At 26.7% G+C, this 172,578-nt stretch carries 137 protein-coding genes, 14 tRNA genes, 1 rRNA gene, 2 pseudogenes, 2 riboswitches and 5 other annotated features; of the genes and pseudogenes, 27 read left to right on the top strand and 127 right to left on the bottom strand.

Annotation, left to right across the window (positions count from 1 at the left end; all coding sequences use genetic code 11):
* Positions 1–577 precede the first annotated feature (577 nt).
* Positions 578–1,579 carry a DUF5050 domain-containing protein gene (locus tag KYD98_RS13820; protein WP_219780627.1) on the top strand — a complete coding sequence of 334 codons (1,002 nt, stop codon included), beginning with the start codon at positions 578–580 and terminating at the stop codon, positions 1,577–1,579.
* Positions 1,580–1,707: 128 nt separating this feature from the next.
* Here the strand turns inward: KYD98_RS13820 and murD are convergent, their stop codons facing one another.
* The 36 genes from murD to purR form a co-directional block, all read right to left on the bottom strand.
* A complete protein-coding gene (gene murD, locus KYD98_RS13815; protein WP_219780626.1) occupies positions 1,708–3,084 on the bottom strand; it encodes a UDP-N-acetylmuramoyl-L-alanine--D-glutamate ligase in 1,377 nt (458 codons plus the stop codon).
* 184 nt (positions 3,085–3,268) lie between these two features.
* Complete coding sequence (locus tag KYD98_RS13810) at positions 3,269–4,660, bottom strand: glycine--tRNA ligase (protein WP_219780625.1); 1,392 nt, start codon at positions 4,658–4,660, stop codon at positions 3,269–3,271.
* A 137-nt stretch (positions 4,661–4,797) separates the two neighbouring features.
* Positions 4,798–4,964, bottom strand: a binding site (T-box leader).
* A 251-nt stretch (positions 4,965–5,215) separates the two neighbouring features.
* Positions 5,216–5,290, bottom strand: a tRNA-Asn gene (locus tag KYD98_RS13805).
* A gap of 473 nt (positions 5,291–5,763) precedes the next feature.
* Positions 5,764–5,838: transfer RNA gene (locus KYD98_RS13800), tRNA-Asn, on the bottom strand.
* Positions 5,839–6,270: 432 nt separating this feature from the next.
* A tRNA-Asn gene (locus tag KYD98_RS13795) sits at positions 6,271–6,345 on the bottom strand.
* Between the two features lie 141 nt (positions 6,346–6,486).
* Complete coding sequence (gene lysS, locus KYD98_RS13790) at positions 6,487–7,992, bottom strand: lysine--tRNA ligase (RefSeq protein ID WP_219780624.1); 1,506 nt, start codon at positions 7,990–7,992, stop codon at positions 6,487–6,489.
* 40 nt (positions 7,993–8,032) lie between these two features.
* Positions 8,033–8,515 carry a transcription elongation factor GreA gene (gene greA / locus KYD98_RS13785; protein ID WP_219780623.1) on the bottom strand — a complete coding sequence of 161 codons (483 nt, stop codon included), beginning with the start codon at positions 8,513–8,515 and terminating at the stop codon, positions 8,033–8,035.
* Between the two features lie 116 nt (positions 8,516–8,631).
* Positions 8,632–9,453, bottom strand: coding sequence for a hypothetical protein (locus KYD98_RS13780; RefSeq protein ID WP_219780622.1), 822 nt, complete (start codon positions 9,451–9,453; stop codon positions 8,632–8,634).
* 75 nt (positions 9,454–9,528) lie between these two features.
* A complete protein-coding gene (dusB, locus tag KYD98_RS13775; RefSeq protein ID WP_219780621.1) occupies positions 9,529–10,494 on the bottom strand; it encodes a tRNA dihydrouridine synthase DusB in 966 nt (321 codons plus the stop codon).
* A gap of 7 nt (positions 10,495–10,501) precedes the next feature.
* Complete coding sequence (locus KYD98_RS13770) at positions 10,502–11,275, bottom strand: type III pantothenate kinase (protein WP_219780620.1); 774 nt, start codon at positions 11,273–11,275, stop codon at positions 10,502–10,504.
* A gap of 121 nt (positions 11,276–11,396) precedes the next feature.
* Complete coding sequence (locus KYD98_RS13765) at positions 11,397–13,067, bottom strand: formate--tetrahydrofolate ligase (protein WP_219780619.1); 1,671 nt, start codon at positions 13,065–13,067, stop codon at positions 11,397–11,399.
* A 240-nt stretch (positions 13,068–13,307) separates the two neighbouring features.
* Positions 13,308–15,116, bottom strand: coding sequence for an ATP-dependent zinc metalloprotease FtsH (ftsH, locus tag KYD98_RS13760; RefSeq protein ID WP_219780618.1), 1,809 nt, complete (start codon positions 15,114–15,116; stop codon positions 13,308–13,310).
* 73 nt (positions 15,117–15,189) lie between these two features.
* Complete coding sequence (gene hpt, locus KYD98_RS13755) at positions 15,190–15,729, bottom strand: hypoxanthine phosphoribosyltransferase (RefSeq protein ID WP_219780633.1); 540 nt, start codon at positions 15,727–15,729, stop codon at positions 15,190–15,192.
* Between the two features lie 4 nt (positions 15,730–15,733).
* Positions 15,734–17,134: a tRNA lysidine(34) synthetase TilS gene (gene tilS, locus KYD98_RS13750; RefSeq protein ID WP_219780617.1), complete on the bottom strand. Its 1,401-nt coding sequence runs from the start codon at positions 17,132–17,134 to the stop codon at positions 15,734–15,736.
* Between the two features lie 132 nt (positions 17,135–17,266).
* A complete protein-coding gene (spoIIE, locus tag KYD98_RS13745; protein ID WP_219780616.1) occupies positions 17,267–19,660 on the bottom strand; it encodes a stage II sporulation protein E in 2,394 nt (797 codons plus the stop codon).
* A gap of 356 nt (positions 19,661–20,016) precedes the next feature.
* Positions 20,017–20,105 (bottom strand) — tRNA-Leu (locus KYD98_RS13740).
* A 7-nt stretch (positions 20,106–20,112) separates the two neighbouring features.
* A tRNA-Met gene (locus KYD98_RS13735) sits at positions 20,113–20,189 on the bottom strand.
* A 9-nt stretch (positions 20,190–20,198) separates the two neighbouring features.
* Positions 20,199–20,274: transfer RNA gene (locus KYD98_RS13730), tRNA-Met, on the bottom strand.
* Between the two features lie 9 nt (positions 20,275–20,283).
* Positions 20,284–20,372 (bottom strand) — tRNA-Leu (locus KYD98_RS13725).
* 230 nt (positions 20,373–20,602) lie between these two features.
* Entirely contained in the window at positions 20,603–21,007 is a 405-nt protein-coding gene (locus tag KYD98_RS13720; RefSeq protein ID WP_219780615.1) for a S1 domain-containing RNA-binding protein, read from the bottom strand.
* A gap of 53 nt (positions 21,008–21,060) precedes the next feature.
* Entirely contained in the window at positions 21,061–21,354 is a 294-nt protein-coding gene (locus tag KYD98_RS13715; RefSeq protein WP_219780614.1) for an FtsB family cell division protein, read from the bottom strand.
* Between the two features lie 81 nt (positions 21,355–21,435).
* Positions 21,436–21,828 (bottom strand): spore cortex biosynthesis protein YabQ, encoded by a 393-nt coding sequence (yabQ, locus tag KYD98_RS13710; protein WP_219780613.1) that lies wholly within the window; start codon positions 21,826–21,828, stop codon positions 21,436–21,438.
* Positions 21,829–21,845: 17 nt separating this feature from the next.
* A complete protein-coding gene (gene yabP / locus KYD98_RS13705; protein ID WP_219780612.1) occupies positions 21,846–22,139 on the bottom strand; it encodes a sporulation protein YabP in 294 nt (97 codons plus the stop codon).
* A gap of 283 nt (positions 22,140–22,422) precedes the next feature.
* A complete protein-coding gene (locus KYD98_RS13700; protein WP_219780611.1) occupies positions 22,423–22,683 on the bottom strand; it encodes an RNA-binding S4 domain-containing protein in 261 nt (86 codons plus the stop codon).
* A gap of 50 nt (positions 22,684–22,733) precedes the next feature.
* On the bottom strand, positions 22,734–23,012 hold the full coding sequence (gene hbs / locus KYD98_RS13695; protein WP_219780610.1) for a non-specific DNA-binding protein Hbs: 279 nt from the start codon (positions 23,010–23,012) through the stop codon (positions 22,734–22,736).
* Positions 23,013–23,224: 212 nt separating this feature from the next.
* Complete coding sequence (gene yabN, locus KYD98_RS13690; protein ID WP_219780609.1) at positions 23,225–24,682, bottom strand: bifunctional methyltransferase/pyrophosphohydrolase YabN; 1,458 nt, start codon at positions 24,680–24,682, stop codon at positions 23,225–23,227.
* A 14-nt stretch (positions 24,683–24,696) separates the two neighbouring features.
* A complete protein-coding gene (locus KYD98_RS13685; protein WP_219780608.1) occupies positions 24,697–26,232 on the bottom strand; it encodes a putative polysaccharide biosynthesis protein in 1,536 nt (511 codons plus the stop codon).
* A gap of 121 nt (positions 26,233–26,353) precedes the next feature.
* The gene (gene spoVT, locus KYD98_RS13680; RefSeq protein WP_219780607.1) at positions 26,354–26,905 is read right to left on the bottom strand and encodes a stage V sporulation protein T; all 552 of its coding nucleotides are present in this window, start codon (positions 26,903–26,905) and stop codon (positions 26,354–26,356) included.
* Positions 26,906–27,096: 191 nt separating this feature from the next.
* Positions 27,097–28,098: a peptidylprolyl isomerase gene (locus KYD98_RS13675; RefSeq protein WP_219780606.1), complete on the bottom strand. Its 1,002-nt coding sequence runs from the start codon at positions 28,096–28,098 to the stop codon at positions 27,097–27,099.
* A 141-nt stretch (positions 28,099–28,239) separates the two neighbouring features.
* The gene (gene mfd, locus KYD98_RS13670; protein ID WP_219780605.1) at positions 28,240–31,749 is read right to left on the bottom strand and encodes a transcription-repair coupling factor; all 3,510 of its coding nucleotides are present in this window, start codon (positions 31,747–31,749) and stop codon (positions 28,240–28,242) included.
* 14 nt (positions 31,750–31,763) lie between these two features.
* A complete protein-coding gene (pth, locus tag KYD98_RS13665; protein WP_219780604.1) occupies positions 31,764–32,339 on the bottom strand; it encodes an aminoacyl-tRNA hydrolase in 576 nt (191 codons plus the stop codon).
* Positions 32,340–32,436: 97 nt separating this feature from the next.
* Positions 32,437–33,123 (bottom strand): response regulator transcription factor, encoded by a 687-nt coding sequence (locus KYD98_RS13660; protein ID WP_219780603.1) that lies wholly within the window; start codon positions 33,121–33,123, stop codon positions 32,437–32,439.
* 118 nt (positions 33,124–33,241) lie between these two features.
* Positions 33,242–34,201 (bottom strand): ribose-phosphate diphosphokinase, encoded by a 960-nt coding sequence (locus KYD98_RS13655; protein ID WP_219780602.1) that lies wholly within the window; start codon positions 34,199–34,201, stop codon positions 33,242–33,244.
* A gap of 47 nt (positions 34,202–34,248) precedes the next feature.
* Complete coding sequence (glmU, locus tag KYD98_RS13650) at positions 34,249–35,616, bottom strand: bifunctional UDP-N-acetylglucosamine diphosphorylase/glucosamine-1-phosphate N-acetyltransferase GlmU (RefSeq protein WP_219780601.1); 1,368 nt, start codon at positions 35,614–35,616, stop codon at positions 34,249–34,251.
* A gap of 212 nt (positions 35,617–35,828) precedes the next feature.
* Positions 35,829–36,104 carry a septation regulator SpoVG gene (gene spoVG / locus KYD98_RS13645; RefSeq protein ID WP_219780600.1) on the bottom strand — a complete coding sequence of 92 codons (276 nt, stop codon included), beginning with the start codon at positions 36,102–36,104 and terminating at the stop codon, positions 35,829–35,831.
* 129 nt (positions 36,105–36,233) lie between these two features.
* On the bottom strand, positions 36,234–37,049 hold the full coding sequence (purR, locus tag KYD98_RS13640) for a pur operon repressor (RefSeq protein WP_219780599.1): 816 nt from the start codon (positions 37,047–37,049) through the stop codon (positions 36,234–36,236).
* A 289-nt stretch (positions 37,050–37,338) separates the two neighbouring features.
* Between purR and murC the strand changes: the two genes are divergently transcribed.
* Positions 37,339–38,721 (top strand): UDP-N-acetylmuramate--L-alanine ligase, encoded by a 1,383-nt coding sequence (gene murC / locus KYD98_RS13635; protein WP_219780598.1) that lies wholly within the window; start codon positions 37,339–37,341, stop codon positions 38,719–38,721.
* Positions 38,722–38,857: 136 nt separating this feature from the next.
* On the opposite strand, the gene KYD98_RS13630 is transcribed toward murC, so the two are convergent.
* Positions 38,858–39,934: a M24 family metallopeptidase gene (locus tag KYD98_RS13630; RefSeq protein ID WP_219780597.1), complete on the bottom strand. Its 1,077-nt coding sequence runs from the start codon at positions 39,932–39,934 to the stop codon at positions 38,858–38,860.
* 325 nt (positions 39,935–40,259) lie between these two features.
* Between KYD98_RS13630 and KYD98_RS13625 the strand changes: the two genes are divergently transcribed.
* Both KYD98_RS13625 and asnS read left to right on the top strand, forming a co-directional pair.
* Positions 40,260–40,958: a metallophosphoesterase family protein gene (locus KYD98_RS13625; RefSeq protein ID WP_219780596.1), complete on the top strand. Its 699-nt coding sequence runs from the start codon at positions 40,260–40,262 to the stop codon at positions 40,956–40,958.
* A gap of 109 nt (positions 40,959–41,067) precedes the next feature.
* Positions 41,068–41,324 (top strand) — a binding site (T-box leader).
* A gap of 125 nt (positions 41,325–41,449) precedes the next feature.
* Positions 41,450–42,844 (top strand): asparagine--tRNA ligase, encoded by a 1,395-nt coding sequence (gene asnS, locus KYD98_RS13620; RefSeq protein ID WP_219780595.1) that lies wholly within the window; start codon positions 41,450–41,452, stop codon positions 42,842–42,844.
* A 75-nt stretch (positions 42,845–42,919) separates the two neighbouring features.
* Here the strand turns inward: asnS and KYD98_RS13615 are convergent, their stop codons facing one another.
* The 11 genes from KYD98_RS13615 to KYD98_RS13565 all read right to left on the bottom strand — a co-directional run bounded on the left by KYD98_RS13615 (position 42,920) and on the right by KYD98_RS13565 (position 59,440).
* Entirely contained in the window at positions 42,920–43,780 is an 861-nt protein-coding gene (locus KYD98_RS13615; protein WP_219780594.1) for a carbohydrate ABC transporter permease, read from the bottom strand.
* Positions 43,780–44,643 (bottom strand): carbohydrate ABC transporter permease, encoded by an 864-nt coding sequence (locus tag KYD98_RS13610; RefSeq protein WP_219780593.1) that lies wholly within the window; start codon positions 44,641–44,643, stop codon positions 43,780–43,782. The genes KYD98_RS13615 and KYD98_RS13610 overlap by 1 nt, the downstream gene beginning before the upstream one ends.
* A gap of 22 nt (positions 44,644–44,665) precedes the next feature.
* Positions 44,666–45,907, bottom strand: coding sequence for an ABC transporter substrate-binding protein (locus KYD98_RS13605; protein WP_219780592.1), 1,242 nt, complete (start codon positions 45,905–45,907; stop codon positions 44,666–44,668).
* Positions 45,908–46,028: 121 nt separating this feature from the next.
* Positions 46,029–47,690 carry a glycoside hydrolase family 13 protein gene (locus tag KYD98_RS13600; protein ID WP_219780591.1) on the bottom strand — a complete coding sequence of 554 codons (1,662 nt, stop codon included), beginning with the start codon at positions 47,688–47,690 and terminating at the stop codon, positions 46,029–46,031.
* Positions 47,691–47,771: 81 nt separating this feature from the next.
* On the bottom strand, positions 47,772–48,776 hold the full coding sequence (locus KYD98_RS13595; protein WP_219780590.1) for a LacI family DNA-binding transcriptional regulator: 1,005 nt from the start codon (positions 48,774–48,776) through the stop codon (positions 47,772–47,774).
* A 176-nt stretch (positions 48,777–48,952) separates the two neighbouring features.
* A complete protein-coding gene (locus KYD98_RS13590; RefSeq protein WP_219780589.1) occupies positions 48,953–50,080 on the bottom strand; it encodes a glycoside hydrolase family 16 protein in 1,128 nt (375 codons plus the stop codon).
* Positions 50,081–50,450: 370 nt separating this feature from the next.
* On the bottom strand, positions 50,451–50,960 hold the full coding sequence (gene nrdG / locus KYD98_RS13585; protein ID WP_219780588.1) for an anaerobic ribonucleoside-triphosphate reductase activating protein: 510 nt from the start codon (positions 50,958–50,960) through the stop codon (positions 50,451–50,453).
* 287 nt (positions 50,961–51,247) lie between these two features.
* Entirely contained in the window at positions 51,248–53,515 is a 2,268-nt protein-coding gene (locus KYD98_RS13580; RefSeq protein WP_219780587.1) for a bifunctional diguanylate cyclase/phosphodiesterase, read from the bottom strand.
* Positions 53,516–53,742: 227 nt separating this feature from the next.
* On the bottom strand, positions 53,743–55,665 hold the full coding sequence (locus tag KYD98_RS13575; protein ID WP_219780586.1) for an aconitate hydratase: 1,923 nt from the start codon (positions 55,663–55,665) through the stop codon (positions 53,743–53,745).
* A gap of 160 nt (positions 55,666–55,825) precedes the next feature.
* Positions 55,826–56,980: a homocitrate synthase gene (nifV, locus tag KYD98_RS13570; protein ID WP_219780585.1), complete on the bottom strand. Its 1,155-nt coding sequence runs from the start codon at positions 56,978–56,980 to the stop codon at positions 55,826–55,828.
* A 351-nt stretch (positions 56,981–57,331) separates the two neighbouring features.
* Positions 57,332–59,440: an anaerobic ribonucleoside triphosphate reductase gene (locus tag KYD98_RS13565; protein WP_219780584.1), complete on the bottom strand. Its 2,109-nt coding sequence runs from the start codon at positions 59,438–59,440 to the stop codon at positions 57,332–57,334.
* A 321-nt stretch (positions 59,441–59,761) separates the two neighbouring features.
* Between KYD98_RS13565 and KYD98_RS13560 the strand changes: the two genes are divergently transcribed.
* From KYD98_RS13560 to thiT, 4 genes are all read left to right on the top strand, one after another.
* Positions 59,762–60,610, top strand: coding sequence for a DegV family protein (locus tag KYD98_RS13560; RefSeq protein WP_219780583.1), 849 nt, complete (start codon positions 59,762–59,764; stop codon positions 60,608–60,610).
* Between the two features lies 1 nt (position 60,611).
* Positions 60,612–61,064, top strand: coding sequence for a PadR family transcriptional regulator (locus KYD98_RS13555; protein WP_219780582.1), 453 nt, complete (start codon positions 60,612–60,614; stop codon positions 61,062–61,064).
* Positions 61,065–61,220: 156 nt separating this feature from the next.
* Complete coding sequence (locus KYD98_RS13550) at positions 61,221–61,427, top strand: hypothetical protein (protein WP_219780581.1); 207 nt, start codon at positions 61,221–61,223, stop codon at positions 61,425–61,427.
* A gap of 21 nt (positions 61,428–61,448) precedes the next feature.
* A riboswitch (TPP riboswitch) is annotated at positions 61,449–61,548 on the top strand.
* Positions 61,549–61,663: 115 nt separating this feature from the next.
* The gene (gene thiT / locus KYD98_RS13545) at positions 61,664–62,338 is read left to right on the top strand and encodes an energy-coupled thiamine transporter ThiT (RefSeq protein ID WP_219780580.1); all 675 of its coding nucleotides are present in this window, start codon (positions 61,664–61,666) and stop codon (positions 62,336–62,338) included.
* A 54-nt stretch (positions 62,339–62,392) separates the two neighbouring features.
* Here thiT and KYD98_RS13540 read toward each other — a convergent pair whose 3' ends face one another.
* The 12 genes and pseudogenes from KYD98_RS13540 to metG (KYD98_RS13485) form a co-directional block, all read right to left on the bottom strand.
* Entirely contained in the window at positions 62,393–62,581 is a 189-nt protein-coding gene (locus KYD98_RS13540) for a ferredoxin (protein ID WP_219780579.1), read from the bottom strand.
* A gap of 144 nt (positions 62,582–62,725) precedes the next feature.
* Positions 62,726–63,568, bottom strand: coding sequence for an Mrp/NBP35 family ATP-binding protein (locus KYD98_RS13535; protein ID WP_219780578.1), 843 nt, complete (start codon positions 63,566–63,568; stop codon positions 62,726–62,728).
* A 15-nt stretch (positions 63,569–63,583) separates the two neighbouring features.
* Entirely contained in the window at positions 63,584–64,417 is an 834-nt protein-coding gene (locus KYD98_RS13530) for a YhfM domain-containing protein (protein ID WP_219780577.1), read from the bottom strand.
* Entirely contained in the window at positions 64,410–65,177 is a 768-nt protein-coding gene (locus KYD98_RS13525) for a prolipoprotein diacylglyceryl transferase (protein WP_219780576.1), read from the bottom strand. The genes KYD98_RS13530 and KYD98_RS13525 overlap by 8 nt, the downstream gene beginning before the upstream one ends.
* 93 nt (positions 65,178–65,270) lie before the next feature.
* Positions 65,271–65,837 (bottom strand): hypothetical protein, encoded by a 567-nt coding sequence (locus KYD98_RS13520; RefSeq protein WP_219780575.1) that lies wholly within the window; start codon positions 65,835–65,837, stop codon positions 65,271–65,273.
* Positions 65,838–65,850: 13 nt separating this feature from the next.
* The gene (locus KYD98_RS13515) at positions 65,851–67,218 is read right to left on the bottom strand and encodes a hypothetical protein (RefSeq protein ID WP_219780574.1); all 1,368 of its coding nucleotides are present in this window, start codon (positions 67,216–67,218) and stop codon (positions 65,851–65,853) included.
* A 174-nt stretch (positions 67,219–67,392) separates the two neighbouring features.
* Complete coding sequence (rsmA, locus tag KYD98_RS13510; protein ID WP_219780573.1) at positions 67,393–68,235, bottom strand: 16S rRNA (adenine(1518)-N(6)/adenine(1519)-N(6))-dimethyltransferase RsmA; 843 nt, start codon at positions 68,233–68,235, stop codon at positions 67,393–67,395.
* Positions 68,236–68,793 carry a ribonuclease M5 gene (rnmV, locus tag KYD98_RS13505; RefSeq protein WP_219780572.1) on the bottom strand — a complete coding sequence of 186 codons (558 nt, stop codon included), beginning with the start codon at positions 68,791–68,793 and terminating at the stop codon, positions 68,236–68,238. It lies immediately after the preceding gene.
* A 118-nt stretch (positions 68,794–68,911) separates the two neighbouring features.
* Positions 68,912–69,958 carry a resuscitation-promoting factor gene (locus KYD98_RS13500; protein WP_219780571.1) on the bottom strand — a complete coding sequence of 349 codons (1,047 nt, stop codon included), beginning with the start codon at positions 69,956–69,958 and terminating at the stop codon, positions 68,912–68,914.
* A gap of 264 nt (positions 69,959–70,222) precedes the next feature.
* On the bottom strand, positions 70,223–71,008 hold the full coding sequence (locus KYD98_RS13495; protein ID WP_219780570.1) for a TatD family hydrolase: 786 nt from the start codon (positions 71,006–71,008) through the stop codon (positions 70,223–70,225).
* Positions 71,009–71,242: 234 nt separating this feature from the next.
* Positions 71,243–72,886, bottom strand: coding sequence for a methionine--tRNA ligase (gene metG / locus KYD98_RS13490; RefSeq protein WP_219780569.1), 1,644 nt, complete (start codon positions 72,884–72,886; stop codon positions 71,243–71,245).
* 234 nt (positions 72,887–73,120) lie between these two features.
* Positions 73,121–75,064 (bottom strand): annotated as a pseudogene (metG, locus tag KYD98_RS13485) (methionine--tRNA ligase); the annotation flags it as partial.
* A 132-nt stretch (positions 75,065–75,196) separates the two neighbouring features.
* Positions 75,197–75,433, bottom strand: a binding site (T-box leader).
* Between the two features lie 75 nt (positions 75,434–75,508).
* Between metG (KYD98_RS13485) and KYD98_RS13480 the strand changes: the two are divergent.
* On the top strand, positions 75,509–75,808 hold the full coding sequence (locus KYD98_RS13480) for a hypothetical protein (RefSeq protein WP_219780567.1): 300 nt from the start codon (positions 75,509–75,511) through the stop codon (positions 75,806–75,808).
* An 84-nt stretch (positions 75,809–75,892) separates the two neighbouring features.
* Here KYD98_RS13480 and dhaM read toward each other — a convergent pair whose 3' ends face one another.
* From dhaM to KYD98_RS13455, 5 genes are all read right to left on the bottom strand, one after another.
* Positions 75,893–76,282 (bottom strand): dihydroxyacetone kinase phosphoryl donor subunit DhaM, encoded by a 390-nt coding sequence (dhaM, locus tag KYD98_RS13475; protein WP_219780566.1) that lies wholly within the window; start codon positions 76,280–76,282, stop codon positions 75,893–75,895.
* Positions 76,283–76,284: 2 nt separating this feature from the next.
* A complete protein-coding gene (dhaL, locus tag KYD98_RS13470) occupies positions 76,285–76,923 on the bottom strand; it encodes a dihydroxyacetone kinase subunit DhaL (RefSeq protein ID WP_219780565.1) in 639 nt (212 codons plus the stop codon).
* Positions 76,924–76,950: 27 nt separating this feature from the next.
* Positions 76,951–77,946 (bottom strand): dihydroxyacetone kinase subunit DhaK, encoded by a 996-nt coding sequence (gene dhaK, locus KYD98_RS13465; protein ID WP_219780564.1) that lies wholly within the window; start codon positions 77,944–77,946, stop codon positions 76,951–76,953.
* A gap of 317 nt (positions 77,947–78,263) precedes the next feature.
* Complete coding sequence (locus KYD98_RS13460; RefSeq protein WP_219780563.1) at positions 78,264–78,968, bottom strand: MIP/aquaporin family protein; 705 nt, start codon at positions 78,966–78,968, stop codon at positions 78,264–78,266.
* Positions 78,969–79,342: 374 nt separating this feature from the next.
* Positions 79,343–81,196: a sigma 54-interacting transcriptional regulator gene (locus tag KYD98_RS13455; protein ID WP_219780562.1), complete on the bottom strand. Its 1,854-nt coding sequence runs from the start codon at positions 81,194–81,196 to the stop codon at positions 79,343–79,345.
* A gap of 97 nt (positions 81,197–81,293) precedes the next feature.
* Here KYD98_RS13455 and KYD98_RS13450 point away from each other — a divergent pair, with 97 nt between their 5' ends.
* The gene (locus KYD98_RS13450; RefSeq protein ID WP_219780561.1) at positions 81,294–81,788 is read left to right on the top strand and encodes an FUSC family protein; all 495 of its coding nucleotides are present in this window, start codon (positions 81,294–81,296) and stop codon (positions 81,786–81,788) included.
* A gap of 97 nt (positions 81,789–81,885) precedes the next feature.
* Here KYD98_RS13450 and KYD98_RS13445 read toward each other — a convergent pair whose 3' ends face one another.
* From KYD98_RS13445 to KYD98_RS13420, 6 genes are all read right to left on the bottom strand, one after another.
* Positions 81,886–83,661: an aminopeptidase P family protein gene (locus KYD98_RS13445; RefSeq protein WP_219780560.1), complete on the bottom strand. Its 1,776-nt coding sequence runs from the start codon at positions 83,659–83,661 to the stop codon at positions 81,886–81,888.
* Between the two features lie 107 nt (positions 83,662–83,768).
* Positions 83,769–85,502: a Na+/H+ antiporter NhaC family protein gene (locus KYD98_RS13440; protein WP_219780559.1), complete on the bottom strand. Its 1,734-nt coding sequence runs from the start codon at positions 85,500–85,502 to the stop codon at positions 83,769–83,771.
* 118 nt (positions 85,503–85,620) lie between these two features.
* Positions 85,621–85,794, bottom strand: a riboswitch (Lysine riboswitch).
* Between the two features lie 65 nt (positions 85,795–85,859).
* Entirely contained in the window at positions 85,860–87,470 is a 1,611-nt protein-coding gene (locus KYD98_RS13435) for an ABC1 kinase family protein (RefSeq protein WP_219780558.1), read from the bottom strand.
* A gap of 173 nt (positions 87,471–87,643) precedes the next feature.
* On the bottom strand, positions 87,644–87,976 hold the full coding sequence (locus KYD98_RS13430; protein WP_219780557.1) for a phasin family protein: 333 nt from the start codon (positions 87,974–87,976) through the stop codon (positions 87,644–87,646).
* A 187-nt stretch (positions 87,977–88,163) separates the two neighbouring features.
* Positions 88,164–88,691 (bottom strand): nucleoside recognition domain-containing protein, encoded by a 528-nt coding sequence (locus tag KYD98_RS13425; RefSeq protein WP_219780556.1) that lies wholly within the window; start codon positions 88,689–88,691, stop codon positions 88,164–88,166.
* A gap of 15 nt (positions 88,692–88,706) precedes the next feature.
* On the bottom strand, positions 88,707–89,282 hold the full coding sequence (locus KYD98_RS13420; RefSeq protein WP_219780555.1) for a nucleoside recognition domain-containing protein: 576 nt from the start codon (positions 89,280–89,282) through the stop codon (positions 88,707–88,709).
* Positions 89,283–89,392: 110 nt separating this feature from the next.
* On the opposite strand from KYD98_RS13420, the gene KYD98_RS13415 reads away from it, so the two are divergent.
* Entirely contained in the window at positions 89,393–89,578 is a 186-nt protein-coding gene (locus KYD98_RS13415; protein ID WP_219780554.1) for a hypothetical protein, read from the top strand.
* A gap of 42 nt (positions 89,579–89,620) precedes the next feature.
* Here the strand turns inward: KYD98_RS13415 and KYD98_RS13410 are convergent, their stop codons facing one another.
* The 5 genes from KYD98_RS13410 to KYD98_RS13390 all read right to left on the bottom strand — a co-directional run bounded on the left by KYD98_RS13410 (position 89,621) and on the right by KYD98_RS13390 (position 99,207).
* Positions 89,621–90,994 carry an MATE family efflux transporter gene (locus KYD98_RS13410; protein ID WP_219780553.1) on the bottom strand — a complete coding sequence of 458 codons (1,374 nt, stop codon included), beginning with the start codon at positions 90,992–90,994 and terminating at the stop codon, positions 89,621–89,623.
* Positions 90,995–91,184: 190 nt separating this feature from the next.
* Positions 91,185–92,183, bottom strand: a complete 999-nt coding sequence (locus KYD98_RS13405; protein WP_219780552.1) for a LacI family DNA-binding transcriptional regulator — start codon at positions 92,181–92,183, stop codon at positions 91,185–91,187.
* Between the two features lie 153 nt (positions 92,184–92,336).
* A complete protein-coding gene (gene ileS, locus KYD98_RS13400) occupies positions 92,337–95,450 on the bottom strand; it encodes an isoleucine--tRNA ligase (RefSeq protein ID WP_219780551.1) in 3,114 nt (1,037 codons plus the stop codon).
* A gap of 47 nt (positions 95,451–95,497) precedes the next feature.
* Positions 95,498–95,740 (bottom strand) — a binding site (T-box leader).
* Between the two features lie 52 nt (positions 95,741–95,792).
* Positions 95,793–96,962, bottom strand: a complete 1,170-nt coding sequence (locus KYD98_RS13395) for a YibE/F family protein (RefSeq protein WP_219780550.1) — start codon at positions 96,960–96,962, stop codon at positions 95,793–95,795.
* A 184-nt stretch (positions 96,963–97,146) separates the two neighbouring features.
* Complete coding sequence (locus tag KYD98_RS13390) at positions 97,147–99,207, bottom strand: 5'-nucleotidase C-terminal domain-containing protein (protein WP_219780549.1); 2,061 nt, start codon at positions 99,205–99,207, stop codon at positions 97,147–97,149.
* 373 nt (positions 99,208–99,580) lie between these two features.
* Between KYD98_RS13390 and KYD98_RS13385 the strand changes: the two genes are divergently transcribed.
* A complete protein-coding gene (locus tag KYD98_RS13385) occupies positions 99,581–99,793 on the top strand; it encodes a (2Fe-2S)-binding protein (protein ID WP_219780548.1) in 213 nt (70 codons plus the stop codon).
* A gap of 232 nt (positions 99,794–100,025) precedes the next feature.
* Positions 100,026–101,201 (top strand): class I SAM-dependent rRNA methyltransferase, encoded by a 1,176-nt coding sequence (locus KYD98_RS13380; RefSeq protein WP_219780547.1) that lies wholly within the window; start codon positions 100,026–100,028, stop codon positions 101,199–101,201.
* A gap of 99 nt (positions 101,202–101,300) precedes the next feature.
* Here the strand turns inward: KYD98_RS13380 and KYD98_RS13375 are convergent, their stop codons facing one another.
* From KYD98_RS13375 to KYD98_RS13355, 5 genes are all read right to left on the bottom strand, one after another.
* Complete coding sequence (locus KYD98_RS13375) at positions 101,301–102,080, bottom strand: TrmB family transcriptional regulator (RefSeq protein ID WP_219780546.1); 780 nt, start codon at positions 102,078–102,080, stop codon at positions 101,301–101,303.
* Between the two features lie 8 nt (positions 102,081–102,088).
* A complete protein-coding gene (locus KYD98_RS13370; RefSeq protein WP_219780545.1) occupies positions 102,089–102,910 on the bottom strand; it encodes a DUF4037 domain-containing protein in 822 nt (273 codons plus the stop codon).
* A 133-nt stretch (positions 102,911–103,043) separates the two neighbouring features.
* Positions 103,044–103,763: a 2-phosphosulfolactate phosphatase family protein gene (locus KYD98_RS13365; RefSeq protein ID WP_219780544.1), complete on the bottom strand. Its 720-nt coding sequence runs from the start codon at positions 103,761–103,763 to the stop codon at positions 103,044–103,046.
* Positions 103,764–103,825: 62 nt separating this feature from the next.
* Entirely contained in the window at positions 103,826–104,752 is a 927-nt protein-coding gene (gene mnmL, locus KYD98_RS13360; RefSeq protein WP_219780543.1) for a tRNA modification radical SAM protein MnmL/YtqA, read from the bottom strand.
* A 244-nt stretch (positions 104,753–104,996) separates the two neighbouring features.
* On the bottom strand, positions 104,997–106,073 hold the full coding sequence (locus KYD98_RS13355) for a hypothetical protein (RefSeq protein ID WP_219780542.1): 1,077 nt from the start codon (positions 106,071–106,073) through the stop codon (positions 104,997–104,999).
* Positions 106,074–106,208: 135 nt separating this feature from the next.
* Between KYD98_RS13355 and KYD98_RS13350 the strand changes: the two genes are divergently transcribed.
* Together KYD98_RS13350 and KYD98_RS13345 are read left to right on the top strand one after the other, a co-directional pair.
* Positions 106,209–107,282: a YkvI family membrane protein gene (locus tag KYD98_RS13350; RefSeq protein ID WP_219780541.1), complete on the top strand. Its 1,074-nt coding sequence runs from the start codon at positions 106,209–106,211 to the stop codon at positions 107,280–107,282.
* A gap of 209 nt (positions 107,283–107,491) precedes the next feature.
* Positions 107,492–108,406 carry a radical SAM protein gene (locus KYD98_RS13345; protein WP_219780540.1) on the top strand — a complete coding sequence of 305 codons (915 nt, stop codon included), beginning with the start codon at positions 107,492–107,494 and terminating at the stop codon, positions 108,404–108,406.
* A gap of 175 nt (positions 108,407–108,581) precedes the next feature.
* Here KYD98_RS13345 and KYD98_RS18445 read toward each other — a convergent pair whose 3' ends face one another.
* From KYD98_RS18445 to murI, 6 genes and pseudogenes are all read right to left on the bottom strand, one after another.
* Positions 108,582–109,913: a peptidoglycan-binding domain-containing protein gene (locus tag KYD98_RS18445; protein ID WP_219780539.1), complete on the bottom strand. Its 1,332-nt coding sequence runs from the start codon at positions 109,911–109,913 to the stop codon at positions 108,582–108,584.
* A gap of 202 nt (positions 109,914–110,115) precedes the next feature.
* Positions 110,116–111,828 (bottom strand): annotated as a pseudogene (locus KYD98_RS18440) (S8 family peptidase); the annotation flags it as partial.
* A gap of 129 nt (positions 111,829–111,957) precedes the next feature.
* On the bottom strand, positions 111,958–112,626 hold the full coding sequence (locus tag KYD98_RS13330) for a helix-turn-helix domain-containing protein (RefSeq protein ID WP_219780537.1): 669 nt from the start codon (positions 112,624–112,626) through the stop codon (positions 111,958–111,960).
* A gap of 1 nt (position 112,627) precedes the next feature.
* Complete coding sequence (locus KYD98_RS13325) at positions 112,628–112,996, bottom strand: DUF3783 domain-containing protein (protein ID WP_219780536.1); 369 nt, start codon at positions 112,994–112,996, stop codon at positions 112,628–112,630.
* 33 nt (positions 112,997–113,029) lie between these two features.
* Positions 113,030–113,551, bottom strand: a complete 522-nt coding sequence (locus KYD98_RS13320; protein WP_219780535.1) for a peptidylprolyl isomerase — start codon at positions 113,549–113,551, stop codon at positions 113,030–113,032.
* A gap of 277 nt (positions 113,552–113,828) precedes the next feature.
* Positions 113,829–114,602 carry a glutamate racemase gene (gene murI, locus KYD98_RS13315; protein WP_219780534.1) on the bottom strand — a complete coding sequence of 258 codons (774 nt, stop codon included), beginning with the start codon at positions 114,600–114,602 and terminating at the stop codon, positions 113,829–113,831.
* A gap of 511 nt (positions 114,603–115,113) precedes the next feature.
* Here murI and KYD98_RS13310 point away from each other — a divergent pair.
* The 5 genes from KYD98_RS13310 to KYD98_RS13290 all read left to right on the top strand — a co-directional run bounded on the left by KYD98_RS13310 (position 115,114) and on the right by KYD98_RS13290 (position 120,812).
* Positions 115,114–117,012 (top strand): type I glutamate--ammonia ligase, encoded by a 1,899-nt coding sequence (locus tag KYD98_RS13310; RefSeq protein WP_219780533.1) that lies wholly within the window; start codon positions 115,114–115,116, stop codon positions 117,010–117,012.
* Positions 117,013–117,731: 719 nt separating this feature from the next.
* Entirely contained in the window at positions 117,732–118,922 is a 1,191-nt protein-coding gene (locus KYD98_RS13305; protein ID WP_219780532.1) for a glycosyltransferase family 39 protein, read from the top strand.
* A gap of 59 nt (positions 118,923–118,981) precedes the next feature.
* Positions 118,982–119,887 (top strand): decaprenyl-phosphate phosphoribosyltransferase, encoded by a 906-nt coding sequence (locus KYD98_RS13300; RefSeq protein WP_219780531.1) that lies wholly within the window; start codon positions 118,982–118,984, stop codon positions 119,885–119,887.
* Positions 119,888–119,902: 15 nt separating this feature from the next.
* The gene (locus KYD98_RS13295) at positions 119,903–120,520 is read left to right on the top strand and encodes an HAD-IB family hydrolase (protein WP_219780530.1); all 618 of its coding nucleotides are present in this window, start codon (positions 119,903–119,905) and stop codon (positions 120,518–120,520) included.
* Between the two features lie 67 nt (positions 120,521–120,587).
* Positions 120,588–120,812 (top strand): PF20097 family protein, encoded by a 225-nt coding sequence (locus tag KYD98_RS13290; RefSeq protein ID WP_219780529.1) that lies wholly within the window; start codon positions 120,588–120,590, stop codon positions 120,810–120,812.
* Between the two features lie 112 nt (positions 120,813–120,924).
* On the opposite strand, the gene KYD98_RS13285 is transcribed toward KYD98_RS13290, so the two are convergent.
* Positions 120,925–121,647, bottom strand: coding sequence for a glycerophosphodiester phosphodiesterase (locus KYD98_RS13285; RefSeq protein ID WP_219780528.1), 723 nt, complete (start codon positions 121,645–121,647; stop codon positions 120,925–120,927).
* Positions 121,648–122,073: 426 nt separating this feature from the next.
* On the opposite strand from KYD98_RS13285, the gene KYD98_RS13280 reads away from it, so the two are divergent.
* Positions 122,074–123,186 (top strand): HD-GYP domain-containing protein, encoded by a 1,113-nt coding sequence (locus KYD98_RS13280; protein ID WP_219780527.1) that lies wholly within the window; start codon positions 122,074–122,076, stop codon positions 123,184–123,186.
* Between the two features lie 188 nt (positions 123,187–123,374).
* Here KYD98_RS13280 and carB read toward each other — a convergent pair whose 3' ends face one another.
* From carB to KYD98_RS13225, 11 genes are all read right to left on the bottom strand, one after another.
* Entirely contained in the window at positions 123,375–126,584 is a 3,210-nt protein-coding gene (gene carB, locus KYD98_RS13275) for a carbamoyl-phosphate synthase large subunit (protein ID WP_219780526.1), read from the bottom strand.
* A gap of 13 nt (positions 126,585–126,597) precedes the next feature.
* The gene (gene carA / locus KYD98_RS13270; RefSeq protein WP_219780632.1) at positions 126,598–127,647 is read right to left on the bottom strand and encodes a glutamine-hydrolyzing carbamoyl-phosphate synthase small subunit; all 1,050 of its coding nucleotides are present in this window, start codon (positions 127,645–127,647) and stop codon (positions 126,598–126,600) included.
* 383 nt (positions 127,648–128,030) lie between these two features.
* The gene (locus KYD98_RS13265) at positions 128,031–129,488 is read right to left on the bottom strand and encodes a methyl-accepting chemotaxis protein (RefSeq protein ID WP_219780525.1); all 1,458 of its coding nucleotides are present in this window, start codon (positions 129,486–129,488) and stop codon (positions 128,031–128,033) included.
* Complete coding sequence (locus KYD98_RS13260; protein WP_219780524.1) at positions 129,481–130,338, bottom strand: HAD family hydrolase; 858 nt, start codon at positions 130,336–130,338, stop codon at positions 129,481–129,483. The genes KYD98_RS13265 and KYD98_RS13260 overlap by 8 nt, the downstream gene beginning before the upstream one ends.
* A 14-nt stretch (positions 130,339–130,352) precedes the next feature.
* Entirely contained in the window at positions 130,353–131,135 is a 783-nt protein-coding gene (locus tag KYD98_RS13255) for an SDR family NAD(P)-dependent oxidoreductase (protein WP_219780523.1), read from the bottom strand.
* 239 nt (positions 131,136–131,374) lie between these two features.
* Positions 131,375–132,811, bottom strand: coding sequence for a PH domain-containing protein (locus KYD98_RS13250; protein ID WP_219780522.1), 1,437 nt, complete (start codon positions 132,809–132,811; stop codon positions 131,375–131,377).
* Positions 132,804–133,292, bottom strand: coding sequence for a PH domain-containing protein (locus KYD98_RS13245; protein WP_258049822.1), 489 nt, complete (start codon positions 133,290–133,292; stop codon positions 132,804–132,806). The genes KYD98_RS13250 and KYD98_RS13245 overlap by 8 nt, the downstream gene beginning before the upstream one ends.
* 49 nt (positions 133,293–133,341) lie before the next feature.
* Positions 133,342–133,785, bottom strand: a complete 444-nt coding sequence (locus tag KYD98_RS13240; protein ID WP_219780520.1) for a GNAT family N-acetyltransferase — start codon at positions 133,783–133,785, stop codon at positions 133,342–133,344.
* Positions 133,786–134,142: 357 nt separating this feature from the next.
* On the bottom strand, positions 134,143–135,387 hold the full coding sequence (locus KYD98_RS13235) for a glutamate-5-semialdehyde dehydrogenase (RefSeq protein ID WP_219780519.1): 1,245 nt from the start codon (positions 135,385–135,387) through the stop codon (positions 134,143–134,145).
* 12 nt (positions 135,388–135,399) lie between these two features.
* Positions 135,400–136,209: a glutamate 5-kinase gene (proB, locus tag KYD98_RS13230; protein WP_219780518.1), complete on the bottom strand. Its 810-nt coding sequence runs from the start codon at positions 136,207–136,209 to the stop codon at positions 135,400–135,402.
* Between the two features lie 205 nt (positions 136,210–136,414).
* Entirely contained in the window at positions 136,415–138,112 is a 1,698-nt protein-coding gene (locus tag KYD98_RS13225) for a methyl-accepting chemotaxis protein (protein WP_219780517.1), read from the bottom strand.
* A 264-nt stretch (positions 138,113–138,376) separates the two neighbouring features.
* On the opposite strand from KYD98_RS13225, the gene KYD98_RS13220 reads away from it, so the two are divergent.
* A complete protein-coding gene (locus tag KYD98_RS13220; RefSeq protein WP_219780516.1) occupies positions 138,377–139,726 on the top strand; it encodes a YjiH family protein in 1,350 nt (449 codons plus the stop codon).
* Between the two features lie 249 nt (positions 139,727–139,975).
* Here the strand turns inward: KYD98_RS13220 and KYD98_RS13215 are convergent, their stop codons facing one another.
* The 6 genes from KYD98_RS13215 to KYD98_RS13190 all read right to left on the bottom strand — a co-directional run bounded on the left by KYD98_RS13215 (position 139,976) and on the right by KYD98_RS13190 (position 144,793).
* Positions 139,976–140,623 (bottom strand): CatA-like O-acetyltransferase, encoded by a 648-nt coding sequence (locus KYD98_RS13215; RefSeq protein ID WP_219780515.1) that lies wholly within the window; start codon positions 140,621–140,623, stop codon positions 139,976–139,978.
* A 216-nt stretch (positions 140,624–140,839) separates the two neighbouring features.
* Positions 140,840–141,178, bottom strand: coding sequence for a hypothetical protein (locus KYD98_RS13210; protein WP_219780514.1), 339 nt, complete (start codon positions 141,176–141,178; stop codon positions 140,840–140,842).
* Positions 141,179–141,252: 74 nt separating this feature from the next.
* Positions 141,253–141,510 carry a hypothetical protein gene (locus KYD98_RS13205; RefSeq protein ID WP_219780513.1) on the bottom strand — a complete coding sequence of 86 codons (258 nt, stop codon included), beginning with the start codon at positions 141,508–141,510 and terminating at the stop codon, positions 141,253–141,255.
* A gap of 406 nt (positions 141,511–141,916) precedes the next feature.
* A complete protein-coding gene (locus KYD98_RS13200) occupies positions 141,917–142,471 on the bottom strand; it encodes a DUF4829 domain-containing protein (protein WP_258049821.1) in 555 nt (184 codons plus the stop codon).
* A gap of 38 nt (positions 142,472–142,509) precedes the next feature.
* Positions 142,510–144,210: an ABC-ATPase domain-containing protein gene (locus KYD98_RS13195; protein ID WP_219780512.1), complete on the bottom strand. Its 1,701-nt coding sequence runs from the start codon at positions 144,208–144,210 to the stop codon at positions 142,510–142,512.
* 1 nt (position 144,211) lies between these two features.
* Positions 144,212–144,793 (bottom strand): DUF1836 domain-containing protein, encoded by a 582-nt coding sequence (locus KYD98_RS13190; RefSeq protein ID WP_219780630.1) that lies wholly within the window; start codon positions 144,791–144,793, stop codon positions 144,212–144,214.
* 202 nt (positions 144,794–144,995) lie between these two features.
* On the opposite strand from KYD98_RS13190, the gene trhA reads away from it, so the two are divergent.
* The gene (gene trhA / locus KYD98_RS13185) at positions 144,996–145,643 is read left to right on the top strand and encodes a PAQR family membrane homeostasis protein TrhA (RefSeq protein ID WP_219780511.1); all 648 of its coding nucleotides are present in this window, start codon (positions 144,996–144,998) and stop codon (positions 145,641–145,643) included.
* Positions 145,644–145,861: 218 nt separating this feature from the next.
* On the opposite strand, the gene KYD98_RS13180 is transcribed toward trhA, so the two are convergent.
* Positions 145,862–147,175 carry a sodium-dependent transporter gene (locus KYD98_RS13180; RefSeq protein ID WP_219780510.1) on the bottom strand — a complete coding sequence of 438 codons (1,314 nt, stop codon included), beginning with the start codon at positions 147,173–147,175 and terminating at the stop codon, positions 145,862–145,864.
* Positions 147,176–147,598: 423 nt separating this feature from the next.
* Here KYD98_RS13180 and KYD98_RS13175 point away from each other — a divergent pair, with 423 nt between their 5' ends.
* Positions 147,599–149,194: an ABC-F family ATP-binding cassette domain-containing protein gene (locus KYD98_RS13175; protein WP_219780509.1), complete on the top strand. Its 1,596-nt coding sequence runs from the start codon at positions 147,599–147,601 to the stop codon at positions 149,192–149,194.
* A 97-nt stretch (positions 149,195–149,291) separates the two neighbouring features.
* Here KYD98_RS13175 and KYD98_RS13170 read toward each other — a convergent pair whose 3' ends face one another.
* Both KYD98_RS13170 and KYD98_RS13165 read right to left on the bottom strand, forming a co-directional pair.
* Entirely contained in the window at positions 149,292–151,016 is a 1,725-nt protein-coding gene (locus KYD98_RS13170; RefSeq protein WP_219780508.1) for a ferredoxin hydrogenase, read from the bottom strand.
* A 171-nt stretch (positions 151,017–151,187) separates the two neighbouring features.
* Positions 151,188–151,757, bottom strand: a complete 570-nt coding sequence (locus KYD98_RS13165) for a TetR/AcrR family transcriptional regulator (protein WP_219780629.1) — start codon at positions 151,755–151,757, stop codon at positions 151,188–151,190.
* A gap of 159 nt (positions 151,758–151,916) precedes the next feature.
* Between KYD98_RS13165 and KYD98_RS13160 the strand changes: the two genes are divergently transcribed.
* Positions 151,917–152,810, top strand: a complete 894-nt coding sequence (locus tag KYD98_RS13160) for a phosphatidylserine decarboxylase (protein ID WP_219780507.1) — start codon at positions 151,917–151,919, stop codon at positions 152,808–152,810.
* A 38-nt stretch (positions 152,811–152,848) separates the two neighbouring features.
* Here KYD98_RS13160 and KYD98_RS13155 read toward each other — a convergent pair whose 3' ends face one another.
* The 3 genes from KYD98_RS13155 to KYD98_RS13145 all read right to left on the bottom strand — a co-directional run bounded on the left by KYD98_RS13155 (position 152,849) and on the right by KYD98_RS13145 (position 155,279).
* Positions 152,849–153,985, bottom strand: a complete 1,137-nt coding sequence (locus KYD98_RS13155) for a Card1-like endonuclease domain-containing protein (RefSeq protein WP_219780506.1) — start codon at positions 153,983–153,985, stop codon at positions 152,849–152,851.
* 193 nt (positions 153,986–154,178) lie between these two features.
* A tRNA-Arg gene (locus tag KYD98_RS13150) sits at positions 154,179–154,253 on the bottom strand.
* Positions 154,254–154,373: 120 nt separating this feature from the next.
* A complete protein-coding gene (locus KYD98_RS13145; RefSeq protein WP_219780505.1) occupies positions 154,374–155,279 on the bottom strand; it encodes a sensor histidine kinase in 906 nt (301 codons plus the stop codon).
* A 338-nt stretch (positions 155,280–155,617) separates the two neighbouring features.
* Here KYD98_RS13145 and KYD98_RS13140 point away from each other — a divergent pair, with 338 nt between their 5' ends.
* Positions 155,618–156,832 (top strand): dicarboxylate/amino acid:cation symporter, encoded by a 1,215-nt coding sequence (locus KYD98_RS13140; RefSeq protein WP_219780504.1) that lies wholly within the window; start codon positions 155,618–155,620, stop codon positions 156,830–156,832.
* A gap of 84 nt (positions 156,833–156,916) precedes the next feature.
* On the opposite strand, the gene KYD98_RS13135 is transcribed toward KYD98_RS13140, so the two are convergent.
* On the bottom strand, positions 156,917–157,720 hold the full coding sequence (locus tag KYD98_RS13135) for a DUF1189 domain-containing protein (RefSeq protein ID WP_219780503.1): 804 nt from the start codon (positions 157,718–157,720) through the stop codon (positions 156,917–156,919).
* Positions 157,721–157,921: 201 nt separating this feature from the next.
* On the opposite strand from KYD98_RS13135, the gene KYD98_RS13130 reads away from it, so the two are divergent.
* Positions 157,922–159,091, top strand: a complete 1,170-nt coding sequence (locus KYD98_RS13130; RefSeq protein WP_258049819.1) for a L,D-transpeptidase — start codon at positions 157,922–157,924, stop codon at positions 159,089–159,091.
* A gap of 51 nt (positions 159,092–159,142) precedes the next feature.
* Here KYD98_RS13130 and addA read toward each other — a convergent pair whose 3' ends face one another.
* The 15 genes from addA to rrf form a co-directional block, all read right to left on the bottom strand.
* Complete coding sequence (gene addA / locus KYD98_RS13125; RefSeq protein WP_219780502.1) at positions 159,143–162,856, bottom strand: helicase-exonuclease AddAB subunit AddA; 3,714 nt, start codon at positions 162,854–162,856, stop codon at positions 159,143–159,145.
* Between the two features lie 24 nt (positions 162,857–162,880).
* A complete protein-coding gene (addB, locus tag KYD98_RS13120; RefSeq protein WP_219780501.1) occupies positions 162,881–166,342 on the bottom strand; it encodes a helicase-exonuclease AddAB subunit AddB in 3,462 nt (1,153 codons plus the stop codon).
* A 33-nt stretch (positions 166,343–166,375) separates the two neighbouring features.
* Positions 166,376–166,894, bottom strand: coding sequence for a GNAT family N-acetyltransferase (locus KYD98_RS13115; protein WP_219780500.1), 519 nt, complete (start codon positions 166,892–166,894; stop codon positions 166,376–166,378).
* A 111-nt stretch (positions 166,895–167,005) separates the two neighbouring features.
* A tRNA-Ser gene (locus tag KYD98_RS13110) sits at positions 167,006–167,096 on the bottom strand.
* Between the two features lie 25 nt (positions 167,097–167,121).
* Positions 167,122–167,212, bottom strand: a tRNA-Ser gene (locus tag KYD98_RS13105).
* A 354-nt stretch (positions 167,213–167,566) separates the two neighbouring features.
* A tRNA-Ser gene (locus KYD98_RS13100) sits at positions 167,567–167,657 on the bottom strand.
* A 25-nt stretch (positions 167,658–167,682) separates the two neighbouring features.
* Positions 167,683–167,773: transfer RNA gene (locus tag KYD98_RS13095), tRNA-Ser, on the bottom strand.
* Between the two features lie 164 nt (positions 167,774–167,937).
* On the bottom strand, positions 167,938–169,215 hold the full coding sequence (serS, locus tag KYD98_RS13090) for a serine--tRNA ligase (protein WP_219780499.1): 1,278 nt from the start codon (positions 169,213–169,215) through the stop codon (positions 167,938–167,940).
* Between the two features lie 56 nt (positions 169,216–169,271).
* Positions 169,272–169,472, bottom strand: a binding site (T-box leader).
* A 62-nt stretch (positions 169,473–169,534) separates the two neighbouring features.
* On the bottom strand, positions 169,535–169,771 hold the full coding sequence (locus KYD98_RS13085) for a DUF1667 domain-containing protein (protein WP_219780498.1): 237 nt from the start codon (positions 169,769–169,771) through the stop codon (positions 169,535–169,537).
* Between the two features lie 22 nt (positions 169,772–169,793).
* A complete protein-coding gene (locus tag KYD98_RS13080) occupies positions 169,794–171,179 on the bottom strand; it encodes an FAD-dependent oxidoreductase (RefSeq protein ID WP_219780497.1) in 1,386 nt (461 codons plus the stop codon).
* Positions 171,180–171,195: 16 nt separating this feature from the next.
* Positions 171,196–171,708: a transcription repressor NadR gene (locus KYD98_RS13075; RefSeq protein ID WP_219780496.1), complete on the bottom strand. Its 513-nt coding sequence runs from the start codon at positions 171,706–171,708 to the stop codon at positions 171,196–171,198.
* Positions 171,709–171,739: 31 nt separating this feature from the next.
* Entirely contained in the window at positions 171,740–172,252 is a 513-nt protein-coding gene (locus tag KYD98_RS13070; RefSeq protein WP_219780495.1) for an HDIG domain-containing metalloprotein, read from the bottom strand.
* 89 nt (positions 172,253–172,341) lie between these two features.
* Positions 172,342–172,417: transfer RNA gene (locus KYD98_RS13065), tRNA-Ala, on the bottom strand.
* Between the two features lie 4 nt (positions 172,418–172,421).
* Positions 172,422–172,498: transfer RNA gene (locus tag KYD98_RS13060), tRNA-Ile, on the bottom strand.
* A gap of 3 nt (positions 172,499–172,501) precedes the next feature.
* A 5S ribosomal RNA gene (gene rrf / locus KYD98_RS18550) occupies positions 172,502–172,578 on the bottom strand; the annotation flags it as partial.

Below are 172,578 nucleotides of genomic sequence, written 5' to 3'. Positions count from 1 at the left end.
TGTGTTAGGCACGCCGCCAGCGTTCGTCCTGAGCCAGGATCAAACTCTCATAAAAAAGTTTAATCTTAGCTTACTTTTCAAAAAGAATTGCTGGTTTACTTAAATGTATTTTATTTATTCTGTTCAATTTTCAAAGATCTTCACTGTCTCTCGACTGCTTTTTTATAATATCATCATTAGTCTTTGTTGTCAACATTTATTTTTAAATATTTTTCAAACAACTTTTGACTAATTAATATTTGTTGTAATTAGAACCGCTGAGGTGTCCCTCGTATCTGCCGTGTTCCTCACAACGGATATTATGATAACATGTTTAGAATACATTTAACTTTATAATATTGTTATTTTACAAAAATTATTCACGTTTTTCTAATTTATTCTCCATTTTTCTTTATTTTAAACATATAGATACACCTGGTATAGTTTTTATAACTCAATCTATTCAAAATCACTTATACTCATATAAATCAGCCTATTTTTCTTTACTCTTAATATAACTTATCATAATATTAATAATATGTAATCAATTTAAAAATACTTTATTTTAAGATACTTACTATTTTAGGAGGACTTTTATATGAAAAAAAACTTATTATGTTTAATATTATCAATTTCTATATTTTCATTTATGGGCTGTTCTGAAAAAAAACAACCTTCTTCTGAAAACAAACAGTCACAAAATTACTCTGCTACAAATCCACTTAACGAAGATGTAATTTCCCCCTTCATATTAACTGATACTACTTCTTTAGCTTGTCCTTTTGTTTTTAATGATACAACACTAGTATTTCCAAATCCTGATGAGAATAATAGAATTTCAATGATTAATGATCCACTTCCAAAGGATATATTAAAGAGTGAAAATCTATCTGACTTTGCAAATTATTCAACAAATGATTTAGTTTTAATTAATGGCATTCTTTACTTTGCTGATGGTTCAAATGGAAATTCATTAGCTTCATTAAATCTTACTGATAAAACTTATACAAAATTAAATGAGAATTCTGTCAACAATTTAATTGCTTCAACTGAAGATTTATTTTACATAAACAAAAATGATAATAACAAACTGTATAAATACAACATAGCTAGCAATAGTTCAACAGCTTTATCATTAGATAGCATCGGTTCTTTTATACTTAATGGCGATTTTATAATATATCAAAATCTAAGTGATTCTTCTAAAATATATTCAATAAAATTCGATGGAACTAATAGACAAAAACTTACTGATTATACTGCCAATAGTTTTATGCCATTTAATGAAACATTACTTTTCTTCAATACTTCAGATAATAATACATTATACTCATTAGACATAACTACACTAGAAAGCAAAAGAATTTCTCTTGTAAAAGGAGAAAAACTAAAAGGTATAGATACTCAACTGTTCTTTATAAATAATGAAGATTCAAATCATCTATATTCTTTATCTGTAGATTTAAATAAACCCGAAGTAACTTATAAACCTTATATTTCAGATTCTGTAAATGAGTACTATTTAACACCTTCTGGAATATTTTACGAAAAATCTATTAATATAAATAATGTTTATTTTTCAGCATTTTCACAAAAGTAATAATCATTTTTTTAATTAATATATTAGTAATATAAATTCACAAAGAATAAAAAGGACTGTATCAGATTGAAATTTTTTCAACTCAATCTGATAAGTCCTTTTTTATTCTTAGCTTTCCTGATAATATTTTATAACTTATTAACTATTTCTTTAAACTTATTACCTCTAATCATAAAATTAGCAAACATATCAAAAGATGCACAAGCAGGTGACAGTGTAATAATATCTCCTTTTATCGCTAAACTTTTAGCTTTGTTAACTGCTTCTTCTAAAGAATCCACTTCTGAAATATTTACTTTAATACCTTTATTTATTTCAAAATCTTTAAAAGCTTTCTTTATTTTTTCCTTTGTTGCTCCTAAAAGTATTATTTCTTTTATATATGGATATCCTTCACATACCAATGGATCAAAATCTAAATGTTTATCATATCCTCCAGCAATCAATATCACTTTCCTATTAAATGCCTTAAGCCCTGCTAATGTTCTTGTTGGACTTGATGCTATTGAATCATTATAGTACTTTACACCATCTATTTCTCTTACAAGTTCACATCTATGTTCAACTCCAGTAAAAGTTTCTGCTACTTGTTTCATGCTTTCAATACTAACATCATCCTTCGTTGCTATAAAAGCTGCCAAATAGTTTTCTACATTATGCATACCTTTAATAATAATATCATCTTTTTTGCAAACCTCTTTACCCTCAAGATAAAGAATTCCATCTTTATAATAAGCACCATTTTCTAATTCTCTTTTTGAACTGAATTCTCTGATAGCTCCTTTTGCCTCTTTTTCAAATTTGTAAGTTATATCATTTTCTCTATTTACCACCAACACATCATCAAATTCTTGATATAAGAATATATTCTTTTTAGAATCTATATATTCTTGCATATCTTTATGCATATCTAAGTGATTTGGAGCTAAATTAGTACAAATCGCAACATCTATTGGTACGTTCATGGTCATAAGTTGAAAACTAGATAGTTCTAATACAACTTTATCTGATTCTTCTATTTCCTCTATTTGTGCAAATAATGGATTTCCTATATTTCCACCAACCCATGTCTTATATCCTTCTTGTTGTAACATTTTTGATACAATTGTTGTTGTAGTTGTTTTTCCGTCACTACCTGTTATTCCATATGTTTTGCCTTTGCAATATCTAACAAATTCATCCATCTCTGAAGTAATATATGCACCTTCCTGTTTCGCTTTCACTAATGCCTCACTATCAATTCTCATAGATGGTGTCTTAAAAATAACATCAAATCCAGTAAGTCTGCTTAAATAGCCTTCCCCTAATTCAAGATTTACTCCTTTGTTTTTAAAATCAATAATAATTTCTCCTAGTTCGCTCTCTTCTTTCTTATCAAATGCTGTTACTTTTGCACCTAACTCTACAAGAAAATTTATAAGAGGGATATTGCTAACACCAATTCCTACAACTCCAACTTTTTTTTCATATATAAACTCTTTAAATTCCTTAAAATCCTTCTTCATTTTTCTCCTCCACATAAACATATGCTATAATATAGTATGATATATTATTAAAATTGCCCATATATTTTAAATTATAACACCAAAAAAAATCTTATTCTATAAATGTAGATAAAGAGCTATCTCAAAATAGAAATTATTTTCTATCTTAAGACAGCTCATAATTATATTATTTATTTAAATTTCTTTAAAACTCTAAGCTTTTTGCTATATAAGCTTCTAATTCACTTATTTTAATTCTTTCTTGTTCCATAGTATCTCTATTTCTAATAGTAACTGCTCCATCTTCTAATGTATCAAAATCAATTGTTATACAGTAAGGAGTTCCTATTTCATCTTGTCTTCTATATCTCTTACCAATACTTCCTGTTTCATCAAAGTCAAGATTAAACTTCTTACTTAAATTTCCATAAACATCTAAAGCTTTTTCTGAAAGTTTCTTAGAAAGAGGTAATATAGCTGCTTTAAATGGAGCTAATGCTGGATGTAAATGCATTACTGTTCTAACATCTCCACCTTCTAGTTCTTCTTCATCATATGCTTCAACTAAAAATGCTAATGCAACTCTGTCTGCACCTAATGATGGTTCTATAACATAAGGTACATATTTTTCATTATTTGTTTGATCTAAGTAACTTAAATCTTGACCTGAATGTTCTTGATGTTTAGTTAAATCATAATCAGTTCTATCTGCTATTCCCCAAAGTTCACCCCAACCAAATGGAAATAAATATTCTATATCTGAAGTAGCATTTGAATAGAATGATAATTCTTCTTCTCCATGATCTCTCATTCTTAAATTTACTGGGTTTACATTTAAGTTAAGTAAGAAATTCCAGCAATAATCTTTCCAGTACTTATGCCATTCTAAATCTGTTCCTGGTTTACAGAAGAATTCTAATTCCATTTGTTCAAATTCTCTTGTTCTAAATGTAAAGTTTCCTGGAGTAATTTCATTTCTGAAAGATTTACCAATCTGAGCTATACCAAATGGAACCTTCTTTCTTGAAGTTCTTTGAACTGCTTTAAAGTTTACAAATATACCTTGTGCTGTTTCAGGTCTTAAATAAATTTCTGACTTAGCATCTTCAGTAACCCCTTGGAATGTTTTAAACATAAGATTAAACTTTCTTATATCTGTGTAGTTCATTTTTTCACACTTAGGACAAACTATATTATTTTTTTCAATGTATTCTTTAAGTTCTTCATTAGTCCAACCATCAGCACTAGCTACTTCTGCACCATTTTCTGTCATATGATCTTCAACTATTTTATCTGCTCTAAATCTAGCCTTACATTCCTTACAATCCATTAATGGGTCTGAGAAACCGCCAACATGACCAGATGCTACCCATACTTCGCTATTCATTAATATAGCGGAATCTAATCCTACGTTATAAGGACTTTCTTGAACAAACTTCTTCCACCATGCTTTTTTAACATTATTTTTAAATTCTACTCCTAAAGGGCCATAATCCCATGAGTTAGCTAATCCACCATATATATCTGATCCCGGGAAAACAAATCCTCTATTTTTGCAAAGTGCTACAATCTTATCCATTGTTTTTTCTACTGCCATTATTCTTACCTCCAAAAATATTATTTATATGTTTGCTCAAACTCTAGTTAATAAATAAATTTTTAAGATTATATCTTATATTAAATATTAATTTCTATTTGAACATAATTTTTTATAAAATAAAAAAGCCCCTACCACAAAGGGACGAAATTATAATTCCGCGGTTCCACCCTTCTTGGCTTAAGCCCAACTTTCTTTTAATTACACTCAAAAGTTCCATTCATTTTAATGTTATAATGATTTTCACCAACCATCATCTCTCTAAAAAAACAATAAAACTACTAATCTTTTTCATAGTGTATATTCAATTATATATTAATTTTATCAAAAGGCTTTTATATGTCAAGCAAAAAACATATTGTTATAACAATTCCCAAATAAATATACTATTATACATTTTATAAACTATAATGATTAGTGTATGCGAGTCTAGCTTCCTATGATGGAAAATAGGTTAGCAAATGGACTTGTTATTTTTTGATTATGTATAAATATAAAAAAGAGTTTTGTAACAACAGACAATATCTGTTCTTACAAAACTCTTAAATAAAAAAATGGCTCCGCGAAGAGGACTCGAACCTCCAACCTATCGGTTAACAGCCGAGTGCTCCACCATTGAGCTATCGCGGAACGTCATTACTTTTACTATTATAACAGGTTTTTATATTATTGCAACCCTTTTTTGAATTTTTTTAATAAACTTATTATTAATCATATGATATCAACTATTTGAACTACTAACTCTTATTATACTAATTATATAAAGTTATATATTACAACTTAAACATATAATTTTGAATCTTTATATAATCTCAATATATACATTCTAAGAATTCTTAACTTATCATAACCCATACAATATTTCATCTACTTTAAATATATCTTTTATTATTTAAATATAAGCTATCTTTAGATTTATCTTTTATAGATTTCAAAATTAAAAATTATATATAACAAATCGTTTAATTTACAATCTAAAAAATCTATTTTAATCTTATCTTTTATAAAATATTCAAATCTAAAGTTTTTAATTCTTTATAAAACAAAAAGAGTTTTGTAACAACAGACAGTATCTATTCTTACAAAACTCTTAAATAAAAAAATGGCTCCGCGAAGAGGACTCGAACCTCCAACCTATCGGTTAACAGCCGAGTGCTCCACCATTGAGCTATCGCGGAACGTCATTACTTTTACTATTATAACAGGTTTTTATATTATTGCAACCCTTTTTTGCAAAAAATCTAAACTTTTCTATTTTTATTTAAATGCTAACTAGAACTTATAATTTGTTTAATAAAATTACTATTAATAATACTATATAACACATTAAACCTCTGATTCTTATTGTGCTAATTTTATAAGGTTTTATATATAACCTAAACTTACAATTTTAAACTTCATCTAATCCAATATAAATATCCTAGAAATTATAATAGATATAACTATTAAGCATTTTTATCTTATCCTTTATATGATCTAAAAACATCTTTTAATATTAGACTTTATAATCAAATTTAAAACTTAACTTTTTTTAAATTTGATTATAAAACAAAAAAGAGTTTTGTAACAACAGACAGTATCTATTCTTACAAAACTCCTAAATAAAAAAATGGCTCCGCGAAGAGGACTCGAACCTCCAACCTATCGGTTAACAGCCGAGTGCTCCACCATTGAGCTATCGCGGAACGTCATTACTCTTATTATTATAACAGGTTTTTATATTATTGCAACCCCTTTTTTTGAAAAAATCAAAAAAAAAAAAAAAAATATCGAGTAATTTTTTTTTAAAACAATTACTCGATATCTGCAAACAAAACTAATATAAATTAATTTTGTGGTTTCATCGTTGGGAATAAAATAACGTCTCTAATAGATGCTGAATCAGTTAAGAACATAATAAGTCTATCTATACCCATTCCCATTCCCCCTGTTGGAGGCATACCTGTTTCAAGAGCACTCATAAATTGTTCATCTAGCATATACGCTTCATCATCACCAAGTTCTCTTTCTTTAGCTTGTTGTTCAAATCTTTGTCTTTGAACTATTGGATCATTTAATTCTGAATAAGCATTACAAAGTTCTCTTCCGAATACAAATCCTTCAAATCTTTCAGTAAATGCTTCATTTCCTCTCTTTTTCTTAGTAAGAGGTGATATTTCAACTGGATAATCCATAACAAATGTAGGTTGAATCATATTAGCTTCACCGAATTCTTCATATAAAGCATTTAGCACTTCACCTTTTGTTACTGTATTTAAAGGTTTTGCAAACTCTAAATGTTTTTCTTTTGCTATAGCTTGAGCTTCTTCATCAGACTTTATTTCAGTAAAATCTACGCCTGCATGTTCTTTAACAACGTCAACCATAGTTACTCTTCTCCATGGTGGCTTAAAGTCTATTTCTGTTCCTTGGTAAGTAACCTTTGTAGCTCCATTTACTTTTTCACAAACATATGCAACCATATTTTCTGTTATTTCCATCATATCATTATAATCAGAATATGCTTCATATAATTCAATGGCAGTAAACTCTGGATTATGTCTAACTGACATACCTTCATTTCTAAAGTTTCTTCCTATTTCATATACTTTTTCAAATCCAGCTACAACTAATCTCTTAAGATATAATTCTGTCGCAATTCTTAAGTACATATCAATATCTAATGTATTATGATGAGTAATAAATGGTTTAGCTGCAGCACCTCCTGCAATTTGTGCAAGAATTGGTGTTTCCACTTCTAAAAATCCCTTATTATCTAAAAACTCTCTTATTCCTGAAATAATCTTACTTCTTTTTATAAAAGTATCCTTAACTTCAGAATTTGTTATTATATCAACTTCTCTTTGTCTATATCTTAAATCTGGATCTTTTAATCCATGCCATTTTTCTGGTAATGGTTTTAATGATTTACATAGTAATTCAAAGTTTTGAACTTTAACAGAAACTTCTCCTGTTTTAGTTTTAAACACTTCTCCTGTTGCTGAAACCCAATCTCCAAGATCATAAGTCTTATAAGATTTTAAGTTTTCTTCTCCTACAGCATCAATTTTTATAAACAATTGCATTTTTCCATCTATATCATATATATCCGAAAATACTACTTTTCCCTGTCCTCTTTTAGACATTATTCTTCCTGCAACTGTTACAAGCTTGCCTTCTAAAGTCTCATAATTATCTTTTACTTGTAAAGATGTATGAGTTCTTTCTACTTTATATACATCAAATGGATCTTTACCCATCTTTTGTAGTTCAGCTAATTTAGCTCTTCTTAACGCCTCTTGCTCATTATACTGAGATTCCAATTCTTGAATATTAATTTCCTCAGTTGACATATTATCCCTCCGTTAACCGCTTTTTTACTCTTAGTTCCTGTTAGCTTCTTTTTATATCTAATATTTCAAACTTACTTACACCATCAGGAACTACAACTTCTACTATATCACCAATCTTCTTGCCTACTAAAGCTTTTCCTACTGGAGATTCGTTTGATATTTTAAAATTCATAGGGTCAGCTTCTGCTGAACCTACAATTGAGTATTCAACTTCTTCATCAAAGTCATAATCTTTAACTTTAACTTTTGATCCAACTGCTACTATATCATTTGGAATATCTGATTCATCAACAACTACAGCATTCTTTAACATATTTTCTAATTGAAGAATTTTTCCTTCTGTAAATGCTTGATCGTTTTTAGCTTCATCATATTCAGAATTTTCGCTTAGATCACCATATCCTAAGGCTACTTTTATCTTTTCAGTTATCTCTTTTCTTTTAACTGTTTTTAAATATTCTAATTCATTTTCTAATTTTTTAACACCTTCATATGTCATTACATATTGCTTTGTTTCGCTCATATCTTGCTCCCCTTCAATAACCTTCATTTTTTATATTTATATGCCTAAAACAGGCATTTTACTCAAAATCATTTAACTAATTATAAATCAGCCTATCATATATGTCAACAAACTGACTACCTGACTAAATCAATTTCAATATTATTATTTCTTATTGATTCTAATGTAATTTCATTACTATTTAATATTTCTGAAATTGTTTTATTTCTTTCTTTTTTTACAAGAGCTCCTATTAATTGTGGTGGCATATTTTTTAATGATATATTCCAAGGAACTTTATAAAGTATATTATTAACATGTATTCCTTTTTGTTTAGATATAAAACAATTGTTTATATACCACACATTCGGACAACTATATTCATTGTCCTTAGATGTAATAATAAAATCTATATCTTTAATAGCCTCTTCTTTATATACCACTTCTATGGCTAAACCATAGTTACTCATAATATGTTCTCTTATTTTATCTATTTTATTCAAATCTTTGGTCAAAAGAACTACATTTCTACATTCTTTTGCAAGTTCTTCAAGCAAACTACGAATAAATTGCTTATCATCAACATCAATTAAAATATTAGCACTTTTAATTGATTTATTCATATTAGTTAAAATTATTCTAATACTTTGCACTATACTATATGAAATAATATCTTTTTGAAACTTAGTCATAAATCTTAAATCATACATTCTATTACCATTTAAACTTAAATAAACATCCTTATTACAATACCTCTTTAAAGCTTTTGATATATTATCACTATAAGCATTTTTGTTTACATTAGCTGGTATTTGTACTCTATTTATACATATGTCCAGCTCTTTAATATATATATCTTTATTTTTCTTTATTTTAATTTTATCAACAATTCTATTTAAATAAGTATATTTATTATAAATAGGTTCATTCTTTAAAGATACATAAAAAATAGTTTTCATAAGACTGTTTACTCCATAGATTATTGTTAATCTATATGTATTCTTCTATATATACAATAATGCCATAAATATCTTCTATATATTATTTTTATACGTATTTAAAATTTCTATTACTTTTAAACTATCATTTATACTATTAATTTCATTTCTAATTTCAGTAGATTTTGGAAGTCCTTTAAGATACCAAGAGGCATGCTTTCTCATTTCTCTTATAGCTTTATATTCTCCATCATTTTTAATTGCTAGTTCATAATGCCTTATACACATTTCAATCTTTTCTTTATAAGATATTTCTTCTATTATATTTCCTTTTAAGACTTCTCCTATTTGCTTAAATATCCAAGGGTTTCCCATACTTCCTCTTGCAATCATTATTCCATCACAATTAGTAATCTCTTTCATTTTTAGTGCATCTTCTGGAGAAAATACATCTCCATTCCCTATTACCGGAACAGATACAGCATTTTTAACTTCTCTTATTATATTCCAATCTGCCTTACCTTCATACATCTGTTTTCTTGTACGTCCATGGACAGCTATAGCATCAGCTCCTGCTTCTTCCATAGCTTTACCAAATTCAACTGCATTTATATGTTCATCATCATATCCCTTTCTAAACTTTACAGTTACAGGCTTATTTGAAACTTTTTTTAAAGATTTTATAATATCATAAGCTAAATTAGGCTCTAGCATAAGTGCAGAACCCTCTTTATTTTTTACTATTTTAGGGGCTGGACACCCCATATTTACATCTATAATACATATATCTTCTCTTGGATTTAAATACTTTTCACAAATTTCCGCCATCAATTCAGGTTCACGTCCAAAAATTTGGACTGCTACTGGAGATTCTTCTTCAGATACTCTAAGTAGCGTTTTAGTATTCTCACTTCCATAATATAAAGCTTTTGCACTTACCATTTCTGTATAAACTAGTTCACAACCCATTTCTTTACAAAGGCCCCTAAATGAAATATCTGTAACACCTGCCATAGGTGCTAAAAATACACTATTTTCAAAGCTTAGATTTCCTATTTTCATCGATAAGTTACTCCTTATTCTTTTCATATAATATCTTTAAGCCTTCTAAAGTTAAATCTGAGTCTACTTTATCTATAACATTAGTTTCATTAGCAATGAGATTAGCTAACCCTCCTGTTGCTATAACAAAAGGTTCTTCTCCATTGCTCATTTCTTCTTTCATTTTCTTTACAATATATTCGACTTGCCCTATATATCCAAATAAAACACCAGATTGTATACTTGATACAGTATTCTTACAAATCACTTTCTTTGGCACTTCTAATTCTACTCGTGGAAGTTTAGCTGCTCTCTCAAATAATGCATCTGAGGCAATTCTAAGTCCTGGACATATACATCCACCTAAGTAATCTCCATTTCCAGTAACAGCACAGAATGTTGTAGCTGTTCCAAAATCTAAAATTATAACTGGCTTTTTATAAATCTCAAAAGCTGCAACAGCATTTACAATTCTATCTGCTCCAACCTCTTTAGGATTATCATATTTAATATTAATTCCTGTTTTTATACCCGGTCCTACTATTATAGGTTCTTCACAAAAACATCTTCTTAACATATTTTCCAAAGAATGCATTATGTTGGGAACCACTGACGAAACAATAATTCCTTTTACATCTTTAGGATTAAGGTTACTTAGATTAAATAATTGCATTATTTGTATGCTATATTCATCCGATGTCTTATTACCATCTGTTGAAATACGCCAACTTGCTATATATTTCTTATCTTTATATACCCCAAAAACAATATTTGTATTACCTGCATCAACAAGTAAAATCATTAAAAGCACCACCTTAATAATATTAAAAGCAGCCCTAAAGCTGCCTTAATTTAGTAATTTACTCCAAAATAACAATTTAATTTTAACAATTCAAGCTAATTTGTCAAGGGTTTCATACAAATTAAAATAATCCTATTATTTCTCCATCATTAAGTACATCCATCTTATTTGCTGCTGGAACCTTTGGTAATCCTGGCATTGTCATTATATTACCTGTTTGAACTACTATAAATCCTGCACCATTAGACACTCTTACTTCTTGTACTGTTATACTAAATCCTTTAGGCTTAGCTAAAAGGTTAGGATTATCTGATAATGAATATTGTGTTTTAGCCATACATATAGGTAATTTATCTAAACCAAACTTAACTAATTCATTTATTTGTTTTTTAGCATCATTGCTATATGTAACACTATCTGCACCATAAATTTCTTTTGCTATAGTTAATACCTTCTCTTCAATAGTTTTATCTATATCATAAATCACCTTAAAATCCGAATTATCTTTTTCTAAAATATCTAAAACTATTTCACCTAATTCTCTTCCACCTTCTCCGCCTTTTGCCCAAACATCAGAAAGTGCAACCTTTACTCCTAATTTATCACAGAAGTCTTTTATAAATTTTATTTCTTCATCGCTATCAGTAATGAACTTATTAATAGCTACTACCGCTTCTACATTAAATTTCTTAATATTTTCTATTTGTTTTTCTAAATTAGCTACTCCTTCTTTTAAAGCCTCTACATTAGGAGTATTTAATTCATTTTTAGTTACTCCTCCATGATGCTTTAAAGCTCTAATCGTTGCTACTATTACAACACATGATGGTTTTAAATCTCCATATCTACATTTAATATCAAAGAATTTCTCTGCCCCTAAATCTGCGCCAAATCCAGCTTCTGTTATTGCAATATCTCCTAATTTTAAAGCTAATTTAGTTGCCATTATAGAGTTACATCCATGAGCTATATTAGCAAAAGGTCCTCCATGTATTAATGCTGGAGTATTTTCTAATGTTTGAACTAAGTTCGGCTTAATAGCATCTTTCATCAATAAAGCCATAGCACCTTGAATTTCTAATTGTTTTGCATAAACAGGATTACCATCTAAGTCATATGCAACTAAAATATTACCCATTCTATTTTTTAAATCTTCTAAATTAGTAGCTAAGCATAGTATTGCCATAATTTCAGAAGCAACTGTTATAGTAAAACCATCTTCTCTAACAAAACCATTTATTTTGCCGCCCATACCCACAATAATCTTTCTTAATGCTCTATCATTCATATCTATAACTCTTTTAAAAATTATTCTTCTTGAATCTATTCTTAAAACATTACCTTGATGTATATGATTATCTATTGCTGCTGATAATAAATTATTTGCTGATGTTATTGCATGCATATCTCCAGTAAAATGAAGATTAATATCCTCCATAGGAACTACTTGTGCATATCCTCCACCGGCTGCCCCACCTTTTATTCCAAATACAGGTCCTAAAGAAGGCTCTCTTAAAGCTATGACTGCATTTTTGCCCATCTTATTTAGCGCTTGACCAAGCCCTACTGTTACAGTCGATTTTCCTTCCCCTGCTGGAGTAGGATTTATAGCAGTAACTAAAACTAATTTCCCGTCTTCTTTATTCTTTAATTTATCATATACATTTAAAGAAATTTTACATTTATATTTACCATAGTATTCAAGATCATCTTCATATAATCCTAACTTCTCTGCTATATTTTTTATTGATTCCATTTTAGCTTCTTGAGCAATTTGAATATCACTTTTCATAAAAATCCCCCTAATTATTTATAAATTATTTATTAAAACACAATAATTAAACCTATTATATCATTTTACTACTAAAGGTAAAAGTTTTTTCGAACTTTTATTCGTTTTAGTATGTTAACGTTCGTATGATTTGAATAGTATATATTTATAATTATATTTTATCCAATAATTAAATAAAATTTCACTATCATATAAACAAAATAAGCCTTTAAAAGACTTATCTCTTTTAAAGGCTTATTTTTAATTATTTTGGAAAATCTCTTCAAATTCTTTTCCTTCAATTTTTTCTTTTTCAAGTAAAGCAGCTGCAACTGCATGCAATTTATTCATATTTTCTTTTAATAAGGTTTCTGCTTTTGAATATGCTTCATCAATAAAATCTTTTATTTCTTTATCTATCTTTGCACTGATTTCTTCACTAAAGTTTCTTCCTTTTCCTAGATTTCTTCCTAAGAATACTTCATTGTCATTATCTCCACCATAAGATATAGTACCAATTTTATCACTCATACCATATTCCATAACCATACTTCTTGCTATTGCACTTGCTCTATCTATATCATTTTTAGCTCCAGTACTTATATCACCAAGGATTAACTTTTCAGCAACTCTTCCTCCTAGAAGACCAATCATATCATTCTTAAGTTTAGACTTTGAAGTATACGAAGTATCTTCATTAGGTAATTGCATAGTGTATCCACCAGCTCTCCCTCTTGGAATTATACTTATTTCATGAACCTTATCTGAATTTGGTAATAACTTCATAACAACTGCATGACCTGCTTCATGATATGCTGTTAATTTTTTATCATGTTCAGTTATTACTTTACTTTTTTTCTCAGGTCCTGCAATTACTCTGGTTATTGCTTCTTCCATTTCTTGCATTGAAATTTTCTTTTTATCTCTTCTTACTGCAAGTAATGCCGCTTCATTTGCCAAATTTTCTAAATCTGCTCCTGAAAATCCTGGTGTTCTTTTTGCTAATACTTTTAATTCAACATTTTCCTCAAGCGGCTTCTTTTTTGTATGAACCTTAAGTATTTGCTCTCTACCCTTAACATCTGGGATTCCGACAAGTACCTGTCTATCAAATCTACCTGGTCTTAATAATGCTGGATCTAAAATATCTGGTCTATTAGTTGCTGCAATCATTATAATTCCTTCATTAGCACCAAAACCATCCATTTCAACTAGAAGCTGATTTAATGTTTGTTCTCTTTCATCATGTCCCCCACCAAGACCAGCACCTCTTTGTCTTCCTACTGCATCAATTTCATCAATAAAAATTAAACATGGAGCATTTTTCTTAGCATCTTCAAATAAACTTCTAACCCTTGATGCTCCAACTCCTACAAACATTTCTACAAAATCAGATCCTGAAATACTAAAGAAAGGAACTCCTGCTTCACCTGATACAGCTTTCGCAAGTAAAGTCTTACCTGTTCCTGGAGGACCTACTAATAATACACCTTTAGGTATCCTTGCACCTATATCAATATATCTTACTGGATTTTTTAAGAAATCGACTATTTCTTCTAATTCAGCTTTTTCTTCATCTGCACCTGCAACATCTTTAAAAGTAACCTTTTGTGAATCTGGAGTAGCCATTTTAGCTTTACTTTTTCCAAAATTCATAACTCCTCTTCCACTACTACCACCTTGTGATTGTTGAGTAAATACAAATAAAAATACTAAAAATACTACAACTAACAAGACACTAGGTATTAATGTAGTAAGCCACATGCCACTATTTGAGGGCTGTTCAAAGCTTATTCTTATATCTGATTTAGGTTCTTCTTTAATTAAAGTTGTAATAACTTCATCTGGAATATAAGTAACAAAACTTTTATTATCTCTAGTCTTACCTTCAACAGTCATCTTATCTTCTTTAACAACAATGCTCTCTATTTGATTTTCACTCCACTTTTGCTGAAACGAACTATATGGTATATTGTCCGAACTTTTACCTGTTTGCCACATAGCAACAGATGCTAAAAAAAGCATGATTGAAATTACTGTCCATAAAGCTGCACTTGAATATTTCTTCATTCAAGGCCCCCCTTTCTTCTACATGATTTTAATTTTACCATAGGGATACTTTTATTACAATAAATTGTAAAATCTATTTTTCATACACTTCAGGTTTTAAAATACCTATGAAAGGTAAATTTCTATATTTTTCAGCATAGTCAATTCCATAACCAACTATAAACTCATCTGGAACCTCAAATCCTATGTATTTTACATCTAATTCAATTTTTCTTCTTGCTGATTTATTTAATAAAGAAACTATTTCTATACTATTAGCCTTTCTTGCTTTTAAATATTTAAGTAAATAACCAAGTGTAACTCCACTATCTACTATATCTTCTACTAAAAGAATGTCTTTTCCTTCAATACTATGATCTAAATCTTTTAAAATTCTTACAACTCCAGAACTTTCTGTTGAATTACCGTAACTTGATACGGCCATAAAGTCTATTTCACAAGGAATTGATATATTTTTAATTAGTTCAGCTGCAAATACTACTGATCCTTTAAGTATACCAACTATTAATAAATCTTTGCCATTATAATCCTTGTTTATTCTCCCTGCAATTTCTTTAATTTTCTCATTTAAAGCTTCTTCGCTAAATAATATCTCTTGTATATCCTCTCTCATCATCTTATTCCTTTCTTTCAACCACTATTTTTAATATATTTTTAGTATTTTTTGTAACTTTATAATTTTCTGCTACTCTTAAAGTAGCAATCCATGCAATATTATTATCAAAACATATTAATGGGATATTATCTCTATCTTCTTTTGGTATTTTCATATCTATAAATATATCTTTTATTTTTTTCTTTCCTTTCATACCCAAAGGCATAAATTTATCTCCCACTAATCTAGTTCTTACTGAAATAATTGAATCTATCTTATCAAAATTAAAATATTTAATTAAATTAGATTCATTTAAATTCAATTCATCACTTGATGTATTTGCAAGAATAGACATCTTAATATTGTATCCATTAAACTCTATTATTTTATTCTGTAAATCATTTTTATTTAATTTAATTTCATTTTTAATACTTATAACTCTATTTTTTAAATTTTTTCTTAACTTTATATCGCCATAAATATTTTCAGCACAAATGCTTTTAGGTAAATCTATAACTTTTCCAGTTTCTTTTTTAAAAAGTTCTAAAATATCATATATATGTTTCATTTCAAAATCATAACATGACTCAGAAATTTCCACTAATGCCTTTCTTACTACTCTTGTAATTATTGAATCTTCTTCACTAAATAATTCTTTATTTAATAAGAAATCACCATCTATTCTATTACAATATTTATTATAAGCTTTTAATGCTATTCTCTCAATAAAAGCATTATCCTTTTGTATTAATAAAGACATTCGATTTAAAGTCTGTACTATATCTTCATTAAAATTTTGTTTTATATATGGAATAATATCTAATCTTATTTTATTTCTATTATAAATTTTTTCAAAATTTGTTTTATCTATTCTAGGATTTAATTTCTTATCTAATATATATTGTTCTACTTCTTTTCTTGATAAACATAATATCGGTCTTATTATTTTATTTTCTCTGCATACCTTAATTCCACCTAAACCTTCAAGACCAGTACCTCTTATCAATCTAAATAAAATGGTTTCAGCCTGATCATTAGCATTATGAGCTGTAGCAATTTTATTAAAATCTTTACTATCTAGAATTTCTTGAAAAAAATCATATCTAGCATTTCTACCAGCCATTTCTGAAGATAATCTATATTCTTTTGCATACTTGTTTATATCTACTCTTTTAATATAACAAGGTATATCATTCTCTTCACATATGTTTTTTACAAACTCTTCATCTTTAAAAGCATCTTTTCCTCTTAAAAGATGGTTTAAATGAGCAGCACCTATTTTTATATTTAACTTATTCTTCAATTCAATCAAAATATTTAAAAGACATAAAGAATCTGGGCCTCCTGAAAAGGCTACTAATATTTTGTCCCCATTCTTGATTAATTTATTATCCTTAATATAAGATAATACTTTTTTATTCAAAATCAACACTTCCTAATTATTTATATAACATATATTATAATACCTTATATTTATTTTAAATGTAAATATATAAGTTTCAATAAAGTTCATTCATTAACAAAAACTGCTGTAATAATACAGCAGTTTTACAAGCTAAATAGCATAAACTTTAGAAACTACTACAGTCATATCATCTTTAAGTACATTTTCACTTAACTGAATAGCTTTTTGCAATATATTTTCTGATAATTCTCTAGGATCTCCAGAGCAGTCTTTTAAATATTCTTGTAACCAAATAAAATTACCTGAATTCAACTTATCTATATCCAAAATACCATCACTAACATTTACTACTATATCTCCTGCCATAAGTTCTTCTTTTATAATATCTAGCTCTACCTCATCTACAAGACCAAAAGGTAAATTTTTCGAATTAACTAAACTAACTTCATCCCCCCTTTTTATAAAACTATATACTGCTCCTATTTTTACAAATGTAGCATCTCCACTATATAAATCTATAGTACTTAAATCTAAAGTAGCATACTTTTCACTTTCTGAAAATTTCATCCCCATAATAGAGTTAACTGTATTAATAGTCATTTCTTCATTAAATCCAGATTCTATAAATTTTTCTACCAAATCTACTGTTGATCTACTCTCCTTTCCTGCTTCTGGACCTGAGCCCATCCCATCACTTAATATAGTTAAATAAGTACCATCCTTAACCTTTCCAAAACTGTAACTATCACCAGTTTGTGTTTCACCATTTTTAGGCGCTCTTGCAGCATAAGAAATAACATTATATCTTGGCATCTCTTCTATTAATATAGTACAAGTTTGACTTTCTTGATTAATATTACAAGCCTCTTCTGCAATACATACAGGAATTCTCATAATATCACTTAAAATTGGCACTAAATTTTTTGTACAATAATCAGCCCCTTCAGATTTTTTTATTGTTAGTTTAACTTTCACTCTACCATTTTTATCCGTATAACAAAAAATATCACTGTATTCAATAGAATTTTTGTTCAACCCCCTTTTTATTATTCTCTCCAAATCTTCACAAATAGTCACCTCTCTTTTAAATTCATCTAAAACATTTTCTAACTTAATTGCAATATTATTTATATGCGATGATACTAATTGTCTCCCTTCTGTTAATTTTTCTTTTATATTTGTATCAATTATATTATTATTAACAATATCTTCTGCATTTTTTAACAATGTAAAGCCCTTCACACAAGTTGTTTCCAGAGATTTTGATAAAAGTACATTATTTTCTTCACAACTTTTTATTAAACCTTGAAAAGAATGATATGTATTATTAAAATCTCTTTTCCAACATGAGTTCTTTTTTTCACAATTTATACACACCCTATCAGCTAAACGCTCAACCAAAGCACTACTTTTATTTTTTATTAGTAAGTTTTTATTAGTATCTACATCATCTAAAGTTTTAGATACTTGATTTAACACTTGAGTTAAATCTCTTAATTTAAAAGAAAACTCCTCTTTCAATGCATTTAAATGAAGTTGATTTATATTTTCTCTTTTCCTTTCAGTATTTATTTCAACCTCTATATCTTTATAAATATTTTTCGGTATACACAAAAATATTAATGATGATGCTGAAACTTCAACTATCATCTTTAAAGTTATGCTCTCAGAGTATAAACCTAACGCAAAATACATTATTATACCAGCAAGAACTGAAAATATTTTTCCTGTATCCTTAAATATTCCTACTATCAAACCGCCAATCGAATAAAATCCTATAGCACTTATCATATTTTCTGAAGAACAACCTAATATTATTCCCATCACTACACCCATTGTAGCTCCGTATGCTGCCCCACCTATATATGCAATAATCAAAACTACTATTAGTGCTAAAATATTTTTCATTGAATAATCTTGTATAGATATACTTCCTACTCCAGCAACAAATAAACAAAACAATATCGCAATACTAACAATTTCTTCTGAAGCAAAAAAGTAATTAGTATTAATTTCTTCCAAGCAAGATATTGAATATCTTATAATATAATATATCGGCACTACAGCTATAGTATATAATAATGATAATGTACTATTTACTCCAATATCATATTTGTTAAACAAAAATCCATATATTAAAAAACTCAAAAAAGTAATACTAAAACTTATAATAGTCTTTTTCTTTTTTTCACTTCTATTTAATATCTCATAATAAATCGTTAACATTCCTATTGCTATTATATAAGAAAATCCATTAACTAATGTTGAATTTATTGTAAAATATCCAATCCCAACTCCTAATGTAGCAATTAATGTTTTAATTCTATTATTTTTCATTCCAATAGCTATTAAATACGCTATACCAAAAGGAGCAATTCCAGTAGCATTATTTTGACTTAATAGCAAAGTTACTCTAGATAATAATATGCCTCCCATTAATATAAATACTAACCTTACAGATTCTGTCTTTATAAAAACGTTTTTTTTCGTTTTATTAGTTCCCTCTGTTTTTTTATATGAATTTACATTTAATTCATATTGCATGTCCTCTCCCCCTTTTTTCCAAATAATGTAATTAAATTATAACACCATAACTTTAAGATTCATGTCATAAAATATCATTACATTATTTTTTCGTAGGACATCTTTTACCATTTTTTACCTTTTTGTTTAAAAATATTTTTTGTATTTTTTACTATCTAATCACTTGATATTTCTAAGTTTTATAATATTATTTTTATTTATAATATAAATTATTAATAATTATTTTTATAAAATAATTTGTCGTTAAAATATACATTATAAAAATTTATAGAGATTTATTTTTTCATAATTTATAAACTATTGAATATATATGATTTTTTTACGCAAAAAAGACTTAAGCTAAAAGCTTAAGTCTTTGGTGCCGAAGACCGGAATCGAACCGGTACGGTGTTTAACCACCGCAGGATTTTAAGTCCTGTGCGTCTGCCAGTTCCGCCACTTCGGCAAGCATATGGTAGCGGAAATAGGACTTGAACCTACGACACTTCGGGTATGAACCGAATGCTCTAGCCAGCTGAGCTATTCCGCCAAATTTTTATGGTTGCGGAGGCAGGACTTGAACCTACGACCTTCGGGTTATGAGCCCGACGAGCTACCAACTGCTCCACCCCGCGATATTACTTTGGTGCCGAAGACCGGAATCGAACCGGTACGGTGTTTAACCACCGCAGGATTTTAAGTCCTGTGCGTCTGCCAGTTCCGCCACTTCGGCAAGCCAGTTGAATTATTTCCAACGACAAAATTTATTATACTGTATACTTTCTACACTGTCAACAATTTTTTGATATTTTTTTTATTTTTTTATTTTAAAATATATTATCTTCGACTTAATCAGGGTTTAAACTTTTAAAATCCCCCAATCTTCAAATAAAACAAGGATTACTAAAAATATTAGTAATCCTTGTTTTATTTATATGTTAATTATATATAACGTCTAAAGTATTAGCAGCCTTTTTTGCCGCCTTTACCTTTAAATTCTTGATGTTTCTTTACATCTTGCATTCTTTCTTCACTATCTTTTAAAAATCTAGACATAATATCTTCGAAATTTCCTGCACCATTTTTTTTCTTATCATTATTCCAGTCAATTTCTACAGGTTTAACTGATTTTCTTTGAACATTTGCTTGTTTAATTGAAAGACTAATTTTACCGTTATCATCAATTGAGATAACTTTAACTTTAACTTTATCTTGTTCCTTAAGATGTTCTCTGATATCTTTCACATAAGAGTCTGCAACTTCTGAAATGTGTACCAATCCAGTTTTGCCTTCCACCTCAATAAAAGCTCCAAAGTTTGTAATGTTTATTACTGTGCCCTCTAATATGTTTCCTGCCTCTAAGGTCATGTTTAAAAGATTCCTCCTTAAAATATAAAAATATATATGATTATAATAAAAAACTATTTTTCAGAATTTGATTGTTGTTCTTCACTATTAACTACTTTTTCTCCTGGTTTAATCATTCCCAGTCTTTCTCTTGCTAACTTTTCAACATATTCATTTGAAGTAGTATTAATCTTTTCAACTTCATCTTGAAGACGTTCATTTTTTTTAGTCAGTTCATCAAGAATAGTCTGTTTTTCATTTAGTTGTTGTTTAATTCTACTCATAGTTACTTGTTGTCTTATATAACTAAAAATAAATATGCTAGCTAACCCAATGATTATTAAGTTTCTAAATGTTAACTTCCTCATCCATAGAACCTCTATTTTCTCAAATTCTCTTATATATATTGTAAACACTCTATAAGTATTATTCAAGTAATTTTTTTTAAGCTATTTGCTTTTATCCATTACTTTACTAAAAATTATTTTAATAGGATATATTATGTTTTTAAATACTATTCTGATAATGGTATTTACTTTTTTTATTAGTAATTTCTCAAGTGAATAAAAGTATTTACTAAATAGTCTTAGATAAATGAGGAGTGCTATAATTATAAAAATATAGACATAAGGAGTTAAAAATGCATAGTTTGTATATAATAAAAAAGTAAAAATGATTAAAGCTGTAAGTACCCAAAATAATATATCTTCAATAATTGTAATTACTTTTATTGAATTTAATCCTCTTATACCTCTATATATGTCAAATAATAAGCCTGTTATAAATCCAGCTATTGAACTATAAAGAATAAGATTAAATTGCATATTTAAAGATAATGGCATTAATTTTACCTACCTTTCTATTTAAACAATCTATTTATTATACTTTCTTTACTCTTTTTTACTTCTTTTCCACTATAAATCATAGAATCTATATTTCCATTAATAATAACATCTCCATTTTTAACGTCTAGTTTATTCATTTTAAGCTCTTGCCCTTTTATACTTAGATTCCCTAACTCTGTAGTTAAATCTATTTTTTGGCTATCAAAACTTATAACTTCTATAACTCCACTTAGAACTAGTTTTTCCCTATTTTCTAAAGATAAACTTGAATTTTTATCATTAATTTTATTTTCTATTTTCTTCTCCATAAAAAATTTCCTCCACATATTATTCTTATACAATATATGAATACAAATTTATCTTTATTCATTGTTTAAAAATTAAAGATTATTACGTTAGGCAGATAAAATTAAATAATAGATCAAAGGCGTTGTATATTTTGTGTCAGACAAGGAAGTAAATTTAGTTAATAGCCAGCTATTAGCTAAATTTACTGACGCAGCATCACACAAAATAGAGGATCATACTGGTCTATTATTTTTTTGAATGTGCCTTAACTATAACAAAAGTAGCCTTTTAAAATTAATAAGGCTACTCTTTATCTTCTTCTCCTTCAAGAATTATATACATTTCTTTTGCATCTTCTTTTTTAACATGTTCTTTAATATTTACTATTTTAGCTTTTAATATTCTGTTTGCAAAAGTAATTTGGATTATATCATCTTCTTTTATATCAGTTGATGGTTTAGCAACTTTATCATTTATTGATACACGTCCGCTTTCACATACTTCTTTAGCAACTGTTCTTCTTTTTATAATTCTTGAAACTTTTAAATATTTATCTAGCCTCATATTACTCCTTTATTAAAAGAACCCGAGAAATCCCGGGTTCATATAATTTACTATTTATTATTAACCTTGTCTTTGAACTCTTTTCCAGCTTTAAATACTGGAACTGTTGTTGCAGGAATCTTTATTGGTTCCTTAGTTCTAGGATTTCTTCCTTCTCTAGCTGCTCTTTCTCTTGTTTCAAAAGTTCCAAATCCAACTAATTGAACTTTTTCTCCACACTCTAATGCATCTTCAACACTTTCAATAAAAGCTTTTAATGCTAATTCAGCATCTTTTTTAGTTAATTTACTTTTTTCAGCCATGCTAGTTATTAATTCTGCTTTATTCACAATTACATCCTCCTTAAAATCAAGTTATAACATTTAGTTTTAACTATTCATATATGTACTAAATTACACTTCTTTATTATATAACCTCTTAGCCTGGTAGTCTATAGAAAAATAGTCTCTTTGTACTAACATTAGTAGTTATAAATAATTTTTGTAATATAGTTCCTTATTAACTATTCTTCAATAACTGGATAATTCCTTTATTTTAATGCTTATTTATCTAGTTTTTTTGCTTCTTCCCAAAGTTTATCCATATCTTCTAAAGACATGTCTTCTAATTTAAGCTTCATCTCACCTGCCTTTTTCTCAATATATGAAAATCTTTTAATGAATTTATCTGTTGTTGCATTTAATGCTAATTCTTCATCTATATTAAAGAATCTTGCAACATTAACACACGAAAATAATAAATCTCCGATTTCTTCTTTTATGTTTTCCATATTATTAATAGTATATGCATTTATTACTTCTTTTAATTCTTCTTCAACTTTTTTTATTGCATCATTAACATTATTCCAATCAAATCCAACTTTTTTAGCCTTTTTTTGAACCTTATTTGCTCTTAAAAGAGATGGTAATGCTTTTGCTATTCCATTCATTTCATCAGTTAATGAAGAATATCCCTTTTCTGATTTCTTTAGTTCATCCCACTTTATAATAAGATCTCCAGTTGAACTAATAGTTTCTTCTGTATTATTAAAAACATGGGGGTGTCTGTATATCATTTTATTACAAATTGCTTCAATAACATCATTTATATTAAAATATCCTTCTTCTTTACCAATAGATGCATGAAAAACAACATGTAATAATACATCTCCCAATTCTTCTATTAATGAATTGTCATCTTCATTATCTATAGCGTCAATCACCTCATAACTTTCCTCTACCAATGCATTCTTTATAGAATTATGAGTTTGTTCCTTATCCCACGGACAGCCATTTTCTCCTCTTAATGTTTCTATTATTTCCAAAAGATCATAAAAATCTTTTTTATTATTTATATCTTTAGGTATATATATTGATGTTAAATAATCTATATCTTCTTGCATATCTAATTCATACAATGGAATTTTTCTTATATTTTCTTCTCCAATTATTCCTGCTGCTCTTACATAATAAATTTCTGTTTCATCATTATATTGCTGTAATAACTTTAATTTTACTTCAGATGCAATTAATTGATTGTATACTTGAGTAATGATTGTTCCTATTCTTTTATCTAAAATTTGATTATTTATATCAAATGCATCTATAACTTTTAAACCTTCTATTGGATCTATTGATAAACTTTCCATCATTGCATCAATAAAACTTACTGCTGGAATAACTTTGTATTCTATACCATTCTCTTTACATAAAGATATTAAATTAAATACAGATTTTTCAGCCACCAACGGATGTCCTGGTACTGAATAAACTAAATTACCTAATTCATTATGCTTTTTAATTAAATCTTGTGCTATATTTAAATATACTTCATCAAAGCTTTCTTTACTTTCGTAAACATAATCGTAAGTATTAAATTCTATTCCCTTATCATTTAAATATTCCACTGTTGGATGCTTTTCTGTTCTTAAAAAAATATTTTTACAGTTTTCTAATTCATTTATACAGCCTACTGTTAAAGCTTCTTTCGCTCCCGGACCTAATCCCACTATTTTAATCATTTAGACTCTCCTTTTTAGTTTCTTCTAAATCTACTCTTTATTTCTTCAATTTTAAATACTTTAAATAACATTATTAATATTATATATACTATAATACCTAAAAATATAGATACTAAGCAAGATACCCCATTGCTCGTTGTACTTTTGTAAATATAATTATAGCTCATTAATACTAATAACATCATTAATGTTGAAGCATAGGCCGGTTTTATTAATATTTGATATAAATTCAACTTAATTTTCAATCTGAATTTCATTAATAATAAATTTAGAATACTTGAAACAAAATATGCACTTATACTAGCAATAACAGCACCATAAATATTTATAGATTTTATCGGTACCAATGTCCATGTTAATATTATTTTAACTAAACATGCAATAAACAGATTAATTACTGGAATAATATAATTTCCTGTTCCCTGTAATATTGATGTAGTTGTTTGAGTTATTATTATAAATGGGATTGATAATGATAAATACTTCAAAATCTCAAATCCTTCAAATTTACCTGGAAATATAAATCTCATTATAGGCTCTGCTAAAAAGAAAATTCCAAACATACATGGTATAGCTATTACAGCAGATAATTTCATAGAAACATTAATTTTTCTTTTTACTTCTAAATGATTTTTCAATATAAAGTTTTCTGCGATAATTGGAATTAATGATGTACATAATGCCATTGATAATGTCAATGGTACATTAACAATCACAGATGCTTTTCCTGTTAATTGAGCATATAAAACAGTACTCTGCATGCTACTAAAACCAGCTTGTAAAAGTTTTTGTGGAACTACAATTGAATCTATTAAACCCATAATAGTTCCTACTGTTGCTCCTAAAGATATTGGAATTGCTATTTTTAATATATTATTTAAAACTTCAGGATTAGTTTTTACTTTTTTAATGCCATAATCTTTTTTTATATTTATATATTTTTTATATAAATATATTCCAGCTAATACAGCTCCAGCTGTTGCACCAAAAGCTGCACCTCCTGCTGAATACTCTATTCCTTTAGGTAAAAAAAACACAGCTAATCCTACTCCAAATATAATTCTACCGATTTGCTCTATTACTTGCGAAACAGCTGATGGTGACATGTTTTGTAATCCCTGAAAAAAACCTCTAAATATTGTTATAAATGATATTATAATAGGAGCAAAAGAAATTCCTATGAGTGAGTAATATGCTTTAAAATCCCATTTCAAAAAACTTATTATTGGTTTTGCAAAGAAAAATAATGCACATGTTGTGCCTGTCCCTAAAATAGACATCAATATTGCTGATTCCTTCATTACTTCAAAACTACCATTAATATCATTAACTGCATTATTCTCTGAGATCATTTTTGAAATGGCAACAGGAATGCCTGATGCCATTGCAACAAAAAACATATATAAAGGATATGACATTTGATAATATCCTATGCCTTCATCTCCTATTAACATTATTAATGGCCATCTAAAAAATAATCCTAAAAATCTTGTTAATATTCCTGCTATTCCAAGAATTAAACTTCCTTTTATTAAGGATTGCTTTTTCATAAAATACCTCCAAAGTTACATTATACTAATAATTTTTATTGTAAATTTGAAGGTATTATGACTCTATTTTCACTATATTTAAAAATTAATAATTAATATAGTAAAATATATTTATGTATATTTATTGTTCCATTTGTTTTCCTAAGAATGTTGCTGCAGTCTCTGCAAGTTTTAATTCAACTTCTCCTAAATCCTTACCATCCTCTTTAGATAGAATAATTACTGTTCCAATTGCATCGCCTTCTGCTAATATAGGCGAAATAACTTGGCTTACATAATTAGCCTCATCATCGTCATTATGTAATGGTATTACCTTATTTGAAGCTTTATCTAAAAGAATTGTTTTTCTATCATCCATTATTTTTTCTAATTCTGAACTTATTTTTCTTTCAAGATAATCTTTTTTAGGTGTACCACTAACTGATATAAACGCATCTTTATCTGCAATTAAAACTATATGTCCTATAGCTTGTTGTAGACTTTCCGCATATTCCTTTGAAAAATCTGTTAATTCCCCTATAGGAGAATATTTTTTTAAGATTACGCCTCCTTCTCTATCAGTAAATATTTCAAGTGGATCTCCTTCTCGTATTCTTAAAGTTCTCCTTATTTCTTTTGGAATTACTACTCTTCCTAAATCGTCAATTCTTCTAACAATACCTGTTGCCTTCATTGATTATTTAACCTCCTTTAAAACTTTATTAAATTAGTTGCATTATTATTATTTGAATTGTTAGAAATTTTATACACTTATAGTCAATTTTTATATAAGATATTATTTTTAGGGATTACTTTTTTATAAAAAAATACCTCTGGGTATATATAGATTTTTATTCTATACCCAGAGGTAAAACTTATAAATTCTTATTTTAATTTATTGTCATTAATCTTAACTTTAATATCTTTTTTCCATTCTTCTACCTTAGAGTTAAAAGCTTCTTTTTGCTTTTGTTGTAATAATTCTGATCTAATTTCTTCTTTAACATCCTCTAATGGTGTTACTGCATCTGATGTCTTAACTCCAGTAACCTTAATTATATGGTATCCATATTGTGACTTTATAGGTGCAGAAATTTCACCATCTTTTAAATCTTTAAATCCATCCATAAACTCTTTAACATATTTAGTTGATGAATATTCTATAAAACCAAGAGAACCTCCATTATCTTTTGTTCCTGTATCTGTAGAATATTGAGAAGCTAACGCTGCAAAATCTTCTCCTTTATCTAATTTAGATTTAACTTCTTTAGCATCATTTTCATCAGCTACTAAAATATGAGATACTATTGCACCAGCACCTTCTGTATATTTCTCTTTATTTTCATTATAATATGTTTCTATATCTCCATCTGTAACTTCTATATCTTTTACTATATCTTGTTGTACATATCTAACTATAACTTGATTTTTTTGATATTCTTTAAATGAATCTTCTGTAAAGTCATTTTGTTGTAAAAATGCTGTAAATTGTTCATCTGTTTTATATACATCTTTATAATATTGAATAGCACTATCTACTTCTTTATTTAAAGTATCTTCATCTGGCTTTAATTTCAATTCTTCTGCCTTTTGCAATACAACTTTTTCATTTACAATTGCATTTAAATATTGCTTCTTTAACTCTTGAAGTTGATCTTTTATATCTGGATTTTCAGCATAATTCTCACCATATCTTTGTTTTAAAGATTCTGTAATTGATTTTAAATCTTTATCTAAATCACCTTGTGTTACTTTTTCTTTACCTACTGTTGCAAGCACTGTTTTTTGTATAGCTTCAGGTGTTTTTTCAATCATTTTGCAACCTACTGCTGAAAAAGCAAATGTAGCAATCATTATTGATGCAACAATTTTCTTTATATTTCTCAAAATTTTCCCCTCACTTTTTTCTAAATTTTTCTTATAAAAACATAATATTAGTATAACAATATTATTTTTACAATTCAAACCATTTATATTACTTTTTTATTACAATATTAAGTATTTCTTACTATTTTATTTTAACTTATTCTACGCCTCCTTTATCATTACCATATTTAGAATTTCTTTCAAAAATTCTAGCATATTTTCTTTTTTTATATCATTTAACCTAAAAGAAAAATATGGTTGAGATCCAAATTTCAACATGATACTATCTTTATAATTTCCTATTAGTAATTTAAATATTCGTTTATAATCATCTTCTCCATATGCAAATCTAAATATTATTTCTTTTGGAGTTTCTTTAATTTCCTCTATGAACAATAATTTTGCCATACTCTTAATGTAAGCTATATCCATAAGATTATAAACAGGTTCTGGAATTTTAGAATATCTATCTTCTAATTCTTCTTTTATATCATTATAATCATCTATATTTTCAATAGCGGCTATTTTTTTATATATTTCTATTTTTTGAATTTCATCTTCAATATAATTTTCTGATATAAATGCATCCACTTTAATTTCTACAGTTGTCTCAATAGGTTCTTTAGTTATTTCACCCTTTATTAGCTTAACTGTATCTTCAAGCATTCTGCAATATAAATCATATCCAACTGAAGCCATATGACCATGTTGAGAAGATCCCATCATATTACCGGCCCCTCTAATTTCTAAATCTCTCATAGCTATTTTAAATCCCGAACCAAGTTCTGTAAAATCTTTCAATGCTTTAAGTCTTTTTTCTGCCACTTCAGTTAAAATTTTATCCTTTGTATACAATAAATAAGCATATGCAATTCTATTAGAACGTCCTACTCTTCCCCTTAATTGATATAATTGAGATAATCCCATCTTATCAGAATCATATATTATTATTGTGTTTACATTTTGAATATCTATTCCTGTTTCTATTATTGTGGTACAAACTAAAACATTAGATTCTTGCTCCATAAAACTGATCATTTCTTTTTCTAATTGTCGTTCAGTCATTTGTCCATGTGCAACAGTAACTTTACTTTCTGGAACTAACCCCTGAACATATTTAGCCATTCTATCAATATCTTCAACTCTATTATATACAAAATAAACTTGACCATTTCTACCTATTTCTCTAAGTATTGCATCTCTAATAAGTTGATCATTTTGCTCTACTACATATGTCTGTATTGGATATCTCTCTTCTGGTGGCGTTTCTATAACAGATATATCTCTTACGCCTGTTAATGACATATGCAAAGTTCTTGGAATAGGAGTTGCACTTAATGCTAATACATCAACATTTTTCTTTAAATTTTTAATTTTTTCTTTTTGAGCTACTCCAAATCTTTGTTCCTCATCAACTATAAGTAATCCTAAATCCTTAAACTGAATATCTTTAGATACTAATCTATGAGTCCCTACTAAAATATCAATATTCCCTTCTTTTAAACTCTGCATAGTAGCTTTTTGTTGTTTAGCTGTTCTAAATCTACTAATCATATCTATTTTTATAGGAAAATCTGAAAATCTCTTTTTCATATTTTTATAATGCTGTTCTGCTAGAATAGTAGTTGGAACTAAAAAAGCAACTTGTTTTCCATCCATAACACATTTAAATGCTGCTCTTAAAGCAACTTCTGTTTTTCCATATCCCACATCTCCACATAATAATCTGTCCATAGCTTTATCAGATTGCATATCTTTTTTTATCTCCTCTAAAGAGGTGATTTGATCTGGAGTTTCTTCAAATGGAAATTCATCTTCAAACTGTCTTTGCCATTGAGTATCTTTACTAAATTTATGACCTTTAAGTGTAGCTCTAGTTGCATAAAGCTTTATTAAATCTTCTGCAATATCATTAATTGATTTTTTAACTTTCGCTTTCGCTTTCTGCCATTCATTGCCTCCAAGCTTAGTAACTTTAGGATTTTTACCTTCACTTCCTATATATTTTTGAATTAAATCAAGTTGTTCTACAGGTACATAAAGTTTATCACCTTTATCATAAACAATATCTAAGTAATCTCTTTTATGTCCAGCCACTTCAATTTGTTTGATACCTTTGTATACTCCTATACCATGATTTACATGAACTACGTAATCTCCTGGTTTTAATTCATTAAAACTCTTTATTTTAGAAATACCTTTCTTTTTTTTATTCCTATTTTTTAATCGTCTTTTAGCTTCTCCAAATACTTCTTTATCAGATATAACACATATTTTATATTCAGGATATTCAAACCCCTTTAATTGATTTCCAAATGTTATAACAACTTCCCCAAATTGAATTTCGTCTATATTCTCTTTATAAAGACTTTCAACATCTCTTTCTCTTAATGTTTCTACAAGTCTTTCTCCTCTAGCTCTAGTACCTGCTAATATTAATGTTTTATATCCTTTTGCCTTTTTCTCTAAAATATCATTTATCAATAACTCTAATTGTCCTTGATAATTACTAAGAGTTGATTGTACTACCTCAACGCTTTCTATTGGGTTTAAAAAATCTACTTTTTTACTAAATGCTTCAAGAAATAATACTCTATTTAATTCAAATTTTTCTAAAACGATTTCTTTTTCTACTAATAATTTTTGTTGTCCCGGAAGAATATCTCCTCTTTCAAGGAAAACAGTAAAACTTTCTACAAATTCTAAATATAAAGAATCTATCTTTCCTTTACATCTTTGAACATCATCCATTATAAATAAATAATCTTTAAAATAATCAAAAAAAGTTTCTGTTTCTTGATAGAAATAAGGTAAGTAACTATCAATTGTTTCAAAAGTTAAAGTTTCTTCAAGTGATTCTATATTAGAATTAACTACTTTTTCTAATTTATTAATTCTTTCTTTTTGTTTATCTGATAATACAATTTTATTAAATTCATCTAACATTCTTTCTTTTGCCAGTTGCATAGAATCTTTAGAAACTATAATTTCTTTAGCCGGAAATATATTAAAAGACTTTATCTTATCAATACTTCTTTGTGATTCTACATTGAAAGTCCTTATAGATTCTATTTCATCACCAAAAAGTTCAACTCTATAAGGATAAGTTGAACCCGTTGGGAATACATCAAGTATTCCACCTCTTACTGCAAATTGACCTTTTCCCTCAACTATATCAACTCTCTCATATCCACATTCAACTAACTTAGAAGATATAGTATCAATATTTATTTCCTTGCCCTGTTTTATACTTATATTGTAATCAAGAAATAACTTATGTGGTACATAGTTTACTGCAAAAGCATCTATTGAAGTTATTATTATTTTCTTTTTATTATCCAATATTTTATTTATTACTTTTAATCTTTCCCATCTTAAGTCTCCAGATATAGCATCTATATTATAAAAAACAGTTTCTTTAACTGGAAAATAATATACATCATTTGTATATAATATTAAATCCTCATAAAGATTTTTTGCTTCCATATCATTTTGAGTAATAATAACCATAGATTTATCAACATTCTCAAAAATGCTATCAATCATGTATCCCCTACCTGATTCAGATACTCCATAAATTCCTATGGGGTATCTTTCTTTATCAATATACTTTAGTATATTCTGTAACTCAAGACTATTTTCTAAGGGGTCTATTAACCCTCTTAATCTCATTGTATGCACCATCCTTAAATACTTTTATTAGGTTTAAACCCATTAAATTTATTCATTGCAGATTTAAGATCTACACTAACAACTTCTCTAACTGCTTGTATAGTTGCTTCTATACTTTCTTCTAAGATTTCATTTTCTTCTTTTGTAAACTTACCTAAAACATAATTAACTAAGTTAACATTAGGTTGTCCTACCCCTACTTTTATTCTAGGAAATATATCCGTTGATAAATTAGCGATTATACTTTTTATTCCATTATGACCTCCTGCACTTCCTTTTTCTCTTATTCTTAATCTTCCTAAATCTAAGCTTATATCATCATATATAACTAAAATATTTTCATTATCTATCTTATAAAAATTACAAATTTCTCTAATACTTTCTCCACTCAAGTTCATATATGTTGTAGGCTTTAATAAAATAACTTTATTATTATCTATAAATCCTTCACCATACATACCTTTAAATTTTTGCCTATTTATTTCAATATTATACTCTTTGGCAATATTATCAATAACTTCAAATCCAATATTATGTCTTGTATTATTATATTCCTTACCTGGATTTCCAAGTCCTACTATCAAAAACATATAAACTCTCCTTTATTTAACATATGTAATTTAATTCTATCCTATTATTATACTAAAAATAAATTTTTTTATTTTTAAATTATATTTATATTGCTTGTTAGTTTATCTGAAACTTATATCCGACTCCCCATATAGTCTTTATCTCCCATTTTTCACTTTTTCCTATTCTTTTTCTTAATCTTTTAATATGAACATCAATTGTTCTAATATCACCTATATACTCATCTCTCCATATTTCAGAAAGCAGTTGTTTTCTCGTATATATTTTATTTGGATTATCTATTAAAAAATTTAATAATTTAAATTCTTTCGGTGGTAATTTTATATTTTTTCCATTGCAAATTACTTCATAAGAATAATCATTTATTATTAGATTATCTACTGATTTTTTTTCAGTTTCAAAATTACCTTTACAATATCTTCTTGAAACCGCATTTATTCTTGCTAATAATTCTTCTAGTTCAAATGGCTTTAATATATAATCGTCTGCGCCCAAATTTAGGGCTAATACCTTATTAAATACTCTTTCCTCTTCTGTAACTATTATTATTGGTATACTGCTTTTAGTTCTTATCCATTTTAAAAGTACTGTTCCATCTATATCTTTTATAATTAAATTTAATAAAATCATTTGAGGATTATATTCTAAAAAACTTTTTTTAAATTCTTCTCCTGTTAAAGTAGATTTAGTTTTGTATCCTGAGCTTTTTAAATATGTACTTACTATCTCATTATTAGATTTGTCACTATCTACCATTAAAATTCTTTCTATAAAATTATCCATAATATATACCCTCTTTTAGATTTCTACTTAACTCAAAGTTATAATTAACTGATTTGATAAATCTAACAAACCTCCTATAGTAAAAACTATAGGAGGTTTATCATCTATATTCATTTTATTAAACTTCAAATAATTTGCTTATTGGTTGGTCATCATAAATCCTTTTTATTGCCTCTGCAAACAATGGAGCAACTGATAATGATGTAATTTTAACTTTTTCCATTTCTTGATTTAACTGAATAGTATTTAACATTACTAATTCTTCAATTGCTGAATTGTTTATTCTATCAAATGCTGGACCTGATAAAACTCCATGAGTGCAACAAGCATAAACATTTTCAGCACCTAATTCTTTAAGTGCATTTGCTGCATTTGTTATGGTTCCTGCAGTATCAATCATATCGTCAATTAAGATACATCTTTTATCCTTAACTTCTCCAATAATATTCATAATTTCAGAAACATTTGCCTTAGGTCTTCTTTTATCTATAATTGCTATTGGTGCATGTAGATTATCCGCAAAATTCCTTGCCCTAGTTACACTTCCTAAATCAGGTGATACTACAACTATATCATCTTGTTCAGCCAATCCTTTAGAAATAAAATATTTTGCTAATATTGGTGCTCCTAATAGATGATCTACAGGAATATTAAAATAGCCCTGAATTTGTGGAGCATGTAAATCCATTGTTAAAATTCTATGTGCTCCTGCTGCTGTTAATAAATCTGCAACCAATTTAGCCGTAATTGGATCTCTTGATTTAGCCTTTCTGTCTTGCCTTGCATATCCATAATAAGGAACAACAGCTGTTATCCTACCAGCTGATGCCCTTTTAAATGCATCAATCATAATTAATAATTCCATCAAATTATTATTAACAGGCGAACTTGTCGATTGAACTATAAACACATCAGTACCTCTAACAGTTTCATTAATATCAACAGATATTTCTCCATCACTAAAAGTTGATACTTTAGACTTTCCAACCTGCACTCCTAATATATCAGCTATATCTTGGGCTAATTTAGGATGAGAATTTCCGGTAAAAATCTTTATGTTTTTTCCATGAGTTATCATGATTATGAAGACCTCCTTAAAGTTTTAACCTATTTACAATTAAAAATTTATTTTTTTAATCCTTTTTTATCTACCCAACCTTTAATATTTTTTTGTTTTGCTCTTGCTACAGCAAGATCTCCTTCTTTTACATCATTAGTAATAGTAGAACCAGCTGCAATATATGTATTGTCTTCTACCTCTACTGGGGAAACTAAATTAGTGTTACAACCAATAAAGCTATGATCACCAATAATAGTTTTATATTTATTTTTACCATCATAGTTTACAACTACTGTGCCACATCCAAAGTTACATTCTTTACCAACTTCAGCATCTCCTATATAAGTTAAATGAGATACTTTAGTTCCATCTCCAATAGTTGATTTCTTTATTTCAACAAAGTCTCCTATTCTAGCTTTTTTACCAACCTTTGTTTCAGGTCTTAAATAAGCAAATGGACCTACAGTTGTGTTATCTCCAATACTACTATCTAAAATTACAGAAGATTGGATATCTACTTCATTACCTATAGTACTATCTTTTATTCTAGAGTTTTGATAAATAATACAGTTATTTCCTATAACTGTGCAACCTTCTAATATATTATTAGGATATATTATTGTATCTTTTCCTATTTCCACATCTATACCTATATAAGTTGTTTTAGGATCTATTAGTGTTACACCATTTTCCATATGTTTAAGATTTATTCTATTTTTAAGTATTTCTTCTGCTTCAGCTAATTGAACTCTAGAATTTACACCTATTGTTTCTTCAAAATCAGTTACAAATGCTCCAATTGTTTTTCCTTGGGATTTTAAAATTTCTATAACATCAGTAAGATAATACTCACCTTGTTTATTATTATTATTTAGTTTACCTAAAGACTCACATAATGATTCAATATCAAAACAATATATTGCTGCATTCATTTCATTAACTTTTAATTCTTCTTCATTACAATCTTTATGTTCTACAATTTTTAAAACTTCATTTCCATTTCTAATGATTCTTCCATAACCTGTTGGGTCTTCAACTATAGAAGTTAAAATAGTAGCTGAGTTATTATTTTCTATATGACTTTCTACTAAATTTTTAATAGTGGATTCTTTTATTAAAGGAGTATCTCCAGTAAAAACTGCTACTATACCTTGTTTACCCTTTAAAAATTCTGAGGCACATTGTACCGCATGACCTGTTCCTAATTGTTCGGATTGAAGCGAATACTCTATATTTTTTATTTGTGTTCTCTCTTTTACAAGTTCAGCTCCGTTTCCTACAATTACATTTACATCATCAATTCCTGCTTTTCTTATTGTATCTATTACATGAATAACCATCTCTTTACCACATACTTTATGTAATACTTTAGGTATATCAGATTTTATTCTCTTTCCCTGTCCTGCAGCCAAAACTAAGGCACATTTATACATTAACATACCACCTCATTCAAATTATTTATTATTTTTAAATAATAATTTTCTAATCTTTTATTCATACTATGCGCATCGCACCCTAATTAATTATATTTGAAAGAATCTTTTATTTCAAGCTATGTAAATGTTTAAAACTTAATATAACCATATTTTTGAAAAAAAAATAAAAGGAAGTATTTATTCTTCCTCTCATTTTTTAATAATCAATTTTACCCTTCTAACCCTTGCTCTGAAATTGCTTTTTCATAAGCATTTAAAATCTCAGATTGAATCTTTTCTCTTGCTTCCATGCTTATAGGATGAGCTATGTCCTTAAATTCTCCATTTGGTGTTTTTCTGCTAGGCATAGCTATAAATAAACCATTTTGGCCTTCTATAACTTTAATATCATGTACAACAAATTCATTATCAAAAGTAACAGAAACTATGCCTTTCATTTTTCCCTCTGAAGATATTTTTCTAACTCTAACGTCTGTGATTTGCATCTTAGTACACCTCCAGTTGCATTAAAAATACTTATATAGATAGTAAATTCTCCATAAATTTCTAAATTCCTTTTTTATATTTCATAAACTTTCAGAAAATTTATGAATATACTTTTTTATCATTGTATATTATGCAAATGTCTTAGAAGGACATACTTCCATTATTGATCCCTTATCAACAACTTTTAGCTCTACTATAGAAACATATTCATCAACTAGCTTTTTATTAAACTCTGTATTATCTACTAAGACTCCAATACCAACTAATTCACTTTCAAACTCTCTTAATAATTCTTTAATTCCAAGTGCAGTTCCGCCAGCTTTCATAAAATCATCAATAAAAATGCATCTACTTTTTGCCTTCATTGATTTTTTTGAAAGAGACATTTGTTGTAGTCTTCCACTACTTCCAGAAACATAATTTATACTAACAGTAGTACCTTCTGTAACTTGACTATCTCTTCTTGCAATTACTAATTGTACACCTAAATTCCTAGCCACTTCATAAGCTAAAGGTATTCCCTTAGTCTCTACAGTTATAACGTAATCTACATTTGCTTCTTGGAAACATGAAGATAACATAACTCCTGCTGTACTAATTATTTCTGGATTATACATTAAATCTGTCATATATATTATATTACCTGGTATAACTCTACCATCATCTTTTAAAAGATTGCATAGTTCTAGTGCAAATTCTCTTGCCTTATCTTCTCCTATTTTAGGAATATATTTTATTCCTCCAGCTACTCCAGAAATTGTTTCTATTTTTCCCATATTAAGTTTTTCTAATACTTCTCTTACTATAACTATATCTTCACTTAGTGTAGATTTTGCTGCATTCAGTAATTCTGAAAATTTATTTAATCCTACTATTTTGTTTGGATTTTCCATTAATATTTTGGTTATGGCAACCACCCTGTTATTCCTACTTAATTTTTCCAATAAAATCACCTACACACATTATTTTCCGAATTATTTTCAAGTTAATCTATGTTAACATTCATATTTTATTCTAAATTTCACTCAATAGCAATGTTTTTTACTTATAAAACTGCCATATTATAAAAACTCTTCACATATATATAAAAATCACATAGAATATTTAAGTAATTATTTTTTATGGTTCAATTTCAGAAAAATGTATATAATTATATAATAAGTATCCATATTTTATTTAAATTTATAAATCTTAAATAAAATATAATGAGATTAATAAAAAGGGGTTGATATTTTGTCTTTCAATTTTATAGAAGATAAAGATAAGAAGGTACACTTTATAGGTATTGGCGGAATTAGTATGAGCGGTCTTGCTGCTGTATTATTAAATAGTGGCTTTAAAGTGTCGGGATCTGATTTCAAAGAATCAAAAATAACTAAAAAATTAGCGCTTTCAGGTGCTGAAATTTACATAGGACATGATAAAAATAACATAAAAAATGTTGATTTAGTGGTATACACAGCTGCTATTCCTGAAAGTAATCCTGAACTTATATACGCCAAAGAACAAAATATAGAGTTAATGGATAGAGCAGAGTTTTTAGGAACTATAATGAAAGGACATAAATATAATGTAGCTATTTCTGGTGCTCATGGAAAAACGACTTGTACTTCTATGTTATCTAATATCACACTAAAATCAAACTTAGATCCAACAATTTTAGTTGGTGGAGAAATGGATGCTATAGGTGGAAATTTTAGAATAGGTAATAGTGACTTCTTTATTACAGAAGCTTGCGAATATAAACGTTCATTTTTAAAATTTTTCCCTTATGTTGGTGTTATCTTAAATATAGATGCAGATCATTTAGATTATTATAAAGATATAGATGAAATAACAGAAACTTTTCTACAATTTTCAAAACTTATTCCTAAAGATGGTTATCTAATTGGATATACTGGTGATTCAAGAGTAAGAGAAATTTTAAACAAAGCTAACTGTAATACTTTAAGTTATGGATTTAAAGATGCCGATGTTATTCCCCAAAATATAACTTTTAATGAAAAAGGTTGTGCTTCTTTTGATGTCTATAAAAATGACACTAAATTGTTTAATGTAACATTAAACAATCCAGGAGATCATAACATATTAAATGCTCTTTCTGCAATTTGTGTATCACTTATATTTAAAGTTGATACTAAAGATATAATTGCTGGTTTATTAGAATGTAAGGGTGCTCATAAAAGATTTGAATACAAAGGGACTGTAGATGGAGTTACTATTATTGATGATTATGCACATCACCCTGTAGAAATAAAAGCAACTTTAAATACAGCTAAAAAAATTCCTCATAACAAAACTTTCTGCGTATTCCAACCTCACACATACACTAGAACTAAAACTTTATTTAGTGAATTTACAGATGCTTTCTTTGATGCTGATGAAGTTGTATTAATGGATATTTATGCTGCTCGTGAGAAAGATACTGGATTAGTCTCTTCTAATGAACTTGGTGATGCATTAAGAGCTAAAGGCGTAAAATGTACTAATGTACATTCACATGATGAAGCATTAACATACGTAAAAGAAAATACTGAATCTAATGATTTACTTCTTACAGTTGGTGCTGGGGATGTTGTTATTGTTGGAGAAAAATTTCTTAATACATTAAAATAACAAAAAGGACTATCTCAAAACATTCTTATGTCTTTGAGGTAATCCTTTTTTATTTACTATATCTTAGACACATGAAATAAAATAATAGATTAAATGAACGGACATACTGGTCTATTATTTTTTTGAATATGTCTTATTAAATAACTATAAGATCTTTTGTTACTGCATTTAATATTTCTGCTCCATCTTTAGTAACTAATACCAAGTCTTCTATCCTAACTCCTATATCATCCTTTAAATATATTCCTGGTTCAATTGAAAATATCATTCCAGCCTTTACTTCATCATGATTTATTGAACTTACATCACCTTTATCATGAGTTTCTAATCCTATGCTGTGTCCTGTTCTGTGAGTAAAAAATTCACCATAACCTTTTGATTCTATATAACTTCTTGCTGCTGAATCTATTTCTGAAAATTTAACTCCATCTTTTACTTTTTTAATTCCATTTAAATTTGCTTGTTTAACTATTTCGTATATTTCTTTTTTATGATTGTTTGGTTCTTCTCCAAAGAATACAGTTCTAGTCATATCAGAACAATAATGGTTATATAATCCCCCTATATCTAAAACCACTGTATCACCTTTTTTAAGTTTTGTATCCCCGCAATTACTATGAGGATCTGCTCCATTAGTATCAAAGGCTATTATAGGAGTAAATGAAAAATCACTAGCTCCTTCTTGTTCATATATTTCAGCTAATAATCTTTGGGCATATTTTTCAGTCATTCCTTCTTTAAGTTCTGATTGAAGCTTTAACATAACCCTATCATTTATTTGTGATGATTTTCTCATAAGATCAATTTCTTCAGCATCTTTAATCATTCTTAAACTATCTATTATTGGAGATGAATTTACAAATCCTTTCACTACATTAAGTTCCATTAATCTTATTAAGAATTTTGCACTCCAATCTTTATCTATTCCTAAAATTTTGTTATTTTCTAATATTTTGCTTAATATTTCAACAGAATCATCACTATCTGTATACCAAACAATATCTATCCCTAAATTATTCTCTACAGGGAAAAGTTTATTAACTATTAACTTATGATTTCCAGAAGAAGTTAAATAAAGTGCTACCATTCTTTCGCCTGCTTCTATCCATTTCCCAGTAAGATAATATATTGATGCTGGTGATGTAACAATAATTTGTGAAAGACCTTGTAATTCCATTTCTTCAATTACTTTTAGTACTCTACTGTTTTTCATTAATTTCTCTCCTAACTTAAGCATATAGATTAAAATAATAGTTAAAATATATATAAATTTTACTCTATTATTTCTGAATATGCCTTATTTAAAATGCTTCATATATGTTTTCTAATTATATTATAATATCTATTTAGAAACATATATTATAACTTTTCTATATAAGTCCCTTACTTTCCTGGTAATTTATATAACTTATAAATATTCCATAATTTATATAAATAAACAAAATTTATTGAAACTTATATATTTATTATATAACTTTACATATAAAAATAACATTAGATGCTATAATATATATAAATTAATATTAGGAGGACTACTTATGAAGATAGCAGTAATTTCAGATATTCACGGAAACATTTATTCACTTATTAGAGCATTGCAAGACATTGATAATGAAAAAGTAGATATTATAATTTGTTTAGGCGATTTAGTAGGTTATGGTCCTAATCCAAATGAAGTAGTAGCAATGATTAAAAGACGAAATATTCTTTGCTTAAGAGGGAATTATGATACCTCTGTTGTTGATAATGAGTATTCTTATATAAGAGAAACAGACATAAATAGTTTTTCTTTACCTTGGACTTTTAATGAACTTAGAGAACAAAATAAATACTTTTTAAGTAATTTACCTACTTCACTCTCTTTAGATATTCATGATAAAAAAATTCTATTTGTTCATGGGAGTCCAAATAAGCTTAATGAATACTTATTTGAAGATAGTGAAAATACTGCGGATATAATGAGTTCTATAGAACAAAATATCTTAGTTTGTGCTCATACTCATATTCCATCAATAAAAAACTTTGGTAATAAAACTTACATAAATTGCGGCAGTATCGGTAAACCTAAAATAGGACGACCTAATCTTACTTATTGTATATTAGATATTACCAAAGAAAGTGAAGTTAAAGTGCAAATTAAGGAACTGCCTTATGAATATAAAAAAATAGTTCAAGATATGACCATATTAAATTTTCCTTCAAGATTAATTCAAAGTTTTGAAAAAGGATTAGAATAAAATTTAGAAATATTCAATACTAAATTAACATAATAGTCTATTATTTTTGAATGTCGCTTATTGCATTTGTTAGATAAATACTGTAAAATTATACACAATATAATATTTAAAACATACTATGATGAGAAGAGTAAGTCTAGAATGTAGTTTTAGCGAATGAGGGATGGTGTAAGCCTTGTACGAAGTCTATTCTGAAGAACATCTCTGAGTTTCTAACCGAAAATTGTTAAATTAGTAGGCTTAGACGGATTTAACCCGTTAGAGATTATATAAAGCAAATGTTGTGCTTTATACAAAGAGGTCATATGATAAATAAATCTTATGACAATTTGGGTGGTACCACGAAACAATACTTTCGTCCCATTATATGGGATGGAAGTTTTTTTATATTTAAAGTTATTTAAAATAAATTTAATTAGTATTTTAAATAACTAATAAGGTACATGAAAAAATTGAATGTACCTAACTTAAATTATGGAGGTTAATTATAAATGAAAAATGTAGTTTTAATCAAAAAAATTTATAGAGAAACTGATCAATTTTTATCAAAAGAAATAACAGTCTCAGGATGGATAAGAACATTAAGAGCATCTAATGCTTTCGGATTTATTGAAATAAATGATGGTTCTTTCTTTAAAAACATTCAAGTAGTTTTTGATGATAAATTAGGAAACTTTAAAGAAATATCAAAATTACCTATAAGTTCTTCAATTTCAGTTGTAGGTACATTAGTTGCTACACCAGATGCAAAACAACCATTTGAAATTCAAGCTAAAGAAGTAATTATTGAAGGAATGTCTAATTCAGATTATCCTCTTCAAAAGAAAAGACATACTTTTGAATATTTAAGATCAATTGCACATTTAAGACCAAGAAGTAATGCATTCTCTGCAACATTTAGAGTACGTTCAGTTGCAGCCTTTGCAATACATAAATTCTTCCAAGAACAAAACTTTGTTTACACTCATACTCCAATAATCACAGGTAGTGACTGTGAAGGTGCTGGAGAAATGTTTAGAGTAACTACTCTTGATCCTAAAGCTCCTGAATTAACTAAAGAAGGAGATGTTGATTACACAAAAGACTTCTTTGGTAAAGAAACTAACCTTACTGTTTCTGGTCAATTAAATGCTGAATGTTTCGCATTAGCATTCAGAAATATATATACATTTGGACCTACATTCAGAGCTGAAAATTCTAATACTACAAGACATGCAGCTGAATTCTGGATGATAGAGCCTGAAATAGCTTTCGCTGATCTACAAGATGATATGGAACTTGCAGAAGCAATGCTTAAATATGTTATAAAATATGTTATGGATGAATGTCCAGAAGAATTACAATTCTTTAATTCATTTGTTGATAAAGGATTATTAGAAAGATTAAATCATGTTGTTTCATCAGACTTTGCTAAAGTTACTTATACAGAAGCTGTTGAAATATTAGAAAAATGTGATAAAGAATTTGATTATCCTGTATCTTGGGGTATTGATTTACAAACTGAACATGAAAGATATCTTACTGAAGAACACTTTAAGAAACCATTATTTGTAACAGATTATCCTAAAGATATCAAAGCATTCTATATGAGAATGAATGATGATAATAAAACCGTTGCTGCAACTGACCTTTTAGTACCAGGTATCGGTGAAATCATTGGTGGTAGCCAAAGAGAAGAAAGATTAGATGTATTAGAAGCTAGAATGGCTGAGTTAGGCCTTAAAAAAGAAGATTATTGGTGGTATTTAGAATTAAGAAAATACGGTGAAACTAAACATGCTGGATTTGGTTTAGGATTCGAAAGATTAATTATGTATATCACAGGTATGACAAATATAAGAGACGTAATACCATTCCCAAGAACTCCTGGAACATCTGAATTCTAGAAAAATTTATTATATAAAAAAGCCGAACTTTTAATTAAATAATAGTTCGGCTTTTAATTTAACTTTATTTATTAATTATTTTATTGCACCTTTAGTAACACCATTAATAATACCTTTTTGAGCAAATAAGTAGAATACTAATATAGGTATTAATGCTAATAAGTATGATGCAAATGCTAAGTTATAGTCTGTTCCAAATTGTGATTGGAATATAAATTGAACTAATGGAATAGTAGCAAAATCAGGATTACTTAATATTACAAGTGGTAACATAACATCATTCCAGCACCATAGTGCTGTTAGAATTGCTACTGTTGCATGTATTGGCTTTAGCATTGGAAATATTATTCTATAAAATACTTGCCATGTACTAGCCCCATCCATTAATGCCGCTTCTTCTAATTCTATTGGAATAGATTTTAGAAAACCCACATATAAAAATATATTAGAAGACAGACCATATATTGTATATAAAAGTATTAGTCCTATTATATTATCCATTCTCCAAACACTAACTTGTTTTACAAGTGGTAGCATTATAATAGGGAAAGGTACAAACATTGCACTTAAAAAATAATAATACATTGCTTTATATGATTTTTTATTCATATTTCTTGCTATTGCATATCCAACCATTGAATTTGTAATAAGTGTTAATATAACTGTTATAACTGTTATAATTAAACTATTTTTCAAAGCATTAAAAAAGTTTGTCATCTTTATAGCCTTAGAGAAATTTTCAAAATGTAATATCTTTGGTATTGATAAAACACCATTCATCATATCTTGTGGTGACTTTAATGCAATAAGTATTGTTACTAATAACGGAAATAAAATTGTTAAAGTACCTAATATCATTAATATTGTCACAATCCAATTTGTCTTTTCGTCTTTATATCTATTATTTTTTTTAGATTTATTTGATAATGTTAACATTATAATTGCATCTCCCTTCTCTCAAGGATTCTTAGTTGTAATACTGATATAGCAACTACAACTATAAAATAAATTACTGAATTGGCTGATTGATATCCAAATTGACTACCATCAAATCCAGCTTTATATATTAATACTGCTATAGATTCAGTTGAGCCTGAAGGTCCTCCACCTGTAAGTGATATTATTTGATCAAATACATTTAAAAAGTTTTTCATAGCTAATACCATATTTATAGTAAAGAACGGTGCCAATAATGGAAACGTTATCCTCTTGAATTGAATCCATTTACTTGCTCCATCAATCGCACTTGCTTCATATACATCACTAGGTATTGTTTGAAGGCCTGATATATATATAATAGTGTTAAATGCAATAGCTTGCCATGATGCAACAATAACAACACCTATCCAAGCCAAATTAGGATTACCCAAAATACTTTTACTTAATATCTCACTTCCAATTGCTTGTCCTACGTTTGTTAAAATAAAAGTAAAAATATAATTAAAAATATATCCTACTATTAATCCACCTAAAATATTAGGTATAAAATATATTCCTCTTAATGTGTTTTTAAATTTTATTTTAGAATTTAATCCTACTGCTAAAATTAGACTTATTATGTTTACCATAATAGTTGACACCAATGCAAATTTAAACGTAAACATATAAGAGTTGATTATTCTTTCATCAGTAAAGATTCCTAAATAATTTTTTAACCCAACAAATTTAAAAGTCCCAAATCCTCTCCAATTTGTAAAACTATACGAAATACCTTTTAATAACGGTAATGTGTGGAAAATAAAAAATAGAATTACTGCTGGTATTGACATTAATAAGAAAACTCTTTTTTTCTCTTTCATGATTTTCACCCCTATAAACTACTTATTGTACTGTTCTATTCCATCTATCATCTAAAGCATTTAATAATTTATTAATATCTTTATCAAATAAATAGGCTTGTGCTAAATCAGCAACTTGCATTGATGATGGATAATGGTGATCTGGAAAATCTTTAACCATTCCATTTTTAAAATATGGCTTTAAATCTTGTACTGTTTTATCTTCTTGATACATATCTTTGATTGCTGGTATTGCAAATTGTTCTTTTGAATATTGAGCAACACTATCACTTCTAGTCATAAATTCTAAGAATTTCATTGCTGATTCTTTATGTTTTGAATCTTTTGGTACTGAAAATAATAAATCGATACCAGAAACAACATTATTTTTTGTTGGATCATTATTTGCTGGAAGTACAAACATACCTAGATTACTTTCTGGATTTATCTTTAAAATCTCCGGAATAACCCAGTTTCCTTGTATCATCATTGCAATATTTCCTTGAGCAAAAGCTACATTACCATCATTGTATCCGATTCCAAAGTTATCATTATGACCATAATCTATTAACTTACTTATCTTTTCAGCTACTGGTTTATATTCTTCTTTAAATGTGACTTGATTATTTTTACGTTTATTAAAAAAATCATCTGATTCAGTATTAGCAGTTATAGCATTCCATGCTGGCATTGATGTCCATGCATCTTTAAGAGTAAAACAAAATGGTGTTATTCCTGATTGCTTTATTTTTTCTGCCGTATTTAAAAATTCATCCCATGTAGTAGGAATTTTTAAATTTAGTTTTTCAAAAATATCTTTATTATAAACTACTCCCCCTGCATTACATGCATAAGGTATTCCACATAAAGTATTATTAGGTTCAAACTCTAAACTTTTTAAGACATTAATATATGCTGGTTGAACTCTATCTATAATTTGCTTTTGATTTGATAAATCTTCTAAAATACCAGCATCTACAAAATCTCCATAATTCATTTCACCAGCTATTGTTAATATATCAGGAACATCATTTTTAACTAATCGAGTTTTTAATACAGTTATTGCTTGTGCTGGTGAACTAATTACTATATCAATATTGGGATTTTCTTCTTCAAATTTAGCCTCTAAGTTTTTAAATGTTCCTATAGCTTCTGCTTTGCTTAAAAAAACTTCTACTCTTTCCCTTCCATCTGCACTATTTGTATCTTTTTTAGTACATCCAGTAAATGAAATTGATAATAAACAAATTGTCAAACAGGTAATAATAATTTTTTTATATTTCATTATTTCACTATTTTTTATAAGTTTTTATTATAAAAAATAGTTTTCACCTCCTATTATTTAAAATCTTTACTTAAACCACATCTTATTTTAGAAATAGATCCCAGAATAAGATGTATATTTATTAAATAAGATATACTCTACATTCATAAGGCCTTAAATTAAAGTTTTCTAAACTTACTTCACTGCAATTATCATAATTAGATATCAAAAGTTCTTTATATTTTGATTGGATATCCTTTGGAAGTTTAAAATTAATATTATTTTGTGAAAAATTACATATAACTAATAATTTCTCTTTTTCAAAATTTCTTACATATGAATAAATTTCTTCACTATCTTCTAATATTAATTCATAGTTTCCATAAACAACTATTTTATTGTTTTTTCTTATTTGTATCAATTTTTTATAATAATTAAAAATTGAATCTTTATCTTCCAGTTGGCTTTTTACATTTATATGTTTATAGTTTGGATTAACTTTTAGCCAAGGCTTTCCTGTTGTAAATCCTGCATTATCAGTATTATCCCATTGAATTGGTGTACGTGCATTATCTCTACCCCTATCGTATATTCCTTCCATCATTTCATTATGAGATCGTCCTTTTTCAATAACTAAATCATTATATGCATTTTTAATCTCTATATCTTTATAATCATCTAAACTTTCAAACTTCACATTAGTCATTCCAATTTCTTCACCTTGATAAATATAAGGAGTTCCTCTCATCATATGAAGACATGTAGCTAGCATTTTAGCAGATTCTTTCCAATACTTTTTATCATCACCAAATCTTGAAACAACTCTTGGTTGATCGTGATTATTCCAATAAAGACTATTCCATCCCTCCTTATCTAATCCATTTTGCCATTTAGATAATATTGTTTTTAAATCTGTTAATTTAAATGAATGCTTATGCCATTTTCCATACTCTCCATTCCCTATATCAGTATGTTCAAATTGAAAGACCATATTAAGCTCATTTCGCTCTTCCCCTGTATATAATTTAGCTTCTTCAATACTTACTCCAGGCATTTCACCAACAGTTATTAAATTTCTATCTTTTAAAACATTTTTATTCATTTCTTGTAAAAATTCATGTATTCTAGGTCCATTCATAGAATATTTACTAAAGTCTCCGTTTTCTCCATCAGGAAATTCTTGATCTTTAGAAATGAAATTAATAACATCCATTCTAAACCCATCTATTCCTTTATCTAGCCACCATTGCATCATAGAATACACTTCATTTCTCAAATCTTCATTTTCCCAATTTAAATCTGGTTGCTTTTTAGAAAATAAATGTAAATAATACATATCTGTAGTTTCATCATATTGCCATGCTGATCCACTAAAACAAGAGACCCAATTATTTGGTGGTTCATTATCTTTGCCTTTTTTCCATATATAATAATCTCTATATTTATTATTTTCTGATTTTCTACTTTCCATAAACCATTGATGTTCATCTGATGTATGATTGACAACTAAATCCATCATTATTTTAATTTCTTTTTCATGAGCTGACTTAAGTAAATCGTTAAAGTCATTCATAGTACCAAACTCTGTCATTATGTCTTTATAATCACTTATATCATATCCATTATCATCATTAGGTGACTTATATACAGGAGACAGCCAAATTACATCTATACCCAATTCTTTTAGATAATCTAACTTCTCTATAATTCCTCTTATATCTCCGATGCCATCCCCATTACTATCCTTAAAACTTCTTGGATAAATTTGATACACTACGCTTTCTTTCCACCAATTTTTTTTCATAAAATCGTCTCCTTTTATTTAAAATAAATAAACTATGTATTAGGTTAACCGTTTACGTAAATCTGAAAAATAAAATGGTTTTTATTTTAACCATTTTACTGTTTCTCTTTCAACAATATTATGCTGCATAATTATTTCCCTTTTAGACTCTTTTCCATTTAACATATTTAAAATTTCATTGAATGCTTTACATCCCATTTCATATAATGGTTGTGATAATGTTGTTAATGGTGGTATGGACATTATCGCAATCTTAGTATTATCATATCCAATAACCGATAGATCTTCTGGTATTCTAATACTTTCTCTATATGCTACATTTAAAACTCCTACTGCCATATCATCACTTGCTACAAATATAGCCGTAAATTTCTTTTTTTTATTTAACAAAATATTCATGCATTCAATACCACTTTTATAAGAAAAATCTCCATATACAATAAGTTCGTCATCTAACTTTATTCCATAGTCTAAAAGTGCATTTATGTATCCTTGAACTCTTGGCCATCCTGCTATAGGATCTTTCTTTGTGCCACTAATCATAGCTATATTTTTATGTCCTCTATCTAATAAATATTTAGTTGCAGCATATGATGCTGATATATCATCTACTTTTATATAAGGCATATCATAATTAAATGACTTTGTTGAAATTAATATATATGGAATATTCATTTTATTTAAAACTTTATAATATTCATCTAGTATTTGTATACTTACAATGATGACAGCATCTAACTTTCTTTCTTCTACTATTCTTAAATATTCCAAAGTCCTAATACCTTCTGAACCTGTATTACAAAGTATAACACTATAATTATTATTACGTGCTGAATCTTCTATTCCACGAATAATTTCTCCATCAAAATTTGTAGATACATCTGGTATAATTACTCCTATAGTTCTAGTCGTATTTGTTGACAGTGATCTTGCAATTGCATTTCTTTTATATCCAATTTCGTTAACTACTTTTAGAACTTGTATTCTAGTTTCTTCAGAATATCCTCCAAGATTATTTAAAATTCTTGATACTGTAGCAACAGATACATTGGATAATTTTGCTACATCTTTTATAGTTGGTGTCATCTTAATACTCCTTTTATATTTAGGTTAACCGATTACTCAAGTATACGATAACATATTTAAATATATATATCAATATTCACTTTATAATAAAAAAACATTAAAGTCTAAGTGATATATTATATTCATTCACTTAGACTTTAATGCCTACCTATTAAAATATTTTTAATTTATAAATATTATTCAATAACATTTCCATCAGTTCCTAATTTACGTCCTTGAATAATTGTATTTTTTAACATAGCTCCGTTATTATCAAAATAATACAATTTTCCATCACATTTTTGCCATCCAGTTTGCATCTCTCCTGAATCATTTAAATAATACCAGTCTGTATTAGGGTTAATCCAACCTGTTCTCATTTTGCATTCATTATCTAAGTAATACCAATTATTATTATTATATACCCATCCTTTAACTGGAGTTGAATTATCATCTAAATAATACTGACATTGATTTTTTTTATCTTTAAACCATCCATTTCTTGTTTTATGTTCTATTAAATTATCATTTACATTTTTATAAACACGGACATAATCTACATACATTTTAGCTGGAAAATTTGTAGATAAATCTGGATCTTGTGGCCAATTTCCACCAACAGCTAAATTTAATAATATAAAAAATGGTTTATGGAATTCATCATTACCAGTAATATTATTTGCAATACTTAATTCTTCATATTGTACACCATCTACAAACCACTTAATAGTATTTGGATTCCACTCAATTGAATAAGTATGATACTCTGTTACATCAACTTCAAATTTATTACCAAAAGACTGTGCTCCTTTATCATTCCAATGAAGAGTTCCATAAATTTTATTTTCAGTATTTACATGTTCCATAATATCTATTTCACCGCAATTAGGCCATTTAACAGAAGACATATTTGCTCCTAACATCCAAAAAGCAGGCCATAGACCTTTATCTGATGGAAGTTTAATTCTTGCTTCTATTTTTCCATAAGTAAATTCTTGTAATCCCTCTGATTTTAATCGTGCAGAAGTATATTTACTTCCATTGAAGTCTTCTTTTTTAGCTTGAATAACAAGATTACCATCTTCAATCCGTGCATTTTCTTCTCTGTCTGTATAATATTGAAGCTCATTATTCCCCCATCCATGACCATCTATGTCATATGTCCAATTCGAAGTATTTACATTTCTATCATTAAATTCATCACTCCATACAAGTTTCCACTCATTTGAATCTACTTCATTTGCACTTACATTAGAAAATACTATACTTAAATTTATAATCAAAGTTAATGCAATTAAAGCTGATATATTTTTAATATATCTCATTAATACCCCTCCTATTTAATATCTAATATTATAAAAATCTTATTTACATACTATTTATAACTAAAATAATATATTAAGAAATTTATTTATATCTACTATTATAAACTTATTTTTAATATAAATTATTCTTTAATTTTATATTACTTTTATAAACTAACTAAAAATCTATCTTTATTATAAAACTTATTAAAAATAAATTTTTTTAATAAGTATGTATAAAATTTTTTCGCTTGTCCATAATATGAATGTAGCCACAATATCATAATAATCATTAGTCCCCTTAATTTAGAATAGTGCCTATAAGCTATTCTAAAGATAAATTATTTATTTACAAAGAAAACTCTCTACTTATAATGTAGAGAGTTTTTCTTTATAAATTAAACCCTACTATATATCCACATTTAAGACTTTCTTTTACATCTATTATTCTTTGATTTGATGAACCTCTAAACTTTAAACCATCCTCCTTTTTATCTTCCTCGAATTTTCCATCTACTAAAACATCTATATTACTTATTAATTCTTTCCAACCATTTCTTAATTCTAAATTTTCTATTATGTATTCAAAAGTATATCCTGTATAACACCATATATTTTTATTATTCTTTTTGAATTCCTTTGCCATATATGAAAATTCTTCTGCTCTTTCAAAAGGATCTCCTCCACTAAATGTTATTCCTTTGATCATTGGATTATCTAATACATCTTGTATTAATAAATCTATATCTTTTTCTTCTCCTCCATTAAAATCATGAGTATCAGGGTTAAAACATCCTTTACAATTATGTTTACAGCCTTGAGAAAAAAATACTCTTCTCATTCCTGGACCATTTACTAAACTTTCATAAGCAATGCCTGATAATCTTATAGTTTTTTTCAAAACAAAATCACTTCCTCTTAATTTGTTATATATAATAAACCTATAATTTAAAATAATATCAACCTTCATTTAAAGTATGATAAATAATAAAAATGTTTGATAAGCTATGTAAAATAATAGCTTAAATAGATGAACATATGGGTATATCATTTTTTGAATATACCTAACTTTATATTTTTAATTATAAGCTAAAATAAGAATGTTATAAAATTTAAATTAGTACATTTTATAACATTCTTATAAGATTAGCTTATATTAGATATAAAATAAACAAACTTACTTTATCATTACTTTTTGACTGTAACTTCTTTAAATAATAGTTCACTTTCTTCAAAATCTTTTATAGGCATTGGTTTTGCGTATAAATACCCTTGAGCCCTACTGCATCCTACTCTACTTAAAAATTCAGCTTGTTCATAAGTTTCTACACCTTCACAAATTACAGTTAAGTCTAACTCATTAACCATCCTAACTATATTCGATATAACTATTTCTCCTTTTTTTGAACTGTCTTTACTATTCAAAAACTCTCTATCAAGTTTTATTATATCAATAGGCAAATCTTTTAAGATATTAAGCGAAGAAAGTCCTGTTCCAAAATCATCTAATGAAATACTAAATCCTATTTTTTGTAGTTTAGATAATGCTTGCATTATATTATTATAATCATCAAAGATTGCACTTTCTGTAATTTCTATTTCTATTAAATTAGGTGGTATATCATATTTATTAAATATAAATTTAATATTTTTGATAAAATATTCAACATTCTTTAGATTTACTCTAGATATATTTACTGATATAGGGACTAATTTAACCTCTCTTTTTTTCCATTCATTTAACCTTACACAAACTTGTTCAAAAATAAACATATCTAAATTAACTATAAATCCATTTTTCTCAAATAAAGGAATAAAATTCACAGGACTTATTATTCCTTTTCCCGGATTATTCCATCTAACAAGTGCCTCTGCGCCAACACAAATTTCTAAATTTATATCATATTTCGGTTGTAAATATACTTCAAATTCATTATTATTTAAAGCATTATACATAATATCTTCGATTTGCTTTTGTTCTATTAATTTGCTTTGTAAATTACTATCATAGAATGCTATTGTTTGGTTGCAGTCTTTCTTAGAAATTTCTCTTGCAAATGATGCATTATCTATCATTTTATTTATATCATTTTCTAATCCATCTATAACATATACTCCATAAGATAAATTAAAGTTAGGAATTTCTTTTGTTTCTGTTTCAAAATATCGTATATCCTTATCTAATCTTTTAATTTTTTCTAACATTTGATTATTATTTTTATATATTAATAATGCTATAAATAAATCATCTCTCGCTCTACAAAATATATCTCTATTAGATAATTTCTTTTCTAACACTTCTGATATATGCTTTAGTAACAAGTTTCCTGTGTTATATCCCCATATATCATTAATAATTTTAAACTTACAAATGTCAAATTCAACCAAAGCATATTCTTTATCTTTACTATTTAATAATCTTTCTTTAACATCTATTTTAAATTTCATTAATGTTTTTCCACCAGTAATATTATCAACGAATGCAATATCTTTTATTAATTTTTCTTTTTTATTTCTATACCTTTGTATATAAAAAATTAACCCTAAAAATATTATTGATATAAATATTCCAAAAATAACAACCATAAGTTTTATATGATTTTCTCTATTATTAATTACCGATGACTCCACTTTTGTTAATATATAATGATCTTTTAAATTATCTATTTTTGAATATGCGAAAATATGATTTATGTTGTTTATTTTTATACATCTACATCCATTTATTCCATATTCTAAATCAGTTCTAGCATTATATAATTCCTTCTCATATTGACTATCTATTTTATTGACCTTTTGATTTTCAAAAACATTTTCCCATTCTAATAAATTTTCAGAATCCTTTGCTTCTACTATTACATTTCCATACTTATCAATTATACATGATTCTATATTTCCATTAAAATCATCTGTTGATAACAATATATTTTGGATTTTTTCACAAGATACAGTTGCATATAATGCCTCTTTGATAACTTCATTATCTTTTATTGGCATAACATATATAAAAATCATTTTACCGCTTGTATTATCAAATATACCTTTAGATACTGTTGTTTCTCCGTTCATAGCTTTTTTAAAATAATCTTCATTTGATAAATTTAAACTTAAACCATCTGTTGACTTCAAAATACCATTAGAATTTATGATTCCCATTTTAGAAAAAGAATTAATTTTAGTTTCTAATTTTAAAAAATTTAACATTGAAGATGTATCTTCTATATTTCTTTTTTCAAAACAATTAGTTATACATTTCATATATTCAAATGTTTCATTTATTTTATCATTTATAACTACTGCATTTTTATTAGAGACACCTGTAATAATTGTTTTATCACCCTGAACTAATAAATTTTTCACATCTTTTATACATATTAAAAGTCCACTTACTATTAACAATAAAATTATTATAATTATGAATGCAAACTTAAGAATATTTTTCTTTTTATTATTCATATATTCCCCTACCTAAAAATATTTTATATTAATTTAAGATCTTTCATTATAATGTATAAACCTATATAGATATATCCTTATTTTTGTAATAAATATGTTTTATATCCATATTTTATCATATATAAGACCTATTTTATATAAATGACTATATAAAATATATTTTTATAAAAAAATAGTACAAAATTTATATTAAAACAAATTCTGTACTATTTTTCTAATTATACTAACTAAATATTTAATTTTACATAATTTAATCTTCCACCGACTTTAATAACTTCTATTTCCTTCTTAGTTAATTCTACTAATACTTTAAATTCATATCCTTTAGTTAAATTTTTAATGTTTACTATTCCCTCATCTAATGATTTTTGTATATTTTCAATTTTTAAATCATCTGTTAAATCAATATTATCATAATCTTCTATAGTTTTAAATTCTAATGGTAATATTCCATTATTTATTAAATTAGCCTTATGAATTCTAGCAAATGATTTAGCAATAACTGCTCTTATCCCTAAATATAAAGGTGCTAAAGCCGCATGTTCTCTACTAGAACCTTGACCATAGTTTTCACCTGCTACTATAAATCCACCACCATACTCTTTAGCTCTTTTAGGGAATTCTGTATCTACTGTATTAAAACAGAATTCCGAAAGATATGGAATATTGGATCTAAATGGCAATAATTTAGAATTTGATGGCATAATATGATCTGTTGTGATATTATCCTCAAGTTTTATTAATACTTTTCCATTAATCTCGTTGCTTAATTCTTTCCCTATTGGAAATGGCTTAATATTAGGACCCCTAACAACCTCAACTTCTTGATTCATTGTAGCAGGTTCTAAAATCATAGAATCATCTATTAAAAATTTATCAGGCATATCTATCTTTATATCTACTTCCATTTCTCTTGGATCAGATAATATGCCTTTAATAGCAGAAACAGCAGCAGTCTCTGGACTTACTATATATATTTGACCTGATAATGTCCCACTTCTGCCATAGAAATTTCTATTTACAGTTCTAAGTGAAATACCATTAGTTCCTGGTGCTTGCCCCATTCCAATACACGGTCCACAAGAGTTTTCAAGTATTCTGGCACCTGAACTTATAATATCTGCTAAAGCACCATTTCTAGCTATCATCTCCATAACTTGTCTTGAACCTGGTCCAATTACTAAACTAACATTTGGATGAACTTTATTTCCTTTTAATATTTTAGCAACTTTCATTAAATCCTCATAAGAAGAATTAGTACAACTTCCTATAAATACTTGATCTACCTTAATATCATCAACCTCACTAACCTTTGCTACATTATCTGGGCTATGTGGTTTAGCTGTAAGAGGTGTTAATTCACTTAAATTAATAGTAATTTCTTCATCATAAAATGCATCCTCATCAGGTTTAAGCTCTATCCAATCTTCTTCTCTTTGTTGAGCTTTTAAAAATTCTAATGTTCTTTCATCACTTGGAAAAATTGAAGTTGTAGCCCCTAGTTCTGCTCCCATGTTTGTTATAGTGGCTCTTTCTGGTACTGATAATGTTTTTACACCCTCTCCACCATACTCAAATACTTTTCCCACTCCACCTTTAACAGTTAATACTCTTAAAACTTCAAGAATAATATCTTTCGCCGAAACCATTTTATTTAATTTTCCTATAAGATTAATCTTTATTACCTTTGGAGTATTAATATTATAAGCTCCACCACCCATTGCAAGAGCAACATCAAGACCACCTGCTCCCATTGCAAGCATACATACTCCACCGGCTGTAGGTGTATGGCTATCTGATCCTATTAATGTATCTCCAGGTGTTGCAAATCTTTCTAAGAAAATTTGATGACATATTCCGTTACCTGGTTTTGAAAAATATACTCCATATTTTGATGCTACAGTTTGAATAAATTTATGATCATCTGCATTTTCAAAGCCTTGTTGTAACATATTATGATCTATAAATGCCACTGACTTTTTTGTTTTAACTCTATCAATTCCCATAGCTTCTAATTGAAGATATGCCATTGTTCCTGTTGAATCTTGAGTTAAGGTCTTATCAATCTTTAAAGCAATTGGTTCACCAGTCTTTAATTCTCCCTCTACAATATGGTTCTTTAAAATTTTATAAACTAAGTTATCTCTCACTTATTTTTCCCCCTAAATCTATTGCTTATTATTTTCATAAAGATTAGTTCCTTACTCTCCCACAATATATATTTCTAACTAAACGATGTTAATTAAAAATATAGTTTTCTATAAAAATTATAAATGTATTAACTTAATTAGAGCATATATCATTGGATAGTTAATCTTTAAGTAATCTCTTATATTCTTTATATAATTGAACTACCTCCTTATCAAAAAGACTTCTCTTTAATGTAACAGATGTAGATCTTACTAATTCTAATATGCCTGAAGCTTCTTTATCTGTAAGATCTATCCCATATTCTTCAAATTTATTTACAACAGCAGCTCTACCTGAATGTTTTCCAATAACTATTTGTCTTTCTAAACCTACTATTGATGGATCAAAAGCTTCATAATTTTTAGGATCTTTAATTGCTCCATCTGCATGTATTCCAGATTCATGAGCGAACATATTGCTTCCAACTATAGCTTTCCATTTTGGTAATTCTCTACCTGATGCTCTTGATACATATTCAGATACTTCTCTAAACATTTTAGTATTAATATCACCTTTATATCCATATACAAGCATCAATGCCATTAATACTTCTTCCAATGCAGCATTACCTGCTCTTTCTCCTAATCCATTTACAGTTACTCCTACATGAGTTGCACCACCTTCAATACCAGCTATTGCATTAGCTGTAGCCATACCAAAATCGTTATGAGTATGCATCTCTATATTGAAATTTGTTTTATCATGAATATATTTAATTTTCTCTTTAATTTTAAAAGGTTCCATTATCCCTACTGTATCACAATATCTAAATCTATCTGCACCAGCTTGTTTTGCAGCATCAATAAATTCTACTAAAAAATCCTGATCTGCTCTTGATGCATCTTCTCCATTAACTGATACATATAATCCATTCTTCTTAGCAAATTCCACAGATCTAACCATATTTTCTAAAACCCATGCTCTAGAGGTTTTAAGCTTATGTTCAATGTGTATATCTGAAACTGATATTGATATTGCTACAGAATCTACACCACAATCAATAGACTCTTCTATATCACTAATAACAGCCCTATTCCAAGCCATTATACTAGATTTAAGATTCCTTTTTACAATCTCTTTTATTGATTTTTTTTCATCTCCACCCATTGTAGGTATTCCAACTTCTAATTGATCAACTCCTAATTCACTTAACATTTCAGCTATTGCAACTTTTTCAGCATTAGCAAAAACTACGCCTGCTGTTTGTTCTCCATCTCTAAGAGTTGTATCTACTATAGTAATTTTTTTCCCAGTATTTAAATCCTCAACTGACATTTTAATCCCCCTTATTTATATATTCTTATTACTTATTGCTGTTTTATCTTAATTCTGCCCTAATAGTTATAATTTATTATATTATACACGATATATATTAATAATGGAATAATATTTTAATTATTTTTGCAACAATCCCCCTCTATTCCTTCAAAGTTTTTATTAATAAAGGCTTTTTATTCAAAATTTCAGTAATATTTGCAAGTTTTTTTTGTGATATTGCATAATAAGTATTATATTTACAATATAATAATATTATTACATATAAAGAATTATATACTGCAATATCTAATCAATAATAAATTTCTATACATAAAAAAATAGGTATCATATTAATGATACCTAGCTTTTTTAGTAATTATTCTTATGTTTCTCCGTATGAGATATTCTATCATGTCTCTCTTCATATTTACCCGGACCAAATCTTTCATCTAAACTTAAATATCCTGTAACTCTTGATATTCCTTGAATATTTGTACTGTCACATGTTGGACATTTCATTTCATTATTATGAAGATAAGTTCCACATTCTCTACAATATCTTATATGAAAATTTATTCCCATATAACTGATATTAGTATTTTTATATGCATAATTTAATATATCCATAATTGTTTCTTCATTTGGTGAGTCATCTACCTCTATATAGCTTATATGACCACCGTTACAAATTTTATGATATGGTGCCTCTATATCAATTTTATCTTTAATAGATATACTATAACCAACTGGTACATGATAACTATTAGTATAATAGTCTTTATCTGTTACACCTTTTACTATTCCAAAAATCTTTTTATCCTGTTTTATAAACTTGCCTGATAGACCTTCTGCTGGTGTTGCATAGCAACTCCAATTTAATTCATACTCCTCAGTTAATCTATCACAATATTCTCTAATATATCCTATGATATCTAAACCTAGCTTTCTAGCCTCTTCATCTTCTCCATGGTGCTTTCCAACTAATGAAATTAAAGTTTCAGCAAGGCCTATAAACCCGATTCCCCATGTACCTTGCTTTAATATTGGTTCAATAAAATCATCATCAGTTAAACCTTCAGCACCAACCATAAGATGTTGTCCTGCTACAAATGGTAAATCCTTAACCTTCAAATGTTTTAATACATTGTATCTATGCATTAAAGAATCTTTTGCTAAAGATAATCTACAATCTAATATCTTATAAAATTTATCTATATCACCTTTTGATTGTAGTGCTATTCTTGGTAAATTAATTGTAGTTGGTGCAATATTCCCTCTTCCTTTACAACCAGGCTCCCCATTTACATTTTTCATAAGATATGTTCTACATCCCATTGTAGCAGGAACATACCCTTTATCATAATATTCTTTATTAAAATCAGCATCTATATTCATAAATGTTGGATTCATTCTTTTTGCTGCAACTCTACATGCTAGTTTATATAAGTAATAATAAGGGTCACTTTCTTCTCTATTAACCCCATCTTTTACTCTGAAAATTATATTAGGAAATATTGGTTGTTCTCCTTTTCCTAATCCTTTTTCATATTCTAGAAGGAATATTTCACATACTAATGCAGCATCTCTATTATTTGGTATTCCTATATTAACCGAACTAAACGGAACTTGTGATCCTGCTCTTGAATGCATTGTATTAAGGTTATAAACCACCCCTTGCATTGCTTGATGAATTCTAGTTCTTAATCTTTTCTCTAAAAGAAATTCTATCTTATCTTCAGGTATCTCTAATTCTTGTAATTCTTCCTTTATTTCTTGTCTAGTTGGCTCAATAAAAATTCCTAGATCATTATCAAAATCTGGATGGGATTGTCCTCCAAACATATCATTTTGAGTTGATTGTAATAAAATACATGATAATTCTGCTGCTGTCTCTATTCTTTTAGGTGCATTTATTGTTCCATATCCAGTATTAAATCCATTTTCTAGAATTTCTCTTGTTGGTATATGAAGACAATTAGTTGTTAAATTATAACTATCTAAATCATGATAATATAAATCCCCTGTTTCATGAGCCTTAGATAAATATTTAGGCATATTAGATAAATTATGCCATTTATTAGATTCAGATGCTATTCTTAATAATTTAGAACTAAAATTATTACCTACATTAGCATTATCTCTATCTGTTTCTATTCCTATCTTCTCAATTGCTTTCATTAAATCTGATTTTATATCTCTTACTCTTGTTCTTTCTCTTCTGTATGCCGAATAAGCAATCGCTATATCTTTATGATTTTCATCTTTTAAAGCTTTTTCAACCAAATTTTGAATTTCTTCCACTGTAATTCTTTCACTTTTTTCATCCTCAACATATTCAATAACCTTTTGTACAGTATCCAAAACTTGACTTTCTTTTAATGTTACACCTATTTCAAGCGCAGCACCTTTAATGGCTTGAGATATCTTACCACCATTAAATTTTACCTTTCTTCCATCTCTCTTTACAACATATAGCATTTTGCTTACCTCCATAACACAATATATAGTATCATTATTAATCCTGTATTATTATACTTTATTAAATATGCCTTAGCAATGCCTTTAATTTTTTATTTTATTAGTACTATATTTTAATTATTAGCTAATATATCTTATTATCTCTATATTTAGTTAATTTTTATAGCTATAGACAATTTGACTTATTATAAGTAATCTTATCAATGAATTATTAAATAACATTTATATACATTATATCTATATCGATAACTATATCACTATTGATATAGTTATCAATAGTGATATAATTAATTATAGAATTATTTTAGGAGGATTTATTTAATGAATAAAATAGCATTAATTACTGATAGTGCCTGTGATTTAAGCAATGAACTTTTAGAAAAATATAATATAAAATTATTACCCTTTAAAATTATTTTCTCTGATAAGGAGTATGATGATAAATTAGAAATAACACCAGAATTTCTTTATAAAAAACTTCCTACAGAGATTCCAAAGACATCATTACCAAGTATTGAAAGACTTACCAACATTCTTGATGAAGCTGTTAGAGATGGATATACTCATGCTATCATAATAACTTTATCAAGCGAGTTTTCTGGCACTTATAATTCAATAAGATTAGCATGTGAAAATTTTGATGAAATTACTACATTTGTGTATGATTCAAAATCATTAAGTATGGCGGAAGGTGTCGTTGTTCTTGAAACTGCAAAACTTATTAAAGAAGGGAAAACTTTTGATCAAATAGTAAAAACAATTCCAACTTTTTCTGATAACACAGATATTTTCTTTACTATAGATACATTAGAATATCTAAAAAAAGGTGGTAGAATAGGTAGAGTTGCTGGTACTATTGCAGAGGTTTTAAATTTAAAACCTGTTATAACAATAGATAAAGAAGGCTGTTTTCAAACTTATTCTAAAGCTAGAGGAAAAAAACAAGCTTTATCTAAACTATTAAAAATAGCTAAATCTTATACTGAAAATAACAAGTGTAAATTCTGGATTATGGATGGAAATGCTCTAGAAGATGCAAAATGTCTATTTGAAAATATAAAAAGTTTAGATAATGTAGTAGACTGCCAACTAGGTTATAGTATAGGCCCTGCTCTTGGAGTACATACTGGCCCAGGACTTTTCGGATTTATTGTTGAAAAGGTAGATTAAAATGTCTAATTTTGACTTTTATAATATAAAAGATATACGTGCTGAAGAAAAGCGCCTTTATGAAGAATATAAAAATAAAGTTTCTGAATTAAAAAAAGTTAAAAAAGAAAAAGATGCTGTTGGTCAAGTATTTACTAAAGGTTTATTGCCTATATATGTTTTATATATTTTATCATTAAAGCCTACTAATGGTAATGAAATCTCAACTCAAATAGGCATAAGAACTAATGGTAAATGGATACCAAGTACTGGAGGTATATATCCTCTACTTAAAAAATTAGAAAAAGAACAATTGATATTAGGTGCATGGGACGATCCTAATAAAAAATTCCAAAAGATATATCATTTGACTCCAAAAGGTAAGGTTGAATATGAAAATAAGAAAAAACTTTTAAAACCCAAAATTGAAGAATCATTAGAAGTATTTAAAATAATATATAATGATATTTATTGATTTAATCAAAAAAATAATAGTTCAAGTATAAAAATATACTAGTCTATTATTTTTTTGAATTATATTATAACTCTTTCATAAAATAAAAATCATTTTTAATTATGTATATTTATTTACACCAAAGTAAAAAATATATTTATAAGGATGGTGTTAAAAATGAAAGGTTTTATTATAGATTCAACATTTAAAGAAGATGTTATAGTTGGATTAAATGACTTTAATACAATAGTTCCATGTAATAATTTATCATATAAAACAAAAAATGGACAAAAAATTCAATTAAGTACTGTTTCATCAAATTATATCTCACATGCTAATAAAAGTACCAAATATAATACATATAACTTAGTTGACTATTTATAAAACAATCTTTAGAATATATTTAGAATGTGCTAGGGGAGCCTTGTGCTGAGATTTGATATTTCATAAACCCTTAAAACCTGATCCAGTTAATTCTGGCGTAGGGAAGTGTAATCTTTATATATTAATCTTACTTTCTTAATAGTAAGAGACGTTATTTTTATATTTTATAAATAACTATAAACTTTATACTTAATTGGTTAATAATCTCCTAGGCACTATTAAAGGAGGTTTTTTTTATGAAAATTTTTAATGACTGGGCAAATCAATTCATTAATCTATATCAAAATTTGCCTAAAAATGTAAACACTATTTTTTCTAATCCACTATCTATTGCTACATTAATAGGATTTGTTATCATTCTTATAGTATTAACCAAAGTAAAAAAAATAAATTTTACTCCTCAATTAATTGCTCGAATAGGTATAGCATTAGCACTGGCTACTATATTGAAAATGCTTAGAATATATCATTTTCCTCAAGGAGGAAGCATAACATTTGGTAGTATGATTCCTATATTACTAATTGCTCTTATGTATGGTCCTGAAATCGGCTTTTTAACTGGATTTCTTTATGGAATAATAACTTTTTTAATGGATCCATATATACTTCATCCTGTACAAGTTTTATTTGATTTCCCATTGCCTTTTTTATCCTTAGGACTAGCTGGATATTTCCCAAATAAAAAATATATTGGAATAACTCTTGCTATTTTAACAAGATTTATGTGTCATTTTATTTCTGGTATTGCATTTTTCGGTTCCTATGCTCCAGCAGGTATCTCTCCTTGTCTATATTCTTTGTCTATAAATGGTCCAATAATAGGTATAGAAGGCTTAATATGTTTAGTTATTATAAGCATACTACCTATAGCTAGAATAATATCTGTTTCAAATGAGCATTTAACAACATAAAATATCTAAAAAATTAGAGCTATCAATATAATGATAGCTCTAATTTTTTAGATATTATTCTGCTAAAATAGCATTAACTGGACAACTAACTTCTGCTTCCTTTGCACTATCTTGAGCATCTTTAGGTACATCACTAACTATTGTTCCAGCTTTTCCATCATCCTCCATATCAAAACATTCAGGACATATTGATGGACATAATCCACATCCTATGCAAGTATCTTTATCCACTTTAACTTTCAATAAACTCACCCTTCCATCAGAAATTACATTAATAGTATTTCCTATGGAGATTGAATTATGTATATTAAGATAAATCAAATAAAATAATAGACCAGTATAATGCAAAATAAACGTGCATACTGGTCTATTATTTTTTGAATATACTTAATATAATGCTTCAAATATTAAAGAATATAAATCATTATCTTTTACATATTCTTCTGCTTTTCCATTTTCTAAGGCTTCTGTTAAATCAGTATTAATAGGTAATTCTCCTATTAATGGTAATCCTAAATATTCAGCATGTTCCTCTGATGATTTCTTACTAAATACCCTTATTTTCTTATCGCAATCTGGACAATTAATATATGCCATATTCTCAACTACACCTTTAATCTTAATACCAATCTTTTCAGCCATTATAACTAATTTCTTTACAATCATTGATACCATATCTTGAGGTGTTGAAACAACTATAACTTCACTAACAGGAAATTCTTGCATTACTGTTAATGCTATATCACCTGTTCCTGGTGGCATATCTATAAGTAAATAATCCAATTCTCCCCAATTAGTTTCTACAAACATTTGATTTAATACTCCTGTTATAACAGGTCCTCTCCATATAACTGGTTGATCTTCAACAGCTGTTAAAAGATTCATAGATATAACTTTTATACCATTATTTGTTTCTACTGGATCAAATCTAACCATCTCATTTTCTAATGGTATTATCATTGCTCTTTTATCATTTATTCCAAAAAATCTAGGCATAGATGGTCCTGTAATATCAGCATCCAATACTCCAACTTTATATCCTTTTTTTGCTAAAGTAGTAGCCATTATACCTGTAACAGTAGATTTACCTACTCCACCTTTACCACTAATTACTCCAATTATATTTTTTATTTTCCCATATCTAGGAAAAGTCTTTGAGCAAGTGCTATTACATTCACTTCCACTAGATCCACATGTACCTTTGCTTGGACAAGTATCACAACTTCCCATTGATTCATCCTCCTTTTACCAGTCTTCTGGTATTTTGTTTGGTTCTCCTATATTGATATCCCAATTTTTAAAATTGTATTCTGCTGATACATAATATGTATTAAAGGATTTATCTTTTTTATTATCAACAGTTATCATTGTTTTAAAAATTGTACTATTATATCCTCTATTTTTGACCTTAACTATTATATCAAAATCCTGACTATTATTTTTAACTAACCTAGAATTAGGTAAAACTTTATTAATATTCTTTTCAAAGCTCTGTAAATCAGTTGAAAGAATATATCTTAAGCAATCTATATCCCCAGATACATCTATTCCTATCCTGTTATCAGATTCATTCATTTTATCTTTATTTGATCTAAGTATAGATAAAATAGATTCATAATATACATATTGAAAATCTCTAGGTTTTCTTACAAAAGATAGATTTTGAGTTATTATGTCATCTAAACGCTTAGATATAGAAAAACATACTTCATCATTAAAAAAGTTACCCTTTCCTTTTTCATTTGCTGCAACTATATATTCATATTTTTTAACTTCATCACCTATACATATTTCAAAATAATAATCTGGATCAAGTGAGCTTTTTTCAGACACTTGTTTACCATTTGATAATAACTTATACATATCATTTATAGCATTAGTATCAGTAATTATAAATCTAAATCCAGTATCTCTAGCACTTTGTATTATAATTTTATCTACCTTGTTTTGATTTATATATTCAAAATAGTTATTTTTAAGCCCAATTTTAACTGCTACTTTATCATAGGTCGTACATCCAGATAAACATGTAATAATTAAACTTAATATTAAAATTATTAAAACTTTATTTTTATTCAAAACTTTTCTTCTCTCCCTTAAAAAACTTATGAAAATTAAAGAAATAAATTCCTAAAACTAAAGTAAAAATAGCTATAAATTGTGATGTTGATAACATTCCAACATTTCCTCTTGGATCATTTCTTAAAAATTCTATCATGAACCTTCCTATACTATAAATTATTAAATATAATGAAAGTACTCTACCAGATTTCCTTTCTTTTCTTGAATAATATAAAAGAAAAAAACCTAATAAAAAATCAAAGACTGAAGAATAAATTTGAGTAGGATGTAAATGTACTCCGCTTGGCGCAAGTGAATTTACAGGAAACTCAACACCTATTGGAAGATTAGTTTCTGCACCATAACAACATCCTGCTAAAAAACATCCAATACGTCCAAATCCCTGTGCAATTGCAAGCCCTGGCACCGTCAAATCCATAATCTCCATGACTTTCCATCCTCTTTTTCTGCAATACAAAACAATACTTATAGCGCCTAGAATTATTGCTCCATAAATAACAAATCCATAACCAAAATTCATAAGAATACTAGGGTTATTTAATATGCTTCTAAGCTCTGTTAAAATAAATAGTAATTTTCCACCTAATACACCTGATATTATAGCTAGAATTATTAGATTTAATAATGAATCTTCATTATATCCTTTTCTTTTTGCTCTTTTTAAAAGCAGAGAAACTGCTACTAATATTCCTATAGCAATCATTAATCCGTAGCTTTTTACTTGTATCCCCAAAAATTCAAATAAAAATATCTTCATAAATATCTCCTTATAGTATTAAATATCAAGGAGAAGCATTATGCTTCTCCTTGATATTTAAATTATAATACTAATGTTTATTAATGGCAAACCTTATTTAATCTTGACTTTAGAAACAATAGTATTTAAAACTGTTTTTATGTTTTCTTTATAATAATCTTCTTTTATATTAAATAATATTTTTATAGTCTTTCCATTATCACCATTTAAATAATAACAAATATTTTCAAATGTATATCCTTTTTTTACTTTAGTTTTATATTGAGATAATACACCAGACACATTTTGAAATTTAAATGGAGTTATTTGCTCATTTGTATAAGTTAATGGTAAATTCTTTAAATCATTTTCTGCAAAAACCCCCAGATCACTTTGTGTATCTATCACTTGTAAATATCCTGTAATTTTATTTTCTTTATCTTTGAAATCTGCTTTATAACTAATATATTGTCCTATACTTTGTTTTTCAGATACTTCCCATTCATTTGGTAATGAAAAAGTATATTTTCCATCCTCAAAATTATATTCTTTAAACTCATTTATTCCGTTCTCTACAAGAACTACTTGTGTGAATGATTCTTTAAAAAATGATTGTGTTATGCCTAATATAATCATTAATGAAACTAAGATTGACATAACTATTATCTGTTTTTTATTCATAATCTTTTCTCATTTACTGCATTGGAACTACAATAGTAGAATTCTTGAAATCATAGAACATGAGCCAGTAACCTTCATCTCTCATTTCATTATTAGTCCATGTTACAAAACCTGTTTTTCCTTCGTAAGGTTGATCTGAAATATCTTTGCTACCTTGTATTCCATAGACAATATATTTTAATTCTCCTTCTGCATCACATTTATATCCTAATAAAAAGTGTTTATTCTTATTTATATAAGGATAATAATTTAACATTGGATAATATGCTAATGTATATTTATTATAATTAGATATATTACATAAATCATCAATTCCATCTACCGGAATATTGTACCATTTACAATATTTTATACCATCTAATTCTTGCGAATATTTATCAAATCCATCAGCAATTTGTTCAAAATATTCTCCAATTTTTCCTTGTATATTAAAGTCGTTAGAAGATGCACTCTTTATTTTTTCAATATCCTTTTCATATTGCTCAAAATCTGCTCCATCAATTATACTATTTTCCTCAATTCTTCTAGAATTATTTTGTTGTGAATAATCATATGAAGTTGTATCTTTTTCATATTCTTTAGAATCTGTTGCATCTATTATACTATTTTCTTCAATTCTTTTATGATTTTCTTGCCCAATACAATTAGAATCATTTTTTACATCTTCAATAATTTTTGAGCAACCTTTTGTTAATATATCTTTTTCTTTCTTTTCCTCTTTTATTTCCTTTTTCTGTTTCTCTTTCTTTTCTTCATCTTTACATTTTTTATTATCCTTTTTATCTTTCTTATCATATGAATCTTCTAATTCCATATCAATTTTTAATTTATTTTTAGATTTAAGTTCTTCCTTTTTATCTTTCATGCTTTCTTTATTTTCAGATTTAAATTTTATAGATTGATCTTTTGACATTTCAATTTCTAATTTTTCTTTATTTTGAATTTCTTCCTTAATCATTTTGAAATTTTTCCAATTTTCTTTTGGTTCTTCTCCATTCATGAAACCATACATAAGGAAGATATTTTCTCCATTATTAGGTTTACAAATAGCAGCCCCTACTATCTTATCGTAGGATATACCTAAACCAGCTATGTTATTAATATAGTATTCTTTGCTGGTATCTCCCTTTCCAACTTCATTTATTGTTAAAAGACCTAAATTTAATAAGTGTTTAGATTCTTTTTTACAACAGATAAGTACCATGGAATATTTTGATTCTTGTTTTAAATTTTGAGCATAAAAAGATATCTTACATTTGTCACCCTTTGTTTCTACTTTAGCGTATCCAGATAATGCTTTATTGCTAGATGTTAATTTTGCCTTTTCATCTTCCTGTAAAATTATAAAATTTCTATATAATTTATTGTGTGACACCCCCATAATCCCTCCACATATATTTATTCAATACAGTATATGCTTTTATTAGAGGATTATGATTAAATACTATAAATGTTTAAAGCACATTCATTTGTTATTTTTGAATGTGCCTAAGTTACTAATACTATATAAAATATATTATATTTCTTTAATCTATTATTTTTTACGGGATAATTCTTATTTCAATTTATATATACTGTCTGATAACGCAGCAAACTCTTCTAAAGTTAAAGTCTCAGCTCTTCTTTTAGGATCTATTCTAGCATCATTAAAAGCTTCTTCTAATTTTTCTTTAGATAACCCTAATTGCTTAGCTGAATTCCATAAAGTTTTTCTTCTCATATTAAACCCATTTCTTACTATATCAAAAAATAATTTTTCATCTTTAACTTTTACTCTAGGTCCTTCTAATCTATCTAATCTAATAACAATAGAATCAACCTTCGGCCTTGGCATGAAACTTTCTGGTGATACTTTTCTAACTATTTTAGTATTGCAGTAATATTGGACTAAAACAGATAATGAGCCATATTCTTTAGAATTTGGTTCAGCATTTATTCTTTCTGCAACTTCTTTTTGTATCATTATAGTTAAAGACTTAAAATTATATCCTTCTTTTAATAACTTTATTATTATTGGAGTTGTAACATAATAAGGTAAATTAGCTACAAGTTTAACACTTTCTTCATCACCTATAATAGCATTAAAATCTACTTTTAAAGCATCATTATGTATTAATTGAAATTTTTCATGTTCACCTAATTCTTGTTCTAAAATAGGAATAAGATCATTATCTAATTCTATACAAGTAACCTTCTTAGCTTTTTGTAATAGCTTAGCTGTTAATACTCCTACGCCTGGACCTATCTCAATAATAAAGTCTTTATTATTTACATCTGCACCTTCTACTATATCTTCAAGTACTTTATCATCTAATAAAAAGTTCTGTCCTAAGCTTTTAGAGAATTTAAAATTATATTTTTTTACTAAATCTCTTGTTTTTATATCCATCAAATCCATTTAATTTCTACCTGCTTCCAATTGTTTTTCTATTTCTTCTATACCTTTAACAAATTCTTCTTTTGTTATTCCATAATTGTTTAATCTAGATATCATTTGAGTTGCATTTCCATATCCTATTCCAAGTATTTTCCCAAGCATACGTCTTCTTTCTTTTGAAGTTGTATCTCCAGTTAACTTAAAATAAAACATATCTTGCATTGTAAAAAAGCTTCTTTTTTCTTCTGTTGTAATTTTAGCCATTTCAAGAGCCTTTAAAATAACTTCTGGTGAAGCATTTTCTACTCCTATATCTCCATTTTTTAATCCATCTTCCTTAGCAATATATGCATGTTTTATCCCATTTACTCTTTTAGAAATTATTCTTCTAATTTTTTCACCTGCAAAATCTGGATCAGTAAGAACTATTACTCCCTTTCTCTTTTGAGCTTCTCTTATTCTTTCTATAACTTTTGCATTTATTCCAAATCCGCCAACTGCTATTATTTCTGCATCTAGTGCCTTTTTAACAGCATCAACATCATCTCGTCCTTCCACTACAATAACTTCTTTTATCACTTTTATACTCCCTTTCCTTTGTTGTTGAATATCCCTTAATATATAATAGTATATCAAACTTAATTCTATTTAAATAATAAAAAAAAGAGATAACCTCATTGTTACCTCTTACAATACATTACCACTCTCCAGGGTACGCTACCACAAATACACTTACTGGTCTTCTTCCCCAGCTAGAACATTCACTTGATGAATTAAGATATAAATCAATCTTATTACCTTTTATTGCACTACCTGTATCGGCTGCAATCGCATATCCATATCCTTCTATATATACTTTACTTCCTAATGGAATTACTGATGGATCTACTGCAATTGTACTCAAACCGCCTGAATTTCTAACAGGTTTTCTTCCTGTAGCTGTAGTGCCATGTCCACTATATGCTGTTGCAATACAAGATATTTTTTTTCTATATTTTATATCTCCGGCACCTCTACTTGCATATACTTGACCTGTCCCTTTTAAAACTACTTTATTTTGCGGTTCAACAAGAGTTTTAGTACTCTTTACATCCCTAGAAACTTCTACACCATCTTTATACACCACTTGATATGTGATTTGTTTTTGTCCATTAGTTCCTTCTGTTTTAACCTTTTGCACACTACTATCAAGATCTGGATTCTTTTCTACTATTGTATCAAAGTTTATTGTTTGATTTTCTACAACCTCTTTTGTTTCTACCTTAACAAGTTGAACTTTTAAATCATTTTGTATTTCCGCTTCTAAATTCGGTAATACTTCATCAACATCCCCGTTAAATTCGACGCCTTGTTCCTTTAGCGTGTCTGACTCTGCTTTTAACATATCCCTAACAGTATCTTCTGCTGTTTGTAGGGTTATCGTTTTATCATTACTAACAACCTCTACTGGAATAGCTTTCTTAATCTTAATGGTCTCTTTTTCAGATACTCTGGATTCTAATGATGGTTGCACTTTATCTTTTTCAGATAATTCTATTGAATTATCTTGCAACACATCTTTAACAGTCCCTTTATACGTGACAAAAGTTTCCTCTTTACCGTCTATACTTATTGTGAGTGTTTTTCTCATACTCATTACTGTCGCTGTAGAAACAATTGCTATAACAACTGCCCCTAAAATAATTTTTGCCTTCGGACCGTTAGAAAAACTTTTTTTGAAATAATCTTTTAATTTTTCTACCATTGATTTCCCTCCTTTGGCAAGAGCGTCTACTGAATTATATCCTAAAACATGTAATCTTGTCAAATTGATAAACTCTTGCAATGCTTGAACCCTAGTTATAATGCACTCTGTGCATAAAATATAAAAATATAAAAAAATTATGATAGCTATATAAAAATAGGTTCTTCTTCAAAGGTATTCTATCAATGTTATTAAATTTATAAACTATATTAAAGCAGAATCTTAATTAAAATTAAGTATAAATTATATAGTAAATATTTTACATTAAAAATTTCTTCTTATCAACCTATAAAAATTACCATTAAGCTTTAAATTTAATTCCAATGGATCAATTTCCTTAATACTTGCTATCTTATTTATTATATGCTCTATATAATCTGATTTATTTCTTTTACCTCTATTAGGCTCTGGAGCCATGTATGGACAATCTGTTTCAACTAACATTCTATCAATTGGGACTTCTTTCGCAACTTCAACCAATTTTTTTGCATTTTTAAATGTGATAACTCCTGTAAATCCTATATAATATCCTAACTTTAAACATTCTTTTGCAAATTCCACACTTCCAGAAAAACAATGTACAACTCCAGTTACATCTTTAAATTCTTTCATTATTTCTAATGTATCTTTATGTGCTTCTCTATCATGAATTATTACTGGTAAATTTAAATCTTGAGCTAATTGCATTTGCTTTCTAAAAACTTCTTTTTGAATACTTTTTTCAGGATTTTCATCCCAATAATAGTCTAATCCTATCTCTCCTATTGCAACTATTTTATTATTAGATTTTATATACTCCTTTATTTCATTTAAAGTGTTATCAGTAAATTCATTTGCATTTTCAGGATGTATTCCTAATGCACCATATATAAATTCATATTCTTTGGTTAATATATTTGTAGTTTTTAAACTTGAATAAGAAGCTGCACAATTTAAAACACCTATAACACCATTTTCTCTGATTTGATTAAATACCTCTTTTTGATCCTCTATAAATGCTTCATCATCATAATGTGCATGACTATCAATTATTTTAAATAACTTTTCCATAAAACATACCCTTTCACATACTGATTTATATCCTATAATTTGATACAAATTGAAAATATAATTCTTTATTTAAATATATTTATTATTTCTTAATACTGTTGTTAAATTTAAAAACAAATTAAATTTGACACATATTTGACATATTACACTGGTAATATTTAAGTTGTAAAGTAGTTAAAGCATTATTATTTACCCCTTTTAACCATTAATTTATTAATGGTTTCTTGGAACATCTCACCCCCTAAATGGGATGTTCCAATTATTTTTTAATTTTGTAATCTCTTCGGAGATATTTTTTTTATCTATTTTTTCAAATAAAATTTCGATTTCATCTACATTTATTTCTTTTACTTCTATAGGCATCCATGTAGAATTCTTTATTCCTAAGAAACCTCTTATTTTTTGTGCTGAAAATGGCATAAATGGCTCAATTAAATTGGACAGATTTGCAATTATTTGTACACAGTTATAAATTACTTGTTCACATCTTTGTTTGTTATCATGTATATTCATCCAAGGCTTTTCATCATCAAAATATTTATTAGTGGTTTTAACCAAATTTAGAACATCCTTTAAAGCCTCTTTAAATCGACCCTCTTCTATTTTATCTCCAACTTTACAATATATATTAAATAAATTATCTTTTAAATCTTTATCTATTCTACAATCAGGCATTTTTCCATCAAAGTTCTTATTTATAAACATTAAAACTCTACTTACCAAGTTTCCAAATAAACCCACTAAATCATTATTATTTGTTTTTATAAAGTCTTTCCACATAAACTCAGAATCTTTAGTTTCTGGTCCATTTAATATTAAATAATATCTAATTAAATCAGGATTATATTTTTCCAACATTTCATCAGGCCAAATTGCCCAATTTTTTATAGTTGAAAATTTCTTTCCTTCTAAAGTTAGATATTCACTTGAAATTTCTCTCATATTAGGATTCTTTATTCCAAGACCTGCTAAAATAGCTGGAAATATTATTGTATGAAACGGTATATTATCTTTTCCATGTACAAAATATACTCTGCTATCTTCTCCAGACCAATATTCTCTATAATCTTCTTCTCTTTCATTTATACATTTTATACTTGCAGTTAAATATCCCATTAACGCTTCTATCCAAACATAAATTTTCTTATCCTTATATCCTTCTAATGGAACATCAATTCCCCAATTAAAATCTTTAGTTACTGCGCGGTCTCTAAGACCTTCATCTAAATATCTCTTTGCAATTTTTTGTGCATTTTCTCTCCAGCCATTCTGTCTTATATAAACTCTTCTTACATCTTTCTCTAATTTAGATAATGCAAAAAATAAGTGTTTTGTTTCTTTTATTATTGGCTCTGATTTACAAAAAATGCACTGTTTATTTAATAAATCTTCACTCTCTAATATCTCTGAGCACTCATCACATTGATCTCCAATTGCATGAGAACCACAATACGGACAAATTCCTTCTATATATCTGTCAGAAAGATATTCTTCACAAGTTTCACAATATATTTGTTCAATGTTTTTCTCATAGATATACCCCTTATTATATAAATTTAGTATAAATTCTTTTACCTTGTTTGAATGATATTCTGTATGAGTTTTTGTAAAGATATCAAAAGAAAATCCTAAATCTTTAAAACATTTTTGAATTTTTTCATGATATTTCTCTTCTACTTTTTCCGGAGTAAGCCCTTCCTCTTTAGCTTTAATAGTTACTTGAGTTCCATGAGAGTCACTTCCAGATACAAAAACCACATCATCTCCCATTAATCTATGATATCTAGCTAATATATCTCCTGGTAATAATACAGATATTCTTCCTAAATGAAGCTCTCCATTAGGATAAGGCCAAGCATTTCCAATTATTATATTCATACTTTTCACTCCTTCAAAAGTTTTTACAAAAGCAATCTTTTATAGATTTAAAAAGATTGCTTTTAGGCATATTCAAAAAAATAATAAGTCAATCTTTTAGTCTATTTTGTGTCATACTTCATCAGCGAAACCTCGCAATAGCGAGGCTATTCCAAGGCTTCACTTCCTTGTCTGACGCAAAATATCCTCAAAATCTTTGACTTATTATTTTCTTTCATATGCCTTAATTAAAAATTATCTAACTATATTTCCACTTAAAATTTCACCTGGATCTACAACTTTTAATTCACTGTCATCATCAGTTGCTGAACATAAAATCATACCTTGTGATAATTCTCCTCTAAGTTTTACTGGCTTTAAATTAGCCACTAAAACTACATTTTTTCCTACTAATTCTTCAGGCTTATAATATTTAGCGATTCCAGAAACCACTTGTCTTTCTTCTCCAGCTAAATCCACCTTTAATTTAAGTAATTTTTTAGCTCCTTTTATTGGTTCACAAGCTAACACTTTAACAACTCTTAAATCAATTTTTTCAAAATCATCTATTGTGATTTCTTCTTTTATAGGAGTAATTTCTCTTTTAGCTGGTGCTTGTGCTGCCTTTAAAGCTTCTAACTCTTCAAGTTTCTTTTCTACATCTATTCTTGGGAATAAATTTTCACCCTTAACTACCTTAGTTCCAGCTTTTGTTCCATTAAATGCTTTTAATGATTCCCATGATATTTCATTAGTATTGATTTGTTCATTAATTTTCTTAGCTGTATCTGGTAAGAATGATGAAATCATAACTGAAGCAAACCTTAAACTTTCAATTAAGTTATAAAGTACTGTTCCTAATCTAGCTTTTTTACTTTCATCTTTAGCTAAAATCCAAGGAGTTGTTTCATCTATATATTTATTAGCTCTACCTATCAATTCAAATACATGTTCTAATGCTAATGGAATATTTAACTCATCAATAGCTTCTTCAACTTTTTTAGGAGTAGATAATGCTAAGTTTATTAACTCTTCATCAAATTCACCTTTTTCAGCTTGTGGTTGAATTTCTCCTCCAAAATATTTTTCTATCATTGCGACACTTCTTGATAAAAGATTACCTAAATCGTTACAAAGATCTGAATTTATCTTTTTTATGAATATTTCATTATTAAATAAACCGTCTGCTCCAAACGGAATTTCTCTTAATAAGTAATATCTTACAGGATCTACACCAAATTCGTTAACTAACACAACTGGATCTACTACATTTCCTTTAGATTTTGACATTTTTCCACCATCAACAAGTAACCATCCATGACCAAATACTTGCTTTGGAAGTGGTAAATCTAAAGCCATTAACATTATTGGCCAATATATTGTGTGGAATCTTAAGATATCCTTTCCTATTAAATGTACATCTGCTGGCCAGAATTTATTATATAATTCTTTATTATCTTGACCATATCCAAGTGCCGTAATATAGTTTGATAGTGCATCTATCCATACATAAACAACATGTTTTTCATCAAAAGTTACTGGAACTCCCCAATCAAAACTAGTTCTTGAAACACATAAATCTTGAAGACCTGGTTTTAAGAAATTATTTAACATCTCGTTCTTTCTTGATTCAGGTTGAATGAAATTTGAATTTTCTTCTATATATTTGATTAATCTATCAGCATATTTGCTCATTTTAAAGAAATAAGCTTCTTCTTTTGATTTTTCAACTGGTCTTCCACAATCAGGACAATTTCCGTCTACTAATTGAGTATCTGTCCAGAATGATTCACATGGAGTACAGTACCAACCTTCATAGGAACTCTTATAAATATCTCCTTGATCATATAATTTTTTAAATATATCTTGAACTGCTTTTACATGATAATCATCTGTAGTTCTTATAAATTTATCATAACTTACATTCATCATCTTCCAAAGATCTTTAATGCCAGCTACAATTTCATCTACATGTTCTATTGGCGTAATTCCTTTTTCTTCTGCTATTCTTTGGATTTTTTGACCATGTTCATCTGTACCTGTTAAGAACATTACATCGTATCCCGTTAATCTTTTAAATCTTGCTAAAGCATCAGCAGCTACTGTAGTATACGTATTACCTATATGAAGTTTTGTTGATGGATAATAAATTGGTGTAGTTATATAATATGGTTTTTTACATTCTTTACACATTTTAAAATATTCCTCCTTATTTTAAACAATAGTCTTAAATACTATTTCTTTACTCTCTTAATATTTATCAAATAAATCCTATATTCTTAGAATTTATAACTTAACTAAAAAAATCTCTATATAGGTATATTTAACCTATATAGAGACGTATATACGTGTTACCACTCTACTTCTTATCTATTTCACAATAAATAACTTACTAGGTGACCATCATCACCATGCACTATAACGGGTGCTGCCGTAAATCCTTAACAAATATTGCTCGGGAAATATGCTCCAAGTCCATCTTCATGAAAATCCCTTCTACTAACTTTCACCAAACATTAGCTCTCTTTAAAAATTCCTTTTCATTACTCTTCTCTTCATAGCATCTACATACTTATTATAATAGAATAAATATATTTTCATGTCAAATAGTTTAATATATATATTAAAAGGAGGTAATGATAAATGGTGTTAATGATAAATATAGTATATAATGTACAAACTCATTTTAAAGAATTTATGATATCATACCTATTTCTTCAAATTATTTTTATTTACCTTATAATTACAAAGAAAATAAATGATAATAAAATAAAAAATATAGCAAAAATATTTAATTCATTGTCTATCATTATATCAATATTATTTCTTATTGAAGCCATGAATTTAAATAGTTGCAATAAGTATTTAAAACTATTAAGCTATATAATGATTATTTTTAGTGGGTTTATGAGAGGACTATTAGAAAAGCTTAATAATAGATAAATAATTTTGTTGTATTATATATTAAATAAACATAAAAAACTGCATTATATTAAGTTAAAAAACTCAATATAATACAGTTTTTTATTAAGATATTTTATTTAATGACATAGGCTTAAGAACATCTTTTATTTCTGTTAAAGATTTGTTCATACTAGCTTCTACTGCCGCTGTAATTGCTCCTTCTACTAAAGGTGCATCTATGATTTCTACTTTTTCTCTGATATTATCATCTAAAAATTCTATAGCCATTTCTGTATTCATAAATGCACTACCTAAATCAAATAGTACGAGTACACCACTTTCACTATAAACTTCTTCTATTGCACTAGTTATTTTAGAAATATCTGTACCTATTCTTCCATCATTTGTCCCACCCGCATCTACAATTGAAACTTCCGGTGCCATTTGAATAGCAACATCTTTAACACCTTTAGCTATAAAATTACTATGTGATACTATTACTATACCAACCATAATTAATTCTCCTCTTTAGTTAATTTTTCTACTATAGTATTTAAAATTAAGTACATTGAAGTAGCTCCTGCATCAATATGTCCTATGCTTCTTTCTCCAACATAGCTTGCCCTTCCTTTAGTTGCAATTATATCTTTCGTATGTTCCATACCTTTTTTAGCTGCTTCTTTTATTTCAAGTAATACTTCTTTTACAGATTTGTTTTCTTCAATAGATTTTTTAGCCGCTTCTATTGATGGTGATAAAGTATCAATCATTGTTTTTTCACCTTCTTGACCTTTACCTCTCATTTTTATTCCACCTAAAGCTTCTTCTAAAACTTTAATAAAATCATTTATATCCATTTCATTTTTTTTATTAACTACCATAGCTGCTTTCATAAATGCAGTTCCATATAAAGGGCCTGATGCTCCTCCTACATTAGAAACTAAAGCCATACCTGAGTTTTTTAATATATTTCCCAGATCATCATCTGGTAAATCTTTTACCTTTTCAATAACAGCTTTAAATCCTTTACTCATATTTAAGCCATGATCTCCATCACCTATTGCTGCATCTAATTCGCTTAAATATAATTTATTCTCTTCTATAATTTTTTCTATCTCTATTAGAATATCTTTTACTTCTTTTACTGTTACCATAATTAACCCTCCTCTAATATCATGTTATTATATAACCTTAAGTCCTGGAGTATCAGCTTTTGCATCAAGTAATTCTTTAAGTTCATCATCAAGTTTTAATATTGAAATAGAACATCCTGCCATTTCTAATGAAGTCATAAATTCACCAACAAAAGTTTTATGTGTACTTATGCCTTTATCTTTTAATATTTCATTTACTTTTTTATTTATAATATATAACTCCATATATGGTGTTGAGCCTAAACCATTTATCATTACAGCTACATCATCACCTTTAGCTATACTAATATCATCTAAAATTTTACTTAATAAATGTTCTGCAACCTCATCTGCAGTAGAAATTTTTTCTCTATGAGTTCCTGGTTCTCCATGTATACCCATTCCTATCTCTATTTCATCTTCACCTAATGAAAAGTTAGCTTTTCCTGCTGCTGGTACTATACAAGATGATAAAGACATTCCCATACTTCTTACATTATTTATTACTTTTTCAGCAACTGCCTTTACATTTTCTAAATTCCCACCAGATTCAGCTTTTGCTCCAGCTATTTTATGAACAAATACAGTTCCAGCAATTCCTCTTCTTCCTGCTGTATATAAGCTATTTTCTACAGCTACATCATCATTTACAATTACTTGTTCTACATTTATACCTTCCATCTCTGCCATTTCTTTTGCCATTTCAAAATTCATAACATCTCCAGTATAATTTTTTATAACAAGAAGAACTCCATTCCCATTATCTGTAGCCTTAATTGCTTCATATACCTGATCGGGAGTAGGTGATGTGAAAACTTCTCCACAGACTGCACCATCTAACATTCCGAAGCCAACATATCCTCCATGTGCTGGTTCATGTCCACTTCCACCACCACTGACTAATGCTACTTTTCCTTCGGCTTTTTTACTTCTTACCAAAACATTAGCATTCTCTAACTTCTTCAAATACTCTGGATGTGCTGCCACAATTCCTTCTAACATATCTGATAAAACATTGTTTGGATTATTTATTAACTTCTTCATTATTAAGCGCCTCCTAAATAGTATAATAATTATTATTAAATTTTCTTTAATAAATTATTCTTTAATTTAATATGTACTTACTTAGTTATAAAAATATTATTATTAAACTATTTTATTTAGATCTATAATCCTATTTATAGTTTAAACACTCTGTATATTAGATCTTAACTATCTAACAAATTTAATATATTAATTTTTATTTGTAAAATATCAGTATTATGTAAATTAAACATATAATAAATCATATAATTTAAGTCTTGCTAGATTAATCCTAGCAAGACCTCATTTTTTATCTATTTTTTAAATAATTTATTATACTATACAATTGCTTGATATAAGAATGCACCTATTAATCCACCAACAATTGGAGCTACAACTGGGATCCAAGAATATCCCCAATCAGAATCTCCCTTTCCTGGTATAGGTAAAATAGCATGTGCTATTCTTGGTGATAAATCTCTGCAAGGGTTAATTGCATATCCAGTAGGTCCACCTAAACATAGACCTATAACGAATATTAATCCACCAACTGCTAAAGTATTAAGTCCTGGTGCCATTTGAACAGCTCCTAAGCCCAAAATACCAAATACTAACATAAATGTTCCAATAACCTCACCTATAAAGTTAATTCCCGTATTTCTTATAGCTGGACCTGTTGCAAATACACCTAATTTAGATGCTTTGTCTTCAGTTGCTTTAAATTGATCATAGTACATAATAAATACTAAAACAGCTCCTAAGAAAGCTCCTAAGAATTCTCCCGCAAAATATTCTGGTACTACTGACCAAGAAACACTTCCTATTGCTGCAAGTGCAATAGTTAATGCAGGATTAAAGTGAGCTCCACTATATCCTCCAAAAATAAGTGCAGGAATTGCAACTGCTAAAGCCCAACCTGTTGTTATAACTATCCAACCTGATCCTGTGCCCTTTGAATCTTTTAAAACAACGTTAGCAACAACGCCATCTCCTAGAAGGATAAGTAACATTGACCCAATTAATTCAGACATAAAAATTGACATAAATAATACCTCCCATATTATAAATTATTTTATTTACACTTATTATTAATAGCAATTGCCATGCCAACTTGAATTAATTGTTAAATTTAAGACAAACAGTAGTGTCTACATATTATATCCCCTATATTATTTTGGTGATATTATATTATGTTGGTCAAAATTCCCAATTGAAAACGTTTGTATTGTGCTTTTTTACCAACTATCGATGTTTATTAAACGTATTACTATTTATCATATATACATATATTCTATATTTTTATTTCTTTTTTATGTATTTTTTGTATTATTTTGTATTATGATGATTTATAAATACTAATTACATACTAAAAATGACACAATAATATTAATAGTATATTATTGTGCCATTTTATTTTTTATATTGTCCTTTTTTTCCAATAAGTTGTCTTTTCTAAGCCAAATTCTTTTGCTTTAGCTGCTATAGTTTTATGATTAAGTCCTAAGGCTTTTCCTGCTGCATTAAAACTTCCATACTTTCTCAATGCTTTTTCTATTATCATTCTTTCATATACTTTCATAGGTAACACTTCTTCTACATTTTCTATAACATTTAATATTTCGCCTCTTTGATAGCTTATAATATCCTCATCCTTAAATATTTTAATATTACTTTTACTTGATTTTAACGTTTTTTCCTTTATATATAATGGGATATCTTTTAATGTAATAATATTGCTTTCATTTAATGCTAATATTCTCTCTATAACATTTTCTAATTCTCTTACATTTCCATTCCATGAATAATTTATAAAAGTATTCATCACATCTTTTGAGACTTGCTTATGTTTGTTATCTTTTTGAAATTTATTAATGAAATGTTTAACCAATATCGGTATATCTTCTACTCTATCTTTTAATTCAGGAATAAATATAGGAATTACATTTAATCTATAATATAAATCCTCTCTAAACTCACTTTTTTTAATCATTTCTTCTAAATTTCTATGAGTTGCTGCTATAACTCTAACATCAACCTTTATAGTTTCTTCTCCACCAACTCTTTGAAACTCTTTATATTGCAAAACTCTTAAAATTTTTGCTTGAGTATTTTTATCCATTTCACCTATCTCATCCAAAAATATTGTTCCATTTTGAGCCAACTCAAATTTACCAAGTTTTCTCTTTATAGCTCCTGTAAAAGATCCTTTTTCATGTCCAAATAACTCACTTTCTATTAAATTTTCTGGTATAGCAGCACAGTTCACTCTTATAAATGGCCCTTTATCTCTCTCACTTGCATAATGTATTCCCTCTGCTATAAGTTCTTTACCAGTTCCACTTTCCCCTCTAATAAGCACAGTTGCAGAACTTTTAGCGGCCTTTGTAGCTAATAATAATATTTCTATAATTTTTTGACTATGTCCTATAAACTTATCAAATGCCTTATGAGGTTTATTTATTATATTTAAATTTTCTTCTAAAACCTCTTCATTTTCAGATATATCACATGAATTTTCTGATAATATTGAAATACCTCTTACTTTATTAACCGTTGATAATATTCCAATAATATTATTGTCTCTAATAATTGGATATGTTGATGAAATAATATTTTTCTGTTTATTTTTTACTTTTTCTATATAACTTTTACCAGTTAAAAATACTTTTTTTCTTATCCCATTTGGAGAAACTTCATTAATATGCTTTCCTAATATGTTTTTATCTTCTTCAGATATGTTCAAATATTCTGAATTAACATATGATATATATCCATCTTTATCTAAAAAACATATGCCTTCTTTAATAGAATTTAATATTATTTCAAATTTATCTCTTATCTTTTTCGTAGCTATTAACTCTTCATTCATTTGCTTTATTTTAGATATATCTTCAAATATAATCACATTTCCTTTAAAAATTCCATCTAAACATATTGGACTTATTTTTCTTAAAAGTACTAATTCTTTACTATCTTTTTTTAAAATATATACTGAAGATTCTCCATTTATTAAATGTAATCTTGAATTAGGAATACATTTTTCTAGGAATTTTCCTGCTACATTTTCACTTAAGACTCCAAATATATTTTCTGCCTGTTTATTTAACAAATTTATTATATTATTTTCATCAATAACTAATACTCCATTTGATATATTGTTAAAAATATACTTCATTATATTAAAATTCTTGTTTACAATTGAATTATTATCAATATAATCGATTTCATTAATGTTTTTTGGATTAATATTTATCTCCCCAATCATTCTCATATATACACCTCTAAATCTACTACTCTCCCAATATATAACTTTTGAACACAAAAATATTATTATGTTATAATGTTTTCAAAATAGGAGGAATAATACTTTGAAGAATTTTAAACTTCCCAAAATAGGACTAAGAAATTTAAAAACTGCTCTTGCAGTTTCATTATGCATGATAACTTTTAAAGCTTTTCATCGCACTGATTCATTTTATGCTTGTATTGCTTGTGTTGTTTGTATGAAAGATACTGTCTATAATTCTTTTCATATGGGTAAAAATAGACTAATTGGTACTTTTCTTGGTGGATTACTTGGTATTCTCTTCATATATTTAAGTACGTTAATCCCATTACTATTTAATATAACTTCTCTAATTACAGGTTTAGGAATAATTATAGCTATTTATGTATGTACATTATTAAATAAACCTGCTTCTGTTACTATTTGTTGTATAGTATTTATTAGCATAATAGTAAATCATCCTGGAAAAGCTTCTTATTCATATGCTATTGGTAGATGTATTGATACTGCTATTGGTATAATTATAGCAGTATTTATAAATAAATTTATACATCCACCAAAGGAAAAAATATTTTAATCTAATATCTATTAATGTTAACTTAAATATAATTTTATTAAAGAAACTAATAAGTCTTAATACTTTAACATTGACCTATTAGTTTCTTTAATGTATGTTATATCTCCTTAGTCACTTCTCTAAGGAATCTTTTTTCATCTTCATTTAAATATGGACTTAATTTTTTATAAGTTTCACTATGATAATTATTTAGCCATATTTTTTCTTCATCACTTAATAGGGATTTTTCTATTCCTTCTATATCTATAGGACAATATGACATTACCTCAAATTTATAAAATTCACCAAATTCTTCATTTATACAATCTTTAACAACAAGCATTACATTTTCTGTTCTTATACCATGCTTTCCTTGTCTGTAAACTCCAGGCTCATTAGTTAATATCATTCCTGGTTCTAATGATACTTTATTAGGAAGTGGACTTATCATTTGTGGTCCTTCATGTACACTTAAGAAAAATCCTACTCCATGACCAGTACCACATTTATAATCTATTCCTTCATTCCACAAAATTGTTCTAGCTAATACATCTAAATTCGATCCTGATGTACCCTTTAAAATTTTAGCTTTCATAAGATTAATATGAGATTTTAATACTAGTGTAAAATCTCTCTTTTCTTCTTCTGTTAATTTTCCTAAAATAAAACTTCTTGTTATATCTGTAGTACCATCTAAATATTGTCCGCCTGAATCAACTAATAATATACCTTCTGGCTTTAATTTATATGCACTTTCTTCAGTTGCAGAGTAATGCATCATAGCCGCATGATCTTTATATCCTGCAATTGTACCAAAACTTTCTTCAACAAAAAGATCTCCCATTTTTCTAAATTCTAGTAATTTATCAGCAGCAGTAAGTTCTGTTATTTCTATATTTCCAACGTTTTCTTTAAGCCATTTTAAGAATTTAACCATTGCTACACCATCTTTTATTTGGCAGTTTTTAAGATTTTGTATCTCTATCTCATTCTTTATTGCTTTTAAACTTGTAGTTATATTAGATTGTTTTATAATCTTTACATTTTCTTTTATTAATGTATATATATATGCACTTACTTTATTAGGATCTATAACAACACTATTTTCTATTTTCTTAACATCTTCAAATATTTGCTTATAGTCATCTACTCTAATACCATTTAGATTTAATTTAGTTTCATCATCTTTTGAAAGTTTACACTTATCAATATATAAAATTGATTCTTCTTTATTTATAATTGCATAAGCTAATGCTACTGGTGTATTTTTCACATCATTCCCTCTTATATTAAATGTCCATGCAATATCATCAAGTGAAGAAATAATATATGATTCTGCTCCTATTTTACTCATTTCACCACGTATTTCTTCAATCTTTTCTTTAGCAGATTTACCACAATATTTTACATCATGTAGAAATGCCTTTTCTTTAGGTAACTGTGGTTTTTCGCTCCATATTTCTTCAATTAAATCTTTATCCATTACTATATTTATATTTTTTGTATCTTTTATTTTCTTAAATGCATCATATTGATTAATAGAAAATAATCTTCCATCAAACCCTAAAATTTCTCCTTCATTTATATTATCCATTAACCATTCTTCTAAAGTCGGCCAACCTGGTATCTTCATTTTATAAAGTTCTATACCTGAATCTTTTAATTGTTGTTCAGCCTGAATGAAATATCTTCCATCTGTCCAAAGAATTGCTTTTTCTAACCCTATTAAAGCAGTTCCTGCAGATCCTGTAAATCCTGTTATATATGCTCTTGACTTAAAATGTTCTGCAACATATTCACTTTGATGAAAATCTGAACTAGGAACTATATAATAATCTATATTTTCTCTTTTCATTATTTTTCTTAAATTTTCTAGCCTATCTAATACTCTCATATATTTCATTACCTTTCTTAATAATAATAATTACCCAACTCTTAAAAAAGAGGATACCATTAATGGTATCCTCTTCATTATATCATAATTTGAACTAAATCTTACTGCTAAATATTATTGTTTTCATTAGAAATATCAACTGGTTTTCCAATAAAGTATACTGATACAATTATAGCAATAACAGCTATAGGTAACACTACCCAAATTGGCATTCCTAATCCTGCTGGAATATATCCAAACAAAATAGTTATTAAAGCTACAAACACTGCATAAGGCAATTGAGTTTTAACATGTTCTATATGATCACATCCTGCACCCATCGAAGACATTATTGTTGTATCTGATATTGGTGAACAGTGATCACCAAATATAGCACCTGTAAGCACTGCACTTACACTCATAATTACATAATTTATATCAGGTGATATTGAAAAAGAAAGTGGAATAGCAAGCGGCATTAATATCCCCATTGTTCCATATGCTGTTCCTGTTGCAAATGATATTATTGATCCTAATATAAATATTATACTTGGAAGTAAAAACATAGGAACAGTATTAGAAAGTTTACTAACTAAAAATGCGGCTGTACCAAGTTCCTTTATAACTGAACCTAAAGACCATGCTAATATTAATATAACACCTGTTATAATAAGTCCTTTCATTCCATGTATCCAGCTCTCTATTGCTTCTGATATAGTAAATATTTTTTTACATACTGACATTAATATAGCTACAATTGATGCAAATAATGCCGATTGAAATAATGCTACTGCTGCATTCGATGCTGAAAATGCTTCTCTTATTGCTTCAAATGATGCTGGTGATGTATTTAAAAGATTTTGTAAATTAATATTATCTCCAGCCATTATTTCTGTATAACCACTATAATAAAAACTAGCTAATGCTGAAAGAATTAATGCACCTATAGGAATTATTGCATTCCAAATACTTAACTTAACCCCTTCTTTAACTTCAATTTCATCTGCCATTTGTTTGTCTATAGCAATTTCTTTATTTAATTCTGCTTTGCCATTTCTAGCTTTAAGTTCTGCTTTTCTCATTGGACCAAAATCTTTAAGCATAAGAGAAGTTATAACTACGAACACTAATATTAATATATTATAAAATCTATATGGAATAGTACTTAAAAATATCCCAAAAGCATCCACTTCTTGACCTATGCTTGCAAACCCATCTTTTATTAATCCTAATTCTAATCCTATCCATGTAGAAATAAATGCAATACCTGCAACTGGTGCTGCTGTCGCATCAATTATAAAAGCTAATCTTTCTCTTGAAATTTTCATTTTATCTGCAACTGGTTTCATTATAGGTCCTACTATTAATGAATTTGCATAATCATCAAAGAAAACAAAAATCCCTAGTAGCCAAGTAATTATTTGTGCACTTTTAGGCGTCTTAGCTTTTTTAGCTAATGCTTCTGCAACAGCTTTAGCTCCTCCCATTTTACTAACTAAGCTAATAACACCACCGATAGCCATAACTTGCAGTACAATTCCTGCATTCCATGGATCAGCCAAAGAATTTAATGCTCTTTGGACAACATCTAAAAATGATTGAATAAGAGCATAAAATATATTATTTCCTGATAAATTTAATATGAATGCTCCTGATAAAATACCAATAAATAATGATATTACAACATCCTTAGTTATAAATGCTAATACTATTGCTATAAGTGGTGGAATAATAGTAAACCAACCAAATTTCACTGCATTTACAGCAGACACATCAACCTCCTCTGCAAAAACAACTGTTGATGTCATAAATAACATAATAAAAGTTAATAAGAATACATAATATTTTTTAGAATTTTTCATTTTTTCTCCTCCTCTTATTTTTGTGAACAGTTAGAGGTGCCTCATAAATAAAAAAACCTTGAGTGGTCATAACACTCAAGGTTTTATAATACATAGTCTAAAAAGACTTTAAAATTCCATGAATGATAGCTCACCACAAAAAACTTGTGACAGTCTTATACATATTTTGTATAAGCCCAGCTTTATAACCTTAAAACATCAGTTATACGCTTCGGCAAAATTTCCTTTCCTATTACATCATTGTGTTTACCTCAATAATAGTACTATTAAATTTTGCGCCTCTACCTCTTAATATATTCACTATTAAATTAATAACTATTATACATTATATTAGATTTTTTTCAATATATACTTTAATTATTTCTTAAAATAAAATTTTTTATCTATTATCATAGTTATAAAAAACCAAAGTATAAATACTACTGATATTAAATATCCTATAATCCTAATTAAAGATATTCCATTATATGTTGGTTCAATATTATTGCTTATTATCATAGATGATCCAATTATTAATGCAGCTACTAGTATTCCTATAACAACTTTATTTATCATTCTATTTATTTCCTTAAAAATAGAATTTTTATCACCAATTGTTAATTGTAATTTTCCTTCTCCTACACATAGCTTATTTAATAATTCTACAGTTTTAGATGGAATCTTTATTGTATCTCTTCCAAATGAATATAATGAAATTAATAATTCCTCATCTTGTAAAAATTTTAATATTATTTCTTTATTTTCATTTTTAACAAATATTATCACAACATCTATAATTTCTAATTCTGGATCAATTTCTGCGATAACACCCTCTAATATTATTATAGTCTTAGTTAAAGATATTAACTCTCGTGGTAATTGTATATTATTTCTATTAGCTAAATCAAATATTTCCTGAAACAATATAGATATTTTTATATTCTTTATAGATGTAGATAAATATGTATCAAATATGTATGATACTCCATCATATAAATGTATTTTATTTACTTTACCCTTTTTTATTGAAACTGATAATATACAATCTACTAATTTTTCTTTATCTTTTGTTGCTATAGCTAGTATAGCCATATTTAGCATTTTCTTCATCCAATCATTTAATCGTCCTACTATTCCAAAATCTATAAAACATATTTTTCCACAATTTATTAATAAATTTCCTGGATGAGGATCACCATGAAAAAAGCCATCTTTAAATATTTGTTTACAATATGATAGAGCTAATTTTTTTGCAATTTCTTTATTATCATATCCATTTTTATAAAACATATCTAAATCATTTATTTTAAATCCATCTATTTTTTCTAATATTATTACTTTTTCACTTAATAATTCATTTACTATATAAGGAGCATACACTGAAGCTGACCCAATATTGTTTTCTCTAAACATATCAATATTTTTCGCTTCTAGTATAAAATTCACTTCTTCTTCAGTCATAGATTTGATTTCCTGTAATGCCTCTATAACATCAATTGGTATAACTGAATTAACTTTTGTAAATTTAAAAATTCTTATTAATATAGAAATATCTAAATTAATTTTTTCACTTATATCTGGCCTTTGTACTTTTATAACTACTCTTCTATTATCTTTTAAAACACCCTCATGAACTTGAGCTATAGATGCAGATGCTATAGGTGATTCATTAATATATTTAAAGTACTCATCTATAGAAATATTTAATGACTTTTCTAAAACACATTTTATTGTTTGGAAATCTTCTTTAGGGGTGGAATCTTGTAGTCTAGTCAATTCCTCAAGGTATTCTTTAGATACAATATCTGGCCTTGTACTTAGTATTTGTCCCAATTTAATAAATGTTGGTCCTAGCTCCTCAAATGCTTTTCTTAGATTTTTAGGGGATTTTTTTTCTCCAACATGTTTATTATCAAAAATATACCCAAATCCATATTTAGCAAAAACTTTTATTATCTCTTTAAATCTTTTTGAAGACTGTTTATTCATAAAACATTCCTCCTAAAAAAGCTGTCTTAAAAATTTCTATTAAGATACATGGAATAAAACAATAAATCAAATATAGGAATATGCTGGCCTATTATTTTTTGAATATGCCTAAATTAAGACACTTCTTTATCTAACTAGACACATCAAATAAAATAATAATTAAAAAGCGTGTCTTAACTTTCTCTAAATTTTTCCTCTAATGATTTAAGTCTATTTTTAAGATCTAATAATTCTTCTTTAGTTGCAAAATCAAATTCTTCTAATATTTCATACATCTCATCCTTATTAATTGGTTTTATATCTTTAAGTTTTTCAGTTGTTTTAATTTTTACATTATCTGTTTTCTCTTTTAATTCTTTCTTTAATTCTTCTGATAACTCTTTTCCTTCTTCTATAGTTACCTTTCCCTTTTCAACTAATGAATTTATAATTTCATTAGCTTTTTCATAAGTCATTGTAGTTGCCCCTACCATAGCAACAAATAATTTTTTAGCTTCATTAACCATTAAAGATCCTCTCCTATACTTTATAGTTTGACTAAAGAGCTATCTCAAAAAATATAATCTTACTATATTTAAACAAAGATTTATATATTATATTAATTTTGAGAAATCCTTTTGGGATATTTTTAAAAAAATGTCCTTATATTTTATTTATATATTAAAATTACTTAAATATTAATATATATTTAAATTATTTAAAAATAAATAAATTAACTATAAAAACAGCCATAATTATAGCAGTTAAATCTGCGAAAATAGCTGCCCATAATGTATGTCTTATTTTTTTTACTTTTACTGCTCCAAAGTAAACTGTAATTGTATAAAAAATTGTTTCTGTTGTTCCCATAATAACAGAAGATATTAATCCTATTTTAGTATCAGCACCGAAACTTTTTATAATATCTGTAAACACGCCAATTGCTCCACTCCCCGAAAGAGGCTTTATAATTATTAAAGGTATTATCTCTTTAGGTAACCCTATTAAATTTCCAACTGGTGCTATTAAGTTATTTATAATATCTAACAATTTAGCTTCTTTAAATATTTGTACTGCAATTATCATAGCTAATAAATATGGGAATATTCTTAAACATACATTTAAGCCTTCCTTAGCACCTTCTACAAACCATTCATACACTTTCTTTCCTGAGACCATACCATAAGTTATAATTATTAAAAATATTATAGGAATTATACTTCTACTTAAATAATTAAGCATATAAGTCCCCCCTTTTTAAAAATACCTTTGTAATAATTTACAACAAAGAATTCCAACAGTAGCTGCTGTTGCAGTTGATATCAAAGCTGGAACTATTATTATTCCAGGGTTAGCTGAATTACATGCAGCTCTTATGGATATAATTGTTGAAGGTACTAATTGTATACAAGCCGCATTTAATACTAAAAAAAGTGCCATATCATTTGATGCCTTTCCTTTTTCTTTATTAAGTCTATCCATTTCTTCCATAGCCTTAATTCCAAATGGTGTTGCCGCATTTGATAATCCCATCATATTAGCTGTAAGATTCATAACTATAGCACCCAATGCTTTTTCATCCCTGGCAGCTTCTTTAAATATAATTTTTAATAAAGGCTTTAAAATTTTAGCTAATTTATCTGTTAGTCCACTATTTTCTGCAACCTTCATAACTCCACACCAAAAGCACATAATTCCCGTAAGTTCAATAATAAATTTAACTGTACTTCCCGATGAGTTAACTATGGCTTTAGAAATTATTTCTCCATTTCCAGTTATTAAACCAACTAGAACTCCAAGAAAAATCATTAAAAACCAAATATAATTTATCATCTTCTCCTCCAAAACATAATTGTTCATTACATTTATATGCCTTGCACTTATTTTTTAGTAGTGATAGGATAGAAATGATTAAACTTAATTTGACAAAAAGGAGAAACTTTATGAAAGAAGCAACTTTAAAAATAGCTCAACAAGACATAGATGATGCTATTAAAACTATACAAGATATAGAAAAATCTCTTAATACAAATACTCCATCAAAAGAACAAATAAAAGAAAAATTTATCTCTTTATCTGAAACAGTTCAAAAATTAGAAGATACTTTAAAAGTTGAAGGAATACTATAAAAATAACCCCTTATCTTTAGTTTAAAGATAAGGGGTTTAGTTTTACACAACTGATTGTTCTTTTATTTTATTAACTTCTTTTTTAAATTTTTTGCTAAATTTTAAGAATACTACTAATGTTATTATAGCTGATAAAAAATCTGATACACATCCTGCTATCCATATACCATTTAATCCTAAAATTCTTGGTATTATTAGTAATGAAGGAATTAATATTATTACTTGTCTTAATAAACTTAAAAACATTGAAACTTTAACCTTCCCTATTGATTGGAAAAAATTTGTTGTCACTATTTGAGCACCTATTATAGGTAACATTACTAAAAATATTCTCATACCAGGAATTCCTATCCTTAAAATTTCAGAATCTGTATTAAATATAGAAATCAAAATTTCTGGCATTGTTTCAACAACTAAAAATCCTACTGTTACGATTATCGTTGCTACAATTGCTGAATATTTTAAAGCTTTTTTAGCTCTATCATACTTTTTAGCACCATAATTATATCCTACTATTGGTTGCATTCCTTGATTTAATCCAAATATAGGCATTAAAAATATTAATACCAGACTATTTATTATAGTCATAGCACCAATAGCAGCATCTCCTCCATATTTTTGAAGAGAATTATTAGACACTATTTGAACCGCACATTGAGCAATCTGCATACTAAAAGGACTCATTCCTATTAAAAATATACTTGTTACTACTGATTTATTAAGTTTTAAATACTGTTTCTTAATTTTAAGTACACTTTTTCCTTTAGTAAAGTAATATAAAATCCATATTGTTGATATAACCTGGGAAATTACAGTGGCAATTGCACCACCTTTTACTCCAAGTCCAAACGTAAATATAAATATAGGATCAAGAATAATATTAGTTATAGCACCTATTAACATTGAAAGCATTGCTATTTTAGGACTTCCATCACTCCTTATTGAATGATTTAATCCAAAGCTAATCATACTAAATACAGTTCCTATAAAAATTATTTTTATATAATCAATAGCATAACCTATAGTATTAGTACTTGCTCCAAACATATTTAAAAGAGGTTTCATAAAGCTTAATCCTATAATTGTTAAAATTACACTTATTATTAGTAACAATGTAAATGCATTTCCTAAATGATGTTCAGCACTTTCTTTATCATGTTCTCCTAGTTTTATTGAAATTCTAGTAGCTGTTCCTATCCCAACTAACATTCCAAACGCTAAAAGTATAGTCATTAAAGGAAGTGTAATTCCTACTCCTGTTATTGCCAAATTACCTACTTCTGGAATATGGCCTATGTATATTCTATCAATAATATTGTATAAAGTATTTACTAGCATTCCTATAATAGCTGGAATTGAAAACTCTAGTAGCAATTTTCCTATTCCCAATTCACCTAATCTCTTTTGATTATTCATGAAAATCCCCCTTTTTATATATAATTGCAATACTAATTATTTTATCATTTTTTATTTTTAGTTACAATTGTGTATATACTTTTATATTTCTATGTATTTTATATTAAACAACTAGTATTCACTTAAAATATTCCTAAAAAAATAATGCCTTATTTTTAAGGCATTATGGTATTAATTATTATGTTTATAATTAAATCGTACTTTCTCTTTCTATCAACTCATGCTCTAAAACATAATGTGATTCTTCTAATTCATTTTGATTTAAAAGTTTTATAAGCATTCTCATAGCAACTGACCCCATATCATATGTTGGTTGAGAGATAGTTGTTATTTTAGGATAGAAAATTGATGCAGCATAATTATCATTAAAACCAATAACACTAACATCATTAGGTGTATTAATTCCTTTTTCTCTAAATCTATTAATAACACCCATTGCTATTTCATCAGAAGCGCATACAACACCATCAACTTTAATTCCTTTTTTTATGAATTCGTCTACAGCTTCATATCCTGATTTTACTTTTATTGTATCAAGATAGATTAAATCTTCATTTACTTCAATGCCTGCTTCTTTTAATGCTTTTTCGTAACCTAGATATCTGTCTCCCCAAGCATTCATATTGTTTTTCTTAGTACCAACAAAAGCAATATTTTTTAACCCCTTAGAAATTAAATACTTAGTACTATCATAACTTCCTTTAATGTTATCTATTGTAACACTTGGAAGTTTTCCTTCTTTATCTTTTGTTTCAACAAGTACTGTCTTTAAATCTAATTCATTAATAAGATCTAATATTTCTTCTTGAAGTGAACTACTCATATAAAGTACTCCATCAACCATTTTTTCTTTAAGAACTCTTAAATATTCTTTTTCTTTTTCTATATCAAGATCAGAATTACATAAAATCACATTATAGTCATATATGTTAGAAACATCTTCTGCACCTCTAACAATTTCAGGATAAAACTGATTTGATACATCTGGTAATAATATACCTATTGTTTTGGTCTTTTGCGTTTTTAGACTTCTAGCAATTATGTTTGGTCTATATCCTAATAACTTTATTGCATCTAATACTTTTTTCTTAGTATCCTCATTAACGACATCTATATCGTTTAACACTCTAGAAACTGTTGCAATTGAAACACCTGCTTCTTTAGCAACATCTTTAATAGAAGTAGCCATACTAATTCCTCCTTTATATTATTCTAGATAATTAATTATACTAATATTATCTTATAAAAATCAAGAAACTTGTTGATAAATAGTGATTTTTCTGCAAATATAAAGGCTAGATATCAAAAGGAGTCCTTTAGATTCTAGCCTTTAACTATATATCTACTTAATTACTTTAACTGTCATTTCTAACTTTTCACCATTTATAATAGTTTCTGTATACTCTTTTTCTTCATTATAAATAATATCACAAGTTAATGTTTCTTTCTTTATAGTTTCTGCAAATTTTTCAATTATATTTAATAATGAGTCATTATTAGCAACATAAAGTTTTATTTTGTCAGATACTTCAAAGCCTTTATCTTTTCTCATATTTTGAATCTTTGAAATAATTTCTCTTACATGACCTTCTTCTTGAAGTTCTGATGTAATTGTTGTATCTAATACTACACCTATATGTCCTTCACCTGCAAATGCATATCCTTCTAATCCTTGCATTGTAATTAAAAGATTTTCATTTGTAAGAACTATTTCTGTTCCATTAACTTCAATAGTTTCACTATCACCATTTTGAATCTTTTGAGCTAATTCCATTTGATCTTTTTCTGAAATTGCTTTTCTGATTTGTGGTATTAACTTACCATAAGCCTTACCTAATACAGGTAAGTTAGGTTTAATTTCAAAGTTAACATATTTTGATAAATCTGCTCCAAGTTCAACCATCTTAATATTTAACTCTTCTTTAACAATATCGCCATAGTATTCTGGTAAAGAATTTGTTGAAATAAGAATTTCTGAAAGTGGCTGTCTATTCTTAATATTAGCAGCATTTCTAGCACTTCTTCCAAGCTTAACAAGTGTATAAGCTAAATCCATTTCTTCTTCTAACTCTTTATTTACAGCATCACTATTTACTTCAGGCCATTTACATAAATGAATACTTTCTGGTGCATTTTTATCAAGATTTACAACTAAATTTTGATAAATTTCTTCTGTCATAAATGGAACAAATGGTGATGCTATCTTAACTAGATTCGTTAATACTTTATATAAAGTTACATATGCACCAATCTTATCATCTGTTAATTCTTGAGACCAGTATCTAGCTCTATTTCTTCTTACATACCAATTTGATAATTCATCTGTAAATTCTTCAATTGCTAATGCTGATTGAGTTATTTTATAAGAACTTAATCCTTCATCAACAGTTGCAATTAATGTATTTAATTTAGATATAATCCATTTATCCATTACATTATCTGATACAAAATCAGCATATTTAGTTGGATCAAATTTATCTATATCTGCATATAAAACATAGAATGAATATACATTCCATAATGTACCTAAGAATTTTCTTTGAGTTTCTGCAACATCGTCAGTTGAGAATCTTGTTGGAAGCCATGGTGCACTTGCAGTATAGAAATGCCATCTTGTAGCATCTGCTCCTTGACTATCTAATACTTCAAATGGATCTACAACATTTCCCTTAGACTTAGACATCTTAAGTCCTTTTTTATCTAAAACGTGACCTAACACTATACAATTTTCAAATGGGTTTGTATCAAATAAACATGTTGATATTGCAAGTAATGTATAGAACCATCCTCTTGTTTGGTCAACAGCTTCTGATATAAATTGAGCTGGGAAATTCTTTTCAAAAGTTTCTTTATTTTCAAATGGATAATGCCATTGTGCAAAAGGCATTGAGCCAGAATCAAACCAGCAATCAATTACTTCATGAGTTCTAGTCATTTCTTTTCCACACTCTGGGCATTTTAATTTAATTGCATCAACATAAGGTTTGTGTAATTCTATACCCTTACACTCTGTAGTTGATTTAGCTTCTAATTCTTCTCTACTTCCAATACATTCTTTATGACCACATTCACAATTCCATATTGGTAGAGGTGTTCCCCAGTATCTATCTCTTGAAATACCCCAATCAATAACATTTTCAAGGAATTTACCAAATCTTCCTGTTCTAATATTATCAGGATACCAATTTATCTTATTATTGTTTGCTAATAATTTATCTCTCATTTCAGTCATTGCAACAAACCAGCTATCTTTTGGATAGTATAATAATGGTGTATCACATCTCCAACAATGTGGGTATGAATGCATATGTCTGTGGGCATTAAATAATTTATTATGTTCTTCTAGATATTTAACAATACTATCATCACATTTCTTAACAAACTTTCCTGCCCATGGAGTTACTTCTTCAACAAAGTTACCATTTGTATCTACTAAGTTTATAAATGTAATTCCATTTTTCTTAGCAACAAGACTATCATCTTCACCATAAGCTGGAGCGATATGTACTATACCAGTACCATCTGTTAATGTTACATAATCTCCATGGATTACTTCAAATGCTTTACCTTCAACCTTTGCAAAAGGTAATAGTTGTTCGTATTTAACTCCTAATAGTTCTTCACCTTTAAACTCTTTAATTAATTCATATTCTGTATCGCCTAAAACTTTTCCTAGTAAATCTTTAGCTAAAATATAAACTTCTTCTCCAACTTGAACTTCACAATATGTATATGCTTTGTTTATACATAAAGCTAAGTTAGACGGTAATGTCCAAGGAGTTGTTGTCCAAGCTAAAATATACTTGTTTTCTTCTCCTACAACTTTGAATTTAGCTGTTGCAGTCAAATCTTTAACATCTTTATATCCTTGAGCAACTTCGTGAGATGATAAAGCTGTTCCACATCTTGGACAGTAAGGCATTACTTTATGACCTTTGTATAATAATTTTTTATTCCATAATTGCTTTAAAGCCCACCATTCAGATTCAATATAGTTATCATGATAAGTTACATATGGATCATCCATATCAACCCAATAACCGATTTGTTCAGACATTTTTTCCCATAGACTTACATATGAGAATACACTATCTTTACATTCTTTAATAAATTTTTCTACTCCGAAATCTTCAATTTGTTCTTTACCTGAAATTCCAAGTTTCTTTTCTATTTCTAATTCTACTGGAAGACCATGAGTATCCCAACCAGCTTTTCTTAAAACTTGATATCCCTTCATAACTTTATATCTTGGGATTATATCTTTCATAACTCTTGTTAATATATGACCAACGTGTGGCTTTCCATTTGCTGTTGGAGGACCATCATAAAAAGTGAAATATTCTCCATCTTGATTAGAATCAAAATTCTTTTGTATAATGTTTTTTTCTCTCCAAAGTTTTGCAATATCTTTTTCCATACTTACATTACTCTTTGTAGAATCTACTTTATTGTACATTATCTTTTCCCCTTTCAATGTAAATTGACTATAAAAAAAACTCCATCCCACAGGACGAAGTTGAATTCGCAAACCACCTAAGGTAAACATTCAATATAATTATTAAATGTCTCATTTCAAGTACAAACATACTCTATCCTTTAACGCTGGCTAACGAGAAAACTTAATCGGTAAAACCTTTCAGCCTCTAACTCCTAGGTGATTTTCTCTTAATTCTCCTATAGCTTTGCACCAAACAGCTACTCTCTAAAAGTTGAATTTAAAATACTTTTCCTAATCACAGTCTTTTATTGTAATCATTATATATTAACGTTATTTAAATGTCAATTGATGGTTTTAAATTTATTTTTTTATAGTTTTAAACTTATTTCTAAAAACTAAAGTGGCCATTGCAAACACTGTAATAGGCACAGTCCAAACAATTCCAAGACTACCTGCAAAAGCTGTTATTATTTCTGTTGTTATTATCTCCATATTAACAATAGTTGCATAAGTCATTTTTTGAGCTGCAAGTAAAAATATTAAACTAAATGCTCCTCCTGCATAAGCCAAAATTAAAGTATTAGACATAGCACCTATAATATCTTTACCTATATTCATACCACTTTTTATAAAATCTTTTTTTGTTATATTACTTTTAATCTGTAATACCTCATCCATAGCTGACGTAATTGACACACTCACATCCATAACAGCTCCTAGAGCACCAATTACTATAGCAGAAAACATTATCTGCTTAAAGTTAAGCCCTATACTCGCATTAGCATATGCTATCATTTGGGATTCAGTTTCAGCAAGCCCTGTTATTTTGCACAAGTTACCTATAATAATTGCTGTAATAGTTGCAATTATTATGCCTCCAGTTGTTCCAAGTATTGAAACTATTGTTTTTTTATTTATTCCATTTATAAAAAATAATGAAGATGCTACAGTTACAATACATACTATAATTGTTGCTATTAATGGATTAAATCCACTAATTAATATTGGAAGTAATACTTTTATTATCATAAAACCTGTAAAAATCAGAGTTATTATTGATTTAACACCTTTTTTACCACAAATTAAAATAACAGATAATATAAATATTCCTATTAAAATATATAAATAGCTTTCCCTAACTATCTCATATAAATGTATTGAATTTATTGTTTCATCTTTATCCGAAATAGTATAATTTATTAATATTTCATCATTCTCGCTAACAATTATTCTATGTATATCTATAGCTTCTATAGTATTTCTAATCTTATATTTTTCACCTTTATGATTACCATTAAGTATTGTAATTTCAAATTCCTGCTTAGTTTGTAGTACCTGATTGTTTTCATCTTCTAATTTATTAGTATCATCATAATCTATTTTATCTACTCTTGCTTTTGCAAAAAAGTAATTACTATTAATATTAAATCTTTGCTTATTACTTTCTACAATTGAAAATGTAAATAATCCTATTATAATTATTGCTAATGTAGTTATACATATATACTTATTTCTGTTTACTTTTTTCATAATTACTCCTATTGTTTGTACAATGTTTTAAAATAGTATCAATTTTCATTTAAAACATAACTATTTTTTTAATATTATATTTAAAACAAAGCAAAGTCATAGAGATACAATAATTTAACCCCTATGACTTTACAATCTTTTTTAAAATTTATTTTTATATTTACTTAGTGGTAAAACTTAATTTTTATTTATTTTTTACATCATCCCAAGTTACAGATTTTGAATTAGAAGATGTTTGTTCTTCTGCAACTCCAGATAAAGTTACACTTCCATTATTAATACATTGTATTGCTTTTTTTCTTTGTTCTTTATCCCAATTGTTACCTATAATACTCCAGTTATTATCACATTCAGGAGTTATAGTTCCGCCCTTAACTTCATTTATATATTTTCCAATTAAATCTCTTATTCTTCCATCACCTAATCCAGCAGTTTCTTCTGATTTTCCTACAAAAGTTGGAAGAGCTTCTCCTTCTTTAAATATAACTCCAGGCGTTAATAATTGAGTTCCACCTCTATAGTTATTAACTGTTACATAAAGTTCATCTGAATCATTTATTTTACTTCCATCATTTCTTGTTAAATTAACTACTCTATTTCCAACATCTTTTGATACATCTACATTATATTTTATGCCACCAAACATATCAAAATTGTATCCTGGTATAGCTTTATTAAATGAAACAGTTAAATCTCCAGGGTTATATTTATTGTAATAACCAAAAGACCATTCCATATATTTCTTAAGTTGACTTCCTGTCATTTTAAGAACATATAATGTATTATCAAATTTATATATATTAGCAGTATCACATTTCTTAATAGTTCCTGCTGCTATGTTTTGTCCATCTTTAAATACTGCTGCAGATGAAACATCTATTTTATGATTTGCTACTTTTTCACCATAATACATTTGAACATTATGAATTAAAGTAAGCATTGGTGTAGGTTGAAGTTTTGCTTGATCTATTCCTTTAATTTCATTTGGTGGTGTTAAATTTCCATCTTTCAATGTACCAATTGGTGTATTAGCATCATCAATTGCTCTTTGATTATAACTTGCTAATGATTTTGTAAGTTCATTATCAGCTTGAACAGCAGTTCCATTTTTAGGAGCCATATCATAAAGCTTTGTTGTAATATCTGCTCCTTTATTTGCAACTACATATTCTCCATTAGAATTTTTAGTTAAATTAATATTAATTTGTCCAAGAGTTTTAGCCCATTTATATGCTTCAATTATTACTGTTCCATTAGCTTTTGCTTTATTGTAATCTTCCATAGTTGCATCTGTAATTGTTCCATCTTTTGTTACTGCTGTAACTTTATTTTTGCTAGCATCTAAAGAGTATATCTTATGATCATAATAATAGTCTCCAGCTATTTTCACATGATAATGTGCTGCAACAAAAGCAGTTATTTCTGGACATTCTTCTAATATATCAATAGCACTTGATCCTTCAGTACCATATTCTTGTGTCTCACCAATATGATTAACAGCTATTATTGTGTTTACATTTTGCTTTTTAAGTTCCGCAATTGCAGCTTTAGTTTCTTCTACAGGGTTAGTAACTTTGTATCCTTTTAAATTAGCCGCATCCCATTTAGTTATATTAGGTGTTACCATACCTATTATTCCTACTTTAACTCCACTTCTTTCAACTATTTTATATGGTGCTGCAATTCTTGTTTTGCCATCAGTATCATATACATTTCCACCTAATACAGTACCATTAAATTGTTTCATTATATTTTTTAAAGCTGGTATACCGTAATTGAATTCATGATTTCCCAAAGTAATAGTATCATATCCTATTTTATTCATAGCAGTTATCATTGGGTTATTTGAATCATTTATAAATAATGATTCTGAATTGTCTTGAATAATATCTCCTGCATCAACAACAATTGTATTATTAGGATTTTTAGATCTTAAATCATTAACTGCAGTTGATATTTGTGCAAGACTTCCTGAATTATCAGCCACATTTACAGCATAGTCATATGGTAGAAATCTACCATGAGAATCTGTAGTTGTTAAAATTTGCAAGTTAACGTTTCCATCTTTGGCCAAAAGAACATCTTTGTTACCATTAACTGTTTCATCTCCAGTTAAATCAATAACTTCATTATTAGTATCAGTTTTAGTATCTGCTTTTACTGTTATCGGTGTAAATAAAGTAAATACCATCATTGATGCTACTATCGATGATAAAAATTTTTTGTTTTTAAGTCGTCTAAACATTAAAACTGTCCCCCTTATTTGAATTTTTTTACTGTTTTACTTAATTTTTATTATATAGGTAATTATAACATAATGATTTTTATAAAAAAAGATAACATAAAAAAATCCTATTATAAATATAACAATTTATGATTTTTTTACTTTTAAATTGATTTTCTATATTTTTATAGTTGTTTGTTTAATAAAAATATAATTTTAGTTATATAAAATAATTAAAATGCATATTTATTTATTTATGTTTTAAGCTATTATATTATAAGTTAATTATTTAAAATAATAATTAACTTATAATATATTTTATTAATTGATATTTACTATTCAATAATATAATGTTTTAATTATAATAATAAAATGAATTTTAAGGAGAGAATTTATGAATAATAATTTAAATGAAGAAATTTTAGATAAATTAACAAAGACTTGTATTTGCAAAAGTGTAACTAGATCTAAAATTAAACAATCTATAAAAAACGGTGCTAAAACTTATGAAGATGTTCAAAAAGATACTGGTGCTGGATTAGGGTGTTGTAAAGGACAAAGATGTGCTGAAAAAATCAAAGATTTAATTAAAAATTTAAATAATTAGTTATATTTTTAAACATAATAAAATAATTAAATATTAGATAATTATTATGTTATAATCATATGAGATATTTAAGAAAGATTATAAATCAGTTTTATTCTGGTTTATAATTTTTTTAGGTTTTATTTTAATTAAAAAATTATTATACTAATTTAGAAAAAAATTTATTTTAGTAATTCATAAATAATGCCTATTATTAAATATAATAATTATTTTGGAAGGAGTCTTTTATAATATGGCAAGTAAATTTTATTTACATAAAGGACGTAGTGGGAAAGCTGAGCATGGTCGTCCTTGGATATATACTGATGAAATTAATGAATATGATGGTGAATACCAAAATGGGGATATTGTAGAAGTATATAATCATAAAGGCTATTTTATTGGAAAAGGTTATATAAATGATAAAAGTAAAATAACAATTAGAATAATGACGAGAGACTTAAATGAATCTATAGATGAAGATTTCTTTAAAAGAAGATTTAAAACTGCCTTCGATTATAGGAAAGGGGTTATTGATACATCATCTTGTAGATTTGTATTTGGTGAAGCAGACTTTTTGCCTGGATTAACTATTGATAAATTTGAAGATTATTATGTAGTCCAAATTTCTACACTAGGTATGGATCAATATAGAGATTTAATAGTTAAACTATTAATTGAAGAATATAATGCTAAAGGTATTTATGAAAGAAGTGATATTGCTACTAGAGAAATTGAAGGTCTAGAACAAACTAAAGGTTTCTTAACAGAAGAATTTGATACTAATGTTGAAATTATAGAAAATGGAGTTAAATACATAGTTGATTTAGCAAATGGCCAAAAAACAGGCTTTTTCTTAGATCAAAAAGAAAATAGAGCAGCAATACATAGAATATGTAAAGATAAAGAGGTTTTAGATTGTTTCACTCATACTGGATCATTTGCATTAAATGCAGGTATTGCAGGTGCTAAATCTGTACTTGGTATAGATGTTTCTCAACATGCTATTGATTGCGCTACTAGAAATGCGGAACTTAATAATTTACAAGCTACAGTTAAGTTTGAATGTCATAATGCATTTGATGTATTACCAGCATGGTCAAGAGAAGAGAAAAAATTTGATGTAGTAATACTTGATCCTCCTGCATTTACTAAATCAAAAAATACAATTAATGCAGCTAAAAGAGGCTATAAGGAAATAAATCTAAGAGGTATGAAATTAGTTAAATCTGGTGGATACTTTATTACTTGTTCTTGTTCTCATTATATGAGCGAAGAACTTTTAAGAAAAACAGTTTTAGAAGCAGCCCAAGATGCACGAAAGATGCTAAGACAAGTTGAATTTAGAACTCAATCATGTGATCATCCAATTCTTTGGAATTCAGATGAAAGCTATTATTTAAAATTCCTTATATTCCAAGTATTTTAAAAATAAGGACTATCCTATTAAGTTTTATAAACTTGAGATAGTCCTTTACTTATTCTCTATATTTTAAGTCATAATATATATTTAAACTATAATATTTAATTATCTATTTTCTAATATTGTATTTAATTTGATATCTTTAGTAACTAAATTATTCTTATATTTATTCTTTAATTTTAGAAGATATATATCATTATGAATATGTTCTGATATTATTGAACACATAAGAATATTATCAGTAAAAGTACCCAGCATCTCTTCTCTATGTTTTCCTTGATCAGCAACCAATGTTCTTTCACAATCTACTACTAACATCATTCTTGTTTCTTTTCCTAAACAATTAGTCTCTTCATGAGCATAAATTTCAATAGGTAATTCATTAGTTTCTAATTTAGAAAATGAGAATACAATTATTCTAATTCCTCTATCTGAAATTTCCTTAAGCTCTTTAGCAAAAATATTTAAATTAAAATCTGTATTTATATAAACTTCTTTTTTTGCACTTAATAGCATCTGCTTTATTTTTATAATGATGTTGTCATAACCCTCTATATTAAAGTACCTTTCATCAGCAGTTGATGTTTCTAATTCTTTTAACTTTTCTTCTAATAATTCTGTTGTTTCAATAAATTCATTTTTCATCTTATTTATTAAAATAGATGGACTCTCAGCTTTATAAACTTGAGTATTTCCTGGTAGTAAAAATACTATTCCTTTTTTATATAATTTATCTAATGCAGCATACACTGAAGATCTAGAAATATTTAAATTTTTAGCAATTTGATATCCTGTTAATGTAGAATTTTTTAATAAGTCTATATATACTGAGGCTTCTATCTTTGAAAAACCTAGCTTTTCTAACAGTTCTGTTATTTTTTCCATAATTCATATCACCTATTCTTCATAATGAACCCTTCATTTTCTAATAATATATCTAAATTTTTTATTAATTCATCCATTTTATATAAAATGGTATTATCTTCTTCTACTGAGGATTGTAACAATTCCTTAATATTACTCTCCATGTTTTTAGGAATTATAAAATTATTATCTTTTATAATTTTTAAAATCTTTTTTTCACCCGGATGTGGAAATTCATTTATTGCAAATATAATATCAAAATAACTAGCTAAGAAAGCAGCTATTCTATGATTTATGCTAATAAAATCCTCTCTCTTTAATGCTTTCTCTATTTGATAATAATATGCTGGACTTTTACATTTTAATAATTGATAATTTTTTTCTATTATATTTCTTTTTAATTTCAAAGGATAAGGTAACTTATATTTCTCTTTTAGATTTGTTAATTTACCATTTTTATCATAAAGTATCTCTGAATTTATAATATTACTCCAAAAACATGTTGTATATCCTACATCTGCTTCACATTTGATTAATGTTCTATTTAATGTTGAATCAATCCATTCAATATTTCTATATATTATTTCTATAGGTATATTACATCCTTTTAATATACCATCATCTTCTGATTCCCAAAAAGTATTATTTAATTCTATATAAGAACAACATTTATCGGTAATCCTCTTTCTATCTTTTAAACTTAAATCTTTAGTTAAATAAACATAAACATCATAATCAGAATTTTCATCACTTGTTTTACTCCCGTATGATCCTCCTAGTAGAATTCCCTCTACATCTGATAACATTGAAAATTCATTAACTATTTCTAATAAATTTGTATTGATATTCAAAAGTACTCCCCCTTAATTTAATAATCCCCTTGAATAAAGTAGTATATATTATACTACTAATTAAAGTTTAGTATGTTATCTTTTTAAAATCAATACAAGTATTTTTATTTATATAAAAATATCCACTTATATTTTAAAATGTGGTCTTTATTTTTCCATTATAATATTCTGGAACTATATCTATTATGCTTTTCTTTATGCAATACTCTATATCATTATCTAATTTTAAAGTTTTCATAACTGTATAGTGTCTAGCTTCTTTAATATAATTTATAGTATTTTTATTACTTTCATATATCATATTTGATGTTTTAGCTATATCTGTAAGATCTATATTTTTCTTTTTATTTAATATAGTATTTATTATATATCCACCACATATATAATCATCCATAGAAAATTCTCCATTAGTCCCTGCATTAACTATAACTATGTCTTCATTAATTTCTAAAAGTTTTTTAGCAACAGCTTCTGCATTAATCATAGCTGCTATAAAAATCCTTTTTGCTGGCAAACATTTTGTAAGTGCTCTGGTACCATTTGTTGTTGTCATAAGCACTGTTTTATCTTTAACATTTTCACTTGTATATTCTAATGGTGAATTACTTAAATCAAATCCATCTATCTTTACTGCTTTTCTCTCTCCACCTAATAAATATGTACCTTTTTCTAAATTTTTTGATGCTTGTACTGTTTCTTCTATTGTAAGATACGGTATTACTTCCTTACATCCATTACTAATTGCTGTTGTTATAACAGATGTTGCTCTAAACATATCAATTACAACAACTATTTTATTTTTAATTCTGCTTTCCTCTATATAATCAGCTGATATTATAACATCTATTTTCATCTATGCCACTCCCCCTATATTCTAGGCATTTATCTATTTCAATATTTAATCAAAATTACTTGCTATTTAAAATTTTTGCCTTGGTATAAATCATTATCTTCTAAAGATTTGTCTATTGCATTTAGTACTTCCCATTTTTTTAAACTCCATAATGGTCCTATTAATAAATCTCTAGGTGCATCACCTGTTAATCTATGGACTACCATATCTTTAGGTAATATAGATATCCCTGTGCATATTAAATCTATATATTCTTCTTGTGATAAAAATTCTAGTTCTCCATTTTCATATAATCTTACCATAGGAGTTTGTTTCATTAAGTGTAATAAGTGAAATTTTATTCCTTTGGCTCCTGAATGAGCAACATAATCTATTGTTTTTAACATATCATCATGATTCTCTCCAGGTAATCCTAATATAGTATGTACAACAACATCTATGCCTCTTTTCTTTAAATTCATCATAGAATTTTCAAATACACTTAATGTATATCCTCTATTTATCCTTTTAGCAGTTTCATCACTTACTGTTTGCAAACCAAGTTCAACCCAAACATATACTTTTTTATTTATTTCTTCAAGTAAATCTAAAACATCATTATCTAGACAATCAGGTCTTGTAGCTATTGCTAATGCCACTACATCTTCCTGACTTATAGCTTCTTCATATTTTTTTCTAAGTTCTTCAATAGGAGCATAAGTGTTAGTATATGCTTGAAAGTATGCTATATACTTTCCATTTTTCCATTTATTTTTCATCATAGTTTTTACATCATTAAATTGCTTTGTAATAGAAAAACATCTATCTCCCGCATAATCACCTGAACCTCTTTCACTACAAAATAAACAACCGCCTTTGCTTATTTTTCCATCTCTATTAGGGCATGAAAATCCACCATCTAGTGATATTTTAAATACTTTTTCACCAAATTTGTTTCTTAAAAAATAATTTAAACTATGATACCTTTTACCATTCCAAAAGTTATTCATATTTCCTCCTAGTTATACTATTTATATACTTTTACTTTAGACATAATCAAAAAATAGCAAATCCATATGCCTTAATTTAGCTTAACATATTTAAATGAAAAACTTAAACCACTTTTAAATGACTTATGAGCAAATTTTATTCATACTTATATACTTTATCTAATAATTTGGCTATGTCCTAAATAAATGTTAATATTACAATACAAACATTTATTTAAAACATAGCCAATAATTTATATATTATTTAAACTTCTTTTTTATTTATAGTTGCTTTTTGTATATTAATATTATAAATTCCTGATTCATCATCCCTTACTTTTCCTATTCCTTCCACTAATGTGACTTTAATTGTAACTTCTTCTTCACTTGTATACATAACTTTTATATTATACTTATCAATCGGAAATTTATCTTCAACATTTAATGGAGAGCGCTCACCACTCTCAGTGTCAAATATCTTTAATCCTATTCCCTTACCATTTTCACTATAAGAAACTAATAATTTATCCTCTAATGAGTTAAATACTACACTATCAATTTTACAGTTTCTTAATACACCACAATTACTCATTTTTTCAGTTTGTGATTTTTCTAGTATTCCATTAGTATTATCTTGATTTTGCGATTTATCAGCATCATTGCTTCCAATAGTAGCAACTGAATCTTTTTCTTTTACGTATAATATTCCGATAAAATTATCTTTTCCATCTGTTGTAACATATGTAACTTTATCCTGGTTATAACCTAAAGCAGCACATGAAAAATTTTTATTTGGTACTTTTAATTCTTCTAATGCTCCGCTTTCTTTATTATATACCTCTTTAGGAATGTCAGAAAGTTTTAATAAAAGCTTACTTTCACCTTCAGATGACTTCTTCATCCTTAATTGATTATTTATACTATATACTTCTGCTACTTCTTCAGTTTTCAAATCATTTACTTTATAGTCATCTCCCTCTTTTATAACATTTACATTATATTTGTCTAAACTACTATTAGATCCATTATCATTTCCTCTTATTATATCAAATATAATTGAAAGTTTATTACCTGAATCTACAGTTTTATCAACCTTGAAAGATTGAATTTTAAAATTGCCCAAATTACTTTGCCTTTGAATTGAAAAAAACTCATCTGTACATAATTCTTTAGCTTTCTCTAAATCCCCTTCTTGTAATATTATTAAATATTCATTAGCTACTGTAATTGCTTTTTTACTATCATATACATCAACTTCAGTTTGACTTGAGTTATTAGTTTTACAGCCTATTAATATAAAGATTGTAATTAAAATCATTATTTTTGAAATAATTTTTTTCAAAATCAATAACCTCCCTTTTAAGTATCTTATATTTATTTTTCCTAAGAAATGTAGTGTTATGCGAATAATTGAAGAATAAATAAAATACTTATCTTATATAATTAATAATGAAAATATTGTTAAGGAGAATGAGAATTGAAAAAACAATTTATTAGCATACTTCAGGTTGCTGCCGTATTTATAGGTACAGTTGTTGGTGCTGGATTGGCATCAGGTAAAGAAATTACAGAGTTTTTTACATCATTTGGTATAAAAAGTTTTATAGGAATATTGGTTTGTGGAATATTTTATATATTTATAGGTCTTATTATATCCAGAATAAGCATATTCTATAAATTAAATTCGTATGGTGATTTAATTAACACAATAAGTCCCAATGTTATAGGCAAGTTTACTGGTTTTATAACTACTTTATATCTTATTTCTAGTGCATCTATAATTTTAGCTGGTAGTGGAGCTTTGATAAATCAATTTTTTGGTATACCTAAATTAATTGGATCTATAATAATGATCTGCATATCATTATTTTTTCTGCTACGTGATACTGATGGATTAATTGAAATAAATTCATTTATTGTACCATCTTTAATATGCACTATAACATTAATTACCATTTTATATTTTTTATTTTGTAAAGATGCTATATCATTCCAAAATTTAACTCGATTTAAGCCTAGAAAAACCGGTCTAGCAGTTTCAACAATATTGTATGCTGGATATAATATACTTTGTTGTTCTGGCGTACTTGTTCCTCTTAGTACTCAAATTAAAAAGAAAAAAACTATGGTTTTAGGAATATCTATTGGTGCCATAGGCCTTACTATACTTTGTTCAATGATAAATCTTATGCTAACAGTTAATCAACCACATATATATAAATATGAAATTCCATTATTACTTGTTGCTAATAGATTTGGTAATATTATTCAAGCTATTTTATTAGTTATAATTTGGCTAGAAATGTTTTCAACAGAAGTTTCAGATGTGTATTCTATAAGTAAAACTTTAGAACAAACTTTTAATATAAAATTCAAAAAGGGAATTTTTATAGTTTTAGCTGTAGCACTTCCAATCTCCCAAATTGGATTCACTAACTTAATTACAAGATTATATCCAGCTTTTGGAGTATTAAGTTTAATTTTTATAACTCAATGTATAATTTTTTATTTTAAACATAAAAAACAATTTATTGATTCACATTTAGAATAATAACTTAAAAAAATGACATACTGATTTTTTCAATACCTATAACAGCATGATATAATAAAAATATATAAGTTCTAATAAAGTTTATTCATTAGTATAATAAATGATATGACTTACCAATATAATAATGAATTTATATATAAATAAACTATACTTTTAAATAGTAATGATATTATAAATATATTTTGAGATAATTACTTAAGGAGATACGTATGAAATATTCATATATGTTAAAACAATGTGTACTTTGTCATAGAAATTGCAAAGTTAACAGATTAAATAATGAATTAGGATTTTGTAATGCCTCAGATAAAGTTAAAATAGCAAGAGCAGCACTACACTTTTGGGAAGAGCCGCCTATATCAGGTAAAAATGGTTCCGGAACTGTATTCTTTTCAAACTGCAATTTCAGTTGTGTATTTTGTCAAAATCACGATATAAGTCAAGAACATAAGGGAATAGATATCTCTATTACAAGACTTGCTGATATATTTTTAGAACTTCAAGAAAAAGGGGCTCATAATATAAATTTAGTCACTCCAACACATTATGTTCCTCAAATAATAGAAGCATTAGAAATTTCAAAATCAAAAGGATTAGTTATTCCAATATTATATAATACAAACAGTTATGATTCTCTTGAAACTATTAAATCTTTAAATGGATATGTAGATGTTTATCTTCCTGATTTTAAATATTTTAATGATAAATATTCTATTAAATATTCAAACGCTAAAGAGTATGCATCAAATGCATTATCAATAATAGATGAAATGATTAAACAAGTTGGAAAAACTAAAATTGATTCAAATGGAAATATAATTAAAGGAGTTATTATTAGACATTTATTACTTCCAGGACTTTTATTTGATTCAAAAAAAATTGTTGATTTATTATTTAATAGGTATGGAGATAGTGTTTATATTAGTTTAATGAATCAATATACTCCTATGTTTAATGCATGTAATTATCCTGAAATAAATAGGCCATTAAACCCTAAACATTATGATAGTTTAATTCAATATTCTTTAGATATAGGACTTAAAAATGGATTTATTCAGGATGATGGAACTAATAATGTAGGGTTTATACCTAGTTTTAATTTTGAAGGTGTATTAAACTCTTAAATTTTCTAATTACCTTTAGAAACATAAAGTTAAATAATATACCCATATGCTCCTCTATGTTAATCTATTATTTATTTTATTATGCCTTAAATGTGTCTTATAGTATATTTTAAATAATAAATTAAGAGGATATCTCAAATATGTTATCTATTTTTGAGATATCCTTATTTATTCACTATTCAAAATAAGAGAAATTAGGAATGTTCTTACTGTATGATTCCAAAGTTATTGGAGGAATAAAAATTCGCTCTTTATCAATAGAACCTCTAAGTTCTGCTATTTTAGTTACTCCTACATAAACGTCAGATATTTTATACCATGTTGAATAATCAACAACTCCTGTTTGTGGTAAATTAAATACCTGTTGAAATACCTTAACTGCATCTACAGTTTTTGAACCAAAAACTCCATCTTCTGCAACTTTAGGTATTAATGGATAATTTCGAGATATTCTATTTAATTGATTTTGTATTGTTTTAACAGGTTCCCCAGATGATCCTATAGTTAAATCATAATCCGGATATGATTTAGGACTGCCTTGTACCTTTTCAGCTGTTTCCAATTCAATATCATTTCCATAATAGTATTTTAAAATTTCAAATGGAGGCATACCTTTTGAACCTAAACCTTGACTGCCCCATTGGCTTAACCATTGTGGACAATTAACTTTTTTGCCATCGCAATATTGAGTTAAAAGAGGTTGTTTTTTTCCTATTCTTTTAACATAAGTAGAAAATATCTCATCTACAACTACACTTATACTATCATAAATATTTCTTCCATAACTAAATGCATGATCATAAGCTGTAGAACTTGTTACATCAAAGTTCTTTCCTTTTCCTCTATACCATTCTGTATATATTCTATTTAAAGTAAATGATATTATACAAAATATATTTGCTCTTATTGCATTTTCTGACCAAGTTGAATAAATTTCACATGATGCAACATTTTTAATATACTCTTTAAATGGCACCTTGTAATTTGGTGCTGATGTATCATTAGGAGTTCCTTGATGAACTACTATATATTCAGGTACAACAGGTTGAGCTAAAACTACTCCTGATGTTGGTGGTGGTAATGGTTTATTTTCTTCTTCTGGAATTTTAGGTGGAAAATTACCATTAAGTCTATTGGGTTGAATCTCTATGACTCTTTCTTGTCTAGAATTACTTCTACTTTCAATCAAGTTACATCTCTGATAAGCAACCTGATCTGGGAATATCTGACACCCTATTATTATTAATGTTTGAAACCCCTCTCTTTGCACTGTTATATCATACAAACTATACGGTAATTTCGTGCTATTTTCATCTAAAGAATATTCTATAGGTGGTGCACTTAAATCTATTTTATCTGTTAACCCAATTGTATTTGTAGTTAATTGAATAGGAACTGTAGCATTTTCCATTCTGTTACTTTCTTTAACATAAATTTTAGCGCCATCTACTGGAATATAATTATCACCATTAAAACATTGTATTTTTAAACTTCCTTTATCAGCCACATGATTACTCCTTAATATTTTTCTTCCAAAATATCATATGAGTTTAATTAAACATTTGTTACTGCAAGTTAGGTATAGAATATTTTTCAGGAACTCTGATAAATAAATTTCCTATATAAAATTCATAACTTTTTTCATTACTATTTATTTTTATTAGTTTATTTGATTGATGTATTCTATAATTATGTTTTTTTCTACTACCCAAAATAAAATTAATAGTATTTTCAACTAAAGAAAGTGTAGAGAATGCACAAACAGTTCCATATCCCCATAGTGGATTAGGATATTTTATGTCAGTTCTTGTTCTATTTGCTCCTCTTACTAAATAATATTTTAGTCTTTGCCCAAATAAATATGGGTCATTTCCTTTAACTATTCCCCATTCTGTAAGTAAAGCACATATACCTGCTACCTGAGGTGCTGCCATAGATGTACCTGTTTTAGTATCATATCCACCATTTGGTATAGGACCTAATATTGCTTCTCCAGGAGCTACAATATCAGGCCTGATTGTACCACCTAAAAGTTTTCCTCTTCCACTAAATGTTGAAATATTATTAGTTATAGCATTATAACTCCCAACTGCAATTATATTATCAACGGTTGCTGGTATCCCCAAAGTATTGAATGTTAATGGTTCTAAAAATTTTGTTTTTGGATTTAAACCTTCTGATACAGGAAGCCATATTGAATATTCTCCTTCATATTGATTTATTACTTGTATCTCTAATGTCCATATACCTTCAGCTATATACTCTCCTATTGGTGAAATAATTATTTGAATTTCACTATTTAATTCAAATGGCTTTGGACCTGCAACATATATATCATATCTATTTCTTCCTATATTACCTTGAAAATATCCAACCTCTAAATTAATATCTCCACTACTTTGTCCTGTAGGAGAAATTATATTTATAACTATATCTGGAAGAATAGATTTATATATATTTATAACAATAGCTGTTTCATCACTTGCTATATTAAATGTTTTTTTCTGACTTTTCTTTAATAATCCTCCTGAATGGTGACCAGCATCACCTTCATTACCTGCTGCAATAACAATTGATATTCTTTCTAAATTAGCTATTGTTCTAATATATTGCTCTAAAAGGCTAGTTCCATCATGTGCTCCATTATTAGTGCTTAAACTAATATTTATTACTAATGGTATATTAAGTTCCTTACTTTTATCTAATAAAAACTTAATGCCTTGCATTATTTGTGAACTTAAAACCGAAACACCCCTTGATGCTTTTACCATTGCTATTGAAGCTTCTGGTGCTACACCAATATACATAGGATTAATATTTCCTCCTGCACATGCAATTCCTACTACATGTGTACCATGACCTGTGCTATCTCTAGATGGTACTATTGAAAATGGGTCTTCCGATTTTATAGCTCTATTAATAGTTTCTTTGTTATATATATTCCCTCCAGTACTCAAATCATAAATATACTCTATTCTAGTAGTCCCTTCTTTATTCATAAATGCTGGATGAGTATAGTCTATTCCTGAATCTATAAATCCAACTAAAACCCCTTTTCCAGAAATGTTATAATTAGATACGGCTTGTGGTATACATGATGCTTGATTATTATATACATCTGTTTCATATAAATTTTTAGGTAGTTCCATATATTGAATACTGTCGCTTAAAGCTAATTCCTGTAATTTATCTACTGGTATCTTTACTAGTCCAAAATTAAAATTTAAATCTATGAATTCTCCACCTAAAGTCTCAACTTCTAATTTAACTTTTTCAAATGTATCTCTATATAAAATTATTATTTCAATTTTATTATCTTCTTTATTTAAGTTAAATTTGTTATATAATTTATTCAATATAGCACTTGGTACATTAGTTAGTAATCCTATAGATGAATCTACTTTAGATAAATCTGTTGGCATTAATAAATCACTTCCATAAATATTTATATAAATTATATTATGCATATAAGTATAATAACTTCACTTTAAATAAAAAATCTTAGTAGAATATTCTACTAAGATTTTTATTTATATATTAAGTTCTTATATTTAAAGTTTTATCTCTATTCTTTCTAATTTTGCTATTACACTTATTTCCTTTGATTCCATGGTTTCAGTAAATAAAGAACCTGAATTACTAACTAATAGTACCTTAGAATTTCCTAGACTTTTTATTTGTCTAATTTTTCTTTTGCCTTTATATTCTATTAAAAATAATCCGTTATTACTAAGCTCTTTAACTATATGTGCAAATGCTAAATCACCTTTTAACATTCTAAATCCTGTCATTTCATCATCTTCTATTTCTAGATAAAAAACTTTATCTTGTGGATATCCTTCTACTTTATTTGAATAAATAGGTAGTTCTTTAGATCCTTTTTTATTAGAAAGAGAATAATCATATATGGGTACACTTTTAATCACTGATGCAAAAGCATCTGTCCATACCTCAGATTTTTCTATTTTTTTATTTGGCAATTCTTTTATACTTTTCTTTTCTTTCATAAGTTCTTCATCAGTAACAACCATACTTATATCATTTAAATCTGTTTTTAAGAATTTAGCAACTCTTTCTATAAATGATTCATTTGCAACTTTTCTTCCAAGTTCAATATCATTTATATATTTTTCAGCCACACCTAATTTTTTAGCTAAGACTTTCGCAGATATACCATTTTTTTCTCTAGCTTGTTTTATCTTTTCTCCTACACGACTCAACTTACTCTCTCCCCTTTTGTTGCATTTTAAACCATTCTCTCTCTTCAATTAAATGTTCTAATAGATATTTAAATGACCAATTACTAGAAGTGGGTGTTGTTACTGCTAACACTCCTCCATTAACAAAGCTCCTTATATACTTTATTGCACCTTTTAATTCTCCTTCACTGAACCCATTAAAAACTACCATCTGCTCATCTGGAACTTCCTGCTCTCCTAATAAAATGTCATTTCCCTCTATTATGTCTTTAATCTTTATATTCGCCATATTATTAGTTAATTTAATAACTTTTCCATATCTTTGCTTTATTTTAGTAATTATGTTTTCTTCTATCCCATATACTAATATACATTTAATATTTTGACTCATTATACCACCATCTTTATAAAATATAACTCAATATTATTCTATTATTTCTGGTTCTTTATATTCTTCCCCTTGAGTATCAACTTTCATATTTTCAATTACTTGATCCTCATAAGGTCTATCATATACATCAGTTTTTGAAGAAACTATTTTTTGTGCAATATCCATTCCTTCAATTACTTTACCAAATGAAGCATATTCGCCATCTAAATGTGGAGCATCTGCAACCATTATAAAGAATTGGCTTCCTGCAGAGTTAGGATCCATAGCTCTTGCCATAGATAATACACCCTTTGTATGTTTTAAATCATTTTTAAATCCATTATTTGAAAATTCTCCCTTTATGCTATATCCTGGACCACCCATTCCATTACCTTCTGGGCATCCCCCTTGAATCATAAAACCTGGGATAACTCTATGAAATATTAATTCATCATAAAATCCTCTATTTATTAAATCAATAAAATTATTTACTGTATTAGGTGCCATTTCTGGATATAATTCTGCTTTAATAACCCCTCCATTTTTCATAGTTATTGTAACAATCGGATTTTTCATGAAAATTCTCCTTTCAAATTCAAACATTTAAGTTAAAATAATTAAATATCTGTTTTTTCTTAAATTTAGGCACATGAAATAAAATAATAGATCAAAGAGGCGTTGTATATTTTGTGTCAGACAAGGAAGTAAATTTAGTTAATAGCAAGTATTAGCTAAATTTGCTGACGCAGTATCACGCAAAATAGACGAGCATACTGGTCTATTATTTTTTTGAATATGCCTTAATATTATTATTAACTAAATAACTTTTATAATTCATTATTTAGTATTAATACTACATATTTATTAGTCTTTCGCATAAACTAATAGTTTCTTTACTACCATTAGAATTTAATATAACTACTTCTCCTTTTTGGCTTTTATCTGTCAGTAATCCTTTTTCTTCTAATCTCCTTTTTAATTCCTGAGAAGTTCCAACACCACCATCAATAATAGGTACATTCTTATCTACTATATTGTATAATGTTTTTCTTACAAAAGGATAATGTGTACATCCTAAAACTATAACCCCAATTTCATCAACTAAGTAGGGTTCCAATTTTTGTTTTAAATAGTTTTCTAAATCCTTACCTTCAATTACACCTTGTTCTATAAATTCAACCAATTTAGCACATGGTAATGATATTATATTATAATCTTTATCATAATTCTCCATTAAGTGTTTAAATTTTTCTTCCCTTAATGTCATAGGTGTAGCCATTATTATTATACTACCTTTTCTATTATACTTTACTGCTAATTTTAATGCTGGTTCTATTCCTATTATAGGGACTTCTTTATACTTATGTCTAATTAAATCTATCGCTGCACTTGTTGCTGTATTACATGCTACTACTATCGCCTTTGCATTTCTTTCTAATAATAAATCAACTGCATTAATAGTTAATTTCCTAACTTCCTCTAAACTTTTTGTACCATATGGTGCATTTTGAGAATCACCAAAATATATATAATCTTCATTAGGCATTAAACGAATAGCTTCTTTCATTACACTTAATCCGCCTACACCTGAATCAAAGAATCCTATAGGGCTATTTTTAATATCCAAAGTGTTCACACTCCAATTTTCCTAGATTATCTAATAAATATTTTATTACTTTATTAAAAATAAATCTATATAGAATTAATTTTAACTATACTTTTATGGTAAATTTTATTTATAATAAATAATATATATAAGCTTAGATAAAATTTGTTCATTAATATAAATTTAAAAATATTTATAAATAATATTACCACTCACTACTCGTGAGGAACTTATGTAGAAAACTTATCATATATATGCTTCTAACTAGATATTATTAATTAAATATATAGTTTCCTACAAAAATTATATATTTAATTATAACTATAATAACTTAGTTAGAACATACTTATTAAATTTAAGTTTAAATATATTGACAGTCGTACATACTTATAATAGAATTCTTTATAATAGTTGAATTCGCGAATATTAAAACTTATTTTTTATTATTTGTTCGACATAAGTCATTCTATAAATCTACAATTGAAAGGATGTGAAGAGCTTATTACAGAGTTATGCTGTAGTAGCCGATTATATGAATAATTTACTTTATATTATTAAAAAAGAGAATCATACTGCTCAAGATTTAACAAAAATTTTAAATGAAAATCCACAAATTAAATTTGTTTCATTTGTGGGTATTGATTTATCTGGTAACGATACTGATGAAAAAATACCTATGAAACTTTTTTTAGAAGACATAGATTCTTTTTTAAATGGAATAGCTGTCCAAACAGACGGTTCTTCTGTTGTACTACCAGGAATTGCAACTTTAAATAATGCTAAAGTTGATATGGTTACAGATTTAGATAGTACTTGGTTTGTTGACTATAACTTCAATTTTATTGACCCAAGTAGTAATAAACCTGTTGGAACTTTAAGAATTCCTTGTTTCTTATATCATGATAATAAACCTGTTGATTCTAGACACATCCTAAAAGCTGCTGTATCTACCTTCAAAGAAAATCTTAGTAATATTTTTAAGACTAAACCAGAAATTTTAAAGCCTTATGGAATAACTCCTGAAGACGTAAATGAGATAATTATTACTTCAGCTACAGAGTTAGAATTCTGGGTTAAAACTCCTAATGATAACGCTGAAGTTGAAGAATTATCAACTTCTCAAGTATTACATGAACACTATTGGACTAGAACTAAAGGTGCAGTAAGAACAGCATTAGAAGAAACTCTTATTCTAATGGAAGAATACGGATTCGAACCTGAAATGGGTCATAAAGAAGTTGGTGGAGTAAGAGCTAAGTTAAACTCTTCTGGAAACTTTGATCATGTCATGGAGCAAATAGAAATAGATTGGAAATATTCAGATTCATTGCAAGCTGCAGATAATGAATTATTTGTTAGAATATTAGCTCAAGAGACATTTAGAAGAAATGGGCTTGAAGTAACATTTATGGCAAAACCAATTGAAGAAGTTGCTGGTTCAGGTATGCATACTCATTTAGGCGTTAGTTTAAAATTGAACAATGGTAAAAGAATCAATATATTTAATGGACCTAAAGATCATTTCTTAAGCATAATAGGATATGGTTCAATAATGGGTATCCTTAAAAATTATGAAGTTATGAATCCATTTATTTCTTCAACAAATAATTCTCTTAAGAGATTAAAACCTGGCTTTGAAGCTCCTGTATGTATAGTAACATCTCTAGGACAAAGTCCAGAAAATCCATCAAGAAATAGATCTATATTACTTGGATTAATTAGAGATTTAAATTCACCACTAGCTACTAGATTTGAGCTTAGATCTCCTAATCCTCATACCAATACTTATATAGCTATGGCTGTTTCTTATATGGCGATGCTTGATGGTATACTTTATGCTGTAAACAATAATAAAACTGAAGATGAACTTCTTAAAGAATTATCAAAGAAACCTGGTGAAGATGCTGATTATCTTGAAAAAGATAGATCTTATAGATCTGAAGATGATGTATTTGAAGCATTTACTGAAGATGAAAGAAATGAATACTTTGGTAAAGCACCAGCTACAGTTTATGAAAACTTAGCTCAACTTGATATGTATCCTGAAAAACTTCAAGTATTAAGAAATAATGATGTAATGACAGAAGCAATCATTAATAGCTTTAAATTAGCTACTATAGAAAGATGGTCAACTGAAATTTCTCATAGAATTATTAATACTTATATTAATGAAATTAGATCATTCTCACCTTTACATTCATTAGATAAAGCTTTAGACTTAGATATCTCTATTTGGATGAAGATAAATGATTTAAGAATTTATATAATGAAAGATACTTATACTACTGAAAGCTTATTTACAAAGATTAAAAAAGCTTTTGTTAATAAAGATTATAATGAAGCCTCAAAATTATATTTAGAGCTTGAAGATAAGATGAAAACTCTTAGACAATTATATTCTTCTTATAAGAAAAATCTTTTAGATATCTAATAAAAAATTGTATATTAATTTTATTATTAAAATGGAAAAAGGAGCTATGGCAAACAGATTTAAATCTATTTGCTATAGCTCCTTTTCTAATTTTACAAATCATTATATATATTTTAATAAATAAAATGTTATCAAACTTAATTGCTATTTAGAAACATTCTTAAAAGGACACTAAAATCTATAAAGTTGAATTTATGAACCTGTTTTTTATGTTTTATGATGATATTATTAATCAATTTACAAATTATGTATTATAATGATATCAGTATATTTTTTCCATATTATATATCAAAAAGTAAAAATAGACAATTTTACATTTTTTGTTATATAATATATTAGTGTACATATTTACTTAAATAAGTAAAATAGTATAAATATACTAAGGAAAATTTAAAATATAGAGAGGATGAATTTATATGAATAATATAAACGATTGGTTTCATAGATTTTTGAATTTAAGTTTCAAAGTCTTATTTTTTCCCTTTTTAATAGGCAGTTTCATATACTTAAAGCACTTATTTAAACAAAATGACAGTAATTTATTATTGTCATTTTATTGTTTTGTCATTTTGCTTATATTCATTGGAGGAACATATTATGGATTAAAAAATAATTATAAAGAATCATTAATTATTACTATTATAATTCTTGGAGCTTTTATCATAAGGATTTTATGGTTTTATAATATTGACAGTATCCCTATTGGCGATTTTAATAGAATGTTTATATGTGCAAAAGATTATGCAAGCAGTGGTACAACCTATATGTTTAGGGATTATAGTTATTTTGCTAGATTTCCACATATGAGTATAACTGTTTTATATTTTTCTTTAATTATTAAAATATTTTCTAATCCATTAGTAGCTATAAGATTTATAAATATTATCTTTTCTATGTTAAATGTAATATTAATATTTTTTATATCAAAAGAAATTTTTCAAGACAAAAAGAAAAGCATCTGGGTACTTCTTATAAGTTCTGTTTACCCACCTATGATTATTTATAATAATGTTTATTGCTCTGAAAATATGGCTATGCCATTACTTTTATTAAGCATATTAATGTTTTTTAAAGCAATGAATATAAATAACAAAAATAAACTTTTCTTTTTTTCAATGTCAGGTTTATCTTTAAGTGCTATGCACCTTTTTAGACCTCTTGGTTATGTAATGATTATTGCTTATATAATGTATATTTGCATATATTTTAAAGAAAAAATTAAAATAAAAATTTATACAAATTTGTTACTTATCTTAACATTTATTTTGCCATTTATAATCGTTAGCAATTTGCTAATATCATTAAATATAACAGAAAATCAACTTTGGCATGCAATGGAACCAATAAGCATATCAATACTAAAAGGAACTAATATTGAATCTGAAGGAGCATGGAATGAAGAAGATGCTAGTTTGGCTGATATATATGATAAAGATTATGAAGGTTTAGATAAAGCAGCAAAAGAAATTATAAAAGAAAGATTAACTACAACTCCAGTAAAAGATTTAGTTTATTTTTATATTTTCAGATATAGTAGAGAATGGTGCACAGGAGATTTTGGTAGTATTTATTGGTCAAAAATAGGACTCAGTGAAGCTTATAATAAAGATTACTATTTAGATATTCTTGGTAAAGATGAGGGGAAAATTCTAATAGATTTAAGTGATGATATTGAAATTGGTATACAGATATTTTATATTACAATTTTAATACTTTCTTATGTTGGATTATACAAGAAGAAAAAATTTAAGAATTATAAAATTGATTTCTTGTATATTATGTTTTGCGGTCTTTCTCTCCAATGTTTACTAACAGAAGCACAAGATAGATATACTTATCCTTTTTCTTGGATTTTTATACTATTAGCTATTACAGCTTTTGATAAATTCTATGTTTTAAGTGATTGTTGATGTTTTAAAACATAATAAAAATAATATGAGTAATAACATAAATAGCAAGGGAGAAGAAAATGGAAGATCTTAAATATATTATAAAATTATTGCCCACTAAACAAATAAGAGATTTTAGATACATCATAAAATTATTACGTCCTAAGCAATGGATTAAAAACTTTTTTGTATTTGGTCCAATAATTTTTTCAAACAATTTATTAAACTTTAATTTATTAATAAGGAATTTAGTTACATTTATATCTTTTTGTTGTATATCATCTACTGTTTATATACTTAATGATATTGTAGATAAAGAAAGTGATAAAAATCACCCCGTTAAATGTAAAAGGCCAATTGCTAGTGGTAAAGTTAGCTTGCTTCAAGCTTTAATAATAGGAATATTGTTATGCTTAATATCATTAAGTTTAGCAATTAATGTAAATAAATATATAGTTATTATCATATTTATATACGTGCTAAATAATATAGCCTACTCTTTTAAGCTTAAAAATATTTTCTTAATTGATATATTATCAATATCACTTGGATTTATTTTAAGAGTAATGGCAGGGGGAGTTGCAACAACAGTTGAAATTTCTAAATGGATAATTTTATGTACATTATTTTTATCTTTATTTTTAGGATTTGGAAAAAGACGAAATGAGATAATTGTCTTAGGTAACAATGCTAGTTCTCATAGAAAGAATCTATCTCAATATACTGAAAAAATACTAGATGAGTTTATAACTATATCATTAACATGTACAATTATGTCATACTCTATTTATTGTATACTGGGTTCACATAATGATAACTTTATATGGACAAGTATTTTTATTATTTTTGGAGCTTTAAGATATTATTACTTAATGCATTCTAAAGAAGCAGGCGGAAGTCCAGCAGAAACAGTATTACAAGATAAGCAACTTTTTAGTTGTATATTATTATGGGCTTGTGCTTGTATTGTTATTTTAAACATATAGGAGGTAAGAGAAACAATGAAAATTCCTTTTGCTATTTTTGATGTAGACTATACTATTATAAATGGAGACTCTATGTTTTCAATGTTATTTTTTGCAATTAGTAAAAAGCCAATTTTTATACTCTATACTCCTATAATTTTAGTAAAAATGGTATTGTATTTTTTAAAAATTATAGATGTAAAAACCGCTAAGGAGGCTATATATCTACCTTTAAAATATTTAACTGAAAAAGAATTAGAAGAGTTTTATGACAAGGTATTATTAAAGAAAGTTAATATAGAAGTTATGAAAAAATTAAACTTCCATAAAGAACAAGGATGCCGCATTTTATTAGTTTCAGCTTCACCAGAAGTATATTTACAATATTTTTTAAAGAATAGTTTAATTGATGGGATAATAGGAACTAAACTTAAGATGGTGGATGGAAAATATACTAACGAAATTTATGGTGAAAATTGCAAAGGTATTGAAAAGATTAATAGGATAAAACAATATTTAAATGAAAATAATTTAGAGATAGATTTTGATAAATCCTTTGGATACTCAGATTCTTTATCAGATAAGCCAATGTTATCTTTAGTTAAAAATAGATATAAAGTTGATAAAAATAACTTAGCATTAATAGAGTTCTAATTTATAGGCATGGTATTAAATTTGTGCTAATTTTTATCAGGTATTCACTTTAAGGAGGTAGAGTAAAATGAGATGTCCTTATTGTAGTAATGAAATGATCAAAGGATATATATATGGAGACAGATATATGTTGAAATGGCTGCCAGAAGAAAAAGACCTATTTCTTGGAATATGGGCAAACGGGGGAATTGAACTAGGAAAACGTGAAGGATTGATAGGAAGAGCAGCAGTTGAAGCAAGTATGTGTCAATCATGTAATAAACTAATTATTGATACAAATGTAAAAAAATAATGAAAATAATTGGTGTGTGAAGATACTAAATAAATATAAATCAAACTATACCAGCTGAAATAATATCACCTGGTATATAATAAAAATAGGTTTTTATCCTAAAATCCATCGATTATAATAAATCTTTTAATACATTGGGATAATTAGTTATAATAGCATCTACCCCTAAATCTATCATTTTTTTCATATCTTCTTTATTATTAACTGTATAAACATTTACTTCAAGATTATTATCATGAGCTTTTTCAACGATTTCTCTAGTTACACTATTATATTGAGGATGAAGTGCATTTGCTCCAAGCATTTGTACATAATTATATGGCTCAAATATGCAATCCCAATATAATGCTCCTGTTTTTATAGTCCTATCTAATCTTATACATCTTCTTACTGAATAGTGATTAAAAGTAGAAATTATAACTTTTTTTTCTAAATTATATTTTTTAACTAAATCATATGTTATTTTTTCAATATTTTCATAATCAATTATACTATTTTTTATTTCTAAATTTATAATAGTATTTTTATCACTAACATATTTTAAGAATTCTTCAAGTGTTGGAATTTTTAATCCTTTAAATTCTCTACCAAATTTTATTCCTGCATCTAATTTCATTAATTCTTCTAATGTATAATCTTTAATTAATCCTGTCCCAGTTGTAGTTCTATCAAGTTCTTCATCATGACATATTACAGCATATCCATCTTTAGTTAATTGCACATCTATCTCAATTCCATCACAACCTATTTCTAAAGCTTTTTTAAATGCTAACATTGTATTCTCTGGATATATCCCACTTAATCCTCTATGAGCAATATTTAATGTTTTTCTCATAATATTTCCTCCCAAAATTTTTATAGAACTTTCTCATAATTATTTTACAGAGACTTAAAAATTTGATAATTAAGTTTAATTAATTTAAATTTTAAAATTTACACAAACAAATCTACTACTTTTTTAAAATTATGTCAATTTTATTTGATTACATATATTAATTAATAATATATATTTTTATTCAATTTTTAGATGTTTTAAACTATATAGAAAGTATATTTTAAATTTAATAATTTACTCTACATTTGTAACTTTACTTTTAAATATATCACTTTTACAAATAAATTCTAATTTATTTATACTTTTAGAGTAATATAATTATATATTAGGACTTTTAGTAAACTTTTATCATAATATAAGGAATATATGGTATAATAATTCATATTAAGATGTAACTATGCAAATGAAGTTGTGAGGTGCTATAGAATGCGTTTAGTTCCAATTGAATGTGTAAAAAATGATTCTTTATTGGCTAAAACTATATATGATGAAGAAGGAAGAATTCTACTTAGACCTGGAGTTAGATTAACTGATTCTTTAATAAAAAAAATTAAGCAATTACATATATTTTCTTTATATATAATTGATGAATATAGTAACTATGAAATAGAAGATATAATAAAACCTGAGTTACGTCAAAAAGCAATAAAAGTAATCAAACAGACCTTTACAGATATAGAACGTGTTTCTCTAATACATGACTTAAAAAAACGCTCATTAAGTGATTATTCTAAAGAAGAATTAGATTATTTTGAATCTATTAATGATATTGCAGAAGAATTAATAGAAAATATATTATCTAACAAAAATTTACTTATTTCCTTAGTAGATATAAAGAATATGGATAATTATACCTATCAACATTCTGTAAACGTTGCTGTTTTATCACTTGTTTTAGGCATTAGTTTAAACTTTCCTAAGTATAAATTAATTCAGTTATGCACAGGTGCTCTATTACATGATATAGGTAAATCTTTTATTGATAAAGATATAATATTAAAACCTGATAGATTAACACCTGAAGAATTTGAAAAAATAAAGTCTCATCCTTATAAAGGATATGAGTTTTTAGGAAATATATATGATGATGTGTCTTCTAATAGCAAACTAATAGTCCTTCAACATCACGAGAGAATTGATGGATTAGGATATCCATTCGGATTAAAAGGAGATAAAATTAATTCTATGGCCAAAATTGTTAGCATAGCAGATGTTTATGATGCTTTAACATCTGATAGGCCATATAAACGCGCTATGTGTCCTAGTGATGCATTAGAATATATAATGTCTAATACCGGAACATTTTTTGATTATGAAATGGTTAAAGTTTTTTCTCGAGTTATAGTACCATTTCCAAATGGCACTATAGTATGCCTTAGTAATGGTGATATAGGTATTGTTCAAGATACTGTCCCAAATTATCCATTAAGACCATCAGTTAAGATATTAAAGAGTATGAATGAGGATATTATAGGATCTAATATCAATCTGTTAAATGAATTATCAATTGTAATATCAGGCATTCAATATGAAGCTTAATATACTACTTCAAATAAACTATATACATATAGTATGTAATATAGTTTATTTATTTTTAACTAAAAATTAAAGAAGATATCTAAAAAATTGTTTTTTAAATATCTTCTTCATCCTAAGTCACAATCAAAAAATAAAAAATATTGATTGTAACTTTGAACTTGTTATTTATTTTCATGTGCCTAAATATATTATTCAGCTATATTAAATACTTCTAAATTTTTATTTTCATCTAATTTTTCTAATTCTACATCTGCAATTGCTCTTAATGTATCAAGTGCTGTAATTACTCCTAAATTTCTTTCAACTGCTGCTCTTCTGATTAAGAAACCATCTCTTTTAGAATCATTACCTTTAGTTGGTGTATTCACTACTAAATCTACATCTCTATTCTTAACGATATCTAATATATTAGGTTTTTCTTCATCAATCTTACGTATCTCCTCTGCATCAATACCAGCTTCTCTTAAAAGCTGACATGTTCCAACTGTTGCTATAAACTTATATCCTACATTTGCAAGATCTTTTGCTATAGGTAAAAATGCTGCTTTATCATGCTTATTAATTGTTGCCAATATTTTAGATTTTTCTTTTGATGGATACATATTTGCTGCAACAAAACCTTTGTAAAGGGCTTCTTTAATATTTCTACCTACACCTAAAACCTCTCCTGTTGATCTCATTTCTGGCCCTAAACTTACTTCAACATTAGGTAATTTTTGTGTTGAAAATACTGGAACCTTAACTGATACTAGTTCTGGCTCTTTATATATATCTACTCCATATCCTAAGTCTTTTAATTTAGCTCCAAGCATAACCTTTGTAGCTAAATCTACTATTGGAACCTTACTTACTTTGCTTATATATGGTACTGTTCTTGATGCTCTAGGATTGACTTCAATTACATATAATTTTCCTTCAAATTCTATGAATTGAATATTTATCATTCCCTTTATTCCTATTGCTAAAGCCAACTTCTTTGTATATTCTAATACATCCGCCTTAATTTTTTCAGAAATATTTTGGCTTGGATACATAGTAATACTATCCCCTGAATGAACCCCTGCTCTTTCTAAATGTTCCATTATTCCTGGAATTAATATATTTTCTCCATCTGAAATTGCATCTACTTCTATTTCTCTACCCATTAAATATTTATCTATTAATATAGGATTTTTCTTATCTTTTGCAAATGCATTTTCTAAATAGAATGTTAATTCTTCTTCATCATGAGTTATTTCCATTCCTTGACCACCAATTACATATGAAGGTCTAACAAGTACTGGAAAATTTAATCTTCTAGCTTCTTCTAATCCTTCTTCAACTGACCATATTCCTTTACCTTTAGGTCTTGCTATTCCTAACTTTTCTAATAATTCATCAAATTTCTCCCTATCTTCAGCCATATCTATTTGATCAGCTGTTGTTCCTAATGTTACAATATGCTTTTCTTTTAAGAAATTTGCAAGTTTAATAGCTGTTTGGCCTCCAAACTGAAGTATTACTCCATCTGGTTTTTCTTTTTCTATTATATTTAAAACATCTTCTTCTGTTAGTGGTTCAAAATATAATTTATCTGATATATCAAAATCAGTACTTACTGTCTCTGGATTATTATTAACTATTATAGTTTCAATATCCATAGCTTTTAATGCTTTTACACAATGTACAGAAGCATAGTCAAATTCAATACCTTGACCTATTCTTATAGGACCCGAACCTATAACTATAACCTTCTTTTTATTTGATACTTCAACTTCATCATATTGTTCATAAGTTGAATAATAATATGGTGATAAAGCTTCAAATTCTCCTGCACAAGTATCAACCATCTTATATGAAGGTTTGATATTCCATATACCTCTAAGTCTATATATATCATCTGGATCTATATTTAACATATCAGCTATAGCTTTATCTGAAAATCCTTTTTTCTTTAAATTGTGTAACCATTCTTTATCTAGATCTTCTATTTTACTTAACTTTAATCTTTGTTCTTCTTCAACTATCCATTTTATTTTTTCTAAGAAGAACATATCTATTCCTGTAATTTTATTTATCTTTTCTACCATGTAATCTCTTCTTAGCATTTCTGCTAAAGCGAATATTCTTTCATCATCTGGTGACATTACAGCTTTTTTAAGTTCTGACATACTTAATTCTTTAAATTTCTTATGATCTAAAGAATATTTTCCAATTTCCAAACTTCTTATTCCCTTTAAGAAAGCTTGCTCAAAATTAGCACCAATTGCCATTACCTCTCCAGTTGCCATCATTTTTGTTCCAAGTTGTCTAGTAGCACCAAAAAATTTATCAAAAGGCCATTTAGGAATTTTAGCTACAACATAATCTAATGCTGGTTCAAAACAAGCATATGTTTTTTGAGTTACTGCATTTTTAATCTCATCTAATCCATATCCTAAAGCTATTTTAGCCGCAAGTTTTGCAATAGGATATCCTGTTGCTTTTGATGCTAAAGCTGAACTTCTAGATACTCTTGGATTTATTTCTATAACTGCATATTCAAATGAATTTGGATTTAATGAAAATTGTACATTACATCCTCCTTCTATCCCTACAGCATTTATTATATTAATTGATGCTGTTCTTAACATTTGATATTCTTTATCTGAAAGAGTTTGAGATGGAGCAACAACAATACTATCTCCTGTATGTATTCCAACTGGATCTATATTCTCCATATTACATACAGTAATACAATTTCCATAAGAATCTCTCATTACTTCATATTCTATTTCTTTCCAACCTTTAACACTCTTTTCAAGTAAAACTTGACCTATTGTACTTAATTGAAGTCCTGATTCTAGTATAGTTCTTAGCTCTTCTTCATCATTAGCTATACCTCCACCAGCTCCGCCTAGGGTATATGCTGGTCTAACTATAACTGGATATCCAATTTCACTCGCAAATCTTACTCCTGATTCTAAATCAGTTATTATTTCACTTTTTATAACAGGTTCTCCAATTTCGTTCATCATATCTCTAAACAATTCTCTATCTTCACCTTTTTTAATAGATTCAATAGATGTTCCTATTACTTTTACATTATATTTATCTAAAATTCCTGCTTCATAAAGCTCAACTGCTAAATTAAGACCTGTTTGCCCCCCCATTCCTGCAACTAAACTATCAGGTCTTTCTTTTTCAATAACTTTCTCAACAAATTCTAAAGTTAATGGTTCTAAATATACTTTATCAGCAACACCTTTATCAGTCATAATAGTTGCTGGATTTGAATTTATAAGTACAACTTCTATTCCTTCTGATTTTAATGCTTCACATGCTTGTGTTCCTGAGTAATCAAACTCAGCTGCTTGACCTATAACAATCGGTCCTGATCCTATAACTAAAACTTTTTTTATATCTTTATTTAATGGCATTTTCAATAACCCCCTATAGTGCATACTCTAAAAATTTATCAAATATATATTCGCTATCCTTTGGCCCTGCTGATGCTTCTGGATGGAATTGAACTGAATATATTGGTAAATTTTTATGCTTTAATCCTTCTATTGTTCCATCATTTATATTTATATGCGTTACTTCAACATCATCTGGTAATGTTTCTACCACATAACCATGATTTTGTGAGGTTATATGAACTAAGTTTTCTTCTAAATCCTTAACTGGATGATTACATCCTCTATGACCAAACTTTAACTTAGTAGTGGTTCCACCTAAAGTTAATGCTAATAATTGGTGTCCTAAACAAATTCCTACTATTGGTTTCTTTCCTATCATTTTCTTTATATTGTTTATTGCAAAATCTAGATCTTCTGGGTCTCCAGGTCCATTAGATAAAAATACTAAGTCTGGATTAACATCTAAAATTTCTTCTGCTGTTGCTGTTGCTGGAAAAACGGTTAGTTTACAACCTCTTTTTTGGAAATTTCTTATTATATTTTGTTTTATTCCAAAGTCCATTATTGCAACATGTTTTCCATTTCCCTCAATTGTGTATACTTTTTTTGTAGTTACTATATTTACTGAATCTTTACTTGAAAAACTCTCTAAATTTTTCTTAACTTCTTTATGACCAATATCTTCTAATACTATTGTCCCTCTCATTGTTCCATTATTTCTTAAAATCTTAGTTAAAGCTCTCGTGTCTACTCCTTCTAAACCTATAACTTTATTTTGTCTTAGAAAGTCTTCTAATTCTAATTCACATCTAAAATTACTTGGTAAATTACATTTTTCTTTTATTATAAATCCTCTTACTTTTACTGAATCAGATTCTAAATCTTCAAGATTTATCCCATAATTCCCTATCAAAGGATAGGTCATTGTTACTATTTGACCATAATATGATGGATCGGTAAGCACTTCTTGATAACCTGTCATTCCAGTTGTAAATACTACTTCTCCTACGCATTCACTTAAATATCCGAACGCTTTTCCTTTAAAAATCATACCATTTTCTAATATAAGCTTTGCTTTCATCATTTAGCCCTCCTTAATTTTATGTTTAATTTAAAATACACTTAAAATCTATCTTTTTTAAGTAAAATAAAAAGGATAATAAAGAGACTACAGAAACACTGGTCTCCTCACTATCCAAACATATTTATAATTAATTTTACTAAATGCCTTCAAAGACAAAGCTATGAAATTATTTTTAAATTCATTAAATAACATAGTTATAGACTCCTTTCTGGCCTCACAGGACCAATTTAAAGTGTATCTTTTTCTTATTTATTTTTTTATTTGTTTTTATCTTGTTTATTATTTTAGTTTATCATACAATCACTGTCAAGGAAAATAATCTTATTTTTAAATATATATATAATAAATTAGTTATAACTATGCTTTTTATTTTTATATAATTATTCTTCATAAACATTCTTATCAAAGGTTTCTAGCTTCTCTGCAATTTTTATTATGTCTTTAAAGTCATTAATTAGTTCAACAGATAATTTTTCTGCTTTTGAATATATTTTATTTACTTCATTATCTGAAATATTAGTTTTAAGTCTGGATATTATATCTTTCCCGAATTTATGAAAATCATTATGCTTATTCTCTATATTCATCCAGATTTCTAATATTTCTTTATTTTTAGGTTTCATTGAATAATAAAAATGTCCAAATCCACATTTATGCTCATTAACTTGTAATGGAATTATTTCTTTTGTTATAATTATATTTTCTAAAGTTTTTAACCAATTTTCATGTGCATTTATAGCCTGATTGATTGTCTCTATAAATAATCTATTAGTTATCATATAATATCTATCATTAACTAAATTTCCTATTATTGTTGATGCTTTATCTAATTCTTCTTCCATTAACGATACAGGAGAAATAACATTACTTAAACTTGTACTTATTTCTTTTAGCATAGTAGTATTATGATTTAATTTATCAACATCTTTATCAAGTGTTCTTATTGATGATGTTACTTCATCCATTGAGCTATTTATTTCTTCACTATTAGTTGCAACTAAACTTATTGCTTCTGTAATATTATTAATATTCTCTTTATTATCATTGCTTGTCTTAACAACTGAATCTAATTTTTTATTTACCATCTCTAGAGATTCAACTGTACTATCTACACTATTTGTACTTTTATTAGATGCTGATTCTATTGCAGACATAAAATCTGACATGCTAGATGTTAGTGTCTTAGTTTCATCTGATAATTTCCTTATTTCTTCTGCAACAACTGCAAATCCCTTTCCACTTTCACCAGCTCTAGCTGCTTCTATAGATGCATTTAATGCTAAAAGGTTTGTTTGTTCTGAAATTCCCTCAATAGCATTTATAACACCTTGTACATTTTTTATGACATTAATTAAATTACTCATATCTTCCTTCATTCCCTTTGAATGATTAATTGCCATATCTGAAAAAACCTTTATATCAACTAATTCTGTTTCATTTTTTTTACTTGATTCTAATAAAATATCAGAATTTGATGATAAATTACCTATTGCTTGTGTCATATCAAAATGAGCTGCTGATACCTCTTCTGATATTTGAGTTGATATTTCAGAAGCATTTGATATATTATCCATAAGATTGACTATTTCTTTACTTATATAATCTAATTTCTGTTCTTTATCTTTTAGTATTAAATCTAAACTACTCATTTGTATAACTGAGTTTAAAACTAATTTTGTTATCTCCTGAAAACTTGATTTTCCAATGTCTAACCTCATATAAATAGATTTAAATTTTTCTAAAGTACTATTATCTATTTTTATATTACTATTTATCGGTTTTAATAATGATATATCTGTTATTAATTTATCTAACATTCTATTTTTGCTATTAAACATATGTCATATTCCTCTCCAAAAAACTATTTAAATTCTCTTTTTTATTCCTTATAAGATTATTCTCAATCCAATTTATTATATATTCTATTGCATTATTTTCATTGCTTGGTGCAATAAATTTAGTACTCTTTATTGTTCTTTCTGCTCCACTTTCTACACAGAATCCATAATCAGCTAATTTTATCATCTCGATATCATTCATATTATCTCCAACAGTAATTAATTTTTTAAAATTAATATTATATATATCTACTAATTTTTCTATAGCCTTCCCTTTAGATATATTATTGGGTACTATTTCTAAATATTTTGCACCACTTCTTATTATATTTCCATAAATGTTATCAAGTTTTTCTTCTAAAAAATCTATTTCATTTTCTTCTCCAACAATAAGAGCCTTTGTCCACTTTTTATCCCATACTTCTTTAGGCAAATCATAGATAACATCATATCCTAACTTTGAAAATCTATCTGTATATTTACATGAAGAATATATGTATATACTTTCTTCTGAATATACTTCAATCCCCAAAGTAGGATAGTTGTTTTTTATTAAGGTAATTATATCTTTTCTATCTTCTTCAATAAATTCTTCATAAATAACTTTTTCATTTTTATAATCATAAATTTTTGTTCCGTTATATAATATTACTGGTAATGTTACCTCTATTTCTTCTAAAAATCTGCCTGCTGATGCAATAGTTCTTCCGGTTGCTAAAGTAAAATTACCTCCTTTATTTATAAAGTATTCTATAGCCTTTCTATTTTTGTCTGATAATTTTCCTGAATCATTTAATAGTGTCCCATCCATATCAGATACCAAAAGATATCCATAAAAAATCTTATCCATTCTCTTCCCCCAATTTATAAAGTATTATTTTTTAATATTACTTTTCTGCTTAATGCTCTAGGTATAAATTTACTAAGCCACACAATTAATTTATTTTTTGTCCCTGGAATAATAATTGCTTTTCCCTTTAAAAATTCCTTATAACCTTCTTTAGCAACCTCCTGTGGATCCATTAAATATTTTTGAGCTTGTTTTGATTTCTTAATTCCTGATTTATTTTGAAATGATGTCTTTACAGGTCCAGGACATAAACAACTTACCTTTATTCCTAAATCTTTTACTTCTTCATGTAATGCCTCTGTTAATGATAAAACATACGCCTTACTAGAATAATACATTGCCATTTTAGGGCCTCCAACAAAAGCTGCGGTTGATGCTACATTCATTATTGAACCTGATTTTCTTTTTATCATATCTTTTATAAAATATTTTGTAAGTTTTGTTAGTGCTCTTATATTTATACTAATTAAATTTTCATCAAATTCTTGCGTACTATCATAAAAAAATCCGAAAGAGCCAACACCAGCATTATTTATTAAATTATCCACAACTAAATTTTTTTCATCCACAAAATTAAATATTTTTTCACAAGAGTTATCAACAGCTAAATCAACAGCTAAAATTTCTACATTTATATCATATTGTTTTTCTAAGTCCACTTTAACTTCATCTAACTTTATTTTATTTCTTGCTACTATAATTAAGTTATGTTTATCTTTTGCAAATAGTTTAGCAAATTCTAGACCAATTCCTTCACTTCCACCTGTTATTAATGTGCAATTCTTTAAACTTTCCATACACACGCTTCCTTTTTGATTATTTATGACAATTATATCAAATAAAATATCAATATAAAAAATATTAACCCTATATTTTTATTATCGCTATGTTTTAAGTAAATATTGATATTTTAGAATATTCATGAACTAGGATTAGGATTTGATTTATACTAAAATATCAAAACTATTTAAAAAAATAACTAAAAATAAAAGATTATCTCAAATATAATCTTTTTGAGATAACCTTTGTTTAATTCTTATAATATATTCATAAATTTATTTACTTCCATGTTTTTTATCTCTATAGTTTCTCCGAAAGAATTTGTAGCAATATCTATTTTATATGTACATAATTCTTTTCTTTTTTGAAATATAGATTGTTGCACTTCTAACGATTGTATCTTATCTTTTTTTATTATATAAGTTAATTTTGTTATTGTTCCTCTTGTAAGTAATACCAAATTTTCTTCTACAGATATACCATTATTGAGATAATTAATATATCCAAGAACAGCTTGTGAAATCATTAATATTAATATAACAATATATTTAATTGAAATAGGAAAACTTATTTTATTAAATACTATATCAAACAAAATAATTGATATTATAGATAATAATAAAATAATTATAGTTCTTTTAATTATAAACCTTGAAATTGCCCTTCTAGGAGGTTTATTTATAGGTGACTCAACTGAATACTCAGGTAATAATTCTGTTATAAACTTATTTTTCAACTTATTATTTACAATTGGAAAAAGTAAAGAATTGCTTTTATCATCACCAATAACTACTGATTCTATTTTATACAGATTAAAAAATTGTTGTATTATATTCTGTTTAAATTTTATTGCTTGTATTTTATCTATAGGTATAGAGTATTGCTTTAAATTGATTAGTCCATATTGAACATTAAGAGAATCTTTATTTTTAAATATTTTAAATTTATTGTATCTTACTAATTCAATTATTATAGAAATTATTGTTGCTAAAATATATACACTTAATATAATTAAAATTATATTAAATATTAAAGCTGTTTTATTTTTATATATAAAAAATGTTTTAGTCATGTTTGCATAATTTTCTATGTTATTAGCTATTTTTTCTTTAAATAAATCTTTTAATTTATCTACTACTACATATAATATCAACATCCAACTAAATTTATTTTGTGTTAATGCATATATTATTATGTCTTTAGTTGTTGCTTTAAATTCCTTTAATTTATTATTTTCTATATTAGCATCATCATTCTTATTATCTTGTCCTAATATTAATTTTTTAATTTCTATAGCGTCTACACTTTTAACAATCATTTTAAATTCTGATTCATCTAATGTAGCATTCCCACTATTTAATTTTAATGTAATAGCTCCTAATATTCTACCTATTGCATCTGATTCCATATCCACCGTAGTTATCTTATTTAAAGGTATTTGTTCCGTACTTTTTCCAAAAACACCTTTAACATAAATAAACATATTGTCTTCTATATAAAAATAATTACTTCTCCAATGTAACATTGAATATGAAATTACAGCTAATGTAAATACTATTATACAAGTTAAAATTTTTGAAGATTCACTGTGCTTAAGAAATATTGCTATAAAAATAAATACAGAATATATATTAGAAAATATTATTCTAAGTATATTACTCCAATGCCCTCTATATATTTCTGTTCTATTCATGGACTTCCTCCACTTTTTGCTTTATTTTTTTATTTAAATAATCACTTATCTCTTCTGCAACTTTAACTTCTATATTAGGAATTTTATGTTCTCCTCCAGCAGTAAATATTTCAAGATCTGCTAATCCTAATTTTGAATTTATAGGACCTATATTAACTTTTATATGTTCAATTCGTACTATCGGTACTATCGTTCTTTTTTTAATAAATATTCCTTCAGTAAAGTCTATTTTATCATCTGTAAGTTCATATACCCATTGATTATATTCTAATAATGGATATACTAAAGCATCTATTATTAATAATATCTCTATTAGTAATATTGAAATTAATATATATTTTTCTCCTTGTATTATCCACTGTATTTGAAATTCATGTTTCATAATATAAGTAATAAGTAAAGAAATAACTAAAAATATTACAGAACCTATACTTCTTGCTATAACCCATGACTTCACAGCATTCTTGTGTAATTTATTCATCATATCCCCCAATATTAATAAATATTTTTTATAATTCTAAGCTATGTACTTAAATTAATTCCATCTTAACATGAGGTATATCTACCTCATCATATATATCAGAAACAACTTTAAATCCTACACTTTCATAAAGCTCTTTTACATACAATTGAGCCGACACAACAATCTGATCTTCATTAAGCTTTTCTCTAAGAAATTCTACACTTCTTTTCATAAGATCAAAAGCTATACCTTTTCTTCTATATTCTTTTAAAACTAAAACTCTTCCTATTGAAGATTGAGTATATGTAATTTCACTTGGTATAAGCCTAGCATATGCAACTATTTTTTCTTTATCTTGTAAAAATAAATGGAATACCTTTTTATCTATATCGTCAAAATCATTTTCTTGAAAAATTTTTTGCTCACATGCAAAAACTTCATACCTAACTTTACATATTTCATATAATTCATCCAAAGTAAGTTCACTAAATTTTTTTATCTTCCACTCCATAAAATCTCTCCTTAACTTATAATTATAAATAAAATAATAAAAAAAATCTCTGATTAAATTCTTAATTCTTACTAAATATATCCATATAATAAAATCAATCACGCTAATATTGTATTAAAAAATACAATATTAACATGATTGCTTTACTAATTCTTTTATTTAAAAATATATTTTGGATTATATTGATATTAAAGTAAATTTCTCTGTCTAGTGAGCTTTATCCGATAGCTAGTATCTGTAATTACATAACAGCTACACGCTCCTGGATAACGAGTTCTTAGCTTTAGTTAAAAGCAAGTTTTACCTAAAGCTAAGAACTCTGTTTATACTATAATATCAATAAATTATTAAAATACATTATCTTATTTGACCATTTCCATAAATAATATATTTAGTAGTTGTAAGTTCAGTTAATCCCATAGGTCCTCTTGCATGGAGCTTTTGAGTACTTATTCCTATTTCAGCTCCAAATCCAAATTCACATCCATCTGTAAATCTTGTTGAAGCATTAATATAAACCGCAGCTGCATCAACTCTTTGTAAAAACTTTTGTGAATTTTGATAATTATTTGTGATAATAGCTTCTGAGTGCCCTGATCCATATTTGTTTATATGCTTAATGGCTTCATCTATATTATTTACAACCTTAACCCCAATAATAAAATCAAGATATTCTTTATTCCAATCTTCCTCAGTTGCCTCTTTCACATCGTTAACTATTTGTAGTACTCTACTATCACCTCTTACTTCAACATTCTTTTCTCTTAATGCTGAGATAATAGTAGGTAAAAATTTATCTGCTATTCTTTCATTAACTAATAATTTTTCTTCTGCATTACAAACAGCTGGTCTACTTGTTTTAGCATTTATTATTATATCTTTTGCCATATTAAAATCTGCTTCTTCATCAACATATACATGACAATTTCCTACTCCAGTTTCTATTACAGGAACTGTAGCATTTTTAACAACAGCTTGAATAAGTCCTGCTCCCCCCCTTGGAATAAGAACATCTATATATTCATTTAATCTCATCATTTCATTTGCTACTTCTCTGCTAGTATCTTCAATTAATTGAAGTGAATACTCTGGAAGTCCAGATTCTTTTATTCCTTCACTTAAAGCCTTTACTATTGCTTTATTAGAATTTATTGCTTCACTTCCACCTCTTAAAATTACTGAGTTACCAGCTTTTAAACAAAGACCTGCTGCATCACAAGTTACATTAGGTCTAGCTTCATATATTATACCAATAACTCCCATAGGAACTCTTTGCTTTCCAATTTGAAGACCATTAGGTCTTTTCCACATAGATATAACTTCTCCAACTGGATCTGCAAGATTAACTATTTGATTTAATCCTTCTGCCATATCTTTAAGTCTTTTTTCATCTAAAGAAAGTCTATCAAGCATAGCTTTAGACGTTCCTTTTTTTATGGCATTCTCTAAATCCTTTTTATTTTCTGCAAGAATATATTCTGTATTTTTTATAAGATATTCACCCATTTTTACTAATGCATCATTTTTTTGTGTCGTAGTAGTATTCATAAGCACATATGATGCTTCTTTAGCTCTTTGTCCTTTTAATACTAATTCATTCATTATTTATACCCCCTATTTCTTTCCTATAAATAAAGTTCCTATTTCTTCTCCTGATATAATATCTAATAATATACTTGGATTACTACCATTAGCTAATACCATGTCTACTCCTGCTTTAGTTGCTGTTTTAGCTGCTGTTAATTTAGTTATCATTCCACCTGTACCAAGATTTGATCCAGCACCACCTGCACACTCTTCTAATTCTGGTGTTACTTTTTCAATTTCTCTTAATAATTTGGCATTTACATTATCTCTTGGATCAGAATCATAAAAACCATCTATATCGGATAATATTATTAATAAATCTGCATTAACTAATGAGGAAACTATAGCTGATAAATTATCATTATCCCCAAATCTAACTATATTTTCTATCTCATCTATAGAAACAGTATCATTTTCATTTACTATTGGTATTATTTTATTTTCTAATAAAGTTTCAAAAGTATTGCATACATTTTCTCTAATATGATCATCCTCTACTACATCTCTAGTAAGTAATACCTGACCAACAACGTGACTGTATTCTCCAAAAAACTTACTATATATATGCATTAATTCACATTGTCCTACTGATGCAACTGCTTGTTTTTCTCTTATACTTTGGGGCTTTTCTCTTAATTTTAACTTACTGACACCAACGCCAATTGCACCTGATGTAACAAGTACAACTTCTTTACCTGAGTTTACCATATCAGATAAAACTCTTGTTAATTTTTCAATTCTATTTAAATTAATATTTCCGTTCTCATATGTCAGTGTTGATGTTCCTACCTTTACAACTATTCTATTTGCATCTCTTAAATTATTACGAAAGCCCATTTCTACATCCCCTTAATTTCATTTTACTCCTATTATAACTTATTTAGTTTATCAAGTTAACCCTACATAATATAATAACTAGCAATAAAAAAATAGAAGATTGAATGCGCCTTCAATTAAAAACATAAATTAACTGATACTATATAATTAATATTTAAAGAGCCTGAGCACTAACCTATTTAGTGCCACAGCCTCTTGTAAAATATTATTTACTTTTTAGTCTAAACTTAGATATTTCTTTTTCTAATGTTTGAGCTTGTACAGATAATTCTTGAGTAGCTGCCGCTGTTTGTTGTGCTGTTGCAGAATTCGTTTGAATAACTTCTGATATTTTATCTACTCCTATTGTCATTTCACCAATTGATTTTGATTGATATTCAGATGCACTTGCTATATCTTTAACTAATTCTGATATATTATCTATATCTTTAGAAATAGCTTCAAATGCCTTTTCTGTTTCCTTAGCTAACTTTCCTCCATCATTAACAGTATCTATAGATTCTGTTATTATACCAGTAATGCTTTTTACTGATCTTGATGATTCTTGAGCAAGTACTTTAATTTCTTCTGCAACTACTGCAAATCCTTTTCCTGCTTCACCTGCTCTTGCAGCCTCTATTGCAGCATTTAATGATAAAAGATTTATTTGTGATGCTATCTCTTCTATCGTTTCTATAATTGCAGCGATTTCTTTTGAAGATTTTATAATATTAGTCATAGAGTTCATTAAATTGTCCATTTTTACATTTCCATCATCAACAATTTTCTTTGTCTTTTCAAAAAGGTTACTAGCAACCTTAGTATTCTCTGTATTATTATTAACTCGTGTTAATATTTCACTAAAACTTGAAAGTAATTCTTCAACTGCACTTGCTTGTTCAGTTGAACCATCTGCCAAAGTTTGAGTAGTTGATGAAATTTGTTCTGAACTACTTGCCACTAAATCAGAAACTTCGTGTATATTTTTAAAAATATTATTAAAAGAATTTATAATATTTTCTAAAGAAGTTTTTATAGGTATAAAATCTCCTTTATAATCTACTGAAGTATCTATATCTAAATTCTCATTTGCTATATTTTTTATTACTACTGTTATGTCACTCAAATATGAATTTAGTGTTTCTATAGTATTATTTAAATCTTTAGTCATTTGTCCCATCTCATCTTTTGATTCATAACTATAATCAGTATTAAGATGACCTTCTGATAAATTTTTAGACATATTCATGATATGATTAATACCATCTAATAAAACCTTTCTTATAATGCTACTCATCAAAATTGATAAGATTAGTATAACTACTAACATTATTATAGATCCTATCATAACCTTTTGTTTAGACTCATTTGCATTTTTTACAAACTCTTCAGCTTGTTCATTTGAATTTTCTGAAATACTTATTATCGCCTTTCTTGCAAGTTCTTCGTCTTTATTATAAGCTCCCATTACTATCTCATTTGCTTCTTCATCTTTTTCTTCTAAAATTAATTTACAAATTTCATTTCTATCTGATTCTATATTTTTCATATAATATTCGAAATCATTTATTAATTTTTTATCCCCTAAAAATACAGTCTTGAGTTCTATTAAATCATTATCTAATGCATTCATTTCATCATTTAAGTTATCTATATGACTTTTTATTTTATCTTTATCAGGTTCACTCATAGCTTGATACATATATTTTTGTACTCTTATAAATTCTGCTCTTATACTCCAGGTTAGCTCATTAACTTTATATGGTCCTTCATATAGATCATTTGTTTTATTAGCCACATTTTGAAAACCCTTTAATGAAACACCCATAAATACAAAAGTTAATACCAATATAGTCAAAAAGCCTGTTGTTATTTTTCTTCTTATAGAAAAATTTTTAAACATATTTTTTATACTTTTGTACATACATATATCCTCCTTCGTATTTAATTAGATTTAACTACTAATACATTATATGCATCTACTGTATTTAGACTTAATTATTTTTTCAAAATGTTTTAAATTTATATGTTGTAATTCATTAATAGCAAAATTATAATACTTATATTTATTAATTTTAAAAATATGAAATAATAATTAAATGTTTACCATAAATTAAGACTATCTTTTTTTTCCTTTATATATTAAAATAGTATCTGTTGTATATTTATAAAAAATATAGGGGGAAAAATGAATAAAAATTCAAATATTAATTTAAATACTCTTTCATTATTAAAATTTATTATACCTTCATTAATAGGTATTTTATTATTTATGACGCCAGTAAAAATAGATGGGAATTTTACAATACCAATAGCTTTTCTATCTAATTTTGTGGTTACTTCTTTTGAAAGTATACTTCCAATTTTAGCTCTTGCTTTTATTTCAATATCAGCAATTGGAAGTGTTTTTGTTAAATTATTTAAATCTAAAAATAAATTTGTAAATTCACTATTTAATGTGAGTTATCCTTGGTTAACAGCAAGAATAGTAGGAATGTTTTTAGTAATAATGTGCTATTTTAAAATAGGACCTGAATTTATATGGTCAGAAAAAACTGGTGGAATGGTACTATTTAATTTATTACCTTTGTTAACATCTGTATTTTTATTTGCAGGTTTATTTTTACCATTATTACTTAATCATGGCTTATTAGAATTCTTTGGATCCTTATTGACTAAAGTAATGAGACCAATTTTCAAGCTCCCTGGAAGATCTTCAATAGATTGTATTACATCTTGGCTTGGTGATGGTACTATCGGAATACTTTTAACAAGTAAACAATATGAAGAAGGATTTTATACACAAAAAGAAGCAGCAGTAATCGGAACATCTTTTTCAGCTGTATCAATTACATTTAGTTTAATGGTTATAAGTCAGGTTGGACTTGCACATATGTTTGTTCCATTTTATTTAACTGTTACATTATCTGGAATAGTAGCTGCTATAATTATTCCTAGAATAAGACCACTATGTAAAAAATCAGATACATACATAGATGGGACAGCTCTTAAAGAAAATGTAGACTTTATTCCTGATGAATATAATGCATTTACTTGGGGATTAAAAAATGCTATTGAAAAAGCTGAAAATAACTCAAATTTTAAAGCATTTATTTTAGATGGATTACAAAATGTAATAGATATGTGGTTAGGAGTTTTACCTGTAGTTATGGCTATGGGAGGAATTGCTCTTATGATCGCTGAATACTCTACATTTTTTGAAATCTTAGGATTACCATTTATTCCACTTTTAAAATTATTAAGAGTACCTGAAGCAGTTGCTGCATCTCAAACATTAGTTGTTGGATTCGCTGATATGTTTATACCTTCGGTATTAGCTACAACTATTGAAAATGAAATGACTAGATTCATAATTGCATGTACATCAGTAACTCAATTAATATATATGTCAGAGGTAGGCGGATTACTTCTTGGATCAAAAATACCTGTATCTTTAAAAGATTTATTTATTATATTTATAGAACGTACAATAATAACATTACCTATAATTGTACTAATAGCAAATCTACTATTTTAATTAAAAAATATATTTACATAAGTAAAATGTCATTTCAGACATATACACATTATAATAAAAAACTAAGTCATAGAATGTTTTTTAAAATCATTCTATGACTTAATTTTTTTATAAAATAATCTATAATACTTCTTCACAAAAGTTTATAGCAAGTCCCTTATCGTGATAAATAACATTTCTTTAATATAATTTTCCTTCTTAAAATATCATCAAATTAATGTTTTAAGTACTTAAATTTAAATTTGTTATTCATTTTAAATATTTTTCTGGATTTAATGATATTTCTTTTACATCTGAAAAGAATAAAGAACAATGATATCCATCAGCAACAGCATGGTGAACTTGAATAGTTATTGGCATAATAATTTTATTATCTTCTTCAGTAAATTTTCCCCATGTTACCATTGGAAATAGAAAAGTACTACTGCTTTCATTGTTTACATTAAAAGCTGTATAATTAAACCAAGGTAAACAAGAAACAATAAAAAAGTTATTTTGAGAATCTGTAGTAAAATTAGTATCCTTTTTATAATTGTTTAACGCGTTATTCATATCTTTATAAAAATCTAAAAATACACTGTTAAATGAAGTATATAAATCACACATTACTTTAGTTTTATCATTTAACACAGAATAACTTGGACCAATTTCATCAAAGAATCCTAAGCATCCTTCTTCATCAAATGCCATTTTGAATTCTTGATAATTATTTATCGCTTTTGATACAACCCACGTAAATGTTGGATATAATCTCAGTTTATTATCCTTTATATAATTATAAAGATTTGTAATATCAATATTTACAGTTATACTATATGTACATTTTGCATTATTAAAAAAATGATTAAAGCAATCCTTTCTATCCCAAGTATTCATATCAATTATATTAAAACCCATAATCTATTTACCCCTTATACTATTTATTTATTTTTAAATTTACTATTTCAATTACTATATTTTAAATTAGAATTTAATCTTTACAACTTATTTTTATATAAATTTCCACTTTATTACTGGTTAATTATAACATATATTGTAAATGTAATAATTCTTAAATATTTGAATAATATTTTTTGTTTTATGATAAAGTGAGTTACTTATATTACATACCAATTACATATTTTTTAGTTTGTTATTCTTTAAAAAGTCTATTAATTTTTTTATAATAAATGCTACAAATCCTAATAATATATATCTTGTAATTAAATCAAAAGTATCATCTATGCAATACCATTGTTTAAAAAACAATAGTATTATTACAGAAGATAATAGAAATTCAATAAGCAAGTGTTTTATTGAATTTGAATGTATAATACCTTGGAAAATGAAAATCATAGGGAATAATAGAACTATTCCTACTATTATTAAATCTTTGTATGGAAACATATGATCATAAATAAAAATTAAACATATTAATAAATAAGGCAATATTATAGAGATTAATTTATTCATAAGTATTCTCCTTTTTATACTAGAATAATTCTAAATATCTTTATCTTTGATTCCATTTATTTTTAAAATACCATTTAATTTCCTTTATTTTTTTGTTTAATAGTATATACATAATATACACCCAATGAACTTATTGTTGTTGATATAACTATTAATGTATCATCAAATAACATTAGAAATATAATTTTAAAAAATGGTATAGCTATTATTAAATAAATTAAAGAGTGAAGAATTTTTACTTTTTGTCTTTGCTCATATTTAAAATTATATTTAGTAAGCTTTATTGCATATACTATAGATACTGTGGTTAATAGAAATGCTGCCATATTCATATAAAATCAACTTCCACTTGTTGTAGATTAAAATCAATATCTTTTTTTATAATTACACAAGAACCTTCAAAAATGTCTCCTAATGTAGCCTGTCTAAAACCTTTGATTGTTACAGATGTTTTTTTACATTTTTCATAATATAGCCTCCCTTTTATAATATATAGTATCATCTTTTTAATAAAAATTTTGTAATAAAAGGTATTAATCAGTTTTTGTATTTTCCCGTTTTTATAAGTAAAAATATAGATTTTGTATAAAATATATTTACACAAAATTCATTTGATGTATTGAATTAATATGATAAATAATTTTGTTTTTGTACAAAAAATAAGCATAGATGTCTATCACTAATGTGATTTTCATCTATGCTTATATTGTACAAAACTTATCTACTGTCTTTAATTATTTAGAATTCTCCAATCTCTTCTATTTTCCACTCACCTAAATTATTTTCTCTAATCAAAGTAAACATCTTCTTACGTTCTCCACTATCTTCTGGCTCCTTACTTTGATCTTTATATTGTACATTATATTTAACAGTATATATTCTTACATTTTCTCTTTTCACACCATTAATTAATCCCAGTCCAGATTTAAAATAACTATTATAAATCGATTCATCCTTTATCAAACTTAAAGATTCTAATTTACAACTTTCTAAATTATCTAATCTAAAATTGGTGTCCTTATGTCTTATTGTATAACACTCTAATAAACTTTTTAATTGATGCGCATTTTCATATTCAAATGCATCTCTTATAACATCCTCAGGTAATTTTATAGCCTGTGTTAAAATTATAGGGTTTACTGGTACTATAGAAATTTCTTCATTCGCAATTTCATTTTTATTATTTCCAACATTTTGTTCACTACATGAAACTACAAAAATCATAATTATAAATACCAATAATATTAATGTTATACTTTTAGCTATTTTATAATCTCTCATACTTTTTCCCATATCAACCTCATAAATTTATAAAAATATCAACCTTTACGTTATATTTTTAAACTACGGAATCTATTAAATGCTGCCATTATTTCTTGTCTTCTTGGCATTGATAGTCTACCATGGCCACCTCTTATATTGCTAATCGAAATAATTCCATTCTTTTCTATATAGTCTATTATTTCATCTGTTATTTCTATCAATGTTCTCTTTCCGTCTATAACATTATCTTCTGCCCATTTCATTATTTCACCAATAGTATTGATTTGTTCACTATCAACAATTTGTTCAACTGCTCTTAGATCTATATTTTCTTTGTTAATAGATAATCCATCTACACCTAAAGTTTTTACCTTTACACCTTTGTATCCTTTTTCAATGCTACCCTTTTTTACTACTCTATTTAGATTTATCTTTATATCACAATTTCTTTCTTGTATTTTTGAAAGTATTTTTCCTTTACTAATACTTTTTGCTTGCTCTGTTACATCTTTTATATTATAGCAATCCATTTGTATTACATTATCAGCTATATCGAAATAGTCCCCTGAACTTCCTACTACTATAATTGTTGAGATTCCCTTTTGACTATATAAATCTCTAGCTACTTCAATAAAAGGTGTTATAGGTTCTTTATCTTTAGAAACTAACATTTGCATTACATCATCTCTAATCATAAAATTAGTTGCTGATGTATCCTCATCAATTAAAAATACATTAGTTCCACTCTCTATCCCTTCTACTATATTAGCAGCTTGTGATGTACTTCCGCTTGCATTTTCACTATAAAACTTAGTTGTTTCTTTTTTATTAGGTAAATTATTTATAAATAATGATATATCATCTTTAAGAATTACTCTTCCATCTTCCGCTCTAACCTTTAATGCAGTATCATCTGTTATTACAAATTCTCTTCCATCACCTTCAATATGGTTATAAATACCTAGTTCTAATGCATTTAGTAATGTAGATTTTCCATGGTATCCACCACCAACAATAATTGTTATACCTTTCTTTATCCCCATTCCTATAATTTCGCCTTTATTAGGTAAAATAAATTTAACTTCTAGATTTTTAGGAGATTTAAATGGTATTCCTTCCTTTAAAGGTTTAGTTGATACTCCTGATTCTCTAGGTAATATAGAATCATTTGCAATAAATGCAATTAAATTGTTTCTTTTTAATTCATTTCTTATAAACTCTTGATCCTCAACTAATCTTACTTGATTTATAAGTTTGTTTTTATCTAAATTCTTATAAATAATAGAAGACTCTACTATCTTAGGTAAAAAATCAAATAAAATCTTTTCTAATTCTTTTGAAAGGACACTTCTTCCCCTTGCTGGAAATCCAACTTCTATCCTAGCTTCTATTTTTTTATCACTTATTACAATTGAAGTTCTATCTAATATTTCTTGCGTACATTTACTTATAGATATTAATCCACTCTTTCCTGACCCAAAAACCTTACTACTATATGAATATATATTTTTATAGAATATTCTAGTCAAATAATCTTGAACTGCTACCTTTTTATAACTATCATTTACTAATTCTTCTGGAATATCCGAAATTTTTTTATCTATTATTATCCTTACTCTAGATGGAGATGCAAATGGATCTCCTTGAACATGATCTATTGATAATATATATTTATTAAAATCATACATCCCTTCAAGTTGTTTATATGCTTTATATCCCCTACCATCTATGCTAATTAATTCTTTACGTAAATCATTAAAATTTTTCATTTTATTTATCACCTTCTATAAAAAATTCGTCAATCAATGCTTCACCCATTTTTCTATACATATTACTCATTGATATCATAGATCCTATAAGTAAAAACTTTTCTTCAAAATCACCTGTAATATTATTATCATTTAATAACTTCTTTAAGTTTTCTTGTTTATTAATTACAGATGATTTAAATTCTTCACTATCCTCACTACTGATTTGTAAATAGGTATCATATAAAGCCCTTAAATCATATTCTTCATTATTTTCATATTTATTAACTATATTGTTTAAAACAAGTTTTATATCATTAATTGATAAAGATCCTTTTAAATCATAAATTAAACACATAAGTATTAAATGTTCTTTAGAATACTTTTTATTCTTTATGCTCATTAATAATTTTGCTTTTGCATAGTTATTAATCATAGTTTTAGTTAATACCTTATCTTCTTCGTTTCTTTTAAGTACTGATAATTTACTTTCAAAAAGTTGAATTACTTGATCCATATATAAATCTAAATCAGGTATATCCTTAAGTTCTATTTTTTTATCTACATTTAAATTTTCTATAATATTTAATATATCTTTATTAATCACACTTTTTCTCCTTATCTAGTTTTAAAAACTATATAATGTATCATATATATTTATATATTAATAGTATTCTGAATATAATTCAAGAAAATGAAGAAAAATATAATAATTATGTGTTGACTTTTATTTTACTATATATAATAATATTAATATATCATCATATAGTTTTAAAAACTACATGATAAATTTTGGAGGTGTAAATATGACTAAATATTTAAGAGAACCTGTAAATGGGTTAACTCATTTAATAGGGGCTATTCTATCACTTATTGGATTAATTCTAATGACAGGTAAATTGATAACTAATAACGGATCAGTAATAGAATACTTTGCAGTTATACTATTTGGAGTTAGTATGATTTTACTTTATAGTGCTTCAGCAACTTACCACTCTGTTATTGCAAATTCAAAAGTAATAAAATCATTAAAAAAACTAGATCACTCTATGATATTTGTATTAATAACAGGTTCTTATGCACCGTTTTGCTTAGTAGCATTACAAAATTCTACTGGTAATAAATTATTTACTGCTGTAGCTACTGCTGGAGTTTTAGGTATAATCTTTAAACTTTTATGGGTTACATGTCCTAGGTGGTTAAGCAGTGTTATGTATATTGTTATAGGATGGTTTGCTATTTTTGCAATCTATCCATTATCTAAAGTTCTATCTACTTCAGGACTAAATTTACTTATATTAGGTGGACTTATGTATACAATAGGTGGAGTAATATACGCATTAAAAAAAGATAAAATAAAAATAGGTGTCTTTGGTTCACATGAGATATTTCATATCTTTATAATGCTTGGAACACTTTGTCACTTTATATGTGTATTTTTCTATATAATATAATGTTTATATAATATAAATGCTATGTTTTGAAACAGTGTTGATATTGTAGTATAAGGGCGAACTGGCATTGGAATTTGCTTTATGCTACAATATCAACATTCACTTAAAACATAGACAAAATAAAAAAAGCTGAGTTAACTTATAAAATTATATCTTTAAGTTAACTTAGCTTTTTTATCGCTATATTTTTAATAACTATTTATATTTTATTATAATAATTAGCCAATTCCTCCATATATGATACCTAAAATTATAACTAGAACAGTAATAAATACAAAAACATATTTAGCAAAATTTAAAAATGTAACTCCAAGTTTTCTGCTAGCTCCCACATTTATTTCTTCTAGTGCCTTTCTAGAATCATATACATAATAGAACACTATAAATACTATAAGTGCTGCTGTTGGTGATACTATTATTGTTATAAAATTAGTAAAGCTATCAAAAGCACCCATGCTTAAATTTAAAGGAATAGATAGAATAAATCCTATACTTGCTATAATAATAGATGCTTTCTTTCTATTTAATCTAGTTTGTGACATTAATGCCTCAACAGGACCTTCTAACATATTAATAGATGAAGATATTGCTGCAAATAAAATGCTTAAGAAAAATATTATTGATATTATTCTTCCACCTGGCATTTCTCTAAATATTGTTGGCATTGTTATAAATAATAACGGTGGACCTGCCATTGGATTTAGTTTAAAAGCAAAAACTGCTGGCATTATAACAAATGATGCAAGCAATGCTGCTAATGTATCTAATATAGCTGTACTTAATGCTGATCTTGGTATATCAAAATCTTTTTTCATATAACTTCCATAAACAACCATACCACAACCATTTAAAGATACTGTAAAAAATGCTTGTCCTAATGCCATGATCCAGGTATTAGGTTTTAATAAAACTTCCCATTTAGGATTCAAAAGATATTTAACGCCCTCTATAGCTCCTGAAAGAGTTAAAGATCTTATAGCAAGAAGTATAAATATAATAAATAATAGTGGCATTATTATTTTATTTATTAATTCAATACCTTTTGTTACTCCCATATACACTATAATTAATGTTAAGGCTATTGCAATAAAGTTCCATATTATAGATTGACTATTTCCTGCAAATCCATCAAAAAATGAATTAACATCTACAGAAAATAATTCACCAGAAACACTCATTGAAAAATACTTTAATATCCACCCTACAACTATATTGTAAAACATGAAGACACCTGCTAATCCTACTACAGGAATTAAACCAACTAATAATCCACCACTTTTTTTCTTTTCATCAAACACATTTCTAATCCCAGCCATTGATCCAGCTTTAAATTTTCTTCCAAATGCAAATTCAGTTATTAATCCTGTTGATCCTAATAACAAAACAAATATAAAATATGGAATTAAAAATGCTGCTCCTCCATTTTGACCTAATCGATATGGAAACATCCATATGTTTCCTAGACCTACTGCTGCCCCTATACAAGCTAGTACAAAGCCAGCCCTACTCTTAAAATTTTCTCTTTTAGCCATTTTCCTACTGTCCCTCCTGCATAATAAAATAAAGCCACATAGTGCTTACTATGCGGCTTTCCTACAATTCTAATATTCTACACCCACATAGTTTTTTTGTTTCTATGTGGTAAACTTTGAAGACGATAAAAATCCTCAACCATCATAGATACAAAACCAAGTTTTCTGCTTAGCCTGTACCTATAAACATTGATACAAGCTCTATCCATAATAGCTAAAGTAATATGCGTTATTAAATTGTATAGTCTTACAAATAGTGCATATCATAATTATTATCTCCATTTAATTAATTTTCCTTAATTCTACCATCTTTTTTACAAAAATGTCAATAATAAAAAGTATTAAAATCTTATTATTATTCTCTTTAACTGCTATTCTATGGTATAATAACTGAATAATACGCAATGAAATGAGGGAAATTTATTGATAACTGTATCAAATGTTAGTCTAAGATTTGGTGGACGTAAACTTTTTGAAGATGTCAACCTTAAATTTACTCCTGGGAACTGTTATGGAGTTATCGGAGCAAATGGTGCTGGAAAAAGTACATTTCTAAAAATATTATCAGGTGAAGTAGAGCCTAATACTGGTGAAGTTATAATTGCTCCTAATACAAGAATGTCAGTATTAAAACAAGAACATTATAAATACGATGATTTTCAAGTTTTAGAAACTGTAATAATGGGTAATGAAAGATTATATCAAATCATGAAAGAAAAAGATGAGATATATGCAAAACCTGATTTTTCTGATGAAGATGGAATCAGAGCATCTGAATTAGAAGGCGAATTTGCTGAACTTAATGGTTGGGAAGCAGAATCTGAAGCTTCTTCGCTTTTACAAGGTTTAGGAATTGGAACTGAATATCATTTTAAAAATGTATCAGAATTAACTGGAGGGGAAAAAGTTAAAGTTCTTTTAGCTCAAGCTTTATTCGGTAATCCTGGAATACTAATCCTAGACGAACCTACTAATGGTCTAGATTTAAAAGCTGTAAATTGGTTAGAAGATTTCTTAGGAAATTTCGATGGAACTGTTATAGTTGTATCGCATGATAGACATTTCCTAAATTCAGTTTGTACTCAAATGGCTGATGTTGACTTTGGTAAAATTAAAATTTATGTTGGTAACTATGATTTCTGGTATGAATCAAGCCAATTAGCTCTTCAAATGTCAAAGGATCAAAATAAGAAAAAAGAAGAAAAAATTAAAGAATTACAAGACTTTATCGCAAGATTTAGTGCTAATGCTTCTAAATCTAAGCAAGCTACTTCAAGAAAAAAATTATTAGATAAAATAACTTTAGATGATATCCAACCTTCAAGCAGAAAATATCCTTTTGTAGGGTTTAAACCTGAAAGAGAAGTTGGTAATGATATATTAACAGTTAAAGATCTTTCAAAAACTATTGATGGAGTTAAGGTTTTAGATAATGTAAATTTCATGGTTAATAAAGGTGATAAAATTGCTCTTGTTGGTAATGAAATTGCTGTAACTACATTATTTAAAATATTAGCTGGAGAAATGAAACCAGATAGTGGTGAATTCAAGTGGGGAATAACTATAACTAACGCATACTTCCCAAGTGATAACTCAGAATATTTTGATGGTTGTAATCTTTCTTTAGTAGATTGGCTTAGACAATATTCAGAAGAAAAATCTGAAAGTTATATAAGAGGATTCTTAGGAAGAATGTTATTCTCTGGAGAAGAGGCATTAAAAGAAGCTAATGTATTATCTGGAGGAGAAAAAGTTAGATGTATGTTATCTAAAATGATGCTTTCTAATGCAAATGTATTAATGTTAGATCAACCAACTAACCACTTAGATCTTGAATCAATTACTGCTGTAAATAATGGATTAAAAGATTATAATAGTAACATACTATTTGCTTCTCATGACCACCAATTTGTTCAAACTATAGCAAATAGAATTATTGATATCAAAGATGATGGATCTATTGTTGATAGAACTATGACTTTTGATGAATACTTAGAGTTTTCTCAATCAAATAAATAATTAAAATAAATGGCGATACTATCTTTTATGGTATCGCCACTTAAATTTACATTAAATATATTTTTAATATATTCTGAAATAATATTTATATAACATTTTATTTTTTATATTTAATATGTAAAAGCTTATGTGCTAATCCTTCACCAGGCTTGCCCATATAATTATCATACATCTTTAATAATGCTGAATTTTCATGAGATTTTCTCTTTTCTAAGCCCTTATCTTGATTATATAAAACAGAAGCTCTTACTTTTCTAATATCTATTTTTTCTCTTTCTTTTGCACTTACATGAGGTTGTCCACCACCATTTACACAACCTCCTGGACATGACATTACTTCAATAAAGTGATATTCTTTTTCGTTCATTTTACCACTTTCTATAAAGTTAAATACATTCTTAGCACCATTAATAACAGCAATATTATATTCTTTTCCACCTAATTCTACTGTAGCCTCTTTAATGCCTTCTATTCCTCTAACTTGTTTATATTCTATATCTTTTAATGACCTATTCTCTATGAAGTCTTTAGATGTTCTTAAGGCTGCTTCCATAACCCCACCAGTTGCTCCAAATATAGCTCCTGCTCCTGTATATTCTCCCATTGCCGGATCTACTATACCATCTTCTAAATTAACGAAATCTATTTTTGCAGTTTTTATCATCTTTGCTAATTCTCTAGTAGTTATTACTGCATCTATATTTCTTAATCCATCATTCTCCATTTCACCTCTATCAGCTTCATACTTTTTAGATGTACATGGCATTATAGTAACTGTAAATATATCTTTAGGATTTAATCCCTCTATTTCAGGATAATATGTTTTACTTGCAGCTCCAAAAATTTGTTGTGGTGACTTTGCAGTAGATAAATTCTCTATAAAATTTGGAAAATAATTTTCTACTTCTCTAACCCATGATGGACAGCATGACGTAAACATTGGGAAGGGTCCACCTTCATTAATTCTTTTAACTAACTCAGTAGCCTCTTCCATTATAGTCATATCTGCTCCAAAATTAATATCAAATATCTTATTAAAGCCTAACATTCTTAAAGCTGTATATATTTTTCCTGTTACATCTATTCCATAACCCATTTTAAACAGTTCTCCCATAGCCGTTCTAACTGATGGTGCCATTGCAACTATTACATGTTTATTTGGATCATTTATTGCATTTTGTACTCTTTCAATATGTGATTTTTCTGAAAGTGCATCTACTGGACATGCAGCTACACATTGTCCACATAATAAACAATTAGTTTCATCAAAGCATCTATTCTCTATAGATGATACTTTTCTTTCTCCATTATCATTTATAATCTTAATAGAATCAGTGCCTGTTCTTTCACCACATGCAGATTCACATCTTTCACATAATATACATTTTGTTCTATCTAGTACTATAGATCTACTTCTATCATCTACATAACTTGATTTGTCTTGAACTATAAACGGTTTACTTGCTCTAGCTTTAGTTTTTATAACTAATTTTAAAAACTCACAGTTTTCTCTTCTTTTACATGGTCCACATTTAAATTCATGTTTATCCAACATGTTAGAAACTTTTGATTTAATTTCTTCTTGAACTCTATCTGAATTCGTCTTAATAATCATTCCATCTTTAACTAAAGTTTCACAAGATAATACTAAGTTTTCCTCTCCCTCTATTTCAACAGCACATACTCCACATTTGCCAGTATTGCTGCAATCATTTAAGTAACATAATGTTGATATTTCTATTCCATTTTCCAAAGCTACTTTTAAGATAGTTTCATTTTCTTTACTTATTATTTGTTCTCCATCTATTATTACATTTATCATAAAAGTTAATCCTCCAATTAAATATTATTTAAAACCAAGCAAATATAATTTTAACATAATTGTTAAATAAAAATAAGTGGTAAATAATAATATTTATTGGTTAAAAAGAAAAATAAAGGTATTTAAAGAATATTTTAATACCTTTATCGTTAGTTTATATATTTAAAACTCCTATTTATTTGATAATCCATTTAGTGTGAATTCTAATGTTTTTTCAATAAGATTTTCTAAATTGATTTTTTCTATATCAATTAATTCATATATAGCAGCAGAACATAATGTACCAAAAACTTCATAAGCCATAAGCTTACTATCTCCTATTCTTACCTCTCCTTCTTCAATTCCGCATTTTATATAAAATTCTAATTCCTTTATATAATTTTTTATTTTTTCTCTTAATGCAATTTGTCTTTCTTCATTTCCCCATAATTGACTCATTACTACCTTAAAAAAATTTTTATTTTCATATAAAAATGTTAACTGCATGTTACATGTTTGTTTTAGTTTTTCAATAGAACTTATGTCCATTTCTTTAACTTTTAAAATTCGACTGCTAAGTATATTTAAACCCTCTTCTACTATAAAATTAAAAATATCTTCTTTACTAGTAAAATTATAATATAATGTTCCCTTTGCAAGCCCAGCCCTTTTAGCTATATCATCCATAGTTGCTCCTCTGTAACCTGCATTTGAAAATATTTCTATTCCCGAATTAAAAATCAAACGTTTAGTTTTATTCACAACATATCCCTCATTTTCTAATCTCATTGATAATTTCATTATACCACTATTATTTTACTATTTATTCCTTTAATTCTTAATTTTTTGATATTTTTAATATATATGATAAAATCATTATATATTAATTTATTTCTTATTAATTTAAAGAAAGAGGTATATATGATTAAAGTATATAATAGAATTACTAAAGATTATGAAGAGGAAAAAGTCGCTGGAAAGAAATTTATTGAGTGGACTTATGAATCACCATTAGGTAAAAATTTTGCTGAATTAATAGCAAAAAGAAAACTGTTTTCTAAAATATATGGTAAGTTTTGCGATACTAAATTTAGTGCTAAAAATATTTCTAATTTTATTGAGAATTTTAACATTGATATGTCAATTGCAGAAAAAAATATATCTGATTTTAAATCATTTAATGATTTTTTTGTTAGAAATTTAGTTCCTAATGCAAGACCTATTTCAAATGATAATAATGTACTTATTTCTCCTGGTGATGGAAGAATTACTGTTTATGAAAATATAGATCTAAATAATATTGTTCAGATTAAAGGATTAACTTATAGTTTAAATGAATTAATTAAAAATAATGAAATAGCACAAAATTATAACGGTGGAACTTGTATTATTTTAAGATTATGTCCTACTGATTATCATAGATTTCATTTTGCTGATTCTGGAATCCCATCTGAAACATATAAAATAAAAGGGCATTATTACTCTGTTAATCCTATTGCCCTTAACTCAATTCCAAAACTCTTTTGTGAAAATAAAAGAGAGTGGTCTATATTGAAGTCAGATAATTTTGGTGATATATTGACTATAGAAGTTGGTGCTACTTGTGTCGGATCTATAATCCAAACATATTCTCCTAATGAAAAAGTTAAAAAAGGAGATGAAAAAGGATATTTTAAATTTGGTGGATCAACTACTATTTTATTTTTTGAAAAAGGTAAAGTTAACATTGATGATGATATATTATATCAGTCAAAAAATGGTTATGAATGTAAAGTTTTATTCGGCGAAAAAATTGGAATAAAATTCAATAGTTAAAATTAATGCTCACTCTAAAAACAGAGTGAGCATTAATTTTAACTATTAATTATGGTTTTTAATTTATTTTTAAATTTTTCAATATCTTTATCTAAAATTATAAGATTTATTCCCATAGCATTAGCTCTTTCATTTACACATTTTTTATTTGGCTCTTTTGTAGCTACTAGTATTTTTTTTGCATTAATTCCACCTAGCCTTTTGCTATATACATCAAGTTCATTTAATGCATTTTCATCATATTTTGCACTATCTTTACAAGATATGCATATTAATATATCATCTTTAACAGCTAATACATCAAATTCATTTTTAACTTTACTATCTTCTTCATTCCATACAAATACTACTCCACATTTAACATCATCCACTTCGTTTATTTCTCTAACCACTATATTAGTTAATACTTCTAACCATGTACCGCTTTTAAATATAAATCCTTTTAAATAATTTTTTTGGAAATATATTTTTATTTTATTTTTAATTTTTTTATATATAATTGCATTCATTTTATCTAAATACTTTAAACAAGCTTTTAATATTTTAATTTCTTCATCTTCTAACTCTTGTAAATCAACTAATACTTTACTATTATCAGTGTAATCATGAATGAATACATTGTTATCGTAAAGACGATATTTATATTTATACCATATATCTAAATTTTCATATATCTTTTCTGTTATTTTTATTACATCAGAATATGTACTTATTTTAGTTGAATCTAATAAAATATTTGCACCTGTTATTTTTAATATATCATCTAAATAAATATCTTTAAATTTTTCATTTTTATCAGTTGCATTCACTCCTAATTGGTACCATCTTTTATTTAAAATATCTACATATATTATATTAAATTCTCTAATTAACGCTTGATTTAATAATATTAAAGAATTTATTCTTTTTCCACCAGTTATATTTATAATGGTTCCTTCTATATTTATTTTATCTAATATTTCATTAATACCTTTTATATCTCCATTACTAATACTATAACTTATAATATCTAAATGTGGGAAAATACTCTTATGATATTTTTCTAATTTTTCGTATAATAATTCATTTTCTTTACTTTTTAAATAAATAACTTTATTAGGTTGTAGTTTGTCTGTAGCTAATAAATTTCCTTCATTATGTTCATCTAATAAATTAATTAAAATATTAGTTTTCATCATTACACCTTCAATTCTATATAGTTATGTATAATCAATTTCGATATATAAAATAATAGTTTAAATTCATAATCATAATAATCTATTATCTTTAGAATGTACCTTAACTTTATATTTTATTATTAGCATATATCATATTTATTATTTTAAATAACAATAAAAGACTTAGTTTATAAACTAAATCTTTTATTTATGGCAGAGCGTAAAGGAATCGAACCCTTAATGCACCGTCCGTAGCGGTGTGTTATATCCGTTTAACTAACGCTCCTCAGTATTCTATTTATTTTTTACAACAAAAATATCTTATCACAAGCCATTACAATATGCAAGTTTATACAACCAAATACTTTAAGTTATTTATAAAATAACCTAAGTATTTGATACTGTTTTATAAATAAATATCTGAAAATTCTACTTCCAACATTTGTACATTATTTTTGCTACAATTACCAATATTTTTATCTACTATATTTTCTGAGACTTTTATTATTGGTAATTTAATTATAAATTCACTCCCTTGATTCTCTATGCTATTTAATTCTATATTCCCACCATGTGCTTTAGTTAAATTTTCTACTAAAGATAATCCTATTCCACTTCCACAATGTTCATATTGTTTTTTACTTGTAGATTGTATAAATCTATTAAAAATTTTATTTTGATCTTTTTCTGGTATACCTATGCCTTCATCTTTAACTGATATAACCAATTCATTGCAACATTTTAATAAATTAATATATATGCTACTATTTTCAAATGAAAATTTTATAGCATTTGAAATTAAATTCATAATTATTCTATCTAATGCTTGAGCATCTACTGCCATAATACACTGTTCAACATTAGTATCAAAAACTAATGATATATTTTTTTGTTTTGCATATCTATCTATAGATGCTATTGTATTTTCTATTAACTTAACTATATCTAAATTTTTTCTTTCTATTTTATAATAATCTTTTTCTAATCTTGTTGTGTCTATTAAATTATTTATAAGCTTTAACATTTTGTAACTATTTCTCTTTATATTTTTCATATATTGTTTCATTTTAATTTTGTTATTTTCATCTACATACCCACTTTCATAACATTGCAATACACTTAAAATTACACTTAGTGGTGATCTTAAATCATGAGAAATATTTAAAAGGAGATCTTCTTGTAAATTTTTATAACGACTTATTTCAATACATTTATTTATTAATTCTTCTTTTGACAATTTGGCAAGTTCAGATTTACTTGGTATTCCATTTTCTTCTGTTGTATCGCTAATTAAATTATCAACTATACCCATTTACAAATTCCCCTTCTTATAAATAAATTATATTATCATTTTTCCAAATTATTCTATTTTATATTTATATATTATCACATGCAATTTATGTAAACAACCATTTTATTTATAATTTTTTATTTAGCTATAATATTAATCGTACACTTAAATCTTAATAAATTCAAATATATTAACTATATAAATGAAAATAATTACATTTTTATAGTTATAATAATTTTTTTTGCAAACCTACATTGAATACTTGACCAATAAGTAGTTTAATGTTATATTTGTACATATCAGAGTTACACATGTATCTCATTGGAATACATTGTCATTATAGAGGGGGGAACCTAAAATTGAAAAATCTTTCATTAATTAAACGTATTTTTTTATTTCTTATATCAGGAATAGTATTGGGACTAGTTTGTAAACATACTAACATTTTATTCCCAATTAAAATATTAGCAACTTTCAGTTCATTATTCTCAAGTTTTTTGTCATTTGTAATTCCATTAATTATTATTGCATTTATAGTTCCTGGTATAGCATCATTAGGTAAAAGTTCAGGTAAGGTATTAATATTTACCACTATATTATCATATATGTCTACTATTATTTCAGGAGTTCTAGCTTACTTTTTAGGTGTAACTTTATTACCAAAACTAATTACAAATGCTACATTAGCATCTAATGAAAGCATTGATGTATCTCCTTATTTTGCTATAGATATACCACCACTATTTAATATTATGTCAGCATTAGTTTTAGCATTTATATTAGGTGTAGGAATTTCTAAAATAAAAAATAGTAGTCTTTTAAAAGCTTTTGAAGAATTTAGTTCTATAGTATCAATGATACTTTCTAAAATACTTATTCCACTTGTTCCAGTTTATATTGGAGCCATATTTGCTAAATTAAGCTTAAATGGTGAAATATTTATTACTATAAAATCTTTCATAACTGTTTACATTGTATTATTTGCATTACAATTTTTATATTTAATAGGTCAGTATTCAATTGCAGGAGTACTTAATAATAAAAATCCATTTAAACTTCTAAAAAATATGGCTCCAGCGTATTTTACAGCAGTAGGAACTCAATCATCTGCTGCAACTATTCCTGTTACTTTAAATTGTGTTAAAAATAATAATGTATCAGAAGATGTAGCAAACTTAGTAGTTCCACTTTGTGCAACTATTCATTTAGCAGGTGATACTATAACTCTTGTATTAACTTCAATTGGGGTTATGCTTATGAAGGGTCAAGTACCAACATTCTCTATGATGATGCCATTTATATTAATGCTTGGTATTACTATGGTAGCAGCACCTGGTGTTCCTGGTGGTGGAGTTATGGCAGCACTTGGATTACTTGAATCAATGCTTGGATTTGGTGGTTTAGAAAAACCAATAATGATTGCACTGCACGCTGCACAAGATAGTTTTGGTACAGCTACTAATATAACTGGTGATGGAGCTTTATCATTAATTATTGATTATTTTGTTAAAAATAAATTTAAAAGAGATTCTTCATTAAAAAAGATTGAAAATGAAAATAAACTATCCGCTTAGTTTATAAATTACTTTAATTATATTTTTTCCAATAAAAAGAGCTATCTAAATTTAGATAGCTCCTTTTAATATTGATTTTTAAGTTTATTTGGATGATTTAATTTTACTTATTATTTCAAATTTTATATATCTTAATATAAAAATAACATATACTAAAGTTCCTACTATAAACATAGTATCTAAATAAATATTAGAAAATATTATTTCTAAAATAGTTTTAAATATAAGAGGTAATGTACATGCATATAAACTTAATGAATACAATACTTTGTATTTTATTGTTAATTTCATAAATATTAATGCAAGTCCCGCAAATATAGTTACAAAAATACAATTTATTAATACGTTTATAAAACACATACCTACTGCATAAATAAACGAAATTCCTATTAAGATTTTTGTTATTATTGACATTTGTGATATTACTACATTATTATCAATTTTATTATTTCCAAAAGCTTCTTTATAATAAACTACCTTATTTTCAAAAGGAGTTTTTAATGATACTCCATCTTTTAAAAATAATACATTAATATCATTATTAACTGTTAAACTTCTTAATTCATTAGCTTTATCTAAAGATGTACTTGAGTCTATATATATTAAACTTGAATTTTCCTCAAATTTTAATGGAGAGTTGTTAGTATTTAATATACCATTTTCTATAATGAATTCATTTTCTTCATTTTGTAATTTTTTATTTATATCATTTGCTTGCCTATTAATTTCATAGCCTATTGATATACCTTTCAAACTTCCAAAAATTAATGACATCAAAAATACATATAATATTGCTTTACCTAATCCTTCTGTTACATATTTAGAAAATTCTTTTATATTATAAATAGAATTAATAAATTTTTCTAAAAATTTAGTTTTCCCTTTCATTATATCCTCCAATCATAATTTTATCTTATATATCTAAGTATACTATATTAAATATCTTAACATATATTCAATATGCATTAAACATCGATGTTTATTTTTAGAATTTTATGGTAATAATACAATATAAAACTATTATTTATGTTATTAAAATATAATTTTTAATTGCATTATTTAAATTTTACAATAAACAGGAGGTATATTTTGATAATTAATAGATTTATTAACTTTAATAAAAAACTTAATAAAATAATTATATATATTTTATTATTATTTTTAATAATTGGTTCATATATATTTTTTGAAGCCTATAGATACAATAAATTCTTAGGTAACTTTAAAACAATTTTTAACAATAATAAATTTTCGCAAGCAAATAATTTATTGCTAACAAAAGAAGAATTTAATCCATTTAAAGCTTTAATGTTAAAAAAAGATTTATCTAAGTATTTTATTAATAATCTTGACAATTTAAAAAAAGATTTAGATAATAAAACATTGAGTACAGAAGAAATTTTATTGAAAATTAATGAAATTAATAGATATGGACTTAATAAAAATGAAGTTTCATCTTTTATTGATTCAATCTCATTTCTTAAAGATTCTATCAATAATTATTCAAATGGAGTTAATCTTCTTAATAATAAGCAATATTCTGAAGCAATAATTTGCTTCAACAATATTTCTTCACTTAGTCCAAATTATGGAGATTCATTAACATATTTAAGGGAATGTAAAAATCAACTTAAAGATGATTTATTTAATAGATGCGATGAATTATGTGATAGTGATCACTACAAACAAGCTTTAAATCAATTATATGATAATGCTTATTTATTTGAAGATGATAGTGAATTAAAAAAGAAAATAGCTGAAATTAAAGTTAAACAACAAGAATATCTTGATACAGATTCAAAAATTGCTCCAGCAATTTCTCAGTCTTTTATAAATAATATATCAACTCAAAATATTAATACTTTAAATTTAAAAAGTAATACCCCTTATCTAATAAATATTAGTATTAAAGACCAAAAGACATATATTTATAGAGGTACTTCTAACAAGTGGACTCTAGATAGAACTTTTCCATGTTCAACTGGAATAGACGACCAAAATACACCTATTGGTTCTTTCTCTATTAAAGAAAGAGGAGAATGGTTCTTTTCTGATAAATATAAACAAGGGGGGAAATACTGGACTCAAATAAAAGGAAATATACTATTTCATTCTGTACCATTTGCAGAGGATAGAACAACAGTATTAGATAATACTTTAAATAAACGTTCATCACATGGTTGCATAAGACTTGCATTAAATGATGCTAAGTGGATTTACGATAATATTCCAAAGGATACTACTGTTATAATTAAATAATACTATATAAATAAAGGACTTTATATTTATTAAAGCCCTTTATTTAATCATCTATATTATTTCTATCTCCTTATCTAAGAAGAATGAATATAAATAACTTTGTTTAACTTTTCTTCCTGTCATCTTAAATATTGCATCACTATAATATATTAATTGTTTTTTATATTTTTCAATTAAATCAAATTCATTGTTTTTTTCTATATAATCTGTCTTATAATCCAAAAGTATTAATTCATTATCTTCTTCAAAAAAGCAATCTATAATACCTTGTAATCTTATTTTTTCATTATTATATTCTTTAGGTAATGTATCATCAAGTTCTAAACTACTTATTTCTGTATAAAACGGGATTTCTCTATATATCATTCCTCCAAGACTATAAACTTTCAATAATCTATTACCTAAATTACTTTTAAAAAATTTTAATATTTTATATGGATTAATAGCATTAAACTCTTCTTTCAAGATTAATTCTTCCTCATATAAATTTTTTAATTGATCTTTAATTTCTTCTAATGAATTAACCTTATTAAAATCAATCTTCTTCATTACAAAATGTACTGCTGTACCTCTTTCAGCTGCCGTTAACCCTTTTTCTTCTTGTAGGAACTTAGGTGTAATAATTTCACTTAAATCTTCATATAGATCAATAGCTTCATCACTCTCTTCAGCATTTCTTTTTTTTAAATCAGATACAGATATATTGCTTTTAAGTTTTGTTGATTCTTTAAAAATATATTCATATCCTAATCTTCTATTAATCTCATATTCTATATTCTTATCTATATTTTTATCTAATATTGATGCTTTACTATTATTATCTACTATCTCATCTGATGCTTTTTCAAATTTTAAACTTTCTTTATTCCATACATTAATGCTCCATTTAGACAAATCATCCTTACACATTTCATTTGAATATCCTAATGTATCTCTTAATACACTTCCATCTTTATGTTGACATAAGGCCATGCCAATCCAATCTATATATGATTTACCTTTTAAAACTTCACTCGATAATATAAGTTTATTATCTAATATTGCTGAATTAAACCATTTTTCTATAGATCTTTCAATATCTCTTACTGCACCTGTTATAATTAATTTTTCCTTAGCTCTGGTAAATGCAACATATAGTATCCTCATTTCCTCAGATAGTGTCTCTAATCTAACACTCTTCTTTATTGCTTCCTTTGGTAATGTAGTCATACTAATCCTTTTTTCTAAATCTATAAAATCTGGTCCTATTCCTAATTCATCATGATATAAAATTTTATTATTTAAATCCATTAAGTTAAAATTTTTTCCTGTGCCTGCTAAAAATACTACTGGAAATTCCAATCCCTTACTTTTATGTATACTCATAATTCGTACTACATTTTCATTTTCTCCTAATATTTTTGCACTTCCCATATCCCCTGATGATTTAGTAAGTTTATTTATAAAGTTTATAAAATTAAATAGTCCTTTAAAGCTAGTTTCTCCAAATTGTTTTGCTCTTTGGAAAAGAATTTTTAAATTTGCTTGCCTTAATACTCCATTTGGCATTGCTCCAACATATCCATAATATGCAGTATCCATATATAAATACCAAATAAATTCATCAATAGGCATATATATTGATTTTTTTCTCCATTTATCAATACTTGTAATTATATATTCACACTTATCTCTTATTTCTTTTGATAATAATCCATCTTTAATAATTTTATTTATATTTTCATAATAATATCTTTCTTTATCTATAAGCCTTATATCACTTAGTTCTTCTGCTGTAAGACCTATTATAGGTGAATTTAACAGTGCTAACATCGGTACATCTTGCATAGGATTATCAATTACTTTTAGTAAAGACATAATTGTTCTAATCTCTATTGATTCAAAATATCCTGATCCAGTATCTGCATATACTGGAATACCTGCTAATCCAAGTTCATCTAATAATATTTCAGACCAATTTTTTGTTGCTCTCAATAAAATCACTATATCCTTATACTTTAAATTCCTATATTTTCCTGTTTCACTATCTAATACTTTAAATTGATTCTCTTTATTTTTAGACATTAATTCATTAATTCTATTTACAATAATCCTTGCTTCAATATTAATGTCTCCAACTTCTTCTTCATCTGTATTTACTTCTCCTATTGATTCACTTTCTTTTTTATTTAATATATTAACTTCTATAGATCCACCAATTATATCTTCTTCATTGTCTTTTAAAGGATAATTTGCACCTAAATTTAATGATTCCTCATCTGTATATTCTAGTTCTCCTACATTTTTAGACATAACTTCTTTGAATATATAATTTACTCCATTTATAATATCTTCTCTACTTCTAAAGTTCCTATATAATTGTATTTTTCTATTCTTACCTTCATATAATGAGTAAGTATTATATTTATCAATGAACAGTTCTGGTTTAGCCTGTCTAAATCTATATATACTTTGTTTTACATCACCAACCATAAATACATTAGGATTATTAAAATTTTTTCTAGATACTAGCTCTATTATTGCCTCTTGTACATTATTAGAATCTTGATATTCATCAACTAATACCTCTTCAAAATATTCTTTAAATTTTTCCGCTATACTAGATGGTATTATATTATTATCTTCATCCTTATCTGTTAATATCTTTAAACATAAATGTTCTAAATCATTAAAATCCAATATGTTTTTTTCTTTTTTCTTTGCACTAAATCTATCTATGAATTCAGACACAAGTACTGTTAACTCTTTTACATATTGATAAGATAATTTAATATTTATTAACATATCACTAGGATTAGTTGAGAATGTACTTTCTAATAACGAGTTTATTTTCTTTTTTACATGATCCCTAATTTGTTTAACTAATGTTTGTGAATCTTCATCACTTACAGTATTTTTCTTTATTGTTTTTAACCTATTAAACCTTATTCTATATAATGAATCATATAATTTTTCTAAATTAGATTCTATATTATCATAAGCATACTTTATAGATTCTAATTCACTGCTAAAACCTTCCAAATACGGTTCTAAGCCTTCTGTATCATTAATTATATTTATTGCCTTATCCATCATTTTTATATAACTTTCTAATTCAATCTTTACACTTTGCTTTAATACATTTACCCAAGGCGTTTTATCTAATTCGTCTAAAGTATTTATACTAAAAGATTCCGAAGATTTTTCTAACCATCTCTTTGGCCAAGGTCCAGACATTGTAAAATCATATAATTTTAAAACTAGTTCCTTTAATGATTCATCACTTTTATAATTACCAAAAGCCTCAAGAAATTTTATAAATTCCTCATCATTCTCATCATATTTATCATCAAATAATTCCTCTATAATTTCTAGTTTTAAAAGAATTCCTTCTGTTTGATCAGCTATTCTAAACGATGGATCTAAATCTATTTTATGAAAATTATTTTTAATTACATCTAAACAAAAAGAATGCATAGTTGTAATATTAGATCTATTTAATAAAGTTAACTGTTTTTGAAGGTTTTTAGATGCTGGATTTTCATCTAATTTTTTAGATATTGCATTAGCTATTCTTTCTCGCATCTCTGCTGCTGCTGCACTTGTAAATGTAACAACTAGAAGTCTATCAATATCTACTGGATTATCTTCATTAGTAATTATTCTTATAATTCTTTCTACTAAAACAGCAGTCTTTCCTGATCCTGCTGCTGCTGCAACTAATAAATTACATTCCCTTGTTGTAATAGCATTTAGCTGTTCATTTGTCCATTTAGTATCTCCCATAATGTTCTACTCCTATTCAAATAGCTAATTTCCTTTATTCTCTCTTATATCTAAATCAGATTTTATATTATTCCAAATCTCATCCTTAGATTTTTTCATTATAATTTTATATTTGTTATCTTTTATACTACTATCAAATTGACATATAGAAGAAAAATCACAAAAATCACAATGAGTTTTATCAGAATTTTTAGTTGGTTCAATTTTTATATCACCACATAACATATCTTCACATAAGTCAACCATTTTCTTATTTACATATTCTCTAAGCATATTAAATTGTTCTTCAGTAACAACATCACTATTAGCTTTAAAATCTCCATCCTTCTTTAAAGCTGCTGGAATAATTAAAGAGTAACCTTCTGATTCAATTTTATTATCCATAGCCTTAACAACTCTGGCATCTTTTAAAATCAATCCATTCATTTTTAAATTGTTTAATACCTCTTTTTCTATCTCTTCTTCATTCATTTCTTTACTACTCTTAATTATTGGATCATCTACTTTAAAATACAATATAGCACCTGGTAAAGCCTGCTTATGCAATATATATTGTGAATTTCTAATTAATGCATCTAAATAAACTAGTAATTGCATTTGAAGGCCATAATAAAGTTCAACTAAATCAAATTGTTTATTACCTGTTTTATAATCTACAATTCTTAAATATGTCTTACCTTCTAAATCTAAAGTATCTATCCTATCTATTCTTCCATTGAGATATACTTTTTCATTTGATGGTAGATTTAATACTATAGCCTCCCCATCATTATAATTACCAAAAGAGAACTCATTATTAAATATCTCAAATTTCCCTCTTCTCATTTGTTCTGATATAACAGATACCGATTTAGATATAACTCTTTTAAATCTGTTAGAAAAATATTTATATTTGTTACTACTATTTAATATAGACCCAGTTTCTTCTTTTAATTTATTATCAATTAATTGTGATATAATATTTTTACATTTTTGATTATCTAATTCCGCCCAAGATATTTTTTCATTCTTAACTTTATCTGTAAACAAATCTAAAATATCATGTACAAATGAACCTAAATCTGGTGGGGCAAACTCATAGATCTTACGATTTTTAGCCTTAAGACCATATTGAATAAAATATGAAAATGGACACTGAGCATATTTTTCCAATCTTGAAACACTAAATGCTAACTTTCCTGCATTGTTTTCATATAATAATTTTAATTTATCTCTATGTACTTTTTCGCCTACATTAGTATAATCAAATCCTTTAAATGTATTTTCCAGCTTTCTTTTAAACTGAGGATTATTCTTAAACCATTCATATACCTCCGCCCAATATTCTTCATCCACTTCTTCATTTTCAAATTCTCTTCTTAAAGCAAGTATTAATTCATTAAATGTTGGGATTGGAGAAACAACTTTATTTAAATGATCATAATTTTTATTTAAATCATACAAATCACTTTCTTCAATTAAATTTGGTAATATTTTTTTAATCCTTGATATTACAGTTGATGGTCTTAAAGACTTTCCTTCAAAATCAGCCATTGGATAAGATAACATTAAATAATCACTAGCTATTGTTAATGCAGTATATACTAAAAACTGTTCTTCAAATGCTTTAGTTCTAGTATCTGATGCTAAAGCAATTCCAAGTTCTTTTAATTTTAATCTATCATTATCTGATAATATTCCTTCTTCTTTATGAGCACTTGGTAAAATTCCATCATTAATACCAACAATATATAATGCTTTTACATCTCTGCCCTTTATTCTAGCAATATCTCCAACATTAACTTGATCTAAAGCAACTGGTATAACACCTATTTCTTCATTTTCAAAACCTGAATTTAATATCTTAAAGAATTCAAAAGATTCCATTTCTTCAAAACCTATAACATCTACTGCTTGATCTAATATATCAATAACTATAGACTGTACTTGACTATATTCCTTAACTTTGTCCTCTAATCCTAATTCTTCAAATTCTTTTATTAAAATATTAATTTTTTCAAAAGCTTTTATATTGACTAAAAATTCATATAAAGCCTTGCATATATCTATTACTCTGCTTTTACCAGATATGCTTTTATGAAATAATGTAAGAGAATTTTTAACTCTTTCCATTACATCAAAAATAGATAAATCCTCTTCTAACATATCATTTTTCTTACTTGATTCTCTAAACTTATTTATTTCTTCTATAGTCCATTTATAACCTTTTATTCCATGTTCTAAAACAAAATTTTCTAATCTATCAATATCATAATTATTAATTCCTGTTAATCCACTCTTTAAATACTTAAATACACTTTCATATGACCAATTCTTTAATAATACTTCAAAAGCAGAGCTTATCAAAATTATTAATGGATTATTTAATAATTTGATTTTTTTATCCATAAAAACTGGTATATTATAATTATTAAAAATAACGGATATTATTTTATTGTAATCATCAATATTTCTACAAACGACAGATATATCCTTAAATCTATAATTCTTATCTCTTACTAGCCTTGTTATATCTTGGGCTATTTTCTCAACTTCATCATAAATATTATTAGCTTTATAAAGTTTTACATCTTTATTTTTCCCTTTGTAAGGTTTAAAAGGATAAGCAATATAATATTTTTCTATATGTCTTAATTCATTACTATTTATAAATCTATACGGTACTCTATCATTTAAATTAATTGGTGATAAATACTGAATATTATTTTCTTCCATTAACATTAAAATTTTATTTTCTGTGCTTTCTATGCAATTAAATACGTTAGTGATATCATCATTAATAGTACATTCTATTTTATCCATACAAAGTGTTATATTTACTTTTGAAGTTTTAGATAATATTCTTATTATTTCTAATTGTTGAGGTGTAAAAGTTGTAAATTCATCTATCCAAATTTCACTTTCTGAGAATATATTATTTTTTAATAATTTGTTGCTTAAAAAAGATAACTCATCATCTGTATCTATATATGATTTATGCATTTTAAAATTAAATTCCTCATATATTAATGCTAGTTCTTTTAATTTTTCAATTAATTCACTATCATCTATTTTATTTTCTAAACCTGTTAAGCTATCAATATCTACATTATATTTTTTAAATTCAGTAATTACTTTAGAAATTATACTATTAAATCCCTGTTCTTTAGACATCTTTTTAAAGTAGTTTAACTCATTAATCTTATCATTTAAAACTTTATCAATTAGCATATGTTTACCAGTATCTTTAATTATTTGTTTAACTCTACCTCCACATTCCTCAAATACTTTCTGGCACATAGTTTTAAAACTTAAAACTTGTGTTGTTAAAAGTGCCTTTTCTCCTATTTGCTTCAATATTTTATTTTCTGTAGTAAACGTATATTGTTCTGGTACTATTAATAAAGCATTATTTGATTTTCCACTCTCTATTAAACTTTTTATTGAATATATGCAAAATTGACTTTTTCCACTTCCAGATCTTCCATAAATAAATCTTATTCCCATAATGACTCCTATTAACCTTATATTTTAATAATATTATATAACTATATCTTTTGGGGTAATTTCCATTATTATTATATCCATATATTTACCATCTATATAGTATTTATTTTGTTTTCTATCCTTCTCTATAAAACCGCATCTTTTATAACAGTTAATTGCTCTTAAATTCTCAGATACAACTTTTAATTTTATTCGTTCAGCTTTTAAATCATTAAATAAATAGTTTATCAATGTATTTACAGAGTCTTTTCCGTATCCTCTATTCCAAAACTTCTGCCCAATAGTAGCTCCTATTAAATATGTACCTTTAGAAATAATACTCTCGCTATAAGTCATAAATCCAACTAAAACTTTTTTTTCATTAATTATACTTAATACTTTCTTTCCATGAAGTACTCTATCACTTATATCTTTTATTAGATTTTTATTTTCTCCTAATTCAATTGATTCACTATTGTATTTTTTTACTTCTTTATCATTACATAGATTATACAACTGTCTTAAATCTCTAATTTCTATTAACCTTAAGTATATCTTACTTCCTTTTAGCACAATACCACCTATAAAAATTAATCTTTATACTATTATACTATTTATCAATTTACTGTAATATTTTAAATAAATTTTTATAAAAAAAAACATCTAACATAATGTTAGATGTTTTGGCGGAGAATCCGGGATTTGAACCCGGGCGCCAGTTGCCCGACCTACGCCCTTAGCAGGGGCGCCTCTTCAGCCACTTGAGTAATTCTCCATGTGCCTTACATATAAATTTAAAATGGCGGAGAGATAGGGATTCGAACCCTAGGTACGCTCACACGCACGCCGGTTTTCAAGACCGGTGCCTTAAACCAACTCGACCATCTCTCCATAACTTACAGAAATTATTATATCAGTCAAATCAAAAAGTGTCAACATAATTTTATAATTAATTAATCTATATTTTAATTTTTCATAACTATAGAGTCACAATCAATAAAATATTTTTATAAAGAATATTTTATTTAAGTTTTAAATTCATTAATTGTTTTAAACTACCTAAAATATAGTTTAAAATTTAAATATATTTAGTTATAATTTTAAAATTATATTTTTAAATTGCAACTAGATCATAAATTACAATATACAGTATAAATTTCTAAAAAATTTATAGATCAATTAGTAAACTTTTTATTAAATTCTAAAACATAAAGTAAAAAGCATCTAACATACTGTTAGATGCTTTGGCGGAGAATCCGGGATTTGAACCCGGGCGCCAGTTGCCCGACCTACGCCCTTAGCAGGGGCGCCTCTTCAGCCACTTGAGTAATTCTCCATGTGCCTTACATATAAATTTAAAATGGCGGAGAGATAGGGATTCGAACCCTAGGTACGCTCACACGCACGCCGGTTTTCAAGACCGGTGCCTTAAACCAACTCGACCATCTCTCCGTGACTACATGAGTTATTATATCAACTTAATTTTATATTGTCAACTATATTTTAAATTTTTTTTAATTTTTTATAAATATTATATAAACTAAAATATATTATGTAAATTAAAATAGATGTATTAAACTATAATTCTTATTATAGTCTAATACATCTTTAATATATTATTTAATAAAATCTACACCCATAAATCTCTTTATTTCTTCTGGAATTTCTACACTTCCATCTTCTTTTTGATAATTTTCTAATACAGCTGCAACTGTTCTTCCTATAGCTACTCCTGATCCATTTAATGTATGAACAAATTGAGGTTTATCTTTTGGTGTTTCTCTATATTTAATGTTTGCTCTTCTAGCTTGGAAATCTTCGAAATTAGAACAACTTGAAATTTCTACATATCTATTATAACTAGGCATCCAAACTTCTATATCATACTTTAAAGCTGCTGTGAAACCTAAGTCACCTTTACATATTCTAACTATTCTATAAGGTAATCCTAAACCTTGTAAAACTGATTCTGCATCTGCTACTAATTTATTTAATTCATCATAAGAATTTTCTGGTTTACAAAACTTAACTAATTCAACTTTATTAAATTGATGTTGTCTAACAAGACCTCTTGTATCTCTTCCTGCTGATCCAGCTTCTGCTCTAAAACAAGCTGAGTATGCTGCGTGTTTAATCGGTAAATCATTACCATTTAATACTTCATCTCTATACATATTAGTTACTGGCACTTCTGCTGTTGGTATTAAGAAATATCCATTGTTCTCAACTTTAAAAGCATCTTCTTCAAATTTAGGCAATTGTCCAGTACCTACCATACTTTCTCTATTAACCATGTAAGGAGGTAATATTTCAGTATAGCCATTTTCTACTGTATGCTTATCTAAGAAATAATTAATTATTGATCTTTCTAATCTAGCACCTAATCCTTTATATACAGTAAATCTAGAACCTGCTACCTTTCCACCTCTTTCAAAATCTAAAATATCAAGATCTTTTCCTAAATCCCAATGTGCTTTAGCTTCAAATGTAAATTTAGTAGGCTCTCCCCATTTTTTAATTTCAACATTATCTTCATCAGTTTCTCCATCTGGGACTTCTGGATTTGGAATGTTAGGGATTCTTAACATTATGTATTTTATTCTTTCATCTATTTCATTTACTCTTGTATCGAATTTTTTAATGTCGTCCCCTAATTCTCTCATTTCCTTCATTATTTCAGTAACATCTTCACCAGCTTTTTTAAGCTTAGGAATTTCTGCTGAAACTTGATTTCTTTTTCCTTTTAAAGTTTCAACTTCTACTAATATCTTTCTTCTTTCTTCATCTAATGTTATTATTTCATCAATAACTGAAACATCAAAATCTTCTCCTCTGTTTGATAAAAGATTTTTAATTTCCTCTGGATTATTTCTAATTCTTTTTAAATCTAACATTATATTTTCCTCCTAAAAAATTTTTTATATAAAAAAAGAATCCTTCTCCCCCCAATAAAAGGGACGAAAGATTCCGCGTTGCCACCCTAATTAATAACATAAATGTTATTCACTCTAAAAATTTAACGATATTATTACCGTACTGCTTAATTCACAGTCCCTCAAAGGTGGATTCATCATATCTGAATATCAGTTTACACCAACCACTGACTCTCTAAAAATCATAATATTATTACTAGCCTTATCTAAGGTTTTAATATTAACTTGTATTAAATATATTACAAAATACTTAGATTTGTCAACATATTAAATAATTCTTTTAATCATTGTCGCTAATTTTTTTAGTACTTATAATATCTATACCTGTATTCATTATATTTTTACATATAGTATCACCTATATTAACAGGAGTACTAATATATATTCTACTAAGCACCTTAGAAAATTCTCTCCATAATTCTTTTTCTATTGGCTGATTACTTCTTACAGAGACTACTTTATTACGTTCATCACCTTTTATTCTAACTAAACTTGTAAAGATATCTTTACTGCTCATAAATTAATTCTCCTTAAACATATTACATCTCTCTAAATTCCTTAATTCTGCTAGATAATATATTAGAATCTTTAGAATCTTCTACTATATCTAGAATGTTTTTATTCATTTCTCTAGCTAATATTTTTATTATTTTAATATTACAGTAAGACCCATTACAAGTTCCAAGACCTACACCAGTACGTCTTTTTACACCCTCTACTGTACGTGCTCCTAAAGGTCTTCTAATACAATCAACTATTTCACCTTCTGATACATTATTGCAAGAACAAACTATATTACCATATCTTTTATCTAAAGAAATTATTTCGTTTCTTTCTTCATTTGACATATCATTAAATCTATATACATCTCTTCTTTTATCTATATAATCTTTTTTTCTAGTTACATTTAAACTATGCTTTAATTTATCTTTTATCATCACAGCAATAGCAGGTGCCATAGTAATTTTTCCATAATGATTTCCTGTAACTTTTATATATCCTTTATCAAAATTACTATCATCTATTACAATTATATCTTTATCACATACTTCATTAAATATATTACTTACAAATTCCTTTCTTGCCTGGGGAAAAATATTTTTTGCCATATCTATTCCCTCTTCTAATGTAAGCATATGATCACTTTTTATTCCTATTAAGTTTCCTTCTGATATTAATGGATTATTTATTATAAATGTTGAATCATCTATATCATCTATAAGTATAGTGTTCAATTTATTCTCCATTTTATTTTCAAAAAGTATGTAATTCATATTTTTATAATTGCATTCTAATTTATCTTCTACAATTTCATTATCTATTGTATTAATAACCACTTTACAGCTAAATTTATTTTTATTTGTAGTTACTTTAAATCCATTAGAAATGTTTTTTATATCTATTACTAGCTCCTCTAACCTAAAATTAACACCATTATCTGCAGCAACTTCTGCATAAGATATTGCTAAATCATATGGTGAAATTACAGCAATATTTTCTGAATATAGTGCCTTATCAATCTTTATATTTAAATTAGGTTCAATTTTTTGAATTGCTTCATCATCATTTTCTATTATGTGTACTCCATCTATTCCACGTTTTTTGGCTATGTTATACATAATATCTAATTTATTTTTTTGATTATTTTTTGATGCTATTCTTAAAGCCCCTGTTTTTTTATATGGTACATTAAATTTTTTACATGCCTTTTCTATTAGATTTCTCCCTGTATTCTCCAATTTAGCCATAAAATCATCAGAAGTTTCTGAACCATCATATATAACAGCTGTATTTATAAAAGATATATCATCTGCTACATCATAATCTTTTTCTATTAATGCTATATTCAAGTTATATTTTGACAATTCATAGGCTACAGCACATCCTATTATACCTCCACCTAATATTAATATATCATAATCCATAACTATACATTGCCTCCTAATCTGATACTATAAATGTATTATCTTTTAGTTCATTTATAATTAAATTAATATTTTCCTCATTATCTGCTGATATAGTATGAAGATGAACACCATTGGTTAAAACTGATAATAGCCTTGCTTCCTGATTTTTATATTTTTTTGAAAATTTCTCTAAATCATTATAATTTTTAATCATTAACATTGCTCTAATCTCGCCATATAAAGGATGCTCTATAATAACATCTTCTATAATTCCACCATACTTTATTACTATCCTCATCTCATGTATTAACTCTTCTTCATTATGACTTACAGCTATAATTTTTCTTATTTTATTTATTTCTCTATTAATTATATATCCATCTGGAGTAGCTATTATGTTTTTTCCATTAGCTCTAAGTATAGCTATATCCTTTACTATTATTTGTCTAGTAACTCCATATTTTTGAGCAATTTCAATTCCTTTTAATGGAGTATTATTATCTACTAAGGACTTAAGTATATCTTTTCTTCTTTCAAGAGAATTCATAACTTCAAACCTCCTAATATAAAAATTTTACTTAATTATGATCATCACATCTTATTAATAATTTCAAGTATAAGTTGTCTTCCTCTATATTAATTGCATTGTGATGATTTTCTATACAGTACAAAATATCACTATCATAAACTCCAATTTTCTCTAACATTTCTTTTCCTAAAACAGGATGATTATAATAATTATTTATTCTCTTATATTTATTATACTTTAGAAATCTCCCTACAGTAAGCTTATTTATAATAATTACCAAAGCTTTTTCTATAGTATTGAGTGAATACTTTACTTTTCCTATATCATGTAATAATGCACATTTAGCCATCTTTTTTTCTTCTATAAGTTCTATATTTTTATAATTATTTATACTTTTTATAGCTTCTTTGCATACTCTAAATGAATGGGCTCTATCAGATTTTCTCATTTGCATAAATAGTTTCTTTTCTGATTTAGTAAGATATTTATCTAAAAGAATAACATCATCTTTGTAAAAAAAAGATATTATCCCTAAAAAAAATTGCTTTATTCTATATATCATTTTCTTATTTTCTCCTATATATAATAAGTTTAATATATATTTTTAATTATAACAAAAAAAGCTATGAATTAATTCATAGCTTTTAATAATGGTGGAGATAAAGAGATTCGAACTCTTGACCCCCTGCGTGCAAGGCAGGTGCTCTCCCAACTGAGCTATACCCCCATAATGGTGGACCTTCAGGGACTCGAACCCCGGACCTACCGGTTATGAGCCGGTTGCTCTAACCAACTGAGCTAAAGATCCCTTACCTGGCAACGTCCTAATCTCCCACACAGTCTCCCATGCAGTACCTTCGGCGCTATAGATCTTAACTTTCCTGTTCG

It is taken from the genome of Clostridium weizhouense, from assembly GCF_019431045.1.
Classification (GTDB): Bacteria; Bacillota; Clostridia; order Clostridiales; family Clostridiaceae; genus Clostridium; species Clostridium weizhouense.
Note: the sequence above shows the minus strand (reverse complement) of the source record. Positions and strands in the feature narration are given on the sequence as shown.

Excerpts from the sequence above, each read along its gene's own strand:
- KYD98_RS13180 (WP_219780510.1), bottom strand. The coding sequence starts at position 147,175 with ATGGCTAAAAGAGAAAATTTTAAGAGTAGGGCTGGCTTTGTACTAGCT.
- KYD98_RS13235 (WP_219780519.1), bottom strand. The coding sequence starts at position 135,387 with ATGAATGAATTAGTATTAAAAGGACAAAGAGCTAAAGAAGCATCATAT.
- KYD98_RS13145 (WP_219780505.1), bottom strand. The coding sequence starts at position 155,279 with ATGGGTATAGTTGATAATTTAATTAGCGATACAACAGAAGAAAATGGA.
- yabQ (WP_219780613.1), bottom strand. The coding sequence starts at position 21,828 with ATGCCATTATCTTTAAATATGCAATTTAATCTTATTCTTTATAGTTCA.
- KYD98_RS13290 (WP_219780529.1), top strand. The coding sequence starts at position 120,588 with ATGAGATGTCCTTATTGTAGTAATGAAATGATCAAAGGATATATATAT.
- KYD98_RS13240 (WP_219780520.1), bottom strand. The coding sequence starts at position 133,785 with ATGGAGTGGAAGATAAAAAAATTTAGTGAACTTACTTTGGATGAATTA.
- KYD98_RS13255 (WP_219780523.1), bottom strand. The coding sequence starts at position 131,135 with ATGGAAAGTTTAAAGAATTGCACATTAATAACAGGTGGAAGTGAAGGA.
- KYD98_RS13430 (WP_219780557.1), bottom strand. The coding sequence starts at position 87,976 with ATGGTTAATGAAGCTAAAAAATTATTTGTTGCTATGGTAGGGGCAACT.
- KYD98_RS13260 (WP_219780524.1), bottom strand. The coding sequence starts at position 130,338 with ATGGATAAGATTTTTTATGGATATCTTTTGGTATCTGATATGGATGGG.
- nifV (WP_219780585.1), bottom strand. The coding sequence starts at position 56,980 with ATGTCAGTTGAGGATTTAAATACTGGGAAAAAAATTACTATAGTAGAT.
- ftsH (WP_219780618.1), bottom strand. The coding sequence starts at position 15,116 with ATGAAGAAATATTCAAGTGCAGCTTTATGGACAGTAATTTCAATCATG.
- KYD98_RS13630 (WP_219780597.1), bottom strand. The coding sequence starts at position 39,934 with ATGAAAAACAGTAGAGTACTAAAAGTAATTGAAGAAATGGAATTACAA.
- rsmA (WP_219780573.1), bottom strand. The coding sequence starts at position 68,235 with ATGGATTTGATGGATATAAAAACAAGAGATTTAGTAAAAAAATATAAT.
- KYD98_RS13205 (WP_219780513.1), bottom strand. The coding sequence starts at position 141,510 with ATGAATATGGCAGCATTTCTATTAACCACAGTATCTATAGTATATGCA.
- KYD98_RS13625 (WP_219780596.1), top strand. The coding sequence starts at position 40,260 with ATGAAGATAGCAGTAATTTCAGATATTCACGGAAACATTTATTCACTT.
- KYD98_RS13600 (WP_219780591.1), bottom strand. The coding sequence starts at position 47,690 with ATGAAAAAAAATTGGTGGAAAGAAAGCGTAGTGTATCAAATTTATCCA.
- KYD98_RS13425 (WP_219780556.1), bottom strand. The coding sequence starts at position 88,691 with ATGCTTAATTATTTAAGTAGAAGTATAATTCCTATAATATTTTTAATA.
- KYD98_RS13280 (WP_219780527.1), top strand. The coding sequence starts at position 122,074 with ATGCGTTTAGTTCCAATTGAATGTGTAAAAAATGATTCTTTATTGGCT.
- KYD98_RS13385 (WP_219780548.1), top strand. The coding sequence starts at position 99,581 with ATGAATAATAATTTAAATGAAGAAATTTTAGATAAATTAACAAAGACT.
- dhaL (WP_219780565.1), bottom strand. The coding sequence starts at position 76,923 with ATGGTAACAGTAAAAGAAGTAAAAGATATTCTAATAGAGATAGAAAAA.
- KYD98_RS13810 (WP_219780625.1), bottom strand. The coding sequence starts at position 4,660 with ATGGCAGTAGAAAAAACAATGGATAAGATTGTAGCACTTTGCAAAAAT.
- KYD98_RS13250 (WP_219780522.1), bottom strand. The coding sequence starts at position 132,811 with ATGAATAGAACAGAAATATATAGAGGGCATTGGAGTAATATACTTAGA.
- KYD98_RS13685 (WP_219780608.1), bottom strand. The coding sequence starts at position 26,232 with ATGAAAAAGCAATCCTTAATAAAAGGAAGTTTAATTCTTGGAATAGCA.
- KYD98_RS13455 (WP_219780562.1), bottom strand. The coding sequence starts at position 81,196 with ATGAGAATGATTGGGGAGATAAATATTAATCCAAAAAACATTAATGAA.
- KYD98_RS13440 (WP_219780559.1), bottom strand. The coding sequence starts at position 85,502 with ATGAAAAATTCTAAAAAATATTATGTATTCTTATTAACTTTTATTATG.
- dhaM (WP_219780566.1), bottom strand. The coding sequence starts at position 76,282 with ATGGTTGGTATAGTAATAGTATCACATAGTAATTTTATAGCTAAAGGT.
- KYD98_RS13595 (WP_219780590.1), bottom strand. The coding sequence starts at position 48,776 with ATGACACCAACTATAAAAGATGTAGCAAAATTATCCAATGTATCTGTT.
- spoVG (WP_219780600.1), bottom strand. The coding sequence starts at position 36,104 with ATGCAAATCACAGACGTTAGAGTTAGAAAAATATCTTCAGAGGGAAAA.
- KYD98_RS13780 (WP_219780622.1), bottom strand. The coding sequence starts at position 9,453 with ATGAAAACTATTTTTTATGTATCTTTAAAGAATGAACCTATTTATAAT.
- KYD98_RS13220 (WP_219780516.1), top strand. The coding sequence starts at position 138,377 with ATGAATAAAAATTCAAATATTAATTTAAATACTCTTTCATTATTAAAA.
- KYD98_RS13170 (WP_219780508.1), bottom strand. The coding sequence starts at position 151,016 with ATGATAAATGTAATAATAGATGGAGAACAAATAATAAGTAAAGAAAAT.
- KYD98_RS13395 (WP_219780550.1), bottom strand. The coding sequence starts at position 96,962 with ATGAAAAAAGTAAACAGAAATAAGTATATATGTATAACTACATTAGCA.
- carA (WP_219780632.1), bottom strand. The coding sequence starts at position 127,647 with ATGAAAGCAAAGCTTATATTAGAAAATGGTATGATTTTTAAAGGAAAA.
- KYD98_RS13445 (WP_219780560.1), bottom strand. The coding sequence starts at position 83,661 with ATGAGAGTATTAGATAGGCTAGAAAATTTAAGAAAAATAATGAAAAGA.
- KYD98_RS13375 (WP_219780546.1), bottom strand. The coding sequence starts at position 102,080 with ATGGAAAAAATAACAGAACTGTTAGAAAAGCTAGGTTTTTCAAAGATA.
- KYD98_RS13135 (WP_219780503.1), bottom strand. The coding sequence starts at position 157,720 with ATGAAAGGGAAAACTAAATTTTTAGAAAAATTTATTAATTCTATTTAT.
- KYD98_RS13075 (WP_219780496.1), bottom strand. The coding sequence starts at position 171,708 with ATGAATTCTCTTGAAAGAAGAAAAGATATACTTAAGTCCTTAGTAGAT.
- spoVT (WP_219780607.1), bottom strand. The coding sequence starts at position 26,905 with ATGAAGGCAACAGGTATTGTTAGAAGAATTGACGATTTAGGAAGAGTA.
- KYD98_RS13210 (WP_219780514.1), bottom strand. The coding sequence starts at position 141,178 with ATGAATAAATTAATCTCTATAATATTGCCTTATTTATTAATATGTTTA.
- mnmL (WP_219780543.1), bottom strand. The coding sequence starts at position 104,752 with ATGAATAACTTTTGGAATGGTAAAAGGTATCATAGTTTAAATTATTTT.
- KYD98_RS13480 (WP_219780567.1), top strand. The coding sequence starts at position 75,509 with ATGGTGTTAATGATAAATATAGTATATAATGTACAAACTCATTTTAAA.
- KYD98_RS13405 (WP_219780552.1), bottom strand. The coding sequence starts at position 92,183 with ATGGCTACTTCTATTAAAGATGTTGCTAAAGAAGCAGGTGTTTCAATT.
- KYD98_RS13160 (WP_219780507.1), top strand. The coding sequence starts at position 151,917 with ATGATTAAAGTATATAATAGAATTACTAAAGATTATGAAGAGGAAAAA.
- KYD98_RS13225 (WP_219780517.1), bottom strand. The coding sequence starts at position 138,112 with ATGTACAAAAGTATAAAAAATATGTTTAAAAATTTTTCTATAAGAAGA.
- yabP (WP_219780612.1), bottom strand. The coding sequence starts at position 22,139 with ATGGAGAAGAAAATAGAAAATAAAATTAATGATAAAAATTCAAGTTTA.
- carB (WP_219780526.1), bottom strand. The coding sequence starts at position 126,584 with ATGCCATTAAATAAAGATATAAAAAAAGTTTTAGTTATAGGATCAGGA.
- KYD98_RS13605 (WP_219780592.1), bottom strand. The coding sequence starts at position 45,907 with ATGAAATATAAAAAAATTATTATTACCTGTTTGACAATTTGTTTATTA.
- KYD98_RS13610 (WP_219780593.1), bottom strand. The coding sequence starts at position 44,643 with ATGAAAGAGAAAAAAAGAGTTTTCTTATTAATGTCAATACCAGCAGTA.
- KYD98_RS13085 (WP_219780498.1), bottom strand. The coding sequence starts at position 169,771 with ATGAGCAGTAAAGATATCTTTACAAGTTTAGTTAGAATAAAAGGTGAT.
- glmU (WP_219780601.1), bottom strand. The coding sequence starts at position 35,616 with ATGTATAAATGTGCCTTAGTTTTGGCTGCAGGACAGGGAAAGAGAATA.
- dusB (WP_219780621.1), bottom strand. The coding sequence starts at position 10,494 with ATGAAAATAGGAAATCTAAGCTTTGAAAATAGTGTATTTTTAGCACCT.
- yabN (WP_219780609.1), bottom strand. The coding sequence starts at position 24,682 with ATGATTAAAATAGTGGGATTAGGTCCGGGAGCGAAAGAAGCTTTAACA.
- proB (WP_219780518.1), bottom strand. The coding sequence starts at position 136,209 with ATGGGCTTTCGTAATAATTTAAGAGATGCAAATAGAATAGTTGTAAAG.
- KYD98_RS13550 (WP_219780581.1), top strand. The coding sequence starts at position 61,221 with ATGAAAGGTTTTATTATAGATTCAACATTTAAAGAAGATGTTATAGTT.
- KYD98_RS13765 (WP_219780619.1), bottom strand. The coding sequence starts at position 13,067 with ATGAAAAGTGATATTCAAATTGCTCAAGAAGCTAAAATGGAATCAATA.
- dhaK (WP_219780564.1), bottom strand. The coding sequence starts at position 77,946 with ATGAAGAAGTTAATAAATAATCCAAACAATGTTTTATCAGATATGTTA.
- KYD98_RS13070 (WP_219780495.1), bottom strand. The coding sequence starts at position 172,252 with ATGATATATAGAATAAAGCAATTTTTTTTAGGGATAATATCTTTTTTT.
- KYD98_RS13460 (WP_219780563.1), bottom strand. The coding sequence starts at position 78,968 with ATGTCAATTTTTATGTCTGAATTAATTGGGTCAATGTTACTTATCCTT.
- addB (WP_219780501.1), bottom strand. The coding sequence starts at position 166,342 with ATGGGAATAAGATTTATTTATGGAAGATCTGGAAGTGGAAAAAGTCAA.
- KYD98_RS13435 (WP_219780558.1), bottom strand. The coding sequence starts at position 87,470 with ATGAATAAACAGTCTTCAAAAAGATTTAAAGAGATAATAAAAGTTTTT.
- hpt (WP_219780633.1), bottom strand. The coding sequence starts at position 15,729 with ATGAGAGAGGATATACAAGAGATATTATTTAGCGAAGAAGCTTTAAAT.
- greA (WP_219780623.1), bottom strand. The coding sequence starts at position 8,515 with ATGAGCGAAACAAAGCAATATGTAATGACATATGAAGGTGTTAAAAAA.
- serS (WP_219780499.1), bottom strand. The coding sequence starts at position 169,215 with ATGTTAGATTTAAAAAGAATTAGAAATAATCCAGAGGAAATTAAAAAT.
- KYD98_RS13655 (WP_219780602.1), bottom strand. The coding sequence starts at position 34,201 with ATGATAACTCATGGAAAAAACATAAAGATTTTTACCGGAAATTCTCAT.
- metG (WP_219780569.1), bottom strand. The coding sequence starts at position 72,886 with ATGAATATAATAATTGGAAATGCTTGGCCTTATCCTAATGGAGAGCTT.
- thiT (WP_219780580.1), top strand. The coding sequence starts at position 61,664 with ATGAAAATTTTTAATGACTGGGCAAATCAATTCATTAATCTATATCAA.
- KYD98_RS13300 (WP_219780531.1), top strand. The coding sequence starts at position 118,982 with ATGGAAGATCTTAAATATATTATAAAATTATTGCCCACTAAACAAATA.
- KYD98_RS13295 (WP_219780530.1), top strand. The coding sequence starts at position 119,903 with ATGAAAATTCCTTTTGCTATTTTTGATGTAGACTATACTATTATAAAT.
- KYD98_RS13410 (WP_219780553.1), bottom strand. The coding sequence starts at position 90,994 with ATGAATAATCAAAAGAGATTAGGTGAATTGGGAATAGGAAAATTGCTA.
- KYD98_RS13380 (WP_219780547.1), top strand. The coding sequence starts at position 100,026 with ATGGCAAGTAAATTTTATTTACATAAAGGACGTAGTGGGAAAGCTGAG.
- KYD98_RS13555 (WP_219780582.1), top strand. The coding sequence starts at position 60,612 with ATGTCTAATTTTGACTTTTATAATATAAAAGATATACGTGCTGAAGAA.
- KYD98_RS13580 (WP_219780587.1), bottom strand. The coding sequence starts at position 53,515 with ATGAATAATAAAAAGAAAAATATTCTTAAGTTTGCATTCATAATTATA.
- pth (WP_219780604.1), bottom strand. The coding sequence starts at position 32,339 with ATGTTTTTGATAGTAGGACTTGGAAATCCAGGTAAGGAATATAATAAT.
- KYD98_RS13660 (WP_219780603.1), bottom strand. The coding sequence starts at position 33,123 with ATGGATAATTTTATAGAAAGAATTTTAATGGTAGATAGTGACAAATCT.
- KYD98_RS13615 (WP_219780594.1), bottom strand. The coding sequence starts at position 43,780 with ATGTTAACATTATCAAATAAATCTAAAAAAAATAATAGATATAAAGAC.
- asnS (WP_219780595.1), top strand. The coding sequence starts at position 41,450 with ATGAAAAATGTAGTTTTAATCAAAAAAATTTATAGAGAAACTGATCAA.
- KYD98_RS13345 (WP_219780540.1), top strand. The coding sequence starts at position 107,492 with ATGAAATATTCATATATGTTAAAACAATGTGTACTTTGTCATAGAAAT.
- KYD98_RS13560 (WP_219780583.1), top strand. The coding sequence starts at position 59,762 with ATGAATAAAATAGCATTAATTACTGATAGTGCCTGTGATTTAAGCAAT.
- ileS (WP_219780551.1), bottom strand. The coding sequence starts at position 95,450 with ATGTACAATAAAGTAGATTCTACAAAGAGTAATGTAAGTATGGAAAAA.
- KYD98_RS13365 (WP_219780544.1), bottom strand. The coding sequence starts at position 103,763 with ATGAAAATAGATGTTATAATATCAGCTGATTATATAGAGGAAAGCAGA.
- KYD98_RS13245 (WP_258049822.1), bottom strand. The coding sequence starts at position 133,292 with ATGAATAAATTACACAAGAATGCTGTGAAGTCATGGGTTATAGCAAGA.
- KYD98_RS13715 (WP_219780614.1), bottom strand. The coding sequence starts at position 21,354 with ATGAGGAAGTTAACATTTAGAAACTTAATAATCATTGGGTTAGCTAGC.
- KYD98_RS13285 (WP_219780528.1), bottom strand. The coding sequence starts at position 121,647 with ATGAGAAAAACATTAAATATTGCTCATAGAGGATTAAGTGGGATATAT.
- KYD98_RS13420 (WP_219780555.1), bottom strand. The coding sequence starts at position 89,282 with ATGATAAATTATATTTGGTTTTTAATGATTTTTCTTGGAGTTCTAGTT.
- murD (WP_219780626.1), bottom strand. The coding sequence starts at position 3,084 with ATGAAGAAGGATTTTAAGGAATTTAAAGAGTTTATATATGAAAAAAAA.
- mfd (WP_219780605.1), bottom strand. The coding sequence starts at position 31,749 with ATGAGATTAAGAGGGTTAATAGACCCCTTAGAAAATAGTCTTGAGTTA.
- KYD98_RS13590 (WP_219780589.1), bottom strand. The coding sequence starts at position 50,080 with ATGAGATATATTAAAAATATATCAGCTTTAATTGCATTAACTTTGATT.
- spoIIE (WP_219780616.1), bottom strand. The coding sequence starts at position 19,660 with ATGCAATATGAATTAAATGTAAATTCATATAAAAAAACAGAGGGAACT.
- KYD98_RS13390 (WP_219780549.1), bottom strand. The coding sequence starts at position 99,207 with ATGTTTAGACGACTTAAAAACAAAAAATTTTTATCATCGATAGTAGCA.
- KYD98_RS13305 (WP_219780532.1), top strand. The coding sequence starts at position 117,732 with ATGTTTATATGTGCAAAAGATTATGCAAGCAGTGGTACAACCTATATG.
- KYD98_RS13325 (WP_219780536.1), bottom strand. The coding sequence starts at position 112,996 with ATGAGTCAAAATATTAAATGTATATTAGTATATGGGATAGAAGAAAAC.
- KYD98_RS13525 (WP_219780576.1), bottom strand. The coding sequence starts at position 65,177 with ATGAAGATATTTTTATTTGAATTTTTGGGGATACAAGTAAAAAGCTAC.
- KYD98_RS13080 (WP_219780497.1), bottom strand. The coding sequence starts at position 171,179 with ATGGATTATGATATATTAATATTAGGTGGAGGTATAATAGGATGTGCT.
- KYD98_RS13565 (WP_219780584.1), bottom strand. The coding sequence starts at position 59,440 with ATGCTATATGTTGTAAAGAGAGATGGAAGAAAGGTAAAATTTAATGGT.
- lysS (WP_219780624.1), bottom strand. The coding sequence starts at position 7,992 with ATGTCAACTGAGGAAATTAATATTCAAGAATTGGAATCTCAGTATAAT.
- KYD98_RS13820 (WP_219780627.1), top strand. The coding sequence starts at position 578 with ATGAAAAAAAACTTATTATGTTTAATATTATCAATTTCTATATTTTCA.
- KYD98_RS13195 (WP_219780512.1), bottom strand. The coding sequence starts at position 144,210 with ATGAAAAATTTTAATGATTTACGTAAAGAATTAATTAGCATAGATGGT.
- KYD98_RS13770 (WP_219780620.1), bottom strand. The coding sequence starts at position 11,275 with ATGATTTTACTTGTTGATGCAGGTAATACAAATATTGTTTTTGGGGTA.
- addA (WP_219780502.1), bottom strand. The coding sequence starts at position 162,856 with ATGGGAGATACTAAATGGACAAATGAACAGCTAAATGCTATTACAACA.
- KYD98_RS13155 (WP_219780506.1), bottom strand. The coding sequence starts at position 153,985 with ATGAAAACTAATATTTTAATTAATTTATTAGATGAACATAATGAAGGA.
- KYD98_RS13700 (WP_219780611.1), bottom strand. The coding sequence starts at position 22,683 with ATGAGGCTAGATAAATATTTAAAAGTTTCAAGAATTATAAAAAGAAGA.
- KYD98_RS13415 (WP_219780554.1), top strand. The coding sequence starts at position 89,393 with ATGAAAGAAGCAACTTTAAAAATAGCTCAACAAGACATAGATGATGCT.
- KYD98_RS13535 (WP_219780578.1), bottom strand. The coding sequence starts at position 63,568 with ATGGGAAGTTGTGATACTTGTCCAAGCAAAGGTACATGTGGATCTAGT.
- KYD98_RS13515 (WP_219780574.1), bottom strand. The coding sequence starts at position 67,218 with ATGGGGGTGTCACACAATAAATTATATAGAAATTTTATAATTTTACAG.
- KYD98_RS13500 (WP_219780571.1), bottom strand. The coding sequence starts at position 69,958 with ATGGTAGAAAAATTAAAAGATTATTTCAAAAAAAGTTTTTCTAACGGT.
- KYD98_RS13215 (WP_219780515.1), bottom strand. The coding sequence starts at position 140,623 with ATGGGTTTTAATATAATTGATATGAATACTTGGGATAGAAAGGATTGC.
- KYD98_RS13265 (WP_219780525.1), bottom strand. The coding sequence starts at position 129,488 with ATGTTTAATAGCAAAAATAGAATGTTAGATAAATTAATAACAGATATA.
- KYD98_RS13320 (WP_219780535.1), bottom strand. The coding sequence starts at position 113,551 with ATGAAAAATCCGATTGTTACAATAACTATGAAAAATGGAGGGGTTATT.
- KYD98_RS13310 (WP_219780533.1), top strand. The coding sequence starts at position 115,114 with ATGAATAATTTACTTTATATTATTAAAAAAGAGAATCATACTGCTCAA.
- KYD98_RS13200 (WP_258049821.1), bottom strand. The coding sequence starts at position 142,471 with ATGGGAAAAAGTATGAGAGATTATAAAATAGCTAAAAGTATAACATTA.
- KYD98_RS13495 (WP_219780570.1), bottom strand. The coding sequence starts at position 71,008 with ATGGAAAAGTTATTTAAAATAATTGATAGTCATGCACATTATGATGAT.
- KYD98_RS13520 (WP_219780575.1), bottom strand. The coding sequence starts at position 65,837 with ATGAATAAAAAACAGATAATAGTTATGTCAATCTTAGTTTCATTAATG.
- KYD98_RS13720 (WP_219780615.1), bottom strand. The coding sequence starts at position 21,007 with ATGACCTTAGAGGCAGGAAACATATTAGAGGGCACAGTAATAAACATT.
- trhA (WP_219780511.1), top strand. The coding sequence starts at position 144,996 with ATGACTAAATATTTAAGAGAACCTGTAAATGGGTTAACTCATTTAATA.